The sequence below is a fragment of the Micromonospora sp. NPDC047793 genome, from assembly GCF_040642635.1.
Lineage (GTDB): Bacteria > Actinomycetota > Actinomycetes > Mycobacteriales > Micromonosporaceae > Micromonospora.
On record NZ_JBEYSG010000003.1, the window covers coordinates 115,343 to 334,392 of the forward strand.

The 219,050-nt window shown below is 72.0% G+C and carries 184 protein-coding genes and 3 pseudogenes (1 of these 187 cut by a window edge); 106 read left to right on the forward strand and 81 right to left on the reverse strand.

The genetic code is table 11. The features are described from left to right. Together ABZ738_RS08200 and ABZ738_RS08205 are read left to right on the forward strand one after the other, a co-directional pair. A protein-coding gene (locus ABZ738_RS08200) for an amino acid adenylation domain-containing protein (RefSeq protein ID WP_357211894.1) crosses the window boundary here: on the forward strand, positions 1 to 338 show its final stretch. The gene continues 2,791 nt to the left of window position 1, outside the view; 338 of the gene's 3,129 nt are visible here — the last part of the coding sequence; the start codon falls outside the window, past its left edge; it ends in the stop codon at positions 336 to 338. Next, entirely contained in the window at positions 338 to 589 is a 252-nt protein-coding gene (locus ABZ738_RS08205) for a phosphopantetheine-binding protein (RefSeq protein WP_357211896.1), read from the forward strand. The genes ABZ738_RS08200 and ABZ738_RS08205 overlap by 1 nt, the downstream gene beginning before the upstream one ends. 12 nt (positions 590 to 601) lie before the next feature. Here the strand turns inward: ABZ738_RS08205 and ABZ738_RS08210 are convergent, their stop codons facing one another. Then, positions 602 to 1,543 (reverse strand): NADP-dependent oxidoreductase, encoded by a 942-nt coding sequence (locus tag ABZ738_RS08210; protein WP_131051787.1) that lies wholly within the window; start codon positions 1,541 to 1,543, stop codon positions 602 to 604. A gap of 90 nt (positions 1,544 to 1,633) precedes the next feature. On the opposite strand from ABZ738_RS08210, the gene ABZ738_RS08215 reads away from it, so the two are divergent. Further along, a complete protein-coding gene (locus ABZ738_RS08215; RefSeq protein WP_131051788.1) occupies positions 1,634 to 2,260 on the forward strand; it encodes a TetR/AcrR family transcriptional regulator in 627 nt (208 codons plus the stop codon). 51 nt (positions 2,261 to 2,311) lie between these two features. Here the strand turns inward: ABZ738_RS08215 and ABZ738_RS08220 are convergent, their stop codons facing one another. From ABZ738_RS08220 to ABZ738_RS08235, 4 genes and pseudogenes are all read right to left on the reverse strand, one after another. Beyond that, positions 2,312 to 3,979, reverse strand: a complete 1,668-nt coding sequence (locus ABZ738_RS08220) for a CotH kinase family protein (RefSeq protein ID WP_343232754.1) — start codon at positions 3,977 to 3,979, stop codon at positions 2,312 to 2,314. 12 nt (positions 3,980 to 3,991) lie between these two features. Beyond that, positions 3,992 to 4,531 (reverse strand): annotated as a pseudogene (locus ABZ738_RS08225) (chitobiase/beta-hexosaminidase C-terminal domain-containing protein); the annotation flags it as partial. Then, on the reverse strand, positions 4,426 to 5,262 hold the full coding sequence (locus ABZ738_RS08230) for a polyphosphate polymerase domain-containing protein (RefSeq protein WP_236145593.1): 837 nt from the start codon (positions 5,260 to 5,262) through the stop codon (positions 4,426 to 4,428). The pseudogene ABZ738_RS08225 and the gene ABZ738_RS08230, both read right to left, overlap by 106 nt. Then, positions 5,259 to 5,867 carry a DUF4956 domain-containing protein gene (locus tag ABZ738_RS08235; protein ID WP_131051789.1) on the reverse strand — a complete coding sequence of 203 codons (609 nt, stop codon included), beginning with the start codon at positions 5,865 to 5,867 and terminating at the stop codon, positions 5,259 to 5,261. The genes ABZ738_RS08230 and ABZ738_RS08235 overlap by 4 nt, the downstream gene beginning before the upstream one ends. A 721-nt stretch (positions 5,868 to 6,588) precedes the next feature. On the opposite strand from ABZ738_RS08235, the gene ABZ738_RS08240 reads away from it, so the two are divergent. Next, positions 6,589 to 7,941, forward strand: coding sequence for an endo-1,4-beta-xylanase (locus tag ABZ738_RS08240; RefSeq protein ID WP_131051790.1), 1,353 nt, complete (start codon positions 6,589 to 6,591; stop codon positions 7,939 to 7,941). A gap of 82 nt (positions 7,942 to 8,023) precedes the next feature. On the opposite strand, the gene ABZ738_RS08245 is transcribed toward ABZ738_RS08240, so the two are convergent. After that, entirely contained in the window at positions 8,024 to 9,580 is a 1,557-nt protein-coding gene (locus ABZ738_RS08245; protein WP_131051791.1) for a glycoside hydrolase family 43 protein, read from the reverse strand. 75 nt (positions 9,581 to 9,655) lie between these two features. Continuing rightward, positions 9,656 to 10,504 carry an SDR family NAD(P)-dependent oxidoreductase gene (locus tag ABZ738_RS08250; RefSeq protein ID WP_357211900.1) on the reverse strand — a complete coding sequence of 283 codons (849 nt, stop codon included), beginning with the start codon at positions 10,502 to 10,504 and terminating at the stop codon, positions 9,656 to 9,658. Between the two features lie 299 nt (positions 10,505 to 10,803). Between ABZ738_RS08250 and ABZ738_RS08255 the strand changes: the two genes are divergently transcribed. Beyond that, positions 10,804 to 12,183, forward strand: coding sequence for a glycosyl hydrolase family 18 protein (locus ABZ738_RS08255; RefSeq protein WP_176093908.1), 1,380 nt, complete (start codon positions 10,804 to 10,806; stop codon positions 12,181 to 12,183). A gap of 130 nt (positions 12,184 to 12,313) precedes the next feature. Here ABZ738_RS08255 and ABZ738_RS08260 read toward each other — a convergent pair whose 3' ends face one another. Beyond that, on the reverse strand, positions 12,314 to 12,637 hold the full coding sequence (locus ABZ738_RS08260; RefSeq protein ID WP_357211902.1) for a hypothetical protein: 324 nt from the start codon (positions 12,635 to 12,637) through the stop codon (positions 12,314 to 12,316). Between the two features lie 137 nt (positions 12,638 to 12,774). Further along, the gene (locus ABZ738_RS08265; protein WP_357211904.1) at positions 12,775 to 13,551 is read right to left on the reverse strand and encodes an IclR family transcriptional regulator; all 777 of its coding nucleotides are present in this window, start codon (positions 13,549 to 13,551) and stop codon (positions 12,775 to 12,777) included. A gap of 46 nt (positions 13,552 to 13,597) precedes the next feature. On the opposite strand from ABZ738_RS08265, the gene eda reads away from it, so the two are divergent. Beyond that, on the forward strand, positions 13,598 to 14,257 hold the full coding sequence (gene eda / locus ABZ738_RS08270; RefSeq protein WP_357211906.1) for a bifunctional 4-hydroxy-2-oxoglutarate aldolase/2-dehydro-3-deoxy-phosphogluconate aldolase: 660 nt from the start codon (positions 13,598 to 13,600) through the stop codon (positions 14,255 to 14,257). A 76-nt stretch (positions 14,258 to 14,333) separates the two neighbouring features. After that, complete coding sequence (locus tag ABZ738_RS08275) at positions 14,334 to 15,446, forward strand: sugar kinase (RefSeq protein WP_357211907.1); 1,113 nt, start codon at positions 14,334 to 14,336, stop codon at positions 15,444 to 15,446. A gap of 22 nt (positions 15,447 to 15,468) precedes the next feature. Here the strand turns inward: ABZ738_RS08275 and ABZ738_RS08280 are convergent, their stop codons facing one another. Next, positions 15,469 to 16,257 carry a class I SAM-dependent methyltransferase gene (locus ABZ738_RS08280; RefSeq protein WP_357211909.1) on the reverse strand — a complete coding sequence of 263 codons (789 nt, stop codon included), beginning with the start codon at positions 16,255 to 16,257 and terminating at the stop codon, positions 15,469 to 15,471. A gap of 116 nt (positions 16,258 to 16,373) precedes the next feature. Here ABZ738_RS08280 and ABZ738_RS08285 point away from each other — a divergent pair, with 116 nt between their 5' ends. Next, on the forward strand, positions 16,374 to 16,880 hold the full coding sequence (locus tag ABZ738_RS08285; protein ID WP_131051797.1) for a DinB family protein: 507 nt from the start codon (positions 16,374 to 16,376) through the stop codon (positions 16,878 to 16,880). Positions 16,881 to 16,944: 64 nt separating this feature from the next. Continuing rightward, positions 16,945 to 17,796 carry a DUF4253 domain-containing protein gene (locus tag ABZ738_RS08290; RefSeq protein WP_357211911.1) on the forward strand — a complete coding sequence of 284 codons (852 nt, stop codon included), beginning with the start codon at positions 16,945 to 16,947 and terminating at the stop codon, positions 17,794 to 17,796. Between the two features lie 12 nt (positions 17,797 to 17,808). Here ABZ738_RS08290 and ABZ738_RS08295 read toward each other — a convergent pair whose 3' ends face one another. Both ABZ738_RS08295 and ABZ738_RS08300 read right to left on the reverse strand, forming a co-directional pair. Beyond that, entirely contained in the window at positions 17,809 to 18,660 is an 852-nt protein-coding gene (locus ABZ738_RS08295; RefSeq protein ID WP_236145595.1) for an endonuclease/exonuclease/phosphatase family protein, read from the reverse strand. Between the two features lie 149 nt (positions 18,661 to 18,809). After that, positions 18,810 to 20,195: a short-chain fatty acyl-CoA regulator family protein gene (locus ABZ738_RS08300; RefSeq protein WP_131051798.1), complete on the reverse strand. Its 1,386-nt coding sequence runs from the start codon at positions 20,193 to 20,195 to the stop codon at positions 18,810 to 18,812. A 213-nt stretch (positions 20,196 to 20,408) separates the two neighbouring features. Here ABZ738_RS08300 and aceA point away from each other — a divergent pair, with 213 nt between their 5' ends. Together aceA and aceB are read left to right on the forward strand one after the other, a co-directional pair. Beyond that, complete coding sequence (aceA, locus tag ABZ738_RS08305; protein WP_131051799.1) at positions 20,409 to 21,689, forward strand: isocitrate lyase; 1,281 nt, start codon at positions 20,409 to 20,411, stop codon at positions 21,687 to 21,689. Continuing rightward, positions 21,686 to 23,299 carry a malate synthase A gene (aceB, locus tag ABZ738_RS08310; protein ID WP_131051800.1) on the forward strand — a complete coding sequence of 538 codons (1,614 nt, stop codon included), beginning with the start codon at positions 21,686 to 21,688 and terminating at the stop codon, positions 23,297 to 23,299. The genes aceA and aceB overlap by 4 nt, the downstream gene beginning before the upstream one ends. Before the next feature lie 609 nt (positions 23,300 to 23,908). On the opposite strand, the gene sthA is transcribed toward aceB, so the two are convergent. Continuing rightward, positions 23,909 to 25,312, reverse strand: coding sequence for a Si-specific NAD(P)(+) transhydrogenase (gene sthA / locus ABZ738_RS08315; RefSeq protein ID WP_131051801.1), 1,404 nt, complete (start codon positions 25,310 to 25,312; stop codon positions 23,909 to 23,911). A 148-nt stretch (positions 25,313 to 25,460) separates the two neighbouring features. Between sthA and ABZ738_RS08320 the strand changes: the two genes are divergently transcribed. Both ABZ738_RS08320 and ABZ738_RS08325 read left to right on the forward strand, forming a co-directional pair. After that, positions 25,461 to 26,102 (forward strand): biliverdin-producing heme oxygenase, encoded by a 642-nt coding sequence (locus ABZ738_RS08320; RefSeq protein ID WP_131051802.1) that lies wholly within the window; start codon positions 25,461 to 25,463, stop codon positions 26,100 to 26,102. Then, on the forward strand, positions 26,099 to 26,413 hold the full coding sequence (locus ABZ738_RS08325; protein WP_162854330.1) for a DUF2470 domain-containing protein: 315 nt from the start codon (positions 26,099 to 26,101) through the stop codon (positions 26,411 to 26,413). Before ABZ738_RS08320 ends, ABZ738_RS08325 begins: the two co-directional genes overlap by 4 nt. 45 nt (positions 26,414 to 26,458) lie before the next feature. Here the strand turns inward: ABZ738_RS08325 and ABZ738_RS08330 are convergent, their stop codons facing one another. Genes ABZ738_RS08330 through ABZ738_RS08345 form a run of 4 tightly spaced genes read right to left on the reverse strand, consistent with a single transcriptional unit; the run spans position 26,459 to position 30,157 of the window. Further along, a complete protein-coding gene (locus tag ABZ738_RS08330) occupies positions 26,459 to 27,274 on the reverse strand; it encodes a heme ABC transporter ATP-binding protein (RefSeq protein ID WP_357211916.1) in 816 nt (271 codons plus the stop codon). Then, complete coding sequence (locus ABZ738_RS08335; RefSeq protein ID WP_131051804.1) at positions 27,271 to 28,299, reverse strand: iron ABC transporter permease; 1,029 nt, start codon at positions 28,297 to 28,299, stop codon at positions 27,271 to 27,273. The genes ABZ738_RS08330 and ABZ738_RS08335 overlap by 4 nt, the downstream gene beginning before the upstream one ends. Then, positions 28,296 to 29,312, reverse strand: a complete 1,017-nt coding sequence (locus ABZ738_RS08340; RefSeq protein ID WP_357211918.1) for an ABC transporter substrate-binding protein — start codon at positions 29,310 to 29,312, stop codon at positions 28,296 to 28,298. The genes ABZ738_RS08335 and ABZ738_RS08340 overlap by 4 nt, the downstream gene beginning before the upstream one ends. Further along, positions 29,309 to 30,157 carry a hypothetical protein gene (locus ABZ738_RS08345; protein ID WP_357211920.1) on the reverse strand — a complete coding sequence of 283 codons (849 nt, stop codon included), beginning with the start codon at positions 30,155 to 30,157 and terminating at the stop codon, positions 29,309 to 29,311. Before ABZ738_RS08345 ends, ABZ738_RS08340 begins: the two co-directional genes overlap by 4 nt. 135 nt (positions 30,158 to 30,292) lie before the next feature. On the opposite strand from ABZ738_RS08345, the gene ABZ738_RS08350 reads away from it, so the two are divergent. The 9 genes from ABZ738_RS08350 (at position 30,293) to ABZ738_RS08390 (ending at position 41,266) form a co-directional block, all read left to right on the forward strand. After that, positions 30,293 to 31,819 (forward strand): HtaA domain-containing protein, encoded by a 1,527-nt coding sequence (locus tag ABZ738_RS08350; protein WP_131056179.1) that lies wholly within the window; start codon positions 30,293 to 30,295, stop codon positions 31,817 to 31,819. A 33-nt stretch (positions 31,820 to 31,852) separates the two neighbouring features. Then, the gene (locus ABZ738_RS08355; protein ID WP_131056177.1) at positions 31,853 to 32,854 is read left to right on the forward strand and encodes a DUF916 domain-containing protein; all 1,002 of its coding nucleotides are present in this window, start codon (positions 31,853 to 31,855) and stop codon (positions 32,852 to 32,854) included. Beyond that, entirely contained in the window at positions 32,851 to 33,660 is an 810-nt protein-coding gene (locus tag ABZ738_RS08360) for a hypothetical protein (protein WP_357211923.1), read from the forward strand. The genes ABZ738_RS08355 and ABZ738_RS08360 overlap by 4 nt, the downstream gene beginning before the upstream one ends. Before the next feature lie 52 nt (positions 33,661 to 33,712). Then, on the forward strand, positions 33,713 to 34,702 hold the full coding sequence (locus ABZ738_RS08365; protein ID WP_131056173.1) for a DUF5954 family protein: 990 nt from the start codon (positions 33,713 to 33,715) through the stop codon (positions 34,700 to 34,702). Between the two features lie 725 nt (positions 34,703 to 35,427). Further along, complete coding sequence (locus ABZ738_RS08370) at positions 35,428 to 36,042, forward strand: class I SAM-dependent methyltransferase (RefSeq protein ID WP_357211926.1); 615 nt, start codon at positions 35,428 to 35,430, stop codon at positions 36,040 to 36,042. Between the two features lie 115 nt (positions 36,043 to 36,157). Further along, positions 36,158 to 38,419, forward strand: a complete 2,262-nt coding sequence (locus ABZ738_RS08375; RefSeq protein WP_357211928.1) for a catalase — start codon at positions 36,158 to 36,160, stop codon at positions 38,417 to 38,419. Positions 38,420 to 38,565: 146 nt separating this feature from the next. Further along, positions 38,566 to 39,543 carry a helix-turn-helix domain-containing protein gene (locus ABZ738_RS08380; RefSeq protein ID WP_357211929.1) on the forward strand — a complete coding sequence of 326 codons (978 nt, stop codon included), beginning with the start codon at positions 38,566 to 38,568 and terminating at the stop codon, positions 39,541 to 39,543. A gap of 98 nt (positions 39,544 to 39,641) precedes the next feature. After that, the gene (locus ABZ738_RS08385; RefSeq protein WP_357211931.1) at positions 39,642 to 40,475 is read left to right on the forward strand and encodes an alpha/beta hydrolase; all 834 of its coding nucleotides are present in this window, start codon (positions 39,642 to 39,644) and stop codon (positions 40,473 to 40,475) included. Continuing rightward, entirely contained in the window at positions 40,472 to 41,266 is a 795-nt protein-coding gene (locus ABZ738_RS08390; protein WP_357211933.1) for an alpha/beta fold hydrolase, read from the forward strand. The genes ABZ738_RS08385 and ABZ738_RS08390 overlap by 4 nt, the downstream gene beginning before the upstream one ends. 44 nt (positions 41,267 to 41,310) lie before the next feature. Here ABZ738_RS08390 and ABZ738_RS08395 read toward each other — a convergent pair whose 3' ends face one another. The 3 genes from ABZ738_RS08395 to ABZ738_RS08405 form a co-directional block, all read right to left on the reverse strand. Continuing rightward, complete coding sequence (locus ABZ738_RS08395) at positions 41,311 to 42,255, reverse strand: CPBP family intramembrane glutamic endopeptidase (RefSeq protein ID WP_357211935.1); 945 nt, start codon at positions 42,253 to 42,255, stop codon at positions 41,311 to 41,313. 411 nt (positions 42,256 to 42,666) lie between these two features. After that, a complete protein-coding gene (locus ABZ738_RS08400; protein ID WP_357211937.1) occupies positions 42,667 to 45,285 on the reverse strand; it encodes a DUF6493 family protein in 2,619 nt (872 codons plus the stop codon). A 32-nt stretch (positions 45,286 to 45,317) separates the two neighbouring features. Beyond that, positions 45,318 to 46,676: an SWIM zinc finger family protein gene (locus ABZ738_RS08405; RefSeq protein WP_131057189.1), complete on the reverse strand. Its 1,359-nt coding sequence runs from the start codon at positions 46,674 to 46,676 to the stop codon at positions 45,318 to 45,320. 81 nt (positions 46,677 to 46,757) lie between these two features. Between ABZ738_RS08405 and ABZ738_RS08410 the strand changes: the two genes are divergently transcribed. Beyond that, complete coding sequence (locus tag ABZ738_RS08410) at positions 46,758 to 47,228, forward strand: SRPBCC domain-containing protein (RefSeq protein WP_131057187.1); 471 nt, start codon at positions 46,758 to 46,760, stop codon at positions 47,226 to 47,228. A gap of 18 nt (positions 47,229 to 47,246) precedes the next feature. Here the strand turns inward: ABZ738_RS08410 and ABZ738_RS08415 are convergent, their stop codons facing one another. The 3 genes from ABZ738_RS08415 to ABZ738_RS08425 form a co-directional block, all read right to left on the reverse strand. After that, on the reverse strand, positions 47,247 to 48,518 hold the full coding sequence (locus tag ABZ738_RS08415) for a multidrug effflux MFS transporter (RefSeq protein ID WP_357211939.1): 1,272 nt from the start codon (positions 48,516 to 48,518) through the stop codon (positions 47,247 to 47,249). 195 nt (positions 48,519 to 48,713) lie between these two features. After that, positions 48,714 to 49,679: a hypothetical protein gene (locus ABZ738_RS08420; RefSeq protein WP_357211941.1), complete on the reverse strand. Its 966-nt coding sequence runs from the start codon at positions 49,677 to 49,679 to the stop codon at positions 48,714 to 48,716. Positions 49,680 to 49,719: 40 nt separating this feature from the next. Further along, the gene (locus ABZ738_RS08425; protein ID WP_357211942.1) at positions 49,720 to 51,312 is read right to left on the reverse strand and encodes a GMC family oxidoreductase N-terminal domain-containing protein; all 1,593 of its coding nucleotides are present in this window, start codon (positions 51,310 to 51,312) and stop codon (positions 49,720 to 49,722) included. Between the two features lie 215 nt (positions 51,313 to 51,527). Here ABZ738_RS08425 and ABZ738_RS08430 point away from each other — a divergent pair, with 215 nt between their 5' ends. The 8 genes from ABZ738_RS08430 to ABZ738_RS08465 all read left to right on the forward strand — a co-directional run bounded on the left by ABZ738_RS08430 (position 51,528) and on the right by ABZ738_RS08465 (position 58,800). Continuing rightward, positions 51,528 to 52,166 (forward strand): hypothetical protein, encoded by a 639-nt coding sequence (locus ABZ738_RS08430; RefSeq protein WP_236145785.1) that lies wholly within the window; start codon positions 51,528 to 51,530, stop codon positions 52,164 to 52,166. Between the two features lie 58 nt (positions 52,167 to 52,224). After that, a complete protein-coding gene (locus ABZ738_RS08435) occupies positions 52,225 to 52,740 on the forward strand; it encodes a sigma-70 family RNA polymerase sigma factor (protein ID WP_131053772.1) in 516 nt (171 codons plus the stop codon). Beyond that, complete coding sequence (locus ABZ738_RS08440) at positions 52,730 to 53,581, forward strand: hypothetical protein (RefSeq protein WP_357211945.1); 852 nt, start codon at positions 52,730 to 52,732, stop codon at positions 53,579 to 53,581. The genes ABZ738_RS08435 and ABZ738_RS08440 overlap by 11 nt, the downstream gene beginning before the upstream one ends. A gap of 219 nt (positions 53,582 to 53,800) precedes the next feature. Continuing rightward, on the forward strand, positions 53,801 to 54,562 hold the full coding sequence (locus ABZ738_RS08445; protein WP_131053770.1) for a DeoR/GlpR family DNA-binding transcription regulator: 762 nt from the start codon (positions 53,801 to 53,803) through the stop codon (positions 54,560 to 54,562). Positions 54,563 to 54,620: 58 nt separating this feature from the next. Next, positions 54,621 to 55,982 carry a sugar ABC transporter substrate-binding protein gene (locus ABZ738_RS08450; RefSeq protein WP_131053769.1) on the forward strand — a complete coding sequence of 454 codons (1,362 nt, stop codon included), beginning with the start codon at positions 54,621 to 54,623 and terminating at the stop codon, positions 55,980 to 55,982. Positions 55,983 to 56,039: 57 nt separating this feature from the next. Further along, positions 56,040 to 56,972, forward strand: a complete 933-nt coding sequence (locus tag ABZ738_RS08455; protein ID WP_357211947.1) for a sugar ABC transporter permease — start codon at positions 56,040 to 56,042, stop codon at positions 56,970 to 56,972. Continuing rightward, a complete protein-coding gene (locus ABZ738_RS08460) occupies positions 56,969 to 57,811 on the forward strand; it encodes a carbohydrate ABC transporter permease (RefSeq protein ID WP_131053767.1) in 843 nt (280 codons plus the stop codon). The genes ABZ738_RS08455 and ABZ738_RS08460 overlap by 4 nt, the downstream gene beginning before the upstream one ends. Continuing rightward, complete coding sequence (locus tag ABZ738_RS08465) at positions 57,808 to 58,800, forward strand: zinc-dependent alcohol dehydrogenase family protein (RefSeq protein ID WP_176093934.1); 993 nt, start codon at positions 57,808 to 57,810, stop codon at positions 58,798 to 58,800. The genes ABZ738_RS08460 and ABZ738_RS08465 overlap by 4 nt, the downstream gene beginning before the upstream one ends. Before the next feature lie 33 nt (positions 58,801 to 58,833). On the opposite strand, the gene ABZ738_RS08470 is transcribed toward ABZ738_RS08465, so the two are convergent. Both ABZ738_RS08470 and ABZ738_RS08475 read right to left on the reverse strand, forming a co-directional pair. Continuing rightward, complete coding sequence (locus ABZ738_RS08470; RefSeq protein ID WP_131053765.1) at positions 58,834 to 59,922, reverse strand: hypothetical protein; 1,089 nt, start codon at positions 59,920 to 59,922, stop codon at positions 58,834 to 58,836. Beyond that, on the reverse strand, positions 59,919 to 61,055 hold the full coding sequence (locus tag ABZ738_RS08475) for an SPFH domain-containing protein (RefSeq protein WP_357211950.1): 1,137 nt from the start codon (positions 61,053 to 61,055) through the stop codon (positions 59,919 to 59,921). Before ABZ738_RS08475 ends, ABZ738_RS08470 begins: the two co-directional genes overlap by 4 nt. A gap of 201 nt (positions 61,056 to 61,256) precedes the next feature. Between ABZ738_RS08475 and ABZ738_RS08480 the strand changes: the two genes are divergently transcribed. After that, positions 61,257 to 61,862, forward strand: a complete 606-nt coding sequence (locus ABZ738_RS08480) for an isochorismatase family protein (RefSeq protein WP_357211952.1) — start codon at positions 61,257 to 61,259, stop codon at positions 61,860 to 61,862. A gap of 8 nt (positions 61,863 to 61,870) precedes the next feature. Further along, positions 61,871 to 62,791, forward strand: a complete 921-nt coding sequence (locus tag ABZ738_RS08485) for a DJ-1/PfpI family protein (RefSeq protein ID WP_357211954.1) — start codon at positions 61,871 to 61,873, stop codon at positions 62,789 to 62,791. Here the strand turns inward: ABZ738_RS08485 and ABZ738_RS08490 are convergent. Beyond that, positions 62,788 to 63,876, reverse strand: coding sequence for a GNAT family N-acetyltransferase (locus tag ABZ738_RS08490; RefSeq protein ID WP_357211956.1), 1,089 nt, complete (start codon positions 63,874 to 63,876; stop codon positions 62,788 to 62,790). The genes ABZ738_RS08485 and ABZ738_RS08490 overlap by 4 nt on opposite strands. 56 nt (positions 63,877 to 63,932) lie before the next feature. On the opposite strand from ABZ738_RS08490, the gene ABZ738_RS08495 reads away from it, so the two are divergent. Further along, complete coding sequence (locus ABZ738_RS08495) at positions 63,933 to 64,382, forward strand: MarR family transcriptional regulator (RefSeq protein WP_357211958.1); 450 nt, start codon at positions 63,933 to 63,935, stop codon at positions 64,380 to 64,382. A gap of 127 nt (positions 64,383 to 64,509) precedes the next feature. Further along, a complete protein-coding gene (locus ABZ738_RS08500) occupies positions 64,510 to 65,508 on the forward strand; it encodes an NAD(P)-dependent alcohol dehydrogenase (RefSeq protein WP_176093940.1) in 999 nt (332 codons plus the stop codon). Positions 65,509 to 65,534: 26 nt separating this feature from the next. Here the strand turns inward: ABZ738_RS08500 and ABZ738_RS08505 are convergent, their stop codons facing one another. Beyond that, positions 65,535 to 66,608, reverse strand: a complete 1,074-nt coding sequence (locus ABZ738_RS08505; RefSeq protein ID WP_357211960.1) for an XdhC/CoxI family protein — start codon at positions 66,606 to 66,608, stop codon at positions 65,535 to 65,537. 121 nt (positions 66,609 to 66,729) lie between these two features. Here ABZ738_RS08505 and ABZ738_RS08510 point away from each other — a divergent pair, with 121 nt between their 5' ends. From ABZ738_RS08510 to ABZ738_RS08545, 8 genes are read left to right on the forward strand one after another with little or no spacing between them, the layout of a single operon-like run. Continuing rightward, positions 66,730 to 67,602, forward strand: coding sequence for a xanthine dehydrogenase family protein subunit M (locus ABZ738_RS08510; RefSeq protein ID WP_131053981.1), 873 nt, complete (start codon positions 66,730 to 66,732; stop codon positions 67,600 to 67,602). Between the two features lie 2 nt (positions 67,603 to 67,604). Then, positions 67,605 to 68,153: a (2Fe-2S)-binding protein gene (locus ABZ738_RS08515; protein ID WP_176093942.1), complete on the forward strand. Its 549-nt coding sequence runs from the start codon at positions 67,605 to 67,607 to the stop codon at positions 68,151 to 68,153. Next, complete coding sequence (locus tag ABZ738_RS08520) at positions 68,150 to 70,540, forward strand: aerobic carbon-monoxide dehydrogenase large subunit (protein ID WP_176093943.1); 2,391 nt, start codon at positions 68,150 to 68,152, stop codon at positions 70,538 to 70,540. The genes ABZ738_RS08515 and ABZ738_RS08520 overlap by 4 nt, the downstream gene beginning before the upstream one ends. 9 nt (positions 70,541 to 70,549) lie before the next feature. Beyond that, positions 70,550 to 71,419, forward strand: coding sequence for an XdhC family protein (locus ABZ738_RS08525; protein ID WP_357211963.1), 870 nt, complete (start codon positions 70,550 to 70,552; stop codon positions 71,417 to 71,419). 8 nt (positions 71,420 to 71,427) lie between these two features. Further along, entirely contained in the window at positions 71,428 to 72,000 is a 573-nt protein-coding gene (locus ABZ738_RS08530) for a nucleotidyltransferase family protein (protein ID WP_357211965.1), read from the forward strand. Continuing rightward, complete coding sequence (locus tag ABZ738_RS08535; protein ID WP_357211967.1) at positions 71,997 to 72,866, forward strand: MoxR family ATPase; 870 nt, start codon at positions 71,997 to 71,999, stop codon at positions 72,864 to 72,866. The genes ABZ738_RS08530 and ABZ738_RS08535 overlap by 4 nt, the downstream gene beginning before the upstream one ends. Beyond that, positions 72,863 to 73,822, forward strand: coding sequence for an SRPBCC family protein (locus ABZ738_RS08540; protein WP_357211969.1), 960 nt, complete (start codon positions 72,863 to 72,865; stop codon positions 73,820 to 73,822). Before ABZ738_RS08535 ends, ABZ738_RS08540 begins: the two co-directional genes overlap by 4 nt. After that, positions 73,819 to 75,021 (forward strand): VWA domain-containing protein, encoded by a 1,203-nt coding sequence (locus ABZ738_RS08545; RefSeq protein ID WP_357211971.1) that lies wholly within the window; start codon positions 73,819 to 73,821, stop codon positions 75,019 to 75,021. The genes ABZ738_RS08540 and ABZ738_RS08545 overlap by 4 nt, the downstream gene beginning before the upstream one ends. Here ABZ738_RS08545 and ABZ738_RS08550 read toward each other — a convergent pair. The 4 genes from ABZ738_RS08550 to ABZ738_RS08565 all read right to left on the reverse strand — a co-directional run bounded on the left by ABZ738_RS08550 (position 74,982) and on the right by ABZ738_RS08565 (position 78,172). After that, entirely contained in the window at positions 74,982 to 75,938 is a 957-nt protein-coding gene (locus ABZ738_RS08550; protein ID WP_176093948.1) for a LysR family transcriptional regulator, read from the reverse strand. The genes ABZ738_RS08545 and ABZ738_RS08550 overlap by 40 nt on opposite strands. 163 nt (positions 75,939 to 76,101) lie before the next feature. Next, a complete protein-coding gene (locus ABZ738_RS08555; RefSeq protein ID WP_357211973.1) occupies positions 76,102 to 76,857 on the reverse strand; it encodes an SDR family oxidoreductase in 756 nt (251 codons plus the stop codon). Positions 76,858 to 76,859: 2 nt separating this feature from the next. Further along, a complete protein-coding gene (locus ABZ738_RS08560; RefSeq protein WP_357211975.1) occupies positions 76,860 to 77,831 on the reverse strand; it encodes an alpha/beta hydrolase in 972 nt (323 codons plus the stop codon). 35 nt (positions 77,832 to 77,866) lie between these two features. Further along, positions 77,867 to 78,172: an antibiotic biosynthesis monooxygenase gene (locus tag ABZ738_RS08565; protein WP_131054840.1), complete on the reverse strand. Its 306-nt coding sequence runs from the start codon at positions 78,170 to 78,172 to the stop codon at positions 77,867 to 77,869. 151 nt (positions 78,173 to 78,323) lie between these two features. On the opposite strand from ABZ738_RS08565, the gene ABZ738_RS08570 reads away from it, so the two are divergent. From ABZ738_RS08570 to ABZ738_RS08595, 6 genes are all read left to right on the forward strand, one after another. Further along, positions 78,324 to 79,259 carry an AraC family transcriptional regulator gene (locus tag ABZ738_RS08570; RefSeq protein ID WP_357211977.1) on the forward strand — a complete coding sequence of 312 codons (936 nt, stop codon included), beginning with the start codon at positions 78,324 to 78,326 and terminating at the stop codon, positions 79,257 to 79,259. A 9-nt stretch (positions 79,260 to 79,268) separates the two neighbouring features. Continuing rightward, entirely contained in the window at positions 79,269 to 80,078 is an 810-nt protein-coding gene (locus tag ABZ738_RS08575; RefSeq protein ID WP_176093951.1) for a class I SAM-dependent methyltransferase, read from the forward strand. Between the two features lie 149 nt (positions 80,079 to 80,227). After that, positions 80,228 to 80,686 (forward strand): hypothetical protein, encoded by a 459-nt coding sequence (locus ABZ738_RS08580; protein ID WP_176095818.1) that lies wholly within the window; start codon positions 80,228 to 80,230, stop codon positions 80,684 to 80,686. 187 nt (positions 80,687 to 80,873) lie between these two features. Further along, positions 80,874 to 81,731 carry a fumarylacetoacetate hydrolase family protein gene (locus ABZ738_RS08585; RefSeq protein WP_176093952.1) on the forward strand — a complete coding sequence of 286 codons (858 nt, stop codon included), beginning with the start codon at positions 80,874 to 80,876 and terminating at the stop codon, positions 81,729 to 81,731. Next, positions 81,728 to 82,489, forward strand: a complete 762-nt coding sequence (locus ABZ738_RS08590; protein WP_176093953.1) for an SDR family oxidoreductase — start codon at positions 81,728 to 81,730, stop codon at positions 82,487 to 82,489. Before ABZ738_RS08585 ends, ABZ738_RS08590 begins: the two co-directional genes overlap by 4 nt. Positions 82,490 to 82,529: 40 nt before the next feature. Beyond that, complete coding sequence (locus ABZ738_RS08595; protein ID WP_176093954.1) at positions 82,530 to 83,522, forward strand: aldo/keto reductase; 993 nt, start codon at positions 82,530 to 82,532, stop codon at positions 83,520 to 83,522. On the opposite strand, the gene ABZ738_RS08600 is transcribed toward ABZ738_RS08595, so the two are convergent. The 3 genes from ABZ738_RS08600 to ABZ738_RS08610 form a co-directional block, all read right to left on the reverse strand. Then, a complete protein-coding gene (locus tag ABZ738_RS08600) occupies positions 83,470 to 85,719 on the reverse strand; it encodes a glycoside hydrolase family 95 protein (protein WP_176093955.1) in 2,250 nt (749 codons plus the stop codon). The genes ABZ738_RS08595 and ABZ738_RS08600 overlap by 53 nt on opposite strands. Positions 85,720 to 85,728: 9 nt before the next feature. Continuing rightward, on the reverse strand, positions 85,729 to 86,580 hold the full coding sequence (locus tag ABZ738_RS08605; RefSeq protein WP_217706014.1) for a phosphotransferase: 852 nt from the start codon (positions 86,578 to 86,580) through the stop codon (positions 85,729 to 85,731). Between the two features lie 83 nt (positions 86,581 to 86,663). Beyond that, entirely contained in the window at positions 86,664 to 92,126 is a 5,463-nt protein-coding gene (locus tag ABZ738_RS08610) for a carboxyl transferase domain-containing protein (RefSeq protein WP_176093956.1), read from the reverse strand. Between the two features lie 350 nt (positions 92,127 to 92,476). Here ABZ738_RS08610 and ABZ738_RS08615 point away from each other — a divergent pair, with 350 nt between their 5' ends. The 3 genes from ABZ738_RS08615 (at position 92,477) to ABZ738_RS08625 (ending at position 97,513) form a co-directional block, all read left to right on the forward strand. Continuing rightward, entirely contained in the window at positions 92,477 to 93,829 is a 1,353-nt protein-coding gene (locus ABZ738_RS08615) for a hemolysin family protein (RefSeq protein ID WP_131052990.1), read from the forward strand. Next, complete coding sequence (locus ABZ738_RS08620) at positions 93,826 to 94,860, forward strand: hemolysin family protein (protein WP_131052989.1); 1,035 nt, start codon at positions 93,826 to 93,828, stop codon at positions 94,858 to 94,860. The genes ABZ738_RS08615 and ABZ738_RS08620 overlap by 4 nt, the downstream gene beginning before the upstream one ends. 202 nt (positions 94,861 to 95,062) lie before the next feature. Further along, positions 95,063 to 97,513 carry a cation-translocating P-type ATPase gene (locus ABZ738_RS08625; RefSeq protein WP_236145709.1) on the forward strand — a complete coding sequence of 817 codons (2,451 nt, stop codon included), beginning with the start codon at positions 95,063 to 95,065 and terminating at the stop codon, positions 97,511 to 97,513. A 90-nt stretch (positions 97,514 to 97,603) separates the two neighbouring features. Here the strand turns inward: ABZ738_RS08625 and ABZ738_RS08630 are convergent, their stop codons facing one another. Further along, positions 97,604 to 99,220, reverse strand: a complete 1,617-nt coding sequence (locus tag ABZ738_RS08630) for a ricin-type beta-trefoil lectin domain protein (RefSeq protein ID WP_131052988.1) — start codon at positions 99,218 to 99,220, stop codon at positions 97,604 to 97,606. A 347-nt stretch (positions 99,221 to 99,567) separates the two neighbouring features. Between ABZ738_RS08630 and ABZ738_RS08635 the strand changes: the two genes are divergently transcribed. Next, positions 99,568 to 100,506: a hypothetical protein gene (locus tag ABZ738_RS08635; RefSeq protein WP_176093958.1), complete on the forward strand. Its 939-nt coding sequence runs from the start codon at positions 99,568 to 99,570 to the stop codon at positions 100,504 to 100,506. 122 nt (positions 100,507 to 100,628) lie between these two features. Here ABZ738_RS08635 and ABZ738_RS08640 read toward each other — a convergent pair whose 3' ends face one another. From ABZ738_RS08640 to ABZ738_RS08660, 5 genes are all read right to left on the reverse strand, one after another. Beyond that, complete coding sequence (locus ABZ738_RS08640) at positions 100,629 to 101,105, reverse strand: response regulator (protein ID WP_131057446.1); 477 nt, start codon at positions 101,103 to 101,105, stop codon at positions 100,629 to 100,631. A 121-nt stretch (positions 101,106 to 101,226) separates the two neighbouring features. Beyond that, entirely contained in the window at positions 101,227 to 101,901 is a 675-nt protein-coding gene (locus ABZ738_RS08645; RefSeq protein WP_131057448.1) for a response regulator transcription factor, read from the reverse strand. Beyond that, positions 101,898 to 103,106, reverse strand: coding sequence for an ATP-binding protein (locus tag ABZ738_RS08650; RefSeq protein WP_176093960.1), 1,209 nt, complete (start codon positions 103,104 to 103,106; stop codon positions 101,898 to 101,900). Before ABZ738_RS08650 ends, ABZ738_RS08645 begins: the two co-directional genes overlap by 4 nt. 9 nt (positions 103,107 to 103,115) lie before the next feature. Beyond that, entirely contained in the window at positions 103,116 to 103,838 is a 723-nt protein-coding gene (locus ABZ738_RS08655; protein ID WP_176093961.1) for a hypothetical protein, read from the reverse strand. A 194-nt stretch (positions 103,839 to 104,032) separates the two neighbouring features. Then, a complete protein-coding gene (locus ABZ738_RS08660) occupies positions 104,033 to 104,812 on the reverse strand; it encodes a hypothetical protein (protein ID WP_176093962.1) in 780 nt (259 codons plus the stop codon). Positions 104,813 to 105,022: 210 nt separating this feature from the next. Between ABZ738_RS08660 and ABZ738_RS08665 the strand changes: the two genes are divergently transcribed. The 9 genes from ABZ738_RS08665 to ABZ738_RS08705 all read left to right on the forward strand — a co-directional run bounded on the left by ABZ738_RS08665 (position 105,023) and on the right by ABZ738_RS08705 (position 118,608). Then, complete coding sequence (locus tag ABZ738_RS08665; RefSeq protein ID WP_131053329.1) at positions 105,023 to 106,963, forward strand: DUF1996 domain-containing protein; 1,941 nt, start codon at positions 105,023 to 105,025, stop codon at positions 106,961 to 106,963. A gap of 280 nt (positions 106,964 to 107,243) precedes the next feature. Next, entirely contained in the window at positions 107,244 to 107,945 is a 702-nt protein-coding gene (locus ABZ738_RS08670) for a tryptophan 2,3-dioxygenase family protein (protein ID WP_131053328.1), read from the forward strand. 45 nt (positions 107,946 to 107,990) lie between these two features. After that, complete coding sequence (locus ABZ738_RS08675; protein WP_131053327.1) at positions 107,991 to 109,250, forward strand: tryptophan 2,3-dioxygenase family protein; 1,260 nt, start codon at positions 107,991 to 107,993, stop codon at positions 109,248 to 109,250. Continuing rightward, positions 109,247 to 110,425, forward strand: coding sequence for an aminotransferase class V-fold PLP-dependent enzyme (locus tag ABZ738_RS08680; protein ID WP_357211984.1), 1,179 nt, complete (start codon positions 109,247 to 109,249; stop codon positions 110,423 to 110,425). Before ABZ738_RS08675 ends, ABZ738_RS08680 begins: the two co-directional genes overlap by 4 nt. Beyond that, on the forward strand, positions 110,422 to 111,453 hold the full coding sequence (locus tag ABZ738_RS08685) for a methyltransferase (protein ID WP_131053325.1): 1,032 nt from the start codon (positions 110,422 to 110,424) through the stop codon (positions 111,451 to 111,453). The genes ABZ738_RS08680 and ABZ738_RS08685 overlap by 4 nt, the downstream gene beginning before the upstream one ends. 282 nt (positions 111,454 to 111,735) lie before the next feature. Next, complete coding sequence (locus tag ABZ738_RS08690) at positions 111,736 to 112,401, forward strand: YceI family protein (protein WP_357211986.1); 666 nt, start codon at positions 111,736 to 111,738, stop codon at positions 112,399 to 112,401. 138 nt (positions 112,402 to 112,539) lie between these two features. Beyond that, positions 112,540 to 113,172, forward strand: coding sequence for an HNH endonuclease family protein (locus ABZ738_RS08695; RefSeq protein ID WP_131053323.1), 633 nt, complete (start codon positions 112,540 to 112,542; stop codon positions 113,170 to 113,172). A gap of 117 nt (positions 113,173 to 113,289) precedes the next feature. Continuing rightward, on the forward strand, positions 113,290 to 114,249 hold the full coding sequence (locus ABZ738_RS08700) for an AEC family transporter (RefSeq protein ID WP_357211989.1): 960 nt from the start codon (positions 113,290 to 113,292) through the stop codon (positions 114,247 to 114,249). A gap of 423 nt (positions 114,250 to 114,672) precedes the next feature. Continuing rightward, positions 114,673 to 118,608 (forward strand): ThuA domain-containing protein, encoded by a 3,936-nt coding sequence (locus tag ABZ738_RS08705; RefSeq protein WP_357211991.1) that lies wholly within the window; start codon positions 114,673 to 114,675, stop codon positions 118,606 to 118,608. A gap of 64 nt (positions 118,609 to 118,672) precedes the next feature. On the opposite strand, the gene ABZ738_RS08710 is transcribed toward ABZ738_RS08705, so the two are convergent. Together ABZ738_RS08710 and ABZ738_RS08715 are read right to left on the reverse strand one after the other, a co-directional pair. Then, a complete protein-coding gene (locus tag ABZ738_RS08710; RefSeq protein WP_357211993.1) occupies positions 118,673 to 120,394 on the reverse strand; it encodes a sugar ABC transporter permease in 1,722 nt (573 codons plus the stop codon). A gap of 171 nt (positions 120,395 to 120,565) precedes the next feature. Next, a complete protein-coding gene (locus ABZ738_RS08715; protein WP_357211994.1) occupies positions 120,566 to 122,017 on the reverse strand; it encodes a thrombospondin type 3 repeat-containing protein in 1,452 nt (483 codons plus the stop codon). Between the two features lie 131 nt (positions 122,018 to 122,148). On the opposite strand from ABZ738_RS08715, the gene ABZ738_RS08720 reads away from it, so the two are divergent. After that, complete coding sequence (locus ABZ738_RS08720) at positions 122,149 to 123,594, forward strand: helix-turn-helix transcriptional regulator (protein ID WP_357211996.1); 1,446 nt, start codon at positions 122,149 to 122,151, stop codon at positions 123,592 to 123,594. Positions 123,595 to 123,599: 5 nt separating this feature from the next. Here ABZ738_RS08720 and ABZ738_RS08725 read toward each other — a convergent pair whose 3' ends face one another. Then, positions 123,600 to 124,547 carry an FAD-dependent oxidoreductase gene (locus tag ABZ738_RS08725; protein ID WP_131052599.1) on the reverse strand — a complete coding sequence of 316 codons (948 nt, stop codon included), beginning with the start codon at positions 124,545 to 124,547 and terminating at the stop codon, positions 123,600 to 123,602. Positions 124,548 to 124,698: 151 nt separating this feature from the next. Here ABZ738_RS08725 and ABZ738_RS08730 point away from each other — a divergent pair, with 151 nt between their 5' ends. The 3 genes from ABZ738_RS08730 to ABZ738_RS08740 all read left to right on the forward strand — a co-directional run bounded on the left by ABZ738_RS08730 (position 124,699) and on the right by ABZ738_RS08740 (position 128,853). Next, on the forward strand, positions 124,699 to 127,176 hold the full coding sequence (locus tag ABZ738_RS08730; RefSeq protein ID WP_357211998.1) for a M14 family zinc carboxypeptidase: 2,478 nt from the start codon (positions 124,699 to 124,701) through the stop codon (positions 127,174 to 127,176). A gap of 234 nt (positions 127,177 to 127,410) precedes the next feature. Next, positions 127,411 to 127,944: a DUF1772 domain-containing protein gene (locus ABZ738_RS08735; protein WP_357212000.1), complete on the forward strand. Its 534-nt coding sequence runs from the start codon at positions 127,411 to 127,413 to the stop codon at positions 127,942 to 127,944. A 117-nt stretch (positions 127,945 to 128,061) separates the two neighbouring features. Next, positions 128,062 to 128,853, forward strand: a complete 792-nt coding sequence (locus ABZ738_RS08740) for a hypothetical protein (protein ID WP_357212002.1) — start codon at positions 128,062 to 128,064, stop codon at positions 128,851 to 128,853. 333 nt (positions 128,854 to 129,186) lie between these two features. Here the strand turns inward: ABZ738_RS08740 and ABZ738_RS08745 are convergent, their stop codons facing one another. Continuing rightward, positions 129,187 to 132,438 (reverse strand): NACHT domain-containing protein, encoded by a 3,252-nt coding sequence (locus ABZ738_RS08745; protein WP_357212004.1) that lies wholly within the window; start codon positions 132,436 to 132,438, stop codon positions 129,187 to 129,189. 203 nt (positions 132,439 to 132,641) lie between these two features. Here ABZ738_RS08745 and ABZ738_RS08750 point away from each other — a divergent pair, with 203 nt between their 5' ends. The 3 genes from ABZ738_RS08750 (at position 132,642) to ABZ738_RS08760 (ending at position 135,321) form a co-directional block, all read left to right on the forward strand. Further along, positions 132,642 to 133,841, forward strand: coding sequence for a helix-turn-helix transcriptional regulator (locus tag ABZ738_RS08750; RefSeq protein WP_357212006.1), 1,200 nt, complete (start codon positions 132,642 to 132,644; stop codon positions 133,839 to 133,841). Positions 133,842 to 134,428: 587 nt separating this feature from the next. Continuing rightward, positions 134,429 to 134,728 (forward strand): hypothetical protein, encoded by a 300-nt coding sequence (locus ABZ738_RS08755; protein WP_357212008.1) that lies wholly within the window; start codon positions 134,429 to 134,431, stop codon positions 134,726 to 134,728. Between the two features lie 236 nt (positions 134,729 to 134,964). Further along, complete coding sequence (locus ABZ738_RS08760) at positions 134,965 to 135,321, forward strand: DUF6193 family natural product biosynthesis protein (RefSeq protein WP_357212010.1); 357 nt, start codon at positions 134,965 to 134,967, stop codon at positions 135,319 to 135,321. Between the two features lie 216 nt (positions 135,322 to 135,537). Here the strand turns inward: ABZ738_RS08760 and ABZ738_RS08765 are convergent, their stop codons facing one another. Further along, on the reverse strand, positions 135,538 to 136,155 hold the full coding sequence (locus tag ABZ738_RS08765; protein WP_357212012.1) for a hypothetical protein: 618 nt from the start codon (positions 136,153 to 136,155) through the stop codon (positions 135,538 to 135,540). Positions 136,156 to 136,266: 111 nt separating this feature from the next. Between ABZ738_RS08765 and ABZ738_RS08770 the strand changes: the two are divergent. From ABZ738_RS08770 to ABZ738_RS08790, 5 genes and pseudogenes are all read left to right on the forward strand, one after another. Beyond that, positions 136,267 to 136,395: pseudogene (locus ABZ738_RS08770) on the forward strand (orotate phosphoribosyltransferase); the annotation flags it as partial. A gap of 147 nt (positions 136,396 to 136,542) precedes the next feature. Continuing rightward, the gene (locus ABZ738_RS08775) at positions 136,543 to 137,739 is read left to right on the forward strand and encodes a helix-turn-helix transcriptional regulator (protein ID WP_357212014.1); all 1,197 of its coding nucleotides are present in this window, start codon (positions 136,543 to 136,545) and stop codon (positions 137,737 to 137,739) included. Between the two features lie 566 nt (positions 137,740 to 138,305). Beyond that, complete coding sequence (locus ABZ738_RS08780) at positions 138,306 to 138,593, forward strand: hypothetical protein (RefSeq protein WP_357212015.1); 288 nt, start codon at positions 138,306 to 138,308, stop codon at positions 138,591 to 138,593. A 122-nt stretch (positions 138,594 to 138,715) separates the two neighbouring features. Continuing rightward, on the forward strand, positions 138,716 to 140,311 hold the full coding sequence (locus ABZ738_RS08785; protein WP_357212017.1) for a GGDEF domain-containing protein: 1,596 nt from the start codon (positions 138,716 to 138,718) through the stop codon (positions 140,309 to 140,311). 276 nt (positions 140,312 to 140,587) lie between these two features. Then, positions 140,588 to 141,118, forward strand: coding sequence for a hypothetical protein (locus tag ABZ738_RS08790; protein WP_357212019.1), 531 nt, complete (start codon positions 140,588 to 140,590; stop codon positions 141,116 to 141,118). Between the two features lie 3 nt (positions 141,119 to 141,121). On the opposite strand, the gene ABZ738_RS08795 is transcribed toward ABZ738_RS08790, so the two are convergent. Further along, positions 141,122 to 142,000: a LysR family transcriptional regulator gene (locus ABZ738_RS08795; RefSeq protein ID WP_357212021.1), complete on the reverse strand. Its 879-nt coding sequence runs from the start codon at positions 141,998 to 142,000 to the stop codon at positions 141,122 to 141,124. A gap of 68 nt (positions 142,001 to 142,068) precedes the next feature. On the opposite strand from ABZ738_RS08795, the gene ABZ738_RS08800 reads away from it, so the two are divergent. Beyond that, the gene (locus ABZ738_RS08800; protein ID WP_357212023.1) at positions 142,069 to 142,968 is read left to right on the forward strand and encodes an EamA family transporter; all 900 of its coding nucleotides are present in this window, start codon (positions 142,069 to 142,071) and stop codon (positions 142,966 to 142,968) included. A 99-nt stretch (positions 142,969 to 143,067) separates the two neighbouring features. After that, complete coding sequence (locus ABZ738_RS08805) at positions 143,068 to 145,212, forward strand: APC family permease (RefSeq protein WP_357212025.1); 2,145 nt, start codon at positions 143,068 to 143,070, stop codon at positions 145,210 to 145,212. An 11-nt stretch (positions 145,213 to 145,223) separates the two neighbouring features. On the opposite strand, the gene ABZ738_RS08810 is transcribed toward ABZ738_RS08805, so the two are convergent. The 3 genes from ABZ738_RS08810 to ABZ738_RS08820 all read right to left on the reverse strand — a co-directional run bounded on the left by ABZ738_RS08810 (position 145,224) and on the right by ABZ738_RS08820 (position 148,586). Beyond that, entirely contained in the window at positions 145,224 to 147,614 is a 2,391-nt protein-coding gene (locus ABZ738_RS08810) for an excinuclease ABC subunit UvrA (protein WP_357212027.1), read from the reverse strand. A gap of 106 nt (positions 147,615 to 147,720) precedes the next feature. After that, positions 147,721 to 148,131, reverse strand: coding sequence for a VOC family protein (locus ABZ738_RS08815; RefSeq protein WP_131052587.1), 411 nt, complete (start codon positions 148,129 to 148,131; stop codon positions 147,721 to 147,723). Between the two features lie 5 nt (positions 148,132 to 148,136). Further along, a complete protein-coding gene (locus tag ABZ738_RS08820; RefSeq protein WP_131052586.1) occupies positions 148,137 to 148,586 on the reverse strand; it encodes a helix-turn-helix transcriptional regulator in 450 nt (149 codons plus the stop codon). Positions 148,587 to 148,727: 141 nt separating this feature from the next. On the opposite strand from ABZ738_RS08820, the gene ABZ738_RS08825 reads away from it, so the two are divergent. After that, positions 148,728 to 149,225 (forward strand): VOC family protein, encoded by a 498-nt coding sequence (locus ABZ738_RS08825; RefSeq protein WP_236145672.1) that lies wholly within the window; start codon positions 148,728 to 148,730, stop codon positions 149,223 to 149,225. A 59-nt stretch (positions 149,226 to 149,284) separates the two neighbouring features. Here ABZ738_RS08825 and ABZ738_RS08830 read toward each other — a convergent pair whose 3' ends face one another. Then, complete coding sequence (locus ABZ738_RS08830) at positions 149,285 to 150,466, reverse strand: hypothetical protein (protein ID WP_131053756.1); 1,182 nt, start codon at positions 150,464 to 150,466, stop codon at positions 149,285 to 149,287. A gap of 403 nt (positions 150,467 to 150,869) precedes the next feature. Here ABZ738_RS08830 and argS point away from each other — a divergent pair, with 403 nt between their 5' ends. The 4 genes from argS (at position 150,870) to ABZ738_RS08850 (ending at position 156,221) form a co-directional block, all read left to right on the forward strand. Then, positions 150,870 to 152,588 (forward strand): arginine--tRNA ligase, encoded by a 1,719-nt coding sequence (gene argS / locus ABZ738_RS08835; RefSeq protein ID WP_131053757.1) that lies wholly within the window; start codon positions 150,870 to 150,872, stop codon positions 152,586 to 152,588. Positions 152,589 to 152,865: 277 nt separating this feature from the next. Beyond that, positions 152,866 to 154,317 (forward strand): glycoside hydrolase family 43 protein, encoded by a 1,452-nt coding sequence (locus ABZ738_RS08840; protein ID WP_131053758.1) that lies wholly within the window; start codon positions 152,866 to 152,868, stop codon positions 154,315 to 154,317. Between the two features lie 149 nt (positions 154,318 to 154,466). Then, entirely contained in the window at positions 154,467 to 154,694 is a 228-nt protein-coding gene (locus tag ABZ738_RS08845; protein ID WP_131053759.1) for a potassium transporter TrkA, read from the forward strand. 51 nt (positions 154,695 to 154,745) lie between these two features. Then, positions 154,746 to 156,221, forward strand: coding sequence for a cation:proton antiporter (locus tag ABZ738_RS08850; RefSeq protein ID WP_131053760.1), 1,476 nt, complete (start codon positions 154,746 to 154,748; stop codon positions 156,219 to 156,221). 9 nt (positions 156,222 to 156,230) lie between these two features. On the opposite strand, the gene ABZ738_RS08855 is transcribed toward ABZ738_RS08850, so the two are convergent. The 3 genes from ABZ738_RS08855 to ABZ738_RS08865 all read right to left on the reverse strand — a co-directional run bounded on the left by ABZ738_RS08855 (position 156,231) and on the right by ABZ738_RS08865 (position 161,059). Continuing rightward, positions 156,231 to 156,962, reverse strand: a complete 732-nt coding sequence (locus tag ABZ738_RS08855) for an aquaporin (RefSeq protein ID WP_357212032.1) — start codon at positions 156,960 to 156,962, stop codon at positions 156,231 to 156,233. A gap of 162 nt (positions 156,963 to 157,124) precedes the next feature. Continuing rightward, entirely contained in the window at positions 157,125 to 158,741 is a 1,617-nt protein-coding gene (locus tag ABZ738_RS08860) for an FGGY-family carbohydrate kinase (protein ID WP_357212034.1), read from the reverse strand. Positions 158,742 to 158,746: 5 nt separating this feature from the next. Beyond that, the gene (locus ABZ738_RS08865; protein ID WP_357212036.1) at positions 158,747 to 161,059 is read right to left on the reverse strand and encodes an aminotransferase class III-fold pyridoxal phosphate-dependent enzyme; all 2,313 of its coding nucleotides are present in this window, start codon (positions 161,057 to 161,059) and stop codon (positions 158,747 to 158,749) included. A 123-nt stretch (positions 161,060 to 161,182) separates the two neighbouring features. On the opposite strand from ABZ738_RS08865, the gene ABZ738_RS08870 reads away from it, so the two are divergent. Together ABZ738_RS08870 and abc-f are read left to right on the forward strand one after the other, a co-directional pair. Next, entirely contained in the window at positions 161,183 to 162,376 is a 1,194-nt protein-coding gene (locus tag ABZ738_RS08870; protein WP_357212038.1) for a helix-turn-helix domain-containing protein, read from the forward strand. A 292-nt stretch (positions 162,377 to 162,668) separates the two neighbouring features. After that, on the forward strand, positions 162,669 to 164,306 hold the full coding sequence (gene abc-f / locus ABZ738_RS08875) for a ribosomal protection-like ABC-F family protein (RefSeq protein WP_131056566.1): 1,638 nt from the start codon (positions 162,669 to 162,671) through the stop codon (positions 164,304 to 164,306). Between the two features lie 63 nt (positions 164,307 to 164,369). Here abc-f and ABZ738_RS08880 read toward each other — a convergent pair whose 3' ends face one another. Both ABZ738_RS08880 and ABZ738_RS08885 read right to left on the reverse strand, forming a co-directional pair. Beyond that, positions 164,370 to 164,774, reverse strand: coding sequence for a GNAT family N-acetyltransferase (locus ABZ738_RS08880; RefSeq protein ID WP_236145977.1), 405 nt, complete (start codon positions 164,772 to 164,774; stop codon positions 164,370 to 164,372). A gap of 185 nt (positions 164,775 to 164,959) precedes the next feature. Further along, positions 164,960 to 166,147, reverse strand: a complete 1,188-nt coding sequence (locus tag ABZ738_RS08885) for a beta-1,3-glucanase family protein (RefSeq protein ID WP_217706018.1) — start codon at positions 166,145 to 166,147, stop codon at positions 164,960 to 164,962. Positions 166,148 to 166,457: 310 nt separating this feature from the next. Between ABZ738_RS08885 and ABZ738_RS08890 the strand changes: the two genes are divergently transcribed. Then, on the forward strand, positions 166,458 to 167,486 hold the full coding sequence (locus tag ABZ738_RS08890; protein ID WP_357212041.1) for an EamA family transporter: 1,029 nt from the start codon (positions 166,458 to 166,460) through the stop codon (positions 167,484 to 167,486). On the opposite strand, the gene ABZ738_RS08895 is transcribed toward ABZ738_RS08890, so the two are convergent. From ABZ738_RS08895 to ABZ738_RS08905, 3 genes are all read right to left on the reverse strand, one after another. Next, the gene (locus ABZ738_RS08895) at positions 167,395 to 168,441 is read right to left on the reverse strand and encodes a zinc-dependent alcohol dehydrogenase family protein (protein ID WP_357212043.1); all 1,047 of its coding nucleotides are present in this window, start codon (positions 168,439 to 168,441) and stop codon (positions 167,395 to 167,397) included. The genes ABZ738_RS08890 and ABZ738_RS08895 overlap by 92 nt on opposite strands. A gap of 102 nt (positions 168,442 to 168,543) precedes the next feature. Further along, a complete protein-coding gene (locus ABZ738_RS08900; protein ID WP_357212045.1) occupies positions 168,544 to 170,178 on the reverse strand; it encodes a bifunctional 3-(3-hydroxy-phenyl)propionate/3-hydroxycinnamic acid hydroxylase in 1,635 nt (544 codons plus the stop codon). A 382-nt stretch (positions 170,179 to 170,560) separates the two neighbouring features. Beyond that, the gene (locus ABZ738_RS08905; RefSeq protein ID WP_357212047.1) at positions 170,561 to 173,716 is read right to left on the reverse strand and encodes a BTAD domain-containing putative transcriptional regulator; all 3,156 of its coding nucleotides are present in this window, start codon (positions 173,714 to 173,716) and stop codon (positions 170,561 to 170,563) included. Between the two features lie 142 nt (positions 173,717 to 173,858). Here ABZ738_RS08905 and ABZ738_RS08910 point away from each other — a divergent pair, with 142 nt between their 5' ends. Continuing rightward, positions 173,859 to 174,335: an SRPBCC family protein gene (locus ABZ738_RS08910; RefSeq protein ID WP_131052897.1), complete on the forward strand. Its 477-nt coding sequence runs from the start codon at positions 173,859 to 173,861 to the stop codon at positions 174,333 to 174,335. 34 nt (positions 174,336 to 174,369) lie between these two features. On the opposite strand, the gene ABZ738_RS08915 is transcribed toward ABZ738_RS08910, so the two are convergent. The 7 genes and pseudogenes from ABZ738_RS08915 to ABZ738_RS08945 form a co-directional block, all read right to left on the reverse strand. After that, positions 174,370 to 175,239, reverse strand: coding sequence for an STM4011 family radical SAM protein (locus tag ABZ738_RS08915; RefSeq protein WP_131052896.1), 870 nt, complete (start codon positions 175,237 to 175,239; stop codon positions 174,370 to 174,372). Next, entirely contained in the window at positions 175,236 to 176,561 is a 1,326-nt protein-coding gene (locus tag ABZ738_RS08920; RefSeq protein ID WP_357212050.1) for an STM4012 family radical SAM protein, read from the reverse strand. The genes ABZ738_RS08915 and ABZ738_RS08920 overlap by 4 nt, the downstream gene beginning before the upstream one ends. Continuing rightward, positions 176,558 to 177,361 carry an STM4013/SEN3800 family hydrolase gene (locus tag ABZ738_RS08925; protein ID WP_357212052.1) on the reverse strand — a complete coding sequence of 268 codons (804 nt, stop codon included), beginning with the start codon at positions 177,359 to 177,361 and terminating at the stop codon, positions 176,558 to 176,560. The genes ABZ738_RS08920 and ABZ738_RS08925 overlap by 4 nt, the downstream gene beginning before the upstream one ends. Beyond that, complete coding sequence (locus tag ABZ738_RS08930; protein WP_357212054.1) at positions 177,349 to 178,443, reverse strand: STM4014 family protein; 1,095 nt, start codon at positions 178,441 to 178,443, stop codon at positions 177,349 to 177,351. Before ABZ738_RS08930 ends, ABZ738_RS08925 begins: the two co-directional genes overlap by 13 nt. Position 178,444: 1 nt before the next feature. Beyond that, positions 178,445 to 179,392 carry an STM4015 family protein gene (locus ABZ738_RS08935; RefSeq protein ID WP_357212056.1) on the reverse strand — a complete coding sequence of 316 codons (948 nt, stop codon included), beginning with the start codon at positions 179,390 to 179,392 and terminating at the stop codon, positions 178,445 to 178,447. Between the two features lie 6 nt (positions 179,393 to 179,398). Continuing rightward, a complete protein-coding gene (locus tag ABZ738_RS08940) occupies positions 179,399 to 180,337 on the reverse strand; it encodes an STM4015 family protein (protein ID WP_131052891.1) in 939 nt (312 codons plus the stop codon). Between the two features lie 440 nt (positions 180,338 to 180,777). Then, a pseudogene (locus ABZ738_RS08945) lies at positions 180,778 to 182,169 on the reverse strand (hypothetical protein); the annotation flags it as partial. 234 nt (positions 182,170 to 182,403) lie between these two features. Here ABZ738_RS08945 and ABZ738_RS08950 point away from each other — a divergent pair. Further along, positions 182,404 to 183,123, forward strand: a complete 720-nt coding sequence (locus ABZ738_RS08950; protein WP_176093997.1) for a DUF305 domain-containing protein — start codon at positions 182,404 to 182,406, stop codon at positions 183,121 to 183,123. Positions 183,124 to 183,210: 87 nt separating this feature from the next. Next, the gene (locus tag ABZ738_RS08955) at positions 183,211 to 183,729 is read left to right on the forward strand and encodes a DinB family protein (protein WP_131052888.1); all 519 of its coding nucleotides are present in this window, start codon (positions 183,211 to 183,213) and stop codon (positions 183,727 to 183,729) included. Between the two features lie 149 nt (positions 183,730 to 183,878). On the opposite strand, the gene ABZ738_RS08960 is transcribed toward ABZ738_RS08955, so the two are convergent. The 3 genes from ABZ738_RS08960 to ABZ738_RS08970 all read right to left on the reverse strand — a co-directional run bounded on the left by ABZ738_RS08960 (position 183,879) and on the right by ABZ738_RS08970 (position 186,569). Next, positions 183,879 to 184,604 carry a DUF2306 domain-containing protein gene (locus ABZ738_RS08960; RefSeq protein ID WP_131052887.1) on the reverse strand — a complete coding sequence of 242 codons (726 nt, stop codon included), beginning with the start codon at positions 184,602 to 184,604 and terminating at the stop codon, positions 183,879 to 183,881. Positions 184,605 to 184,725: 121 nt separating this feature from the next. After that, positions 184,726 to 185,436 (reverse strand): response regulator transcription factor, encoded by a 711-nt coding sequence (locus tag ABZ738_RS08965; protein ID WP_255446607.1) that lies wholly within the window; start codon positions 185,434 to 185,436, stop codon positions 184,726 to 184,728. Beyond that, positions 185,433 to 186,569 (reverse strand): histidine kinase, encoded by a 1,137-nt coding sequence (locus ABZ738_RS08970; RefSeq protein WP_131052886.1) that lies wholly within the window; start codon positions 186,567 to 186,569, stop codon positions 185,433 to 185,435. Before ABZ738_RS08970 ends, ABZ738_RS08965 begins: the two co-directional genes overlap by 4 nt. Positions 186,570 to 186,660: 91 nt before the next feature. On the opposite strand from ABZ738_RS08970, the gene ABZ738_RS08975 reads away from it, so the two are divergent. From ABZ738_RS08975 to ABZ738_RS08990, 4 genes are all read left to right on the forward strand, one after another. Then, positions 186,661 to 187,131, forward strand: a complete 471-nt coding sequence (locus tag ABZ738_RS08975; protein WP_131052885.1) for a molybdenum cofactor biosysynthesis protein — start codon at positions 186,661 to 186,663, stop codon at positions 187,129 to 187,131. A gap of 158 nt (positions 187,132 to 187,289) precedes the next feature. Further along, complete coding sequence (locus ABZ738_RS08980; RefSeq protein ID WP_357212059.1) at positions 187,290 to 188,387, forward strand: ionic transporter y4hA; 1,098 nt, start codon at positions 187,290 to 187,292, stop codon at positions 188,385 to 188,387. 211 nt (positions 188,388 to 188,598) lie between these two features. Next, the gene (locus ABZ738_RS08985; protein WP_357212061.1) at positions 188,599 to 189,336 is read left to right on the forward strand and encodes a neutral zinc metallopeptidase; all 738 of its coding nucleotides are present in this window, start codon (positions 188,599 to 188,601) and stop codon (positions 189,334 to 189,336) included. Positions 189,337 to 189,446: 110 nt separating this feature from the next. Then, positions 189,447 to 190,109, forward strand: a complete 663-nt coding sequence (locus ABZ738_RS08990) for an HAD family phosphatase (protein ID WP_357212273.1) — start codon at positions 189,447 to 189,449, stop codon at positions 190,107 to 190,109. Between the two features lie 66 nt (positions 190,110 to 190,175). Here the strand turns inward: ABZ738_RS08990 and ABZ738_RS08995 are convergent, their stop codons facing one another. The 5 genes from ABZ738_RS08995 to ABZ738_RS09015 all read right to left on the reverse strand — a co-directional run bounded on the left by ABZ738_RS08995 (position 190,176) and on the right by ABZ738_RS09015 (position 196,680). Next, positions 190,176 to 192,731 (reverse strand): FtsX-like permease family protein, encoded by a 2,556-nt coding sequence (locus tag ABZ738_RS08995; RefSeq protein ID WP_357212063.1) that lies wholly within the window; start codon positions 192,729 to 192,731, stop codon positions 190,176 to 190,178. Next, the gene (locus tag ABZ738_RS09000; protein ID WP_131054533.1) at positions 192,731 to 193,498 is read right to left on the reverse strand and encodes an ABC transporter ATP-binding protein; all 768 of its coding nucleotides are present in this window, start codon (positions 193,496 to 193,498) and stop codon (positions 192,731 to 192,733) included. The genes ABZ738_RS08995 and ABZ738_RS09000 overlap by 1 nt, the downstream gene beginning before the upstream one ends. 282 nt (positions 193,499 to 193,780) lie before the next feature. Next, on the reverse strand, positions 193,781 to 194,467 hold the full coding sequence (locus ABZ738_RS09005) for a response regulator transcription factor (protein WP_131054532.1): 687 nt from the start codon (positions 194,465 to 194,467) through the stop codon (positions 193,781 to 193,783). 20 nt (positions 194,468 to 194,487) lie between these two features. Next, a complete protein-coding gene (locus tag ABZ738_RS09010; RefSeq protein ID WP_357212066.1) occupies positions 194,488 to 195,687 on the reverse strand; it encodes a sensor histidine kinase in 1,200 nt (399 codons plus the stop codon). Positions 195,688 to 195,765: 78 nt separating this feature from the next. Continuing rightward, positions 195,766 to 196,680 (reverse strand): PD-(D/E)XK nuclease family protein, encoded by a 915-nt coding sequence (locus ABZ738_RS09015; RefSeq protein ID WP_131054530.1) that lies wholly within the window; start codon positions 196,678 to 196,680, stop codon positions 195,766 to 195,768. A 124-nt stretch (positions 196,681 to 196,804) separates the two neighbouring features. Here ABZ738_RS09015 and ABZ738_RS09020 point away from each other — a divergent pair, with 124 nt between their 5' ends. The 3 genes from ABZ738_RS09020 (at position 196,805) to ABZ738_RS09030 (ending at position 199,592) form a co-directional block, all read left to right on the forward strand. After that, positions 196,805 to 197,914: a site-2 protease family protein gene (locus ABZ738_RS09020; protein WP_357212275.1), complete on the forward strand. Its 1,110-nt coding sequence runs from the start codon at positions 196,805 to 196,807 to the stop codon at positions 197,912 to 197,914. Between the two features lie 68 nt (positions 197,915 to 197,982). Then, entirely contained in the window at positions 197,983 to 198,921 is a 939-nt protein-coding gene (locus ABZ738_RS09025; RefSeq protein ID WP_176095829.1) for a tRNA (adenine-N1)-methyltransferase, read from the forward strand. 98 nt (positions 198,922 to 199,019) lie between these two features. Next, the gene (locus ABZ738_RS09030; protein WP_117227855.1) at positions 199,020 to 199,592 is read left to right on the forward strand and encodes a hypothetical protein; all 573 of its coding nucleotides are present in this window, start codon (positions 199,020 to 199,022) and stop codon (positions 199,590 to 199,592) included. Positions 199,593 to 199,714: 122 nt separating this feature from the next. Here ABZ738_RS09030 and ABZ738_RS09035 read toward each other — a convergent pair whose 3' ends face one another. Continuing rightward, on the reverse strand, positions 199,715 to 200,008 hold the full coding sequence (locus ABZ738_RS09035; RefSeq protein ID WP_131053287.1) for a ferredoxin: 294 nt from the start codon (positions 200,006 to 200,008) through the stop codon (positions 199,715 to 199,717). A 178-nt stretch (positions 200,009 to 200,186) separates the two neighbouring features. Here ABZ738_RS09035 and arc point away from each other — a divergent pair, with 178 nt between their 5' ends. The 7 genes from arc (at position 200,187) to prcA (ending at position 207,947) form a co-directional block, all read left to right on the forward strand. Further along, a complete protein-coding gene (arc, locus tag ABZ738_RS09040; RefSeq protein WP_131053282.1) occupies positions 200,187 to 201,968 on the forward strand; it encodes a proteasome ATPase in 1,782 nt (593 codons plus the stop codon). Between the two features lie 154 nt (positions 201,969 to 202,122). Continuing rightward, positions 202,123 to 204,090 carry a hypothetical protein gene (locus ABZ738_RS09045; protein WP_131053281.1) on the forward strand — a complete coding sequence of 656 codons (1,968 nt, stop codon included), beginning with the start codon at positions 202,123 to 202,125 and terminating at the stop codon, positions 204,088 to 204,090. Between the two features lie 110 nt (positions 204,091 to 204,200). After that, entirely contained in the window at positions 204,201 to 205,718 is a 1,518-nt protein-coding gene (gene dop, locus ABZ738_RS09050; protein WP_131053280.1) for a depupylase/deamidase Dop, read from the forward strand. A gap of 78 nt (positions 205,719 to 205,796) precedes the next feature. Then, positions 205,797 to 206,012, forward strand: a complete 216-nt coding sequence (locus ABZ738_RS09055; RefSeq protein ID WP_131053279.1) for a ubiquitin-like protein Pup — start codon at positions 205,797 to 205,799, stop codon at positions 206,010 to 206,012. Positions 206,013 to 206,108: 96 nt separating this feature from the next. Further along, on the forward strand, positions 206,109 to 206,291 hold the full coding sequence (locus tag ABZ738_RS09060) for an endonuclease domain-containing protein (protein WP_236145739.1): 183 nt from the start codon (positions 206,109 to 206,111) through the stop codon (positions 206,289 to 206,291). Further along, positions 206,210 to 207,049 (forward strand): proteasome subunit beta, encoded by an 840-nt coding sequence (prcB, locus tag ABZ738_RS09065; RefSeq protein ID WP_131053278.1) that lies wholly within the window; start codon positions 206,210 to 206,212, stop codon positions 207,047 to 207,049. Before ABZ738_RS09060 ends, prcB begins: the two co-directional genes overlap by 82 nt. Positions 207,050 to 207,113: 64 nt before the next feature. Further along, a complete protein-coding gene (gene prcA, locus ABZ738_RS09070) occupies positions 207,114 to 207,947 on the forward strand; it encodes a proteasome subunit alpha (RefSeq protein ID WP_131053277.1) in 834 nt (277 codons plus the stop codon). A gap of 103 nt (positions 207,948 to 208,050) precedes the next feature. Here prcA and ABZ738_RS09075 read toward each other — a convergent pair whose 3' ends face one another. The 6 genes from ABZ738_RS09075 to rfbB are packed head-to-tail and all read right to left on the reverse strand — an operon-like array spanning position 208,051 to position 213,312. Beyond that, positions 208,051 to 209,079, reverse strand: coding sequence for a glycosyltransferase family 2 protein (locus tag ABZ738_RS09075; protein WP_131053276.1), 1,029 nt, complete (start codon positions 209,077 to 209,079; stop codon positions 208,051 to 208,053). Continuing rightward, positions 209,076 to 210,377, reverse strand: a complete 1,302-nt coding sequence (locus ABZ738_RS09080) for a polysaccharide biosynthesis protein (protein ID WP_357212070.1) — start codon at positions 210,375 to 210,377, stop codon at positions 209,076 to 209,078. The genes ABZ738_RS09075 and ABZ738_RS09080 overlap by 4 nt, the downstream gene beginning before the upstream one ends. Further along, entirely contained in the window at positions 210,374 to 211,075 is a 702-nt protein-coding gene (locus ABZ738_RS09085; protein WP_131052318.1) for a glycosyltransferase family 2 protein, read from the reverse strand. Before ABZ738_RS09085 ends, ABZ738_RS09080 begins: the two co-directional genes overlap by 4 nt. Next, positions 211,068 to 211,439: a DUF2304 domain-containing protein gene (locus tag ABZ738_RS09090; protein ID WP_131052319.1), complete on the reverse strand. Its 372-nt coding sequence runs from the start codon at positions 211,437 to 211,439 to the stop codon at positions 211,068 to 211,070. The genes ABZ738_RS09085 and ABZ738_RS09090 overlap by 8 nt, the downstream gene beginning before the upstream one ends. After that, on the reverse strand, positions 211,436 to 212,314 hold the full coding sequence (rfbD, locus tag ABZ738_RS09095; RefSeq protein ID WP_357212073.1) for a dTDP-4-dehydrorhamnose reductase: 879 nt from the start codon (positions 212,312 to 212,314) through the stop codon (positions 211,436 to 211,438). Before rfbD ends, ABZ738_RS09090 begins: the two co-directional genes overlap by 4 nt. After that, complete coding sequence (gene rfbB / locus ABZ738_RS09100) at positions 212,311 to 213,312, reverse strand: dTDP-glucose 4,6-dehydratase (RefSeq protein WP_357212075.1); 1,002 nt, start codon at positions 213,310 to 213,312, stop codon at positions 212,311 to 212,313. Before rfbB ends, rfbD begins: the two co-directional genes overlap by 4 nt. Positions 213,313 to 213,396: 84 nt before the next feature. Here rfbB and rfbA point away from each other — a divergent pair, with 84 nt between their 5' ends. From rfbA to ABZ738_RS09120, 4 genes are all read left to right on the forward strand, one after another. Further along, the gene (rfbA, locus tag ABZ738_RS09105; RefSeq protein WP_131052321.1) at positions 213,397 to 214,308 is read left to right on the forward strand and encodes a glucose-1-phosphate thymidylyltransferase RfbA; all 912 of its coding nucleotides are present in this window, start codon (positions 213,397 to 213,399) and stop codon (positions 214,306 to 214,308) included. Continuing rightward, complete coding sequence (locus tag ABZ738_RS09110; protein WP_357212078.1) at positions 214,305 to 214,922, forward strand: dTDP-4-dehydrorhamnose 3,5-epimerase family protein; 618 nt, start codon at positions 214,305 to 214,307, stop codon at positions 214,920 to 214,922. Before rfbA ends, ABZ738_RS09110 begins: the two co-directional genes overlap by 4 nt. Positions 214,923 to 214,991: 69 nt before the next feature. Next, positions 214,992 to 216,350: a Pup--protein ligase gene (gene pafA, locus ABZ738_RS09115; protein WP_131052323.1), complete on the forward strand. Its 1,359-nt coding sequence runs from the start codon at positions 214,992 to 214,994 to the stop codon at positions 216,348 to 216,350. A 57-nt stretch (positions 216,351 to 216,407) separates the two neighbouring features. Then, a complete protein-coding gene (locus ABZ738_RS09120; protein ID WP_131052324.1) occupies positions 216,408 to 216,593 on the forward strand; it encodes a hypothetical protein in 186 nt (61 codons plus the stop codon). A gap of 100 nt (positions 216,594 to 216,693) precedes the next feature. On the opposite strand, the gene ABZ738_RS09125 is transcribed toward ABZ738_RS09120, so the two are convergent. Next, positions 216,694 to 217,806, reverse strand: a complete 1,113-nt coding sequence (locus ABZ738_RS09125; RefSeq protein ID WP_131052325.1) for a DUF3866 family protein — start codon at positions 217,804 to 217,806, stop codon at positions 216,694 to 216,696. Positions 217,807 to 217,965: 159 nt separating this feature from the next. On the opposite strand from ABZ738_RS09125, the gene ABZ738_RS09130 reads away from it, so the two are divergent. After that, a complete protein-coding gene (locus ABZ738_RS09130) occupies positions 217,966 to 218,955 on the forward strand; it encodes a WYL domain-containing protein (RefSeq protein ID WP_176094013.1) in 990 nt (329 codons plus the stop codon). Positions 218,956 to 219,050: the final 95 nt, after the last annotated feature.

Here is a 219,050-nt window from a genome sequence, read left to right on the forward strand (position 1 = left end):
CCCCGGCACCCCGCGACGCCGTGGGCGGCTCGCGCGGCCCAGGGCCCGAGGCACCCGACGGCGCGGTGGCCGGTGTGCCGGGCGGCGTGGACGCCGACGGTGGTGACGACCCGGTGGTGGCGCAGCTCCGGCTGATCTGGCAGGAGGTGCTACGAATCCCCGACATCGGCGTGCACGAGGACCTCTTCGACCTCGGCGGGCACTCGCTGACGGTGACCCGGATCAGCGGCCGGATCCAGCAGCGGCTCGGGGTCGAGGTGCCGCTCGACGCCTTCTTCGACACCCCGACCATCGCCGAGATCGCCGACATCGTGCGGCAGTCCGGGAAGGAGTTCTGATGACGGCCGACCCCGGACTGCGGGCACGGATCGCCCACATGGTCAGCGAGGCCACCGGAGGGGAGGTCGAGCCGGCCGACCTCCTCGCCGGCGGGTCGATGATCGCGTTGGGCGTCGACTCCCTGGGACTGCTGCGTCTGGTCGACGCGATCGAGTCGGAGTACGGCGTCGAGGTCGAGCTGACCGGCGCCGGTCGTCGACTCGACACCCTGGACGACCTCGTGGCGATGCTGGCCGCCGCCGAGCGGTGAGCCGGCCTCGGCTCAGACGGTCAGCACGAGTTTGCCGAGGGTGTGCCGGCCGGCGAAGTCGGTGAGCGCGCGTACGCCCTCGGCGAGCGGGTACCGGCGGCCGACGGTCGGAGTGAGGCCGGCGACCTCGCGCATCCCGCCGAACCGGCCCTCCACGTCGAGCACCAGTTCGAAACGCACGTCGCTGCGGTCGAGGAAACGCGGATCCGGCTGGGGAAAGGTGATCGTGTAGAGCCGTCCACCGGGCCGCAGTGCCCGTCCGACCCGCTGGAGGCGGTCGCTGGGCAACACCAGGTTGAATGCCAGGTCGACCTGGTCCGGATAGTCGTCGGCGTAGTCGATGACCTCGGTGGCCCCCTTCGCTCGCAGCAGTTCCGCGTCCGGCGGGCGTCCGGTGGCGATCACCGTGGCGCCGGTCAGCTTGGGCAGCAGGGTGGTGCCCACGCCGCCGCTGGCACCGACGACCAGGACGGTCTCCCCGGGTTGCGGTGCCGCGGTGGCGAGCAGGGCCTGGACGGTGAGGCCCACGGTCGGCAGCGCAGCGGCCTCGGCGACGTCCAGCGCTGCGGGCCGGTGGGCGATGAACGGCGTGTCCGCCTCGAAGACGGCGTACTCGGCGAGGGTGCCGGTGGTCAGGCTCGGCCGGCCGGCGCCGACCATCGCCCGCAACGCCCGGGGCACGGCGTGCCCGAACACCTCGTCGCCCACGTGGTACGCCTCGACGCCCGCGCCGACCTCGCTGACCGTGCCGGCGAAGTCGTTGCCGAGGACGTGTGGGAAGGTCAGCTCGGCGGCGCTTCGAAACTCACCGGCGGGTAGCCGTACGTCCATCGGGTTGATCGAGGCGGCGGCGATCCGTACCTGGATCTGTCCTGGCCCCGGCCGGGGGATCGGCATGTCGGCGACGGTGAGTCGTTCGGGTGGCCCGTACCCGGTGGCGACGACAGCTTTCATGATCCCCCCGTTCGCTAGGGCGGTCCGAAACGGACCGTGCGGTCAGGTTAGTGATGAACGGACCGCGCGGTCAACTTGTAGGCTGGGTCGGTGACCGCCTCGATCCGACCGTTGCGCGCGGACGCCGCGCGCAACCGGGCGTCGTTGCTGGCCGCAGCGGAGGCGGAGTTCGCCGAGCGTGGCCCGGACGCGTCGGTGGCCGACATCGCCCGGCGGGCCGGCGTCGGCAAGGGCACCGTGTTCCGCCACTTTCCGACCAAGGACGATCTCCTCGCGGCGGTGGTGCTCGACCGGATCGACGGGCTCGCCGAGTTGGCGCGGCGGCTCGGGGCCGCTTCCGACGCGGGTGCCGCACTCCTGGAGTTCCTGGACGCTGCGGCGAGTCGGCAGCAGCGGTTGGACCTGTCGTTTCTGCGTGAGTCCGGCGCGCTCAACGACCAACTCGCCGAAGCCCGAGGTCGCCTCTTCGTAGAGATCACCGCCCTTGTCGAACGCGCACAGGCGACGGGCGCGGTCCGGCACGACATCACCGGGACGGACGTGATCCTGCTGATGTGCGCGCCGAGCCACGTCGTCAGCTTCGTGCCGCAGGCATCACCGGAGCTGTGGCGACGTTATCTGGCGATCATCTTCGACGGGCTCGGGCCGGCCGGCGCCCGGCCGCTGCCCCAACCGCCGCCGGACCCGGTCTCGGGGGAACTCCACCACCCGCGCTAGACGGTACGTCCCTGGCACCGGGCCGTGACCCGGTGCCAGGGACGCCTGTGCTCAGCTCGCCGTGCAGGTCGGTGTCGGTGCGCTGGGCGTGCCGGTGGTGGAGCCGAGGAAGCCGAAGGTGGTGCTGGCCCCGGCGGCCAGTGTGCCGTTGTAGCTGACGTTGCGCGCGGTGACCGCCGAGCCCTGGCTGGTGACGGTCGCGTTCCACGCCTGGCTGATCGTCTGGCCACCGGCGAACGTCCAGGTCACCGTCCAGCCGCTGATCGCCCGGGTGCCGGCGGTGACCCGCACCTCGCCCTGGAATCCGCCGGTCCACTGGCTGGTCACCGCGTACGTGGCGGTGCAGCCACCACCACCGGGCGGAGGCGTGGTCGGTGGGGGAGTGGTGGGGGGCGGCGTGGTCGGCGGGGGAGTCGTCGGCGGGGGCGTGGTGATGGTGCCGCCCCACCCGGCGGTGGAGTCCAGCCAGGCCGCCCGGCGCAGCATCCAGTCCCGCATGACCTGCACCTGGCCCTGCCAGGTGGGCGCGGTCGGCGTGACGAAGAAGCTGACCATCCGGGTGGTCAGGTTGGGCCAGCGCTGGAAGTTGCGCTGGGCGCCGTTGGCCAGGGGCGCGCTCAACGCGTTGATCCGGGCCTGCATCGACGCGTCGGAGAGCAGCCCCCGGCGCAGGGTCTGCCACCGCTGCCGCACCTCGTTGACGAAGGCCGGATCGCGCAGCAACTGGGTGAACCAGTCGTTCGCCACCGGCTGGCGGACCTGCTGGTGCTGCCATCCGGCGGTCTGGTCGTTGGCGAAGAAGCCGCCCACGCTGAAGCTGAGGTCGTAGTCCCAGAGCGGACCGGCGAAGATCTTGGTGTCCCGGTCCTTGTAGAAGTAGGCACTGCGGACGTACGAGTCCATCTCGCGGCTCAGTTCGTTGATGATGAGCTGGTCGATGAAGGAGCCCACGTCGATGTACGCCCGGTAGCCGTTGACCGGGTCGGCGAAGTTCGGTGCCCGCAGCACGTTGTGGAACTCCTGGATGTGGTTGCGCAGCCAGTCCCGTTGCTCCGGCTGCAACGACGACGGGTCGGCCACCTCCAGGTAGTTCCAGCAGGTCGCGGCCGGGCCGGTGCACGGCAGGATCGGCTCCTCGGCGGCCATCCACTCGAACTTCCAGATGTATCCGCCGGTGATCCTCGGCAGCGTCCGGTCGTCGGCACGCAACTGCTTGAGGTCGAGCCGGTTCTTGGAGTTCTTGATCGTCTCGACGATCATGTAGACGCCCATGTAGTCGTCGGCCCCGACCGGCCCGGCGTCGGTGTTGAGATAGAACTCGGCGAAGGCGTAGCGCGGGGCGGGCAGGCCCATCTCCCGACCGAGGTCGTAGACGAACGCCTCCCGGATCAGCGCCTTGTCGGTGAACGGCCCGCGCAGCACCCAGTCCGAGTCGGCGGGCATGCCCAGCACCGGATAGTCCGCGTCGTCGTCATCGTTGTCCCAGAACTCCAGCCGGAACGGCGTCTTCTCGAACGTCGCCGAGGACTGACCGCGCAACCGGAACCCGGCCCGGGTGGCGACGGTGGGCGCGGCGGCCAGCGAGGTGGTGCCGCCGCTCGGCTCGAAGACCATCGTGGCGGCGTCGATGTACTCCCGGTCCGGCCGTCCGGCGCCGTACGAGTCGATCAGGACCACCGGCAGGTCGTGGGCGGTGCTGGTGTTCTGCGCGACGTACATGGCGGTGCCCGGCGCGCCGGAGGCGGTCTGCCCGACGAAGGCCTGGGCCCGCAGCTGGGTGGTCCGGGTGAAGCGCAGCGCGGTGCCGGAATAGAGCGGCGACTGTGCGGTGGGCAGGTTCCCGTCGGTGGTGTATCGGATCTGCGCGCCGCTGACGGTGGTGCTCAACCCCACCGTCACCGCGCCCTGGAAGGTGCCGCTGGGCACCGAGAAGCCGATGTCGCCGACCAGGTCGTCGGCGGCCTCGGAGGCGGCGGCGGTGGCCGCCGTGTCGGCGGTGGTCCGGGTGGCGGAGCCGGCGACCGCTTCGGTGCCGGCGAGTGTTTCGGTGCCGGCGGTCGGTTCGGCGCCGGCGGGCGACGGTGACGGGACGAGCAACCCGGCGACGAGTACGGCGACGGCTGCGATCGCGGCGGTGCGCAGTGGTGCCGCCGCGGTGCGGACGGTCAGACGCACGATGCCTCCTGAACGGATCGGTGGGGGACGGTGGTCGGTGCGGTGTCCACCGGTGCGGTGCCGCCCTGGAAGTGCCGCCGCAGCGTGCGTCGCCACGGTGAGTCCGGCAGTTCCGGACGGAGGGCGGCCAGACCGGTGGCGTACTTGGAGATGCGGACGGGGCGCAGCCCTCGACGCCAGAGCAGCCGATCCGCGTGCGTGGCGGCGGAGCCGGTCTTGGTCTCGACCACGGCCAGTTCGGGCAGGCAGAGGGCGAGGTCGCCGTCCTGCCAGGTCAGGCCGGTGTCGATGGTGACCCGGCTGGCGGAGGACGGCAGCAGCAGCGTTGCGCGGCGGTAGCTGGTGACCAGGACCGGTTCCAGACTGCTGCCGGCGGCGGTGGGTGCGACCGCCTCGCGGACCAGCGCCTCGTCCACGAAGGCGCGGCCGGGGCCGACGGTGTTCCGGTCCTGCGGGTCGTACGGCAGTCGGTGTTTGGTGATGCTGCCGCGTGCTCCGCTGATCTTCACTTCGAGCCAGCACTGGGCGGAGTCGAGGTAGGTGCGGGTCCGCACCTTGAACCGTCGCCGTCGTCGGTAGGCCGCGCAGTGGTAGCTGGCCAACCGTGGGGTGTCGAAGTAGACCGACTCGTAGCGGAAACTGCGTTCCCCGTCGATCTCCAGCACCCGCGCGTCCGTGGTGAGCTGATCCAGCAGGTCGGGCAGCGCGTGGACCGGGACGACGTACTTGCGGTCCACCCTGGTCTGTAGGGCGGCCAGCCCGAGGACGTCGGCCAGCCCGACCGGGGTCATCGCCGACAGCATCGGGCTGGCGGGCGACCCGGTCACCGCGGGGCTCCCGCCGGTGCGGCGGTGCCGGCAGGGGAGAGGGTGCTGGTGGCCCGGCCCTTCACCGAGTACCGGACGTCCACCACGGTGGTCTCGTTCACCAGGTCGAGCCGTTGCACGGTGACGACGTGCACCCGGCCGCCGAGGAGCTGTTCCAGTTGCGCGACGAGGGCGAGATGGTCGGTGACGGCCGAGTCGAGCACCAGGATCTGGTGCCGGTAGTGACGGAGCAGCCGGGGGTGGTCGCCGAGGAACATCACCACCAGGATCAGGCCCATCAGACCGCCGCTGAGCCAGAGCTGGGTGGTGCTCAACGCGCCGAGGATGCCCAGCGCGAGCGCCGAGAAGTAGTACGCGACCTCGTGCTGGTCGAGTTCGGTCGAGCGCAGCCGGATGATGGACAGCACGCCGAACAGGGCCAGGCCCAGCCCGAGTCCGGCGCCGACGTTGCTGGCGCTCAGTGCGCTCGCCACCGCGAGGACGCCGACGTTGACGCCCAGGTAGGCGACGACGAGGTCGCGGCGGCGGTGGCGGGGGAAGTAGAGCCCGAAGACGAGCAGGGCCACCGCGCCGATGTCGATCGCGAACAGGATCAGCTGCGACATCTCGTACTTCCTCCTGGATCGCCGCCGCGCCGACCGGCGACCGTCCACGGCACCTCCGACGTACCGTGCAGGACCAGCCGAACGCCTCTGAAACTTCCGGTGAACTTGCCGGAAGTAGTTCGGGAATATTAGACCGCCGTATCGAAGCAGGTCAATAACTCTCTGTGTCCTCCCGGGTGACGGGCGGCGAGCGGCGTCCGCCGCCGACGGGCCCGGCCGGTGGTGTCGGTGCTGATCAGGGGCGCTGTCGGGGTGGGGTGCCGGTGGTGGGTCGGTGCGGTGCGGGTGGTCGGCGGCTTCGGCCGTCGGTGGTCCGTTCGGGGTGCTGCGGGCTGTCGTCGCAGGTCGGGCCGTTGCCCACGGTGACGATAGATCGACAGGCGACGCACGGCGGGCGACCGGAATCATGGGCTCTGTCCGATGTGGGGCCTCGATCTCCGGAAGTTTCAGTCGACGTGGGTGTCGGTCGCCTTTCGCTGCTCTGGGCAGCGGAAGAGAGGGTGCATGGGCGGTGGCTGGCCGCTTCGGTCGTGGGGCGCCGCCAGCGGTAGTTGCGGAAAACTTCCGGAAGTCATTGACGGACGTGAAACCCCGCTGAAATACTTCCGTCCAGTAAGGCCGATGCGGTCCCTTTGTCAGGGATCGCGGGCATCATCCCTATCCCGCGAGTCCGGAGCCATACTGCCCGTCATCGGGCCACCGGACCCGGAAGGAGCATGAGATGAGCAACGACTCTTCCCAGGCACCCAGGCGGCCGAGACGGCTGCGGGCGGCGATCGTCCTGTCCGCAGTCGGTCTGCTGGCCGTGGCGGGCGCCGTGGTGCTGCCGGGCAACGCCAGCGCGGCGAGCACCCTCGGTGCCTCGGCCGCCGAGCGCGGCCGGTACTTCGGGACCGCCGTCGCGGTGAACCGGCTCAACGACTCGGCGTACACGACCATCCTGAACCGCGAGTTCAACCAGGTCACCGCCGAGAACGAGATGAAGATCGACGCGCTGCAGCCCAACCAGGGCCAGTTCAACTACGCCAACGGCGACCGGCTCGTCCAGCACGCGCTCAGCCGCGGCATGCAGGTCCGGGGGCACACCCTGGCCTGGCACTCGCAGCAGCCCGGCTGGATGCAGAACATGTCCGGCACCACGCTGCGCAACGCCATGCTCAACCACGTCACCCAGGTCGCCACCCACTACCGTGGACAGATCGCCTGGTGGGACGTGGTGAACGAGGCGTTCCAGGACGGGTCCAGCGGGGCCCGCCGCGACTCGAACCTCCAGCGCACCGGCAACGACTGGATCGAGGCCGCCTTCCGCGCCGCCCGGACGGCGGACCCGAACGCGCAGCTCTGCTACAACGACTACAACATCGACAACTGGAACGACGCCAAGACCCAGGCCGTCTACCGTATGGTCCAGGACTTCAAGAACCGGGGCGTACCGATCGACTGCGTCGGCCTCCAGTCGCACTTCACCGGCGGCTCGAACTACCCGAGCAACTACCGGACCACGCTCTCCAGCTTCGCCGCCCTCGGTGTCGACGTGCACATCACCGAGCTCGACATCCGCAACGCGCCGACCGACGCGTACCGCAACGTGGTCAACGACTGCCTCGCCGTGGCGCGCTGCAAGGGCATCACCGTCTGGGGCATCCGTGACTCCGACTCGTGGCGCTCCAACGAGAGCCCGCTGCTGTTCGACGGCAACGGCAACAAGAAGGCCGCCTACGACGCGGTGCTGACCGCGCTGAACAACGGCAGCCCCGGCGGCGGCGACCCGACGTCCCCGCCGACCACCCCGGCGCCGGGCGGCTGCACCGCGACGATCACCCCGGGTCAGGTCTGGGGCGACCGCTACAACACCTCGGTGACGGTCAGCGGGGCCAGCACCTGGTCGGTGGTCGTCGCGATCACCTCGCCGCAGCGCATCTCCGCCACGTGGAGCGGCAACCCCACCTGGGACGGCAGCGGCAACGTGATGACGATGCGCTCCAACGGCAGCGGCAACACGTTCGGCTTCACCACGATGATGAACGGCAACTCCTCGGCCCGCCCGCAGATCCGGTCCTGCTCCGTCGGCTGACGACGAGCCGTACGGCCGACCTCCACCACCACGCGAGCGCCCGTCCCCGAGACCCGGGGGCGGGCGCTCGCCCGTGCCCCGGTCAGGGGCGTTCGGTCGGGCGGTAGTCGAACCAGTCGAAGGCGGCGCTGCCCTCGGTCACATAGAGGCCGAACACCCGACCGGTGAAACCGGCGGCGACCTCGGTGGACAGGTAGCGCCCGTCGAGTTCGGCGAGCACGACCGGCCCCTGCCCGGTCAGCACCTCGAAGCTGACGGTGTCGCAGGCGGCGGCGCGTACGCCGAACGGCGCACCGGGGGCCGTGACCTGGTCGGCGGCGGTCACGGTCGGCGGGAGCAGGTCGTCGGTGCGGGTGGCGATGCTCAGAGTGACCGGGCCGGCGGGCACCGGCAGCTCGCCGAAGACCTGACGGAACGGTCCGACCCGGCCGACCACCCGGACCAGCCCGTCGCCGACCTCGATGTCGTAGTGGTGGGCCTCGTCGATGCGTAGCGTCAGCCCGGCCCGACCCGTGCCGGGGTCGACCCGCACGGCGGCGCGGCAGTCGTGGTGCTGCTGTCGGCGGGCCATCATGGTGACGCCGACCCGGTCCAGGGTCCTGCCGGCGGCCCGCAGGGTGAGCCAGCCGGGCCGTTCGGTCAGCGACCAGACGTCCGCGGGCCGGTCGCGCAGTGAGATCCACTCCGGCGCGAGAACTGCGGTGTCGAAGTCGTCCCGGTACGCCGCCGGGCCGGGCGGCGCGGCCAGGGCGGGCGGACTTCCGGCCGGCGCGGAGGTCACCTCCTGCACCGGGTCGACCACCGGCCAGTCGTCCTCCCAGCGCACCGGCACCAGGAACGTCTCCCGCCCGAGCACGTGGTAGGGCGGCCACTGGCCCTTGGCCCGGATGCCCAGCAGCACCATCCACCAACTGCCGTCGGTCGCCTGCACCAGGTCGGCGTGCCCGGTCGCCTGCACCGGATGCCCGGTGCTCCGGTGGGTCAGGAACGGGTTGCCCGGGGCGGGCTCGAACGGGCCCCGGACGCTGCGCGAGCGGGCGACGGAGACGGCGTGGCCGGTGTGCGTACCGCCCTCCGAGACCAGCAGGTACCACCACTCGCCGATGCGATAGAGGTGCGGCGCCTCCGGGTACTGCCCACCGCTGCCGGACCACATCGGCACCGGGCCTTCGAGGACCTTGCCCGCCTCGGGGTTGATCCGGTACGACGCCACTCCCGACAGGGTCAACCAGCAGTCGCCGTCGTCGTCCCAGGCCAACGAGGGGTCGATGTGCGGCAGGTCGAAATAGACCGGGTCGGACCAGGGCCCGGCCGGATCGGTGGCGGTGACGATCAGGTGCCGGCCGATGCTGACGTTGGTGGTGACCATCCAGAACCGGCCGTCGTGGTAGCGGATCGTCGGTGCGAAGACGCCACCCGAGGCGTGCGCGTCCGGTGGCAGGTCGAGCTGGCTCGGGCGGTCCAGCACGTTGCCGATCTGCCGCCAGGTGACCAGGTCCCGGCTGTGGAAGACGGGTACGCCGGGGAAGTACTCGAAGCTGGAGCAGACCAGGTAGTAGTCCTCGCCGGCCCGACAGACACTGGGATCGGGGTGGAATCCGGCGACGACGGGATTGCGGAACGTGGGGGCAGCGGACACCTCGGGGTCACCCTTCGTCGTCTGGGCGAAGTAGCCATCCCGGTCGATGCTATGCGCCGCCGGGCGGCGCGCCGGTCACTCCGGGAGATGGCCGCGCAACAACTCCACGGTGCGCTCGTACAGCCGGTCCTGGACCTCGGGGTCGGCGGCCTGCGGATGGGGTGTGCCGGGGACCCGCTCGTCGTAGTAGGTGCCGTTGTCCTCGCGCTTCGCCGTGATTTGCACGACGGTGTCGGCGGCCTGCTCCGGGGGCTGCCCGTCGACAGAGAACATCGCGTGCAGCAGGCCGGTCGAGATGACGCCCGGGTGCAGGCTGACCACGTCCAGCGACGGTGACGGTCGGTTCCGGGCCAGCCAACCGGTGTACGTGACCAGGGCGAGCTTGGCGTGCGCGTACGCGGCCGACGGGGCGTACGCCTGCCGGGTCAGGTCGAGGTCGTCCAGGTGCAGCGTGGCCGAGTGGTGGGTGGCGGACACGATGTTGACGATCCGTCCCCGGTCGTGGCCGGCGACCAGGTCGATCAGGTCGGTGGTGAGCAGGAAGGGCGCCAGGTAGTCGACCTGGAAGGTGATCTCGTTCCCGGCGTCGCTGACCGTCCGGGTGGCCGGCGCGGGACGGCCCGCGTTGTTGATCAGGACGTCGATCGGATCGGTCGTGACGCGGATCCGCTCGGCCAACCGGGTGACCTCGGCGAGATCGTGGTAGTCGGCCGTCACGTACGTCAACTCGGCATCCCGGCGTTGCCGGGAGCGCACCTGGTCGAGCAGGTCGGCGACCTCGCTTTCCGGCTCCGGCCCGTGCAGGACGAGACTGCCGGGCCGGTCGGCGATGGCCAGCGCGGTGGCGCGGCCGATGCCGCTCGTCGCGCCGGTCAGCACGACGGCGGCGTCCCGCAGCGCGTCGGCGTGCGGTGCTGTCGGCACGACTGCTCCCGTCGTCGTCGAGCCGGGCGGTGGACGTGTTCCGCCACGTCATCGGCGGTGTCGGTGATGAACCTAGCGGCTGTCGCCGGGGCGGTGGTGCGCTTGGCGAGTTTCGTCGCCGGTCGTCCGACTTTCATAGCTCGCCATCGAAAGTTGTCGTTGACCCCAACGGTTAACACTCTTTAAGATTCTGCTGCCTCGAGGAAACCACCCTGTCCACCCGTACGCTCGTCCGGCGCCGACGACCATCGGCGCCGGACGGCGGCACGGCGCCGTGATCCGCACCGGGAAGGCCCTCGATGTCCTCACCACGTCCACGCCCCCGTTCGGCCCTGGCAGCCGGCCTGCTCGCCCTGGTCACCGCCGGAGCGACACTCGCCGTCACCCCGACCGCCGCCCACGCCGTGGTCCTGCCGAACAACTTCAAGAGCGTCGGCTACATGCCGTCCTGGACCGGCAACGTCAACTCGGTCCAGTACGGCAAGCTCACCCACATCAACTACGCGTTCGTGCTGCCCAACAGCAACGGCACCCTGCGGCCGGTGGAGAACCCGAGCAAGCTCTCCTCGCTGGTGTCGCTGGCCCGGGCCAACAACGTCAAGGTCTCCATCGCCGTGGGCGGCTGGAACGACGGCGACGACAGCGCCTTCGAGGCTCTCGCCGCCAACGCCGGCACCCGCACCACGTTCGTCAACAGCCTGGTCTCGTTCGTCAACCAGTACGGCCTCGACGGCGTCGACATGGACTGGGAGTACCCCGACCCGGGCGCCTCGGCCGCCAACTACGCCCTGCTCATGCAGCAGCTCGGCAACGCGCTGCGCCCGCAGGGCAAGCTGCTGACCGCCGCCGTGGTCGCCGAGGGCTACTACCGCGACGGCGTGCCCACCTCGGTCTTCAACCACGTCGACTTCCTCAACATCATGGCGTACGACGGCGGCAGCCCGCACGCCAACTACGACTGGTCGATCAACGCGGTGAACGGATGGAAGGCGCGCGGACTGCCGGCCGCCAAGGCCGTCCTCGGGGTGCCCTTCTACAGCCGGCCCGGCTACTACACGTACACCCAACTGGTCGGTATGGACCCGGCCAACGCCAACCGGGACTGCACCACGGTTGGCGGCGTCCAGCAGTGCTACAACGGCATCCCGACCGTCAAGCGCAAGACCCAGTGGGCGATGGCGAACGCCGGCGGCATGATGAACTGGGAGCTGACCCAGGACACCAGCGGCTCGACCTCACTGGTCAGCGCGATCTACGACACCGTCATGGGTGGCGGCACCCCGCCGCCGACCGGCCGGACCGGCCCGATCACCGGCATCGCCGGCAAGTGCGTGGACGTGGCCGCCGCGAGCAACGCCAACGGCACGGCCGTGCAGCTCTACACCTGCAACGGCACCAGTGCGCAGAGCTGGACGGTGGCCTCCGGCGGCACCCTGCGGGCCCTCGGTAAGTGCCTGGACGTGGCCAGTGCGGGCACCGTCAACGGCACGCCCGTGCAACTCTGGGACTGCAACGGCACCACCGCGCAGGTCTGGCAGGCCCAGTCCAACGGCACGCTGCGCAACCCGGCGTCGAACAGATGCCTGGACGCCACCGGCAACAGCTCCGCCGACGGCACCCGGTTGCAGATCTGGGACTGCTTCGGCGGCGCCAACCAGGTCTGGCGCCTGCCGGCCTGACGCAGGTCGGGTGACACCGGGGGGTTCAGGAGGAGTGATTCCGTCCCGAACCCCCCGGCCCGATCAAGGAGGTGGTGAAACGGCGGACGTCATCCCCGGATGTCGGCGCTGCCGTGGGACAGGTCGAGGCTCAGCCGCGGAGTTCCCAGCTCCCGCTCGCCACCTCTTCGTTCGACTGGCAGAAAGCCGTCGAGTGCGTGCCGCCGGGACGCTTCCACGTGCCGTACCTGGTGGTGTAGTTCTCGCTGCCGATGCGGTAGCAGCGGGCCTTGGCGCGGTATTCGCCGCTGCCGGTGCCGCAGTAGACCGCGTAGGTGTTCTGGTACTCCAGGTTGTACCGGCCCGAGCAGCCGCTCGGCGCGGCCTGGGCCGCGCCGGGAACCAGGACGAGCGCGGGTGCCAGCAGCGCGGTCAGGGCGACCGTGCGCAGGCCAGCCTTCAGTGCGGTGTTCATGTGTACCCTCCGACGGATCGTCGATGGGCGCCCAACATCATGTTGAGGAGCCCCCGTGATGGCTCGATCACCTGTTGTCGATGATCGAGGCCGACACTACAGCGATCCGCGTGACTGCGCTGACCCGCTTGCGGGCGCTACGCGACCACCATGCTGCGGGCCTGGGTGAGGCCACCGACCATCTCCCGCAGCGCCGCGACGATCGACGCCTCGATCTCCGGCCGTAGCCGGGAGACCGGAACGGAGATGCTCACCGCGTCCACCGCCGGGGACGACAGCGGGACGGCCATCGCGAAGCAGACGATGCCCTCGGCGTTCTCCTCCCGGTCCACCGCGTGCCCGGTCGCTCGGACGTCGGCCAGCGCGGCGTGCAGGGCGTCCCGGTCGCAGACGGTGTGCGGGGTGAGGCGGGGTAGCGGCCAGGTCAGCAACGTGTCGACCGTCTGCTCCGGGTGCCCGGCCAGCAGGGCCTTGCCGAGGGCGGTGGCGTGCGCCGGCAACCGGCGGCCGATCGCGCTGTAGAGCCGCAGCCGGTGCACCGACTCCCGCTTGGCCAGGTAGACCACCTGGTCGCCGTCGAGCCGGCCGAGGTGGACGGCCTCGCCGAACCGGCGGGACAGCTCGTCGAGGACGCTGCCGAGCAGGCCGACCCGGTCGTCCCCGTCGAGATAGGCGGCGCCGACCCGCAGGGCCCGCAGGCCGAGCCGGAACCGGGTGCCGGTGTCGTCGGTCTGCACCCAGCCGCGACTGGTCAACGTGCGCAGCAGCCCGTGCAGGCTGCTCTTGGGGATGCCGAGCGCGCGTGCCAGGTCGCCCAGGGCCCAGGAGCGCGGCTGGTCGGCGAGCAGTTCGAGCAGGTCGAGAGTGCGGCCGGCCGACTTGACGGGCTGGAACTCCTCTTGCGCGGTGGGCACCGGCCCACTCTAGCGAAGCCGGTACGCCTCCAGTAAGGTCACGTACGTGACTAACGTTCAAGGATCTGAACGATCTGGCCAGGGATCTGGAAAAATCGACGTCGGACGGGTGCTGCCGGTGGTGGTCCTCGAGGACGCCCGGCACGCCGATCCACTCGCCTCGGCGCTGGTCAAGGGCGGTTTGTCGGCGATCGAGGTGACCCTGCGTACCGCCGCCGGACTGGACGCGATCAAGGCGGTGGCCGGGCGCGGCGATCTCACGGTCGGTGCCGGCACCGTGCTCACCGCCGAGCAGGCCGAGCGGGCCGTGGCCGCCGGTGCCCGGTTCGTGGTGACCCCCGGTTTCGCCCCCGCAGTGGTGCGCTTCTGCCAGGAGGCCGGCGTGCCGGTCTTCCCCGGCGCGGCCACCGCGACCGAGATCCAGATGGCCGTCGACGCCGGCCTGAACGTGGTCAAGTTCTTCCCCGCCCAACTGCTGGGCGGCGCGCCGATGATCAAGGCGCTGGCGGCGCCGTTCCGCGACATCCGGTTCATCCCCACCGGCGGCCTCACGCCCGCCGTGATCGACGAGTACCTTGCCCTGCCCGCCGTGCTGGCCGTCGGCGCGACCTGGATGGTGGCGGCGGACCTGATCGCCGGTGAGCAGTGGGACGAGATCACCAGCCGGACCGCCTCGGCGGTGGCGGCGGCGGGAGGCCGGGCATGAGCGAGCAGAGCGAGCGAATCATCGGGTGCAGTGCGGTGGTGCCTCATGGCGGCACGCAGCGGAGCGGAGTGCCGGCATGAGCGCGCAGAGCGAGCTGACCCCTCGGCCGAAGGACGAGTGCCGGTACGACCTGGTCTCGCTCGGCGAGGTCATGCTGCGACTCGACCCCGGTGAGGGGCGGGTCCGCACCGCGCGTCAGTTCCGGGCCTGGGAGGGCGGCGGCGAGTACAACGTGGCCCGGGGCCTGCGCCGCTGTTTCGGCCTGCGGACCGCGGTGGTCACCGCGTTCGCCCAGAACGAGGTCGGCCGGCTGCTGGAGGACCTGATCCTACAGGGCGGCGTGGACACCAGCTTCGTCACCTGGCTGCCCTACGACGGCATCGGCCGTAGCGTGCGCAACGGACTGAACTTCACCGAGCGCGGTTTCGGCGTACGCGGGGCGGTCGGCACCTCCGACCGGGGCCACTCCGCCGCCAGCCAGCTCAAGCCGGACGACGTCGACTGGGACCACCTCTTCGGCACGCTCGGGGTGCGGTGGCTGCACACCGGCGGCATCTACGCGGCGCTGTCGGAGACGGCCGCGCAGACCGCCGAGGCCGCGATGACCGCCGCCCGCCGGCACGGCACCATCGTCTCCTACGACCTGAACTACCGGCCCAGCCTCTGGAAGGCGGTGGGTGGTCAGGACCGCGCCCGGGAGGTCAACCGTCGGCTCGCCGCCCTGGTCGACGTGATGATCGGCAACGAGGAGGACTTCACCGCCTGCCTCGGGTTCGAGGTGCCGGACACCGACATCCACAGCGGCGCGCTCGACGCCGGCAACTTCAAGACGATGATCGAGGCCGTCGTCCAGGAGTACCCGAACTTCAAGGTCGTGGCGACCACGCTGCGCGGCGTGCACAGCGCGACGGTCAACGACTGGGGCGCCGTGGCATGGTCGGGTGGCGCGTTCGCCGAGGCCACCCACCGCCCCGGCCTGGAGATCATGGACCGGGTCGGTGGCGGCGACAGCTTCGCCTCCGGGCTCATCTACGGCCTGCTGGAGCGCGACGGCGACCTGACCCAGGCCGTGGAGTACGGCGCCGCCCACGGCGCCCTGGCGATGACCACCCCCGGCGACACGTCGATGGCCAACCTCGCCGAGGTGGAGGCACTGGTGCGCGGAGCCGGCGCCCGCGTGCAACGTTGACCTGCGACCGGCCGGGTCGGGACTACCCGATCCGGCCGGTCAGCACGCAGACGCGGACGTGCTCGCGGAACCGGGTGGCCGGGCCCAGCGCGTCGCGGATCATCGTGGACAGCTCCGTCCGTTGCGCCGGCGGGGGCAGGGCGTCGACCGGGAAGCTGGAGTAGACGCCGCCGAGAAGAGCGTCCAGGTCGATCTCGTCGGTGTATTCGACCACGGTCTCGGTGACGTGGTAACCGTGCCGGGTGAGTGCGTCGGCGTACCGGCGTCGGCTGTCGGTGTCGGTGCCGCAGCTCCGGCTCAGTTCGGTGCCGCGCCAGCGTTCCAGGCAGGCACGTAGTGCCCGCGACCATGACGTGTCCTGAAGCCACAGAGGGGTCCCGTTGGCCACCACCGCGATTCCGCCACCGGGACGCAGCAGCGGACGGAGCCCGGCGAACACGCTCTCATGCGCCATCCAGTGCAGAGCCTGCCCGACGGTCACCGCGCCCACACTCCCGTCGCAGAACAGCCGCCCCAACGCGGGCAGGTCGGAGTCGGCACCGAGGACCCAGCTCACGTTGGCGACCTGCTGGTCCTCGGCGGCCCGACGGGCGAGTACGAGCATGTCGGGCTCCGGATCGACCCCGACGACCGCCCGCACCCGAGCGGCGAGCGGCAGGGTGAGCTGGCCCGTGCCGCAGCCGAGGTCGACGACCACGTCCTGCGGCGTCAGACCGAACGTCGTCGCCAGCACGTCGAAGACGGCCGGCGGATAGCCGCGCCGGTAGCGTTGGTAGAGCCGTGCCACTTCACCACCGAAGCCCAGGTCCATGCGGCCAGGATGTCCGGACCGGCCGCGACCGGCCAAGGCATTCTGCTGACGGCAGCATGCGGCGAGGATCCGGCAACCTGTTTGCCCCGCCGTCGCGGGGTTGACATGCTTCGCTCATGTCATCGCCCTCCGTGCCCGACTTCGAGCGGGTCATCGACGCGCCGCTGCGGGACCAGTTCGAGGTCTTCATCGACCAGCACCGTGCCGAGCTGCAGCACTGTCTCGACGGGCTGACCGAGGAGCAGGCCCGCCGGTCGCTGGTGCCGTCCCGGACGACCCTGCTGGGTCTGGTCAAGCATGCGACCTTCGTGGAGAAGGTCTGGTTCGACGAGGCGGTGACGCGCCGGTCACGTGCCGAGATCGGCATCCCGGCCACGCCGGACGAGTCGTTCCTGCTCGACGACGGTGACACCGTCGCCAGCGTCCAGGAGGCACACCGGCAGGCGTGTGCGGCGTCCCGTCGTGCCACCGCCCCGCTGGGGTTGGACGACCTGCTGCACGGCAACCGGCGCGGACCGATCCCGCTGCGCTGGGTCTATCTGCACGTGCTGCGCGAGCTGGCCGAGCACTGCGGGCACGCCGACATCCTGCGCGAGCAGATCCTGGCCGACGCGCCGGGATGACACGGGTCGGAGCGAACGGCTCGTCGGCCGGAGTTGTCGGTGTAGGCGACTATCCTCACGCCTCGTGACCTCGCAGTTGAACGACCTTCCCACCGATCTGGCCGAGCTGTTCGCCGACGCGCAGCCGCACCGCCGCACCCTGCCCGTGTCGCTTCCGCCCGGCCGGACGGTCCGCAGCGAGGAGGCACCCGACGAGCGTCCCGCGCTGTGGCTCAGCGACGGCCCGGCCCCGTCCGGACTGTGGCCGGAGCTGCACGCGGCGCACGCGACGTCGGGGCTGTGGCCGCTGCTCCTCGACCACCTGCACGGCGACCCGGATCGCCCCTGGGCCGACGGCGAGCTGTGGCCGGCGAGCAGTTCCGACCCGGCGGAGCACGACCCCGAGCGGCTGCTGGCCGGATGGTGGTCCGACCACACCACCGACTACGAGGGCGGTGAGCCGACCAGCCGACAGCTCGCCGTCTCCGCGCCGTACGGCCAGGACTGGCCCGGCCTGGCGGCACCGGCGTCGCCCCGGGTGACGCCGCAGGAGCACGCCGACCACTGGGCCGAGCAGTTGTCGCTGGCCCAGCCCGACATGCGGCTCGGTCTGGTCGCCGCCGAGCGGGGCAGCGACGCGCTCGCCGTCCTCGGCTGGCAGGGGCCGGTGAACTACACCAACGACGCCGGCCGGCTCTCCGCGGTGCTGCGCAGCTGGGAGGACCGGTTCGGGGTACGCGTGATCGGCCTCGGCTTCGCCGAGCTGTACCTCTCGGTCGCCGCCCCGCCGACGACCGTCGACGAGGCGCTGCCGATCGCCGCCGAGCACTTCGCCTTCTGCCCGGACAACATCTGGCAGGGGCAGAGCCCGTGCACGCTCGCCGGCTACGCGGACCGCATCGTCAACGCTCCGACCTGGGCGTTCTGGTGGGACTGACGGTCCGGGTCGTCAGGCGGCGGGGTTCTCGGCCCGCTCGGTGGTGAGGGTGACCAGGAACGCCGCGTGGTCGGTGGTGCCGCGCATGTCGATCGATCTGCTGGCGGTGATCGTCAGGTCCGGGGTGGCCATGAACTGCTGCACCCCGCCGTCGTGCAGGTGCTGGTAGTCGGCGGGTACGCAGGACCGCACGTCGGGCGTGCCGCCGTGCCGCAGGTTGAGGTCGCCGCTGACCACCGTCGGCTGATAGCCGGCACCGGCGTGCAGCTCGGGTACGGCCACCCCGAGCAGGTGCCCGCACTGGGCCAGCGCCAGCGTCGAGCTGGTGTACGCCAGGTGCGTGGTGCACGCGTAGAAGACGGTGCTGGCGTCCACGCAGAGCCAGGCGCGCTGCTCGGGGTCGGCCGGGTCCTGCGCCGGGAAGACCCCCCGGTGCAGCTCGTGCCCCTGGTACGGGTCGGCGACGTGGGCCAGTACGCCGACGCCGTACTGCTGGCCGTTGACGCAGCGGTAGGGCTCGCCGGTGCGGCCGTTGCGGGCGGGCTGGAAGGCCGCGACCACGGTGCCGGAGTGCACGCCGGTCATGGCGCGCTCCAACGCGTCCACGTCACCGGAGCAGATCTCGTTGAGCGTGACGATGTCCGGGCGTTCGGCGCGGATCACCTCGGCGGCCTGGTCCACCGCCCGCCCGGTGTAGCAGCCCAGGGCCATGCCGCTGTTGCAGAGGTTCATCTGGAGCACCCGCAACGGGGCGGGCGTGGTGGGCGGGGCGGTCACCGAGCAGCCGGCCAGCAGCGCGGTGGCCGCGAGCAGGCCGAGGGCGGCGCGCAGCGGACGGGGGACGCGGAAGCGACGACGAGCCAATGCACCTGCCCTGGACGTGCGGAGGGGTGGCAAGTGTATCGGCAGCTCCGTCGCGGTCGTGACGCTGCGCGACCGGCGTCGTCGGGGTGGGTGGCCACGCCGGTGGCCCGGACCGGCCGGTCCGGGCCATGCGCGCCGGACGCCGGCTTTCAGTCCCGCAACGGGTACGGGATGAAGGTGCTGCGGTTCTCGTCCAGGTCCAGGTGCCGGCTGATCGGTGGGGCGGCCCGCTGCGGGCAGCTCATCCGCTCGCAGGTCTTGCAGCCCGGCCCGATCGGGATGGCCGCCTCGGCCGCGTGCAGGTCCACCCCGGTGGAGTAGACCAACCGCCCGGCGTGCCGCGTCTCGCAGCCCAGCCCGATCGCGTACACCTTGCCGGGTTGGCCGTAGCCGCCGTGGTGGCGGGTGATGGTGCGGGCGATCCAGAGGTACCGCTGCCCGTCGGGCATCGCGGCGACCTGGGTGACCACCCGGCCGGGCGCGCCGAACGCCTCGTAGACGTTCCACAGGGGGCAGGTGCCGCCGGTGCGGGAGAACGGGAAACCGGTGGCGGACTGCCGTTTGGACATGTTGCCGGCCCGGTCCACCCGGACGAAGGAGAACGGCACGCCGCGCGCCCGGGGGCGTTGCAGGGTGCTGAGCCGGTGGCAGACCGTCTCCCAGCCCAGCGCGTAGTGCTGGGTCAGCAGGTCGATGTCGTAGCGGCGCTGCTCGGCGGCGGCCAGGAAGTGCTCGTACGGCAGCAGCAGTGCCGCCGCGAAGTAGTTGGCCAACCCGACCCGGGTCAGGATCTGGGTCTGCACGTCGTCGAAGTTCTCCGACTCGACGATCTCGTCGATCACGTCGGCGCACTCCAGCAACGCGATCTGCGCGGCCATCCGCATCGCCTCCTGTCCGCCCCGCAGTGAGGTGGACAGGTGCAGGGTGCGGGTCTGCGGGCGATAGCGGTGCAACTCGCCGCCGAGCGAGCCGGGCTCCTCGCGGGTGACGCGTACCCCGTGTCGCTGCGCCAACCGGTCGCGCAGCAGGACGCGCACCTCGCCGCGACGCAGCGCCATCCGGGCGGCCAACCGCTCGGCCTCCTCGTCCAGGTCCGGCACGTAGTTCTGCCGACGGTAGAAGAACTCGGTCACCTGGTCGTGTGGGCTGCGCCCGATCCGCTCCCGGTCGCCGACCAGCTCGGCGAGCTGCTCGTCGGCCTGCTGGTAGCGGCGGTGCAGGTCGATGACGGCGGCGGCGACCTCGGGCAGGCGGGTGGCGAGCTCGGTGAGTTCGGTGATGCCGGCCCGGGCGGGCAGCGCCTCGCGCAGCCCGGCGACCAGGCGCGGGGTGTCGTGCGCGGCGAACACCGTCGGGTCGACGCCGAACAGCTCCGTGATGCGCAGCAGCACCGGCACGGTCAGCGGGCGGGTGTCGTGCTCGATCTGGTTCAGGTAGCTCGGGGAGATGCTGAGGTGACGGGCCAGCTCCGTCTGGCTCATCCCGCGTTCCTCGCGCAGCCGGCGCAGACGGGCGCCGGCAAAGGTCTTGGTCATCGCCTCGCCTCCCGGTCGGCGGATGAGGTCGGGCCACATTAGCACTGCTGCGAATAGAAGCTTTCGCAACTTTGCAAAATCGCCGTCCGGCTTTTCAATAATTGGCTTTTTCCGTATCTCGACCTGCCCGACAGGCCGTGTGACCGTGTGAGACACACCGGTGAGCGGCGTCGACGTCGACCCGCCGATGGGTCAATCGAAAACCCGAAGGGGATGAATACGATGCTTTCCGCGGTCGAGCAGTTGCAGCACGAATGGGAGACCAACCCCCGCTGGCGGGGAGTACGGCGCAGCTACCGCGCCGAGGACGTCATCCGGTTGCGCGGCGCCATCCAGGAGGAGCACACCCTGGCCCGGCACGGCGCCAACCGGCTGTGGCGGCTGCTCACCAGCGAGGACTACGTGCACGCGCTGGGGGCGCTCACCGGCAACCAGGCGGTGCAGATGGTCCGGGCCGGGCTCAAGGCGATCTACCTGTCCGGCTGGCAGGTGGCCGCCGACGCCAACCTGGCCGGGCACACCTACCCGGACCAGAGCCTCTACCCGGCCAACTCGGTGCCGGCCGTGGTGCGCCGGATCAACAACGCGCTGCTGCGGGCGGCCCAGATCACCACCGCCGAGGGCGACACGTCGGGCATCGACTGGCTGGCCCCGATCGTCGCCGACGCGGAGGCCGGTTTCGGCGGCGTGCTCAACGCGTACGAGCTGATGAGCGCGATGATCGCGGCCGGCGCGGCCGGGGTGCACTGGGAGGACCAGCTCGCCGCCGAGAAGAAGTGCGGCCACCTCGGCGGGAAGGTGCTCATCCCCACCGGTCAGCACATCCGCACACTGGAGGCGGCCCGGCTCGCCGCCGACGTCGCCGGGGTGCCGACCGTGGTGGTGGCCCGCACCGACGCGCAGGCGGCCACGCTGCTCACCACCGACGTGGACGAGCGGGACCGCCCCTTCGTCACCGGCGAGCGCACCCCGGAGGGCTTCTACCGCGTCCGCAACGGCATCGCGCCGTGCATCGCCCGGGGGCTCGCGTACGCCCCGCACTCCGACCTGCTCTGGATGGAGACCAGCAAGCCGGACCTGGAGGTCGCCCGCCGCTTCGCCGAGGCGATCAAGGACGAGTACCCGGACCAGCTACTCGCCTACAACTGCTCGCCGTCGTTCAACTGGCGCAAGCACCTCGACGACGCCACCATCGCCAAGTTCCAGCGCGAACTCGGCCACATGGGATACCGGTTCCAGTTCATCACGCTGGCCGGCTTCCACGCGCTGAACTACTCGATGTTCGACCTGGCCCGGGGTTACGCCGCCGAGGGGATGCCGGCGTACGTGTCGCTCCAGGAGCGGGAGTTCGCGGCCGAGGCGGCCGGTTACACCGCGGTCAAGCACCAGCGCGAGGTGGGCACCGGCTACTTCGACCTGATCAGCACGGTGCTCAACCCGACCGCCGAGACCACCGCGCTGCGGGGTTCGACCGAAGAGGAGCAGTTCGCATGAGGTACGAGATCATCGGCCCGGTGGCGGAGCGCTTCGCCGAGGTGCTCACCGCCGAGGCGCTGGAGTTCCTGGTCACGCTGGACAGCGAGTTCTCGGCTCGCCGGGTGGCGTTGCTGGACACCCGGCGGGCCCGCCGGGACCGGTTCGCCACCGGCCAGTTGCCCGACTTCCTGCCGGAGACCATCGGCGTCCGCGCCGACCCGAGCTGGCGGGTGGCGCCGCCCGCCCCCGGCCTGGAGGACCGGCGGGTCGAGATCACCGGCCCGCCGGACCGCAAGATGACGGTCAACGCGCTCAACTCCGGGGCCCGGGTGTGGCTCGCCGACTTCGAGGACGCCACCGCCCCCACCTGGGACAACGTCATCCGTGGGCAGCTCAACCTGATGGACGCGCTGGACCGGCGGATCGACTTCACCGACGCGCGCGGCAAGCGGTACTCCCTCGGCGACGACCTGGCGACCATCGTGGTCCGTCCGCGTGGTTGGCATCTGGTGGAGAAGGGGATCGTGGTGGACGGTCGGCCGATCTCGGCCAGCCTGGTCGACTTCGGGCTCTATCTCTTCCACTGCGCCCGACGGCAACTCGCGGCCGGCGCGGGACCGTACTTCTATCTGCCGAAGCTGGAGGACCACCGCGAGGCGCGGCTCTGGAACGACATTTTCGTCTTCGCCCAGCACTACCTGCGGCTGCCGCAGGGCACGATCCGGGCGACCACCCTGATCGAGACGATCACCGCCGCGTTCGAGATGGAGGAGATCCTCTACGAGCTGCGGGAGCACTCGGCGGGACTGAATGCCGGACGGTGGGACTACATCTTCAGCATCATCAAGAACTTCGGGCAGTGGCCGGACTTCGTCCTGCCGGACCGCGCCGAGGTCACGATGACCGTGCCGTTCATGCGCGCGTACACGGAGCTGCTGGTGCGGACCTGTCACCGGCGCGGGGCGCACGCGATCGGCGGCATGGCCGCGTTCGTGCCCAGCCGGGACCCGGAGGTCAACGAGACGGCGCTGAGTCGGGTGCGGGCCGACAAGCAGCGCGAGGCCGCAGCCGGTTTCGACGGCTCCTGGGTGGCCCACCCCGGCCTGGTGCCGACCTGCCGCGAGGAGTTCGACGCGGTGCTCGGCGCACGCCCGCACCAGCTCGACCGGCAGCGCGACGACGTCGAGGTCACCGCCGCCGACCTGCTCGCCGTGGACAAGACCCCCGGTCAGGTCACCGAGGCGGGCCTGCGATCCAACATCGCGGTGGCGCTGCGTTACGTCGACGCCTGGCTCGGCGGGGCCGGTGCGGTGGCGCTGTGGAACCTGATGGAGGACGCGGCGACCGCCGAGATCGCCCGCTGCCAGGTCTGGCAGTGGCTGCACCACGGAACGCCGCTGGCCGGTGGCGGCAGCGTCACGGAGGAGCGGGTCCGGGCGATCCTCGACGAGGAGTTGGTCGCCCTGGTCGAGGGGCGCGGGAACGCCGCCGAGCGCGAGCGTGCCGAGCACGCGGCGCGCATCGTCGAGGAGACCGCGCTCGGTGAGGACCTGCCCGCCTTCTTCACCACCGGCGCGTACGCCCGCCACCTCAGCCCGGTGCGTTGCCCTGCTCCGGTCACCGTCTGAGCGTCCACCGTCGGGCGCGGGCGCTGGTGGCGGGTTTGGACCGGGGCCGACGGTGGGTCCGGCCGACGCCCGGTGCCTGGGTCATGTCGGCCGGGCCCGGCCGTCCGTCGGGAGCGGTGGCGGATCGTCGTCGGGCCGGTGCGGGTCGTGCTGGTTGTGGCGCTGTCGAGCTGAGAGCGTCAACGGATCGGGACTTCCTCTGGCCGCCGGTGGGCGATGCTGACCCGTGCCCGGACTCGGAGCCGTGCCCGGACTCGGAGCCGTGCCTGGACTCGGACCTTTCCCAACCTCGACCCTTGGCCAGGCTCGGACCGTCGACAGATACGCACCTTGCCGAGGCTCGGACGTTGTCCAGGCTCGGACCTGTGTCGGGGGCGGGGGTGGGAACGGGCTCCGGACACGGCGTCCGGCGAGGTGGTCAGGGCGAATGATCGGCGGGCAGTCGGTGAGGCTGAACGGCTGCGGGGCCCAAGCGGTCGCGGTCGCGGAGTGGCGATGGCCCACCGGCCGAACGGTCTCGACGGGCGACGGCATAAACGGGTCAGCTCGACAGTGCTCCCAGCAGACACCACCAGGGCAGCATCGCAGCACCGCACGATCGCCGGGCGCTCAGGTGTCGATCCGGGTTATGTTGCGGATCTTGTTGGACGCGTCCAGCGCCGCGACCTTGTAGGCCTCGGCCAGCGTCGGGTAGTTGAACACCGTGTCGACCAGGTAGTCGACCGTTCCACCGCAGCCCATCACCGCCTGTCCGATGTGGACGATCTCGGTGGCGCCGGTGCCGAAGACGTGGACGCCCAGCAGTCGGCCGTCGTCCGGCGAGACGAGCAGCTTCAGCATGCCGTACGAGTCGCCGACGATCTGGCCGCGCGCCAGCTCGCGGTAGCGGGCGACGCCCACCTCGAACGGTGTGGCGCTCTCGGTCAGCTCGTCCTCGGTCTTCCCGACGAAGCTGATCTCCGGGATGGTGTAGATGCCGATCGGCTGCAACTCGTGCATCGGGCGTTCCGGCTCGCCGCAGGCGTGCTGGGCGGCCAGCCGGCCCTGCTCCATCGAGGTGGAGGCCAGGGCCGGGAAACCGATCACGTCACCGACGGCGTAGATGTTCTCCACGGTGGTCCGGTAGTTCGCGTCGACCTCGATCCGGCCGCGCCGGTCGGCGGTCAGTCCGGCCGCCTCCAGGTCCAGCCCGTCGGTCTGGCCCTGCCGTCCGGCCGAGTACATCACCGTGTCGGCGACGATCCGCTTGCCGCTCTTGAGTACGCACAGCGCCGCGTTCTGGTGCTTCTCCACCGCGGCGACCTCCTCGCCGAAGCGGAACGTCACCGACAGGTCGCGCAGGTGGTACTTGAGCGACTCGATGATCTCCTCGTCACAGAAGTCGAGCATCCGCTCGCGACGTTCCACCACGGTGACCTTCGTGCCCAGCGCGGCGAACATGGAGGCGTACTCCATGCCGATCACGCCCGCGCCGACCACGACCATGCTGCGCGGCACGGCCTGGAGGTTGATGACCCCGTCGGAGTCGACGATGGTCCGGTCGTCGAAGTCGACGCTGTCCGGTCGGGCCGGTCTGGTGCCGGCGGCGATGATGGCCTTGTCGAACGTGATCTTCGAATCCCGTCCGGAGCCGCCGTCGACCCAGACCGAGTGCGGGTCGGCGAAGCGGCCGGTGCCGGTGATCAGGGTGACCCGGTTGCGGGTCAACTGGTTGCGGATGACGTCGGTCTGTCGGTTGATCACGTGTTGGGTGCGGGCCGCCAGGTCGCTGACGGTGATCTCGTCCTTCACCCGGTAGCTGCTGCCGTACAGGTCTCGTTGGCTCAGGCCGGTCAGATAGAGCACGGCCTCGCGCAGGGTTTTCGAGGGGACGGTGCCGGTGTTGATGCAGACTCCGCCGAGCATGTCGCGTCGATCCACGACGGCCACCCGTCGGCCGAGTTTGGCGGCGGCGATGGCGGCCTTCTGACCGCTCGGCCCTGAGCCCAGTACCAACAGGTCGTAGTCATACACGATCACTAGCGTCGCAAGATGTGGTGGACCGCGCCAGGCCAGGCGACCAAGCGGAACAAGGGTTTACCTTCCTGGAATGTTGACCTGGTGCCCTCTCCCCACCGACCGATGATCATGATAGGTTAGCCTTACCTAACAGGAGGTGTTCATGGGGTTCGCCGCACAGGTGCGCGAGTTGACCAGGGCGGACCACCGGGCCGCGCAGAACGTGACGTATTTCGACGCCCTGTTGTCGGGGCAGCTCGACCGGGCCGGGTACGCCGCGTTGCTGGAGCAGCTCCACGTCGTCTACCAGACGTTGGAGGAGGCCGCCGAGGCGATGCGGGACGACCCGGTCGCCGGGCCGTTCGTCGTGGAGGAACTGCGCCGCCTGCCCCGCATCGTCGACGACCTGCGGTTCCTGCACGGCCCCGACTGGGCCACCCGGATCGCGCCGAGCCCCGCCACCCGGCAGTACCAGGAACGCCTGCGCGAGGTCGCGTTCACCTGGCCGGCGGGCTTCGTCGCCCACCACTACACGCGGTACATGGGCGACCTCTCCGGCGGGCAGGTGATGGTACGGGCGGTACGCCGCACGTTCGGCCTCGACACCGACGGCGTCCGGTTCTTCCTCTTCCCCGACCTGGACGCGGCCGCCTTCAAGCAGCACTACCGCGAGTTGCTCGACACGGCACCGTGGGACGAGGTCGAGCGGCAGCGCTTCCTGGACGAGGTGTCGTGGGCGTACCGGCTGAACACCGAGATGATCGCCGAGCTGGGCCGGGACGTGGCGCAGGGGAGTGCGGCGTGAACGCGGCGGACCCGTTCCCGCCCGACGTGGTGTCGGCCGTCATGCGGCACATGAACACCGACCACGCCGACGACTGCCGGCTGATCTGCCAGGGCCTGGGCGGTCGACCGACCGCCACCGCGGCGACCATGTCCGGGATGGACGCCGAGGCGATGTACTTCGCGGCCACCGTGGACGGTGCCCCGGTCCCGGTGCGGGTGCCCTTCAGTGCCCCGCTCACCGAGCGGCGGCAGATCCGGGCCGAGGCCGCCCGGATGTACCGGGAGGCGTGTGCGGCGCTGGGCCTGACCCCACGGCCCGACGCGAGCTGATTCCGTGCTGTGTACGACGGCCCGCCGGTCACCACCGGCGGGCCGTCAACCGTCCGTGCGGACCGGCAGCACCAGCGGTACGCCGGTGCGCGGGTGCGACAGCACCTCGATCTCGTGCTGGTAGACCTCGCTGAGTCGGTCGGCGGTGAGCACCTCGACCGGTGGCCCGTCGGCGACCAGCCGCCCACCGGCCAGCAACGCGATCCGGTCCGCGTACGCGGCGGCAAGCGCCAGGTCGTGCAGGACGACCACCACGGCACCGCCCTGACGGGCCCGCTCGCGTGCCAACCGGAGCACCAACTCCTGGTGGTGCAGGTCCAGCGCGGCGGTCGGTTCGTCCAGCAGGAGCATCGGGGTGCGTTGGGCGAGTACCCGGGCCAGCGCCACCCGCGCCTGCTCGCCACCGGAGAGCGCCGAGAAGACCCGGTCGGTGAAGGACTCCGTGCCGGTCAGCCGCATTGCCTCGCGGATCGCGTCGTCGTCCTCGTCGGCGTACCGCGTACCGGCCCAGGGTGCGCGGCCCATCGCGACCACCTCGCCGACGGTGAACGGGAACGTCATGGTGGCCCGTTGTGGCAGCATCGCGCGGAGTCGGGCCAGCTCGACCGGAGCCCAGCGGTGCAGCGGCCGGTCGGCGAACGCGATGTCGCCGCACGCCGGTGCCAGGTCGCCGCAGATCGCGCCGAGCAGGGTGCTCTTGCCGGCGCCGTTCGGCCCGACCAGCGCCAGCAGTTCCCCGCCCCGCACGTCGAGGGTGACGTCGGTCAGGATCGGTCGGCCGCCGCGCCGGACACCCAACCCGTCCACCCGCAGGCGGACCGGATCGCGACCGATCGCCGGCACCGCCGTACGCCGCCTCATCCCCATCCTCCCGCCCGGGTCCGGGTCCGGCGCAGCAACCAGAAGAAGCACGGGCCGCCCACCACGGCGGTCAGCACGCCGAGCGGTAGTTCCTGGTAGTCGACCAGGGTGCGGGCGGCCAGGTCCCCGGCGACGACCACGATGGCCCCGCCCAGCGCGCTGGCCGGCAGGAGCAGCCGGTGACCCGGCCCGGCGACCATCCGGACCAGGTGCGGCACGACCAGCCCGACGAAGGAGATCACGCCGGTGAAGGCCACCGCGGCGGCACCGAGCAGCGCGGTCACCCCGATCATGGCCAGCCGCAACCGTTCCACGTGGACGCCCAGGTGCCGGGCCGACCGGTCACCGAGGGCGAGCAGGTCCAGGCGGCGGGCGGTGGCGGCGGCGATCGCGATGCCGACCGCCGCACACGGCAGGGTCACTCCCACTGCCGCCCAGTTGGCCTGCGCCAGGCTGCCGAGCTGCCAGAACGCGATGGCGCGTACGGCGTCGGCGTCGCCGAAGAACATCAGCAGGCCGATCAGCGCGCCGGCCACCGCGTTGACCGCGATGCCGGTCAGGACCAGCGTGACCACCTCGGTGCGTCCGCCGGTGCGGGACATCGAGTAGACCAGCGCGGTGGCGGCGAGACCGCCCAGGAACGCGCCGGCCGCGACGGTCCAGCCGCCGAGCGTGGCGACGCCGGTGACGATGACCGTGGCGGCGCCGACCGCGGCGCCCGAGGAGACGCCGATGACGCCCGGCTCGGCCAGTGGGTTGCCGAAGACGCCCTGCATCAGCGCGCCGGCGCAGCCGAGTGCCGCGCCGACGATGACGGCGAGTACGACCCGGGGGAACCGCACCACCCAGAGGGCGCTCTCCCCGTGCGGGGCGCTCGGCAGGGGACCGACGTCGAGCCCGATGCGGTGCAGCAGTGATCCGAGCACCTCGGCGGGCGGCACCTGGACCTGCCCGGTGCCGGCCGCGACGAGGCAGAGCAGGACCAGGGCGACGCTCAGCCCGACCAGGAGCAGGGGCCGTCTCATGTGCACGGTCGGTGGACAGCCTCGGCGAGGGCCTGGATGGTGCGGCCGGTCCGCGCCCCGAAGCTCAGCAGCATCCCGTCGTCCATGTCCACGATCCGGCGGTGCCGACCGGCCGGGGTCTGGCCGACGCCGGGCAGGGCGAGCAGGCCGTCCACGCCCTTGACCGACTCCAGCCCCTCGGTCATCACCAGGATGACGTCCGGTGCCGCGTTGATCAGACCCTCGCTGGTCAGCGGCCGGAACCGGGACAACCCGATCTCGGTGCCGGCGTCGGTCGCGCCGATCGCCCGGATCATCTCGTCGGAGCCGGCGCCCTTGCCGCCGATCAGGTACACCCCGGCGGTACCCCGCACATAGAGGAACGCGATGCGCAGTGGCGGGCCGTCCGCCGGGGCGCTGCGGCGGGCCTCGGCGATCTCCGCCTCCACCCGGGACACGAGGAGGTCCCCGGCCGCCGGTACGCCGAGGGCGGCGGCGATGGCGCGGATGTTGCGGGGGATGGCGGCGAGGCTCTGCTCGTCGTCGATCAGGACCACCGGGATGCCGGCGCGACGGAGCTGGTTGAGCACCTCGGGTGGGCCGATGCTGGTGTCGGCGAGTACCACCGTGGGGTTCAGCCGCAGCACCGCCTCGGCGGCCAGGTCGTGTCCGGCCGGCGTGACCACCGGCAGGTGCGTGGCGGCGGCGAAGGTGGTGGAGGTGTCCCGCCCGATCACCCGGCCGCCGAGGCCGAGGCTGAAGACGATCTCGGCGATGGAGCCGTACAGGTTCACCGCGAGGATGCGGCTGGCGTCGGTGACGGTGACCGTCGTCCCATCGGCGGAGTCCACGGTGACCGGCAGGTTGCTGCCGGGGTCGCCGCCGACCGGGACGACGTCGGTGTCGGTCACCACGGCGGTGGCGGGCCCGCAGCCGGTCGCCGTGGTGGCGCCCGGCGTGCCGGCGGCGGCGTCGCAGGCGACGAGACCGAGCAGCGCGGTCAAGGCCAGCAGCGCGGGCAGTACGCGCCTCACCGCTGTCCCTGCCGGCGTCGACGGATCCGCAGGACCACCAGCAGGACCAGCAGCGCGGCGAGTGCGGCCACGGTGGCGGTGAACCAACGGCCGGCCGGTCCACTGTCGCTGACCTGGGTGGTGAGCAGGTGCTGGTCGGCGCTGACCGGATCACCACCGGTGCCGCCCGCGCCGGTGGCCGTACCCGCCTCGGGCGGAGTCGATCCCTCGACGGCGCCGGCCGGACCGGTGGTGCCGGCGGGTGCGTCGGAGGCCGCCGGTGCCGGGGCGGCGGAGGTCCGGGTGGTGCCGCCGGGCGCCGACGACGCCGGGGCGGTGGCCCGGGTGGTCGGGCTGGCCGCCGGCGCGGCGAAGGTGACCGGCACCTTGACGTCCTGCGCGCGGTCCGAGCTGCGGGTGTGGTCGTTGCGGCTGGCCACCACGCAGCGCCGGACGGTGCAGTCCACGTCGCCGATCGTCGCGGTCAGCCGGATCCGCACGCTGAACGAGCCGCCGGAGCCGTACGGGACGGCCAGCCCCTCGCCGTACGCGGGCGGGTTCGAGGAGATCCAGTGCGAGGCGCCGGTCGCGCCGCTGGTGTCGATGCCGCCCCCGCAGGGCGAGGGCGGTGCGCCGGCACCGTTGTCGACGCAGTACGCGACGTAGATGCCCTTGGCGGTGTCGTAGCCGGATCCGGAGACGGTGACGGTGGCACCGGCGAGGGGGATCGCGGTCGTCCGGCTGACGGAGAGGCGTTGGCCGTCGGGGCCCCTGCCGACCGTGTCCGCGTACGCGGGGCCGGCCGCGAGGGCGCCGATGACCAGCAGCACCACGCTGACCAGGGCGGCGGCGAGGCGGGCAGGCATGAGTGACCTCCGAAGATTTGGTTAGGCTAACCTAAGTAGATCTTGCCGCGTCCGCAAGAGGGTGTTCGGAGGATTTCCCAAAAGATTAGGTGAGCCTAACCTAATCGAGCCCTACCCCCTCCGAGAGGAAGACTCATGTCCGTACCCAGACCCGGCGGTATCCGCCGACGGTCGTACCGGTGGGCGTCGGCAGCGGTGCTCGGTGCCGCCGCGTCACTGGCCGTGGTGGCCCCGGCGACGGCCGCACCCGCCGACGTCACCGCGGGAAGCCTCGACTGGGGCTTCAAGAGCTCGTTCCGGGCGTACGTCTCGACCGGTAACGGCAATCCGCCGATCGGGGTCGCCGACGGTGCCACCCGCAAGGCGGACGGCACCTTCACGTTCCCGGTCACCGGCGGCACGTACGACAGCGCCACCGGCGCGACCACCGTCAACTACGGGGGCACGGTCGTGTTCTCGTACCCCTCACACTTCTTCAAGATCACGCTGGCCAACCCCACCGTGGTGGTGGACGGTGCCGGTGGTTCGCTGCTCGCCGATGTCGACCTCGAGGTCAGCGGCGGCGGATTCGAGCCGGTGCAGATCGAGCAGGCCGCCATCGCCACCCTCGGCACCGGCGGCGCCAGCCCGACCGTCTCGGGTGACTCGGTGAGCTGGAACAACCTGGCCACCACGCTCACCGAGACCGGGGCCACCGCCTTCGCCGGCTTCTTCACCGCCGGCACGGCCCTGGACCCGACGTCGTTCACCTTCACCACCGGGACGGGCGGCGGCGGCCCCGCCACCCCGTCGGTGACCGTGGACCCGTCCGCCGCCCTCGACCCCGAGGGGACGTCGGTCACCGTCACCGGCTCCGGGTTCGACCCGGACGCCAACGGCGGCGTCGGCGTCTATGTGGCGTTCGGCCCGAAGGTCGACAACCACTGGACGAACTCCCGTCCGTACAAGCCGGTGAAGTGGGTGCACAAGAACGCCTCGTCCTCCGCGGCGCAGGTGAAGCTCGCCGCCGACGGCACCTTCTCCACCACGTTGGACCTGGTGCCGAGCTACACCGACGGCAACGGCGACACGGTCGACTGCACGGTGACCCAGTGTTACGTGCTGACGTTCGCGGCACACGCCTCCAGCGACCGCAGCCAGGACACCTTCACCCCGGTCACCTTCCGGGGGGCCACCGGTGGGCCCAGCGGCGCCGAGCAGGAGATCACCGCCACGGTGCTCCAGTCCGGTCCGCTGACGCTGACCTCGTCCGGCAGTGCCGTGGCGCTGTCGGCCGTGCACCCCGGCGGGGTCGCCGACGGTGCGCTCAACGCGGTGACCGTCAGCGACCTGCGCGGCACCAACGCCGGCTGGAACGTGGTCGGTCAGGTGGAGGACTTCACCAGCGCGCTCGGTGGCACCATCGCCGCCGACAACCTCGGCTGGACGCCGAACGCGTCCGTGCTCGCCGACAAGCTGGTGGGCTCGTCCGGGGTGGTCACCCCGGGCGGACGGGCCAACCCGGGTGACGGTACGGGTCTGGGCAGCGCCCGTACCCTGTGCGGCTCGACTGCCGGCGCCAGCGCCGGCAGCTTCCGGTGCGGTGCCGACCTGGGCCTCGGGGTTCCGGCCGCCACCGGTCCGGGTGACTACACCGCCACCCTGACCCTGACCCTGTCCTGACGCGTGGAAGGGCATCTTGTTGTGCGCAGATCGATGACGAGGTGCCCTTCCCCGCACCTGGTCGCCGTGACCGTGGTCCTGCTCGTCACCGTGCTGGCGGGTGGACCCGCCGTCGCCCTCGCCGCGCCGGCTCCCGCCCCGTCACCGTCGCCGAGCGACGCGGGGTTCACCTGGGCGGTGCAGCCGTCCGGACCGTCCGGCCCCACCGGCCGCAGCTACTTCGTCCACGACGCCGAACCCGGTCAGGTGATCGAGGACCGGGTGGCGTTGACCAACCTGAGCACGACCGCGATGACCTTCGCGGTGTACGGCGCCGACGCCTTCACCACCGACGACGGCGGCTTCGCGTTGCAACCGGCGAGCCGTCCGGCGGTGGACGTGGGCGCCTGGACGCAGTTCGCCGAACGCACCTACCGGGTGCCTGCGGGCGAGCAGGTGATCCTGCCGTTCCGGATCGGCGTACCGGCCAACGCCAGCCCCGGTGACCACGCCGGCGGGGTGGTCGCCTCGATCGCCCAGGTGGCGGAGACGGGTGGGCAGGTCAGGCTCGACCGCCGCGTCGCCGCCCGGATCTATCTGCGGGTCGCCGGCCCGGTGCGCCCCGGCCTTCAGGTCGAGGCGATGCGGATCGGGTACGACAACCCGGTCAACCCGTTCGGCACCGGCCCGGTGGTGGTCAGCTACCGGCTGCGCAACACCGGCAACACCCGGCTGACCGGCACCACCCAGGTACGCCTGACCGCGCCCTTCGGCATCGGACTGGCCCGCACCGAGCCGGTCGAGGTGCCCGAGTTGCTGCCCGGCGCGGCGATCACCGTCACCGAACAGATCAACGGTGTGGTGCCGGCCGGACGGCTCGCCGCCGACGTGGCCGTCGACCCGGCCACCCCGGACCGGATGCTGCCCACCGTGCACCGCACCGCCGTGACCTGGGCCGTGCCGTGGGTGTGGACGGCGCTGCTGCTCACCGCCCTGGGCGCGTTGCTGGTCAGCCGGTTTCGGGCGATCCGGCGTCGTCGGACGTCGCCGGCATGAGGTGGCTCGCGTACGGGGTAGTCGCCCTGCTCGCCGGCCTCGCGCTGACCGGCGCCCCGGGGCCGGACCCTCGGGTGACGTTGGACCGGGCCGAGGCGAGACCGGGGGAGCAGGTGCTGGTCCGGCTCACCGGTTGGCCCGCCGGCACCGTCGTGATCGAGCTGTGTGACGCGGGTACGCCGCCCCGCTGTGCGGTGGACACCTCGGCCCAGATCCACCTGTCCGGCTCCGGTGCCGGTGGCGCGCCGCTGACCGTCGCCGCGCCGACCGACGGCTGTCCCTGCCAGGTGCGCGTACGCACGATGGAGGGTCGGCTCTCGGCGACCGCGCCGCTGCGTGTGACCGGCGCGACCCGGCAACCCGGCGGCACCGTCCGATCGGCGGCGACCCGCCCCCCGGTCGTCGTCGGGGCACACGTCGAACGCGACGGCGGCTGGCCCGCCCTGTTCGGTGCGTCCGCGCGGCGGACCGTGGTGCTGCGGCTGCGTAACGACGAGCCGGTGCCGGTCGCGGTGACGCTCTCCTTCAGCGTCGGTCGGGGACCGGAGCCGACCGGCTTCGTCGCGTCCCCGGACACGCCGGATCTCGCCGCCGGGGAGGAACGCGTCGTCCGGGTCCCGATGACGCTGCCCGCCCCGGCCGTCGGTGACTACCGGATCCACGGCGAGCTGGTCACCTCCGGAGCGGCACGCCGGGTGGAGGCGACCACCGACCACCAGCCGTGGGGGCTGGCCGGGCTGTTCGGCTTCGCGCTGCTCGTCCCGGCGGCGGCCGAGGTGCGTCGCCGCCGGTCCTCCGGGCGGTGAATCCACCGTCGCCTCTGGCGCACTGACGACTGTCGTTACACAATGTGGAGCTATGCATCACGGTGAGCAGCCGCCGGACGCGGTGATCCGGATCCGGCACCGGGACGACCCCGTGGGGCTGGTCACCGAGCACGACGCGGTCGAGCGGGCCGGCGCGTACCCGACGCTGCGGCTCGGCGCCCCGCTGTTCGGCTACGCGGTGGATCTCGGCGGCGGGCGCTGGCGGGTACACGAACTGGTCGAGGAGACCCCGCAGGCCGCCCGCGACGCGCTCGCGCACCGGCTCCGGGACCGGATCGCCGAGACCGCCGACGCGGACCTGCTGGCCGAGCTGACCGCGGCGCGGACGGTCCTGGACTGGCAGAAGGTCGACGAGGTGACCGTCGGAGGCTGCCGGCACCGGGTGATCCGGGCGGACACCTTCGCCCGCTTCGGCCCGGACGGGCCGGAGCCGCCCCGCCCCACCGACCCGGACCCGCGCGACGCCGACACCTCGGACAGTTTCCTCGGCGGCACCGACCTGGTCGCCGACCCGGCCGAACCGACCGGCCTCGGCGCGGCGGTGCTCAAGGTCGAGCTGCTGCCGGCCCGCTATCCGCGTGCCCAGGTGCCCGCCGACGTGTACGCCGACAGTGTCGCCGCGGTGCGTGCGTACCCCGACGGCGTCCTGCTGCCGACCCGCTTCGCGGTGGCCGAACAGGTCGGGGCCGGATGGCAGCCGACGAGCCGGGCGGTCGCCACGCCGCAGGAGGCCCGTGACCTGATCACGTTCGAGTTCCGGTGGCTCGTACCCCGGCTGGCCGATCCGACCGAGGCGGAGGCGGCGGAGTACCGGCGGGCCGCCGACCGGATCGAGTCCACCCGGGCCAGCGAGGTGACCGTGCTCGGCCGCCGTTTCCGGGTCACCCGCGTCGAGACGCTGCTGCGTTTCTCCGCCGACGGTCCCGAAGGACCCCGTCCCTCCGACCCCGACCCGGAACCGCCACCCGAGGTCCACTTCGCCCGACTCCGCGCCGAAGGCCGCCTACCCGACCACCCTTGACCACCCGCCCCGGATCCGGCCCCCGCATGACCACCGGACCATCGACTAGCCCGGGCAATCTCGCCGGGGCGACCCGTGAGGCGGCCCCACCGCCTCGCCCGGCCACCACCGCCTCGCCCTGCCACCGCCGCCCCGCCCGGCCCCGCTAGCGCCCGGCCCCGGCCCGGGCCGGTCCCCACCGGCACGCCCCGCGCCCCGCACCCCGACAGCGCGTGCCGCGACATCACTGCTGGTAGTCATGTCGCCCGCCCATCGTCCCCCGTGCGACCCCTTTGCTCTGCTTCAACCCACGCATCGGTAACCCTCCGCAGTGGATTCGGTGCCATGGTCGCTGCGCCGTCGTCGAATTGGTGCAGCTCACGCGCTATTGCGTGGGTTGAAGCAGAGCAAAGGCGGCGAGGTGGACATCCAGTACTGGCGGGAAGCCGTCACACTCAGCGACTGTCACAGGATGTCACCGTCGCCGATGTGCGTGCCCACCGCAGGCGTCGTTCGTCCGCTCCGGCGCGTTGATCAAGACGTTTTGGTCACGACACCTCGGCGCGCAGGGCCAAAACCTCTTGATCAACCGGCCGTCGGTCGGGGGCGGGGGGCGGTTGGGAGGGGGGGGCGGGCGGGAGGGTCGGGGGGCGGTCGGGGGGTGCGGGTGGGTGGCACCATCGGTTTGGGGCGATGCCTGGGCGGCGGCGGCCCGGCGGGGTCGAGCGGGAGAGCGGAGGCTGCACGTGCGACGACGCGACCGGCTCATCGACTACTGGGACGACCGGGCCAGCGGGTACGACCGGCGGACCGCCTCGGCGGAACGTCGGCTGCTCGGGACCAGCCGCCGATGGGTGTGCCGCCGGGCCACCGGGCAGACCCTGGAGGTGGCCGTCGGCACCGGCCTCAACCTGCCGCACTATCCGGCCGACGTGCGACTGAGCGGCGTCGACTGGAGTCCCCGGATGGTCCACGCGGCCGGGCGGCGTGCCGCCGACCTCGGTCGTACCGTCGCGCTGGCCGCCGCCGACGCCACCGCCCTGCCCTTCGCCGACGCGCGGTTCGACACGGTGGTCTGCACCTTCGCGCTCTGCTGCGTCCCCGACGAGCGGGCCGCGCTGACCGAGGCGCTGCGGGTGCTGCGCCCCGGCGGCAGCCTGCTGCTCGCCGACCACATCGTCGCCTCCCACCCGCTGCTGCGCGCCGCGCAGCACGTGGTCGACCTGGTGAGCGTGCCGTTGCAGGGCGAGCACTACACCCGTCGCCCACTGCACACCCTGCGGCGGCTCGACGTCGAGGTGCTCGCCACCGAACGCCTCAGCTACGGCGCCATCGAACGCGTGCACGCGCGCCGGGCCTAGCCGGGAACCGAGGAACGGGCCTCACCAGACTCATACCGTTCGCCCTGTTTTGCCGACTCCGGCCAGGGTATCGCGGTGGCATCCGGTACTTGTGTTCCAGGAGGTACTTGCCGATATGGATGCCCGTAACCCCGCGAAGGTGGTCAAGGACGCGGTGGAGTCCGCCGCGGAGAAGGTCACCGACGCCCTCACGCCGGAAGTGCCCGGCAAACCGGGCAGCGCGCCAGCGACCGTGTCGGAGCCGACCACACCGCAGGATCCGCTGCCCCCCAAACCGGAGCAGGGGAGCCCGCAGACCCGTACGCCGACCGGCGCGCGCACCGGCGCTCCGGCCAGCGCCAACGGTCAGCAGGGTGCCTACCTGACCACCGCGCAGGGGGCACGCCTGCGCGACACGGACCACTCGCTCAAGGCCGGTCCCCGGGGGCCGGTGCTGCTCCAGGACCACCACCTCCGCGAGAAGATCACGCATTTCGACCACGAGCGCATCCCCGAGCGGGTCGTGCACGCCCGGGGCGCCGGAGCGCACGGCGTGTTCACCGCGTACGGTGCGGCCGAGGCCGTCACCCGGGCGGGGTTCCTCCGCAAGGGACGCACGACCGACGTGTTCGTCAGGTTCTCCACCGTCCTCGGGTCACGCGGCTCGGCGGACACGGTGCGCGACACCCGGGGCTTCGCGACGAAGTTCTACACCGACGAGGGCACGTTCGACCTGGTCGCCAACAACATGCCGGTCTTCTTCATCCAGGACGCGATCAAGTTCCCGGACATCATCCACGCCGGCAAGCCGCACCCGGACCGCGAGATCCCGCAGGCGCAGAGCGCGCACGACACGTTCTGGGACTTCGTCTCGCTGCACACCGAGGCGCAGCACCACACCATCTGGAACATGTCCGACCGGGGCATCCCGCGCTCGTACCGGACCATGGAGGGCTTCGGCGTACACACCTTCCGCCTGGTCAACGAGGCGGGGGAGACGGTGCTGGCCAAGTTCCACTGGAAGCCGAAGCTGGGCGTGCACTCCCTGGTGTGGGAGGAGGCCCAGATGCTCGCCGGCATGGACCCGGACTTCCACCGGCGCGACCTGTACGACGCCATCGAGGCGGGTGCCTTCCCGGAGTGGGAACTCGGTCTCCAGGTCTTCCCGGACACCCCGGAGGAGACGTTCGCCGGTATCGACCTGCTCGACCCGACGAAGATCGTGCCGGAGGAACTCGCCCCGGTGCAGCTGGTCGGCAGCCTGACGCTGAACCGTACGCCGACGAACTTCTTCGCCGAGACCGAGCAGGTCGCCTTCCACGTCGGCCACCTGCCGCCCGGCATCGACGTCACCAACGATCCGCTGTTGCAGGGCCGCCTCTTCTCGTACGTCGACACCCAGCTCACCCGCCTGGGCGGGCCGAACTTCGCGCAGATCCCGATCAACCGGCCGCACGCGGCCGTCAACGACATGCTGCGCGACGGCTTCCACCAGCACGCCGTGCACGCCGGGGTGGCGCCGTACCGGCCGAACTCGCTCGACGGCGGTAACCCGTTCCCGGCCGGCGACGCCGAGAACGCCTTCCTGGACGTGCCGGTGCGGGTGGCCGAGGCGCCGAAGATCCGGGCCAACCCGGTCTCCTTCGACGACCACTACAGCCAGGTGCGACTCTTCTGGCTGAGCATGTCGCCGGTGGAGCGGGAGCACATCATCCGGGCCTACACCTTCGAGCTGGGCAAGTGTTACCACCAGGAGATCAAGGAACGGCAGCTCCAGTGCCTGGCCAACATCGACCCGGTGCTCTGCGCCCAGGTCGCCACCGGTCTCGGGCTACCCGCCCCGGAACCGACCGTGCCGCTCGCCGACGTCACGCCCAGCCCCGCCCTGTCCCAGGTGGGTCGGCAGTGGCCGGCCGACGGACGGATGGTGGGCATCGTCGTGGACCCGGAGGTCGACCTGGACACGGTCAGTGACGTCCGGCGGGCGGTCTTCGCCGCCGACATGGTGCCGCTGCTGATCGCCCCGCATGGTGGCCTGATCGGTGACCTGCCGGCGCAGCGCAGCTTCGCCACCGGCCGGTCGGTGGAACTCGACGCGCTGCTGATCGCCAGCGCACCCGCCCCGGCACCGGACGCGCCGCCGGCCCGCGACGCCAAGGCCGGTGCGGCCTCCGCAGGTCCGGTGGACCCCCGGGTGCTGCTGATGGTGGAGGAGTGCTGGCGGCACGCCAAGGCGATCGGCGCCTGGGGCTCCGGTGTCTCCGTGCTGGAGCAGGCGGGCGTCGCCGGTACGCCCGGCGTCGTGACCGGCGACTCCGGCGAGGACGTCTTCACCGGAGTGCACCGGCTGATGGCCGACCACCGGGTCTGGGAACGGTTTCCCGCCTCGGTCGGCTGACCCAGCGACCGGTCCTGCGGGGGCGGTTCGTCGCACGGCGACGGGCCGCCCCCGCATCCGTGCACTGTCGGTCGAGCCCGTGCACTCACAGCCCTCCCCGCCCCGTCGGGCCAGCGTTAGGTTTCGATCCGACGGAGGGAGGGAGCATGCTCGTGCTGGACACCGGGGACCTGCCGGCCGGCGAGCGCGCCGAGGCGTTCCAGGCCACGGTCAGCGCCAACTGCTCGTCGAGCATGGCGTCGTTCGAGGACCCGGCCGCGATCCACGCCCGGATGACCGTCTTCGACTTCGGGCCCGCGAAGGTCTTCAACATCGAGGCGTCCGGCACCACGCTGCGGCGTACCTCCCGGATGTGCCGCGCGGAGACCGAGACCTCGATCGTGCTGGCGGTACCGCTGCGCACCGACAACCACCTGAGCTGGGCGCGCGAGGACCGCCGGTTCGGGCCGCGTGACCTGATGCTCGTCGACCTGTCGCTGCCGTACGTCTACGGCTGGGAGGGCGGCGGCGCCTCGTACGCGCTGCACGTCGACGTGGACCGGCTCGGCGTACCCCGCGACCTGATCCACGAGGCGGCGCGGACGCTGCCGGGCAGCCCGATGTACGACCTGGTGCGGGATCACGTCACCCGGATGACCACGCAGGCCGACCCGCTCGCCGCCTCCGCTGCCGCCGCCGAACTCGGTGCCGCGTCGGTCGAGCTGATGCGGGCGCTGGTGGTCTCCGCCGCCGGCAGCGGTCGCCTGCTGCGCGACACCGTCGAGTCCTCGATGTCCGCGCGGATCCAGGCCTACGTCCGCGCGCACCTGCGCGAGCCCGACCTGACCCCGGCCCGCGTCGCCGCCGCAAACGCCATCTCGCTGCGTGCCCTCTACAAGCTGTACGAGGAGATGGGCCAGAGCCTGGAGCAGTCGATCATCGAGCAACGCCTCCAGGGTGCCCGCGCCGAGCTGACCGCCTCGCACCGGCGGTACACCTCCATCGCGGCGCTGGCCCGCGCGTGGGGCTTCTCCAGCCCGAGCTTCTTCTCGCACCGTTTCCGGGCGGCCTTCGGGCTGACCCCGCGACAACTGGCCGCGACGAGGCCGACCACCCGTACCCCGGAACCGGCCCGCTCGCGCTGAACAGTGTGCCGTCAGGCGCAAGAACCGTGCGTCGACACGAAACCCGGCCCGCGCGATCGGTGCGACATTTCTCCCCCAGGCAGCGAAAGGACGGCAGGATGCCCTTCGTCACGACCGCGGACGGCGCGGAGATCTTCTACAAGGACTGGGGTACGGGACGGCCGGTCGTGCTCAGCCACGGCTGGCCGCTGAACTCCGACAGTTGGGAGGCACAGGCGCTGTTCCTCGCCTCGCACGGCTACCGGATCGTGGCACACGACCGGCGCGGGCACGGGCGCTCCACCCAGACCTGGCACGGCAACGAGATGGACACGTACGCCGACGACCTGGCCACCCTGGTCGACGCGCTCGACCTGCGTGACGTGACGGTCGTCGGGTTCTCCACCGGCGGGGGAGAGGTGACCCGGTACATCGGCCGGCACGGCACCTCCCGGGTGGCGCAGGCGGTGCTGGTCTCCGCCGTACCCCCGCTCATGCTGCGCACCGACGACAACCCGGACGGCGTACCCGGGGAGGTCTTCGACGGTCTGCGGGCCGGGTCGCTGGCGGACCGGTCGCAGCTCTACCGGGATCTCGCCGACGGTCCGTTCTTCGGCAACAACCGGCCGGGAGCGGCGGTCTCCGTCGGCATCCGGGACGCGTTCTGGCGGCAGGGCATGCAGTCCGGACACCGCAACGCGTACGAGTGCATCGCGGCCTTCTCGGCCACCGACTTCCGTGGCGACCTCGCCCGGTTCGACGTGCCGACGCTCGTCGTCCACGGCGACGACGACCAGGTCGTGCCCTTCGGCGTCGGCGGCAAGGCGTCCGCCGCCCTGATCAAGGACGCCAGGCTGATCGTTTACCCGTCGGCGCCGCATGGCATCACCGACACTCACAAGGAGCAGCTCGGCCAGGATTTGCTGGCCTTCCTGAAGGAGTACGACGCATGAGCACGATCGTCCTGGTGCACGGTCTCTGGGTCACCTCGCGCAGCTGGGAACACTGGGTGCCGTACTTCGAGGCGCAGGGGCACACGGTGCTGACGCCGACGTACCCGGGCTTCGAGGTGGAGGTGGAGGCGCTGCGGGCCGACCCGACGCCGATCGCCACGGTGACCGTGCCGGAGACCGTCGCGCACCTGGAGAAGGTCATCGCCGCGCTGCCGGAGAAGCCGATCATCATGGGTCACTCCTTCGGCGGCACCCTGACCCAGCTCCTGCTCGACCGGGGACACGGCGCGGCCGGTGTCGTGATCAACTCCGCGCCGCCCGAGGGTATCCGGGTGAACCCGCCCTCGCAGATCAAGTCTCTCTTCCCGATCCTCAACAACCCGGCCAAGCGCCACCGTGCGGCCGGTTTCACCCCGGAACAGTTCCATTACGCGTTCACGAACACGTTGCCCGAGGAGGAGGCCCGCGCCGCCTACGACCGCTACGCGATCGCCGCGCCGGGAAGCTGGGTCTGGTCGTACGGGCTGCTCGCCAACTTCACCCCCGGCAAGCAGGAGACCTGGGTCGACTTCCGCAACGAGGGGCGGGCCCCGCTGCTGTTCATCGCCGGCGGCAAGGACCACATCATGCCGGCCTCGGTGAACCGCTCCAACGCCCACCACTACAAGGCGTCCGGCATCGTCACCGACTTCCACGAGTTCCCCGAGCGTTCCCACTGGACGTGCGCGGAGCCCGGCTGGGAGCAGGTCGCCGACTACGCCCTCGACTGGGCCCAGCGCCACGCCGTCTGAGCCGGTGGGCTCCCGTCGGTACGCCGCCGGGAGCCCACCTCGGGTTACCCGGCGACCAGCATCCCGACGTCGACGCCCAGCTCCGGCGCGCAGTGCAGCAGGAACGCGGGCCAGACGCTGCGGGTCCGCGCCCAGATCCACCCGAGCGCCAACCCCATCACGATCGCGAAGAGACCACCGGCGACGTTGAACCCCCAGACGCCGTCGAGGTCGACGAGGATGCCGTGCCCGGCGCCGAACACCACGCTGGTGAGCACGATGCCCCAGCCGACCGGCGCACCGAGCACGACCCAGGGCGTACCGAAGGCCCGATCGAGCACCGCGAGCATCGCGGCGCGCCAGATCAGCTCCTCGGTCAGGTTCGGGATCGTGGCGTTGAAGGCCAGTCGCTCGGCGTCCACGGTCGTGGCGGCCGACGGATCCAGCGCGACCGCCAGCGCGCTGAGCCCGACGAAGATCCCGAAGACGACGACGATCGTGAGCAGCGCCGGCCGGGCCGAGCCGGGCGTGATCCTCAGGCGCAGGCCCGCCTCGGCCCGCGCCCAGCGGTGCAACATGCCGAACAGGATGGCCAGCCAGAGCAGGTCGAGCACCTTGCCCTGCCAGTGCCGATCGAGCGCGTCGAACACCGGCAGCGGCGCCATCCGGCCGGAGACGGCGGTGAGCAGCACGAGGTAGGCGACCACGGCGACCGCGATCCAGGTGCCGGGTGTACGCGCGACCTGCCGCGCCGCCGTGGCGCCCCGCCGTGCCGCGGTGATCGCGAAGAGGACCAGCAGCGTCGCGAGCAGCGTGCCGATCAGGGCCAGACCCCAGACCGCCGCCACCCCGACGCTCCGGGTGGCCTCACCCAGTCCGTCGGGAACGATCCACGCGTACGCGACGAAGACCACCACGAGCGGCACCAGCACGGGTACCACCCAGCGGCCCGTCTCCGCAGGTCGCACCAGCCGCTCGACGTCCCCCGCGTCCCTCCCCAAGATCCCCATGCGAGTCGACGCTACCCCGCGCCCGCCACCACGAAGCGGTCCGCGGCTCATCGTGGCAGTGTGGCTGGCCGACACGCCGACGTGCGAACAGCCACACTGCCACGATCAGGGGAATCGTGTCGCGCTCCTGGCGCAGAGGGCGATGTCGTACCCCCGCCACGTGGTGGTGAAGAGCGGGCGACAGCGTGGCCATGAGGATCAGCGTCGGCGGGTGGTAGGGGATCAGCAGCACCAGGGCGACACCGACGACCGCCCCGAGGGTCAGGGCCGACAGGCCGGACACGGCCGCTTCGTGCAGGTCGACCGGCTCGGAGGGCATGTCCGGTCGGCGTTTCCAGAATTGTCGCCAGGTGTCGGCGGGAGACCGCCCGGGTGAGGCCCGGGCGGTCTCCGTCGTCGGTGGCGGTTCGTTCACCGGCTCTGTAGCGCCCGGTGCAGGCGGCGGGCCTCGGTCACCAGGCGGCTGGATCCACTTCGGGCGGCCACCTCGGCGAGGCCGGGCACGTCGAGGCGTACCCCGGTGGTGGTGGCGGTCTCGGTGGCCAGGGTGAGCATGTCGATGGTGCCGCGTGGCGGGGTGGGTGGGGTGAGCAGGGCGGGCAGCGTGGCGGCCAGCAGTCGCCATACGGTCGACGGTGCGCCGGCCTGGGCGGCGTCGCGCAGTGGCTCGACGACCCGCGACAGTTTGACCCGTGCGCCGGTGGCCAGGGCGCCGAGTGCCGAGCCGGTGCCCACCGCGTCGAACTGGTCGGCGGCGGCGAGTGTGAGCAGGGCGTCCAGGGTGGCGACGCGGTCGGGGGCGTGCCGGGCGCCGAGGCCGTACGCCATCGCCAGGTCGAGGGCGATCCCGCCGGGGCCGGTGGTCTCGGCGAGCAGCGGCAGCACCGCCGTGCCGTCGCGTTGGTCGAGGTCGGCGGTGTTCGCGACGAGGGGGAGGACGGCGGCGGCGACGACGCCCCGGTGGCCGGGCAGCAGCGAGGGCCACAGGTTCACCCAGCCGGTGTGCTCCACGCCGATCGAGGATGGGTGCAGGGTGAGCAGCCCGTCGGGGTCGGCGTGGCCGTCGGGTGGGCTCAGCTCGACCAGGAGCCGCTCCGGCGGCATGTACGGGTGGTCGAAGTTGTACTGGCCCGTGCGCTTGCGCCGCAGGGTGCTCTGCCGCATCACCGGCTGCGGCAGTCCGCCGTCGCGCAACCAGGCCGCGAGGCGGTCACCGGCCGGGCTGCCCAGCGCCGCCGCCTTGCCGGCGACCGCCTCGTCGGCGTTCGTCGGCAACCGCAGCAGCGCCTGGGTCAGATCCCAGTGCCCGGGCGTACGCGCACCCAGTGCGGCGAGCCGTTCCACCAGGACCATCGGGTCGAGGGTGCCGTTGGCGGAGGTGGGCAGCGCCAGCAGCCCGGTGTGGCCTCGGTCGGTGACGTGTGCGCCGATCTCGACGAGTCGGGCGCGCAGCAGCCGGTGGACCGGGGGCACCCGGGGGTTCGTGCCGACCAGCTCCGGCGTCGACGGTTCGCTGCGGCGGACCGCGGCGAGCAGCGCCTGCCATCGGGACCGGGGCTGGGCGGGCTGCTCTACGCCGGCGCTGGTGAAGACGTCGACCAGCACCTGGCAGAGGCAGAGCGGATCGTGCCGGTGTTCGTTCGCCCACGACCAGTGCCGACGGTTGATCACCGGGTCGAGGGCGGCGCGTACCCGGACGGCGTCGGTGGCGGTGAGCCGGACCAGCCCGTCCAGGATCCGGTCCAGCGACGCGCCGTCGTACTGGGTGCCGAGCAGCGCGGCGACCTCCTCGGCCAGCTCGTCGACGTCGGTGATCGGCTCGGGCGTCGGGGCGGGCGGCGTCGGGGCGGGCAGGTCGTCGCCGCGCGGGCCGGTGACCGCCGCGCCGAGGTCGGGTGACACCGGCGCGACGCCGTGGCGGGCGGCCAGGGTGGTGGCGCGGTCGCGCAGCTCGACGGCGGGATGGTCGGCACCGAGCGCGATCACCTCGGCGATCTCGGTGACCCGGTCGGGATGCTGGCGTGCCAGCTTGTCGAGCCAGGTGAGCTGGGTGCGGACCAGCGCCTTGTCGGGCCGGGTGAGCACCTGGCGGGAGGCGTCGAGGATCGACTCCAGTTCCAGGTCGGGCACCTGACGCAGCGCCTTCTGCGCCATGGTGGCCACCGGCGCGGGCGCGTCAGTGAGCAGGCGCAGGTGATCGGTGGCGTGTGCGGCGACCTCGGCGGTGCTCAGCGAGAGCAGACCGAGCAGGGTGGTGAAGGCGCGCAGCGCGGTCGGTCGGTCACCCCGCAGCAGGCGGCCGAGCGCACCGTCGACGAGTGCCGCCCGGTCGACCACTCCCTCGGCGGCGAGTTGGGCCAGCGCGGTCAGCAGGGCGTGTCGTTGCCGCTTCTCCCAGTCCTTCCAGACCACGTCGAACATCATCTGGGTGCCGATGCCGTCCACCTCGAACAGCCGGGGCAGCATGGCCGGCAGGAACGGATCGTCGCGCAGGCGGTCCGCCACCGGGGTCGGGGCACCTCGGCGGCCCCGGTCCGGGAACTGCACGGCGGTCAGCCACTGCTGCACCGAACGGTCGTCGGTGGGCGGTGGTGATCCCTGCGCCTGCAACAACGCGGCGACGAACTGCCACCGGTCGACCCAGGACCGTTCGCTGAACCGCGCGGCCACCCGGTAGGCCAGGTCACCGAGCCAGGTGACACCACGGTCCTCGGCGACGGCGAGGACCAACCTGGCGGCACGGGTGCCGTCCACCGGCACCGAGGCGCGCCCGAGGATCGCGGCGGCCTGGGCAGCGGTCGGCAGGCAACCGACGACGGCGACCGCGAGCGCGGTGCCCGGTCCCGAGGTCCACCAGGTCTCCCTGTCCCGCTTCTTGAACCAGGCGGTCAGCCCCACGCCGATCTCCCGGCGGCGGGGCTCGGGCAGCCCGGCCAGCGCCTCCGCGACCTGCTCGGCGGAACCGTTGCCGACCAGGTCGAACAGGTCGCTGGTGCCGCCTTCCGCCAACTCCCGCCGACGTCGCGGCATGCTCGTGATGATGTCGACCTGCGTAGGACGCCTCACACCCGCTCCTCGACCCGGTTGGTGACCATCATGCGGGCGGCCAGGGCGTGCCGGCACGGCCCCCGTTGCCCCCGATGCTTTGCCCACCAGGGGCAGGTGCAGGTGAGCGCGCCGTCGGCCAGCAGCCGGACCCGGTAGACATGGTCGCCGCTGCGGATGGTGGCCGACGCGCCGTCCGCCTGCACCGCCCCCGTGTCGAGCTGCACCGCCCCGGCGTCGAGCAACGCCCGCGCGCCGACCAGCCGGGGATTGTCACGTTCGGCCCGCTCCGCGTCGTACGGCATGACCCGGTGGAAGTACGCCGCCTCGGAGACGTCGTACCCGACGCGGCCGGCGGTGCCGAGCTGCGCCAGCGCGCCCCGGACCCGGTCGACGTCGATGCCCGCCTCGGCGGCCAGCCGGTCCACGTCGACCGTCGGGTCCCAGGAGAGCAGCGCGGAGACCAGCTCGGCGTCGTCGACCACGTCGTCACCGGCGAGCGCGGTGAGTGCCGCTCCCTCGCCGGAGAAGCCACGGTAGGGCTCGGGGGAGAGGGTCAGCGAGAGCCGCAGCGCCCCGGTGTCCAGCTCCCACACGCTGGGCAGTGGCGCGGAACCGGCCCGCACCGTCGGGCCGTACACCCGGAGGGTCTTCGCGAAGCGCAGCATCGGGTGCAGCGCGACCAACCGGCTCGGCCCGGCCAGGCAGACCGCCCCGGGGACCGGGCGTGAGGTCAGCCGCAGCGAGCGGCCGGCGGGCACCACCCACAGCACCGAGCGGCTGCCGCCCTTCGGCAGTCGTCGCAGGAACGTGGTGGCCTCGGCCGCCGACAGCTCCGCGCGGGGCTCGAAGCGGGCGGCGAGCACCTGCACCTCGGCGAAGCCGCGCAGCCAGCGCTTCGGCAGCGGGACCTTCTTCTCGACCACCTCGCCGTCCATCGTCGAGACGGTCAGGTCCTCGGGGCCGACCGACAGGTGCAGCGGATCCAGCCCGCCGACCCGGGACAGCGCCTCGCGCAGCGGCGTGTTGACGTCCACGTTGGTGGTGCCGTGCTCGACCACGTCACCGTCGAGGCCGTCGGGCAGCGCGTCGAGGCGCGCGTACACGCCGCAGCAGCCGGAGAAGGACTCGAAGCGCAACCGGTCGCGGCTGCCGGTGACCACCGGGTCGAGGCTGGCCACGTCGACCGGCCGGTGGTAGCGGGTGCGGGCGACCTCGGCGACCGCCAGCAGGCCTACCGCCGCCGCCTGCGGTGTGGTCAGGAAGCCACGGAAGAAGCGGGGATTCGGGGTCGGCCCGCCGCTGGTCTGGAGGGCGAGTGCGCCGCCGCCGAGCGCGGAGGGGGCGAGATACCGGTACGTCTGCACTGCGTTCACGCCGTCGCACGCTAGAGCACGCCTGCGACACGGACCGGGTGAGCGCCGGTTTCGTCACCCGTGACCGGTACCGTCCGCCGCATGTACACGACCCAGGTCACCGCGCACGTCGCGGCACCGCGTCCGGCGGTCTACCGGGCCCTGCTCGATCCCGACGCGGTCGCGGTGTGGCGGGCGCCGGAGGGCATGACCGGCCAGGTGCACCACTTCGAGGCACGCGAGGGCGGTGCGTTCCGGGTGTCGTTGACCTACGACGCGCCCGACGCCACCGGCAAGACGACGGCGCACACCGACACCTACCACGGCCACTTCCGCCGGTTGGTGCCGGACGAGGTGGTGGTGGAGGTCCTGGAGTTCGAGACCGACGATCCCGCCCTGCGCGGTGTCATGACGATGACCACCACGCTCACCGACGCCGACGGCGGCACCGACGTGCGCGTGGTGCACGAAGGCGTACCGGACGCCGTCCCCGCCGCCGACAACGAGACCGGCACCCGGATGTCGCTGGCGAACCTCGCCCGCCTCGTCGAGACGGGCGAGGCACACCGGTAACCGGCGCGGGTGCTGCGGTCAGTGGACCGCGACGGCCAGCGGTTTCGCGTCGGGCTCCGGGGCGTCGAGCTGCCTCGGCCGCACCACGAGGTGCAGCACGACCAGCGCCGAGGCCATGCCACCGGCCACCACCAGCGACATCGCCACCGCACCGTTGCCGAGCACCCCGACCATCGGCGCGGCCACCGCGCCGACGCCGAACTGCACCGAGCCGAGCAGCGCGGAGGCGGTGCCGGCGGCCTCGCCGTGCCGGGTCAGCGCCACGGCCGGGGCGTTCGGCAGCGCCAGGCCGGCGGCCGCGAGCACCGCCCAGAGCGCCGCGAGCAGCGCCGGCAGGCCACCGAGCCCGGTCGTGGCCAGACCGAGCAGCACCAGACCGGCGACCGTACCCGCCAGCAGGGCGCCGGCCAGGATCCGCTGCGGCGGATAGCGCCGCAGCAGACGTACGTTGGCCTGGGTGGCCGCGATCAGGCCGATCGAGCCCGCGCCGAAGGCGAACCCGAACTGCTGCTCGTCGAGGCCGTACTGCTCCTGGAGGACGAAGGAGGAGCCGCTGACGTAGGCGAAGATCGACGACATCGCCAGCCCGGCCACGAGCACCAGCCCGACGAAGGGCCGGTCGTGCAGCAGCGAGCGGTAGAGGCGGGCGGTGGACACCACCCCGCCGCGCTGGCGGCGGGCCGGCGGCAACGTCTCCCGCAGGCCGAAGACGGCGACCAGCATCAGCAGGACGCCGAAGACGGCCAGCGCGGCGAAGACACCCTGCCACCGCGTCCAGCGCAGCAGTTCGCTGCCGAGCGTGGGCGCGAGCACCGGAGCGGCTCCCATCACCAGCAGCAGGCGGGACAGCACCTGCGCGAAGGCCCTTCCGCTGAACAGGTCACGGACCACGGCCATGGCGATCACGGCGGCGGCTGCGGCGCCCAGGCCCTGGAGGACCCGTAGCGCGCCGAGCACGGCGACGTTCGGGGCGAGCGCGCACAGCACCGAGGCGACGATGTGCAGCGCGGTGCCGGCGATCAGCGGCGTGCGCCGACCGACGGCGTCGGAGAGCGGGCCGATCAGCAACTGGCCCAGGGCGAGCCCGACCAGTGTGCCGGTGAGGGTCAACTGGACCGCCGCCGAGCTGGTGCCGAGGTCCTCGGCGATGGCCGGCAGCGCCGGAAGATACATGTCGATGGTCAGCGGCCCCACCGCGATCAGGGAGCCGAGGACGAGGATGAGCCGTACGCGTTGCCGGGGGCTCATCAGGTCGCCCGGCATCAGCGCGCCCGGCGGCGGGGCGCTCATCGGAGGATCTCCGGCCGGTCCGGACGCTGAGCAGGCAGTGGTGCGACGGTCATATCTGGCTCCAACCCGCGACCGGCGTGCTGATTCCCGGTCGACGTATTGGTAACGCAGCTCACAGCCGGTCGGGCGTGGGTGACCATCCGGTCGTCGGGTGCGGGCGGGCCGTCGCGCCGACGGCCCGCCCGACCGTCGTCACTACCCGATCAGCGACCGGTGGACCTGCTGCTGCGAACCCTGCACGAAGAGGTGCACGTGACCGCCGTAGACGGTGGTGCCGGGCGCCGAGACCAGGTCGACCGGGCGGGTCGCCGCCGACCATCGCGACCAGGTGGAGGTGTTCAGCGTGTACGCGGCGGTGCGGACCGTGCCGGAGTCGACGTCGCTGACGTACAACCGCAGGTCGCCGCCGTACACCTCGGCGGCCGGGCCGGACGGCGTACCCGCCGAGCCGGGCACTGTGGACCAGGTCGTCCAGGCGTCGGTGGACAGGTCGTACCGGACGGTGCGGAGGGTGTCGACCGAGCTGCGGACGAACACCCAGAGCCAGCCCCCGTAGACCGCGGTGGTCGGCGCGGAGGTCGCGCCCTGGAGGCCCGCCAGCGTAGACCAGCCCGACCAGGTGCCGGTGCTCTGGTCGTACCGGACCGTGCGCAGGACGCCCGGCGTTGCCCGGACGAACAGGTGCAGGTGACCGCCGTACACCGCGACAGCCGGCTCCGACGTGGTCGCGCCCGACCCGGGCACCGTCGACCAGGCGGACCAACTCGCGGTCGTCAGCGAGTAGTGGGCGGTCCGGATGGTGCCCGCCGGCCCCCGGACGAAGACGTGCAGCCCGTCGCCGTAGAGGATCAGGGCCGGGGCGGAGGCCGCCTGGGCCAGGCCCGGCACGGTCTGCCAGCCCGACCAGGCCGCGGTCTGCATGGAGTACCGGTTGTGCACCACGCTGTCGCCGGGGCCTTCGGCGACCAGGTGCACGTCCCCTCCGTAGACGGCGGCTGCCGGCCGGGACAGCGCGGGGGTGGTGCCGGGCACGGTCGTCCACCCCGGGGGTGACGACATCTGTGTCGGGGCGGCGCTGGCCGGTGCGGCGGACAGCACCGTGCCGACGAGGGTGAGGGCGAGCAGGCGGCTGACCAGCCGTGCGCGACGCATCGAGAACATGTACGACTCCAAGATGGACGGTGGCGGAAGCATACCGTCGTCAGGCGGCTCGGATGAGGTCCGCGGCGCGCCACGCCAGTGCCATCACCGGTGCGTTGAGATAACCGCTGACCAGGGTCGGCAGCACCGAGGCGTCCACCACGCGCAGGCTCGCGACGCCCCGTACCCGCAGCTGCGGATCCACCACGAAGTCGTCGCCCGGCCCCATCGCGCAGGTGCCGACCGCGTGGTAGCCGCAGTATCCGAGCGCCAGCCCCGCCTGGATGATCTCGTCGTCCTCGCGGACCGCCGGGCCGGGCAGCGTCTCCATCGAGATCCGCTTGGCGATCGGGCCGGTGGCGAAGAGTTCCCGGGCCCGCCGGAAGGCGTCCACGGCCACCCGCCGGTCGTGCGCCGCGTCGAAGTAGCCGGCGACGATCCGGGGCGGAGCCTCCGGGTCGGCGGAGGTGATGGCGAGGCTGCCCTCGCTCTCCGGCCGGGTCACCGTGACCTGCGCCATCAGCCCCGACTCGGCCTCCAGCTCCAGCGCCCGTCCGGGCCGTCGGGGTGCCGCCGAGAAGGGCGCGACCAGCAACTGCGCGTCCGGATGCCCGGCGGAGGGCGTGGAGCGGAGGTACGCGCCGACGTCGTACACCGGCAGGGCCAGCGGACCCCGGCGGGTCAGCAGGTAGCGCAGCATCTCCCGACCCTGCCCGAGCGGCCCGCGCAGACGCGGGTTGTAGCCGACCCGACCGGTCAGCCGGAACTGGATCGGGGTGGTCCGGTGCTCCCGCATCCCGGCACCGACCCGGGGCCGGTCGAGCAGCACGTCGACCCCGGCCTGGCGCAGCGTGTCGGCCGGGCCGATCCCGGAGACCTGCAACAGGTGCGGGGTGGCGATCGCCCCGGCGGCGAGGACCACCTCCGCCCGGGCCCGGAAGTCGACCGGTTGCCCGCTCCGGTGCGCGTGCACGCCGACGGCGCGACCGTTCTCCACGATCACCCGGCGGACCACCGTGTTCACCGCGACGTGCAGGTTGGGCCGATGCCGGACCGGGTGCAGGAAGGCGTCGGCGGCACTGCTGCGGCGGCCGTCGCGGATGGTGGCCATCAGGTAGCCGATCCGCTCCCCGTCACCGGCGTTCAGGTCGTCCGTGCGGTGCCAGCCGAGTTCCTCCCCGGCCGCGATGGTCTCCTCGCTGACCTCGTCGGTGGCGGTGGCGGTGGAGAGCCGCAACGGGCCACCGGCTCCGCGTACGTCGGAGGCACCGAGCGGGTTGTCCTCCAGCCGCTTGAAGATCGGCAGCATGGTGTCCCAGCCCCAGCCGGGGTTGCCGAGGCGTTCCAACTGGTCGTAGTCGAGCCGGTCGCCCCGGGCGTACACCATGCCGTTGATCGAGCTGGAACCGCCGATCAGGCGTCCCCGCTGCCAGATCTCCTGCCGGCCGGAGCGCACCTCGGCGGGGTAGTGCCAGGCGGTGCGCCGGTCGTCCATCAGCCGGCTGAAGCCCTTGGGGATGCGCACCCACGGGCTACCGTCCCAACCGCCGGCCTCGATCACCAGCACCCGGACACCGGGGTCCTCGGTCAGGCGGTTGGCCAGTACGCAGCCGGCCGAACCCGCGCCGACCACCACATAGTCGTACTCCGTCATGGGGAACCCTCCGGTTCGCGGCCCGGCAGCCGACTTACCGTATTGCCTCGGTCACGCAAAGGGAAGAAGTCGTCGATGCGTACCCGAAATCCGTACGCAGAGTGATCGTGCGTCGTGGTGAAACCACCGCGGCGTGCCAGGCGTCATCAGGCTGTACGGACCGACACCCGGACCGGTCGGACGGGCTCGGGGCGGTAGCCGGAAGGTGGGAGGCCATGATGGTGACGAGTAGGTGGCTCGCCGGTACGGGCCTGGTGGCGCTGGTCGCCGCCGCAGTGGGTGTGTACGGGGTGGCGTCGGCGTCCGAGAGTGCGCCACCGGCGGTCGAGCCGCTGGCGATGGCGGCGCCGTTCGTCGCGGCGACGCCGAAGCCGAAGCCGACGCCGACGCCGACCGTGGAGCCGGTACTCTCCGGCACGCGTCGGGTCACGATCGTCCGGGTCGGCGCGTTCGAGTCCGGGCTGTCGTTGCTCGACGGGGGACGGCTGGCCGAGGTGGACGACGACCGGGGACGGCAGGTGTTCGTGCCGACCCCGCTGGGCGGGCAGGAGTACCTCATCAAGTCGTACTACGGCGGCGGCACCGGGCAGCCGGTCTGCTGGCAGACGCACAACCCGGGCAACGCCCGACCGCTGGTGGTGCGGGGCGCCACCTGCCGGGCCGGTGACCCGCTCCAGCGGTTCGTCATCACCAGGGCGCAGGGTGGCGGTGCCCGCGAGTTCGTGATCAGCAACAGTTGGGCCTACCTGCGGACCACGGCGCGCAACGGGCTGATCCTGGAGGAGTTGGGCGACGCGGCGCCGTTCGACAGCTTCCGGTTCAACGACACCGGGCCCGCGCCACGGCAGGGCTGACGTCCGGCGGGGATGCGGCATGACCAGGAGCGACCGGATCGGCTGGAGACCGTGATCGATGCGCGACGCTGACGAGTTCGACGCCTTCTACTCCGCGTCGGCCCAGCGGGTGCTGGGCCACCTCTACGCCATGATCGGCCGTCGGGCCGAGGCGGAGGACGCGGTGGCGGAGGCGTACGCCCGGGCCTGGGACCGGTGGGCGACCGTCCGCGAGTGCGACAGCCCGGAGGCGTGGGTGCGCAGCGTCGCGTACCGGGTGGCGGTCAGCGCCTGGCGCAAGACGGTCAACCGGCTCACGGCCCACCGACGGCACGCCGCCGAGGAGCGCGTCGAGGGCAGCTCGGTCGACCACGTCGCGATCGTGGCCGCGCTGCGCCGCATCCCCGCAGACCAGCGCCGGGTGGTGGTCCTGCACCATCTGGTGGGCCTCAGCGTGGCGGAGATCGCCACCGAGGCGGGCACCAACGTGAACACCGTCAAGACGCGGCTCGCCCGGGGGCGACGCGCCCTCGCCGCCCACCTGGGCGACGACGAGCACCAGGTGACCAGCGGGGGGAGGGGACATGACCGCTGACCGCGAGCTGGACGACGCCCTGCGCGGGTTGGCCCGGCACGGCGGGCAGGGCCGGGTCCACCCCGCCGCCGAGATCCGGCGCCGGGGGGATACCCGACGCCGTCGACGGCACGTCGCGACCGCCACGGTCGGTGTCCTCCTGGTCGCCGCGCTCGGTGCCGGCACCGCCGCCATCCGCCTCGCCGGGCCGCCGCACACCATCCCGGTCGGGCCGGCGGGACCGACCCCCGTCCCGACCACCGGCCCACCCGGGGCCACGCCGAGTCCCGACGTGGTCGGTCCCCCCACCGGCTCGTCGAGTCCGTCCACCACGTCGTCGCGCCCCGCGCCGAATGGCTCTCGGCCGTCCGTCACGGACCCGTCGAGTCCCGCCTCGGGCACCACCGGTGCGCCGCCGGTGGGCACCGGCGGGGTGCTGTCCGGGCAGCGCCGGGCCACCGTCGTGCGGGTCGACGGGATCGGCGGGGTGTCGCTGCGCGACGAGGGTGGTCTCGGCGAGGTCGACGGGGACGAGGGCGACCAGCTCTTCGTCTTCGTGCCGCAGGGCGGGGACACCTATCTGGTCCGGGTCGCCGGGGCGGGGGACACCTGCTGGGAGTCGCGCTCCTCGGGCAGTGCGCCGTTGCGCGTGGTGGGTGCCGCCTGTGATCCGGGCGAGCCGAGGCAGCGGTTCACGATCGTGCGGGACGGGCAGCGGGGCGGCGCGCCCGCGTACGCGATCAGCAACCTGTCCGCGTTCCTCCAGCACTCGCCGACCCGGGGGCTGATCCTCGAGGAGATCGGCGACGCGACGCTGACCACCTATTTCCGGCTGGTCGACAACGGGCCCGCGTCGAGCTGACGAGGCGACGCCCGACCGGGCGCACCGGGTGCTGATCGGGCAACCCGGGGCGCCAATCGGGCGGTCGTTCTGCGCGGTAAAGGGTCAATGACCGTTATGTGCTGCCCGTTCGGGCTGGCTTGCGGGCAACAAACCCACCAGAATCACCCGCATGTGACCGGAGTCACCTGACCGTCCACGGTGTTACAAAAAGACACACACGCCGACGGGAGGTACACAGTGGACGCGAACCAGCGCCGCCACCACATCCTCGCCGTGGCGCGCCGGCAGGGCGACGTCGACGTCCGCGACCTCGCCGTCGAGCTGAGCGTCGCGCCGGAGACCATCCGTCGTGACCTGAGCCTGCTGGCGCAGCAGGGCCTGGTCCGCCGGACGCACGGCGGTGCCTACCCGATGGAGACCGCCCGCTTCGAGACGACCCTGGAGACCCGGGCCACCCGGATGGTCGTGGAGAAGCGACGGATCGCCACCGCAGCCGTGGAACACCTCGGCGACGCCGAGTCGATCTTCATCGACGAGGGCTACACCCCGCAGCTCATCGCCGAGGCGCTGCCCACCCACCGGCAACTGACCGTGGTGACCGCCTCGCTGCACACCGCGGCGACGCTGGCCGCGTACCCGTCGGTCACGGTGCTGTTGCTCGGCGGCCGGGTGCGCGGACGCACGCTGGCCACCGTCGACCACTGGGCCACCCGGATGCTCGCCGGCTTCGTGATCGACCTCGCCTACGTCGGGGCCAACGGCATCTCCCGCAAGCACGGGCTGACCACACCGGACCCGGCCGTGGCCGCCGTCAAGGCCCAGGTGATGGCGGTGGCCCGGCGGGTCGTCTTCGCCGGGGTGCACACCAAGTTCGGCGGGCACAGCTTCTGCCGGTTCGCCGACGTGGCGGACCTCGACACCGTCGTCACGGACACCGCGCTGCCGGCCTCCGAGGCGCACCGCTACTCGCTGCTCGGTCCGGTGGTGCTGCGCGTCTGAGCGCCCCGGCCGACCGTCCCCTCACCCTCACCCTCACCACCACTTCCGGAGGTTCGCTGTGCCCAGAACACGATCTCCGCGCCGATGGCGCGGCACGCTCGCCGTCGGTCTCGCCGTCGCGCTGGTCTCGACCGCCTGCTCCGGAGCAGGCGGCGGGTCGTCCGGCGACGGCACGGCCATCACCGTGCTGATGGTCGGCAACCCGCAGATGGAGGACCTGGCCAAGGTCACCGCCGAGAACTTCACCAAGGACACCGGGATCACCGTCCGGTTCACGATCCTGCCCGAGAACGAGCTGCGCGACCGGGTCACCCAGGACGTCGCCACCCAGGGCGGCCAGTACGACGTGGCCACCATCGGCGCGTACGAGGCGCCCATCTGGGCGCAGAACGACTGGCTGCACGAACTCAGCTCGTACGCCGACGGGGACACCGGCTACGACAAGGGCGACCTGCTCGAACCGATGGTCGCCTCACTCTCCGGCCAGGACGGCAAGCTCTACGCCGCGCCGTTCTACGGCGAGTCGTCGTTCCTGATGTACAACAAGGAACTCTTCGCGGCCAAGAACATCACCATGCCGGAGCGCCCGACCTGGCAGCAGGTCGCCGGGTTCGCCGCCCAGCTCGACGACAAGGACAAGGGGATCTCCGGCATCTGCCTGCGCGGGCTGCCCGGCTGGGGTGAGCTGTTCGCGCCGCTGACCACCGTGGTGAACACCTTCGGCGGCACCTGGTTCGAGAAGGACTGGACGCCGAAGGTCAACGCGCCGGAGTTCACCGAGGCGACCACGTTCTACGTCGACCTGCTCCGCGCGCACGGTCAACCGGGCGCACCGCAGTCCGGGTTCACCGAGTGCCTGAACACGTTCGGCCAGGGCAAGGCGGCGATGTGGTACGACGCCACCTCCGCCGCCGGCACCCTGGAGGACCCCAACTCCAGCACCGTCGCCGGCAAGGTCGGCTACGTGTACGCGCCGGTCGAGAAGACCGACTCGTCGGGCTGGCTCTGGGCCTGGGCGCTGGCCATGCCGAAGACCACCAAGAACGCCGACGCCGCCTGGAAGTTCATCTCCTGGGCGACCGGCAAGGAGTACGAGCGGCTGATCGGCGGCTCGCTCGGCTGGTCCCGGGTACCGGCCGGCAAGCGCCAGTCCACCTACGAGATCGCCGAGTACCGCGAGTCCGCGAGCGCCTTCGCCGACATCACGCTCAAGTCCATCCAGGAGGCCGACCCGGTCGCCCCGGGTGTGCAGCCCCGGCCCGCGCTGGGGGTGCAGTTCGTCGGCATCCCCGAGTTCGCCGACCTCGGCACCAAGGTCTCCCAGGAGGTGTCGGCGGCGATCGCCGGCCAGAGCACCGTCGAACGGGCGCTCGCCGACGGCCAGCGGTTGGCCGAGGAAGCCGCCAGCAAACACCGGTAGCCGCGTGTCGGGGCCGGTCGACCGGCCGGCCCCGACCCTGCCCTGTGAGGCGGATCGATGACCACGACCACCACCACCGACCCGGACGCGAGCCCGCGTCCCGCCGTACGTCCCACCCGGCCGGACCGTAAACAGCGCTGGGCCCGCCGCGCCCCGCTGCTGCCCGCCCTGGTCTTCGCCATCGTGGTGACCCAGCTGCCGTTCCTGTTCACCCTCTACCTGTCCACCCAGAGCTGGAACGCGTTGCGTCCGGGCAGCCAGGAGTTCATCGGGCTGGCCAACTACGCGACCGTGCTCAGCGACGCCCGACTGCGGGCCGCCCTGGTCAACACCGTGGTGCTGACCGCCTCGTCGGTGATCGTCTCGGTGCTGCTCGGCCTCGGCCTGGCCCTCCTGCTGGACCGGAAGTTCCCCGGCCGGGGCATCGTGCGGACCCTGCTGATCACCCCGTTCCTGGTGATGCCGATGGCGGCGGCACTGCTCTGGAAGCACGCCATCTACAACCCGTCGTACGGCCTGATCAACGGCATCGTCGGCGGCAGCACCGACTGGGTGTCGCAGTACCCGATGGTGGCCGTGGTCGCCTCGCTGGTCTGGCAGTGGACCCCGTTCATGATGCTGATCATCCTGGCCGGGTTGCAGGGCCAGTCCCTGGAGACGCTGGAGGCCGCCCGGGTCGACGGCGCCGGACCGTGGCAGACCTTCACCCGGATCACGCTGCCCTACCTGCGGCCCTACCTGGAACTCGGCGCCCTGCTCGGCGCGATCTACCTGGTGCAGACGTTCGACGCGGTCTTCACCATCACCCAGGGCGGTCCCGGGCGGGCCACCACCAACCTGCCGTACGAGATCTACCTGACCACCTTCCGCAAGTTCGAGTACGGCGAGGCCGCCGCAGCCGGTGTGGTGGTGGTGATCGGCACGATCGTCGTCGCCACCTTCGCGCTGCGGTTGCTCTCCAGTCTGTTCCGGATGGAGGACGCGCGATGAGGCGTACCGCTGCCCCGGTCCGGCGCGGGGCGGGCGTCACCGGCGCGGTCTGGACCGTGCTGGCCTGGCTCGCCGGACTGTTGTTCTTCCTGCCGGTGGCATGGATGGTGCTGACCGGCTTCAAACGCGAGGTGGACGCCGCCAGCAACCCGCCGGCCTGGTTCTTCACCCCGGTGCTCGACGGCTACCGACAGGTCTTCGACCGGGACCTCATGCCGTACCTGCTCAACTCGCTGATGGCCAGCGTGATGTCCACGCTGCTGGTGCTGCTGCTGGCCACCCCGGCCGCGTACGCGCTCTCCATCCGGCCGGTCGCCAAGTGGCGTGACGTGCTGTTCTTCTTCATCAGCACCAAGATGCTGCCGGTGGTCGCCGCGCTGCTGCCGATCTACCTGCTGGTGCAGAACCTCGGCATGCTGGACAACGTCTGGACCCTGGTCGTGCTCTACACGGCGATGAACCTGCCGCTGGCGGTCTGGATGATGCGCTCGTTCATGCTGGAGGTGCCGACCGCCCTGATCGAGGCGGCGGCGATGGACGGCGCGAGCCTGCTGGTCACCATCCGGCGGATCCTGTTGCCGATCGTCGCACCCGGCCTGGCCGCCACCGCGCTGATCTGCTTCATCTTCAGCTGGAACGAGTTCTTCCTCGCGGTCAATCTCACCGCCACCAGGGCCGGCACCTCGCCGATCTTCCTGGTCGGCTTCATCACCTCCGAAGGGCTGTTCCTGGCCCGGCTCTGCGCGGCGGCGACGATCGTGTCGTTGCCGGTGGTGTTGGCCGGCTGGATCGCCCAGAAACAACTCGTCCGAGGACTCTCCATGGGGGCGGTCAAGTGAAGGCAGCAGTCATCGTCACGCCGGGTCAGATCAGCGTCGAGTCCGTACCGGACCCCACGCCCGGCCCCCGGGACGTGGTCGTCGAGGTGGCCGGCAGCGGGATCTGCGGCACCGACCTGCACATCATGGACGGCGAGTTCGCGCCCGCGTACCCGATCGTGCCGGGCCACGAGTTCGCCGGCACGGTGGTCGCGGTCGGCGGCGACGTCACCGAGGTCCGCGTCGGCGACCCGGTCGCCGTGGACCCGTCGCTGCACTGCGGCGAGTGCTACCAGTGCCGGCGGGCCCGGGGCAACCTCTGCGAACGGTGGAACGCCATCGGCGTGACCGTCGCCGGGGGAGCGGCCGAGTACGCCCTCGCTCCGGTCCGCAACTGCGTGGTGCTGCCCGAGGGCGTCGCCCCGGCCGACGCGGCCCTGATCGAACCGCTCTCCTGCGCGGTACGCGGCTTCGACGTGCTGCCCCGGCGGCTCGCCGACCACTACCTGATCTACGGGGCCGGCACGATGGGCCTGATGATGCTCGAACTGGCCAAACGGTGCGGCGCGGCCACGGTCAGCGTGGTCGACCCGAACGCCGACCGCCTCGCCACCGCCGTCGCGCTGGGCTGTTCGGCGAGCGCGGCGAGCGCCGACGACCTGGACCGGCCGCGTGGCTGGGACGTGGTGATCGACTGCACCGGCGTGCAGGCCGCCATCTCCGACGGCCTGGGCCGGGTCGCGCCGGCCGGCACGTTCCTCCAGTTCGGCGTCTCCGAGTACGCCACCCGGGTGCCGGTCGAGCCCTACCGCATCTACAACAAGGAGATCACCGTCACCGGCTCGATGGCCGTGCTGCACAGCTTCGAACGTGCCGCCGAACTCTTCGCCGTCGGGGTCCTGGACCCGGCCGTCTTCATCAGCCACCGGTTCCCGCTGGAGAAGTACGCCGACGCGATGGCGCAGTTCCGGGCCGGCGTCGGTCGCAAGATCCAGATCGCCGCCGCGTGAGGTACGCGGCGGCGTCCGAGACCCGCGCGGCTCCTACCGACCCAGCGCGAACGCCAGCACGATCGCGGCGACCAGCGCCAGCGCGGCCAGCACCGCGGCAGCGATCTTCACCTTGCTGTACGGGCGTTCGCCGATCACCTCGCCGGTGCGGGCGTTGACCAGGATCTGGTACGACCGCCCGGCGTGCAGGTAGGCGGCGATCCAGACCGGCAACAGCATCAGCTTGTACGTCACGTCCGAGTAGCTGGTGTCGACGGAGTCGACGCGCTGTTCGTCGCCACCGATGTCGCTGCGGCAGTCACCCTGGATGACCGGCGCCATCCGGGTCTTCGCCGTGGCCAGCCCCGCCTCGGGCTCGGTGTCGTAGCGCAGCGCGTGGTAACCGGCCAGGTAGTCCCCGTGGTACGCGACCGCCTCGGTCAGCGGCCACGGGGCCAACCGGTCCAGCTGCTGCTCCGGCAGGTACCGGGTGGCCGGGACCAGCACGTCGTCGAAGTCCCGCCGGACCGTGCCGCCGGCCGGATACCACCGGGTGTGGCGTACCTGCCGGGTCCGCGTCTCCGCCTTGCCGTCGACGATCACCGTGTACGTCTCGGTGACCCAGTAGTGCTGGCCGCGCTGCCCCCGGTACTGCGACACGGTCCGCGCGTCGAACGTCCAGTGCGGCAGGTACGTGCCCTTGAGCGTCTCCGCCTCGCTGACCTTCTTCAGGCTGTTCGGCGCGAACCAGCGGCTGCGGCACCAGGTGCTCAGAGCCGTCCGCACACCGGCGCGGTCGACCTGGAACGGCAGCACCCCCTCCGGGGCGATGAGGCTGCCCGTCGCGTGGTCGGCCACCAGTGGCGCGGCGCAGAACTGGCACCGCTTGGCCAGCGCGTTGCTCTCGGTGCGGGCACCGCAGCCCGGGCAGACGAAGGTGTACGCGCCGACCTGCGCCGCCGGCTTGCGCGCCAGCGTCGCCAACTGGGCGTACGCGTGCTCGCGTACCTCCCGGCCGGCTCCGGCGATCTCCTGCTGGCTGCCGCAGTACGGGCAGCGCAGCACTGCCGCGCCCGGTGCGTACTCCACCCGGGCGCCGCAGTTGCCGCATCCGAACGCCGGCGGGACGGTCGCGCCGCTCATCGCGGCGGCAGCGGCGGCGGAACGCTGGCCAGCACCGAGGCGAGCTCGGGAAGCTGCCCGGCGGGCTGCCACTGTGCCATGCCGGCCCGCCAGGCCAGCGTCTCCGGGCCCAGCGTGCCGGCGGCCACCTGGGCGGCCAGCCCACCGAGGTCGAACGGGCCCTGCCGCTGCCCGTCGACGCCGATGAACCACTGGGTCTGGGTCGGCAGCGGCGGCGGCTCGGCGCTCGGCGGTGTCGGGGCGTGCGCCGCCGGGGCGTGCTGGGCGGGCGCGGTCTCGCCGGCCATCGTGCGGGCCATCTGCTGCCCCATCGCCATGCCCATGCCCAGGCCGACGCCGGCACCCGCCTCGCCGCCCGGGTTGCGGGCCGCCTCCTCCAACGCGGTCGCGGCCTGGAACTGCGTGAACCGGTCCAGGTCGCCGACCGCGCCCATGCTGGTGCGCTTGTCCAGCGCCCGCTCCACCTCCGGCGGCACGGAGATGTTCTCGATGACGAAGGTGGGGATCGCGATGCCGACATCGGCCAGCTCCGCCGTCAGGACCCCGGCCAGCCGTCGGCCGATGGCGTCCTGGTGCGCGGCCAGGTCCAGCAGCGGTACGCCGGCCGTGGCCAGCGCCCCGCCGAGCCGTCCCACGATGAGCTGCCGCAGGTACTCCTGCACCTCCTCGGTGCGGAACTGCGGATCGGTGCCGACCAGCTCCCGCAGCAGACGCTGCGCGTCCACCACCCGGGCCGCGTACGCGCCGAACGCGCGCAGCCGGACCACGCCGAACTCGGCGTCCCGCAGGATCACCGGGTTCTGGGTGCCCCACTTCATCTCGGTGAACTGCCGCGTGTTGACGAAGTACACCTCGGCCTTGAACGGCGAGTTGAAGCCGTACTTCCAGCCCTTGAGGGTGGAGAGGATGGGCAGGTTGCGGGTCTCCAGGGTGTAGGTGCCGGGCGGGAAGGCGTCGGCGATCTGCCCCTCGTTGACGAACACCGCCGTCTGCGACTCGCGCACGATCAGCTTGGCGCCCATCTTGATCTCGTTCTGGAACCGGGGGAAGCGCCAGACGATCGTGTCGCGGCTGTCGTCCAGCCACTCCACGATGTCGACGAACTCGCCCCGGAGCCGGTCCATGAGTCCCATCGCGTACCCTCCCTGTCGGCCAGGTGATCATCGGCGTCGCGGGCGACCGTATCAACCGGTGACCAGCAGTTCCGCCGGGGTACGTGCGGCGGCCGGATGCCGGACCACCGACCACGGCCGCTCGCCGGTGACCGGATCGGTCCGCAGCCCAGCCCGATCGTGGCTGGTGGGGGCCGGATTCGGTGGGCAACCATGGATGCCATGAGCAGCGCACTTCTCGTCATCGACGTGCAGGAGTCGTTCCGGCGACAGGAGATCTGGGCGGCCACCTCGAACCCGGGCATCGTCGGTCAGGTGAGCCGTCTGGTCGACGCGGCACGCGGCGGGGGCGACCCGGTCGTCTGGGTGCTGCACGCCGAGCCGGGCACCGGTGACGTGTTCGACCCGGCCCGAGGTTTCGTCCGGCCAATGGACGGGTTGCGGCCCGCCGCGGACGAGCCGGTCCTGACCAAGTACGCGCACAACGCCTTCACCACCACCCGACTGCACCAGCTGCTCACCGTCGCCGGGGTACGCGAGCTGGTGATCTGCGGAATCCGGACCGAGCAGTGCTGCGAGACCACCGCCCGGGTCGCGGCGGATCTCGGCTACGCGGTCACGTTCGCCGTCGACGCGACCGCCACCACCCCGATCGCGCACCGGGACGCCCCGGCCGGTCGACCGCTCGCCGAGATCCTCGCCGACCCGCGCACGCTCGGCACCGACGAGATCATCGCGCGCACCGAGTACGCGTTGGCCGGGCGGTTCGCCACCATCCGTACCGTCGACGAGCTGACCGGTGCGGCGGTGACCGTCGCCACGGGCTGAGGCCGTCGATGACCACGGTGGTGTTCCTGCTCGTGCCGCAGGTGCACCTGCTCGACCTGGCCGGTCCGGCGCAGGTCTTCTCCACGGCGGCGAACCAGGGGTACCCGTACCACCTGCGGTACGTCGCCGAGCAGGACGAGGTGGTGACCGCACAGGGGCTGCCGGTGCGCGCCCGCGTCGACTGGCCCGCGTTGGGCCCGGCCGACCTGGTCGTCGTCCCCGGTTGGCGGTCACCGGCCTCGCCCGGCACCGGACGACTGGACACCACGACCCTGGGCCGGCTGGTCGCACACCACGCCGCCGGAGGAACCGTGGTGAGCGTCTGCGCGGGCGCCGACGCCCTCGGTCGCGCGGGGCTGCTGGACGGGCGGCGGTGCACCACCCACCACGAGGTGCAGGACGAGGTGGCCCGTCGGTATCCGGCGGCGACGGTGCTGCGGGACCGGCTGTACGTGGTCGACGACCGGGTGGCCACCTCCGCCGGTATCGCCAGTGGCATCGACCTGGCGCTGCACCTGGTGGCGACGCGCCACGGACCGGCCCCGGCCGCGCGGGTCGCCCGCGAGATGGTGGTGTACGCGCGGCGTAACGGACACGAACGGCAGGACAGCGTCATGCTGCGGCACCGCGCCCACCTCAGCGACGTGGTGCACCGGGCCCAGGACCTGCTCGACGTGCGGTTCACCGAGCCGCTGCCGCTGGGCGAGCTGGCCCAGTCGGCAGGGGTCAGCGAACGCACCCTGACCCGCCTGTTCGGTGCCGCGACCGGGCTCACCCCGCTGCGGTACCAGCAGTTGCTGCGCGTCGAGCGCGCCGAACACCTCATCGGGCACGGCGTCACCGTGGAGGCCGCCGCCCGAGCGGTCGGTTTCGCCGATGCCCGGATGCTGCGCCGACTGCGGGCCCGGACGGCACCCGCCGTCGGCTAGCTGCTCACCGGTGGGCGCCGCTTGACCAGGTGGACGACGCCCTGTGCGGCGTCGACCTCGGTCACCGTGTAGCCGGCCCGTTCGTACATCCCGATGTTGCGGGTGCTGCGGTGGCCGGTGCACAACGCGTGGTGCGTGGTGGTCTCCGGGGCCTGCGACTCGGCGTGCGCGAGCAGCCAGGAGCCGATCCCGCCGCCCGCCTGGTCGGGGGCGACCATCAGGCGGCCGACCAGCCACGCGTCCCCGTCCGCGCGGGCCCGCACCGACCCGACCAGGCGACCGTCGCGGCGCAGGCACCAGATCCGCCAGGTCGACGTGGAGGCGCGCAGATCCGCGAAGGACTCCTGTAACGGCGGCAGGTCGAGGGTGTCGTTGACGATCGCCTCCTGCACCCAGCAGCAGCGCTGGAGCACGAACATCTCGGCCAGGTCCTCGTCCCGGACCTCGGACAGGGTCAGCCCCTCGACCGGCCCGGCGGTGAGCTCCGGGAGCGCGGGTGCCCGCAGCGGACGCAGGGCCCGGGCGACCCGGTCGAGTTCGCGCAGCACGCTCCGCGCGCCGTCGGCCAGCGCGGGGGAGTCGAGCACCCGGCCGTCGCGGGTGTGTTCGGCGAGGCGCAGCGCGACGGTGGCGCCGATCGGCACCATCCGCAGCGTGGTGACGACCTGCTTGGCCATCTGCACCGCGCGGGTGCCGGCCGAGGTGTTGCCGTAGCTGACGAAGGCCACCGGCTTCCACGCCCACTCCTGATAGAGGAAGTCGAAGGCGTTCTTGAGCACCGCCGGCATGCCGAAGTTGTACTCCGGGGTGACCACCACGAACGCGTCGGCGTCGGCGACCCGGCGGCTCCACTCGCGGGTGTGGTCGTGCGCGTACTCGCCGCGTGACGGGTGCTCGGGCTCGTCGAACATCGGCAGCCCGACGCCGGCCAGGTCCGCGACCTCCACCCGGGTCCGGTGCCGGGCGGCGTCCGGCGCGGTGGCCCGGACGAACCAGTCGGTGATGGCCGGGCCGAGTCGGCCGGGTCGGGTGCTCGCGACGATGACGAGGACGCGCAGGGGTGCGGACGGAACGGTCGATGACATGTCAACGAACGTAGCCGGAGTTTCGATGACATGTCAACGACGGGTACGGTGGTGACATGGCGACACCGTGGCTCAGTGCCGACGAGGAGCGGGCCTGGCGGGCGTTCCGGCGTCTGCTCGTCGCGCTGCCCGCCCGCCTGGACCGGGACCTGGTCCGCGACTCGGGCCTCTCCCCGGCCGACTACGAGGTGCTCAGCACGCTGTCGGAGAAGACGGACCGCCGCTGGGCGCTCAAGGACCTCGCCGCCAAGATGGAGTGGTCGCGCAGCCGGCTCTCCCACCACGCCACCCGGATGCAGGCCCGGGGGCTCGTCGCCCGGGAACCCGACCCGCAGGACGCCCGGGGCTGCCTGCTGCGCCTGACCGACGACGGCTTCGACGTGCTGGAACGCGCCGCGCCGCCGCACGTGGAATCGGTGCGAACCCGCTTCCTCGACCACCTCGACGCCGACGAGCTGGCGTTGCTGCGCGACCTCTCCACCCGTATCGCCGACCTGCCGGACTGAACACCACCCGACCGGCGTCGGCGGGTACCGCGCCGTACTTTCGGCCGTACGGTCTCCTGCCGGGGACCGGTGCGGGGGCGGCCCGTGTGCCGATGAGTCGCCCCGCCGCGAGCGACACCATGGCGACATGAAGGCGATCGTTGCGCACCGATACGGCTCACCCGACGTGTTGCGGCTCCAGGAGGTCGACCGGCCGGTCCCGGCCGCCGACGAACTGCTGGTGCGGGTGCACGCGGCCGCGCTGAACGCGCGGGACTGGCACGTCCTGCGGGGCGACCCCTACCTCGCCCGGCTGGCCGCGCCGCAGATGATGGGGCTGCGCGGGCCCCGGCGCGTCATCCGGGGCACCGACTTCGCGGGCACCGTCGAGGCGGTCGGCGCCGACGTCGACCGTTTCCGCCCCGGCGACGAGGTGTACGGCGACACCGGCGACCTGCACGGCGCGTTCGCCGAGTACCTCTGCGTACCCGCCGCGCGGGTCGAGTCGACACCGGCGACGCTCACCGTCGCGCAGGCCGCCGCACTGCCGCTGGCCGGCAACACGGCCCTGCTCGGCGTCCGCGACGTGGGGCGGCTGCGCGACGGGCAGCACCTGCTGGTCAACGGCGCCTCCGGCGGTGTGGGGACGTTCGCCGTCCAGATCGGCAAGGCGCTCGGGGCCACCGTGACGGCGGTGTGTCGGACCCGCAACGTCGACCTGGTCCGGTCGCTCGGCGCGGACCACGTGGTCGACTACACCACCCACGACTTCGCCCGCCTCGGCCGCCGCTACGACGTCCTGCTGGACCTGGTCGGCAACCGATCCCTGGCCGACCTGCGACGCGCACTGGTTCCCGGCGGCACGCTGGTGCTCTCCGGCGGCGGGACCTTCCGGGGCCGACCCGCCCTCGTCGGGCCGATGGCGCTGCTCCTGCGGGCGCAGGTGGCGGCGCGCGTCACCGGTGAGCGGTGGGAACTGCTCGCGACGCCACCGAGCCGGGAACTGCTGGCCGGCGTGCGCGACCTGGTCGAGGCCGGTCTGGTCGCCCCGGTCGTCGACCGCACCTATCCGCTCGCCGAGGTGCCGGCGGCGATGCGGTACCTGGAGAGCGAGCACGCTCGCGCCAAGGTCGTCATCACCGTCTGAGCCGGGATCGGCGGTGCGGTGGGCGCTCAGGCGTGGTGGATCGGGCTGTCCAGCTCGGTCAGCGGACGACCCGAGCCGCCCCAGGACCCGGCGACGATCTCGGCGGCGATGGCCACCGCCGTCTCCTCCGGGGTACGCGCACCGAGGTCGAGCCCGATCGGGGAGCGCAGCCGGGTCAGGGTCTCCTCGTCCACCCCCGCCTCGCGCAACCGGCGCATCCGGTCGTCGTGCGTACGGCGGCTGCCCATCGCGCCGATGTAGCGCGCGGGCGTGCGCAGGGCGACCTGGAGCAGGGGGACGTCGAACTTCGGGTCGTGGGTCAGCACGCAGAGCACGGTGCGCTCGTCGACGACGGTCGCGGCGAGGTACTCGTGCGGCCAGCGCACCACGAGGTCGTCGACGTCCGGGAAACGCTTCCGGGTGGCGAACACCGCGCGGGCGTCGCAGAGCGTGACGTGGTAGCCGAGGAAGCGGCCGATCCGCGCGACGGCGGCGGCATAGTCGATCGCGCCGAAGACGATCATCCGGGGCGGCGGCACGTAGGACTGGACGAAGACCGACACCTCGTCACGGCGCTGCTCGCCGTGCGTACCGAGATGGACGGTGCCGGTGCTGCCCTGGGCCAGCATCCCGGCGGCCTGCTGCGCCACCGCGCGGTCCAGGTCGGAATCGCCGAGGCTGCCGGCGACCCGGTCGGGCCAGACCACGAGCTGGGCGTCCCCGGTCGACGCGGTGGCCACCGGCCGGCCGGTGGTGATCGCGTCGAGCACCGCGTCGGTCTCGGTCAGCGTGACCTCCGGCTGCACCAGGACCTCGATGGTGCCGCCGCAGGTCAGGCCCACGCCGAACGCGTCGTCGTCGCTGACGCCGTAGATCTCGGTCCGCGCCTTGCCGGTCTCGATGGCCTCCCGGCACAGGTCGAAGACGGCGCCCTCGACGCAGCCGCCGGAGATGCTGCCCAGCACCTCACCCTCGGCGTTGACCGCCATGGTGGCCCCCGGCTGCCGGGGCGCCGAGCGCCAGGTGCGGACGACGGTCGCCACGGCGAACGCGACGCCGGCCGCACGCCAGTCGGTCAGTCCGTCCGCGATGTCCCGCATGGTTGCACCATCCGTGGCCGCCGGTGTCGTCGTCAACCCGACCTAAGCAATTGCTTAGGTCGACGTTGACTTTGGAAACGGGCCCGACCAGATTCTGGCGGGACCGCGGAGGAGCGACATCATGCAGGTTCCGGCACCGTTCGAGTACGAGCGCGCCACCAGTGTGGACCAGGCCATAGGTTTGTTGGAACGGCTGGGCGGAACGGCCCGGCTGATCGCCGGTGGGCACAGCCTGCTGCCGATGATGAAGCTGCGCCTGGCCAATTTCGACTATCTGATCGACATCAACGATCTGCACCCGGAACTCGGTTACATCCGACCCGGCCGGCACGAGTTGCGGATCGGCGCACTGACCCGGCACCGTGAATTGCTGGAATCCGCCGAACTGGCCGCCGCATTCCCGATCTTCGCCGACGCGGAGCGGGTGATCGCCGACCCGATCGTGCGCAACCGGGGCACCCTGGGCGGGTCGCTCTGCCAGGCGGACCCGTCGGAGGACCTGTCAGCGGTCTGCACGACGCTGGACGCGAGCTGCGTGATCCGGGGGCCCGGCGGCGTCGAGCGGATCGTGTCGATGGAGGAGTTCCACGTCGGACCGTACGAGACGGCGGTCGGCGAGGCCGAGATGCTGATCGAGGTCCGGCTGCCGGTACGCCCCGGCGGCGGCAGCGCGTACGAGAAGGTCGAGCGCCGGGCCGGCGACTGGGCCGTGGTCTCGGCCGGCGCGGCGATCTGGCTGGACGGCGGCGTGATCTCCGACGCCCGGGTGGGGCTGGCCGCGGTCGGCCCGAACACCACCGGCATCCCGGAGGTCTCGGCCGCGCTGCGCGGGCAGGAGCCCACCGAGAGCGTGTTCGCGCGGGCCGGCGAGATCGCGGCGAGCCAGTGCGAACCGGTCACCGACCAACGCGGCAGTGCCGACTACAAGCGGCATCTGGCCGCCGAGCTGACCAAGCGGGCCCTGCGCCGGGCCGCCGAGCGGGCGAGGAGCTGAGCATGCAGGTCACCATGACCGTCAACGACGTCGAGGTCACCCGGGAGATCGAGGGTCGGCTGCTGCTCGTGCACTTCCTGCGGGACGTGCTGGGCCTGACCGGCACGCACTGGGGCTGCGACACCAGCAACTGCGGGACCTGCGTGGTCTGGCTGGACGGCGAGCCGGTGAAGTCGTGCACGGTGCTCGCCGCGATGGCCGGCGGCCACGAGGTGCGTACCGTCGAGGGCCTTGCCTCCGGCGCCGAGCTGGACCCGGTGCAGCAGGGCTTCATGCAGTGCCACGGCCTCCAGTGCGGTTTCTGCACGCCGGGCATGATGATGACCGCGCGGGCGCTGCTGAACCGCAACCCCGACCCGAGCGAGCCGGAGATCCGCGAGGCGATCTCGGGCCAGATCTGCCGCTGCACCGGGTATTCCACCATCGTCCGATCCGTGCGCTGGGCCGCCGTGCACGAGCAGGCCGCCGCCGCCAAGGTCGTCGAGTCCACCGAATCACCCGCCGCCGGCGAGATCTCCGACGCCGGCCAGCCTGCCGGGAGCCCCGCATGACGACCGTGCACGAACCCGTGGACACGTTCCACGACAACGACCAGAAGCCGGTCGGGTACGGCCGGATGCTCCGCAAGGAGGACCCGCGCTTCGTCCGGGGCCGGGGCCGCTACGTCGACGACGTGCAACTGCCCGGCATGCTGCACCTGGCCATCCTGCGGTCGCCGGTGGCGCACGCCCGGATCGTCTCCATCGACACCAGCGCCGCCGAGGCGTCGCCCGGGGTCAAGGCGGTGGTGACCGGGGCGATGCTGGCCGAGCAGAACCTCGCCTGGATGCCGACGCTCTCCAACGACGTGCAGGCCGTGCTCGCCACCGACAAGGTGCGCTTCCAGGGCCAGGAGGTGGCCTTCGTGGTCGCCGAGGACCGGTACGCCGCCCGCGACGCGCTGGAACTGATCGACGTCGAGTACGACATCCTCGACCCGGTCGTCGACGTGCGCCGCGCGCTGGAGCCGAACGCCCCGGTGATCCGCGACGACCTCGAGGGCAAGGCGAACAACCACTGCTTCGACTGGGAGACCGGCGACGAGGCGGCCACCGAGGCCGCGTTCGCCCGCGCCGACGTGGTGGTCAGCGAGGACATCGTCTACCCCCGCGTGCACCCGGCGCCGATGGAGACCTGCGGCGCGCTCGCCGACTTCGACCCGATCGAGGGCAAGCTGCGGCTCTGGTCCACCACCCAGGCGCCGCACGCGCACCGCACCCTGTACGCCATCGTGGCGGGCATCCCCGAGCACAAGATCCAGGTGATCGCGCCGGACATCGGCGGCGGGTTCGGCAACAAGGTGCCGATCTACCCCGGGTACGTCTGCGCCATCGTCGCCTCGATCGTCACCGGCAAGCCGGTGAAGTGGATGGAGGACCGCTCGGAGAACCTGATCAGCACCGGTTTCGCCCGCGACTACATCATGCGCGGTGAGATCGCGGCGACCCGGGACGGCAAGATCCTGGCCATCCGCACCAACGTGCTCGCCGACCACGGCGCCTTCAACGGCACCGCCGCGCCGGTCAAGTACCCGGCCGGGTTCTTCGGCGTCTTCACCGGCAGCTACGACATCGAGGCCGCCTACTGCAAGATGACCGCGGTCTTCACCAACAAGGCCCCCGGCGGTGTCGCGTACGCCTGCTCGTTCCGGATCACCGAGGCCGTGTACCTGGTGGAGCGGATCGTCGACTGTCTCGCCGACGAGTTGGGCATGGACCCGGCGGAGCTGCGGCTGAAGAACTTCATCCAGCCCGAGCAGTTCCCGTACACGACGAAGACCGGCTGGGTCTACGACTCGGGCGACTACGAGCCGACCATGCGGCTGGCCATGGAGATGGCCGGCTACGCCGAGCTGCGCCGCGAGCAGGAGGAGAAGCGTGCTCGGGGCGAGCTGATGGGCATCGGCATCGCGTTCTTCACCGAGGCCGTCGGCGCCGGTCCCCGCAAGAACATGGACATCCTCGGGCTGGGCATGGCCGACGGCTGCGAGCTGCGCGTACACCCGACCGGCAAGGCCGTGGTCCGGCTCAGCGTGCAGTCGCAGGGACAGGGCCACGAGACCACCTTCGCGCAGATCATCGCCGAGGAGATCGGCATCCCGCCGGACGACATCGACGTGGTGCACGGCGACACCGACAACACCCCGTTCGGTCTCGGCACGTACGGCAGCCGGTCCACCCCGGTCTCCGGGGCCGCCGCTGCGCTGGTCGCCCGCAAGGTCCGGGACAAGGCGAAGATCATCGCCTCGGCCATGCTGGAGGTGTCCGTCGCCGACCTGGAGTGGGAGAAGGGCACCTTCCACGTCAAGGGCGACCCGGGCAAGTCCGTCACGATCCAGGACATCGCCATGCGCGCGCACGGCGCCGGTGACCTGCCCGACGGGATCGAGGGCGGACTGGAGGCGCAGATCTGCTACAACCCGTCGAACCTGACGTACCCGCACGGGGCGTACATCTGCGTGGTGGACATCGACCCGGGCACGGCCCAGGTGACGGTGCGCCGGTTCATCGCGGTCGACGACTGCGGCACCCGGATCAACCCGATGATCATCGAGGGGCAGGTGCACGGCGGCCTGACCGACGGCGTCGGCATGGCGCTGATGGAGATGATCGCCTTCGACGAGGACGGCAACTGCCTCGGCGCGTCCATGATGGACTACCTCATCCCGACCGCGCTGGAGGTGCCCGACTGGGAGACCGGCTACACGGTCACCCCGTCGCCGCACCACCCGATCGGCGCCAAGGGCGTGGGGGAGTCGGCCACCGTCGGCTCACCACCGGCGATCGTCAACGCGGTCGTGGACGCCCTGAAGCCCTTCGGTGTCCGGCACGCCGACATGCCGCTGACGCCGTCGCGGGTCTGGGACGCCATGCGCGGCCAGGCCCGACCGCCGATCTGAGGAGGCGACATGTCGACGACGATCGCCGACCGGGCGAATGCGTTGCGCGCCGCCCGGGAACCGTTCGTGCACGCCACGGTGGTCCGCGCGCAGGAACCGACGTCGGCGCGGCCGGGTGACGACGCGGTGATCCTGCCGGACGGGTCGATCGAGGGCTTCGTCGGTGGGGCGTGTGCCGAGAACTCGGTCCGTGCCGCCGCGTTGGACACCCTGCGCGACGGCAGCACCCTGCTGCTGCGCGTGCTGCCGGACGGCACGGACACCTTCCCCGACACCCCGGGTGCGCGGGTGGTGGTGAACCCGTGCCACTCCGGCGGCGCGGTCGAGATCTTCCTCCGGCCGATGCTGCCGGCGGCGGTGCTGGGGGTGGCCGGCACCAGCCCGATCGGCGCCGCCGTGGCGACGCTGGCACGCTTCCTCGACTTCGAGGTGGTCGAGACCGGTGACTACGCCGGCGCCACGGCCGTGGTGGTGGCCGGTCTCGGCAAGGGCGAGCCGGAGGCGATCCGGGCCGCGCTGGACGCGGGCGTGGGCCACGTCGCGCTGGTCGCCAGCCGTAAGCGGGCCGCCGCGCTGCTGGACGAGCTGACGTTGACCGACGACGAACGGGCCCGCGTCCACGCGCCGGCCGGGCTGGACATCGGTGCGCGTACCCCGCCGGAGATCGCTTTGGCGATCATGGCCGACGTGGTGCGCGCGGTCCGGCGCGACGACCTGCGGCCCCCGGCGGGTGCGCCCGTGATCCGTCCTCAGCAGGCGGTGGACCCGGTGTGCGGGATGACGGTGACCGTCGGACCGGACACCCCGCACGCCCGGGTGGACGGCACGGACCACTGGTTCTGCTGCCCCGGATGCCTCGCGCGTTTCACGGGCGGGTAGCCGTGAACGTGACCGGTCTGGTACTCGCCGCAGGGGCGTCGGTGCGTCTCGGTGAGGCCAAGCAACTGCTGCCGTACCGGGGGCGGACCCTGCTCGACGCGACCCTGGACCTGGCCCGCTCGTGCGGCTTCGGGCAGCTGCTGGTGACCCTCGGCGGCGCGGCGGACCAGGTCCGGGACCGGGTCGACCTGACCGGGTGCGAGGTGGTGGAGAACGCGGCCTTCAGCACCGGGTGCGGCTCGTCGATCAGCACCGCCGTGCGGGCGGTCGACCCGCGCGCCGACGCGCTCGTGCTGCTCCTCGGCGACCAGCCCGGCGTCCGCGCCGACGACGTGCGGCGGCTCGCCGCCACGGACGCGCCGCTCGGGGTGTGCCGGTACGCCGACGGGCCGGGGCACCCGTTCCGGTTCGGCCGGGCGGTCTTCCCCGACCTGGCCGACCTGCACGGCGACAAGGCCGTGTGGAAGCTGCTGCACTCCGGCCGTCATCCGGTGACCGAGCTGCCGGTGGACGGGCCGGTGCCGATCGACGTGGACACCCGCGCCGACTACGATCGACTGCTGACGGAGCAGGCCCGGTGAAGGACGCGCCCGACGTCGCGCGTCGCCTCGACGCCGTCGACTACCTGACCGACGACGGCCTGGCGATGGCGCTGTTCCTGGCCCTGCGAATCGGCAAGCCGCTGCTGCTCGAAGGGGAGCCCGGCGTCGGCAAGACCGCCGTCGCCAAGGCGCTGGCCCGGGCACTGGACACCACGTTCATCCGGTTGCAGTGCTACGAGGGCCTGACCGCCGGTGAGGCGCTCTACGAGTGGAACTACCAGCGGCAACTGCTCGCCATCCGGCTCGCCGAGGCGCAGGGGTCCCGGCTGACCGACGGTGACCTGTTCAGCGCCGAGTTCCTCCAGGAACGGCCCATCCTGCGGGCGGTACGCCATCCGGGGCCGGTGCCGCCGGTGCTGCTGATCGACGAGATCGACCGTGCCGACGACGAGTTCGAGGCGCTGCTCTTCGAGTTCCTCGGCGAGGCCGGCATCACCATCCCGGAACTCGGCACGTTCACCGCGCACACCCCGCCGATCGTCGTGCTCACCTCCAACCGCAGCCGCGAACTGCACGACGCGCTGCGCCGTCGCTGCCTGTACCACTGGATCGAGTTCCCGGAGCCGCACCGGGCCGCCGAGATCGTCCGCCGGGCGGTGCCGACGGCCGCCGAGCCGCTGATCCGCACCGCGACCGAGTTCGTCGGTGCCGTACGCGGCCGGGACCTGGACAAGGCGCCCGGGATGGCCGAGGCCATCGACTGGGTGTCCGCGCTGTCCGTGCTCGGTGCCACCGACCTCGCCGGTGACGACGTCCTGCGGACCATCGGCACCATCGCCAAGACCCCCGACGACCGCGTCACCGTGGCCGCCGCGCTCGGCACACTCCAGGAGAGTCAATCGTGAAGCTCAACAATGATTTCGTGGTCAACATCCCGATCGATCGGGCCTGGGCGGTCCTCACCGACCTGGAGGGGATCGCCCCCTGCATGCCGGGTGCCCGTCTCACCGGCGTCGACGGCGACGTCCACAAGGGCAAGGTGAAGGTCAAGGTGGGCCCGGTCGTCTCCGAGTTCGCCGGCACCGCGCAGTTCGTCGAGAAGGACGACGCCGCGTACCGGGCGGTGATCGACGCCAAGGGCCGCGACGCCCGCTCGGCGGCGAACGCCGCCGCCGTGGTCACCGCCGCCCTGCGTCCCGACGGCGACCGGACCCTGGTGAGCGTCGACACCGACCTGCGGATCTCGGGCAAGCTGGCCCAGTTCGGCAGCGGCATGATCAAGGAGGTGTCGGGCAAGCTGCTCGCCCAGTTCGTCACCAACCTGGAGGCCAAGCTGGCGGCCGAGGAGGCCGGCACCGCCGCACCCGCCACCGAGGCGCCGCCCGCCGCCGCACCGGCCACGGTGGACGCCGCGCCCGCCTCGGCCACGTCGCGCCCCGCGCCCGCCCCGACCGACGCCGCAGCGGCGACCGACGCGTCCGCGGCGGCGGGGGAGACCGTCACCGCCGGGGCGCACCCGAACCCGGTGGACCTCGCCCCTGCCACCGAAGCCGTCGGCACCGAGGCGACCGCCGGCGGCGGGGACCCCCTGCGGACCGCGACCGCTGCCCCCGCCGCCGCGACGACGACCACCGGGGACGCCACGACCACGCGGCAGACCGTGGTCGCCGAACCGGCATCGGCCCCCGTCGCACCGGTGACCCGGGGCGCCGCCGCGCCGACTCCTGCCGACAGCGACGACGACGAGGCGCTGGACCTGCTCAGCATCGCCGGTGGGTCGATCACCAAGCGCGTGGTGCCGCTGGTCGTCGGTCTCGTCGTGGTCGGCGCGGTGATCGCCTGGTTGATCGCCCGCAGGTGACCGCAGGGGTGCTGCGCGGCGTCGACCGCGCCGCGTTCGCCGTGGCGCTGGCCGACCGGTTGCGTCGTGCCGGCGTACCGGCCGGGCTCACCCAGGTCGACGACTTCGTCCGCGCGATCGTCGCCGCGCCCCCGGCGGACCGGTCGACGCTGTACTGGAGTGCCCGGGTCAGCCTGGTGCGGCGGCACGCCGACCTGGCCACCTTCGACGCCGTCTTCCAGGCGGTCTTCGCCGACGCGCCGCCGCTGCCGGTGACCCGTGCGGCGGCGACCGGGCCGGGTCGTCGCGACGAGGTGCACGTGCCGCTGCCCGCCGACACCGACAGCGCGGGTTCGGGCGGCGGGCTGCCCTGGGCGACGCTGCCTCCGGCGGTGGCCGAGGCGGAGGAGTCCGACGCGGCGCTGCGCCTGCCCGAGCGGCGTCCGGCCGCCCTCGCCGGGCTCGCCGACCGGCCGTTCGAGGACCTCGACGACGGGCAGGTGGCGCTGCTCGGCGAGGTGTTGCGGGCTGCCGTGCGCCGCTGGCCGACCCGGCGTACCCGGCGGCACCGGGTCAGTCCGGCCGGACGGCGGATCGCGCTGCGACCGACCGTGGCGCGGGCCCGCCGCACCGGCTGGGAGCCGGTGGAGGTGGTACGCGAACGGCAGGTCCGCCGACCGCGCCGGGTGGTGCTGCTCTGCGACGTCAGTGAGTCGATGCGGGCCCAGGCGACCGCCTACCTGCACCTGATGCGGGCGTTCGCCACGGTCAGCGACGCCGAGGTGTTCGCGTTCGCGACGACGCTGACCCGGCTCACCACCGTGCTGCGGCACTCCTCGCCGGTCGAGGCGGTGGACCGGGCCGGCGTGGCGGTGACCGACCGCTTCGGCGGCACCCGGATCGCCACCAACGTGCGGACGCTGCTCGCCTCCCACCACGGCGATCTCGTTCGCGGTGCCGTGGTGGTGATCGGGTCGGACGGGTGGGACAGCGACCCGCCCGACGACCTCGCCGCCGCCATGGCCCGGCTGCGCCGTCGGGCGTACCGGATCGTCTGGTTGAACCCGCGTGCCGGCGCACCCGGTTTCGCCCCCCGGGTGGCCGGCATGGCCGCCGCGCTGCCCTACTGCGACCGGCTGCTGCCGGCCGGTACGTTCCAGGACCTGCTGGACGCCGCCGGTCAGCTCCAGAGCGTCACGTGGACCGCCGGCTTGAAGTGACCCACGCTGACGCCCGCGCCGCGCATCATCGCCTGGATGGCGCGGGAGGTGGAGGCGAACCGGGACAGCTCCGCGGCGGCCGAGGGCGCACCCGCACTGGACAGCAGCAGCGAGTGCCAGCCGTCCTCGACCGGGGTGTGCGGCCCGGCCAGCAGCAGCAGGTCACCGCTGCGGACCTCGGGTGCGACGGTGAACGCCAGCGCGGGCGCGATGCCCTTGCCCCGTTTCGCCTCGCCGAGCGCGGCGGCGTGGCTCTGGAAGATCTGCTGCCGGTCCTCGGGCACGGCGAGTCGGCGCAGCATCGCCGGCACCGCACCCAGTTGGGCGGTGCCCGAGGGGCCGAGCAGCCAGGTCTGCTCGCGCAGTTGGGCCGCCGACGCCCGCACTCCGGCCAGCGGATGCTCCGGTCCGACGACGGTCACGAGCCGGTAGTTCATCACCGGCCGGCAGGTGATCGCCGGGTCGACCACCGGCGGCTGCGGACCGATCGCGATGTCCACGGCGCGGGTCAGCAGCAGCGTCTCGAAGGAACCCGCGTCGCGCACGCTCAGCTCGACGTCGAGGTCGGCGGCGCGCCGGGTGAACAGCTTGATCAGGCCGGGTGCGGCGAGTTCGGCGAAGAGGCTGCACGCGGCGACCCGCAACATCCGTCGTCCCCGCGCCGCCGCGGTCACCTCGACCACCGTGCGGTCCTGCAGGCCCAGCAGTTCCGAGGCCCGGCTGGCCAGCCGCAGCCCGCCGGGGGTGAAGGCGAGCCCGACGGCGGTACGGGTGAACAACTTGTCGCCGAACTCCTTGCGCAACTGCGCGATGTGCAACGAGACGGCCGACTCGGAGACGTCGAGTTGCGCGGCGGCCTGTTTGACCGAACCCATCCGGACCACCGCGACGTACGCGCGTAGTTGTGCCGGCGTCATCGACGGCGTCCCTCCTGCCACCCCGATCTGACGATCCGGACGGTCCCTCGCAGCGAAACACGATCATGCCCGTTACGCCGCGTCGTCGCCAACCCTCCTGTCGGCCACCATGGTGCCCGGTCGACGGGGCGGGCGGACGAGCCACCCGCCCCGGCCGCCCCCGTCAGAGCCGATAACCGCCGGACACCTCGATGTCCTGGGCGGTGATCCATCGGCCCGCGTCGTCGAGCAGGGCGGCGATGGCCACCCCGATGTCGTCCGGTTCACCGACCCGGCCGAGAGCGGTCTGGGCCGCCAACTGCGGGATCACCTCCGGGTGCCGGGCGAAGGCGTCGCCGGCGATGCGGGTGCGGGTGGAGCCGGGGGAGACCGAGTTGACCCGTACACCCCGCCCGCTCAGTTCCTTGGCCAGGTAGCGGGTCAGCACCACCAGGCCGCCCTTCATGGTGCCGTAGGCGGAGTAGCCAAACTCCAGGCCGGCACCGACGGCGTTGCTGGCGACGTTGACGATCGCGCCGCCGTCGGCCAGCCGGGGCAGCAGCGTCCGGGTGAGGAAGTACGGCCCTCGCAACAGCACCCGCATGAGGTCGTCGAAGAGTTCCTCGGTGGTGTCCTCGAACGTCGCCGTCCGGCTCGCCCCGGCGTTGTTGACCAGGTAGTCGAAGGTGTCCCGCTGCCAGGTGTCGCGCAGCGCGGTGACCACCGCGTCGTGGAAGGCCGGGAAGCGTGTGGAGTCGCCGAGGTCGAGCGGCAACGCGACGGCGCGGCCACCGTCGCTCTCGATGCGCGCCACCGTGTCGTGCGCCCCGGTCGGGTTGTTCTGGTAGGTGAGGATCACCCCGGTGCCGCGTCGGGCGATCTGGAGCGCGGCACTCTGGCCGATGCCGGAACTGCCGCCGGTGACGATGGCGATACGCATGGTCAGTGGTTCCCTTCGTCGGAGCTCAGCACCCGGGCGAGCCAGTCGGTGCGGGTACGGCGGGCCGTGGTGGAGATGGCGGCCTGCGGCAGGATCGCGTCGAAACCGTGGCAGCCACCCGCCCACACGTGCAGTTCGGCCTGACCACCGGCGGCCCAGATCCGGCTGGCGTAGTCGACGCTCTCGTCCCGGAAGACCTCGGCCGAGCCGGCGTCGACGTAGGTGGTGGGCAGTCCGCCCAGGTCGTCGGCGAGCGTCGGCGACACGTACGCGGGCACCGGTCGATCGGTCTCCTCACCCAGGACGCAGCGCCAGCAGAACTCGTTCGACTCGCCGGTCCAGACACCGGGTCCACCGGAGTACTGCCGGCTGGAGGTGGTGTCGTTGCGGTGGTCCAGCATCGGGCCGATGAGCACCTGGGCGGCGATCGGCGGAGTGCCGAGGTCACGGGCCATCAGGGTCACCCCGGCGGCCAGGCCGCCGCCCGCGCTGGCCCCGGCGACGACCAGGCGGGCCGGATCGATGTGCAGGTCGGCGGCGTGCGTGGCGGTCCAGAGCAGACCCTGGTAGCAGTCCTCGACGAGGGTCGTGCCGGTCACCTCGGGCGCCAGCCGGTAGTCCACCGAGACGACCACGGCACCGAAGCGGTCCAGCCATTCGAGCGGGATGTCGAGTTGGGCGTAGCGGTCGCCCAGGACCATCCCGCCGCCGTGGATCCAGTAGACGCACGGTGCCGGTGCGCCGTCGCTGCTCCCGGCGGGGCGCAGCACGGCGAGCGGGATCGGGGTGCCGTCGGCGGCCGGGACGGTGATCTCCTGTCGGTCCACCGACACGCCGTCGAGCAGGGTTTCCACGGGGGTGGTGGCGTAGGGCCGGATCTGTTCGAGCACGTCGGCGTCGAGTCGGGCCACCAGCGGCAGGTCGGCGAGCAGTGCCCGCAGGTCGGGGTCGAGGTCGGGGCGGGGCAACGTCATGGCGGGTCCTCGGGTCGGCGGGGGTGGGTGTCGGCTCAGAGGGCGGCTCTACCGCCGACCGGCACCTCGTCGGTGTAGGTCGCCTCGGCGGCGAGCAGCGGTTCGAGTCGCGTGACGAGGTCGCGTGCCGGGGCTGTGGTGAAGAACTCGGCGTGGGCCGCCCGGCTGGTCCAGCCCTCGGTGAGGTGGACGACGTCGGGGTCGCCGGCCGAGCGTCCGACCAGGAAGACGACACAGTCCGGGTGCGTCAGCGCGGGGGCGTCGAGCAGCAGCGCGACCACCTCGTCGCCCATGCCGGGCTGTGCGGTCATGGTGGCGTGGAAGCCGTGGTCGATGGTCATGTCGGTTATTCCTCCAGTGGGGACGCTGTCGATGAGATATCGACTCACCCATACAAGCAGCCGGGGCAGCGAGGACGTTAGAACGATGGTCCTGTGCTCTTGCCTGATCCTCTCGTTGTGGCGAGGATCGTTCTTCTGCTCCAATGGTCCGGTGAGCCTCGACGAGTTACGTGACCTGCTCGACCGCCATGCCCGCCCGGACCAGCACACCGCCATCGACGACCTGTTGATCTCGCGGGTCGGCCGGTCGGGGCCGCCGTCGCCGTCGATGTCGGGCACGGTGCTGGCGCTCATCGCCCAGGGCGCGAAACGACTCGCGACCGGCGACCGGGTGTACGAGTACCGCGCCGGGCAGTACCTCGTCGCCTCGGTGGACCTGCCGGTCACCGGCCAGTTCCTCGGGATCGACCCCGACCACCCGGCGCTCGGCGTCGGCCTGGTCCTGCGTCCGACAGCGGTCGCCGAGGTGCTGTTGCGGGCGGCGCCCGGAGACCTGCCGCCGGTCGGCGGCGGCGCGCCGTCCGGCCTGGCCGTCAGCGACGCACCCCCGGAGCTGCTCGACGCGGCCGTCCGACTGGTACGCCTGCTCGACCGGCCACGCGACGCGACGGTGCTGGCGCCACTGGTCAAACAGGAGATCCTCTGGCTGCTGATGACCGGCGAGCACGGGGCCACCGTGCGGCAGCTCGGTCTCGCCGACAGCAGCCTCAGCCACGTCGCCCGCGCGGTCCGGTGGATCCGGGAGCACTACTCCCGGGCGTTCCGGGTGGAGGATCTCGCCCGGCTCTCCGGCATGAGCGTCTCCGCCTTCTACCGCAACTTCCAGGCGGTCACCGCGATGAGTCCGATCCAGTTCCAGAAGCAGATCCGGTTGCAGGAGGCCCGGCTCCTGCTCGCCACCCGTCCCGACGACGTCACCGGCGTCGCCCGGCAGGTCGGCTACGACAGCCCGTCCCAGTTCAGCCGCGAGTACCGCCGCCAGTTCGGCCTACCGCCCCGCCAGGACGCCGCCCGCCTGCACGGCGAGCTGGGCCAGCTCGCGCCGACGCCCCGCCGGGTCCCCACGGCCGCCGGACTTCTTCCGTAGGGTGGCGGCATGGCGGTGCCACGGGAGCAGCGGACCGTGTTCGGCGAGGTCGCCGACGCGTACGAGCGGAGCCGGGCGGACTATCCGGCCGCGCTGCTGGACCTGATCACCGGGTACACCACCCGCACACCGGCCGAGGTGGTGGAGGCGGGCGCGGGCACCGGCAAGGGCAGCGCGTTGCTGCGTCGTCTCGACGTACCGCTGACCTGTGTCGAGCCGGATCCGGCGATGGCCGCGCTGCTGGCGCGGCGCTTCACCGGCGACGACCTGGTGTCGGTGGTGGTCGGCCGGTTCGAGGACTGGCGTCCGCCGCCCGGCGGAGTGGATCTGGTGGCCAGCGCGCAGGCGTGGCACTGGGTGGACCACACCCGACGGACCGACATGGCCGCCGAGGCGCTGGCACCCGGCGGGGTGCTCGCGATCTTCGGGCACGACTACGGGTTCGCCGACGTGGGACTGCGCACCGCGATGGACGCGGTCTACCAGCGGTACGCCCCGGAGATCGCCGACCTGCCCGGACGGCCGGTGCACACCCGGCACCCGGGCGCGTTCGATCCGCAGGAGCTGCGTACGGCACCCGGGTTCACCGACGTCACGCACGAGCGGGTGGTGACCGTGGTGCCGTACGACACCGCGCGCTACCTCACCCTGCTTTCCACCTTCTCGCCGCACCGGATGCTGCCCGAGGCGCAGCGGACCCGTCTGCACGGCGCGCTGGCCGACCTCGTCGACACCCACGGCGGTGTCGTCGCACACGAGCTGACGACCTGGCTGTGGCTGGCCCGACGGTGTGGCCCGGCGGCGGCCGACCGGTCTTGACCCTCGACCCGGTCGAGGGCACATCCTGGTGCGGTGCGGGACATCCGACCCGCCCGGTGCGCCATCCGCCGTCGCGGCCCGCCACCGGTCACGAAGACCAGGAGGAGCAGCCCGTGCCGGAGTCCACGACGGACGTGACGGATGACGTGATGGCCGCCATCGGCGCTGCCGTCGAGACGGGGCACGCCGGGGACCGCGCGGGCGCGCGGGACGCGCTGGAACGCCTCTGGGAGACGATCGGGGCGGACGGTGACGCGCTGCACCGGTGCACCGTCGCGCACTTCCTCGCCGACCTCCAGGACTCGGTCACCGACGAGCTGGCCTGGGACCAGCGCGCTCTGGCCGCGATCACCGATCTCAGCGACGAGCGGGCCCGTCGGTACCACGACTCGCTGCGGGTACGGGCGTTCCTGCCGTCGCTGCGGCTCAACCTCGCCGACGCCCACCGGCGGACCGGCGACGCCGCCGAGGCGCGCCGCCACCTGGCGGCGGCGGTGGCGGACCTCGACGCGCTCCCCGACGACGGGTACGGCGCGATGATCCGGTCGGGTGTCGAGCGGGCCCGGCAGGCGCTCGACGCCGGCTCGACCGCACCGCTGGAGCCCTGACGAGTAGTTGCCCGCACGGCCGTGCGGGCCAGCGGAGGCGTGCGGGGCAGGGGAGCCGGGGCGATGTCGAGGCGTACGCCGCGGCGCGGGGTGACCGCCGTGCCCCGCTCCGGCGACCCCTTGCCGACACCGTCGTGACTCCTCTATAACGATGCAGCAAGGTCGATCTCTGTCCGAAAGGTGCGGCGTGAAGCTACTTCGAGTGGGCGCGGTCGGTCAGGAACGCCCCGCCGCACGGGACCGGGACGGCCGTCTGCGGGACCTCTCCGACCTGGTGACCGAGATCGACGGGACCTTCCTCGCCGGGGACGGCCCGGCCCGGGTCCGCGCCGCGCTCGCCGAGGGACGGCTGCCGCTGCTCGCGGACCCCGCGCCACGGATCGGGGCGCCGATCGCCCGCCCCGGCAAGATCGTTTGCGTCGGGTTGAACTACTCCGACCACGCGGCCGAGACCGGCGCGCGGCTGCCGACCGAACCGATCCTGTTCATGAAGGCGTCCAACACCGTGATCGGCCCGGACGACGAGGTGCTGATCCCGCGCGGCAGCGTCAAGACCGACTGGGAGGTCGAACTCGCCGTCGTCATCGGCCGCACCGCGCGATATCTGGACAGCGACGACGAGGCGCTGGCCTGTGTCGCCGGCTACACCGTCTCCAACGACGTCTCCGAGCGGGAGTTCCAGCTCGAACGCGGCGGCCAGTGGGACAAGGGCAAATCCTGCGAGACGTTCAACCCGCTCGGCCCGTGGCTGGTCACCGCCGACGAGGTGCCCGACCCGCAGCAGCTCGGTCTGCGGTTGAGCGTCAACGGCACGCGCCGTCAGGACGGCAGCACCAAGAACATGATCTTCGGGGTCGCCGAGGTGGTCCGGTACGTCAGCCAGTTCATGGTGCTCGAACCGGGCGACGTGATCAACACGGGCACCCCGGCCGGCGTGGCGCTCGGGATGTCGGAACCGAAGCCGTACCTGCGTCCCGGCGACGTGATCGAGCTTGAGGTGGACGGTCTCGGCACCCAACGTCAGACGGTCGGGCAGGCGTCGTGACCGGCGAGTTCACCGGGCTGGCAGCGGTGGTCACCGGTGGCGGCTCGGGCATCGGCCTCGCCACGGCCCGACTGCTGGCCGCGCGGGGAGCGTCGGTGGCCTGCCTCGACCTGGACCCCTCCGGCGTACCGGCACCGCTGCTCGGGGTGCGGTGCGACGTCACCGACCCCACCTCGGTGACCGCAGCGGTGACCGCCGCCGCGACCCGCCTCGGTGGTCTCGACGTGCTGGTCAACAACGCCGGGACCGGTGCCCGGGGCACCGTCGAGGCCAACCCGGACGAGGAGTGGCACCGGGTGTTCGACGTCAACGTCGTCGGGATGGTCCGGGTGACCCGGGCGGCCCTGCCGCACCTGCGGCGCTCCGCCCACGCCGCGATCGTCAACATCGGCTCGATCGCGGCGAGCACCGGCCTGCCCGACCGGGCCCTGTACGGCGCGACGAAGGGCGCCGTGCAGGCGCTCACCCTCGCCATGGCGGCGGACCACGTCGGCGAGGGCATCCGGGTCACCTGCGTGAACCCCGGCACCGTCGACACCCCGTGGGTACGCCGGCTGATCGACGCCGCCGACGACCCGACCGCCGAACTGGCCGCCCTGCGTGCCCGGCAGCCCACCGGACGGCTGGTCGCCGCCACCGAGGTCGCCGCCGCCGTCGCGTACCTCGCCGGCCCGTCGGCCGGCGCCACCACCGGGACCGTGCTCGCCGTGGACGGCGGGATGCACTCCCTGCGGCTGCGCGCCCCCGCCGAGAACTGACCACCTGTCGCCGACGGCGACGCCCCGTGAGGAGACGGCGATGCGACACACCCGACTGGGGCGCACGGCGGTCCCGGTGAGCGCCCTCGGATTCGGCGCGGCCGGGATCGGCAACCTGTACCACGCGGTCGACGACGAGACGGCACAGTGCGCCGTGGACACCGCGTGGCAGATGGGCGTCCGCTACTTCGACACCGCGCCGCACTACGGTCTCGGACTCTCCGAGCGTCGGCTGGGCGCGGCGCTGGCCGGGCGTCCCCGGGACGAGTTCACCGTCTCCACGAAGGTCGGTCGGCTGCTGGTGCCCTCGCCCACCAGCGCGCACCTGCGCGACGACGGCGGGTTCGACGTGCCCGCCGACCACGTGCGCCGCTGGGACTTCAGCGCCGACGGGGTGCTCCGGTCGCTGACGGCCAGCCTGGACCGGCTCGGACTGGACCGGGTGGACGTGGTGCTGCTGCACGATCCGGACGCGCACTGGCGCCAGGCCGTCGGGGAGGCGTATCCGGCCCTGCACGAGCTGCGCGACCAGGGGGTGGTGGGCGCGATCGGGGTCGGCATGAACCAGGCGCGGATGCTGGAGCGGTTCGTCGCCGAGACCGACGTGGACACCGTCATGCTCGCCGGCCGCTACACGTTGCTGGACCAGACGGCGGCCGAACGGCTGCTGCCCCGGTGCCGGGAACGCGGCGTGTCGGTGCTGGCCGCCGGCGTCTTCAACAGCGGCGTGCTGGCCACCGTCGAGCCGGGTGACACCTACGACTACGGCCCGGTGCCGCCGCCGTTGCGCGAGCGGGCCGTCCGCATCGCGCAGGTGTGCCGACGGCACGGCACGACTCTGCCGCAGGTGGCGATGGCGTACGTGGCCCGCCACCCGACCGTCGCGTCGGTGGTCGTCGGGATGAACACCGCCACGCAGGTCGCCGACAACGCGGCCCGCTTCGCCGCCCCGGTGCCCGACGCGCTCTGGGCGGAGCTGGTCAGCGAGGGGCTGATCCCGGCCGAGGACCGGCCCCGGGAGCCGTCGGCGTGACCCAGACGTCCGCGCCGTCGACCCGGACCCGGACCGGATCGCGGTGCGGTGCCCGGTCGGCCACCACCGCGAAGTCGACGACCCGACCCTCCCGCCACGTGCAGTCGACCCGGTAGCCGCCTCGGGCGCGCAGGCCCCGGAACTCCCCGTCGGCCCACTCGCGGGGCAGCGCCGGCAGCAGGTGGACGAGACCCTGGTGACTCTGCAGGAGCATCTCGACGACGGCGGCGGTGACGCCGACGTTGCCGTCCATCTGCATCGGCGGATGGTCGCAGAGCAGGTTCTCCAACGTGTTGTAGCGCAGCAGGCCACGGATCATGTGCCGGGCCCGCTGCGCCTCGCCGAGTCGGGCGAAGACGGCGGCCCGCCACGGCCACGTCCAGGAGCGGCGGCTGTCCCCCCGCACGGCGGACTCGTCGAACGGTATGCCGTCGCGCTCGCCGCAGCGGGCGGTGAGCGAGACCAGGGCCGCCGCCGCGAGATCCGGTGTCGCCGTGGGGGTGATCTGGCGGCCGGGGAAGACCGCGAACAGGTGCGAGGTGTGCCGGTGCACGTCGTCCGGGTCGTCCCGGTCGGTCCGCCACTCCTGGAGCTGGCCCCACCGCCCGATCCGGTGCGGCGCGAGCCGGGTCCGCAGGTCGGCGACGACGGCCCGGTACCCGGCGTCGACGTCGAGCGCCTCGGCGCAGTCCAGGTAGTTGCCGAAGAGGTCGGCGACGACCTGCTGGTCGTACGTCACGCCGTGCTCGCGCGGGCCGTGCTCCGGCGACCAGCCGTCGGGCGCGACGAGAACGCCGTCCCGCTCGATCAGCCGGTCCTGCCAGAACTCACAGATCTCCCTGATCATCGGGTGGGCGACGTCCCGCAGGTAGGCCCGGTCCCGGGAGAAGGCCCAGTGCTCGTAGAGGTGCTGCGCGTACCAGGCGCTGGCGACGGTGTTCCACTCCCAGGCGTTGCCGCCGAAGATGCTCTGGCTGGTGCGGGCCGTCCAGCCCCGCGTGTCGGCGCCGAAGGCGTGCCGGGTCGCGACGCGGCTCGGCACCGCCACCTGGCGGACGAACTCGACCAGCGCGCGATGGCTGTCGCCGAGGTCGGTCGTCTCGGCCGCCCAGTAGGCCATCTGCACGTTGATGTTCGTGTGGTAGTCGCAGGCCCACGGCGGCCGGTCGCTGTCGTTCCAGAGTCCCTGGAGGTTGGCGGGGAGCCCGCCAGGTCGGGAGGAGCTGTACAGCAGGTAGCGGCCGAGGGCGACCATGGTCTGTTCGAGCGCGGGGTCCTCGCCGCCGGTGCGGTAGCGGGCCAACCGGGCGTCCGTCGGGAGCGCGCGGAGGTCCTCGTCGGAGTCGCCCCAGGTGACCGAGACGCGTCGCGCCACCTCGGTGCTGTCGGCGAGGTGCGTCGCGCGCAGCGTCGGGTAGGGCCGGTCCGCCGCCGCGTCGAGAGCGGCCTCGACGGCCGGTTCCGGCGCGCTGCCGCGCCACCCGGCCGACGCGTCCATCCGGTAGTCGGTGCGCGCGTCCAGCAGCAGCGTCATCCAGGTCGCCGTCCGTACCCGCAGCCGCGCGCCCACGGCGGTGACCACCCCGTCGGTGTCGGCCAGCCGCAACCCGGCCGCGTACCGCAGGCCGTTGCCCAACCGGCCTCGGAAGGCGGCGGTACGCGCGGCGGCGTCCACGGTCACCGGCGCGCCCTGCGCACTGGTGAGGGCGATGTCGCAGTCCAGCGGTCCGGGGTGTGCGGCCTGGTAACGCAGCACCAGCACGTCGGCGGACCGACTGGCGAACGCCTCCCGCCGGACCCGCTGCCCGGCCACGGCGAAACCGGTGGAGTGGATGCCGGTCTCCAGGTCGAGGGTCCGGTGATAGTCGGTGACCCGGCCCGCACCGTCGGCGGCGACCGGGCCGCTCGCGAGGGCGAAGGTGAGCAGCAGGTCGCCGAAGGGCCGGTAGCACCCGAAGCCGGTGTCGCTCAGGTCGAAGTCGTCGTCGGGTCGACCGGCGAGGGCGTTGTCGTAGTCGTTGGCCCCGCCCCACAGGCTCTGCTCGTTGAACTGGATCCGGTCCCGCTCCGGCCCGCCGAAGAGCATCGCACCGAGCCGACCGTTGCCGATCGGCAACGCCTGGGACTGCCAGTCGGTGGCGGGACGCGCGTACCAGAGGCGGTGGCGGCCCGGTGGACCGTCGGGTGCGCGGGACATCGGCGGGGGCTACCCGGTCGCCGCGAGTGCGTCCCGGATCATCCGGTGCCCCTGCTCCTCGAAGCGTTCGTCGCCCACCCGGTACGCCCACCCCGCCGTGCCGATCGCGTCGCGGACCCGGGTCCGGTGCCAACTCCCCGGCTCGCGCGGATCGGCGCCGTATCCGTCCAGGAACGCCCGTTCCAGCGCCGGGTTCCGCCGGAAGTCCTGCACGGCCAGCCGCCCCAGGTCGGTGTACGCCGGTCGCAGCGCGGCCCGGCCGAAGTCGATGATGCTGACCCGCCCCCGGTGGACCAGCCAGTTGCGGGGCTGCCAGTCCCCGTGCGTCGGCACCAGCGTGGCCGGCGGCGTCGGCCAGTCGGCGATCTCGGCGCGCAGCCGCCGCACCGTCGCCGGGGCGATCCGGTGTGGACCGGCGAGCCAGGCCAGCGCCCGGGTGTTCTCCCGACTCTCGTAGTCGTCGTCGGTGACGGAGGTCTGGGCGTGCAGCAGGGCCAGCAACTCGCCCGCCTGCCGGTAGGCGGCCGGATCGTCGACGTGGGCGCTGTCGAGCACCAGCTCACCGGGGAGGTAGCGGGTGACCAGCAGTTTGGCCGACTCGTCGCCGTGCACCAGCACCGGCGCGCGGTCCCGGCTGGTCCACGGCGTCAGCCACTGGTGGTGGGCGCGCAGCTCACGGGCGATGTGCTGGTCCTCGGGGCCACCGGCCTTCACGATGTAGCGTGCCCCGTCCGAGGCGACCTCCAGCACGGTGGTCGGCAGCAGGTCCCACCCCAGGTCCCGGAGCACCGTCGCGTCGGGGAGCCACCGGTCCAGCAGGTCCCGCTGTGGCGCGGAGAGCTGGTCGCGTACGGAGGTCACCGCCGGATCCTACGTGCGGGTGGCCCGACGACGGGGACGCCGGCAGCCGAATCCGGCCACCGGCGTCCCCGTCGCGATCCGTCCTACTCGGTCGCCGTCGCCCCGATCGCCGCGATGACGCGGGGGCGGAGTTCGGCGGCGCGGATCACCGCGTCCACCGAGCCCACCTCGACCGCCCGCGCGATGTTGTGCACCCGGTCGAACTCCGTGGCCACCTCGCCGAGCTTCTCGGCGCGTACCGACGAGCGGAGTTCGTCGAGTTCGGCGGTGAGCGTGGCCCGGTCGGCGCCGGAGGCGGACGCCACGCGGGCCTCCAGGTCCCGGACCCGGGGATCGGCCGCCGTGCGGGCGTCGACGTCGCGGGAGAACACCACGGCGGCGGCCGGGGCGCCACCGAGCACCGAGGCGTACGAGCCCTCCAGCGCCAGCACCGTCATGCGGGGATTCAGCGCCTTGGAGAACACCACGAACGCCCCGCCGTGGTATCGCGAGATGACGCAGAAGACGATCGGGCCACGGAAGTTCACGATGGCCCGGCCGATCTCGGCGCCGTACTCCAGTTGCAGCTTGCGCATCGACTCGGGCGACCCGTCGAAGCCCGACAGGTTGGCCAGCACCACCAGCGGCCGGTTGCCGCTGGCCGCGTTGATCGCCCGCGCGGCCTTCTTGGAGGAGCGGGGGAACAGCGTGCCCGCCGTGTAGGTGTCCGGGCCGTCGGTGGGCGGGAAGCCTCGGCGCGGCACCGCACGCGACTCGATGCCGAGCAGGCAGACCGGTACGCCGCCGAGGTGGACGTCCTGCACCACCGCGGTCTCCGCGTCGGCCATGCCGGCCCACCGCTCCAGCACCGGGTGGTCCTGGTCGGACAGCGCCCGCATCACCGTACGGATGTCGAAGGGCTTCTTGCGGTCCGGGTTCGCCACCGGGGAGAAGATCTCACCGACGGTGGTGAAGTCGCTGCCGGCCACCACGTGCGGGAAGTCGGAGACGTCCCGGTCGACGGGGTCGGTGGTGGTGCCCGGTCGCGGCCCCTGCTCGCCCGGCGCGACGTACGTGTGCTCGTAGTGCGACATCAGCACGTCCCGCGCGGCCGGCAGGTCCGGCGCCCAGTACTGCGCCTGCCCGTTCGGGCCCATCACCCGGTCGTAGCCGCCGATGCCGAAGTTGTCCTCGGCGGACACCCCGCCGGAGAAGTCCAGCGACTGCTTGCCGGTCAGAACCATCGCCGAGTCCGGCGTCATCACCAGCACACCCTTGGTGTGCATGAGCATCGTCGCCTCGGCGTTCCAGTACGGCTGGGCACCCACGTTGATGCCCGCGACCACGATGTTGATCTCGCCGCCGTCCTGGGTGAACTCCACGATCCGCTTGAGTGCGGCGGCCACCCAGTCCATGTTCTCGGTGCCCGAGCTCATCGAGATCCGGGCACCGGCGGAGAGCGCGTACCACTCCAGCGGCACCTGCATCCGCTCGGCCAGGTCCAACGCGGCGATCACCCGGCGGCACTCCGGCTCGGAGAGCGCGCCCAGCGACTTGGTCGGGTCGCCGAGCAGCACCACCCGGGTCAGGCCCTGCGGGTGCCGGGAGGTCGGGGTGGTGACCACACCGGCCACGATCGCCGCACGGTTGCGTCCCTTCGGCCGGTCGACCGGCACCAGCACGTGCGCGTCGTCCAGGTCGTGCTCGACGAAGTCGCCGAGCAGGCGGGTCAGCTCGTACGGGTAGACCGTGTTGCGGCTGCTCGCGCCCAGCACCTTCAGCCGGTAGTCGTCGAGCGGCTCGACCGGCTCCACCGGCGGCTCGCCCACGGACAGCTCGGCTCCGCCGGTGGCGTCGAAGGAGATCCGTACCGCGATCTTGGTCAGCTCGCCGGTACGGCGGTTGCGCTGCCGACCGACGAAGAGGATCTCCTCCAGGCCGGCGCCGGCCGTGGTCGGGCGGATCCGGGCGGCGAGGTTCTCCATCTCCTCCAGCGTGAGGCTGCTCGGCGGCCAGACGTAGATGACGATCCGGTTGGTGTGGAAACGCTTCTTCGACGACCGCCGGGACTGCGCCCGCCGGATCGAGTCGAGGCAGGCGGCCACGGTGTCCTCGGTGGTGGGCAGGGCGACCAGCCGGCCGTCGTGCTCCCGAAGCTCGGTCAGGTCGCGGATCTGCGCGAACGCCACCAGCCGCTCGTCGGACGGGTTCTCCCGGGCCACGCACTGGAAGAGATAGACCTCCTCGTCCGCCGACGGCAGCCGGGTCAGGTCGAACTTGTGCAGCCGCTCCAACTGCATCCGCTGCGCGATGTGCGGGTGCAGGCCACGGATCAGCCGCTCCTCGGCCATCCCGTCGCTCGACGGGCGGAACGTGAAGTGGTGGTGCATCACCGCCCCGCCGCTGCCGGCGACCGTGGCGGTCAACCGGCGGACCTGCGGCGGCAGCGGGTGCGCGGTGACGACCGCCAGCAGGGCCGCCGCCATCTCGTCGAAGCTCTCCGGCTGGTTCTCCCAGGCGAGGTAGATGTCGGCGTCGACGGCGGGCCCGTCGGCGGCCAGCTCGGCGAGCCCACGCAGCGCGTCGCCCAGCGCGTCGAAGCCGACGGCGGCCGAGACCAGCTCGGAGTCCGCGCGCCCGGCGACCACGAAACGGCAGCCGGCCGCCTCGCGGCTGGTGACCCCGGTCAGCCCCTTGTTGCCGTAGTACCGCCGGGTCAGCACCTCCAGCATCACGGTGTTGTCCAGGTGGCCGCGTTGCAACCGCTGGCCGAGCAGCCGGACCAGCGGCTCGGTGCTGCGGACCATGGCAGCGACGCGCTCGGCGCGGTCCGGCGCGTCCGGCACCGTGTCCAGGTGCCGCAGGTGGCGGCGGACCTCGGCGTAGACCCGGGCCCGGTTGCGACGCAGCAGCGGCTGGGCGAACCAGGCGAAGGCCACCCCACGGGCGAGGTCGGCGATCACCGGGTAGCGGACCTGCGTCGCGGCCAGCAGCCGCTCCAGCGCGAGGCCGGTCGGTTCGCGCAGCGCCTCGTCCGGCGGCGGCTCCCGCAGCCAGGTACGCAGCAGCGTCGCGATGACCGTGGCGTCGGCGGCGGCCCGCTGCTGGGCCAGGAAGATGCGGAAGACGGCACCCTCCAGCGCGGGGGCGCGGTCCAGCTCGGCGACACCGTAGTGCCCGAGCGCCCGGGCCAGCTTGGCCTGGAAGGCGTCCGGCACGCCGGCCCGCTCGACGTCGAGGCTCTGCAGGTAGGTGTGGAAGTACTCCCGGGCGCTGTGCACGTGGGCGGCCTCGCCGTCCTCACCGGTGGGCCGGTTGCGGCTCAGCTCGGCCAGGTCGGCGAAGACGTCGACGAGGTCGAGTTCCTCGGCCAGCGGCCGGTACCCCTCCTCGGTGGCGGTCTGCCGCGCGACCAGGTACTCGTCGAGCACCCGCCCGCCGTCGTGCGGGTCGACGTCGAAGCCGAGCAGCAGGCCGCGCAGGTCCTCGTGACCGCGCCGGACACGCTGGCGGGCCGGGAGCCCGGCGGGCCGGGAGGGCAGGTCCAACTCGACGGAGGTCACCGGAGCCTCCACCGTCTCGGCCGCCCCGTCGGTGAGCGGTTCCAGCCGCAGCAGGGCCGCGCCGGCCTCCACCTGGCTGCCGACCGAGACGGTGCACTCCTTCAGCCGCGCCCGGAACGGGGCCCGCAGCACCGTCTCCATCTTCATGGCTTCCAACACCAGCACCGGCGCGCCCGCCTCGACCTCGGCGCCGACCGTCAGCGGCGTGGCGACGACGAGTGCCGGCATCGGCGAGCGCAGCACGCCGCCCTCGTCCCGGCTGACCCGGTGCGCCACCCCGTCGACCTCAACCAGGTGCACCGGGCCGTGGGTGCCGGTGAGCAGGCGGTGCCGGGCGCCGTTGACGACGATCTGCCCGGTGTGCCGGTCGAAGCGGTCCAGCTCGACGTCGGCGGTGTGCACGGTGCCGCCCGCCTCGATGCCGACCCGGAACCGGTGCGCGCCGGTGCGGGCCACCCGCATCCGGTACGTGACGCCCCGCAGCTTGAGGTCCGACGGGGTGCCGCTGGCGTGCCGCACCTGGGGACGCCCACCGGAGGCGGTGGCCAGCAGCCGCTGCTGCTCGACGCGCTCCTCCTCCTCGTACGCCCCGATGGCGGCGGCGGCCAGCGCGACGCCGGAGTGCCGGTGCGCGACCAGCCGACCGGCGCCCCGGACCCGGTCGATCCAGCCGGTGTCCGCGCTCGCGTCGATCACCTCGGGCTGGTCGAGCAGGTCGAGCACGAAGCTCTTGTTGGTCGCGCCGCCCTCGATGATCACGGTGGTGTCCGCCATCGCGCGGCGCAGCCGGCCCAGAGCCTCGTCCCGGTCCCGGCCGTAGGCGATGACCTTCGCGATCATCGAGTCGAAGTCGGCGGGGATGGTGTCGCCCTCGCTGACGCCGGTGTCCACCCGGATGCCCGGGCCGGCCGGCAGGTCCAGCCGCGCGATCCGCCCGGGGGCGGGCGCGAAGTCACGGTCCGGGTCCTCGGCGTTGAGCCGGGCCTCGACGGCGTGCCCGCGCTCGACCGGCGGCCGCCCGGTGAGCTGTCCGCCCGAGGCCACGTGCAGCTGGGCCTTGACCAGGTCGAAGCCGGTGGTGGCCTCGGTGATCGGGTGCTCCACCTGGAGCCGGGTGTTGACCTCCAGGAAGGCGAACAGCCGGTCGCCCGGGTGATAGAGGAACTCGACGGTCGCCGCGCCCCGGTAGCCGACCGCCACGGCCAGCCGCTCGGCCGACGTCTTCAACTCGGCCGTCTGCTCGGGGTCGAGCACCGGCGACGCCGACTCCTCGATGACCTTCTGGTTGCGGCGCTGCACCGAGCAGTCCCGGACGCCGAGCGCCCAGGCGGTGCCCTGACCGTCGGCGATCACCTGGACCTCGACGTGCCGGGCGCCGGTGACCAGGCGCTCCAGGAACACCACACCGCTGCCGAAGGCCCGCGCGGCCTCCTGGCTGGTGCGCTCGTACGCGTCGGCCAGCTCCGCCTCGTCGGTGATCACCCGGATGCCGCGTCCGCCGCCGCCCGCGGTCGCCTTCAGCATCAGCGGGTAGCCGATCTCGGCAGCCGCCGCGCGGGCGGCGTCCAGCGTCTCGACCGCGCCCCGGCTCCACGGCGCGACCGGCACACCGACCTGCTCGGCGAGCAGCTTCGCGCCGATCTTGTCGCCGAGCTGCCGCATCGCGTCCGGGCTGGGCCCGACGAAGGTGACGCCGATCTTCTCGCACAGCTCCGCGAAGGCCGGATCCTCGGCGACGAAGCCCCAACCGACCCACGCGGCGTCCGCGCCGGTCTCCACCAGCGCCCGCTCCAGCGTCGCGAGGTTCAGGTACGGACGCGCGGCGGCGGGCCCGAGGTCGTACGCGACGTCCGCCTCACGCACGAACGTGGCGGTGCGGTCGACGTCGGTGAACAGGGCCACGGTCTCGATGCGGGATCCGGTCTCCGCTGCCAGCTCCCGGACCGCGTGGATGAGCCGCATGGCGGCCTCACCACGGTTGACGATGGCGATACGGCTGAACACCCGACGGACCCCTCCGGTAGACCTACGGCGACACGCGTCAGGGCACGGTGGCCCCCGCACAGATCACTGTTCTGCCTATGGGCAGCCAGCGCCATGTCGTAACCGCCGAACCCTGGGCGACCCGAGTTGTGGGAACCCCACAAAACCTTTTGGCGGGCGCCCACGTGAGCGGCGGGAAAGCCCGTCATCCCGACGACCGGTTCGTCGCCGCGCCGGTGGCCCTTTTCAGCATGCTCTCAGCGCGACCGACTACTCTCTGCTGCTCATGGATGATCTTCCGCATCATAGTCCGAGGCCCCTCGTCGTCCCGGTCGCCCGTACGGCCGTCGACCCGCGACAGGGGCTGACTCGTGTCTGAATGGATCCTGCTCGGAATAGGCCTGTTGCTCACCGTGGGCACTGGCATGTTCGTGGCGTCCGAATTCGCGCTGGTCAATCTGAACCGGGGTGACCTCGAGGCGCGTCAGTCCCGGGGAGAGAAGCGGCTCGGTCCGACGATCGCCGCACTCAAGATCACGTCGACGCACCTGTCCAGCGCACAGCTCGGCATCTCGTTGACCACCCTGCTCACCGGTTACACCTTCGAGCCCGCCGTCAGCTCGCTGCTGGCCGACCCGCTGGGCGCGGTCGGCGTACCGGACGGGGCGGTGACCGCCGTCGGCGCGGTCGTCGGCATCCTGTTGGCGACGCTCTTCTCGATGGTGATCGGTGAGCTGGTTCCCAAGAACTTCGCGCTCGCCGTGCCGTTGCAGACGGCGAAGCTCGTGGTGCCGTTCCAGGCGCTCTTCACCACCGTGCTGAAGCCGGTGATCCTGCTCTTCAACAACACCGCCAACGCGGTGATCCGGGCCTTCGGCATCGAGCCGAAGGAGGAGCTGTCCGGAGCTCGCAGCGCCGAGGAGCTCAGCTCGCTGCTGCGCCACTCGGCCCGCGCCGGCGTCCTCGACCCGGACCATGCCACGCTGCTGGACCGCACGCTGCGCTTCTCCGGACACGACGCGTCCGACGTGATGACGCCGCGAGTCCGGATGACGGCGGTGGGCGCCTCCGCCACCGCCGACGAGATCATCGAGCGGGCCACCGCCACCGGGCTGTCCCGGTTTCCGGTGATCGGCCGGGACGTCGACGACATCGTCGGGGTGCTGCACGTCAAGCACGCCTTCGCGATCCCGCCGGCCGAACGCGCCGGGGTGCGGGCGCAGGACCTCGTGGTCGAGCCGGCCCGGATCCCCGAGACCATGCACCTCGACGTGCTGTTGCCGACCCTGCGCGGCGGTGGCCTGCAGTTCGCGGTCGTCTACGACGAGCACGGCGGCACCGCCGGGATCGTCACCCTGGAGGACCTGGTCGAGGAGATCATCGGGGACCTGGAGGACGAGCACGACCGCGCCCGCGTCGTCATGCGGCGCCGGGGCAGGTCGGTCTACTTCGACGCCTCGCTGCGGCCGGACGAGATCTTCGAGCGGGCCCGCATCGTGGTCCCCGAGGACGAGGAGTACGACACCGTCGCCGGGTTCGTCACCGCCCACCTCGGCCGCTTCCCCACGGTCGGCGACGAGGTGGCCATCGAGGGCGGGGTGCTCCGGGTCGAGCACCTCAACGGTGTGCAGGCCGACCGGCTGCGCTTCGTACCCACCGAGACCACCGGCGGCTCCGGCGCGGACCGCCGGGTCGACGACCGTCAGGAAGGGGCGATCCGATGAGTGCGTACCTGCCCGGCATCATCTGGCTGTTCGTCCTGCTGGTGGTCAACGCGTTCTTCGTCGGCGCGGAGTTCGCGGTGATCTCCGCCCGTCGCTCCCAGATCGAGCCGAAGGCGCAGGCCGGCAGCCGGGCGGCGCAGACCACGCTCTGGGCCATGGAGCACGCCACCCTGATGCTCGCCACCAGCCAGCTCGGTATCACCGTGTGTTCGCTGCTCATCCTGAACGTCTCCGAGCCGGCGATCCACCACCTGCTGGAGATCCCGCTGGCGAACACCCCGCTGTCGCCCGGCATGGTCTCGGTGCTCGCGTTCGTCGTGGCGCTGGTGCTGGTCACCTTCCTGCACGTGGTGTTCGGTGAGATGGTGCCGAAGAACATCTCGTTCTCGGTGCCGACCCGGGCCGCGCTGATCCTGGCCCCGCCGCTGGTGCTTGTCGCCCGGGTCTTCAACCCGATCATCTGGACCCTGAACGGGATCGCCAACGGCGTCCTGCGACTGTTCCGGGTGACCCCGAAGGACGAGGCCACCAGCACGTACACGCTCGACGAGGTGGCCACCATCGTGGCGCAGTCGACCCGCGAGGGAGTGCTCGTCGACGGCAACGGCGCCCTCACCGCCGCCGTCGAGTTCACCGGCAAGACCGTCGGTGACGTGGAGGTGCCGTTGGTGGACCTGGTGATGCTGCCGGCACCGGTGACGCCCGCCGAGATCCAGCAGGCGGTGGCCGCGCACGGCTACTCCCGCTACCTGCTCACCACCGGCGGGGAACCCAGCGGGTACCTGCACATCAAGGACGTCATGGACCTGACCGGCGACGCCTGGACCAGCCCGGTCCCGGCCAAGCGGGTCCGCCGGCTCGCGTCGGTGCGGCGCGACAGCGAGCTGGAGGACGCCCTCACCGCGATCCGCCGCAGCGGCGCCCACGTGGCCCGGGTCCTCGACTCCGACGGCGGCTCCACCGGCGTGATCTTCCTGGAGGACATCGTCGAGGAGCTGATCGGCGAGGTCCAGGACGTGACCGTCCGCTGACCGCCCCGGTCTCCCGGCGCGGGGGTTCCCGCCTCCGCGCCGGGAGACCGGCCGTCACCGCGTTCTCACCACCGGCAACCCCGGGAAAACTCAGGGTCGCCGGTGGTCGCTGATGCGTGGTGGCTGCTCACGGCCGCCGGGTAGCGTCAGCGGGGTGCTCGTCACGAGCACGTCCACGCGCGTCATCGGGGGGAGCAACCACGTGGAATCCGCCGGTGCCGCCGGTCGAGGGCAGGCCACGGACGAGATGGATCCGGTCGACACGCAGAGTCCCGATCCGGTCACCGCAGAGCGGATCCGGACCGGGCTGTCGGTCGGGGAGGTGGCCGAGCGGGTCGCCGCCGGAGGAGTCAACGACCTGCCGCCGAGCACCAGCCGCAGCCTCTGGCAGATCGTCCGGGCCAACCTGTTCACCCGGATCAACGCCATCATCGGCGTGCTGTTCGCCATCATCGTGGTGGTCGGCCCGATCCAGGACGCCCTCTTCGGCGGCGTGATCATCGCGAACACCCTGATCGGCATCATCCAGGAGGTCCGCGCCAAGCGCACCCTGGACCGGCTGGCGATCGTCGGCGAGGCCCGCCCCCGGGTACGCCGTGGTGGCCGGACCGTCGACCTGACCTCGTCCGAGCTGGTCCTCGACGACGTGATCGAGCTGGGCCCCGGCGACAAGATCGTGGTGGACGGGCGGCTGGCCGCCGTGGACGGCCTGGAGGTCGACGAGTCGCTGCTGACCGGCGAGGCCGACCCGGTGGTCAAGGCGGTCGGCGACAACGTGCTCTCCGGCAGCTTCGTGGTGGCCGGCACCGGCGTCTTCAGCGCCACCCGGGTCGGCCGGGACGCGTACGCGGCACAGATCGCCGAGGAGGCCAAACGCTTCACCCTGGTCGACTCCGAGCTGCGCAGCGGCATCGACCGGATCCTGCGCTTCGTCACCTGGGCGATCGTCCCCGCCGGCATCGCGCTGATCATCAGCCAGTTGCTGGTCAACCGGGACGACCTGCCCGAGGCGGTACGCCGGATGGTGGCCGGGCTGGTGCCGATGGTGCCCGAGGGCCTGGTGCTGCTGACCTCGGTCGCCTTCGCGGTCGGCGTGATCCGCCTCGGCAAACGGCAGTGCCTGGTGCAGGAACTGCCCGCCATCGAGGGTCTGGCCCGGGTCGACGTGGTGTGCCTGGACAAGACCGGCACGCTCACCGAGGCGACGATGGACGTGGCGGAGATCCGGTCGCTGACGCCGGACGTGCCGGTGGAGGTGGTGCTCGGCGCGCTCGGCATCGGCGACGAACGGCCCAACGCCAGCATGCGGGCGATCGTCGAGCGGTGTCCCGCCCCGCCCGGCTGGCGCGTACGCGAGACCGCGCCGTTCTCCTCGGCGCGCAAGTGGAGTGGCGCGACGCTCGCCGAGCCGTCCGGCCGCACCGGCACCTGGCTGATCGGTGCGCCGGAGATGCTGCTCACCGAGCATCCGGCCTTGACCGAGGCGGACACCTACGGTCGGCAGGGCCTGCGGGTGCTGCTGCTCGCCCGATACTCGCGCCCGCTCACCGAGGCGCTGGCGGACCCGGCGGCGGTGCCGCAGGCCACCGTCCCGGTCGCGCTCGTCGTGCTCCGGCAGCGGGTCCGCCCGGAGGCGTCGGACACCCTGCGCTACTTCGCCGACCAGGGCGTCGCCGCGAAGGTCATCTCCGGTGACAACGCGGTCTCGGTCGGCGCGGTGGCCCGCAGCGTGGACGTGCCGGGCGCCGCCGAGCCGGTGGACGCGCGGACCCTCTCCACCGACCCGAAGGTGCTGGCGAGCACCGTGGAGACCCACTCGGTCTTCGGCCGCGTCGGCCCGCAGCAGAAGCGGGCCATGGTGGCCGCCCTCCAGTCCCAGGGGCACACCGTGGCGATGACCGGCGACGGCGTCAACGACGTCCTCGCGCTCAAGGACGCCGACATCGGCATCTCGATGGGTTCGGGCAGCGCGGCGGCCCGGGGCGTCTCCCAGATCGTGCTGCTCGACAACAACTTCTCCGCGCTGCCCTCGGTGGTCGCCGAGGGCCGACGGGTGATCGGCAACATCGAGCGGGTCGCCAACCTCTTCCTGACCAAGACGGTCTACTCGGTGCTGCTCGCGATCATCGTGGTGCTCGCGTCCGTGCCGTACCCGTTCCTGCCCCGGCACCTGACCCTGATCGGGTCGCTCACCATCGGCATCCCGGCGTTCGTGCTGGCGTTGGCGCCGAACGTGGAACGCGCCCGGCCAGACTTCGTCAGCCGGGTGTTGCGGTTCGCGGTCCCCGGCGGCGTCCTCGCCGCCACCGCCACCATCGGCGCGTACGCGGCCGCCCGTGCCCACTACGGCGGCGACCTCGCCGCGGAGACGTCGGTCGCCACGCTGACGCTGTTCGTCGTGGCGCTCTGGGCGCTGTCCATCATCGCCCGGCCGTACACCTGGTGGCGGATCCTGTTGGTGCTGTGCATGGGTCTGGCCTTCACCACGGTGCTGGTGGTGCCCGGCCTCCAGGAGTTCTTCCAGCTCCGGCTGATCGGCGTCCAGGCCCCGGTGACCGGGGCCGCCGTCGCCGTCGGCGCGGGCCTGCTGATGGAGGCCGTCTGGGCGGTCACCCGTCGCCGGGCGACACCACCGCCCACCCCGACCGACTGACCACCCGAGCGGGTCGGCCTTCCGGAGAGCCCCGCGACGACGTGGAGCCCGGCATCCCCGAGGGGTGCCGGGCTCCACGGTGGGTGGCCGCTACTTCAGCGTGAACGTCTGCTTCGGGTTGAACACGCAGAGCCAGCTCATCATCGGGGCGCCCGCCGAGTGTCCCTCGACGTCCAGGCACCGGTCGGTGTCCCGGTTGAACAGGGAGCGGCGGCCGTTGGACTCGATCCACTCCCACTTCTGCGCCGGGTTGCCGCTACAGAGTGCGACCTGCACCGGGGTGCCGTCCTTCGCCTCGCCCCAGGCGACGTCGAGGCAGAGGCCGTTGGCCCGGACGCTGCCGTCGGACCGGAAGGTCCACCACTGCGACTGCGTCTCCCGGCACCGCTCCAGCGTGGCGCGTACGCCGTCGCTGGTGCCGGCGGTGACGCAGAGCCCGGTCTCCATGCCGACGAGCTGCTTCGCCCCGGACGGGCGCGCCGGCGGCTTCGCCACCGGCGTCTCGGCACGGGTTCGCGACGGCGAGGCGGAGGGGCGCGGCGACGGGTTGTCCGGGTCGGTGTCCGGCGACTGCGGGTCGGACGGCTCCGGGGACGGGCTGCCGGTCGGGGTGGGGGAGGCCGAGGGGGCCGGGCTCGTGGTGCGTACCTTCACCGCGAGCCGGCTGTCCAGCTCGTAGTACTCGGTGTGCTCGCGGACCGTACGCAGGAACGCCTGCGTGGAGCGGTCCAGCTCGCCCCCGGTCTGCCGCACCGCCGTCGGCCCGCCACGGTACGCGGCCAGCGCCAGCAGGTACGGGTCACCCTCGATGCCGGCGAGTTCGGTCCGCATCGCGCACATCGTGGCGCCCAGCGCCGGGATGGCCGTGCGCGGTTCCCAGACCGAGGCGGTGGTCGGGCCGTACTCCTGCCACACCTCCGGCAGGAACTGGGCGATACCGCGCCGGCCGTCCGCGCCGAGCAGGTTCGGATCGAACCCGGACAGGGCCATCACCTGGGCGGCGACCGCGGCGGGCGGGACCTCCGCGCAGATCGTGCCGGCGCGGACGACGTGCTGGACGTAGTCGGCCGGGACCGCCCTGGGCGGCTGCCGGTCGGGGCCCGGCCCGGGCTCGTCGGAGCGGCCGAACGAGGGAAGCCTGTCGTAGTACGCCGAGTAGCCGCTGACCCGGTCGACGTACTCGACCGCCGACGGCGGGATGCCGCCGTTGGTCCGGACGTCGTCGAGCCCGGTGTGGTACGCGGCCAGCGACAACCGCCACGCGTCCCCGTCGAGCCGGGACACCCGGATGTGTCCGCTCAGGTCGCACATGTGGTGGGCCAGCGCCATCACGTTCGCCGTGGTGTCCGAGCGCCGCGCGTTCGGCCATGGCGCCCAGGACCGCCACGCCTCGGAGTCCAGCCCCGCGATGCCCTCGCCGCCGGAGGCGGTGCCGGTGGCGGTGGCGCGCATGCCCGACTCGGCCATGAGCTGGCCGGCGAGCCGGGACGGGGTCAGGACGGGACAGGACCGGGCGGCGGCCTGGATGGTGGTCAGGTGCTCGTCGGAGACGGGACGGCCGGTCGGCGCGTCCGTGTCCGAGGCCACGCCCCAACCGACGGCGGCGGCCACCGCGCACAACGCGGCCAGGCCGGCGACACCGCCGGCCACCGCGCGACGCGAGAACGTGCCCAGCCGGGGGCGGGCGGAGGGTCGATCGGGCTCCACGTGTCTTCCCTTCCGGTGCTGACGTCACCGTCTCGACGCGCACACGGAACGCTCCGTTCAGCGTGGACGGCACGATCCCGGTGACCTGTGGGCCCGGTACGCCCGCCGTCGGAGGAGGGACGTCGCGGTGCCCCTCGAAAGGGACTCCGGGACGCCCCTGTCCGGAGGGCGGACGGGGGACCGGACCGGGTCGATGGCCCCGAGGTGATCGGGGACTACCGATGTCCCGTCGCGGCTGGGAAGCTCTGGGCACCGTGCGGCGGGGCGGGTCGGGGTCCCCGTCCCCGCGCCACGGCCGACCGGCGACCACTGCCGGTCGGGACGGCTCGGCCGGAGGGGAACCAGGGGTGCGACGACTGCGGCGGGTCGCCGTCTCGGGTCTCGGCACGTTCGTGCCGATCGTGCTCCTGCCGGCCGGTCCGGCCCAGGCCGCCGCCCCGACGCCCTTCCCGCCGGGCGCGCCGCTGACCCAGGCCGCCGGCGTGTTCGGCGCGGTCATCCTGTTCGCCCTCGCGGTGGCGGTGCTGCGCGGTCGCCCCCGCCCGCCCTCCGCACCCGACCCGTCGATGCCGGCCGGATCGCCACCCACGATCACCCTGCTGACCCCGGCCGTGTCCGCTGCGGTGCCGACGCTCGCCGACCACTTCTCGCCTCGGCGCACCGGGACGTCGCCGGCCCGCACCGCCGTGCTGTCCCGCCCGATCGGACCCACCGTCGCGTCCAGGCCCGACGCACGCCCCCGCCCGCCGGGGCGGTCCACGCTGGTCGACCCGTACGCCCTGACCACCGAGGTCCTGCTCGACGGACGGGCGGTCACGGTGTCGCTCGACGGTGCCCGCGCCGATCGGCCCGGCCCGCCGCACACCTGGCGTGCCGGGGTCCGGGAGCCCTGCTCGGCGACCCTTCCGCTCCTGCTCGGTGCGGCGTCCGGCCGAATCCTCCAGGTCGACCTGGCCCGCTGCCCGGACGCGCTGACCCTGGGCGGTCCGCCGCCGCAGCAGCGGTGGTACGCGTCGCGCCTGGTCCGGCAGGTCCTCGACGCCGGTGGTCAGGTCACCGTGGTGGGCGACCTGACCGACGACCGCCTGCCGGCCGAGTGCCGCCGGGTCGCGGACGTCTTCGACCCACGACTGTCGCAGACCTCCGGCGTCGTGCTCGCCGCCGGGCTGGACCGGCGGGCCGTCCAGGTGGCCCGGCAGTTGAGCGTCTGCGGCGGGCCGGTGCCGGTCCTGCTCGGCGACGCGGTGCCGACGCGCTGGTCGATCCGGATCAGCCCGACCGTCTAGCGGGGGAGAGCGGCCCCCACCGGCCCGGACCACCGCGCGCGCAACGCCGGCCCGGGACAGACGTCCCCGCCGGAACGCCGCCCGGACTCCGCCTCGGCGCGACCGCCCTGACGAAGCAGGACCTAGGTGTTCTGCGGTCGGGTGGACTCGCGCAGCGCCCAGGCGACCGCCGCCACCGCCACCGGTGACAGCCAGCCCAGTCCGGACGCGACGGCCCGCACGGCACCGAGCAGGTCCGCCGGCTCGTGGTGCCCGTACACCAGGCAGCCCTTGAACGGCGCGCGGAGCATGGTGCTGATCGTGCGGTGCTCGGTGGCGGCGGTCAACGCGATCACCGGTGATCGCCGGGCCAGCGCCCGCACCAGGTCGGTGCCCTCGGGGGCGGTTATCCGATCGTCGAGCAGGGTCACGGTGGGCCGCATCCGGTCGGCGAGTGCCACCGCCTCACCGGCGTCACCGGTGAGCGCCACCACCCGGATCCGTTCCCCGGTGTCGAGCACGGTACGGATCACCGACCGCTCGCCCGGGTGCGGATGCGCGATCAACACCCTGATCGTCGGCGCGGTCCGACCGACCGCGCGTACCTGCCGACTACCCATCACGCCGAAGTCGCGCCTGGGCTGATACGGCTGCCATCCGGTCCCCGCTCCCGTCGGTGTCGGGCGGTGCGACGTCACCACCGCCCACACAACGGCGCCGGGGCGCGCCGCGTTCAGCCGGTCACCGAATCGGCGTACCGTCCGGGCCCGACCAGCGCACCACCGCCTCCGTTCGGTTGGTCACCCGCAGCTTGGCGAAGATGTGGTTGAGGTGGTTCTTCACGGTCTTCTCGGTGAGCAGCAGGCGTCGGGCGATCGCCGCGTTCGAGTGGCCGGCGCCGAGCAGCTCGACCACCTCCTGTTCCCGCCTGGTCAGGCCGAACTCCTGCCGCATCCGGCGGATCTGCTCGGCACGGCCCACCGTGTCGCGTTCCCGGTTGGCCTGTTCGCGCAGCACCGCGATGGTCACCGAGGCGCCCCGGGGGGAGAGCCAGCCCTGACCGGCGGCCACCGCGTGGACGGCGCGTAGCAGTTCCGCCGGGTCGAACTCGCCGTGTACGAGGTAGCCGCTGGCGCCGCCGCGCAGCATCCCGGCGATCAGCTCGTCGTCGGAGTCGCTCGTCAACACCAGCACCGACGTCTGCTGGGCGAGCTGGTCCACGACGCTGAGTCCGTCGGCGATCGGCATGCGGTGGTCGAGCAGGGTCACGGTCGGCCGCAGCCGGGTCGCCACGGTCACCGCGGTCCGGCCGTCCGGGGCCTCACCGACCACCCGGACGTCCTCGGCGCTGGCGAGGTAGCCGCGGATGGCGGTGCGGACGATCGGATTGTCGTCGACGATCAGCACGTCGATCATCGGGAGGCCGCCTGGCGGGCGCGGCCGGACTCCGGCACCGGACCGGACAGCGGAACCCGGGCCATCACCCGGGTGCCGCGACCGATGTGGGACTCGACGCGCAGGGTGCCACCGACGGCGTGGGCCCGCTCGGCCATGCCGACGATGCCGAAGCTGCCCGCGCCGGAGAGGTCGGTCAGATCCCCGGGCATCGGGAAACCCCTGCCGTCGTCGGTGATGGTGAGTTCCACATGTGCCTCCGAGCGGTGGAGTACTACCTGGACCAGCGTCGCCTCTGCGTGCCGGGTCACGTTCTGCAACGCCTCGCTGAGGATCTGCGCGAGTTCGTAGCGGGCTGCCACGGGAGGCTCGACCGCGTGTGCGATCACCTGAACCGGGACGCCACTGCGCGTCGACCACTCCGCGCAGATGCTCCTCACGTTATCCGGGAAAGGTCGGTCCGGCAGGTCACGGCGCAGCCCGGCGAGCAGGTCACGGGCCTCGCGCACGGCCGCGTCGGCGCCCTCGGAGACGGTGCCGGCGAGTTGCTCGGCCAGGTCCGGTTGCCGACGGAGCAGACCGGGCAGCGCCACCGCGGCGAAGGAGACGCCCCGCAGCGTCTTGGCCACCGAGTCGTGCAGCTCCCGGGCGAGCCGGGCCCGTTCCGAGGCGGCGGCGGAGCGCTGGGCGGCGGTCACCGTCGCCACCGTCGCCTCGATGTAGCGGGCGAGCGCGGCGGTGGCCACCGCCGCGCCGAAGCCGCAGACGATGTTGATCATCGGGAAGGCGAGCATGAAGGGCGCGGCGACCGAGGTGCCGGCCACGCCGCCGTCCGCGCGGAGCAGTTGGGTCGCCACGGCGAAGCCGAGGACCGCGTTGACGGTCCAGAGTGGCAGGCCGTGCGCCCCCAGCAGCGCCCCGGTGAGGGCGGCGTGCCCGGCCGCGTAGCAGAAGAACCCGATCCCGCCGCCGCTGACCACCAGCACGGTGACCATCAGCGCGGCGTCCAGCGCGAGGAAGCTCAACCGCCACCGGATCGCGGTCGGCCACCTGCTCAGCACGGTGACCTGCACCGCCGTGGTCGCGGCGATGAGCCCGAGCGTGTGGACCGCCGCCCACGCGTCGTCCACCAGCCGCAGTCCCACTCCGACGGCGGCGATGGTCACGACGAGCCGGCCGAGCAGGACTGCCCGACAGAGAGCGGCGTATGCGACGAACCGGCTCATCCGTTGCCGTCAGCTGATGGTGACTTTGTCGATGTCGGGTGCCGACTTGTCGCTCCAGAGCCGCACCGCGACGCGTCCGGCCGGGACCGTGGCGTCGAACTGGACGCTGCGCGGCGAGTCCCAGGCGGTGCCGGTGACGGCGAAGGTGTGCTGGCTGGCGTCGTTGACGGCGACTCGGAGTTCCCGTGGCCCGTCCACTGTGTAGTGCACGGTGACGGTCCGGCGACCGGCCGTGGGGACGTCGAAGAAGACGGTGAGGTTGCCCAGGTAGCGCACCCGCGCGCCGCCGTCGCAGGCGGAACAGGTGGCGATCTGGGCGCCGCCGCCGAGGGTGTTGCCCGGTGCCTCGGCCTGCACGGTGAGCGGTCGGAACCGCTCGGTGCCGCCGGTCGCGCTGGCGCTCGCGGTCGGGCCGGGGTTCCGGCTCGTCGGGGCGGACGTGGGTGTGCGCGACGGCTCTTCCTCCGGCACCGGGAAGGCGTGGCCGCCACCGCCCGGACGCGGTGTGCCGCTCGGAGCGCCCGGGCTCGGCGTACGCTCGGGCCCGGTCGGGACGGCGGGGCCCTCGGGCTGCTGACCGGCCACGCTGGGCGGAGCGCTCGACGGGTCGACCTGGCTCTGCGTCGAATCCGACCGACCGTCGTCGTCGTTGGCGAGGATCAGCGGCGGGATCAGCACGGCGGCCAGCACCATGGCGCCCGCCAGGCTGCCGATCCCGGCCCAGAGGGGCACCCGCAGTGATGTCGAGTCTGTCGAGGCGCCGAGAAACCGCTGGTCAGAACCACTACTGTCCGGGGACGGTTCAGACGGCACCGTGGATCCCCCTGACTCGGGAGTCAGAAATCGGACGAGGGGCCCGCTTCTCCGTACACACGGCAGCGAATGTACACAACACCTATGTGTACTTGCCTCGGCAAGGGTCGCTGTTAGCTGACCGTGACTTTGTCAATATCGGGCGGTGGTCCGCTGTCGTTGTAGAACGTTACGGCGGTGCGTCCGGCAGGTATCGACGATGTGAACCGGAAGCTGCGCGGCGTCTCCCAGTCACTTCCGGTGACGCTGAAGGTCTGCGGCGCACCGCCGTTGACGACGACCTTCAGATCCCGAGGGCCGTCGGCGGTGTAACCCACCGTCACGGTGCGTGACCCGGCGGCCGCCACATCCAGGTAGACGGTGAGCCGGCCGAGGTAGCGCACCCGGGCGCCCCCGTCGCAGGAGTCGCAGTAGGCGACGTCCGCGCCGCCGCTGCGGAGGTTGCCGGGTGCCTCGGCCTGGACCGTGACCGGCCGGAACTGCGCGGCCGGACTCCGGCTCGGCGTACCGCTCGGCGTGGCCGCGGCGGACGTCGGCAGGACCTGCGCGGCCGGCGTCGTGGCCGACGGGGTGGGGCCGGCGCTGGTGCGGCCGGGCGTCGGTGCGGCCGGTCCGCTGGTGGCGACCGACGGCGTGCTCTCCGGGTCGCCGGTGGGGAGCACCGACCCGCCCTCCGCGCCCAGGGGTGACAGGGTCGGCGGGTCGGACGGCGACTCCACCGGTGCCTGCGACGGCATCTGGTCCAGCGCGCGGGTGCTCCCGTCCGGCGGCTCCGGCTGCCGGAAGGTGGACCAGAGCACGATCACACCGAGACAGGCCAGCGCGGCAGCGCCGATCAACCGCCACAGTCCGGGACCGGTCGGACCGGGTTGATCATCACTTGCCGCAGACATGGCCACGACGGTAGACGCCGGTTCGTGCCCGTTCCTGAGCCGAAAGACCCAGTCGGGCCCAGAGGCGGCCCGGCCCGGCACCGAAGCCGGCCCCGCTGGGCCCTGGGCGACCCTCACCTGGGTCCTAAGCCTCATCTCCCGGGCCGTCGGGCGTGGTTAGCGTACCGCGACATTCGTCGCCGACGAACGGATCGAGACCTCGGAGGTTCCATGCCAACCCGCGACCTGCCCGCGTCCGGGCCGCGCCGCCGGCCGCGCTGGCGGTACTGGATGGTGGCGGTGACGCTCGCCGTCACCGCCGCGCTGACCTCCTGGACCGCGATGGGACCGCTGCGTCTGGCCGCCGGTGAGGAGGCCCCGCTGTCCCAGGGCAAGCCCGCGACGGCCTCGTCCAGCGAGGGCGGACGGTGGTCCGCCGAGCGTGCGGTCGACGGCGACACCAAGTCCCGCTGGTCCAGCACCTTCGCCGACCCGCAGTGGCTGGGGGTCGACCTCGGGGCTCCGGCCCGGATCGACAGCGTGGTCCTGAACTGGGAGTCCGCCTACGCCACCGAGTTCGAGATCCAGGTGTCGCCGGACGGGCTGGCCTGGACCTCGATCTACCGCACCGGCAACGGCACCGGCGGCACCCAACGCCTCGACGTGTCCGGCGAGGGCCGGTACGTACGGATGTACGGCACGAAGCGGGCCACCGGGTACGGCTACTCACTGTGGGAGTTCCAGGTGTTCGGGGCGTTGACCGGTGCGAGCGCCACCCCCGCCGCCCCGCAGACGTCGGGGGCCGCCTCCGGCACGCCCAGCGCGTCGGGCACCCCCGGATCGAGCAGCCCGAGCCAGTCCCACCCCGCCGGCCACGGCAACGGGGCGACCGGTGCGCCGACCCCCGGCGACTACGTGCTCGCCGAGCGGCCGGTCACCGGTGTGACGCCCTCGACCGCGAACCCGCCGCGCCGCGACCACCGCGAGTTCCAGGCCAACTGCGCGGTCAGCCACCGGCTGGAGGACGACCCGATCGTCTTCTTCAACCGGCCCGGGGCGTCGCACGACCACACCTTCATGGGCAACACCACGACCAACGCGGCGAGCACCATGCAGTCGCTGCCGAGGGGCGCGACCACCTGCCGGGTGCCGGGCGACAAGTCGGGCTACTGGATGCCGACTCTGCTCAACGGCAACACGCCGATCGTGCCGCAGGGGCCGCAGGTCATCTACTACAAGAGCGGCGTACGCGACTACACCAGCGTCCGTCCGTTCCCGCCCGGCCTGCGGTTCCTCGTCGGCAGCCCGATGACCACCGCCGCGCAGTTCGAGTCCTCCCCGGCCTACCAGAAGGGCTGGGAGTGCGGGAACAGCTACGACAACGTGGACTTCCCGGCAAACTGCCCCTCCGGCACCCAGCTCAACGTCCGGATGCAGGCGCCGAGCTGCTGGGACGGGCGGCACCTGGACACCCCCGACCACGTCAGCCACATCGTGTACCCGGTCAACGGCGTCTGCCCGACCAGCCACCCGGTCGCGGTGCCGATGATCGAGTTCAAGATGGCCTGGCCGGTCAGCGGCGACATGTCGCAGGTCCGGCTCTCCAGCGGGCGGGGCTACTCGTTCCACTACGACTTCTACAACGTGTGGGACACGCCCACCCTGGCCGCGTTGGTGAAGCACTGCATCAACGCCGGTCGCCAGTGCGACAGCCGGGGCTACGACCAGTTCGAGCCCGGCGCGGGTGCGGCCCTCGACGAGCAGTACCAGGTGCCCGGCAGCCGTACCGTCCTGAGCCGGTCGGGCTGGACCGCCACCGCCTCCGGCGGCGCGGACACCGCGGCGCGGATGCTCGACGGTGACACCGGCACCCGGTGGACCTCCGGTGCGCCGATGACCAACGGGCAGTCGTTCACCGTCGACATGCGGTCGGTGCGGACCGTCAGCGGTGTCTCGCTGCTCTCCACCGGTGCCGACCACGCCCGGGGTTACCAGGTGTTCCTCTCCACCGACGGAAGGAACTGGACCGGTCCGGTGGCCAGCGGCAAGGGCTTCACGAACCAGACCCTGGTCGACTTCGAGGCCCGCGACGCCCGCCACGTGCGGGTGGTGCAGACGGGTTCGGCCAGCAACTGGTGGTCGGTGGCGGAGTTCACCGTCTTCTCCGGCTGACCTCTCTCCCGCACGACGAGGCGGCGTGGCCCGGACCGGGCCACGCCGCCTCGCGCTGTTCGGCGCGTGATCCGATCCGAATGGGTTGACTGGTTATCGTCAATATGATAATTGACGGCCACATTCAGGTGGCGAGTTCTCCTCCGCGCCGCCTCGCAGTTGACTCTCGGTGATTTTTCGGCGACGGCTAGCGCAAGCGAGATCCGCGTTGGATAATATCCGGGCGTCAGTCGCCCCGCATTGCCAATTCGGGCTGTGCCGCCGGTGGAGGGACAATTCCGTGAAGCGTGACCAGTCACCTGTGCTGCCCGGCGACGGTGCCACGGACTACGCACGTTATATGCGTACGGAGGCGTTGCTCGGGCTTCAGCGGGCCCCGGAGGAGATGATCCACCGCGACGAACTGCTGTTCCAGGTGGTGCACCAGTCCACCGAGCTGTGGCTGAAGCTGGCGGCGGCGGAACTGGTCGAGTCGGTGGCCCGGGTGGACGCCGGGGAGATGGTGGCGGCCGAGACGCTGCTCGGTCGGGCGAGCCTCGGGGTCCGGCTGGTCACCGACCAGTTGGAGATGCTGAGGCACCTCTCACCAGCGGATTTCCAGGCCATGCAGCCCGCACTGGGCAACGGCTCCGGTGCCGAGTCGCCGGGATGGCGGCAGGTCCAGACGCTCAGCCGCCGACTCGGCCGGGCCTTCCACGACCACCTCGACGCCCGGGGCATCGCCCCGGCTGCGCTGCCCGACCTGGACCCGACCGACCCGACGCACCGGCTGGCCGAGGCGATGGTGGAGTGGGACGAGCGGGTGGCGTCCTGGCGGGTGCGGCACTACCAGGTGGCGCTGCGGATCGGTGGTCACCCACCGGCCGGCACCCCGGGCAGCCCGGCGAACATGCTCGCCAAGCTCGTCGGCCACCGATTCTTCCCGGAATTATGGCAGGTGCGTCTGCACACCCCCGACGCGGAATCCGTCGCGCTGCACTGACCTTTCCTCGGCCTTCGGCCGACCCCGATTACGATCCTCTTCGGAATGTCGAGGTGCGGTTTCGTGCGCGAATTGACGAGCTGGTCGGCGGGCGCGGCCGATCCCGACGAATTCCCCTACGACCAGGTGGTCGACGCATTCCACCGGGTCGGCAAACATTTCGTCGACAAGGAACTGCTCGCCCGGTTGGACGAGGCGCGCGCGAGGGTGACCGGGTACGACGAACGGGCGCGGTTGCTGCGTGACTTCCTCGACGTCGCGCTGGACAAGTGGGACGGCCGCTACGACTACCGTAGCTACCTCGCCCTGCGTCTGCTCCGGTTGCCCGACGGGACCGACGACCCGCCGCCCGACGCCGGGGCCGACGCCCGGCAGGGCCGGGACCGGCTCGTCGTCCGGCTGGTCGCCGACGCGGTCTCCTTCGAACTGGCGGCTGCCGCCAAGGTCACCGGACTGTTGCCGGAGCAGCGTCCGGGGCGGGCGGTGGTGGCCAAACGCTTCCGGCTCGGCGTCCGCGCCGCCCTGCCCGCCCTGGCCCGTCTCGGTCTCACCGGGACGATCGACGACGCCACGCCCGTCACCGCCGCCACGACCCTGTCCGCCGTCGTCGCCGGCCTGGACACCACCGGCGACCCGTCGCTGCGGCTGAGCATGCTGCCGGTACACGTCACCCACGACGAATACCTGTTCATCCGGGTGCTCCAGGCATACGAGTGTGTCTTCGCCGGGGTCGCCGACGAACTCCGGGGCGTGGTCGACGCCCTGCGGACCGGGCCGCCCGACCGGGCCGTCGACCGGCTCGGCTACGCCCGCGACCTGCTCGGCACCGCCGGTTCGCTCTTCTCGCTGCTGGCCACCATGCAGCCCGCCGCGTTCCAGACGTTCCGGCAGTACACCGAGGGCGCCAGCGCCATCCAGTCCCGGTCGTACAAGCTCGTGGAGTCGCTCTGCCGTACCCCCGCGCCGGACCGGCTGGACTCGGTGGCCTACCGGTCCGTGCCGGAGGTCCGCGCCCGGGTGCGCGACGGCCAGCCGACCGTGGACGAGGCGTACCGTCGCGCGGTCCACGACGGCCGGCTGGACGAATCGTCGCGCCGCCTGATGGCGGCCGGCATGGGCAGGTTCGCCGAGGCCCTGGCGCAGTGGCGGCGGACCCACTACGGGGTGGCGGTGCGGATGCTGGGCCGCCGTCCCGGCACCGGCTACACCGAGGGCACGCCCTACCTGGCGGCGGTACGCGACCTGCCGGTCTTCGACGCCGTCGGCCCGTACCCGTCTCGTCCGACCGGAGGTCGTCCCGCGTGAACCCCGTCGACCTCCCGCCCGGCCCCGACACGCCGGCCTGCCTCGACCCGGCCGTGCACGCGGCGCTGCGCGCCGAGTTCCCGCTGCTGCGCACCTGCGTCTATCTGAACAACAACTCCACCGGGGCGGTGCCGGCCGGTGCCGAGCGGGTGCTGCACGACTACTGGGACACCCTGCGCACCTGGCGTGACGACGCCTGGCAGGACTGGCACGTCGGCCTCGACCGGTACGCCGACTCGGTGGCCGCCCTGCTCGGCGCGCCACAGGGCAGCGTGGTCACCGACGCCAACCTGAGTACGCTGCTGGCCCGGCTGGCCTCCTGCTTCGACTACCGGCCGCCCCGCGACCGGGTGGTCATCACCGACCTGGAGTTTCCGACGGTCCCGTTCGTCTTCCGGGCGTTCGGTCGCTACGGCGCGCGACTCGACGTGGTCGGCACCGGCGGACCGGACCTCGACCAGGACGCCCTGGAGGCCCGCCTGGACGAGCGGACGCTGCTGGTCTGCGTCACGCACGCCGCCTTCACCTCCGGCGCCACCCTGGACCTGCCCCGGCTGGTGGAGGCGGCCCACCGGGTCGGCGCGCTGGTGGTGGTGGACGCCTTCCAGACCGTCGGGGTGGTGCCGCTGGACGTGACCGCGCTCGGTGTCGACGCCGTCCTCGGCGGCGCGAGCAAGTGGCTCTGCGGCGTCGGCACCGCCTTCCTCTACGTCCGGCCCGACCTGGTGCCGCACCTGGAACCGGCGGCGACCGGCTGGCAGGCCGGCGACCGGGCACTCACCTTCCGCCCCTCCACCGGCTGGGCCCCCGGCGCGCGCCGGTTCGCCGGCGGCACGCCGTACCCGCTGACCTCGCTGGTCTCCCAGGTCGGGCTGGACCTGCTGGCCGGGGTCGGCGTACCGGCGATCCGTCGGCACTCGCTCGCTCTCACCCAGCGGGTCCTGGACCGCGCCGCGCAGGCCGGCATCGCCGTGGTCAGCCCGACCGCCGCGCACCGGCGCGGCGGCGTGGTGTTCCTGGACGTGCCCGACGGCGAGGCGGTCAAGCGGCGGCTGGCCGCGCAGCAGTTCGTCTGTAGCTGGCGCGGTTACCTACGGGTCGGCCCGCACGCCTACAACACCCTCGACGAGATCGACGCGTTCATGGACGCGTTGGGCAAGGAGTTGGGTCGATGACCGTCACGCTCTCCCCGCGCGCGTTGATGAGCCTGCTCGCCAACGGGCCCAAGGCCATGGACGTGCTGGAGACGGCGCTCGCGCTCGGGCTGCTCGACGAGCTGGAGCCCGGTCCGGTCCGGCTCGACACCCTGGCCGACGACCTGAAGGTACGCCCGCTGCGGCTGTACAAGTTCCTCGACTGCCTGGAGAGTCTCGGTTTCCTCGTCCGGGAGGGCTCGGGCGGCGACATCGGCGCCACCCGCTACCGGGCGGTGCCCGGACTGCGCGCGGCGGTCGAGGCGGTGGTCGGCCCGGACGCGCTCGAACGCGACCGGGACCGCTACCCGTGGCGGCTGCTGCACGGGCGGCTCGCCGACAGCCTGCGGGGCGAGGTGAGCATCGACGACGACGACTTCGCCTGGCCGCCGAAGACCGACGAACAGACCGCCGACTTCGAACGCAGCATGGCCGTCGGGCTGGGGCCGGTCGTCGAGGCGGTCCGGCAGCACGCCGGTCGGCTCTGGCCGGGGCGTCGTCGGCTGCTGGACGTGGGCGGTGGCGACGGCACACTGGCCGCGCACGTCCTGGACACCGCGCCGGAACTGCGCGCCGACGTGTACAACCTGCCCGCGGTGGCACCGCTGGTGGACCACACCCGCGTCGCCCGGGGCCATCCGGACCGGCTCGGCTTCGTCGGGGGAGACTTCCTCACCGAGGAACTGCCCCCGGGCTACGACGCGATGTCCTTCGTCCGGGTCCTGCACGACTGGCCCGACGAGGTGGCCCGGCACCTCGTGACCCAGGCGTACGCGGCGCTGGAACCGGGCGGCCTGCTGCTGATCTGCGAGGAGTTCCGCACCCCCGACCGGCTGGCCATGCAGTTCTTCTGGAGCTACTTCCTGATCGGTGTCGACACCTGTGTGAGTCGACTGCGTGAGGCCGGCTACTACACCACACTGCTCGTCGACACCGGCTTCACCGAGGTGACCGTGCTGCCCGGCACCTGGGAGTTGGTGACCGCCCGGAAACCGACCTCGCGGGGCTGATCGTCACCCGTCGACGTCGTCGGTGGGCGATGCATTCCCTCTCGTACGGTGATCGGCTCGGCACACCAATTGCCGACCGATTCACGGAATCGTCCCCCGCCGTCGGACGGGCCCGCCCAGGGCGGCCGTGATTGTGCTCACGACCGGCACCCCTGAAGCACGGGGAAGTGCCTGCGATCTCCCTATGCTGGCCCGGTGATCGCCCGTTACCGTCCGCCCCGCGCGGCCGGACCGGGCAGGTGGCGGGTGCCTTGCGCGAGGCGGGGGAGGAAGTAGCGAGCAATGACCAGCTCCACGCGGACCTGGGACGGGCTGTCCATTCCCGCCCCCGGCACCTATCGACTCGACCCGGCGCACAAGCGGATCGGGTTCCTCGCCCGACACATGATGGTCAGCCCGGTGCGGGGTGAGTTCCGGGACGCCACCGCGCAGATTCTCGTCGCCGAGGATCCGCTTCTGTCGACGATCGAGGCGACCATTCAAGCGGGCAGTATCGATACGACGAGTACGGATCGGGACACGCACCTGTGCAGTGCCGATTTCCTCGACGTGGAGACGTTTCCCACCCTTGAGTACCGCAGTACCGGAATTGCGCGACTGGAGAAGACCGATCCGATCTTCTACTGGGCGAAGCTCAGGAACCATCGCCTCGGCCGGCGGCCGGCCCCGGAGGAGTCGGCGCATCCGGCGAGCCCGGCGACCGCCCGGTTCGTGCTCGCCGGGGAGTTGACCGTCAAGGGGATCACCCGTCCCGTCGACCTCCAGGTGGAGTTCGGCGGCGCCCGGCGTGACCCGTACGGGCAGGACATCTTCGGGTTCAGCGCGACGGCGGAGATCAACCGTGAGGACTACGGCCTGGTCTGGAACGTGGTGCTGGAGAGCGGTGGGGTGCTGGTCGGCAAGAGCGTCCGCATCGAGATCGCCGGTGAGGCGATCCGCCAGGCGTAGCGTCACGCCGCGTTCACCGCAGGTTGGCGGCCGATTCGCATCCATTGATCGCGATGTCTGCGACAATCCGTCTGTGCCTGCCATCCCGTCAGGCGGGACCCCCGCCCGCCGTGGCAGGCGACAGTCAGGAGTCGCCCAGTGGCTCACGCCCGTACGGCCGCCCTCGCCTCGGTGGTCGCCGTCGCCCTGTCCCTCGTCGTGGCCCCGGCACCGGCCGGCGCCACCCCGCCCAACATCCCGTCGCACAGCACGGCGGTGAGCCGGCTCGGCGCGCTCACCGTGGCCGCCGAGTCGCACCAGTCCAGCTACAGCCGGGACCTCTTCCCGCACTGGATCACCGTCACCGGCACCTGCAACACCCGCGAGCAGGTCCTCAAGCGCGACGGCAGCAACGTGGTCGTCGACGCCAACTGCTATCCGACCTCCGGGTCCTGGTACAGCCCCTACGACGGGGTGACCCGGACGAACCCGGCCGACATCTCCATCGACCACGTCGTACCGCTGGCCGAGGCATGGCGGTCCGGGGCCTGGTCCTGGACCACCGCGCGGCGCCAGACCTACGCCAACGACCTGGGCGGTCCGGAGCTGTGGGCGGTCACCGGCAGCGTCAACTCGTCCAAGGGTGACCGGGACCCGGCGGCGTGGAAGCCGCCGCGAGCCGCCTTCCACTGCACCTACGCGCGCGCCTGGATCCAGGTGAAGTGGTACTACGGCCTCTCCGTCGACAGCGCCGAGAAGTCGGCGTTGTCAGGCATGCTGAACACCTGCTGACCCGCGTGTAAGGAAGGGCCCCCTACTAACGCCTCGTGTATAGGAGGGGTCCCTTCCTTACACCTGGTGGGTTGCTGGTGTGGGCCGGGGAAGGACCGGCACGGAGGGGGCGGACGGGTGGAGGGCGTACTCACGGGCTTCGCCGTCATCGCCACCGTCATCGCGATCGGCTACCTGGTCGGGCGCATCGGGCTGCTGGGGCCGGAGGGGCCCGCCGTGCTCTCCCGGGTCTCCTTCTTCGTCGCCACACCCGCCCTGCTCTTCGAGACCGTCTCCCGCGCCGACGTGGCCACCGTCTTCTCGTCCGCCCTGCTCGTCACGCTGATCAGCACCACCGTCGTCGCGGCGGTCTTCGTGGCCGTCGCGATGCTGTGGTGGCGGCGATCGGCACCCGAGGCGACGATCGGCGCGCTCTCCGCCTCGTACGTCAACGCGGGCAACATCGGCATCCCGATCGCGGTCTACGTGCTCGGTGACGCCGCACTCGTCGCGCCGGTGCTGATGTTCCAGGTGGTCGTGATGGCACCCCTGGCGTTCGCGGTGCTGGAGTCGTCGGCGGCGCGGTATTCGTCGGCGGCGCGGGAGCCGTCGGCGGCGCGGGAGCGTCGGTCGGTGGTCCGGGCGGCTGTCCGGCCGTTGTTGAACCCGATCACCGTCGCCTGCGGCCTGGGGGTGCTCGTGAGCGTCGTCGGCTGGTCGCCGCCGGAGCCGGTGATGCGACCGGTGGACCTGGTCGCCGCGATGGCGGTGCCCGCCGCCCTGCTCGCCTACGGCCTGTCCCTGCGCGGTGCCCCGCCGCCCGGTTCCGGGGACACCGCGTGGGACGTCCGGCTCGCCGTGGTGCTCAAGACGCTGGTCCACCCGACGGTCGCCTACCTGGTGGCCCGCTTCGGGCTCGGCCTGTCCGCACCGCTGGTGCTGGCCTGCACGGTCACCGCCGCCCTGCCCACGGCGCAGAACGTCTTCGTCTACGCCGTCCGCTACGGCCGGGGCGTCGTGCTGGCCCGCGACGCCATCCTGCTCTCCACCGTGACCGCCGTCCCGGTGCTGATCGCCGTGGCGCTGCTCGCCGGCTGACCGGCAGCGGGCCGCACCGGCGATCCGCCCTCGAAAGCACTCCCCGGGCGGCGGGGCGGAGAACGGCGGGGCGGAGAACGGCGGCTTGATGGACGGTCCGTGACCGGCGCGGCGGGCGCGTGGTGCACCTGCCCGCCGCGTCCGGCTCCGGCTGCACCGGTGGCGCCGACGAATGACCGCGCAGAAAGCGTTATTCGATCTCGGCTTCGCCAGTCGCCTGTGACCTGCGGAGATAACGCTCTCACGGATTGCGGCGGAGCCCTTGACGGGCCGCTGGCCCAGCCATCACGATGAATGCCCTGCCCCGCCTTTCGCGGCACCGGCGACCTGCCGGACGCGTCGCGACGGGGCAGGCTTCCACCTCCATCACCTCACCAGGCGTGATCGGCGCACGCCCTCCCCACACCGTGGAAAGGACGTATCGTGCGCAGATCCCTCAGAGCCTGGCTCGGTGCCGCGCTGAGCGCGGTGCTCGTGCTGGGCGGCCTGGTCGCGGCGGCACCGCCCGCCGTCGCCGCGCCGTTCAGCGTGCTGGTGTTCAGCAAGACCGCCGGGTTCCGGCACGGCTCCATCGGCCCGGGCATCACCGCCGTCCAGCAGCTCGGCGCCGCCAACGGGTTCACCGTCGAGACCACCGAGGACGCGGCCCAGTTCACCGACGCCAACCTGAGCCGGTTCGCCGCGGTGATCTGGCTCTCCACCACCGGCGACGTGCTCAACGCCGCCCAGCAGGCCGCCTTCGAGCGCTACATCACCGCCGGCGGCGGGTACGTGGGCGTGCACGCCGCCGCCGACACCGAGTACGAGTGGCCCTGGTACGGCGGTCTGGTCGGCGCGTACTTCGCCTCGCACCCGGCCGACCAGACCGCCTCCGTGAAGGTCGCCGACCGGGTGCACCCGTCCACGGCGAACCTGCCGCAGCGGTGGACCCGGCTGGACGAGTGGTACAACTACCGCACCAACCCCCGGGGCGACGTGCACGTGCTGGCGACGCTGGACGAGAGCACCTACACCGGCGGGAGCATGGGTGCCGACCATCCGATCTCCTGGTGCCACACCTACTCCGGCGGTCGTGCCTGGTACACCGGGATGGGGCACACCGACGCGTCGTACTCCGAGCCGGACTTCCGCCGGCACCTGCTCGGCGGCATCCTCGGCGCGGCCGGTGCGGCGGAGGCCGAGTGCGGTGCCACTGTCGACTCGAACTTCCAGCAGGTGGAGCTGGCCAAGGGCGCGGCCGAGACCGGCGAGCCGATGAGTCTGACCGTGCTGCCGAACCGGGGAGTGCTGCACACCTCCCGCAACGGCGTCATCCGCTACACCGACGCGGCCGGCAACACCAAGGTCGCCGCCACGCTGCCGGTCTACACCGGCGACGAGGAGGGCCTACAGGGCATTACGGTGGACCCGAACTTCACCACCAACCGCTGGGTGTACGTCTTCTACGCACCACCCCTCGACACTCCCGGCGGCGGTGCACCGGCCACCGGCACCGCCGCCGACTTCGCCCGCTGGGCGGGGGTCAACCGGCTGTCCCGGTTCACCGTGAACGCCGACCACACCGTCAACCTGGCCAGCGAGACGCTGGTCCTGGACGTACCCACCGACCGGGGCATGTGCTGCCACGTCGGTGGGGACATGGCCTTCGACGCGGCGGGCAACCTGTATCTGTCCACCGGTGACGACACCAACCCGTTCGACTCGGCCGGGTTCACCCCGATCGACGAGCGACCCGGCCGTAACCCGGCCTTCGACGCCCAGCGCACCTCGGCCAACAGCAACGACCTGCGCGGCAAGGTGCTCCGGATCAGGCCGAGCGCGACCGGCGGCTACACCGTCCCGGCCGGCAACATGTTCGCTCCGGGCACCGCGCGGACCCGCCCGGAGATCTACGCGATGGGCTTCCGCAACCCGTTCCGGATGAGCGTGGACAGGGCCACCGGCGTCGTCTACCTCGGCGACTACGGGCCGGACGCGGGCACCGCCGACCCGAACCGGGGGCCGGCGGGCAACGTCGAGTTCGCCCGGATCGACCGGCCCGGTTTCTACGGCTGGCCGTACTGCACCGCCCGCAACGACGCCTACAACGACTACACCTTCCCGTCCGGACCGTCGGGCCCGAAGTTCGACTGCGCGGGCGGGCCGGTGAACAACTCGCCGAACAACACCGGCATCACCCAGCTCCCACCGGCAGTTCCGGCCTGGCTGCCGTACGGCGGGTCCGGCTCGCCGCCGGAACTCACCGGCGGCGGACTCTCCCCGATGGGTGGCCCGGTCTACCGGTACGACCCGGCGAGCACCTCCGACGTGGCGTTCCCGGAGTACTACGACGGGACCTACTTCGCCGGTGAGTTCGGTCGACGCTGGATCAAGAACATCACGCTCGACTCCGCCGGCCAACCTTTCAAGATCAATCCGTTTCCGTGGACCGGCACCCAGGTCATGGACATGGAGTTCGGCCCGGACGGCGCGCTCTACGTGCTCGACTACGGCACCGGCTGGTTCAACGGCGACGCCAACTCGGCGCTGTACCGCATCGAGTACGCCCGCGACGGCCGCGCACCGAGAGCCGTCGTCTCGGCCACCCCGACCAGCGGGGTCGCCCCGCTGACCGTGCAGTTCTCCTCGGCCGGGTCACTCGATCCGGACGGCGACCCGTTCAGCTACGCGTGGGACTTCGACAACAACGGCACCACCGACTCCACCGCCCCGAACCCGAGCCACACCTACACCACCAACGGGGTACGCACCCCGACGCTGACCGTCCGGGACAGTACCGGCAAGACCGGCACCGCCAGCACGGTCGTCACGGTCGGCAACAGTGCCCCGGTGGTCACCGTCAACACCCCGACCAACGGGCAGACCTTCGCCTTCGGCGACGCGGTGCCGTTCTCGGTCACCGTCACCGACGCCCAGGACGGCCCGATCGACTGCGCCCGGGTCACCGTGAACTACGTCCTCGGCCACGACTCGCACGGCCACCAACTCGGCAGCGTGCGCGGCTGCACCGGGGTCATCCAGACCTCGGTCGACGGCGAGCACGACACCGCGGCGAACATCTTCGGCATCATCGACGCCGAGTACACCGACCGTGGCGGAGGCGGGCAGCCGGCGTTGACCACGCACACGCAGGCGGTGCTGCAACCCCGCACCCGTCAGGCCGAGCACTTCGGGGACTCCTCCGGCATCCAGATCACCCGGCCGGGCAGCGCGCACGGCGGTGCGGCGGTCGGCTACATCGACGACAACGACTGGATCTCGTTCCGCCCGTACGACCTGACCGGCATCCGGTCGTTCAGCGCCCGGGTCGGCGCGCCGGCCGGTGCGGGTGGCACCCTCCACCTGCGGGTCGACTCGCCGACCGGGCCGCTGGTCGGCTCGACCACCGTGACACCCACCGGCGGGTACGGCACCTTCGCCACGGTCACCGGCACGGTCACCGCCCCGACCGGCACCCGCACCCTGTTCCTGGTCTTCTCCGGTGGCGGCGGCATGTTCGACCTGGACGAATTCACGCTCTCCACCAGCACCGGAGGTGGTCCCGGCCCTGGCCCGGACCCCGACCCTGGCACCAACCTGGCGCGCGGCAAGCCGGCGCGGGCGTCCAGTGCCGAAGGGGCCTACGTCGCGGCCAACGCCGTCGACGGCGACGCCGGGACCCGGTGGAGCAGCGCGTTCAGCGATCCGCAGTGGATCGACGTGGACCTGGGCGCCACGTACGCGGTCGACCGGGTGAAGCTGACCTGGGAGGCGGCGTACGGCAGCGGCTACCAGATCCAGACCTCACCGGACGGCGTCACCTTCACCACCGTCCGCACCGTCACCGGCGGCGACGGCGGGGTGGACGACCTGACCGGCCTGACCGGCACCGGCCGGTACGTCCGGATCACCGGCACCGCGCGCGGCACCGGCTGGGGCTACTCACTGTTCGAGTTCGAGGTGTACGGCAGCAGCAGCGGCGGCCCGTCCGGCGGCAACCTGCTGCGGAACAAGCCGACGACGACCTCCAGCGACGAGGGGGCCGGCATGACCGGCGCCCAGGCGGTCGACGGTGACCTGACCACCCGATGGTCCTCGGCGTTCTCGGATCCGCAGTGGATCCGGGTCGACCTGGGCGCCCCGACCGCGATCGGCCGGGTGAAGCTGACCTGGGAGGCGGCCTACAGCAGCGCGTACACCATCCAGACCTCGACCGACGGCACCACCTGGACCACCGTGCGCACGGTGACCGGTGCCGACGGCGGAGTGGACGAGCACTCCGGACTCGGCGCCAACGGCCGGTACCTGCGGATCCACGCCACCGCCCGGGGCACCGGCTGGGGCCACTCGCTCTACGAGCTGGAGGCGTACACGAGCTGACCCGTCGACGTGGCCGGCACGGTCTGCCGTGCCGGCCACACCGGCCGTCGGGTGCCGGGGTCGGTCAGGGGTGCTCCGCGTGCTCCGGCGCACGACCGACCCGGATCGCCAGCCGGTCCAGGTAGCGCACCTGGAGCGCGACCAACGCGACCAGGAACAGCAGCAGCATCGGCAGCGGGAGCAGCGCGCCGAGGGCCAGTTCGTCGGCGGGAATCCGGCCGGTGGTGCCCTGCGCCAGCGCCTCGACCGGGGCGGTCCGGGTGCTCGGGGTCTGTGCCACGATCCACGGCCACAGCAGTTGCCCGGAGCTGACCAGCCAGGTCACCAGACCGGCCAGCAGCACCATCGGTACGGCCGGGGCGAGCATGGTGCGGCCGAACCCGCCACCCGCCCGCCACCGGGGCTCCAACCCCCGGAACAGCAGCGTGAACAGGAACAGCGCGGGGATGCTGACCCAGCCGGGCGGGATCACCCCCAGGAAGGTGTTGACCTGGTCGAAGTCACGGGTACGCAGGTAGGACTCGACGGCGAGCGGCCCGGTGCCGACGAAGAGCCACGGCGCGAACGGCAGCAGGAGCAGTTCGCTGAACCGGCCCAGCGGGCGCAGCCCGCCGATGGCGAAGCCGCCGGCCACCGCGACGGTGATCGTGACCAGCGTCGCGACCAGGGTCGGCAGCCAGGTCCAGATGAGCATGTCGGACAGACCGGCGCCCGGCACCGGTCCGAGGTCGTTGGTGAACCGGAAGCTGCGACTCAGCCAGGGCCACGCCACCCAGAGCATCAGGCCGACGGCGACCACGCCCGCCACGGCCAGCCCGATCCGGGCCGGGCCGCTGCCCCCGGTCGTCGGGGCGCTGCTTCCGCTCGTCGGAACGCCCGGCGGCGTGGTGACGGCGCTGGACGCGGGCCAGGTCGGGGTGGTGGTCGAGGCCGGCGCGGCCGTGGCGGGATCGCCGGTCGGGGCGTCGGCGAGTTCGATCCGGGCGCGGGTGACCAGCAGCAGCGCCGTCGCGGCCAGGCCCAACACGGCCAGGACGGCGAGCAGCAGCACCGCGTCGGCGGAACCACGGCCGACGTCCATCCGGGCCAGGGACTGCACCACGATGGTCGTCAGCGGGAACTGGGCGCGGTTGCTGGCGGCCAGCAGCGGTGCCACGAAGCTCTGCAACGTGGCCGCGACGATCCCGAGCACCAGCAGACCGGCCACGGTCGCCATCGCGGGCAGCGCGTCGGCCGGGCGGCGACGGCCGCGTAGCGTGGCGAGGAAGGCGGTGGTGGCGACGGCGACGACCAGCCCGGCGCTGCCGACGGCGGTCAGTTCCACGAGCGTCGCGTACGGGCTTTCCACGGCCGCTCGGGGCTCGACGCGGTCGAGACGCCAGCCGAGCAGCAGCGCCACCGGGGCGTACCCGGCGACCGGCACGGCCAGCAGGGCGCGGGCCGCGAGCCGGGGCCCGCGACCGGCCCGGTCGGCGAGCAGGGCCAGCAGCGGGGCGACCAGCAGAGCCAGCACGAGCGGCACGATCGTCAACAGCAGCGCCATCCGGTACTCGCCGACCACGCCCTGCTCGAAGCGCTGTCGATAGTGCTCGGTGCCGACGTCGGTCGCCGGACCGAGCAGGTTGTCCCGGGTCGTCGACCGCGCGATCGCCAACCCGGTGGGCAGCAGATAGGACCAGAGCAGGGCGAGGAAGGCGGGTAGCAGCAGCACGAGCCCGATGCCGACGCGGACACCGGTGCCCGGTCGGGTGGACGGTTTCGTCACGGAGAGTACCGGGCTGGTCATGGTGCTCCTCGCCTCGTCGGATCCCTGGCCGGGCCCGACGATAGGCGTAACGATCAAGCCGGGCCACCGGAGCGAAGATCTTTCGTCCGCACGGCCCACCAGCGATGCCGATGCGGAGGGGGAGCATGAGCAGGCCGGGCGCCGTCGGGTCGACGACGCCCGGCCAGTGGCTCAGCAGAGGCCGTTGCAACCGTCCGGGTTCGGCGGCGGGGCACCGATCCAGGGCTGGGAGAGGCCGGGTACGTGCTCCGGCTGCGCCCCGCTGATCCGGGGCTCCGAGAAGACCGTGTTGTACGCGTTGGCGGTGTCGTCGACGTAGATGATCCCGCTCAGCTTGTTCTCCGGGATGGTGCCGTTGGCGTACGGCGGCGTCCAGTTCCGGACCGGCGTGATGTTCGCGCCGAGGAAGCGGGTGATGCCGTCGGCACCGGCCAGCACGGAGACCACGTCGCCGGAGTAGTCGGGGTTGACGTACCCGTGGTCACCCTCCGTGTCGCCGTGGCCGCTGCCGTCGTCACCCCCGTCGTCGCCGTGCTCGCCGCCGGAGTTGTCGTCGTCGGAGTCGTAGTGGGTGTTGATGCCGTCGTCGCAGCTCCCGCTGTTGTCGCAGGTCGTGACGGTCTGGTTGCCGGAACTGTGGGTCGAGCTGTTGAAGGTGACGCTCTCCACCCGGATCGTGCCCATCTTGTTCGCGAGCTCGTCGTAGACGTGCACGGTCGTCTCCGAGTGGGTGTCCGACTGGCCGTTCTTCATGTGGCTCTTGGTGGTGGTCTCACTGATCAGGCGACCGTGCGGGTCGAAGACCATGACGGTCTGCTCGGTGTAGAGGTCGCCGGGCTCGCCGCGCTCCTCGTACTGGGTGAAGACGGTGTTGCCCTTGGACCCGTCGGCGTTGACGTGTTCCCGCACCGACCCGCCCGGCACCAGGTCGACCTCGTCGCGCGACCCGTCGGCGTAGTGCAGCCGGTAGTCGGAGTCGCCGAACCACGGCTTCTCGGTCTTCACGACCCCGCCGTACGCGGCCGGGCTGTGCGTCGTCTCGCCCGGCTCGTACTCGACGAACATCGATTCGAAGGGCGTGATCAGCGGGTTGCCCGGCTCGCCGACGGCCTGCGAGCGGGTGCCCCGGCCGATCGCGACGCCGTCGCGCTGCACCGAGAGCTTGAGCTCGTCGAACTGCTTGAGGTCGATGCCGAGCCGGCTGTAGGTGTCCTTGCGCACCGGAAGGGCGAAGACCCCCAGGGTCGGCAGGTTGGTGGTGGTCTCCCGGAGCGCGAGCAGGTCTTCGGGGAAGGCGATGAAGCTGCCCCGCCCGTAGACGAACGACGGCAGCTTGTTCACCGAGGCCAGTTCCACGGCCACCTCGAGGCTGGGTCGGCTGGCCGGGTCCCACGGGTCGGTGCCCGCCGCCACCTCGTCGGCGTCGCTGAAGCCGTCCTTGTCGCTGTCGACCACCCGCCAGGACAGGTAGCAGCCGGTCGGGTCGCAGACCCGGGCGTACGACAGCTTCTTGCGCGGCGGCTTGTCGGCGGAGGCGGCGGTGCTGCCGGCGGTCAACGCCAGCGGTATGGCGAGCAGCGGGGCGACGACCATCGCCACTCGCCTGCGGTTACGAAGGATCATGAGCGGTACCGTCGCACCCGTCCGGGCGCTCTCCGACCGCTGAGTCGGCAATCAGTCGCCGGGTCGCGGCACCCTGGGAGGATCCCCAGCTAGGGTGTGGCTGCTGCGCTGGTACGACGAAGGTGACGGACGTGGAGATCGACCAGTGTGGCCACCGGCCGGAGGACGCCGACCGACTGCTGGCCGCCGCCGACCGGGCCGCCGATCCGGTGGCCGCCGCCCGGCTGGTGGCGGAGGCGTTCGTCGCGGTGTCCCGGACCGCCGACCCGACCGTCCTGCCGCCGATCGTCCGGCGGTTGGCACGGCTACGGACCCTCCCGCCACGTCCCGAGGTCGAGTTCCTGCACCACGCGGTCGGCTGCGCGGTGGGTGCCCGGACCGGGCGGCGGGTCGCTCCCCGGGAGACCGACGACGCGTTGCGCCTCTTCGCCAGCGCCGGGCTGCACGACGATCCGCTGCACGTGGAGTGCGCGATGATCGCCACGTTGAGCGCGCTGCGACCCGACCAGGTGCGCCCCAGGTTCGCCGCCCTCGTCGAGCGGTGGGTGTCCGGCGAGGAGGAGACCGACCCGGCCCGGCGGGCCCGGTTCACCACCATGCTCGGGATGGGCGACGCGTGGTCCGGTGACCTGCTGCGCGGCCGGGCGACGCTGCGTCGCGCCCAGGCGTACGCGGTCGAGGCCGGGCGGCTCGACCTCCAGGCCGAGATCGTGTCGTGGCTGGCCAAGTGCGAGGCGCTCTGCGGCGACCTGACGCAGGCGCGGCGTTGTCTGGACGAGGCGCGGCTGCTGGCGGCCCGCTCGGGGTCGGCCTGGGTCGGGTTCCACATCGCCGAGTGCGCCGCCGCGCTGCACCTGGCGGCGGGCGACGTCGAGGCGTGGGTCGGGGTCGTGGGGCGGTTGGTCGACTCGGCGGTCGGCAGCAACTCCGGGCTGGTCTTCGAACACCGGTGGGAACTCGCCACCCACCACGCGCTCGGCGGGGACGCCGAGGCCGCGCACGCCGTCCTCGCCACCATCGCGGATCCGCCGCTGGACTGGCCGGGTGCGCCCGCCCTGCCGTCCTGGCGGGCCTGGATCGCCGACCCGGTCGACCCGGCCGCGATGGCCTGGCTGGAACAGGCGCTCGCCGGGCTCAACCGGCCGGTGGAGCGGCTCTCCCGGGCCCGGCTGGCCTGGCTGCTCGGCGCCCAGCACGCGCGCCTCGGCCGGCGGGTCGACGCGATCCGGCTGCTCGAACTGGCCAGCAGCGAGTACGCGGCGACCGGCGCGGCGGGTCTGCTCGCCCGGGTCACCGTGGACCTGGACGCCGTCACCGACGTCCCGGTCGGTACGCCGTGGTCCGTGGCGCAGGTGCCGTCGACCCGGCGCGGCCGACCGGCCGACGCCGGCACGCAGGTCCGGCTGACCGCCATGGAGACCAGGGTGGCCGGTGCCGTCGCCGACGGACTCAGCAACCTGGAGGCGGCCCGGCTGCTGGCGGTGTCGGCCAAGACGATCGAGTTCCACCTCGGCAACATCTATCGCAAGCTCGGCGTCCGTAACCGCACCGAACTCGCCCGGCACCTGTCGCGCTGAGCCGCTCAGTCGAGCGCCGCCACCAGCTCGGCGACCTCGGCGGCGCAACCGTAGGAGAGGGTCACCCCGGCGCCGCCGTGGCCGTAGCAGTGCACCACCGGGCCGGGCGCGGTCCGTTCGGTCTCCAGCCGGACGCTCGGTCGGGCGGGACGCAACCCCACCCGGTGCGCGAGGACGCGGGCCGCGCCGAGTGCGGGAACGAGCGCCGTGCAGCGGGCCACGATCGCCTCCGCCGTCTCCGGGCGGGCGTGCCGTTCCTCGTCGCCCTCCTCGGCGGTGCCGCCGAGCAGCACCGTGTCCGTCCGGGGCACGACGTACCGCAGGTGCCCGGGATCGGTCTGGTCGAGCAGCCACTCGTCCAGGCCGACCTGGCTGACCACGACGACCTGTCCGCGTACCGGGGTCAGGGAGGTGTCGCCGGTCAACTCGCGTGCGTCCAGGCCGGTGCAGTTCACCACCGCGTGCACGCCGTCGGTGAAGGCGTCGGCGAGGGCGGGAACCCGTCCGGGTCGGATCTCGACGCCCGCGCGCACCGACCGGTCCCGTAGCCAGGGCAGGTGTCGTGCCATGTCCACCACCGGCACGGTCAGCTCGTACCCGTCGACGTAGCCGGGCGGCAGCCGGTCGCCGCGTACCCGGTCCAGCGCGGGCACCGCGGCCCGCCACCACGGCTCGGCGGTGGGCCGGCGGAACAGTTCCCGGCCCCGGCGCAGCCGGACGCCGGTCGCCGGGTCGTCGGCCAGCCCGCACAGCACCCGGTAGGTGGTGGCCGACCAGCCGGTCACCCGGGCCCGGGGATGGGCCCGGTAGGGGTACCAGAGCGCGGCGGCGACCGACGAGGTGGTCTGCTCACCCGTCCCGGCGGCGACCACGTCGACCCGGTGTCCGTCCTGCGCCAGGCGCAGGGCGCAGGTCAGGCCCACCACGCCCGCACCGACGACCCTGACCCTCATGCCTGGAGATCACACCACACCCTCGTCGGTCCTGGGAATCCTCAAGGTTTCCTCAACCGGGCAGCTCAAGATCTATCGACCTCCGTCGCCGCGACTAGTTTGACGGCAACCGATGGACGTGCGTGACACGCCACAAGCAGGAGGAGGGGAGATGCGACGCACACGACTGCGCCTCGCGCTCTTCGCGCTGCCCGCCCTGGTGGGCGGAGTACTCATGGCGGCGGCATCACCCGTGCCGGTGGGCGCGGTGCCCGCCGGCACGGGTGGTCCGGCCGACACCCATCTCGACGAACCCGACCACGTCGGCCACGTCCGGGTCCAGATGACCGGCGCCGACATGCTGGACCGGGTGGCCGCCGCCGGGTTCGACATCGAGCACGGTCTGACCCGGGTGCCGGACGGCATCGAGGGCGAGGTGGCGGCGACCGCCGAGGAGCGCACCGCGCTGGAGGCGATGGGTGTCCGGATCCTCGCCGACGACGAGGGCTTCGAGTGGAGCGACGAGGCCGACGGGGGCCTGCCGGGCGTCGCGGCCCGCACCCTGACGGCGGCCGGGCCCGACGGCACGGTCCGGATCGCCCGCGCCGACTGGTTCACCACCAAGGGCCAGGGTTTCCTGTACGTCGAGGCGCGCACCACGGAGGGCAGCCAGACCACGCCGATCGTCGGGATGCAGGTGGAGAACGACTCGGGCGAGGGCACCGAGTTCGGCTTCGCCCGGACGATGAGCCGGTTCGTCGACTCCGGGCAGTACATGTTCCACCGGAACCTGTTCAAACTCGACACCCGCCCGGACCGGATCCGGGTCACCAGTTCGACCGGCGGTGTGGTCACCGGCCCGGTCTCGGACTGGTTGGAGAACGGTGCCCCGCCGCTGACGTCGAACCCCGGCTACCGGTCGGACTTCGTCGACGGCTACCGGCACCCGCAGCAGCTCTTCGCCCGAGCCGAGGAGATCGCCCGCGAGTTCCCGCAGATCGCCGAGATCGTCCATCTGCCGCACCGCACGAACGGCTACCAGCGTAAGGCGCAGGCGACGATCGGCGGGACCGGACAGTCGGCGGTCGTGGTCAGCTCGGCGGCGTGGGGGCACGAGGGCGGCAACGACGTCACCGTCGAGTTCGCGCTTGCGCCGGGGGAGAACCTGCCGCTCACCGTCGAGGTGACCGGCTCGGCGGTCCGCGTCCTGCTGGGCACGGACGCCACCGGTGCGGCGGCGAGCACGGCCGCCGAGGTGGCGCAGGCGTTGCGTACCCGGTCGCAGGGGCTGATCGACCGGGCGCACCCGTACCGCAGCAATGCCGGCACCGGCGTCGTGGCGCCGACCACCGGCCCGGTGGCGCTGACCGACTTCCTCGACCAGAAGCGGGTCGGCGCGCCGGAGGGTGAGGTGCCGCGCGGCCCCGCCACCATCCCGGTGCTGCGGATCGGCAAGCACCGCGACGGCCGCAACCCGGGCGTGTTGATCCAGGCGCAGGACCACGCCCGTGAGTGGGTGCCGCCGACGACCACGCTGGAGACGGCCGAACGGCTGGTGCACAACTACCGCACCGACAAGGAGACCAAGAAGATCGTCGACAACACCGACGTCTTCCTGATCCTCTCCAACAACCCGGACGGCGCGAACTACAGCTTCTACAACTTCGCCTCGCAGCGCCGCAACATGACCAACCACTGCGCGGACGACAACGCCGACCCGGCCCGCCGCAACGCCTGGGGCGTGGACCTGAACCGCAACTACCGGGTCGGCTCCGGCCACGACGGGTACGCGGGCGGCTCGACCAGTTGCGTCAGCGACACGTTCCAGGGGCCGGAGAAGCTGTCCGAGCCCGAGTCGAAGAACGTCGTCTGGCTCGTCGAGACGTACTCGAACATCAAGTTCATGATGTCCGTGCACTCCAACGGCGGCCAGTTGTTCTGGCAGCCCGGCGCGTACATCGCCGACGGGCGGATCACCACGCCCCGGCCGCCGCTCGGTGACGAGGCGTTCTACTGGCAGTCGGCGGCGCGGATCCTGTCCCAGGTCAAGGCGCACCGGCAGACCGTGGTGACGCCGCAGAACGTCGGCGGTTCCTCGGACGTCCTCTACTCCTCGGCGGGCAACGTCCGCGAGGACCTGTACCACACGTACGGCATCTACTCGTTCGGCTGGGAGGTCGGCGGCTCGATCTACAACCCGGCCACCGGCAACTGGCAGGGCGGCTCGTTCCAGCCGCCGTGGGTGGGCAACCCCGAGCTGGTCAGCGGGCACGCCGAGACGATGGAGTACGCCAACGGCATCATGGAGATGTTCCGGATCGCGGCGGAGTGGGGCAAGGACAAGAAGAAGCCGACGTCCACGCTCGTGCCCGGCGGCGGCCGGTACGCGGGCCCGGTGGACGTCCGGTTCGAGACCAGCGAACCGGCCACCATCTACTACACGACCGACGGCAGCCGTCCCACCCTGGAGTCGCCGCGCTACCAGGCGACCGAGTTCCGGGAGCCGGGTCAGGTGTTCCGCGTGACCGAGACGACCACGTTCCACTGGTTCTCGGTCGACACGGCGGGCAACGTCGAGAAGGGCTACGACCCGACGAAGAACGACAAGCGCAACAACTACCGCAAGGCGACGGTCACCATCACCCGGTAGGCCGCCTCCGGTGACGCCTCGTCGGTGCGGGTCGCCCCCGCGCCGACGGGGCGACGTCGTGCGCGCGTCGACGTGGACCGTCGCCGACGCGCGTCGGGAACACCGCACCGGGTACGCCGACGGGCGAACCGGACCGCGCCTGCGGGCGGCAGACGGTGCGGGCCGCCGGACCCAGCATGGGAGACGACGTCAGCGCGCCCGGCCCGGGTGCCGTTGCACCAGGAGGTGCCCGTCGTGACCCGTACCCGACTGACCTGGATCGTGCTCGTCGCGCTCGTGTGGGCGGCGATGATGTCCTTCGGCGGTGTCGCCGCCGAGACGGTCATGCTCTATCCGAACATCTTCGACGACGCTCCGGCGTCGCTGCTGCGCGCCCGCGAGTTCCTGGTGGCCAGCGGCCCGAGCGACTACTTCCCGCCGCTGGGCGCCTCGGTGATCCTCGGCAGTCTCGCCGCCACGGTGCTCACCTGGCGTGACCGGCGGCTGCGCTGGTGGGTGGCGTCCGCGACGGCGGTCTTCGTGGTCTGCGAGTTCCTCTTCTCGGCGGTCTTCTTCTGGCCGCGCAACGAGATCATGTTCGTGGACCCGGTGGGCACCCACTCGCCGGAGTACCTGCGTCAGGTCGCCGCCGAGTTCGTCGCCGGGCACCGGGTACGCCTCGTCGGCGGCGCGGTCACGGCGGCGCTGGCCCTCACCGCGCTACTGCGTTTCGCCCGCGACACCGGCCGCACCGACGGCGAGCACGGGGCGGTCCGGGCCCTCTCCTGACCGCCCAGGGGAGAGGTTCGGCAGGTCAGCACCATGATGGGTTCGACGGCACGTGCTAGGAAGGAGGCGTGAATCGTGATCGTCTTTCTGCCGTGCCGTCGGTCCGGGTGACCGCGCATGGCTGAGCGCAGACTCCGGACCGGCCTCGTGTTCATGCTCGGTCTGACCGTGTTGTCCGGTTGCGCCGTCAACAAGGGCAGCGCCCTGGCCGCCGACTTCGAGGCCGACTGGGCCGGCACGCCCGACGTGGCGAGCGTCCACGCCACCGAGGAGAACACCCTGCCCTTCTTCGGCTCGACGACCGGCACGCTGACCGTCGCGGAGGGCACCTCGGCCGACCGGGTCGGCGAGCTGGCGGGCGAGCTGCGGCAGTACGTCGCCGGCCGCGACGACGTCACGGGCAAGATCGCCGCCGCCGACATCACCTTCACCGTGGTCCCGGACAGCGCCCGCAACGACGAGGTGGTGTCGTTGTGGCGGTCGATGAGCACCGACTCGCAGGTGACGTCGGCCCACATCTCGAAGCCGTCCCGGGCCGACGTCGACCGGTGGCGCATCGTCGGCACCGCGCCCGACGTGGTCGGCGCGATGGAACTCTTCGACGACCTGACCACCGGCGGCGGCCGACACGGCACGCTGACCGGCGTCACGACGGTGCTGATCTCCACCGACCGCACCGTCGAGCCGGCCGTCTCCGTGGAGACCGGTGCGGACGGGGCGGTCCCGGTGGAGGCGATCGCCGCGTTCCGGGCGGTCGTCGGCAGGTATCCGATGGTCCGGGCAACCCTGCGGGTCGACCGGGTCAACATCGTCCTGACACGGCCCGAGGACCGGTCGGCCGCCGAGGAGGTGGCTCGGGCCCTGGCACCGAACCTCGACACCGTCGAGGTAACCAGCCAGAACCGCTGAACCGCGGCGATCGGGTCCGAGGCGGTGACGGTTCACACCGGAGAGGTCACTGCTTCGATCCCAGTATCGCCCACCATCGGTAGCAGTGCGCGAACCGCGTCAGCGGTTTGTATTTGATCAAGGGCGGGCCTTCGAGGTCCGGCCCTTGGCCGTCTCTGACCCGCGAAAGCCGGGGTGGCCTCGTGTCCAAGAAGAGTGGGCGTTGTTCGACCGCCGCGCCCCCTGGCGGCTGGACGAGTAGACCGGCCCGGAGGGGCAACTGACAACGAGCTGTATCTGAAGGCGGTGAATGCGAGCGGCTGACCGTTGAGCCCCTCAACGGCGCGGGGTGTTTCAGTAGCGGTTCTTTCGGACCCGCGGGCCTCCGTACTTTGGAGTGTGGACTCTGGCCGTACGGGGGACGGCTACCGTCAGGTGGGTCATGTCCGCCAACTGCGACAGGTCGATGCCGTTGGGAGGCTCTGGGCCGGACATGAGGGCGTATTGGAGAGAGCGGATCTCGCGGAGCGCGTTGAGCCCGGTCGTGTCGGCGCTGAACCACAGGATCTTCAGGTTGGTGAGTTGTGCTAGCGCCGAGAGGTTGTGGACCTTCGAGCTCTGTACGTCGAGGAACTCGAGGTGCGTCAGGCCGGCGAGTTGGGCGAGGTCGAGTTCGTCAAAGCCGCGCAGGTTGAGGTGGGTTAGGCTTTCCGCCCATCGTTCGAGTTGGTGGAGCTTCTCGGCTACAGGGCACGAGGTGATGCCAAGTGCCTTCGGGGCGCGGAGAAAGGCGAGCGGGCTGAGGTCATTCAGGTCCTGAACGTGCCCGACCCCCAGAAGTTCAAGATCTGTTAGGGGCGTCAGATCGTTCAGGGCGTCGAGCGTGCCGAGGTGTTCGAGTCGGAGTTTTCGGAGACGAGGGCACCTTGTGAGGGCTGCGGTATTGCTGACTTGCCCGCTCCATAGGGCGAGCTCTTCTAGCGCAATCGCGTCGGATAGCGGTGTTAGGTCGCGTGGCGGATCCTCGGGGGCGCGCCAGCCGTAGATGTCAAAAGTTTGCAGGTTGGTGCCGGCCAACGGGCTCAGGTCCGCGATGGTGCCGTCTTGAGTGTCGAGGTGAATCAGTCGAGGCAGAGCGGTCAGGAATGCGAGCCCGGCGAAGCTCCGCGAATAGGTGCAGTAGAGCGAGGTGAGGTTGGCCAGTCTGGGCAGGGCGGAGGTGAGGTTAGGGTCGTCGACTTCGAGGCGGCCGTTATCGAAAGGAAGGTCGGCTAGCACCTTTTGGGCGTATTCATCTGGGTCGAAGCGACGCCAGGCGCGGAGTAGCTCTCGCTGGACGGACCGGCGGCGGTCACGCCCGAAGCGCGCGAGGAGGGCGAGCCCGGCTGGGTCGGCGATCTCGGCAGCGGCTCGGATGGTCGCTGTGGCCTCGTTGGCAGTTCGCGGTTCGGATTGGGCAAGCAGATCCAAGGTGAAGGCGCCGGCACGGGCTAGGAGCCTGGCCGTGGTCATGGTGTTGGGTGGCAGCAGCTTGGCGGTGGCCTTGTGGACCTCCTGGCGAAGTGCTGGGGGGACCTCCGGTGAGGTCTCCAGGCAGGCTATGGCGAGCAGGCGCAGCGCGTCCCGTGTGGCTGGCGGTAGATCCTGGCCGCTCCGGATGAGTAGGCCATGGAGTAGTTCGGTGCGTTGTGAGACAGAAGCATGGCCCGCAGCCATCACAATGACCTCGCTCCAGAAGTCTGTGTAGGCGTTGACCACAAGGGCGCCGATGTCATCGGTGGCGACGGCTTCGGCAGCCGCCAGGTACTCCTGGAACGTGCGGTGCACGAAGTCGGTCTCACCTTCGACGGCTTCTCGGATCAACCCACTGCGCTCTAGCAGCAGCTGGTACACCTCGTTGGCTGAAGCACTGATCTGCGCCATTGACTGCAGTTTTGCTGCGATCCGGGCGCGCACCCGGTCTGCGGGTACAGCGGACCATCCATTGCGGACCAACCAGTAGGCGATGTCGCGCAGTAGTAGTGTTTTATCCGTGCGGCTCAGCGTTTCGAGGCCGCTTACGCGGCGTTCGCTGTCGCGTCGCTCCAGCAGCATCTGCAATGCGACCTCGTAGAGCTCCATTCGGCTGCTTGGCAGCTGCCCACGGCGGTCGCGGTGAAGCGCGCAGAGCAAAGCGCACAGCAGCGGATATGGTGCAAGCTGCCGAAGGTGGCGGTGCTCGGAGAGGGATCGGACCAAGCGTTGTTCATACTCCACGAGCTCGTCGAGATCGGCCTGCTGTGCGGACTGCTCGCGTATCGCGTCGTGCCATCGACTGATAAAGACTGGTACGTCAGTGCGGCTCATCGGTTCAAGCTCGGCGACATCGAAGTCCTCTCGTCCGAGCCACTCGACCGGCGCGGCTGCTGGTCGTGAGGTGATGATGAAGCGGACATTGGGAAAAGTGGCTACGAGCTCTCGCAACCAGTGTCGGGCGTCGTCACGACGATCCGCGGTCAGTTCATCGACCCCGTCGATCAGCAGGATGGCGCGACCAGATCGCATTTGCTCGTGCACCCAGCCGGCGGGCATCTCGGCCGAGATGTGTCTGCCGATCTCAGTGAGAAAGTTCTCCGGTGCTGGCAGGTTCCCATCCGTGTGCCGGCGCAGCGCCACGAAGAACGGCACGGTGTCGTTCCAGTCCCGTAAGTGCGCGCCGAACGTCCTGCGCGCACTGTTCACCGCGATCCATTGCAACAGGGTCGTCTTGCCTAGTCCCGCATGTCCGCGGACGAACAGTCGTCGGGTGACCGCAAGTATCTCGTCGATGCGAGCTGAACTGGCGCCTCTAGGCTGTTGGTCGGCGGGCTGAATGACTGGTTCGTCCGCACGTCGCAGGCTGAACTCGCCGGAAACAGTCAGGCTGAGGTACGCCACCGACAAGGGATAGCGTCGGCTGGACTCCGCTAGGGTGGCGCCGAAGAACTCGATGTTGTCCAGGCGATTGGCGACAAGCTGCCGGTAGTCCCGCTCAAAATCGACGATACCCCGACGTGTAGGCAGCCTCTCCAGCACGATGCGTAGTTCATCGAGGATCTGCCGTTCCCGACGTAGCAGCTCAGCCAACGCTGCGCCGCCCGCAGCCGCGGGCAGGGTCCGGACCGTTTCGATCGTGTACGCACTACATTCCCTTAACAGCAAGTCGTAGAGCGATGTTGCGGCCTCGGAGAGGCCCGAACGCTGGGCGCGGCCGAGGTCTTGGCTGCGCAGGTGCCGGTCCAAATACCCGGCATCGAGATCCTGAGCGAACAGGTCGGCGTCGGTCAACGCGGCGGTTGTGAATGTCAGCCGTACCGCGTCAACGGCGGCGAGGGCTTCGTTTTCCTGAACGTCTCTGAACTCGTGCCGAATAAGCGGCTCGACCCGGTCAGCAATCAGCTCGGCCGTCTGTTCCCAGATCCGCCGGAACCGCCGTTTCTCTCGGGCGCTCGCCAGCCGATGTCCTGCGAGATCGATGACGCCAGTGGCAGCTCCGGTAACGATCTTGTGGTCGCCGAGCCATACCTCGCATACGGTCTTAGCAACTGCGGTGCCCAGCGTGATCGCAGCGACTTCCAGGCCTGACACGACATCCACCTCCACTCGGCGGTATCGGGAGCGTGACCGAGCGTGTCATAGTCGCACCACCGTGTACGGCCTCGGAAGGGCGGTTGCGGTACCAACCGTCGTGGTGGGGCGCGTCGGGCCGGTGGGCGGGGGTACCGTCGACTGTGGTGGTCCGCCGGTGTAGTGGCTGGTGGTCCGCTGCCCAGACCGCTACCTGGGAGACGATGATGAGCGATTCCGCGACCTTCGGTGCGCGCCTTCGGATGTATCGCGAGCGTGCGGGGAAGACTCGGCCAGTGCTCGGCGGGTTGGTGGGGCGTAGCGCGGAGTGGGTCAAGGCGTTGGAGAACGGTCGCCTACTGCCGCCACGACTGCCCATGCTGCTGCGCCTGGCCGAGGTGCTCGACATCTCGGATCTTGCGGATCTGACCGGTGATCAGTCGTTGCCGGTCGCGTCGGTGACCAGGGCGGGGCATTCCGAGGTCGGCAAGGTGGCGGCGGTGATACAGCGGGCGTCGGTGCCGGTGGGCGCGGTGACATCGGTTGTCGTGATGCGTGATCTGGTGGATCAGGCGTGGGCCTTGTGGCATCGGTCGACGACTGAGCGTTCGGCGGTGGCGGCGGTGCTTCCGGGGTTGCTGACGGATGCGCAGCGGAGTGCCCGGATGCTCGGTGGCGAGGACCGTCGGCTGGCGTTCGTGGAGTTGGCGCGGATGTATCACCTGGTGCAGTTGTACCTGGCGCACCAGCCGTTGCCGGAGTTGGTGTGGCTGGCTGCCGACCGGGCGATGTCGGCTGCCCAGGACGCGGACGACCCGGCGGCGATGGCGGTGGCGGCCTGGTACTACGCGCACGTCTATCGGGGCGCTAACCAGGTGGATGCCGCCGAGCAGGTGCTGGTCGAGGCGGCGGGTCTGGTCGATCCGGCGGCGGGTGGTGAGCAGTTGGCGCGGTGGGGTCAGGTGCAACTCGGCATCGCGCTGGGCCACAGCAAGGCGGGCCGGGCCGGACGAGCGTGGCGGGCGTGGGATGCCGCCGACTCGGCCACGAGCCGGCTCGGCGGTGGGTACGTCCATCCGTGGCTGATGTTCGGATCGGCGGCGTGTGCGGCGTACGCGGTCACCATCGAGACGGACCTGTGCCGTACGGGTGAGGCGGTGCGGCGGGCCGACGCCACCGACTACCGGGCGTTGCCTTCGCAGACTCGCCGGGCTGCCGCGCTGATCGACGCCGCTCGGGCGCACATGCTGGACCGTGGGGAGGTCGCGGCGGTCCACCTGCTCGGCCGGGCGCTGCGGGAGAGCGTCGACACGGTGCGCCACAACCCGTACGCCCGCACTGTCGCCCTTGAACTGTCGAACCGGCCGGGCACGGTCGGTGAGGACGCCCGAGAGTTGGCCCTCGCCATCGGCATGATCGGGTAACCCTCCCTCAGGTACAAACTCTCCCTCCCACAGTCGGTGACCGCTCGTAGCGTTCCCGTCACTGGCGGCGGCGAGCCTGCGTTTGCGTGATACCCGATAGAGCCGGACGGAGTCTCGTCGCCGCCCTCTGTTGCGCGATCGAGGGGGCGAATCTGTGGCGACCTGGTCTGAACTGTGCGCGTTGATGCGGTGGCTGTTTCGGCGGCCTCAGCCGCCTCCACCGCCCGGGACCGGACAGTGCTATCAGGACGTCGAGCAGGCGGCGGCGCAGCAACGTCTCCTCGACCACGCGAGGCAACTGCGGCGCTGCCAGGGCCATCACGAATCAGCCAGCACACGCCGACCGAAGGGCCGCCGGTGACCCGACGCGTGGCCACATCGTCCGGCCAGCCAACCGTGAGCACCCGGCGCTTGTCGTATGACGAGTACGTCTCGGCCGCCGCGTTGACCCTCGCCCGGCGGCATCGGCCGGTGTGGTCCTGGCAGCGCTGGCGGCGCATCTGTCACTGCGGAGCCGACCTGCCCTGCCAGGCTCGGCACCGGATACCAATCAACCGAGGACACTGGCCGCAGGCAGAGGATCAGCGGTGACCGCCCATGGGCCGGTGATGCCGATCTGGAGTTGCGGCGGCTGTGATCTGCCGTGGCCGTGTCCGACGCGGCGGCGGGAACTGCGCGCGGAGTTCGCGGATGCGCCGGTGTCGCTGGCCCTCTACCTCGGGGCGTACCTCGTCCAGGCCGCCGAGGACATGCCCTGGGCACCCGCCGGCACGCTGCACCGCCGCTTCGTTGGCTGGACCCGGCAACCGCCGGACGTACAACAGCGAAGTACAGCAACCGTGCCACCCGCACCCGACCACCGGAACGAGCGCCACCAGCCCGGATGACCTCGTGCGACACCTGATCCGACCGGCCTGCAGAGTTCATACCGAAGAGGTGTCTGCTTCGATCCCAGGATCGCCCGCAGTCCCCAGGTGCCCCTGTCCGCAGAACGCGCGGACCGGGGGCCTTGTATTCCTGCTCCGGGGGCCGAGCCCCCGGATGCTCCACCTGCGGTGGTTGCGGTGGCGGTGGTTCGCGTACGGGCCCTCGTATTGGCATGCCAGGCGATAGCCTCGCCAGCGTGCCCGAAGCGTCAGACATTCCGACTGCCTGGCGGCAGTTGCGGGAGAGGAACCCGAACACTCGCCAGGGAGATCCGCTGATCATCGAAGCGGCCTACGCCCAACAACGCCTGCGTGAGCTCTATCCGTTCCCGACGCATGGAAGCCTGCACTTTCTCCGCGCCGCACCGCCTTGGGAGCCTGAGGACAAGGCTCTCGTCCTCATTGTCTGTGGCGAGCCGCCGTATCGGGTGTACACCGCCGGGTACGACCAGCTACTTGGCCTGGCGGCAACACCGGAAGAAGCAGTCGCGCTCGTTGTTGCCCATCTGCCAGAAGCCTCAGCAGCCGAACCGGACGGTGAGCGTGATCGTTGATCCGGGATGTTCTCGTGGAGGATCACGATGCCGAGGCACGACGGCTAGTACCTGAGCCGGAAGGACCAGGTTGGTCCAGCTTGGTGGTCGCCTGGGGGCCAAGGCATCCAGGCGCGTATGGCGAGTACATCTCGGCCACCGCGTTGACCTTCGCCCGGCGACATCGGCCGGTCTCGAATGTGTGCCCCTTGGTCGGCGTCAGCTCCGGCCCGGTCATCAGGCGGATTCCTCGGGGCCGCCGACCCGGGGAAGGGACTCGGGTGCCGTCGGCACCGTCTCGCCGAAGGACTGCTTGTCGGCCTCGGCGTAGAACTGGGCGGCGTTGTTGACCCGGACGACGTACTGCGCCACCGCCTGGATCGAGCCGCCGACCGCCTTGAGCAGCGAGAGCTGGGTGTCCACGAGCATCTGCGTCTGATCCGGATTGGGGTCCTCGACCCGAGGAAGGTCCTCGCCCTTCACCGTGCCGTGGGTCTGGTGGCTGCCGCCGTCGTAACTTCTGGTTTTGCGATCGTTCTGTACGCCGCCCTCGTTCTCGGCGTAGAAGATCCAGCCGCCCTTGCTGAGCACGTCCGCCTTGAACGACTCGAACTCGTCGACCTGGGTGTTGAGTTCATTCAGCATGTAGTTCTGCGCCCCGCGAAGGTCGGCGGGCGTGACCCCGTACGCGCGGACGGTCGGCTCGACGAGTTCCTTCGTTTCGTCGCCCGCGTCCTTGGGCGGGTTGAACAGGTTGTCGCCGGTGACCGATCGCGCCGTGCGCTCTTCCATGTGCAGTTCGGGTACGTGTTTAATCGACGCCTGTACGTAGGTGTCCAGCTCGGGGTCGGCCATCTTAGACATGTACCACGCGAGCCCCCGCAGACGGATGTCCCCCTTCGGGGGACGCCCACCATCACCAACATCGAGATGATCTAATTGATCTGGGACGATGCTACACATGCCGACGCTGCCGTCTGTGTGATCGACCGCCAGGAGGGCGGAAGCGAGGCACTTGCGGTCGAGCGCGTCACACTGCGAGCGCTACTCACCCGCGCGGACCTCGGGGCACACAGGGGTAACAAGACCCCTTGAAACGTTCTCAAGCAGTGCCTCGATAGCAAGCGACTTTGCCGGCAGGACAACGACGCGAGGGGTCCTCGTCGCGCGACGTGTCGCGGTACCGTCCGACGAGGTGGTGACCGTTGAGGTTGCCTGGCCTCTTGAGCTTGGAGCGGCGCTATGGCCTCGTCCGTCGACCCGCGCTTCGGTGTAGCCCTACGTGAGTTTCGGGAGCGGCGCGGTCTGTCGCTTCGCGCCCTCGGGCAACTCGCCCATCGGAGTAAGAGCCATCTGCACGAGTTGGAGGCGGGGCTCAAGGCTCCGACGGTCGGCACGGCTCGTCACCTGGACCGCGTTCTCGATGCGGGAGGTGTGCTTGCTCGGTTGGTGGAGGCACCGATCGACCACGCTGCTGAGGCTGGCGAGTTGCGGGCGAGAGTCGCCGCCAGTGATGTCAGCGGAGACGTACTCGATCGGATCGAGCAGGGCGTCGATGATCTTGCCAGTTTCTATCCGACGATGGCCCCGGCGGATCTTCTGCCGTTGGTGCGGCGGCATCTCGCCTACGTCGGGCGCTTGTTGGACGGGCGGGTCACGCTTGCTCAACGGCGGCGGCTGTTGGTTGCCGGTGGCTGGTTGGCGGTGCTGCGGGCGACCGTGCACATCGACCTGCGGCAGAGAACCGCTGCGGCTGCCCACTTGCGAGCCGCCCGTGATCTCGCCGAACATGCGGAGCATCGCGAGATCCAGGCGTGGTGTCTCGAAACCCGCGCCTGGGACGTGTTGACCCAAGGTGACTACCGGACGGCGCTAGATCTTTCCCGCCAAGCACAGCGGATCGCTCCGAAGGGGAGTTCTGCCCGCATCCAGGCGACTGCTCAGGAGGCTCGTGCGTGGGCTCGGATCGGGGATGTCGGTGCGACCCGACGAGCGTTGGACCGGGTGGAGCGGCTGACGGCGAATCTGCCTGTTCCTGAGCGAGCCGAGCACCACTATCGGTACGACCCGGCCAAGGCCGCCGCGTACACGGCCACGACTCTGGCGTGGGCGGGGGACCCCGGTGCCGAGCAGGTAGCGCGGGCGGTGCTGGCCGACCTGGATCCGTCCGGCGATGGGGGAGCGCGACCGCGCCGGTCCGCGTCGGCCCGACTCGACCTTGGTCTTGCCCTGGTCGCTGCCGGTCAGCCGGATGAGGCGGCGGCTCTGGGGGCACAGGCGGTGGCGTCCGGGCGGGTGGTGCCGTCGAACTGGTGGCGGGCTGCGGAGTTGCTGGCGAAGGTGGAGCAGTCGGGGGCACCAGAGGCGGCGACATTGCGTGAGGCGTGCATCGAGTACGCACCGGGGCGGCGATCACCAGCGGACAGCACACCCGGTTAGCGGACGCTCACCCTCTGGTTCGGTGGCGGGCCCGGCGTGAGGCTGGACCTCACTGAAGCCGGGCGCGGACGAGGCACATCAGCAGGTGCCCTCCATGCCCTGAGGACGGAGGGCCGGCCACATGACGGTCAATGTTCGACTCCTGCGGAGAGTTGTCAGCCGGTTCTTCCCGTCGTCGCCCTCGGCGGCTACCGGCATCGGAGAACGCATCCAGGCGATTGAGCAGGAGGCCGCCCGACGACGGTTGTTGGACCTCGTGCGAGGCGTACCACACCACCCGGCGTCGGGTGGGGATGCCTTGTCGTCCAAGCGGCGCATCTCGTACGACGAGTATCTGTCGGCCACGGCTCTGACCCTCGCCCGCCGGCATCGGCCGGTCTGGTGTTGGCGGCGATGGCGGCGGGTCTGTCGGTGCGGAGCCGACTTGCCCTGCCAGGCCCAGCACCGAATCCCGATCGAGCGCGGCCACTGGCCCGGAGTCGGTGAGCGGTGACCAGCGGCGCGGAGCGGGCGATCCCGGCGGATCACCGTCGAGGGCGCGACGGCTGGTTTCTGGGCGGTGTGCGGTGACCGTCCACGGTCCGGTCATGCCGATCTGGAGCTGCGGGGGCTGCGACCTGCCGTGGCCGTGTCCGACGCGGCGGCGGGAGCTGCGCGCGGAGTACGCGGACGCGCCGGTGTCGCTGGCCCTCTACCTCGGGGCCTACCTCGTCCAGGCCGCCGAGGACATGCCCTGGGCACCCGCCGGCACCCTGCATCGCCGCTTCGTCGGCTGGACCCGACAGCCGCCGGACACACAGCAACGAAGCACAGCAACCGTGCCAACCGAAACCGAACGCCACCAGACCGGATGACCTCGGACGACACCCGGTCCGACCGGCCTGCCGTGATCACACATCGAACGGCGGCGGATCGTGGTTGCGGATTCATGTCGTAACATCGTCCTGTTTCTTTCCTGGGCGGTGCGGAGGACCGCATGGACGATGTGACCCTCCGGGCGCTGCGACTCGTCGAGGAGGCCCAGACCGGCGCCGCCGCCCCGGCGTTGGCGACCGCCGAGACGACGCTGCGCGAGGCCACCGGGGAGATCGCCGACGGACCGGCGGCGCTGCACTTCGCCCGGGTCGTGGCGCTGACCCGGCTCGGTGAGCTGCGCGCTGCCGTGGCCGCCGCCGATCTGATGCTGGCCGCTGCGGACCGCGAGGGCAGCGCCGGATGGCGGTCGTGCGCGCTGTCGCTGCGCGCCACCCGGCGGCTGCGCGTCGGTGACAAGGACATCTCCGAGTACGACGTGGAGACGGTGCTGCGGGACCTCGTCAGTGCCGAGACCGCCCTGCTCGTCGACGAACCCGACCCGGTGATCATGGGCAACGCGCACACCGGGATCGCCATCGGCTACGCCCAACTGCGGCTCTACGAGTTGGCCGCACCGCAGTTCGAGGCGGCGTACGAGACGACCCGGCATCCGGACTACCCGGACAACGGCAACCGGGCCATGTGGCTGTGCAACCTCGCCGAACTCAACCTGCTGTGGGCGCTGGAGTTGTACCAGGTGGGTCAGGTCGCGGTGGCGGAGCGGCACACCACCACCGCCGAGGCGCACGCGACCCGCGCGGCGGCCGAGGCGTCCGGCCCCCAGGCGCGGGTGTGGCGGCTGCTGGCGCTGCTCTATGCCGCCTGCGCCCGCGCCGACCGCCAGGACCCGGCCGGCGCGGCGGCCGACATTCCCCGGTACGCGGCCCTGCTGGAGGAGTCCGGCCTACGCCAACAGCAGGAACTGTTGCTGTGTCGGCCGTTCCACGCCGTCGCGTTGCGCCGCTCGGGGCGACCGGGTGAGGCGCTCCGGGTCATCCAGCGGGCGGTGTCCGCCCTGCCGGTCGAGACCGACTGGCTGATCTCGGCGGCCCTGCACCGGACGCACGCGGTGCTGCTGACCATCAACGGTTCGTCGGACGCCGTGCCGGGGCTCACCTACGGTGACGCGCTCGCCGAACTGCTCTGGCGGCAACGGCACCGCTGGCTGCACACGGCGATGACCATGCAGTCGTACGACGTGTTGCGCTGGCAGCACGAGCAGGCCGAACGGGCGGCGCAGACCGACCCGCTCACCGGCGTCGCCAACCGTCGGGGACTCGACGTCTTCCTGCGGACCCTGGCCGCCTCGGGCGCCCCCGCCGACCGGCTGGTGGCGGTGCTGGCGGTGGACATCGACCGGTTCAAGCACATCAACGACTCGCTCGGCCATGCGGCCGGCGACGAGGTGCTGCGGGCCGTCGCGCACGTGCTCACCGCCAGCGTCCGCAAGGGCGACTTCGTGGCCCGGCTCGGTGGCGACGAGTTCGTCGCGATCCTGCCCGACGCCGACACCGCCGACGGCACGAAGGTCGCCCGACGGGCCGTGGACGCGGTGGCCGGGATGGCGGTGTGGCGCGCCCGGGTGAGCGTCGGCGTGGCCAGCGGGCCGGTGTACGCGGTCGGCGACGCCCTCGCCCAGGCCGACCGCGCCATGTACGCGGCGAAACGCGCGGGCGGCAACCAGGCGACCTACCGTCCGGCGGCCGTCGAGCAGTGATCCGCGTACCCGTGGTCGACGGCGGCGACTACGGTGTGTGCGACGGTCGTCGACAGAGGAGGACCACGTGAAGCCCTGGCACCTCACCGCTGTGGTGATCACCGTGGCGCTGCTCGGATTCGTCGTCTGGTGCGTCATCGCCTTCCTCCAGGGCCGACGCGGCGGTCCGTCGGATCGGTGACGCCGGGCCGGTCGCCGTCATGGCGTCGGGCCACCGGGCGTGCTGACGCCGGGCCGCCGGTGCGGCGGGTCGGGCGCGACCGCTACCCTGCGGCGGTGGCTGACGACGCGGAACGGGTGGCGGCGTCGTTGGCGGTCCGGCTCGACGCGGTCACCTTCACCGACCTGACCGTCGACCAGGTCACCGCCCGGCTGATCGACGAGGTCGTGCACTGGGCGGGGGAGCGGGGCTGGCGGGTCTATCGGCGCGCGCCCAGCGTGGTGCCGTTGCCGCCGCCGATGTCGGACCGGCAGTCGGTCCTGGACGTGGCGTGTGCCCGACCGGACGGGCCGCCGGTCGTCGTCGAGGTCGACCACGGCACCCGGCGGCGTACCTGGGACAAGCTGATCGCCGAGGCCGACGCGGGACGCGTACCGCTGTGGGTGCGGTGGGGTGCCGGCCGGTTCACCGCGCCGCCGCCGCCGATCCTGATGGTGACCTGCGAGGTGTCCGGGCGGACGGACCCGGCCGGCGCACGGCTGCACACTCGGCTGCCACGCGCCGACATGCAGCCACCGGCGCACTCCGCCGGGCGGGTCGGCGAGGCGTCCCCCGTCGAGCTGCCGCTCCCGCCGTCCGGTTCGTGAGGGCTACCCGGTCTCCGCTGCGGGCCGGATCGGGCGGTACGCCTCGCAGGCCAGGGTGACCAGCTCGGTGAGGTGGGCCGGCGGGTCGTCCTTCCACCAGGCCAACCAGACCGGGATCGGCGGGGTGTCGCGGACGGCCCGGTATGCCACCCCGGGGCGGGGATTCTGGTGGGCGGTGGCCTCCGAGGTGATGCCGATCGCCTGACCGGCCGCGATCAGCGTGAGCCACTCGTCGACGCTGTGCGTGGTGCGGATGGTGCCCGGTGCCGCGCCCGACGGGAACAAGGCGGGGGTGGTGGTGCCGGTGCGGCTGTCGATGGCGACCGGATACCGGATCAGGTCGGCGAGGCGTACCGACCGCCGTCGGGCCAGCGGGTTGTCGGTGGCCACGGCGGCGTAGCGGGACTCCACCCCGAGCAGGGCGCTGTCGAAGCGGGGGTCGGTGAGCTGGCGGCGGACCACGGCGACGTCGGCGTTGCCCTCGCTGAGCCCGGCGGTCGGCGTGTTGCAGTGCACGAACACCAGCGGCACCTGCGGGTGGGCGGCGGCCCAGACGCGTTGCAGGCGACGGGTGTGCTTGCCCAACGCCGCCCAGGCGTAGCCGAGGCGCAGCTCGGCGCGGGACTCCTCGACGATCCGGTGCAGGTGGGCGACGTCGTCGAGGACCCGACGCGCGGCGGCGAGGACGCGGGTGCCGGTGCCGGTGAGCGAGACGTGCCGGGTGGTCCGCTGGAGCAGCCGGGCACCGAGCGTGGCCTCCAGCGCGCCGATCGACCGGGATACCGCCGCCTGGGAGACGCCCAGGACCGCCGCCGCGTCGGTGAACGTGCCGGCGTCGACCACCGCGACCAGCGTACGGAGTTGGCGGAGCTGCACATCCATACGCTCAGCGTATAGGTGACACGGTCCATGCATTTCCGGTATCAGTCGGTGCGCTCGACACTGACCTCATGACGGTGCGGACAGTGGAGCACGACGACGTCACCCCGAGCGACGGTCGGGTGGCCGGTGTCGGCCGAGGGCCGCTGCTGCGCGGGATCGTCACGATGACCGGCAGCGCGGCGAGCAACCAGGTCGGGGCGGCCCTGGGAGCGCACGCCTTCGGTGCCATCGGGCCCGCCGGGGTGGTGGCCGTCCGGCAACTCGTCGCGGCGGCGGTGCTGCTGCCGACCGTACGCCCCGACCTGCGTCGCTTCACCTGGGCGCAGTGGTGGCCGACCCTGCTGCTCGGGCTGGTCTTCGCCACGATGAACCTCAGCCTCTACAGCGCGGTCGACCGGATCGGTCTCGGCCTGGCCGTCACCCTGGAGTTCCTCGGCCCGCTCGCGGTCGCGCTGGTGGCCTCCCGGACCCGCCGCGACCTGCTCTGTGCGGCCGGCGCCTGCCTCGGTGTCTACGTGCTGGTCCTGCCGGGCCCGGCCAGCGACCTCGTCGGGGTGGCACTGGGGCTGCTCGCGGCGGCGTGCTGGGCGTCGTACATCCTGCTCAACCGGCTCGTCGGGGCCCGGCTGCCGGGGTTGCAGGCCCCGGCAGCGGCGAGCCTGGTCTCCGCGCTGCTCGCCCTGCCGGTCGCGGTCACCCTGCTGGCCCAGGGACGCCTGGCCGGCACCGCGCTGCTGTTCGCCGTCGCCGCCGGTGTCCTCGCCTCGGTGGTGCCGTACGCCGCCGACCTCGTCGCGCTGCGCACCGTGCCGCCCCGCTTCTTCGGCGTCTTCATGAGCATCCACCCGGTGCTGGCCGCGCTCGCCGGTCTCGTGCTGCTCGGTCAGGTGCTCCGACCGCACGAGTGGCTCGGCATCGCCATGGTCGTGACGGCCAACGCGGTGGCCGTCCGGTCCGCCACCGCCTGATCCGCCACGAGCCGGTCTCGCTTCCGCCGATCGGCGTTGCCCGCACGGTGTTCCTGGAAGGGTCGACGGTGCGGGCAGCGGGCACGAGGCGGAGGCACGGTGGGCAGGTCGGGGCAGGACCCGGAGCAGGAGGCGGGGTCGGCGACCTTCAGCCCCTCGGCGGAACTGCCGCCGCCGTCCCCGGCCGACCTCGACGTGCTGCGGCGACTCGGCGCGCGGTGGCGGGTCGACGACACCGTCCGGGCGCTGCCGGTGGACCCGCAGGCGGACGAGGTGCGGACCGCGACGGGTACGGGCCGACACAGTGTGCTGTTCGTGCCGGACGAGGCGGGTCGGCTGACCGCCACCCCCACCGTCGAACGGCAGGACACCGTCGAGGGGCGGGCGCTCGGCGGGCTGCGTCGACTCCTGCTCGGGCCGCCGCTGACCAGCGGGGCGATCCTGCGCGAGCGGATGCCGAAGTTCCTCGCGCTGCCGGTGCTCGCCTCCGACCTGCTCTCCTCGGTCGCGTACGGGCCGGAGGCGATGTTGACCGTGCTGGTCCTCGCCGGCAGCGGCGCCCTGGGGCTGTCGTTGCCGATCGCGGCGGGACTGGTGGTGCTGATGCTCGCGGTCGGCACGTCGTACCGGCAGACCGTGTACGCGTACCCGCACGGCGCCGGGTCGTACCTGGTGGCCAGCGACACCCTGGGGCCCCGCGCGGGCCTGGGCGCGGCGGCCGGTCTCGTCCTCGACTACGTGCTCACGGTCGCGGTGTCGGTGTCGGCCGGGACCGCCGCGATCACCTCGGCGCTGCCCGCGCTCGCGCCGTACCGGGTACCGTTCGCGCTGGCCGTCATCGGGCTGCTGCTGACCGGCAACCTGCGCGGCATCCGGGTCGCCGGCAACGTGTTCGCCGCACCGACCTACTTCTTCCTGGTCGCCGTGCTCGGGCTGATCGTCGTCGGGCTGGTGCGGGCCGCCGCCGACGGGTTCACCGTCGCCGCCCCACCGCCGACGCCGGCCGTGGAGGGGCTCGGGCTGCTCCTGGTGCTGCGCGCCTTCGCCTCCGGCGCGACGTCGATGACCGGCATCGAGGCGGTCTCCAACGCGGTGCCGGTCTTCCGGCCCACCGAGTGGCGCAACGCCCGTACGGTGTTGACCTGGATGGTCGGCATCCTGATCGTGATCTTCGTCGGCCTGGTGGTGCTGTTCCACCTCAACGGCCTGGTGCCCACTGCCGACCAGACGCTGCTGTCCCAACTGGCCCGGCACACCTTCCCCACCGGGCCCTGGTACGCGCTCGTGCAGGCCGCCACCGCCCTCGTGCTGCTGCTGGCCGCGAACACCGCCTTCAACGACCTGCCGCGCCTGCTGTACTTCATGGCCCGCGACAGCTACGTGCCCCGCCGCTTCCTGCACCTGGGGGACCGGCTGGCGTTGAGCAACGGGCTGATCGTGCTCGCGGTCGCCGCCGCGGTGCTGCTGGTCGCGTTCGGCGGTCGGACCCACTCGCTGATACCGCTCTACGCGGTCGGTGTCTTCCTCGCCTTCACGCTCTCCCAGACCGGGATGGTCCGCCACTGGCGACGGCACCGCGAACGGGGCTGGCGGCGGCGCGCCACCATCAACGGCACCGGCGCGGCACTGTCGGCGCTGGTCCTGGTGACCGCCGCGGTCACGAAGTTCACCGAGGGCGCCTGGGTGGTGGTGCTCGCCGTACCGCTGCTGATCCACCTGTTCCGCCGGGTCCGCCGCCACTACGACCAGGTTCAGCAGGCCCTCGGCCTGCACGCGGTGGCGCGGACCGACGACGCGGGCCCGGCCGGGGACGAACCACCGCCGATCGTCCCGCAGCAGGTCCGGCACCTGTTCCTGGTCCCGGTGGCCCGGCTCAACCAGGCGGCCCTGCGCACCCTCGCCTACGTCGGCTCGCTCGGCCAACCGGCGCTCGCCCTGCACGTCAGCCCGGAGCGGACCGAGGCGGACCGGTTCCGCGCGCAGTGGGCCACCTGGGGCGACCACGTCCCGCTGGAGACGATCCTGTCACCGCACCGCGTGATCATCACGCCGCTGGCCGGGTACGTCAGCGCGCTGCGGCACAGCCGTCCCGACCTGACCCTCACCGTGGTGGTGCCCGACGTGATCGTCGAGCACCCCTGGCAGCGGCTGCTGCACTACCGCACCGAGCAGCGGCTGCGCCGGACCCTGCGACGGCACCCCGGCATCGTGGTGACCAGCATGCCCACCCACCTGAGCCGCTGAGCTACCGGCGATCAGCGGCCCACGTAGGCCGCCAGGTGCTCGCCGGTGAGGGTGGAACGGGCGGCGACCAGGTCGGCGGGGGTGCCCTCGAAGACGATCCGGCCGCCGTCGTGACCGGCACCCGGCCCGAGGTCGACGATCCAGTCGGCGTGCGCCATCACCGCCTGGTGGTGCTCCACCACGATGACCGACCGGCCGGCGTCCACCAGCCGGTCGAGCAGGCCGAGCAGGTGCGCGACGTCGGCCAGGTGCAGGCCGGTGGTCGGTTCGTCGAGGACCCAGACGCCGCCCTTGTCGCCCATGTGGGTGGCGAGCTTGAGGCGCTGCCGCTCGCCGCCGGAGAGCGTGGTGAGCGGCTGGCCGAGGCTGAGGTAGCCGAGGCCGACGTCCACCAGCCGGCCGAGGATGGTGGACGCGGCAGGAGTACGCGCCGCACCCGCGCCGAAGAACTCCCGCGCCTCGCTCACCGGCATCGCGAGCACCTCGCTGATGTCCCGACCGTCCAGCCGGTACTCCAGCACCGAGGCGTCGAACCGGCGGCCCTCGCACTCCTCGCAGGTGGTCGCCACGCCGGCCATGATCCCCAGATCGGTGTAGAGCACCCCGGCGCCGTTGCAGGCCGGGCAGGCACCCTCGGAGTTCGGGCTGAACAGCGCCGGCTTCACCCCGTTGGCCTTGGCGAACGCCTTGCGGATCGGGTCCAGCAGGCCGGTGTAGGTGGCCGGGTTGCTGCGACGCGAACCCCGGATCGGGGTCTGGTCCACCGACACCACGTCCATGCCGGGCGGGATCGAGCCGTGCACCAGCGAACTCTTGCCGGAGCCGGCCACCCCGGTCACCGCGACCAGCACGCCGAGCGGGATGTCGACGTCGACGCCGCGCAGGTTGTGCGTGCGTGCGCCCCGGATCTGAAGCGTGCCGGTGGGCTTGCGGACCGACTCCTTCAGGGCGACCCGGTCGTCCAGGTGCCGGCCGGTGACGGTGCCGCTGGCCCGCAACCCCTCGACGGTGCCCTCGAAACAGACCGTGCCGCCGTCCGCGCCCGCGCCGGGACCGAGATCGACCACGTGGTCGGCGATCGCGATGGTGTCCGGCTCGTGTTCCACCACGAGCACCGTGTTGCCCTTGTCCCGCAGCCGCAGCAGCAGGTCGTTCATCCGGGCGATGTCGTGCGGATGCAGCCCGGTGGTGGGCTCGTCGAAGACGTACGTGGCGTCGGTCAGCGAGGAACCCAGGTGACGGATCATCTTGGTGCGCTGCGCCTCGCCGCCGGAGAGCGTGCCCGCCGGCCGGTCGAGCGAGAGGTAGCCCAGCCCGATCTCCACGAACGAGTCCAGGGTGTGCCCCAGCGCCGCCAGCAGCGGGGCCGCCGAGGGCTCGGACAGGCCACGGACCCACTGCGCCAGGTCGCTGATCTGCATCGCGCAGGCGTCGGCGATGCTGACACCCTCGATCTTCGAGGACCGGGCCGCCTCGCTGAGCCGGGTGCCGCCGCACTCCGGGCAGGTGGTGAACGTGACCGCCCGGTCCACGAAGGCCCGGATGTGCGGCTGGAGGGACTCCCGGTCCTTGGCCAGGAACGAGCGCTGCACCTTGGGGATCAGCCCCTCGTAGGTGAGGTTGACCCCCTCGACCTTCACCTTGGTCGGCTCCCGGTAGAGGAAGTCCTGCATCTCCTTCTTGGTGAACTTCCGGATCGGCTTGTGCGGGTCGAGGAAACCGGACTCCGCGTACGTCCGCACCGTCCACCAGCTGTCCGACTTCCAGCCGGGGATCGTGAAGGCCCCCTCGGCGATCGACTTGGAGTCGTCGTAGAGCTGGCTCAGGTCGATGTCGGAGACCGAGCCGCGCCCCTCGCAGCGCGGGCACATCCCGCCGGTCCGCGTGAAGGTCTGCCGCGTCGTCTTGCCGGCCCCACGCTCGACGGTGATGGTGCCGCTGGCCTTCACCGAGGCGACGTTGAAGGAGAACGCGTTGGGTGAGCCGATGTGCGGTTTCCCGAGCCGGCTGAACAGGATGCGCAGCATGGCGTTGGCGTCGGTCGCGGTGCCGACCGTGGAGCGGGGGTCGGCGCCCATCCGCTGCTGGTCGATGATGATCGCGGTGGTCAGCCCGTCGAGGACGTCCACCTCGGGCCGGGCCTGCGTCGGCATGAAGCCCTGCACGAAGGTGCTGTAGGTCTCGTTGATCAGCCGCCGTGACTCGGCCGCGATGGTGTCGAACACCAGTGAGCTCTTGCCCGAGCCGGAGACCCCGGTGAACACCGTCAGGCGGCGCTTGGGAAGCTCGATGCTGACGTCCGCCAGGTTGTTCTCCCGTGCGCCGTGCACCCGGATCAGGTCGTGGCTGTCGGCGACGTGCGCCGTACCCGCCTGCGAGCGGCCCTTCGGGACCGTGCTCATCGTGTCTCCCTCGGTCTCACCGGCCGTCGGCCGTCGTGCATCCCTGTCCAGGCCGTCGTGCATCCCACCCCGGCCGTCGTGCGTCGCGCGCGGGGCGGACGGCGGCTCAGGCGATCTGCTGGATGCGGATCAGGTTGCCGGCGGGGTCGCGGACGGCGCAGTCGCGGATCCCGTACGGCTGGTCGGTCGGCTCCTGCACGACGTCGGTGTCGCCGGCCTGCAACTGCTCGAACGTGGCGTCGACGTCCCTGGTCGCCAGCACGATGCCGGCGTACGTGCCCTTCGCCATCATCTCGGCGATGGTGCGACGCTCGTCCTCGGTGACGCCCGGGTCGGCGGTCGGCGGGTGCAGGACGATGGAGGTGCCGGGCTGGTCGGGTGGACCGACCGTGATCCAGCGCATCCCGCCGTACCCGACGTCGTTGCGGACCTCGAAGCCGAGCGCGTCCCGATAGAAACGCAACGCGGCGTCCGGGTCGGTCTGCGGAAGGAAACTCGCGTGAATGGTGACGTCCATGCCGGTCACGTTAGTTGCGGCTGCCTGACCTGTGCTTCTCGATTCCTGATCGGTCTGGTCACCTGTTTCGACAGGCAGGCCGGGATGCCCGCCGTCGCCTGGGCGGCCTGCCGACGGTAGACACTCGGCGGCACACCGACCAACTCGGTGAAGCGGGTGCTGAAGGTGCCCAACGAGGCGCACCCGACCGCGAAACAGACATCGGTGACGCTGAGGTCGCCGCGCCGCAGCAACGCCATGGCGCGTTCGATGCGGCGGGTCATCAGATAGCCGTACGGTGATTCGCCGTAGGCGAGGCGGAACTGGCGGCTGAGGTGCCCGGCGGACATGTTCGCTCCCCGGGCGAGCGCCTCGACGTCGAGCGGCTGGGCGTACTCGCGGTCGATCCGGTCCCGGACGCGGCGCAGTCGCGCGAGATCACGCAGGTGGGCCGCTTCGGCGGGGCTGCTGGTCACCCGCCGAATGGTGCCACGTCCCACCGACGTTGCCCAGCACCGACGGCGTCGCGAGCGCCCGCACCCACGGTGTCGGGCCGCCGGTATGGTCGGGCGGGTGTCGCGGCCTGCCGTGTCGCGCCGGAGCGGAGGGGGACGATCGTGACGGGTCCGGGTGCGGTGCCACCGGTACGCCAGTTGCGGCTGGTGGTCGAGGCCGAGGACTACGAGGCGGCGGTCCGGTTCTACCGTGACGTGCTGGGCCTGCCCGAGCAGGCGGCCTACTCCGGCGGCGACGGCGCCGAGGTGGTGATCCTGGACGCCGGCCGTGCCACGCTGGAGATCGCCAACCCGGCGCAGAAGCGGATGATCGACGACGTCGAGGTGGGCCGCCAGGTCGCACCGCGCATCCGGGTCGCGTTCGAGGTCGACGACGCGCGGGCCACCACGGACCGGTTGGTCGACGGCGGCGCCGCCGAGGTGGCCCCGCCAACGCGTACGCCCTGGCAGTCGGTCAACGCCCGCCTCGACGCGCCCGCCGACCTGCACATCACCGTCTTCGAGGAGTTGCGCACCCTCGACGAGCGCGCCGCGCTCGACGGTTTCGGCACCGACGGCGGCCCGGCACCGGTCGCGGACGGCCCGCCACCGACCCACTGACCCGCCGCTGGTCCGCCGGCCGCGCCACCGGCTCGTGGTGCCGGTGGCGCGGCCGTCCGTCAGAGGCTGCGGTTCGTCCAACTCCAGTAGCTGCCGTTCCACCATCGGCTCCACAGGTTGCCGGCGGTGTCCCGCAGGAAGATCGCCGGCCGGGTGGAGTTCTGCGGCGCGAGCACCGCCGTGCCGGTCAGGGCGGGCCGGAACGGCGGACTCTGGTCACTCCAGTACCAGTTCGACCCGTCCCAGTAGTTGATCCACAGGCCGCCCCCGTCGGTGGCGAAGAAGGAGAACGGCGAGGTGCCGTTCACCGCGAGGGCACCGAGCGTGCCCGGGACCAGTTGCTCCGGCGGTGAACCCAGGTTGTGCCACTCCCACTGGGTACCGGTCCACCAGCGCAGCCAGGCGTTGTCGTCGCTGCCGGTGGCGAGCAGGTACGGCCGGGCGTCCGGCGCGACCTGCACCGCGCTGCGGGCACCGAACGGCGTACCCGCGTCGGTGAGCCAGACACCCGGCGGCTGGCCGAGGTCGACCCAGGGCGCGGCCGTGTCGTCGAAGCGGGTCGTCCAGAGCCGGCCGCCGTTGCCGACGGTGTAGACCTGCGGCGTGCCGTTCTCCAGCAGCACACCGACCGGGCCGGTGGCCGCGATGCCGTCGGGCGGCGAACTGATGTTCGTCCAGTTCCACACCGACCCGTTCCACCAGTTCACCCACACCGTCTCGTCGCCGTCGCTGCGGACGAAGAGGTACGGGCTGGTGTCGTTCACCGCGACGGCGGCGAAGCTCGGCCAGCTCACGAAGTTTGCCCCCGGCGGAGCGCCCTGGTTACGCCACTGCCAACTCGTCGCCGACCGCCACAGGCTCCAGACGTTCTGGTCGCTGCCGAGCACGAAGGCGTACGGGCGGCTGAAGCCGTCGACGATGGTCACGCCGATCGGCATCCGCAGAGCGACCCCCGGTGGCGTGCCCATGTTCGACCAGTTCCACTGCTCGGACTGGTCCTGCCAGTTGATCCAGAGGTTGCCGTCGGTCCCGATGACGAAGACGTACGGATACCGGTCGCCCACCGCGACCGCGCCGACGATCTGCCGGGTCGTCGGAGCTGTGTTCGCGGCGGCGGCGGTGAGCTGTTGCGTGCCGGTGGCGACCGGTGCCGCCGTCACCGGTGTGGCCAGCGACGCGACCCCCAGCGCGATCGCGGTCGCGACGGCCGGGAACCGGCGCGTGATGGTGCTGACTCGCATGCTGGCCTCTCGTGGCAGGAGCACTCCCCGCAGGAGTATGAACGCCGCTCGTCTATCCGCAGTAGCCGGGAAGTCGACCGGATCGCTTTCCCGACAACGGTTTGGCGGTCCCGTCCACCAGATCGGGTGACGGGTCGAGCCCGGGTCGGCGTGACCGGTACGCCGGTCGCGGAGGAGCCCGGCGCGGGGATGACCGTCGCCGCGTACACTGGCCGGCATCTGGCCGCGATTCGCGGCCCTCGCGTGAGGCGGTGATGGACATGGTGCTGGTCACCGTCCGCCGCTCGCGCCTGCGACGACGATAGTCGTCCGCTTCTCCGCGCGTTCCTCCCGTCGTGCCCGCCTTCGTGCGTGCGCGCGACGTGTCTCGTGACGATCCTGCCCATCCCCACCGGGAGTCCCCGTGACCGTGCCTTCGCTGGCCTCGTCGTTGTCCGCCGCCGTCACCACCGCCGCCGTCGCGCTGCCGGGGTTCGCCCCGCTGGTGCGCCGATCCGAGCGGGCCGACTTCCAGGTCGACGGCGCGTTGGCGGCGGCGCGGACGCTGCGGCGCAACCCTCGGGACGTGGCGGCGGAGATCGTCGCGGGCCTGCCGGTCGGTGGTCTGGTGGCCACCGCCGAGGTCGCCGGTCCGGGATTCGTCAACCTCGGCCTGACCGACGCGGCGTTGCTGTCCCAGGTCGCGGGCCGGCTCGCCGATCCCCGGCTCGGCGTGGGCACCCCCGAGGCGGGTGTCACCACCGTGGTCGACTACTCGCAGCCGAACATCGCCAAGGAGATGCACGTCGGTCACCTGCGGTCCACGATCATCGGCGACGCGCTGGTGCGGATCCTGGAGCACCTGGGCGGAACGGTGGTGCGGCGCAACCACGTCGGCGACTGGGGCACGCAGTTCGGGATGCTGATCCAGTACCGGTCCGAGCATCCCGCGCCGGTCACCGAGGACACCTCCCTGCGCGGGCTGGCCCTGCTCTACCGCCGGGCACGGGCGGCCTTCGACGCCGACCCGGCGTTCGCCGAGCGGTCCCGGCGGCGGGTGGTGGCCCTCCAGGGCGGCGACCCGGAGACGACGCGTGCCTGGCAGCAGATCGTGGCCGAGTCGACCCGCTACTTCACCGAGGTCTACGACCTGCTCGGCGTACGGCTGACCGCCGCCGACGCGGTGGGGGAGAGCGCGTACAACGCCGCACTGCCCGGGGTCGCGGCCGACCTCGCCGCCCAGCGGGTAGCGGTGACCAGCGACGGCGCGCTCTGCGTCTTCTTCGACGACGTGCGTGGGCCGGACGGCGAGCCGACGCCGCTGATCGTGCGCAAGCGCGACGGCGGGTTCGGGTACGCCGCCACCGACCTCGCCGCGCTGCGGCAGCGGGTCACCGAACTGCGCGCCGACCGGCTGCTGTACGTGGTCGACGCCCGGCAGGCGCTGCACTTCCGGATGGTCTTCGACACCGCGCGGCGGGCCGGCTGGCTGCCGTCGGACGTGCCCGCCGCCCACGTCGCGTTCGGCACCGTCCTCGGTCCCGACGGGCGGCCCTTCAAGACCCGGGCCGGCGACACCGTCCGCCTGGTCGACCTGCTCACCGAGGCGGTGGACCGGGCCCGCGAGGTGGTCGCCGCCAAGAACCCCGACCTGACCGACGCGGCACGCGACGAACGGGCCCGGCAGGTCGGCATCGGCGCGGTCAAGTACGCGGACCTGGCGACCAGCCGGACCCGCGACTACACCTACGACCCGGACCGGATGCTGGCGTTGACCGGCAACACCGGGGTCTACCTCCAGTACGCGCACGCCCGGGTGCGGTCCATCCTGGCCCGCGCCGACGGTGCCGACGAGACCGTGGACCCGGGCGTCGCGCTGGACCCGGCGGAACGCGCGTTGATCCTCGACCTGGACGCCTTCGCCGACGTCCTCGACGAGGTGGTGGCCGGGTACGAGCCGCACCGGCTCTGCGGACACCTGCACCGGCTGGCGCAGAGCTTCACCACCTTCTACGAGCGGTGTCCGGTGCTGCGGGCCGAGTCGCCGTACCGGGGCAACCGGTTGGCGCTGTGCCGCCTCACCGGCGACACCCTGCGTACCGGCCTGGGCCTGCTCGGCATCGACGCCCCCGAGCGGCTCTGACGCGGATGTAAGGAGGGGTCCCCTGCTATCGCCTGGTGTATAGCAGGGGACCCCTCCTTACATCCGGCGGCAGCGGCTCCTGCGGTCCGCGATGGTGCACGTTCACACCGCCCGGACGGCTCGGACGGATCGGCGGATCGACGCCCTTCTTGACAGTGGACGAAGGGACGTCGAGACTTCGAAACAAGCCCGAAACAGTGATTCTCGCCGATCGGTTTCGCCTGGCTTGTTAGCGCTAACAGTGGTTCCGATCCGGTGCGTCCGAGGAGAGTCGCCGATGCCGAGAGTCCTGGCCCGGGTGAGCGCCCTGCTCACCGCCTTCCTGCTGATGGTGTCCGCCGCGCCCGCGCCGCGCGCCGACGCCGCCGCACTCGACCCGTTCACCGGGTACCTGATGGCGCACTTCATCGGGGAGTCGGCGAACGGGGAACAGCTCTACCTCGCCCACAGCCGCGACGGGCTGACCTGGCGCGACCTGAACAACGGCGCGCCCGTCCTGCTCTCCACCATCGGCACGAGGGGCGTCCGGGACCCCGCCCTGGTCCGCTCGCCCGCCGGTGACCGCTACTGGATCGTCGCCACCGACCTGCGCATCGCCAGCGGCACCTCGTGGAGCGACGCGGCCAACCGGGGCAGCACCAACCTGGTCGTGTGGGAGTCGCGCGACCTGGTGAACTGGTCCGCGCCGTGGCTGATCAACGTCGCCGGGGCGATCCCCGGTGCCGGCAACGCCTGGGCACCCGAGGCGATCTACAACGCGGCCACCGGCGACTACGTCGTCTACTGGGCCACCAACTCCGCGCGCAACGGCGTCACCAAACACCGCATCTGGTACGTGCGGACCACCGACTTCCGCAGCTTCACCGCACCCCAGCTCTACATCGAACGTCCCGGAACCCAGGGGTTGATCGACACGCAGATCGTCGAGGTGCCGAACAGCGTCGGCGGCTACCGCTACTATCGGGCCTCCGCCGACGGGCACATCACCATCGAGGCCAGCAACTCGATCCTCGGCTCGTGGACCACCCTCGGCAACCTGTCGCACCTCGGCATCTCCAACGGCACCGGCGGCGGCAACGTGGTGGAGGGGCCGATGTGGGCCCAGTTCAACGGCCGCAACGAATGGGCGCTCTGGCTCGACCAGTACGCCACCGGGCGCGGGTACATGCCGGTCACCTCGACGAACCTGGGCGGCGTCAGCAACTTCCGGACCCGCACCGACTACGCCATGGGCGGCACCCGCAAGCGGCACGGCTCGATCCTCAACCTGACGGCGGCCGAGGAGAGCCGGGTGCTCGCCCGCTGGGGCACCAGCACGCCGGTCAACCGGATCCAGGCGTACACCCACCAGGACCGGTACGTGCGGCACGTCAACTACGACGTCCGCATCGACCCGAACGTCAACCCGGCCCAGGACGCCCAGTTCCGGGTGGTGCCCGGTCTGGCGAACGCCTCCGGGAACGTCTCCTTCGAGTCCGTCAACCACCCCGGGTACTACCTGCGGCACTACGGTTTCGACTTCGTGCTGGCGGCCAACGACGGCAGCTCGGTGTTCGCCGCCGACGCCACCTTCCGGCAGGTCGCCGGGCTGGGGAACTCCTCCTGGAGCTCGTTCCAGTCCTACAACTACCCCGACCGCCACATCCGGCACTACGACTACCAGTTGCGGCTCGACCAGATCGGCGACACCCAGGCGCGCAACGACGCCACCTTCCGCCTCACCTCCTGAGAGGTACGCCCGGGCGAGCCTGCCGGCTCCGGCGCCACGCGGCGCCGGAGCCGGCGCGTCGTCGACTACTCGGTGGTGGTGGTGTCACGGAAGGCGGGCGGGCTCGTACGATTGCCCCGGGATCGTGGACAGGACAGCGGGGAGGGGCCATGGGCAAGGGCATCTACGTGCAGGAACTACCGGGCATCGGCAAGCGGTACGACGTCGACCTGGGCAGCAACACCCAACGGATCTCGATCGTGGTACGCCGCGACGGCAACCGCGACCTGTACGTCTTCGCCGCCGGGGCGGACGACCCGGTGGCCGTGATCGAGATGTCCGAGGAGCAGGCCCGCAAGGTGGGCGCGCTGCTGTCCGGCACGTACTTCTCCGAGTAACCGGCGCGCCGCCCGCTCCGCTCCGTCTAGCCCGCTCCAGGAGTCCTCACCGTGCACGCTGACCTCGTGGGCTTCGGTGCCCTTGTGCTCATCGCCGGGTTGCTGGCCCGCTTCGGCCGCCGGATCAACCTGCCGACCGTGCCGTTCTTCATGCTCGCCGGCATCCTGTTCGGGCCGGGCACCCCGGGTCCCGTGCTGGTCGCCCACCCCGAGGACCTCAGCCTGCTGGCCTCCCTCGGTCTGGTGCTCCTGCTGTTCCACCTGGGTGTCGAGTTCCCGGTCGAGCAGGTGCTCGGCAGCGGCAAACGGCTGTTCGTCGCCGCCGCCGCGTACATCGCCCTGAACGTCGGCGCCGGACTCCTCTTCGGGCTCGCCCTCGGCTGGGGCGGCTACGAGGCGTTCGTGATCGCCGGGGCGCTCGGCATCTCCTCGTCGGCCATCGTCACCAAGCTGCTCATCGAGTTACGCCGGCTGGCCAACGCCGAGACACCCGTGATCCTCGGCATCATCGTGATCGAGGACCTCTTCCTCGCGCTCTATCTGGCGCTGCTGTCGCCGTTGCTCTCCGGAGCCGGGTCGGCCGGCGAACTCACGCTGCGCATCGGGCTGAGCTTCGCGTACCTGGTCCTCCTCTTCGCCGTGGCCCGGTTCGGCGCCCGCCTGGTCGGCAAGCTGATCGACAGCCACGAGGACGAGTTGCTGGCCGTCCTGATGGTAGGGCTGGTGGTGCTGGTCGCCGGCATCTCGGCCGAGATCGGCGTCTCCGACGCCATCGGCGCGCTGATGATCGGCCTGGTGGTGGCCCGTACCCCCATCCGGGAACGGGCCGAACGCCTGGTGCTGCCGCTGCGGGACGTCTTCGCGGCGGTCTTCTTCGTGGTCTTCGGCCTGAGTATCGACGTGGGCGACTTCGGCGCGGTGGCGGTGCCGGTGCTGGCGGCCGTCGCGCTGACCGTCGTGACCAACGTGCTGGCCGGCCTGATCGCCGGGCGGCTGTTCGGGCTCAACCAGCGGGGTGCCGCCAACGTCGGCCTGACGGTGCTGGGACGCGGCGAGTTCTCGCTGATCCTGGCCACCCTCGCCCTCGGTGCCGGCCTGGACGAGCGCCTCGGCCCCTTCATCGCCCTGTACGTGCTGGTGCTGGCGGTGGCGAGTCCGCTGCTCGCGGCGAACTCCCGCTACCTCGCCCGGGTCATCCCGGACCGGCTGCTGCACTCCAGTTGGCGGTACGTCCGTGAGGAGACGATGAGCACCGCCTGCACCCACCTGGACCGCATCCAGATCACCGAGAGCGACGCCGAGGCGTGCCCGCAGTGCCTGGAGACCGGTGACGACTGGGTGCAACTGCGGATGTGCCTCACCTGCGGCGCGGTCGGTTGTTGCAGCGACTCGGTCAACAACCACGCCGAGGAGCACTACCGGCAGACCGGCCACCCGTTGATCCGCTCCCTGGAGGAGGGGGAGGACTGGCGGTACTGCTACATCGACGGCGCGCTGGTCCGGGCACCGATGGGCGCCGACCGGTGAGGTGGGCGCTCAGCGTCCCGCCGGTCGGGGCGTACCGACCCGGGTGACGCCGGAGCCGTGCTCGACCAGCGGCGCGACCAGTGCGGCGAGGACTCCGCCGAGCAGCGGGAAGACGATGAACACCCAGAGTTGGCGGAGGGCGGTCCCGCCTTCGAAGATCGCCGGTCCGAAGGCCCGCGCGGGGTTCACCGCCGCCCCGGTCAGCGCCACGCCGACCAGGTTCGCCACGGCGAGGGCCATTCCGATGGCCAGGCCGGCGAAGCCGGACAGGTCGGTGCTGCGCTTGCCCACCACCAGCACCACCAGGACGAAGAGGAACGTCAGGACGGTCTCCAGCAGCATCGCGCCACCGGCGTTGATGTGGGTGCCGTAGCCGTTGGCACCCAGTACACCCGTCTGGTCGGTCACGCCGCCCCAGCGGACCAGCACCCAGAGCAGGAACGAGCCCAGCGCGGCACCGGCGAACTGGGCGATCCAGTACGCCACCGCCCCGATCGGCGAGATCTTGCCGGAGAGCAGGACGCCGAGGGTCACCGCCGGGTTCACGTGGCTGCCGGAGAGCTGACCGATGGTGTAGACCAGCGCCAGCATGACGAACCCGAAGGACAGCGCGACCACCACCACGCCACCTTCGACGCGGGCCGCGACGGCGCTGCCCACACCGAGGAACACCAGCAGGAATGTGCCGATGAACTCGGCCACGTACCGCCTGACGTCGACCATGGCGTCAGTCTCACGCACCCGGTCACCCGGCACACCCGTTTCCCCTGATCACCACTCCCGCCCGGCGTGCTCCTCGTCGATCATGGAGTGGTGGTGGCCGCGAATGCGCTGTACCGGTGCAAACCGCCGACCACAAGCCCATGATCGACGAGGCAGGCGCGGGGCGCGGGTAGGCGCGGGTCAGCCTCGGGGGAGGCGGGACCGGTCCGGGCGGTTCAGGCGTCGGTAGAGCGGTGCCAGTCGGCGGTGCAGTTCCCGGTAGTCGGCGAAGATCTCGTCGTAGGTGGCCCGGTGCGCCGGGTCGGGGGTGAAGGCCCGGTCGGTCCGCATCAGCGCGGGGATGTCGGCGAAGGTGAGCAGTCCGGTGCCGACCGCGCCGATCCAGCCCGCGCCCCGGGCGTTGACCGCCAGCGGCTGGGCGTCCCGCCGGATCTCCACGTCGAGCACGTCGGCGAAGATCTGGCACCACGAGTCCGACAGCGCGCCGCCGCCGGTGATCGCCATCGAGGTGACCCGCGCGCCGAGGAACCGGTCCACCGCCCCGACCAGCCAGCGGGTGTTGAGGGCGACCCCCTCGAAGACCGCCCGCAGCAGGTCGGAGCGGTTGGTGTCGAGCGAGATGTTGAGGAAGGCGGCGCGCAGGTTCGGGTCGTCGACAGGGGCGCGTTCGCCGTACAGCCAGGGGGTGTAGAGCACGCCGTTGGCGCCCGGCGGCACGGTCGGGATGATCGCGTCGAACGCGTCGAAGATGGTGCCCTCGTCCCGGCTGACGTGCCCGGCGGCGAGCAGCGGGTCGTCGTACTCGACGATCTTGTCCCGTAGCCAGGTCAGGTTGGCCCCGGCGGTGGCCTGGAGGGCGGTCATCAGGTAGCGGTCGCCGATGGCGCAGGGCACCGAGGCGATGCCCGCCGCCACGTCGGTCTTCTTGCCCGGCACGTGCGCCGCGATCCACGACGAGGTGCCCAGGTAGAGGTGGGGTTCGCGGTCGCCGGTGGTGCCCGCGCCGATCGCCGCCGCGGTGTTGTCGATCGCCCCGGCGACCACCTCGACCGACTCCGGCAACCCCAGGTGCGTGGCGGCGGCCGGGGTCAGCGTGCCGATCACGTCGGTGCAGGCCACGATCGGGGGCAGCTTGTCGCGGTCGATGCCGCAGTCGGCGACCAGGGCGGGGGAGTAGCGGATGTCGCCGGGCCGCCGGTTGTCGGTCACCCACGAGGTGAGGATCGAGTCGACGGTCGCCACCGTCCGCCCGGTCAACTTCAGGTTGATCCAGTCCAGCACGTTGAGGAAGGACGCGGTCCGCGCGTACACCTGCGGCATCTCGTCGCGGACCAGCAGCATGTGCGCGGCCGGGTCCTTGCCGGTGGGCGAGGGCATCCCGCCGGTGAGCCGCAGCCACCGCGCGATGCGGCGCACCGACATCCCCTGGTACGCGGGGAAGCCGCCGAACTGTCGACGCAGGTGGGGTGCGCCGCGCATGTCGAGCCAACTGATGCACGGCGTCAACGGCTCCCCGGCGGCGTCCACCGCGATGGTGCCCTCGCCCTGCGTGGAGGCGCACACCGCGCGGACCGCCCGCATCTGGTCCGGATGCGCCCGGCCCAGCTCGGCGGCGACCTCCCCGAGCGCCGTCCACCACGCCACCGGGTCCTGCTCGGCGCCGCCGCCGGGCAGCACGTGTAGCGGCACCGGCCGTTCGGCCCAGCCGGTCACGGTGCCGTCGGCGGCGACCAGGGCGGCCTTCATCCCGGACGTGCCGAGGTCGATCGCCAGGATCTGCGGTGCCGTGGCGACCACCCGCCTCAGACCCCCTCGACCTGCGCGAAGACCCGGCCGAACCGGGCCAGCGCGTCGTCGATCACCTCGTCGGTGTCGGCCAGCGAGGTGTACATCCGGGAGCCGGCCAGCGTGACGATGCCGTGCGCGGTGTACGCGGCGCCCATCTGCTCCATGAGTCGCTTGCGGGCCTTGTTCTCGCGCAGCAGCTTCACCGGGTTGCGCATGTCCAGCAGCATCACGCCGCTGCACTCCAGGTGCACGATCGACCCCTGGTTGTACGCGACGTACGGCAGGCCGTACGTGTCGATCAGCCGTTGCAGACCCCGGGTCAGCCGGTCACCGGCACGGCCGGCGACCACCGGCGCGTTGGTGCGCGCCATCTCCTCGATCGCGAAGTACCCGGCCGCGCAGGAGAGCGGGTTGGCCGACAACGTGCCGCCGACCTGGATGTGCGCGCCGCTCTTGCCGTCCAGCCCGGAGCCGAAGACCGCCATCACGTCGGAGCGTCCGCCGACCCCGCCGGCCATCGGGTACCCGCCGGAGACCGCCTTGCCGAGCACCGTCAGGTCCGGGGTGACGCCGAAGTAGCCGGCGGCCCCGCCCAGCCCGAGGCGGAAGCCGGTGACCACCTCGTCGAAGACCAGCAGCGCGCCGAACTCGTCGCACAGCTCGCGGACCCCGGCGTTGAAGTCGCGGGGCGCCGGCCGGGTGCCGGACTCCGGGCCGACCGGTTCCACCACCACCGCCGCCGTGCCGCCGCGCAGCCGGTTCTCCACCAGCTTGCGCTTGAGCTGCCCGAGGTCGTGCGGGAACGCCTCCCGGGTCCGGCTGGTCGCGCCGAACGGGATGCCCTTGGCGTTCATCCGGTACGTGCCGGGCACCCGCAGCCCGTACACCATCGTGTCGGACCAGCCGTGGTACGCGCCGCCGACCTTGATCACCATCTTCTTGCCGGTGAACGCGCGGGCACCCCGGACCGCCGCCATCACTGCCTCGGTGCCGGAGCCCAGGGCGCGGTACATCTCCACGTGCGGCATGTACCGGTGGATGATCTCGGCGAGCTTGAGTTCGTACTCGTGGAACAGGCCGGTCACCGGCCCGGAGGCGCGCACCACCTCGGCCACCCGCTCGTTGACCGGGCCGTAGTTGCTGCCCAGGATCGTCGGCCCGCCGGCCTGGAGGAAGTCGATGTAGGTGTTGCCGTCCCGGTCGACCAGGTACGCCCCGTCGGCCTTCTCGACCGCCAGCGGGAACGGGTAGTTGAAGGCCAGGTTGTGCTGCACCCCGCCGGGGATGCGCAGCTTGGCCCGGTCGGTGATCTCCTTGCTGGCCCGGCACTTGGTCTCGAAGTAGTTCAGCACGTCCAGCATCGCGTCGTGGCGCAGCCCACGCAGCGGCTGGGCGGTCAGCGCCTTGAGCCTGCGCATCACGTCGTCGACGTCGGGGTACTCGCTGATGGCGTACCCGAGCCGGGCGGACTCCGCACCCGGCGCCTCGGTCTCGTCGGCGACCCGGGCGTCAGTCGCCCCGGCATCGGCGTCGGCGGCGTTCTCGGCTCCGGCGTCGGTCCGGGTGGTCGCGGTCTGGGCGGCGGCGGTCGCGTCGGCGCTGGGCAGGTCCTCGTCGGCGGGTACCCGCAGCGGTTCGACCGCCTCGGTGATCTGCGCGGCGATCCGCTTCTCGTCGGCGCGCAGCTTGCCGAAGGCGATCTCGCGGATCGCGGTCGGGATGGTGTAGACCCGGCCCGTCTCGCTGGTCAACGCCAGCAGGTACGCGATGGAGACCTTCTCCAGCAACGCCATGTTGAACACCGCCCGGTCCGGGTCGGTGCCGACGGCCACCACGCCGTGGTTGGCGATGATGAAGGCGTTGTCGCCGCTGGCCACCTTCTTCTGCACGTTGCGGGCCAGGAAGCCGGTGCCGGACGGGGCGTAGTCGATGATCGCCACCTCCCGGCCGAGGAAGCGCACCTGCTCGTCGGTGAGCGCCGGGATCGGCTTGCGCAGGAAGGCCAGCGCCGACGCGTACGGCTGGTGGGTGTGCACGATCGCGTTGACGTCCGGGCGTTCCCGGTAGATGTTGGCGTGCATCCCGCACTCGATGGAGGGCTTGAGGTCGGCACCGGTGCCGTCGGGCACGTGCTTGCCGTCGAAGTCCACCAGGCAGATGTCCTCGACCCGCATCCGGTCGTAGTCGTAGTTGCTCGGGGTCACCGCGTACAGCCGGTGGCCGGGCACCCGCACCGAGACGTTGCCCTCGGTGGCCTTGAGATATCCCCGGGCGAGCATCGTCCGGCACATGTCGACCACGTGCTGACGGGAGAGTCGGTGCTGCACGGTGCGCTCCTCGGTCGGATCGGCGGCGGGCTCCATCCTCGCCCGGACGTACGGGTCGAAGCACCGTCCCGTAGGCAGCGAGAATCGGCGGCTCTTTTATCCCGACGTGACAAAATCGGCCGGGTGAGCGCCCCCGTCTCCGCCACTCCCTGGCGGCGTCTCCCCGCCGACCTGGCCGCCTCCATGCGTCCGCACCTGCCGTCGACGGTCGCCGCCGTGGCGGGCGCGGTCACCGAGGCCACACCCGCCTTCGCCGGCATCGCCGACGACAAGTTCGTCCGCGACGTGCACACCGCCGTCCAGGTCGCCCTCGACCGGTTCCTCGACCTGGTCGGCACCGACGAGCCCGCGTTGCCGCCCCGGATCCGGGAGGTCTTCGTCGCCCTCGGTGCCGCCGAGGCCCGCGAGGACCGGGGACCGGAGGCCCTGCTCGCGGCCCTGCGGATGGCCGCCCGGCTGCTGCTGCGGACCGCCTCGCAGTCGCTGGCCCGACTCCGCCCGGTCGACACCGAGGAACTCATCGACCTCTCCGACGCGGTCAGCGCGTACGTCGCCGAACTGGCCGCGGCGAGCACCGACGGGTACGCCCTCCAGGTGCGCGAGCAGGCCGGCGAGGGTGACCGCCGCCGGCAGCTCGCCGAACTGCTGCTACGCGGCGACGGCATGCCCAGCGCGGTGGCGGCGGCTGCCGCCCGGATCGGCTGGCCGGAGCTGGACACCGTGGTGCCCGTGCTCCTGCCGCCCGACCAGGCCCGTGACGCCCGGTTCCGGTACGGCGCCGAGGGCCTGGTGATCGAGCGCGGCCGGGACGCGGTGCTGCTGCTGCGGGCCGGTCCCCGGGCGGCCCGCGCCCCGCTGGCCGAGGCGCTTGCCGGTCGACGCGCCGTGGTCGGCCCCGCGCTGGACTGGCCCCAGGTGCCGGCCGCCGTACGCCTCGCCGAACTGGCCGCCGGCCTGGTCGGCCCCGACCCCGGCCCGGTCTTCGCCGACGACCACCTGATCCCGCTGACCCTGCGCGGCGAACCCGGCGCCCTGGCGGTGCTCAGCGCCCGACGGCTGGCGCCGCTGGCCCACCTGCGTCCGGCCCAGCGGGACAACCTGCTGGTCACCCTGCACTCCTGGCTGCGGCACTGGGGCTCGCGGGCCGAGGTCGCCGCCGAACTGTTCGTCCACCCGCAGACGGTCAGCTACCGGCTCAAGCGCCTGCGCGAGTTGTACGGCGCCGACCTCGACGACCCGGCGACCCGATTCGAGCTGCTGGTGGTGCTCGCCAGCCACCTCGACGCCCCGCCGTCCCCGCCCCACCGACCGGACTGATCGGCGTGCTCACGCATTCGCGAACCGGTGGGTAGCGACCGCCGCTGACGGCCCGACGTCTGCGGAATTGACGTGCGCGGCCGTACCGCGAAGTTGTTAGGCTGGCGGAGCGCGGGTCAGCCGCGCGATCTGCGACGAGGAGCGCGACATGCTGTCGGGGGACGACGACATCTCGGGGTGAGCGGCCCCGCCGCCGACCGGCCACTGCCGGGGCGGCCTGTCATGTCACCGCCCTGTCTGTTCGACCGGGGCGCCGGTTGCGTCCCGGCCTTCCTCCCGAGGTCTCACTGTGATGTCCGACGTCTGCGTCGTCTGCACCAACCTCTCCTTCTCCTGGCCCGACGACACCCCCGTGTTCCGGGACCTGTCGTTCACCGTGCCGCCCGGCCGCACCGGCCTGGTCGCGCCGAACGGCGCCGGCAAGTCGACCCTGCTGCGTCTGATCGCCGGCGAGCTGGCCCCCACCGGCGGTGGCGTGACGGTCGAGGGCGTGCTCGGCTATCTGCCGCAGAGTCTTCCGCTCGCCGGTGAGCTGACCGTCGCCGAGGTGCTCGGCGTCGCCCCGACCATCGCGGCGCTCCGGGCGATCGAGGCCGGCGACGCCGGCGAGGAGAACTTCACCGTCGTCGGCGACGACTGGGACGTCGAGGAGCGCAGCCGCGTCGAACTCGACCGGCTCGGTCTGGACGGGGTGGCGCTCGACCGGCCGCTGCACACGCTCAGCGGCGGGCAGGTCGTCTCCCTCGGCCTGGCCGCGCAGTTGCTGCGCCGCCCCGACGTGCTGCTGCTCGACGAACCCACCAACAACCTCGACGTCGACGCCCGGCACCGGCTGTACTCGGTGCTGGAGAACTGGTCCGGCTGCCTGTTGCTGGTCAGCCACGACCGGATGCTGCTGGACCGGATGGACCGCATCGCCGAACTCGACGGCGGGCAGCTCCGGTTGTTCGGCGGCAACTTCACCGCCTATCAGGAGGCCGCCCAGGCTGCCCGGGAGCTGGCCGAGCGCACCGTGCGCAGCGCCGAGTTGGAGGTCAAGCGGGAGAAGCGGGAGATGCAGCAGGCCCGGGAACGGGCCGAGCGTCGGGCCGGGAACGCCGCCCGCAACCTCGGCAACGCCGGTCTGGCCCGGATCGTCGCCGGTGGACTCAAACGCAGCGCGCAGGAGTCGGCCGGCCGGGCCCAGCAGGCGCACGCCAGCCGGGTCAGCGACGCGCAGGGACGGCTGGACGAGGCCAGCCGGGGGCTGCGCGACGACCAGGCACTCACGCTGGACCTGCCGGAGACCGACGTGCCCGCCGGCCGGACGCTCGTCGAGGGGCAGCGGATGCAGGTGCGGTACGACGGCCGACCGTTGTTCCCCGGCGACGGTCTGGAGCTGACCATCCGCGGCCCGGAACGGATCGCGCTCACCGGTCCGAACGGCGTCGGCAAGTCCACGCTGCTGCGCTTGGTGACCGGCCAGACCGCGTCCGAGGGCGGGCAGGTGCGTCGGGCCGACGGCCGGATGGCGTACCTGTCGCAGCGGCTGGACCTGCTCGACCTCGACCGGACGGTGGCGGAGAACCTCGCCGCGTACGCCCCGGAGCGGCCGCAGTCGCAGCGGTTGAACCTGCTGGCGCGCTTCCTGTTCCGGGGCGCCCGGGCCCAGTTGCCGGTGGGCGTGCTCTCCGGAGGTGAACGGCTGCGGGCCACCCTCGCCTGCGTCCTCTACGCCCAACCCGCCCCGCACCTGCTGCTGCTCGACGAACCCACAAACAACCTGGACCTGGTCAGCGTGGGCCAGTTGGAGAACGCGCTGAACGCCTACCGGGGCGCGTTCGTGGTGGTCAGCCACGACGAGCGCTTCCTGCACGCCATCGGCGTACGACGGTGGCTGCGCCTCGACGGAGACGGCCTGCGCGAGGTACCGGCTCCGGACGTCGACTGAGTGAAGGTGGGTGGATTTGTTGTCGCTCCAGCGACAACAAATCCACCCACCTTGCTGGCTGCCTCAGCCGAGGGTGTAGCGGCGCAGAGTCACCGGACCGCCGTCCGGGGCGGTCCAGTCGGCGGTGACGGTGGCGGTGTGTCGCCATCCGTCGCGCTCGTAGAGCGCCACGGCCGGGGACCGCTGTCGATCGACGACCTCCAGGGTCAGTCCGACCCGGTGGTCGACGGCCCACCGCCGAGCCTGTCGGAGCAGGGCGGTGCCCACGTGCCGACGGCGGAAGGTGGGTGCGACGAACAGGCGGCTGACCTCGTGACCGGTCTCGTCGTCGGACGAGTGCACCGCGAGGTGACCGACGAGCCCTGCCTCGTCGTCCTCGGCGACCCAGGCGTGCTGCTGCTCCGGTGGCCACAGCCAGCCGTGAGGATCGGTCGGCCAGTGGAGCGGATAGCCGTCCGCCCGATGCACCACGGCGAGGAGGTCGACGCATCGGGGAAGGTCAGAAGGCTTCCGATCGCGAATGGCTGGCGCGGTCACCCGCCCATTCTCCGACGTAGCCGACATGCGGCATGACGTGCCGGGCCACGGCGAGGTGGGTGGATTTGTTGTCGTCCCAGCGACAACAACTCCACCCACCTGAGGGTCGGTCGGGATCAGAACGGGCTGAGGACCAGGCCGGCGGCGCGCGGGTCGCCGTCGTGCACGAGCGACTCGAAGGCGCCGACGTCGTCGAAGGCGAAGGCGTACGCCTTACCGTCGCGCATGTTGGCGTGGATGATCCGGGCGTACTGGTTGGTCGGGTTGCTGCGGTAGAACTCGGCGGCGTTGGTGCTGGGCTGGGTGTGGATGGTGCCGAGGGTGCCCCGGTTCAGCGCGGCGCAGAGCGTCCGGGAGATCGGCCCGACCACCTGGTCGTTGGGGGCGGGCAGGTCGCCGTCACAGCCCCACACACTCGCCGACGAGGGGCGGTTGAACGAGGCGACGACCTGTCCGGCGCTGTTGGTGAAGGTCATCACCCGGCCCGAGGTACGCCCGAAGTAACGGACGTCGGGCCGGTCGCCGAAGGGCACCACGGTCAGCGTGCGGCTGGTGTACGCGTTCCACGCCGACGCGATGTAGGAGTCCAGGTAGGTGCTGCTGAACAGGCCCGCCCCGGCAGCCTTGCCCGGTGCCAGGACCCGCAGCACGGTGCCGTCGGAGCGGGTGTACACGGTGTTCGCCCAGCCGGACTGGGACCGTACGCCGTTGATGATCGCGGTGCGGCCGTTGGCGACGACGTCGCCGGTCCGTTTGGTGACGCCGTTGGCGCCGGTCACGGTGACCGCGTGCGGCACCGCGAACATGTCCACCTGGGAGCTGTTGAGCCAGAGCCCGGCGTCGTTGTAGGTGAACTCGCTCCAGTCGAACAGGATGTCGCGGTTGGCGTCGCCGGCCGCCCACGGGGCGGGCTGCACCAGGCCGGTCGGGGTGAGGAAGAACTTGAGCTTCTCGCCGAAGGAGAAGTAGACCCGGCCGGAGAAGCCGCGCGGGAAGCGGACGGTGGTGTTGGCGCCGTTGGTCGGACCGGGGATCGAGGCGTCGGGCGCGGGCGACGGTGGGATCTGTCCGCCGGACCAGGGGATGAACGTGCCGGCCTGGTTGACGTAGCCGAGTCGGCCGGAGGAGAGCTGCACGCCGATGACGTACACGTGGACGGCTCCGGACCGGCCGGTGTTGTTGGTGACGGTGACGGGCAGCAACGCCGGGCCGACGGCCTGGGCGGGTGCGGTGGCGACGAGCGCGGTCGGGACAGCGGTGATCAGGGCGGCGGCGACCGCCAGCAGTCTTCTTCGGACAACCACGGGTACTCCTCCGTTCGGTGGTGACACGGTGTGAGAGAGCGCTCTCTCAGACTCTGACTGTTAACTACGTTTGTCAATAGATGTGCGGCGATGCCGCGCTGTCGGGGGCAGATCCCTCACCGCCGGTAGCGGCCCGTGTGCGGACCGGGCGGTACGCTGCGCCGGTGACCTTCTCCGTCGTGTCGCCACCACCCACCCGGTAACGGCGTTCTCGCCGACCCGGCTCTGACGATTCGAGCCCGGGGGCGTCCGTGCTGCCCGGGCGGTGACGACAACGGAGAATCCTGTGCACACCACCATGCCCCCGTCCGTGGGACGGGGAGTCTCGTACATCCTCATCGCGGCGGTCGCCTGGGGGACCGGCGGAGCGGTCGCCGCGATCCTCTACGACATCAGCGGTATGGGACCCGTCGCGGTCTCCTTCTGGCGGTTCGCGGGCGGCGTCCTGCTGCTCTCCGCCGGGCACCTGGTGCTCCGCCGGCGGCGTCCGGGCCGACCGGTCGGCCCGCCCGCGCGGGCCGCCGGTCGCCGACCGGGCGATGGCTGGCGCACGCTGGTGACCACCGGCATCGGCCTGGCCGTCTACCAGACCGCCTACTTCGCCGCCGTCGGGTACGCCGGCCTTGCGGTCGCCACCGTGGTGACCCTCGGCTCCGGGCCGGTGCTGATCGCCGTTGGATCCCGGCTGACGATGGGGGAGCGGTTGGGGCGCACCGGTGCCCTCACCGTGGCCTCGGCGCTGATCGGACTGCTGCTCCTCGTCGGCGGCGGCAGCGCGGGTACGGCATCCGCCCCGCTGCGCGGTCTGGCCTGCGCGTTGCTCTCCGCCACCGGGTACGCCATGGTCACCCTGCTGCACCGCAAGCGTGGCCGGGACGGCATCGGGGCAGCCGCCGGCACGACCGCGTTGGGCGGCTTCACGGTGGGGATGCTCTGCCTGCTGCCCCTGGCGTTGATCGAGGGGATCCTGCCCACGGCGGGCGACGTCGGCCGGGTGCTGGGTCTGCTCGCCTACCTCGGTGCGGTGCCCACCGCGCTGGCGTACGCGCTGTTCTTCGCCGGCCTGGTCTCGATCCGGGCGACCACCGCGTCGGTGATCGCCCTGGTCGAGCCGGTCACCGCTGCGGTCATCGCGGTGCTGTTCCTCGACGAACGGCTCACCCCGGCGGCCACCGTCGGATCGGCGGTGCTGCTCGGCGCCGTCGTCGCGCTGACCCTGGGCGAACGGCGGGCGGCGGCGGCCGGTGTCAGGGCCGGATCAGGCACATCCCGCCGCCGGTCGGACCGTCCATGGTGGCCAGTGCGTGCGGTACGTCGGCGAGACCGATCGTGCGGGTGACCAACGCGGCCGGACGCAGCACCCCGGCGGTCACGAGCCGGAGCAACTCCGGATAGGCGTGCGCCGGCATGCCGTGACTGCCACGCAGCTCCAACTCGTACGCGATCACGAGGTCCATCGGCACGACCGGGTGTCCCTGGGCGGCGGGCAGCAGCCCCACCTGCACGTGCCGCCCCCGGCGACGCAGGCTCTGGACCGAGGCGGTGCAGGTGGCGTGGCTGCCGAGCGCGTCCAGGGACAGGTGCGCGCCGCCGCCGGTCGCCTCCCGGACCGCCTCGGCCACCGCGTCCGGCCCGTCCAGGGTGCGCCCGTCCAGACAGACCGCCGCACCGAGGCGCCGGGCGAGGTCGAGCGCACCGGGGGCGACGTCGACCGCCACCACCCGGGCCCCGCACGCCAGCGCGATCATCACCGCCGACAGCCCCACCCCGCCGCAGCCGTGCACGGCCACCCACTCGCCGGCCGCGACCCGTCCCTGCCCGACCACGGCCCGGAACGCGGTGGCGAAGCGGCAGCCGAGCGCGGCGGCGGCCGGGAAGTCCAGCTCGTCGGGGAGCCGGACCAGGTTGACGTCGGCGTCGCGCACGGTCACGTACTCGGCGAACGAGCCCCAGTGCGTGAAACCGGGCTGGCTCTGCCGCTCGCAGACCTGCTGGTCGCCCGCCTGGCACGACGGGCACCGCCCGCAGGCGCAGACGAAGGGCGCGGTGACCCGGTCACCCGGTCGCCAGCCCCTCACGCCGTCGCCGACGGCGGTGACGACACCGGCGAACTCGTGCCCGGGTACGTGCGGCACGACGACGTCCGGATCGTGTCCCTGCCAGCCGTGCCAGTCGCTGCGGCACAACCCGGTCGCCTCGACCCGCACGACCGCGCCACCGGCCGGTGGCGTCGGGTCCGGCACGTCGCGGACCTGCGGCGGGGCACCGAACTCGTCGAAGATCACGGCACGCATGGCCGCATCCTGGCACGTCACCGGCCCGTCCCGGAACACCCGACCCGCAGGACCGCGTGGGCGACGGATCCGCGCCGCCCGCGTCCGGTGCCGCAGTGCGGTCTAGCCGGTGCGCTGGCGGGAGGCGGTCGCCCCCAGGTCGACCGCGAGCGTGCGGGTCACCCCGTCCAGGCCGTCGCTCCCGGCGACGGCGAAGACGAACCGGTCCGGCCGCAGCACCACGACGTCCGCCCGGTGCCGCCGCAGCCAGGCGTCGACCGTTCCGTCCAGATCGACGACGTGGACCCGGGCGTCGTCGCCCGCCGGCAGGCGCGCCGGATCGGTGCCGGCCGGATGCGTCACGACGGACCGCGCCGGCCCCGGCAGGCGGGGCGGTTCCGCCGGCAGGGTACGCCCGACCAGCGCGAAGCCGTCGCCGAGCAGATCGTCGAGCAGGCGGGGCGTCGGATCGCCACCGACAGCCACCCGGGGCTGCGGGAACATCGTCCCGACGGCACCGTCGCGCCGGCCGCCGGCGAACAGCCCACGCGCGTACGCGGGCAGCGGCTTGAACTCGAAGTGCCGCACGAAACGGCGTACCCGGGGCACGGTCTGCACGGCCCGCAGCACGCTGTCGCGTACCCACGCGGCCCGCCGACTACGGGCCAGGAACACCCGACCCAGGCGGACGCTCGTCTCCGCCATCGCCGCCGTGTGCGGCCGACGTTCCGTCTCGTACGTGTCGAGCAGCGCCGGGTCGGCCTCGCCGGCCAGCACCAGCGCCAGTTTCCAGGTCAGGTTCGCCGCGTCCCGCAGTCCGCTGCACAGCCCCTGCCCGAGGAACGGCGGCATCTGGTGCGCGGCGTCGCCCAGCAGGAACACCCGTCCCTCCCGCCACCGGGTGGCGATGAGATGGTGGAACGTGTACACCACGGCGCGGGTGACGGTGAAGCGGTCCGGGTCCACGTACGGCGACACCAGCTCGGCGATCTTCGCCGGTTGCCGCATGTCGTCCTCGGTCTCGCCCGGCTGGAGCATGAACTCCGCCCGGTAACTGCCCCGCGACCCGGGTGAGACGAACGCCGGACGCCGCCAGTCGCAGACGAAGGTGGTGTGCGGCGCCCGGATCCCGTCCGACGCCACGTCCCCGGAGACCGCCAGCCACGGCTCGGCGTAACTCGCGCCGGCGAGCGGGATCCGCACCGCCGTGCGGGTGGTGCTCCGGGCACCGTCGCAGCCGAGCACGAACCGGGCCCGCACCGGGTACGACCGGTCGGCGACCACGTCCCGCAACACCAGGTCGGCCCCGCCCTCGTCCTGCCGCAGGTCGACCAGTTCCGTGCCGATACGCAGCGTCACGTGGTCGAACCGCTCCAGCCCGGTACGCAGAGCATGCTCCAGCAACGGCTGGTCGAAGAAGTTCAGCGGCGCGTGCCCGAACCCGAAGTCCACCTCGTCGAAGGCGATGGTGGCGAACCGCCGGCCGGCGGCGTTGACGTAGTCGGCGCGTACCGGTTGGTGCAGGTCGCCGACGATCCGGTCGAGCAGACCGGCCTGCTGATAGATGCGCAGCGCCTCGTCGTCGCAGGAGAACGCGCGCGGCTGGCCGTGCGGTGCGGTGCTCCGCTCGACGACGAGCGTGCGGACGCCCCGCATCCCGAGCAGGTTCGCGGCCAGCGCACCGACCGGACCACACCCGACGATGACGACGTCGACCTCCTGGACCTCGCCGGGCGACGACGACTGGGCCGGGTTCATCTCGTTCCTCCACACCTGGCCGCCCGGGGTGGCCGGGCGGGGACCGTTGTACGGGTCCAGCAGAGCGGGCGGGTGTGGAGGTTTCGTAGATTTCCGGTTGGGGTTCTGGTTTTCGCTGCCGGGGTGGGGTTTCCGGCAGGACCGACCCGTGTGGGGTGGGGTTTCCGGCAGGCCCGACCCGCTCCGGGCGGTCAGGCTTGATCCCTGCGCGGGTCGGGCCTGCCGGAAACCCGACCTGGTTGGCCTGACTGGGTCGGCTCGGCCTGCCGGGAATCTGACGTCGTTGGTCTGGTCTGGTCGGGATGGCCTGTGGGGGATCCGGTCTGGTGGGCGCTGGGGTGAGGGGGGCGGCGTGCGGTGGGTTTGGCCTGGTTTGTCTCGGTCAGGGGTAGGGGAAGAAGCGGGAGCGGAGGAGGGTGTTGCCTTGGGCGGTGGCCAGGTGGGCGCCGGTGGTGAGGGCGGTGGGGTCGCGGCGGGCGATGCCACGGATGCGGAGCAGCTCCGGCGCGAGGACCGACTCGCCCAGGCGGTCCGCCACCGACAGGCCCTCGTCGGCCAGCTCCGCCGCCGTCGACGCGTCACCCGCCGCCAGGTACGCCTCGGCCATCGCGCTGTACGTGACGGTGCGGGTGGCCCGCAGTCCGGGCCGGTAGATGCCCTCCGCAGCGGCCCTCATCGCCGGCAGCCGGTCGTGCGCGCCGCCCCGCGCCGCCGCCCACTCCAGGAAGAAACCGCCTGTGGTCACGAAGTGCGGCATTCCGTTGGCGGCACCGATCTCGCGGCACCGGTGCGCCGCCGCGCGGACCGCCGCCACGTCCCGTTCCTGCATGCCCATCCAGGCCGCGAAGAGTGCCGCGTTCGCCCGCCCGTACGGGTCGGCGAGCCGCTCGGCCAACCGCTCCGCCTCGGCGATGTCCCGCCGGGCGTCCTCGGTCGCCCCGCGCAACGAGCGGACCAGAGCCCGGAAGTTGTACGCGGCCAACACCGGCAGCCGGCCGACCTGGCGGCCCAGCAGATCCGGGTCGACCGAGCACAGCCGATCGACGGCGGCGGTGAGTCGCCGGTCGGCCTCGACCAGCGCGCCGGTGAAGTAGCCGACCACCCCGCGCAGGTACTCGCCGGCAGCGGCGATCAGCCCGGTGCCGTCGTCGGCCCGGACCAGCCGCTCGGCCAGCTCGACGCAGCCGGGGTAGTCGGCCTGGTTGGCGGCCAGCTCGCCCAGCGCCCACAACGCCGGGCGCACGTCGGTCTCCGGATCGACCAGAGCCAGCAACTCCCGGGCGCGGGCACAGACCTCGTCGACGGCGTCGGCACCGACGCCGACCGTCATCTGCAACAGGGCGGCCCGGTGCAACTGGACGGCGAGTTCGGTGGCCGCCGCCGACGGCGAGGTGCCCGCGAGCGGCGACAGTCGCCGGGCCGCCCGGTCCAGGTGCCCCAGCGCGTCCTCGTACGCGAACCGCCGCGTCGCGTCGTCAGCCGCCGCCAGCGACCAGCGCAGATGGTCCTCGCCGTGCCCGAGTCCGATCGCCTGCCCGAAGTGGTGGGCCAGCTCGGCCGGGGCCACACCGCCGACCCGCTGGTACGCCAGGGCCAGCCGGGCGTGCAGGGCGGCACGTCGTGGCGGCGGCACCTGCGCGTACGCCACCTCGGCGAAGAGCGGATGCCGGAACCGCACCGCGCCCGGCCCCGCCTCGGCGACCAGCGCCGCCGCGTACGCCGCCGTCAACCCCTCGGCGATCCGCGTCGCCGACACCTCCAGGACCGTCGCCATCGTCTGCGTGTCCAGGTCGTGCCCGGCCACGCCGAGCAGCTCCAGGCAGTCGCGGGCCGCGTCGGGCAGGTCACCGAGACGTAGCCGGACGGTGTCCCGGACACTCGGCGGCAGGTCCGCGTCGGTCGGGTCGGTGCCGGCGCGCAGCAGCTCGGTGATGAAGAACGGGTTGCCTCCGGTCCGGGTGGCCAGGCGCGCCGCCACCTGCCGGTGCGGGGGCGTGCCGGTGCGTCGGCGGACCAGGGTGGCCACGTCGGTGTCGGTCAGCCCGGCCAGCCGCAGGTGACGGAAGTCCGCGCCACGAGCCAGGTCGGCCACCGTCGCCACCAGCGCCGGGTGGTGCTCGTAGGGGCGCATCGTCGCCAGCACGAGGACCCGGGCGTCGGCCACGGTCGTGGCGAGGAACCGCAACAACAGCAGCGAGTCCGGGTCGGCGGCGTGCAGGTCGTCCAGCACCACCAGCAGTCCGGCCGCTGCGGCGACCGTCCGGACCAGGTCCGCCACCGCCTCGTACGCGCGAAACCGCGCCGTCGGGTCGGGTGCCGCGTCGCCGGTCGACCCCTGCGCCGGTCCGGCCGCGAAGCCGTCCAGTCGGCGCGCCGACCCGGTCGTGCCCGCCTGCGGCATCGCGGCGAGTGTCCGCACCACCTGGTTCCACAGCCAGAACGGCGGTGTCTGCCCGACGTCGGGGCAGCGACCCCACACCACCGGTACGCCCCGCGCCCCGGCGTGCGCGTCGAGCGCGGCGGCGAGCGTGGTCTTGCCGATTCCCGGCTCACCCACCACGACGGAGACCCGGCCACCACCGCCGGTCGCGTCCGTCAGCGCTGCCAGCAGCCCGGTCAGCTCGACGTCCCGGCCGACCAGGGAGTCCGTCAGCGTCGCCGGAGCCGGGCCGCCCCCGCCGGTCACCGGGTGAGCCGGTCCGGGCCGGTCGGCCGGAGCGGACATGGTCGGGTCGGTCCCCACGGTCACTGGGCGGTCCTGCGCGACATTGGTGACCGGCGTGGCCGTCGGCGGCGGCACGGACTGGGTCAGGATCCGGCCGTGCAGCTCGCGTAGCTCCGCGCCGGGGTCGATCCCGTACTCGCCGGCCAGCACCCGGCGGCCCTCGTCGAAGGCGGCCAGCGCCTCGGTCTGCCGTCCGGACCGGTAGAGCGCGAGCATCAACTGGGCGCGGGCGGTCTCGCGGACCGGGTTCGCGGCCACGAAGTGTCGCAACTCGGCGAGTACGGCGCCGTGGCGTCCCGCCGCCACCGCGGCGGTGAACCGTCCCTCCTCGGCACCGAGGCGTGCCTCGGTCAGGCGGGCGGCCTCGGGACGCACCGCCGTCAGCTCGGCCGCACCGGTCAAGGGCTCACCCCGCCAGAGTGCCAGTGCCTCGGTGTAGCCCCGTTCGGCCGAGACGGCGTCGCCCGCCGCGAGTGCCTGCCCCGCGTACGCCGCCAGACGGTGGAACCGGACGGCGTCGATCTCCTCCGGCTCGACGCGCAGCTCGTACCCTCTGGGGTGGCTGCGCAGGATGCGGGCCGGCTCGCGGTGGCTGCGCTGGGGCTCGACCGCACGGCGTAGTCCGGCCACATAGGTCCGGAGCGTCATCTCGCCGCTGGCCGGCGGTCGGCCGTCCCAGAGCGCGTCGACCAGCCAGTCGGCGGCGACGAACCGGTTCGGGCGCAGCAGGAAGAGCGCGAGCAGCGCCCGCTGCTTCGGCCCTCCGAGCGGCACGGTGTGCCCGTCCCGGACGGCCTCCAGCGGTCCCAACATGCGGAACTGCACCTGACCACCACACTGTCCGGTCCCCACCCTGGCCGGGTCGAGTATGCCAGTCGTCCGCACCTCGACCGGTCCGTGCTTCCCGACCGGATCCTGCGCCACGGCAGCCGGTGAGGAGGTGGCAGGATGAGGCGTGCCCGGTGATCGGACAGCGTCGATTGCGTTCGAGACGGTCGGCGTCGTCGCGGCGTCGCCGGACGAGGTCTACCGCCACCTGACCGACCCGCACAGCTATGTCGGCCTGTCGCCGCTGATCGTGGCGGTCACCGACGTGCGCACCGGCCAGGACGCCGACGGCCGCCCGGTCACCGACTACGTCGCCGTCGAACGGTTCCGGATGGTCGGTCCGCTGCGCTGGGACAACCCCATCCGGGTGCGGATGGTGGCAACCCGTCCCGGACGCCAGATCATCAGCGACGTGCGGAGCCCGGGGTGGGTCCGCCTGCGCGCGGTGGTCGACCTGACGCCCGAGGCCGGCGGTACGCGGATCCGGGAGTCGGTCACCGCCGACGCCCCACTGCCGCTGCGGCGTTTCGTGGCGGGGCAGGCACGTCGGGTCGCGGCGTACCGGGCGGCCGAACTGGCCCGCCGCATGGCGTCCCGGCCCTGACCGCAGGTCCACCGCAGACCCGGGCCGCTCCTGGTCAGAGCGCCCCGACCCGCCGTCCCGGCCATCCTGCCGGAATGCGTTCCAGCACCCCGCCCGCGAAGACGTCCCGCAACCCCAACGGCTTGAGGTGGACGTAGCCGATGTGGCAGTCGCAGATCGCGTTGCTGCACGGCCGGGGCGTTAGCGCGGCCCGCCACGACCCGTCGTACAGGTTGCCGATCGGCGTGTCGATGAAGTGGCAGCGGCGTACCGTGCCGTCGCCGAGCACGGAGACGGCGGTCTCCCCGGCGTGGCAGGGCCGGTCCAGGGACACGTGCGGGCGCACGCTGTAGCCGAAGTGCGGGTCCACCTCCGTCCACGTCGCCTCCTCGGCGGCGTCGTAGCGCCGCCCCTCGGCGGCGTTGACCCAGAGGTAGACCTCGTCGGGCAGCAGGGCCCGCAGCGCCCGCGCCTCGGCCAGGTGCTCGGGTAGGCCGACCACCCCGACCGAGTACCGGACACCCAGCTCGGCCAGGCGGGCACACCGCCGCAGGAACCGCTCCCGGGTGACCTGCCCGGGGTGGTACGTGGTCCAGAGCGCGGCGGCGCGCGGATCGGCGTCGGCGAGCCAGTCCACCCGGGCCGCCAGGTTGGTCTGGATGACCACCCGCTCCACGTGCGGCAGATGGGACAGCGACACCATCGCGTCCCGGTACCAGCGTCGGGTCAGCCCCTCCCCCCAGGGCGTGAACAGCACCGACAGCCGTACGTCGGTGGTCGCGGTCACCCAGTCGGTGAACCGCGCCAACGCCTCCCGGTCGGCGCGGAGCAGCTCCGGCGGGTCCCGACGCTTGGCGAAGGGGCAGTACGGACAGTCGTAGTTGCAGCTCGCCAGCGGGCCACGGTAGAGGATCGCCAGGTTCATCGCGGCACGTACCCGGCCATCGCGTGCTGCACCTCGGCGGAGGTCAACCAGGGGCCGACGGCGTCCGACCGGGCCAGGCCCGAGGGGGTGAGCCGGAGCCCGCCGTCGGTGGCCCAGCCCCGCTCGACCAGCCGGTCGAGCTGCGGGAAGTCCTCGCCCGGCGGGCGACCGAACCGGGCCAGGTAGGCGTCCGGGTCGACCCCGTCTACCCGTAGCAGCGACTTCAGCAGCCACCGACGGCGCTGCTCGGTGCCGTCGAGGTGGTACCCGAACTCGGCGTACCGGAAGTCGTCGGCCGGTCGGGCCAGGTAGTCGTCGAGCACCGCACGCACCTGCGAGACGCTGACCGCGTAGTCGAAGGAGTAGTGCAACGCGGTGGTGTACGAGCGGGCACCGCAGCCCAGGCCGACCATCCCGTCGTCCTGGCAGCAGTAGTCGGGGCCGTCCGGAGCCGGCACGTCGGCCCGACGGAACTGGCGCATCGACTCCTGCCGGTAGCCGGCCGCGCCGAGCGTCTCCACGGCCTGCCGGTAGAGCGCGAGGCGCTGCGCGTCCCAGTCCGCGCGGGCGTGCGTGCGTCGGCCCAGCCCGGTGAGCGGCCGGACGTAGAGCGGGTAGAGGTACAACTCCTCGGGACGCCAGGCCAGCGCCGCGTCGAGGCTCTCCCGCCAGGTGTCGGCCGTCTGCCCGTCGATGCCGTAGATCAGGTCGATGTTGAGCACCGGGACGCGGGCGTCGCGGATCGCCGCCAGCGCCGCCTCCACCTCCTCGCGCCGCTGCGGTCGACCGGCGGCACGGGCCTCGACGTCGAGGAAGCTCTGCACCCCGATGCTGACCCGGGTGGTGCCGAACGCGGCCAGCACCGCGAGCCGGTCCGGCGTCGCGGTGGCCGGCGAGGTCTCCACCGACAGCGGTACGCCGGGCAGCCGCGCCCCGAGGATCGTGGTGGCGATGCCGAACAGCTCGGTCAGCTCGTCGGCGGTCAGATAGGTGGGGGTCCCGCCGCCGAAGGCCGCACGGGCGTACCCGGTCGAGCCGCCGAGCGCCTCGGCGATCTGCTCGGCCTGCCGACGAAGCTGCCGCAGGTAGGCGGTGACCTGCTCGGCGGGCGCGTTGGCCCGGGTGAACAGGTTGCAGAACCCGCAGCGCATCTCGCAGAACGGCACGTGCAGATAGAGGAAGAGGGCGTCGCGTGCCTGTTCCCGCCACACGTCGGTCAACGACGGACGGGGGCGCAACGCACGGTACGAGGTCTTGTGCGGGTAGGCGTAGAGGTACTGCTGGTACGGCGAACCGTCCAGGCCCACGTCGGTGCTGGTCACCATTCTCCAGGGTGCAGGGTGAAGTGCGCGTACGGGACGGTCCACACCACGTCGTGGCCGAACCGGTGGCCGGTGTGCCCGTCCTCTCCGTACGCGGTGCCGTGGTCGGAGCAGATGATCGTGAAAACCGGCCGCCCTCGGCCGCTGACCAGGCAGAACAGCCGCTCCATCCGGCCGTCCACGTACTCCAGGGCGGCGGCGTGGCTGGACAGGTCGTCGTCCTGCGCGCCGGGCAGGTGGTGCCGGTTCGGCTGGTGCAGGGCGGCCACGTTGAGGAAGGTGAACAGCGGCCGGGTCGGCGGCATGTCGGCCACCACCGCCGCCAGCCGGTCGAGTTGGGCGTCCACGCAGGTGGGCGACGTGACGCCGAACTCCGGCTCCCAGTGCGCCTCGCGGAACAACCCCGGCAGGACCGCCCCGAGCGGGCTCCGCAGGTTGAAGAAGCCGACGCCGCCCAGGCAGAGTGTGTGGTAGCCGACGTCGGCGAGCGCGGTCGGCAGGTCCGGGGCGTCGAACACCCACGTGTCGGCACCGGAGGTCTCGCTGCCCGGGAAGGCCGCCGCGTACAGCCGTTCGTGTCGACCCGGGGGCACCGGCGTGGGCAGGAACCCGGCGAAGAAGGCGTGGTGCGCGGCGTAGGTGAAGCTCGCCGGGGAGTGCCGGCGTTCCCACCTGCCGCCCGGCAGCGCCCGCGTCAGGTGCGGTGTCCGGCCCGCCGCCGCCAGCTCGGACGCCACGTCGTAGCGCAGCGTGTCGAGGGTGACCAGCAGCAGGTCGTGGCTCCCGATCAGGCTCCGCACCCGACCACCTCCGGCGGGACCGTGCGTGCCTGCCCGGGACGCCATCCGCCCTCGGTCAGGGCGTGCACCTGGGCGGCGTAGCTGTCCCGTCCGTCGACCAGCACCCCGGGCAGCAGGTCACCGAAGGCGTTGACCTCGGCCACCGCGTGCCGCCGCCATCCCAGCAGGAACATCAGGTCCACGCCGACGTGCAGCGAGTCGGGGAAGCAGGCGGCGACCCGCTCGCACGTCTCCATCGCCGCCGACCACTGCCGGGCCCCGGCCGCCCGCCGCACCTCGTCGAGATCACCGCGTGCGTTGCCGAGATGCAGGTTGGTCAGCGGCCCCCGCGCCGACCGCACCACCACCTGGTGTGGTCGACCGGCGATCACCAGCACCCGCAGGTCGACCACCCGGTCACCGATCCCGGTCTTGGGCAGCCACCGCTCCACGTGCAGACCCTCCGGCGCGAGCCGGTCGACGATGGCGGCGACCTCCGCCTCGTCGGTGTAGCGGCGCAGCCGCAACGAGTTGAACAGCGCCTCGGGTGTGTGCTCGATCGTGGTCACCGCCTGCACCCGACCGGTGCCGACCGCCAACGCGATGACCCCGGCGGCCGAGGAGCCGTGCGCCGGCTTGACGAACACCCGACCCCAACCGGCCTGCGCCATCGCCGACCGCAGCTCGGCGTAGCCGCCGACCTGTGGCAGCGCGTCCGGCACCGGCACACCGGCCGCCGCCAGGCGCGCGTGGCAGCGCCGCTTGTCACAGAGCACCGCGACGTCCGCCGGCGGGTTGAGCAGGGTCGCGCCACCGGCGGCCACCCGGGCCATGCCGTCCACCAGACCGGCGTACGCGTCGGCGAGGCCGACCAGTTCGCCGTGCCGGGCGACGGTGGCCGACCGGCGCAGCAACCGGTCGACCCGGGCGTCCTCCCCGGGCGAGTCCACCCGCACGAGCGTGCCGGCCGGTGGCGGTGCCGTCCCGGTCAGCACGTCGCACCAGGGCAGCACCTCGGGGCGGGGCAGGCCGGCGGCCAGCACCGCGTCGCTGAACATCGACACCCGACGGTTGCCGGGATTACCGACCACGGTCAACCGCATGTCACTCCGACACCGCGACGTAGCGGTAGCTCTCGCCGTCGTCCTCCTCCGCCTCCTGCGGGTCGGAGACGTTTACCCGGACGTCCGGCAGAGCGGCGACCACGGAACCGGCGACCTCCTCGGAGAGGTAGTGGTGGTGCAGGTCCAGCACCGTCAGGTGGGTCAGGGGCTGACCGGCGAGCAGCGCCTCCGCCCCCTCGTCGCTCAGCGTGCCGTGGGACAGGTCCAGCACCTCCAGGCGGCGCACCACGGGCGCGGTCGCCAGGGCCTTCGCGACGTCGTCGGTGATCATCGCGTTGCACAGACCCAGCCGGCGCAGCGCCGGAAAGAGCTCGCCGGCCAGAAGCGGGGCGAGGTCCCCCATCTCGGTGGTGCCGCCGTAGTCGTCGGTGCCGAGCCACAGTTCGAGGTCGGCCAGCTCGGGCAGGTCGGAGTCGAGCACCGCGCCGACGAACTCGCGGGACAGCCCGCCGCTCTGCACCACCAACTCGCGCAGGTTGGCGTGCTGGACGGGGGAGAAGTCGAACTCCTCGCCCCCGCGTACCCAGAGCACCTCCAACTCCGGGTACGCGGTCAGCAGCGGACTGACGTCACCGACCTTCATCCAGGAGACCTCGCACTCCTCGAAGGTCATGTCCCCGAGGAACAGGGCCCGCAGGGCGGGCAGTCGATCGGCTGCCGCGCAGATCTGTGCGATCGGCGCGGGGTTGAAGGCCGCGTACCCCCAGGCGCCGATGACCAGCGACTCCACCGTCTCGCCGAGCTGCGCGACGAACCGCTCGAAGGTGGCGGCGAACTCCTCGGAGAGCGCGTCTTCCTGGTCGTCGTCGAACTCCGGACGGGTGACGCGCCACGAGACCGGGCCGGTCACGGTCGGCAGCGGCCCCTCCAGCGGAAACTCGACCACCGGACGGTCGGCGAACTCAGCGAGGTGCGAAGAGAACGTCATGCCCGATCACTCCCCGACCGCGGTGAAGCGGTAGGTCCGGCCGCTGTACACGTCCGGGGTCCGCCCCTCGGACACGTCCACGCGCACGCCGGGCAGGGCCGCCACGGCACGTTGCTGTGCCTGCTCGGACAGATAGTGGTGGTGCAGGTCGAGCTCGGCCAGGTGGGTCAGCGACTGCCCGGCGAGGAGCGCCGCGAGCCCGTCGTCGGTGAGGTTGCCCATCGACAGGTCGAGCACCGAGAGCCGGGGCACCACCGGTGCGGTGGCGACCGCCCCGGCGACCACGTCGGCGATGTCGGCGTTGCGCAGGCCGAGCCGTCGCAGTGCCGGCAGTCCGGCGCCGGCGAGCAGCGGGGTGAGGTCGTCGACGGTCGCGTCCCCGCCGTAGTCCGATCGACCCAGCCACATCTCCAGCAGCTCCAGATTCGGCAGGTCGCACTCACCGACCGCCCGCACCACCGTGCCGGGCAGGCCACCGGACTCGAACCGCAGCTCCCGCAGGCCGACGTGCCGGATGGCGTCGAGCCGCAGGCCCTCGCCGCCGCGCACCCACAGCGTCTCCAGCTGAGGGTAGGCCGTGAGCAGTGCGGTGATGTCGTCGTGGGTCAGCCAGGAGAGCTCGCACTGCTCGGAGACCAGGTCGGCGAGGAAGATCGCCCGGAGCCCGGTCCACTGCGACGCCGCGTTCACCAGGAGGTCGACCGGAAGCGGCCGTTCGTACGCCATGCCCCACTCGCCGATCACGACGGCGCGGACCGAATCGGCCGGAACCTCCTTGAGCATCGTCTCGACCAGCGCGACGAACTCCTCGGGCTCCGGCTCGTCGTCGAGATCCCCCACCTCGAGCCGCCAGGCCACCGCCGACGGATCGGCCGGCACCTCCATCCCCGGCGTGAACGGGAGCACCGGAAGACCGGCGAACGACGACGCGTGCGTTCTGAACACTCTGAGACCTCCGACCTGACCGCGATAGCGGCGAGACCGTAACAGGCCGCTCCGACAGCCAGGTCCCGGCAGGTCACCCGACGTCTCCGGGGTGGGACGGGCTCCGGCCCGGCGGGGACCGCCGGGCCGGAGGTGGTGCTGTCTACGGGGTGTGCGGATCAGCTCGTCCGCACCGACCCGTTGACCTTGGTGTCACGGATGGTCGCGCCGACGGCGTTCACCGAACCGTTGACCCGGCTCTCCACGATCGAGACCACCGAGGCGTTGTGCGCGTGGATCGCGCCGTTCAGGTTCGAGTTGAACACGATCAGACCGGCACCCGGGTTGACCTTGATGGCGCCGTTCTGGGTGACCCCGTCCATGCAGGTGATGCCGGAGGAGATGGTCATGCTGCCGTTGTGCCGACCGCGCAGGACGGTGGTGCACTCCGGGTAGCTGGGCTGGGTCTGCACGTTCAGCTCGTCGAAGGCCACGACCGCGCGGGCGTTGTTCGTCAGCGGGTCGTCCAGCTTGAGGACGTCGAGTCCCTTCTGGATGTCGTTGGAGTAGATGTAACCGTTGTGGTAATACGTCGACCAGGATCCGCCGAGGATCCGGCGGGTGTCGGACAGCGGGCCCCGCTCCCAGAAGGCGATCTCGACCGGGTTGGCCGAGTCGGTGAAGTCGATGACCGAGATGCCGCCCTGGTACCACGCCTGGACCATGATGTCGCGGCCCATCGCCGGGATCAGCGAGCCGTTGTGCGCCACGCAGTTCTCGAGGGCGCTGTTCTCCCTCGGGATCTTGAAGTAGCTCTTGAAGACCAGTCGACGGTCGGCGCCGGAGCCGACGATGTCGTACAGCGCGTTCGCACCCTGGTTGGTCCGGTAGGCCGGGGTGCAGATGGCGCCGCTGCCGCCGCCGAGTTCGTCGGTGAAGACGACCTTGGTGCCGGCGTTGTTGAACGTGGCCGAGTGCCAGAACGCGAAGTTGGTGTCGCGCACCTGGCTCAGGACCACCGGGTTCACCGGGTCGGAGATGTCCATGAGGACGCCGTCACCCATGCAGGCGCCGGCGGCCAGGTCCAGGTCCGGGTAGGCGGTGATGTCGTGGCAGCCGCTGGTGTTGGTGTTGCCGCCGTCCGGGAAGAGGACCGGGGTGGCGACCACGGAGGCGCTGGTGGGGTTCGCCAGCGGTACGTCGATGATGGAGATCTTGTCGTGCGGCGGCTTGCAGTAGAACGCGTTGTTCGACGGGCTGTACGACTGGACGTACACGTAGACGCTCGTGTCGTCCTTGCTCGGCACCAGCGTCAGGGTGTGCGAACCGCAGTCGGTGCGGACCGACTTGATGTAGCGCGGGTTCGCCTTGTCGCTGATGTCGAAGATCCGGACGCCTTCCCAGGAGCTCTCCTGGGCCACCGAACCGGCGCTGCTGCTGCACGAGTCGTCGCTGCGGGGCGAGTCGACCGCGAGGAACAGCAGGTTCCCGTAGACCGACGGGTCACCCTGCGCTCCGACGCAGACGACCTGGCTGACCACCTGCGGTGAAGCCGGGTTGCTGACGTCGAAGATGCTGAACCCGTTGTAGTTGCCGGCGATGACGTGGTTGTCCTGGAACGCCAGGTCCGAGTTGTACGCGGCCTCGCTGGCGAACCCGCCGAACTTCGGGACGTTGGCGATCTGGGTGAGGTTGGGGCTGCTGACGATCTCGTCGACGGCCGGGATGGTGTTCGCGGCGGTCTCGGCGGCGCTGCTCGACGGCGCCACCGCGACACCCGCGACGAGAAGGGCACCTGTGGCGGCCAGGCTGATCGCCAGCCTCCGGTTCCCTCGTGGGGTCGGTTTGAACATGTAGGAACACCCTTCGTCAAGGATGAGCAGGGTTAGCGGAGGTTAACCCTGTGGTGGTGCTCGATCGTCGGCCATGTGGTCACGGTTTAGCAACACGACCGCCGATGTCTCGACGCAAACTGGCGCAGGTGGGGCTAAACGATCGTTCTGTCGATCGTGGGCCTCCCGTCGCAGCTCAGGCCCGCGCTACCATCCCGGCCAACGGTGAATGGCGGGAGTCGAGTTGTGCTAGGTGTGCGGATTCGTGGGCTGCTGCGACAGTCCCGGAAGCTTGTGCTGATCGAGTTGGCCGTACTCGCGGTGCTGGCCGTCGGGATCGCGGTGGCGGTGTCGTGGCCGGACAGTGGGCCCGCGCCGACGGCGCAGACGAACGAGCCCGCGCCGCTCGACCTGCCCGGCATCCCGGACGCCACCGCTCCGGTGCTGATGCCGGGCGGACCCGGTGAACCGGCGAAGACCCTGGCGGCGAACGAGATGTCACCGATGGCCCGGCCGCCGCACAACAACGCCGACACCCGCTTCGTCACGATGATGATCCCGCACCACGAGCAGGCCCTGGTGATGGCCAAACTGGTCGGTGACCGGGCCGAGAACCCGAACTTGAAGATCATCGCGGACCGGATCCTGGCCGCTCAGGACCCGGAGATCAAGACCCTGGAGAGCTGGTTGACCGACCGTGGCCTGGACCGCAACTCGGGCGACGGGCACCGGCACGAGATGGCCGGCATGCAGACGGCGGATGCGCTGAACCGCCTGACCGCGGCCCGGGGCGCCGACTTCGACCGGATGTTCGTGGCGATGATGACCGACCATCACCAGGGCGCCATCGCGATGGCGAACGAGGTCCTCACACTCGGCACCGACATCATCATCAACGAGTTCGCCAGCGGCGTCGTCGTCGAACAGGGCGTCGAGATCAACCGGATGCGCGAGGTGTTGACCGGCAGCCGGTAGCCGGGTCGTGGTCCCGCCCGTGCGACGTCCCGGGAGTTGTCGGTGGTCACCGATAGCGTCGGGTGGACGCCGACGAAGGGACCAGCCATGACCGAGAGCAGCCTGTCACCCGAGCGCGCGGATCTGCTGCAGGCGCTGCGTCAGCAACGCTTCTTCCTGCGCAGCGCCGCGCGGGAGTTGACCGACGAACAGGCGACGACGTGCAGCACGGTCAGCGCGCTCTGCGTCGGCGGTCTGATCAAGCACGTCGCGGAGGTCGAACGAGGTTGGGCCGACTTCATCGTCGACGGTCCGGCCGAGACACCGGACCACGACGACCCCGCCGCCCAGGAGCGCCACGCGCAGTCGTTCCGGCTGCTGCCGGGCGAGACCCTGGCCGGGGTGCTCAGCACGTACGACGAGGTCGCGGCCCGCACCGACGAGCTGATCCGGAGCCTGCCCGACCTGGATGCGAGCCAGCCGCTGCCCGAGGCGCCCTGGTTCGAGCCGGGTGCCCGCTGGTCGGCCCGACGGGTGCTGCTGCACGTCATCGCCGAGACGTCGCAGCACGCCGGGCACGCCGACATCATCCGGGAGGCGATCGACGGCGTGAAGTCCATGGCCTGACCCGGCGGCTCGACCTCAGCAGCGGTCTCCGCCCGCCACCGTTCGCGCCCGGCCCGTCCAGGTCCGGCCCGTCGGCGTTTGGCCTGTCCGCGTTTGGCCTGTCCGTGTCTCGCCCGTCCGCGTCTCGCCCGTCCGGCGGGCCGGTCCGCTCACGTTCGGCCCGTCTCCGCTCGGCCCCGGCGCGTCTCGCCCGTTCGCGTCCGGCCCTGGCGCGAGACGGTCGGCGCGGGTAACAGCGGTCCCGCCGCTCCGGCGCGGATGATCCGTTCGGCCACCGCCAGGTTGATCAACCAGCCGGCGGCGTGCAGCAACGCCCGGGTCAGCTCGCCCGGTGGTTCGGCGGCCACGAGCCACGGCAGGTGGGTCAGGAACTGGGTGCCGGCCCCCTGACCGATGGCGTACCCACGGATCATCCACGCCCGGTGCCGGCTGACGTCGCGCCGCAGGATCGCGCGGAGACCGAGGACGACGCACCCGGCCATCGCCCCGCCGAACAGGAGCCGCAGGCCGATGAGGAACGCACCGTCGATGGGCAGGAGGGGATAGAACGCGGCCATCCACATGCCGGAGAGCGCGGCGAGGAGACCGGCCGGCACCAGCAGCCGACCCGCGACGCGGTGCCATCCCGGTCTCCGACGTCGGAAGCCGGGCATGAACTGGAAGGCGCCCAGCAGGCAGTACAGGCTCGCCGTGACGATGTGCACCAGCACCGGCGCGGGGTCGGCGACGAAGCGGGCGTTGGCCGGCGTCACGGTCGGATGGCTCGACAGCTCGACGGTCCGGACGACCCCGGCGACCACCGGGACGAGGGCGAGCAGGATCAGGCCGGTGGGTATCGCCCACTCGTGTCTGCGGAGGAAGCGGTTCGTGGACATGACCCGATGCTCGGCGCGCGACGGTGTGCACTCATCGGTGCATGGGCTCGGGCCCCGTCGGTCCTCGGAGGGAGCCCCGGCTCGTCCTTACGGCGGTCGTGTGTCGGCGGGAGGAGCAGCGCTACCGGCCGCGTACCCGGTGCGTCTCGTACGCCCAGATGGCGATCTCGACCCGGTTCCGGGCGCCGAGCTTGGCCATCAGGCTCGCCACGTGCGTCTTCACCGTGCTGAGACTGACGTGGAACTCGCCCGCGATCTCGCTGTTGGTCCGTCCCCGGGCCACCGCCGTGAGGATCTGCTCCTCCCGTTCGGTGAGCCGGTCCACCGGTTGTCGGGGTGGCGCGGCCGGTCCGGCGTCGGCGAAGGCGCGCAACAGGCGGGTGGTGACGCTGGGCGCGATGAGCGCGTCACCGTCGGCCGCGGCGCGCACCGCCTGGGCCAGCAGCGCCGTGCCGGCGTCCTTGAGCAGGAAGCCCCGGGCTCCGGCGCGCAGCGCGGCGTAGACGTACTCGTCGAGGTCGAAGGTGGTGATGACGACGACGGCGAGTGGATCTGCGACTCGGGGCCCGGCGAGCCGGCGGGTCGCCTCGATGCCGTCCACACCGGGCATCCGGATGTCGAACAGGCACACGTCGGGACGCATCCGCCGGGCCATCTCGACGGCGTGGTGACCGTCGGCGGCCGTGCCGACGACCTCGATGCCCGGCTGGGCGTCGAGGATCATCGTGAGTCCACTCCGGATGATCTCCTGATCGTCGGCGACGACCACCCTGATCCGCCGGTGGCCGTCGGCGGCGGACGGGTCCGGTCCTCCGGCCGCCGGCCGGGTCACGCGGGTACCCCGGCCCGAGGCAGGACCGCGTCGACGATCCACCCCTGCTCGGGACCGGGTCCGGCGGCACAACTGCCACCGAGCAGCGCCGCGCGTTCGACCATCCCGGCGAGCCCGTACCCGGATCCGGACAGTGGTCCGGTGGGGCTCTCGCCGTCGTCGCTGACACGCAGTCGTACCGAGGCGTCGTCCACCTCGACGCGTACCCGGATGCGGGTCGCGTGCCGTGCGTGCCGGCGGGCGTTGGTGACCGACTCCTGGACGAGCCGGTAGACCGTGCGGTCCACGGACGGGGTGATGCCGTCGGCGTCTCCGACTATCTGCACCTCCACAGCCGGGCCGTCCGGTGCCTCCGCTGCGAACCGGGCCAGGTCGGCGATGCGTGGCGCGGGCGACAGCGCGGCCGGTTCGTCGGTCCGCAGCACCCGGACGAGGCCGCGCATCTCGGCCAGTGCCCGCGACGCCTCGGCCTCGATGAGGTGCAACGCCTCGATCGCCGCCTGCGGACGGGTGGCCGCCACGGCGAGCCCGGCCTGGGCCCGGATCGCCATCGCCGACACGTGGTGCGCGACGGTGTCGTGCAGGTCGCGGGCGAGTCGTTCCCGTTCGAGCAGCGTGACCTGGTCCAGCTCGCGCTGCCGGGCCCGCGCCCGGTACCGCACGCTGCTGCCCAGCGTGGCGGCCGCGAACAGCACGACGAAGGCGGCGACCGTGTCCGCGGGACCGGCCTGACCGGCGGCAACCCACAGACCCAGCTTGCCGAGAACGATCACGCCGCCGATCACGGCCGCCCGCCCGGAACCCCATCGGAACAGCGCGTACACCAGCAGCAGGACGAAGACCAGGACGTCCTGCTGAAGGGCCTGCCGGTCGGTCAGCAGGGGAATCACCGCGCAGGTGCCGAAGGCGAGCGCGACCATCGGTAGCGGTCGGGTCCGGCGCCACAGCACCGTGGCCGTCAGCGCCACCGCCACGGCCACCGACAGCGGTCGCCAGGCCAGCTCGGGCCGGACGAGCCCCTCGACGAGCGCCACCGGCACGAGGACCGCGAGCAGCAGCCAGTCCCGCCACACGCGCCTCGGCGCGTCGGGCGGGGCGGGCTCCTCCCACACCGAACGCAACAGACCCGACACGACTCCATCGTAGGAACGGGGCGGACCCGTCGGATCGGCCCAAAGTACGAGCGGCCGGAGCGGTCACGTCGCTCGCCCGTACAGTCGTGCCATGCCGGAGATCGTCGAGCTGCTGGCCTCGCCCACGCACCGCTACGTGGGGCGGCCCTCGGACGGGCCGGCGCCCGCGCCCGACGGCGAGTTGGTCGACGAGATCCGGATCCGCGCGGAACTGGGCATCGTGGGCGACCGGTACTTCGGCAAGCCGGCGCACCGTGGGGCGAGCGTGACGGTCATCGCGGTCGAGTCGTTGCCGCCCGGCGCGGGGCTGGCGCAGGTCCGGCGCAACGTGCTGATCCGTGATGTCGACGTGGACGGCCTGGTCGGCTCGGTGCTGGTGCTGGACTCGGGGCAGGGGCCGGTGCGGCTGCGGGTCAACCGGCCGGCGCACCCGTGCGCCTGGATGGACGTGACGATCGGGCCCGGCGCGTGGCGCGGACTGCGCGGCAAGGGCGGTGTGCGCTGCACGCCGCTGACCGACGGGGTGCTGCGGGTCGGACCCGTCGACGCGCGGGTCGAGTGAGGGCTGCGTGCAGGCGCGGCGGCCTGTGTGAAAGGAAGGGCCCCCTGCTAACGCCTCCGGTATAGGAAGGGTCCCCTCCTTACATCGCAGCGGGCGCGGTCGGGGGAGTCTTCGCCGCTTCGCCGCTCATGATCATTATTGCTGGCAGGATCCAGATCATGCTCGCGTTGCGTCGCGCCATGACCACCTGGACCGTCTCGGTGCCCGTCGCCGCGCTGCTGGTGCTGGGGCTGACCTGGGACCGCAAGCTCACCGGCGTGATGGTCATCGTGGTGGCGCTCTTCCTGGCCGGCGCGGTGCTGGCGGCCGTGCACCACGCCGAGGTGGTCGCGCACAAGGTCGGTGAGCCGTACGGGTCGCTGGTGCTGGCGGTGGCGGTCACCGTCATCGAGGTGGCGCTGATCGTGACGCTGATGATCAGTGGCGGGGAGAAGACCGAGTCGCTGGCCCGGGACACCGTCTTCGCCGCCGTGATGATCACCTGCAACGGCATCCTCGGTCTGTCGCTGCTCATCGGCGCGTTGCGTCGTCGGCTGGCCGTGTTCAACCCGGAGGGGACCGGTGGTGCGCTGGCCACCGTGGCCACCCTCGCCACGCTGTGCCTGGTGGTGCCGACGTTCACCATCGGTCGTCCCGGGCCGCAGTTCAGCCCCGCCCAGCTCACCTTCGCGGCGGTCGTGTCGCTCGCGCTCTACGCGCTGTTCGTGATGGTGCAGACCGGTCGGCACCGGGACTACTTCCTGCCCGTCGGCAGCGAGGGGGAGGTGCTGCCGGAGGAGGCGCACGCCGACCCGCCGTCGAGCCGGCAGGCCATGGCGAGTCTCGGACTGCTGCTGGTCGCCCTGGTGGCCGTGGTCGGTGACGCCAAGTCGGTCTCCCCGGCGATCGAGGCCGGCGTGGCCGCGGTGAACCTGCCCCCGGCGTTCGTCGGCGTCATCATCGCGTTGCTGGTGCTGCTGCCGGAGACGCTCGCCGCCGCCCGCGCGGCCCGCCGGGACCGCGTACAGATCAGCCTGAACCTCGCGCTCGGCTCGGCGATGGCCAGCATCGGGCTGACCATCCCGGCGATCGCGATCGCCTCGATCTGGCTGGAGGGGCCGCTGCTGCTCGGCCTGGGCGGGACCCAGGTGACGCTGCTCGCGCTGACCGTGGTCACCGGCGTGCTGACCGTGGTGCCGGGACGGGCCACCCTGCTCCAGGGCGGGGTACACCTGGTGCTCCTGGCCGCCTTCGTCTTCCTCGCCGCGAGCCCCTGAGGCCACGCCGCCGGCCCTGAGGCCACGCCGGCCGGCCCCTGCCGCCACGCGGCCACGCCGGCCGGTCCCGAGGGTCTCGCCGCGCCCGGCACCGAAGCATCTGCACGGTGTGCCGGTGAACCGGACCGGCCGGTACGGCGTACCAGACGGTGACGGGCGTGACGGTCCTACCGTCGGGGTACTGGTCCGGCGTCGAGGCGGGAGGCACAGGGTGCGGGTAGGTGCGGGGCAGCGTAGCCGGGGGAGGCTCGCCGGTCTGGCGGTGGCGCTGGTGGCGGCCACCGCGTGCATGGTGGAGCCGGTGGGCGCGCCGACCGGGCCCGCCGAGCCACCGGCGCCGGCGACGCCGAGCACCGAGGTGACGCGCGCCGACGGCACCGACACCGTCGAGGAGTTCGAGCGGGACATGGCCGACGCCACGCGCCTGGCGGAACGGTACTGGGCCGAGTACTTCCGCGCCTCCGGCCGCTCGTTCCAGCCGATCCGGCGCATCATCCCGTACGAGCGGGACGGCGAGATCTCCTGCGGCGGGCAGGAGGTGCCCCGCAACAACGCGGTCTACTGCACCGTCAGCGACTACATCGCCTACGACGTCAACTGGTCGTTCCGGGCGTTCCGGCAGATCGGCGACGCGTTCGTGTTCTACCTGCTCGGGCACGAGTACGCGCACGGCGTCCAGACCCGCCTCGGTATCCGCTACACCTTCACCATCCAGCAGGAGTTGCAGGCCGACTGCATGGCCGGGGCGTACCTCGGCGACTCGGTACGCGCCGGCACGCTGACTCTCGACGAGGGTGACCTCGACGAGTTCACCGAGGGCCTGCTGGCCGTCGGCGACGATCCCGGCCAGCCGTGGTTCGCCGAGGGGTCGCACGGCACCCCGGAGCAGCGCTCCGAGATGTTCTTCCGGGGGTACGAACGCTCTCTGGCCGCCTGCGACATCGGTTGACGAAGGTCACCGTGCCGGATGGCGCGCGGCAGACAGCTCCGGCGGGCTGGAAGGATCGACCGGGTACCCGACCCGAGGAGGATCCGGTGAGTAGCGCCCGACCGGCCGCAGTGCTCTTCGACATGGACGGCACGCTGGTCGACAGCGAGCGGTTGTGGGACGTCGCCCTGCAGGAGCTCGCGGAGAGCTACGGAGGCACCCTCTCCGCCGACGCCCGTCGCGCGATCGTCGGCACCGGGATGGCCGACTCGATGCGTATCCTGCACGACGACCTGCGCCAGCCGCACCGGGATCCGCAGGTGAGCGCCGAGTGGATCAACGCCCGCATCCTGGAGCTGTTCCGCACCGGCCTGCAGTGGCGCCCCGGCGCGCTGGCGCTGCTCGGGGCCGTCCGGGAGGCCCGGATCCCGACCGCGCTGGTCACCTCCAGTGGCCGGGCCCTGGTCGAGATCGCCCTGGACACCCTCGGCCGGGACAGCTTCGACGTGGTGGTCTGCGGTGACGAGGTCGACTCCACCAAGCCGCATCCGGAGCCGTACCTGACGGCGGCGCGGCTGCTCGGCGTACCGATCGACGAGTGTGTGGCGATCGAGGACTCGGCGACCGGAGTGGCCAGCGCGGTCGCCGCCGGGGCGGCGGTCCTGGCCGTGCCGGCGGAGGTGCCCCTGAGCCCTCGCGACGGCGTACACCAACTGGAGAGCCTGGTCGCTGCGGACCTGGACCTGCTCGCCGCGCTGCTGAGGCGGGTGCCGCAAGGGCCGTCGCGGGCCTGACGCCCCGGACCACGGACGAACGACCGGGCCCCGGCACCATGTGGTGCCGGGGCCCGGTCGTCGTGCTCAGTCGTGGGCGATCGCACCCAGGACGTTGATCCGGGCGGCCCGGATCGCCGGCAGCACGGCGGCGATCACGCCGATGATCGCGGCCAGACCGAGGAAGAGTCCCATCTGGCCCCAGGGCAGCACCAGCTTGTTGATCCCCTCGCTGCGCAGCGCCTCGACCACCGCGGCACCGAGACCGGCGCCGACCACCACCCCGAGCAGCGCGCCGAAGACCGAGATCACCACCGCCTCGACGGTGATCATGCCCATGGTCTGCGAACGCCGCAGGCCGATGGCGCGCAGCAGGCCCAGCTCGCGGGTCCGCTCCAGCACCGACAGGGCCAGGGTGTTGATGATGCCGAGTACGGCGATCACGATGGCCAGCGCCAGCAGGATCTGGATCATCGTGAGCAACGTGTCGAGCTGACCGGCCTGCTGCTCCACGAAGGCGTTCAGGTCGACCACCGACACCTCGGGGCTGTCCGCCAGCAGCGTCTCGATGCGCGGCTGGACGTCGGCGACCGACGTGCCCGGTTCGAGCTGGATGAAGCCCTGGCTCGGCTGCGGCACGGTGAAGTTGCGGGCGACCTCCGTCGGCAGCACCATCTGCACGCCGGTGAACAGGGGAGTGTCCTCGAAGATGCCCGTCACGGTGTACGTGGCCGGCTCGCCCCGGGCCAGCTGCACCGTCGTCGTCGACCCGACCGACAGGTTGCGCGCCTTCGCGGTCTCCTCGCTGACCAGCATCTGCCCCGCGTCGATCCGGTCGATGTCACCGGAGGCGGCGGTGAGGCTGTAGACCTGGCGCAGCGCGGCCGGCTCGGTCACCGCGCCGACGAAGGTGCGCTCGTCACCGACCAGGGCCAGGTCGCCGTAGAGACCGTCGGCGACGCGTACGCCGGGGATCGTCTTGGCCTCTTCCAGCACCGCCGGGTCGAAGGTGGGCGGACGGGGACCGCTCTGCGCCCCGGCGATCACCAGCTCGGCCTTGATGCTGTCCCGGGCCAGACCGCTGATGCTGCTCTTGGCCGAGTCCAGGATCACCGTGATGCCGGTGACCAGGGCGATGCCGACCATCAGCGCGGCGGCCGTGATCGCGGTGCGGCGCGGGTTGCGACCCGAGTTGAGCCGGCCCAGCTTGCCCGGCACCCAGCCGGCGAAGACCGCGCCGAGTGCCGATACCACCGGCTTGCTGATCAGCGGCGTCAGCAGGGCCACTCCGATGAACGTGAACAGCACGCCGCCGAGGATGGTGGCCAGGGTGTTGCCGCCCGCGTGACCACCCAGCCCGAGGAAGAGCAGGACGGCACCGATCGCGGTCACCAGCGCCCCGGCAACGGTGATCTTGGTGAGCGGACGGTCCGGGGTGGCCACGTCCTGCATCGCCGCGATCGGCGGGATCCGGGCGGCCCGCAGCGCCGGCAACAACGCCGCCAGCACCGTGATCACCAGACCGACCGAGAAGGCGCCGATCACCGCCGACGCGGGCATGCTCAACCCGGTCAGCTCCAGGCCGCCGGAGATGGAGCTGAACGCGTACGCCAGCAACGCGCCGACACCGAAGCCGGCCGCCAGGCCGAGCACCGAGGCGATCAGGCCGACGGCGATCGCCTCCAGCACCACCGAGCCGATGATCTGCTTGCCGCTGGCGCCCACCGCCCGCAGCAACGCCAACTCGCGGGTGCGCTGCGCCACGATGATCGAGAACGTGTTCAGGATGAGGAACGTACCGACCAGCAGCGCCACGGCGGCGAAGCCGAGCAGGATCCGGTTGAAGAAGGTCAGTCCCTCCTTCAGCCCGGCGGCGGCGTCGGCGGAGAGCTGCTCCCCGGTCTTGACCACGTAGTCGTCGCCGAGCGCCGCGGCCACGCTGTCGCGCAGCGCGTCGTCGGAGACGCCCGACGAGGCGGTGACCGTGATGTTGTTGAACACGTCCGGCTCGCCGAGCATCAGTCGCTGGGCCGTCGGGGTGGTGAACATGACCTCGTTGACGCCGCCGAGGGAGTCCCGGTCACCGCTGTAACCGAAGATGCCGACGATGGTGAAGTCCTGCCGGGGGCTGAGCGTGAGCACGCCCACCCGGTCGCCGACGGCGACCTTGCCCGCGTTCGCCAACGACTTGTTGATCACGATCTCGTCGTCGGCCCGGGGCTCGCGTCCCTCGCGCAACTGCACCAGATCGCTCTCGCCGACCCAGTTGCCACCGAGCTGCGGTGGCCCGAACGAGGCGACGACCTTGCCGTCGCCGCCGATCATCCGCGCGCCGTCGGAGACCACCACACCGGTGGCGTCGGCCACGCCCGGCACCGCCCGCACGGTCTCCACCGTGTCGGCCGGGAAGGGCGCCTGGACCTGTTCGCCCTCCATCTCGTTGACCGCGAGCTTCGGCTTCGCCGACACGCTGACGTCGACCTCCTCGTACGCCTCGGCGAAGAGTTGGTCGAAGGTGCGGCCGAGCGTGTCGGTGAGCACGAAGGCACCGGAGACGAACATGACGCCGAGCACCACGGCCAGGCCGGACAGGACCAGCCGGACCTTCCGCGCAAGGAGGCTCTTCAGAGTCGCCCGGAACATCAGCCGGCCACCTCGGCGGGCGTGTCCAGCTTCTTCATCGTGTCCAGCACCGTGTCGGCCGTGGGCTCGATCAGCTCGGAGACGATCTGGCCGTCGGCGAGGAACACCACCCGGTCGGCGTACGCGGCGGCGGTCGGGTCGTGGGTCACCATGACGATGGTCTGGCCGTGCTCACGCACCGAGTTCCGGAGGAAGTTGAGCACCTCCGCCCCGGCCCGCGAGTCGAGGTTGCCGGTCGGCTCGTCCGCGAAGATCACCTCGGGGCGGGCCACCAGCGCCCGGGCGCACGCCACCCGCTGCTGCTGACCGCCGGAGAGCTGTGCCGGCCGGTGGTCCAGCCGGTCCCGCAGACCGACCGTGTCGATCACGACGTCGTACCACGCCGTGTCCGGCTTGCGGCCGGCGATCGACAACGGCAGCAGGATGTTCTCCTTGGCGGTCAACGTGGGCAGCAGGTTGAACTGCTGGAAGATGAAGCCGATCTTGTCTCGGCGCAGCTTCGTCAGGCCCGCGTCACCGAGACCGGTGACCGTCGTGTCGCCGACGTGCACCGTGCCCCTGGTCACCGTGTCCAGCCCCGCGAGGCAGTGCATCAGCGTCGACTTGCCGGACCCGGACGGGCCCATGATGGCCGTGAACCGGCCACGCTCGAAATCGGCGCTGACCCCCCGTAGCGCGACGACCTGGGCCTCGCCGCTGCCGTACACCTTCCACACATCGCTCGCCCGCGCTGCGGCCGGTGCCGACTGGCCTGTCGTAGCGGTCACGTCTCGTACCTCTCCGTCGGTGTCGAATCGCGCCGCCCCCGCTGGTCCGGCACGAGTCCATCTTCTGTGCTGCCCGACGCGGTTCCGTCCGACTCCGGGCGGAGACGAGGCGGATTTCCGGGTGCGGGTACCCCCTAAGTGCCGTCAGGGTTGCCCCCGATCCCGCGCCGATCGGCCTCCCCCTCACGACCGGACGGGATCATCGTGCACCGTGCCGTCACGTGAGGGTCAACCGGTTTCCGTCACCGGCGGTCACTGTAGGTGACCAATGCAACGCGGACGTTACGCCCCGGGCCGGACCAGGCCCGACTCGTACGCCAGCACCACCGCCTGCACCCGGTCGCGCAGCCCGAGCTTGGTCAACACGTGCCCGACGTGGGTCTTGACGGTGGTCTCGCTCACCGACAGCGCGCGGGCGATCTCGGCGTTGGACAGCCCCCGGGCGACCTGCACCAGCACCTCCCGCTCCCGTTCGGTCAGCGTGCTGAGGCCCTTCGGGGGCGACGCCGCCGGATCGGGCAGGGACTCGGCGAAGCGGTCCAGCAGCCGACGCAGGATGCGCGGGGCCACCACCGCGTCGCCCGCGGCGACCGTGCGGATCGCGGTGACCAGGTCCTCGGCCGGTACGTCCTTGGCCAGGAATCCGCTCGCCCCCGCCCGCAGCGAGCCCACCACGTACTCGTCGAGGTCGAAGGTGGTCAGGATCAGCACCCGGACCGGCAGCCGCGCGTCGACGATGGCCCGGGTCGCGGTCACCCCGTCCATCCGGGGCATCCGGATGTCCATCAGCACCACGTCGGGCAGCAGCCGGCGGGACAGATCCACCGCCTCGGCGCCGTCACCGGCCTCGGCCACGATGTCCAGGTCGGTCTCCGCGCCGAGCACCATCCGGAAGCCGGTACGCAGCAGCGGCTGGTCGTCGGCGAGCAGGATCCGGATCGGTCGGCGCGACGGCGTCGCTTCGGTCATGTCGTCCTCCACGTCAGCCGTCACCCGGACGTCCCGGCGTCCAGCAGGGTCTCCACCGGGATCCTCGCGTGCACCCGGTAGCCGCCGCCGGGCCGCGCGCCGGTGCGCAGGACACCACCGTAGAGGGCGACCCGCTCCCGCATCCCGACCAGTCCGTGCCCGACCCGGTCGGTGTCCGGCATCGGTCCCCGACCGGTGTCGGTGACCTCGACCTCCACCGCGTCGTCGGCGAAGCTGACCCGGACCTGCGCGGTGGCCGTGCCGGCGTGCTTGAGCGCGTTCGTCAGCGCCTCCTGCACGATCCGGTACACGGTCAGCGCCTCGCCCTCGGCCAGCGCGGCGGGTGCGCCCCGCACCGTCAGCGTCACCGGCAGCCCGGCCTCGCGCACCTGCTCGGCCAGCGCCTCGATGCCGGCGATCCCCGGCTGCGGGGCCAGGTCGGCCGCCGGCTCCGCCTCGGTACGCAGCACGTCGAGGAGCCGGCGCAGCTCCCGCAGGGTGGCCCGGCTGGTCTCCTCGATGGTGCCGATCGCCTCCTCGGCGGCGTTCGGGTCCCGCCGCAGCACCCGCCGGACCCCGGTCGCCAGCACCCCCATCACGCTGACATGGTGGGCCACCACGTCGTGCAGTTCCCGGGCGATGCGTCGTCGCTCGTCGGCGACCGCCTGCTCGGCCAGGGCGCGCTGGGTGGCCTCGGCGATCCGGGCCCGCTCCCGCAACGCCTGGGTGCTGGCCCGCCGGGCGTGCACCGCCCGGCCCACCGAGAACGACACGACGCCGATCAGGAGGTTGTTCGCCACCAGGTAGGCGGGATTGACCTGCGGCATGGTCTCGAAGGGCGTGACCGTGGTGACCAGCGCGACCGGCACCCAGAGCACCACCGCCGCCACCACCGCCGGACGCAGCGTCCGGTACGCGGCCATCGTGTAGGTGAGCACCACGAAGGCGAAGCCCTGCGTCGCGGGGGAGATCTCCAGCGTCAGCGGTAGGGCCAGGATCGCCAGCGAGGCCACCACCGCCGGCCACGGTGCCGTCCGGCGCACCACCACCGGTGCGGCGCACACCAGGCTCCACCCCAGCGCGGCGAAGAGCGGCCGGGGCCAGAAGTCCCGTGGCGTCAGCAGGGTGAGCACGACCTCCGCGACCACCAGCCCGACAGCCAGCAGCCCGTCACCGGCCAGCGGGTGCCGCCGCAGCCACTCCCTCGGATCCGTACCCACGCTCCGACGCTATCCGCCCGTTCGGGCGAAAGATCGTCTCCTGCGGTGACCTGCTCTCCTCCCTGGGGAGGAGAGGTCCTAGTCGTCGGCGCCCGGAGGGGCCGGACGGGACCGGGCGTCGCGCAGCGGATCCGCCGTCGCCACCTGCTCGGGGAAGGGCGGCGGGGTGCCGCCGAAGGTGGGACACCGGGCCTGGTGGCTGCACCAGTCGCAGAGCCGGCTCGGCCGGGGCCGGAAGTCCTGGTTGACGGTGGCCTGCTCGATCGCCCGCCACAACGCGACCACGGTGCGCTCGAAGCGCACCAGCTCCTCGGCGTCGGGGGCGTAGTCGCACACCTCGGCGTCCTTGAGGTAGAGCAGCCGCAGCACCTTGGGCACCACACCCCGGGTCCGCCAGAGCACCAGGGCGTAGAACTTGAGCTGGAACAGGGCGCGCGCCTCGAACGCCTCGCGCGGAGCGCCGCCGGTCTTGTAGTCGACCACCCGCAGCGCGCCGTCCGGTGCCACGTCGAGCCGGTCCAGATAGCCCCGGATCAACAGCTCGTCGTCGACCACCGCCGAGATCAGACTCTCCCGCTCGGCCGGCTCCAGGCGGCGCGGGTCCTCCACGGTGAAGTAGCCCTCCAGCAGCGCCGCCGCCGAGGTCAGGAACTGCGTCACGGCGGCCGGGTCGTCGCCCTCGAAGATCCCGGACAGCTCCGGCTGCTCGGTGACCAGCCGGTCCCACTGTGGTGCCACGAGGTCACCGGCCGCCTCCGGGGTGCGCCCGGCCGACGGCAGGTCGAAGAGGCGCTCCAGCACCGCGTGCACCAGTGTGCCCCGGGCCTGCTCCAGAGTGGTCCGCTCGGGCAGACGGTCGATGCTGCGGAACCGGTAGAGCAGTGGGCAGGTCTTGAAGTCGGCCGCCCGCGACGGTGAGAGTGAGGCGCGCACCGTCGCCGGCAACTGCGTCGGAGTCGGGGCCTGTTGGGTGATCACCGGATCCGCCGTCATGTCCCGAAGGTTAGGGCACGAGTGTGACAGGACCACCGGCACCGCACCGGGAGGTGATCTCCCGCCGCGTAGCATCGGGCCGGTGGAACAGAGGAGTCGACCGCGCGCCGGCCGGCGTCCGGGCATGCGGGTGGGCCGGGTCTTCGGGGTGCCGCTCTACCTGAACGCCTCGATCCTGCTGCTCGCCGTGCTGATCATCGTGCTCTACGGCGAACTGGCCGGCCAGCGCCTGCAACTCTCCCCGATCGGCGGTTACCTGGTCGGCGCCGGGTTCGTCGTGTCGCTGCTCGGCTCGGTGCTCCTGCACGAACTCGGGCACGCCCTGACCGCCCGGCGGTTCGGCATCGGCGTGCGCGGGATCACCCTGGAACTGCTCGGCGGGTACACCGAGATGGACCGGGAGGCCCCGTCCCCCCGGGTGGACCTCTACGTCTCGCTGGCCGGCCCGGCGGTCTCCGCGGTGCTCGGCGTGATCGCCGTCGCCGCCATGCTGGTCCTGCCCGACCGCACCGTGGCCGACCAGTTGGCGTTCCAACTGGCGGCGAGCAACATCATCGTCGCGGTCTTCAACATCCTGCCCGGCCTGCCGCTGGACGGCGGGCGGGCGCTGCGGGCGGTGATCTGGGCGGTCACCCGCAACAAGCACGCCGCCACCGAGGTGGCCGGCTGGGCCGGCCGGATCCTCGCCGTGGGCACCGCGCTGCTGGTGGCGGTGCTCTACGCGATGGACGTGCTGAGTCTGCTCGCCCTGCCGTTGACGGCGCTGGTCGCGCTCACCCTCTGGCACGGCGCCGGGCAGTCGATCCGGATGTCCCGGATCGGCCGCCGGCTGCCCCTGGTCGACCTGGCCCGGCTGGCCCGGCCGACCTTCGGCGTACCCACCGGCACCCCGCTCGCCGAGGCGCAGCGGCGCGCCGCCGAAGCGGTGCGGGAGGCGACCGTGGCGCTGCTGGTCACCGACTCGGCGGGCCGGTCGGTGGCGGTGGTGGACCCGGCCGCCGCGGCGGCCGTGCCGGAGGCCCGCCGCCCCTGGATCGCCGTCGACGCGGTGGCGCGTTCCCTCGGTGACCTGCCCACCCTGCCGGCCGACACCGACGGGGAACAGGTGCTGGAGCGGGTGCAGGCCCACCCGGCCGCGCAGTACCTCGTGACGGCAGGCGAAGATGTCGTCGGCATTCTGCACATCGCGGATCTGGCGCGACTGCTCGAACCTCACCGGAAGATGAACACGTGACCGTGACCCACTCCGCCGGCCCGGCCACCCCGGGCACCGAACCGCCCGCCGATTCCGCGGAGCCGCCCGTGCACCGTGGGCCGTTCCGTCCCGGTGACCGGGTGCAGCTGACCGACCCGAAGGGCCGGATGCACACCGTCACCCTGGAGCCGGGCAAGGAGTTCCACACCCACCGGGGCATCCTCGCGCACGACGCGCTGATCGGTCTGCCCGACGGCAGCGTGGTCAGCACCTCCGGCGGGGGCACGGCCTTCCTGGCGCTGCGTCCGCTGCTCTCGGACTACGTGCTGTCGATGCCGCGCGGCGCCCAGGTGATCTACCCCAAGGACTCGGCGCAGATCGTCGCCATGGGCGACATCTTCCCGGGCGCGAAGGTCCTGGAGGCCGGCGCCGGCTCCGGCGCGCTGAGCTGCTCGCTGCTGCGGGCCGTGGGCACCTCCGGTGAGCTGCACTCGTACGAGGTGCGGGACGACTTCGCCCAGATCGCGCGGCGCAACGTCGAGGCGTTCTTCAACGGGCCGCACCCCGCGTGGCACCTGCACGTCGGCGACGTGGCGGGATGCCCGGAGACCGGCTTCGACCGGATCATCCTGGACATGCTGACCCCGTGGGAGAACCTCGACATGATCGAGCGGGCGCTGCTGCCCGGCGGTGTGTTCATCGGGTACGTGGCCACCACCCCGCAGCTGTCCGAACTGGTCGAGGCGCTGCGCGAGCGGGGTGGCTGGACCGAGCCGCGCGCCTGGGAGTCACTGGTGCGGGACTGGCACGCCGAGGGGCTGGCGGTCCGGCCGGACCACCGGATGATCGCCCACACGGCGTTCCTCGTCTCCGCGCGTAAGCTCGCCCCCGGAGTCACGGCCCCGCCTCGGCGGCGCAAGCCCAGCAAGGGCAGTGAGGCGTACGCGCAACGGCGCCAGGCACTGCGTGCGGCGGAGGAGGCGGCCCGGCTGGCGCCGACCGACGGTGCCGAACCCGACACGACGCAGGAGACGGACAGGCCGTGACGGCGGATTGGGGCGGCGCGGAGTGAACGGGCTGATCCTCGACGCGGGCCGACGGGGGCCGATGCTGCCGGCCCGGGCCGGCGGGGTGGGGTGACGGCATGAGCCGTCCCGGTTTCGGCGGTGGCGACCTGCCGGCGGTCTTCCCGGACTGGTCCCCCTACACCGACCTCGAGTCGGCGGCCCGCGCCTACCTGCGGGACCCCGACGTCGCCCTGGAGGCGCTCGGCGGCGTGCTGCGCGGCGCCTCGGTGCTCGGCTTCACGCTGGAACGCTTCGTCAACGAGGTCAACGGGGTGTGGCAGGAGGTCGTCGTCTGCGACGGCAGCCGGCTGGTGCTCTGGCACGGCGAGGACGTGCCGCCGGGGGAGGGCCCGCCCGGCTCGATGACCTCGTCGCTGCGGGTCGTCCCGGTCTCCTCGGTCACCGAGGTGGGATGCCGGCGCCGGCTGTTCCGTCACGACAACGGCGAGATCCGGGTCGACAGCATCGACGTCTATCTGCTGCTGACCTCGCTGGACGAGTCACCGCCCAGCGAGGAGGCCGCCGGTGGGCCCCGACACGACGCGCTGCGGTTCGGCAAGACGCTCGACGACGGCGGTGCCGGGCAGATCGCCCGACTGGAGGAGTTCGCCCGGCTGGTCGCTTCGGTGGTCGGCCGCCCGTTGCTGTAGCGGCGGACCGATCGGCGGTTTCCGTGACAGTCGGATGACCGACCGTAATCGCCGTGCTCGGGCGGCCACCGTCGACCCGCGTACCCCCGGGCGGTCGATCGGGCCCGGCGTACGCGGGCCGGTCAGTCCTCGGCCTCCGGGCCGGCCACCTCGACGCCGTCGCTGCCGCGTACGACGTGGATGCACTCGCCCGGGCACTCCTTCGCCGAGTCGATCACCTCGAGGCGCAGGTGCTCCGGCACGTCCACCCGGGCGCCCGGGGCCTGCTGGAGCTCGCCGTCGGGGCCCTTGACGTAGGCCAGACCGTCGACGTCGAACTCGAAGACGTCCGGCGCGTACTGCACGCACAGCCCGTCACCCGTACACAGGTCCTGGTCCACCCAGACCTGCAGTTGGTCGGTCGCGACCTCGACCATCGGTGCACCCCCCATGTTCTCCCGTCCCACGCCACGACGGTACCCGAATGCCCGTACCCGCCCAGCTACCCACCCTTGGCGATCAAGCTTCGGTGACGAGCGCGTTGCGGAGGACCGAATCGGGCTCATAGCGGCTAGTGTTAGGGCAGAACGTTCGAGCCCCCCGGGGAGGTGGGACGTGGCACGCAGCGACGACGCGGACTCGCGCGCCGCACGGTGGGAGAAGGAGGCCCACGATCTCTCCACGCAGGTCGCGTTCCTGCAAGAGGAACTCGCTCTCGTGCGGCGCAAGTTGACCGAAAGCCCCCGACACGTCCGGCAGCTCGAAGAGCGGCTGGCGGCCACCCAGGCGCAGTTGGCGCGGCTGACCGAGAACAACGAACGGCTCGTGGGCACCTTGAAAGAGGCTCGCGCGCAGATCGTGACGCTCAAAGAGGAGATCGACCGTCTCGCCCAGCCCCCCAGTGGCTACGGCGTCTTCCTGGCCCGACACGAGGACGGCACGGTCGACGTCTTCACCGGCGGGCGCAAGCTCCGCGTGGCCGTCTCACCCTCGCTCGACGTGGGTGAGCTGCGGCGCGGCCAGGAGGTCCTGCTCAACGACGCACTCAACATCGTCGACGCGTTCGGGTTCGAGCGGGTCGGCGAGGTGGTCATGCTCAAGGAGGTGCTGGCGGGCCCCGACGGCGTACCGGGTGACCGGGCGTTGGTGGTCTCGCACTCCGACGAGGAGCGGATCGTGCACCTGGCCGAGACCCTGATCGGCAGCGCGATCCGGGCCGGCGACTCGCTCATGATCGAGCCCCGCTCGGCGTACGCGTACGAGCGGATCCCCAAGAGCGAGGTCGAGGAACTGGTCCTGGAGGAGGTGCCGGACGTCGACTACACCGACATCGGCGGCCTGCACTCCCAGATCGAGCAGATCAGGGACGCGGTGGAACTCCCGTTCCTGCACGCCGACCTGTTCCGCGAGCACCAGCTCCGGCCGCCGAAGGGCATCCTGCTCTACGGTCCGCCCGGCTGTGGCAAGACGCTCATCGCGAAGGCGGTCGCCAACTCGTTGGCGAAGAAGATCGCCGAGCGGCGGGGTGAGGAGAAGCACACCAGCTTCTTCCTCAACATCAAGGGTCCTGAGCTGCTCAACAAGTACGTCGGCGAGACCGAGCGGCACATCCGGCTGATCTTCCAGCGGGCGCGGGAGAAGGCCGGCGAGGGCACTCCGGTGATCGTCTTCTTCGACGAGATGGACTCGATCTTCCGGACCCGAGGCTCGGGTGTCTCCTCCGACGTGGAGAACACCATCGTCCCGCAGCTCCTCAGCGAGATCGACGGTGTCGAGGGCCTGGAGAACGTCATCGTCATCGGTGCCTCCAACCGGGAGGACATGATCGACCCGGCGATCCTGCGGCCGGGTCGGCTCGACGTGAAGATCAAGATCGAGCGTCCGGACGCCGAGGCGGCCAAGGACATCTTCTCCAAGTACATCCTCTCCGGCCTGCCGCTCTCCGCGGACGACCTGGCCGAGCACGGTCAGGACGCCAAGGCCACCGTCGCGGCGATGATCGACGCGGTGGTCCTGCGGATGTACTCGGAGACCGAGGAGAACCGCTTCCTCGAGGTCACCTACGCCAACGGCGACAAGGAAGTCCTGTACTTCAAGGACTTCAACTCCGGTGCCATGATCCAGAACATCGTGGATCGCGGCAAGAAGATGGCCATCAAGGAGTTCCTCACCTCCGGTCGCAAGGGACTCCGCCTGCAGCACCTGCTCGACGCCTGCGTCGACGAGTTCCGCGAGAACGAGGACCTGCCCAACACCACCAACCCCGACGACTGGGCCCGCATCTCCGGCAAGAAGGGCGAACGGATCGTCTACATCCGTACGCTCGTCTCCGGCGGCAAGGGCGCCGAAGCCGGCCGTTCCATCGAGACCGCGAGCAACACCGGCCAGTACCTCTGACCGGTCGCGCCACCGGGGCCCGTGACGCGACGCGTCACGGGCCCCGCCGCGTATCCGGGGATGGCGGTGGACACACCGGCCCGAGGTGTGCCGGCCGGGATGTGTCGCTAGACTGTTGATCTTTCCCTTCCATCCCTATTGGTGAAGGATGCGCGTGTCCATCGACCAGAGCGCGCTCGCCCCACCGGTCGCCCCGACCGCGAGCTCCGCGTCGCCGTACCGGCGGCGGTTCCTCCTCGCCCTCGTCGCCCTCGCCACGGCCTGGCTCCTGCCGCTCGCCGTGGCCGCTGTCGACGCCTCCTGGCTCCTGCCCCCGGTGGTGCTGCTCACCACCGCGAGCCTGCTGCGCGGCGGGCGTACCCTGCTCGACCGGCTGCTGCTCGCCACCGTCCTGCTGGTCTGCCTCACCACCGTCGCGGGCCTGTTCTTCACCACCTGGCCCTGGGGGATGGCGCCGGTGCCGTTGGCCGGCACCGCCCTGACCGTCCTCGTGCTGGCCGCGCTGGCCAGCGGCCGACGCCCCACCCTGCCGCGTCCCGCCTGGGCCGACCTGTTCCCGGTCGTCGGCACCGCCGCGATCGTCTGGTACCTCGCCCAGCCACTGCTGCGCGCCGGCGACCTCGTCGGCCGGCTCACCGTCTTCACCCGGGGCGAGGACTACCTGCGTCACCTCACCCTGGTCGACGTCATCGGCCGGCACGGCGGGTACGCCTTCACCGACGCGGACGCGATCCGCGACCACCTGGTCAGCCTGCTGGTCTACTACCCGCAGGGGTGGCACCTGATCGTCGCCCTGCTCAACGGCCATCTCGTGCCGCCCGGCAGCACCGCCGACGCCGCCGCGCTGGCGGAGCCCTTCCTGTGGTGGAACGTCGCCGGATTCGGCCTGCTGGTGCTCACCATGCTCTGGGCCGCCCAGCGGCTGCCCGGTCCACTGCACCCGCTGACCCGGGGACTGCTCACCGTCGTCGTCGGCGCCCTCGTCCTCGGCAGCCAGCTACCCCGGATGCTGTGGTCCGGCTACCCCACCGAGACGCTCGGGCTGACCCTCGCCGTCGTGCTGGCCGTCCTCGTCGCCCGGCCTCTCACCGCCTCCCGCGAGCACCTGCTGCTGCTCGGCGCCCTGGTCGTCGGCATCGGATACGTCTACTACCTGTTCCTGCCCCCGGCCGTGCTGCTCGTGGTCGGTTCGCTGCTCGTCCGTCGCCGCGAGGTGCTCCGGGTCCGCCACACCGCCCGGGTGGTGGGTCTGGCCACCTTCGTGCTGGCCCCGATACCGATCCTGCTCGGCGTGCTCCGGGCCAACCAGACCGAGTCGCTCACCGCCACCGTCGGGCCGGACCTCACCGAGACCTGGCTGGCCTTCGGCATTCTCGGTGCCATCGTCGTGCCGGCCCTGCTCGGTCTCGCCCTGCGCGTCGAACGCACCGACCCCACCTGGCGGCGCTGGCTGTTCGTGCTGCTGGCCAGCACCCTCTTCACGGCGGGGATCGGCCTGGTCAGCCTCGTCCTCGGCGGCGAGATCGGCTACTACTTCAACAAGGCCGCCCACCTCACGACCGCCTTCCTCATCGTCGGCATAGCCGCCGCGATCCGTCTGCTGCCCGTGCCGCGTCGGGGGCGTCCGGCACGTACCGCCGTCGCCGGGGTCACCGCCGTCGCGGTCGCCGCCACCGTCGTGTTGTTCGGCGGTGTCACCGGCTGGCAGCGGAGCCTGCTCGTGGTCGAGCCGCAGACGTGGGCGCAGCGCTGGGTGCACATGGAGGTCACTGCGCCGGCACGGGCGGCGGTGGTCTGCGACGAGGTGGTCCGCCGCTATCCGGCCGTCGACGGAGTGACCACGCTCGTGCTCGACCGTGGCACGTACGACTCCTATCTGGAGAACATCTGCGTCTCGACGTTGCAGGGCACCACCGCGCAGACCGAGGCCGCCACCTACAGCCTGCTCTTCATCGAGCCGGGTCGGACCTGGCAGATGCTGCACGCGACGCCCGGCGAGATCCGCCTGGTCGCCACCGACACCGGTGCCGAGTCCCGGGCCAGGAGACTGCTGCGTTCGCTGCCCGAGATACGCGAGCGGGTCACCATCGAGTCCATGATCGTCGAGCGGCCCGGGGACTGACCGGTGCGACCCGCGACGTTCCGAGCACCCCGGCAGGCCCCCGCCTGCCCGAGCGGCGACTACGCTCGACGTGACGGGGGACCGGTCGGGCAAGCGAAGCGGGTAGGTCGATGAGCGTAAGACGGATCATGGGCACCGAGGTCGAGTACGGCATCTCCGTGCCCGGTCAGGCCGGAGCCAACCCGATGGTCACCTCCTCCCAGGTGGTGAACGCGTACGGCGCCCGCCCGGAACTCAACCGGGGCGGTCGGGCCCGGTGGGACTACGAGGAGGAGTCGCCGCTGCGGGACGCCCGCGGCTTCACCTACTCCGGAGCCGCGTACGACCCGGCCGAGGCGCTCGCCGACGACGACCTCGGGCTGGCGAACGTCATACTCACCAACGGGGCCCGGCTCTACGTCGACCACGCCCACCCGGAGTACTCCACCCCCGAGGTGACCAACCCCCGGGACCTGGTGCGCTGGGACAAGGCGGGGGAGCGGGTGATGGCGGAGGCGGCCCGCCGCGCGGCCACCATCCCGGGCAGCGCGCCGATCCACCTCTACAAGAACAACACCGACAACAAGGGTGCCAGCTACGGCGCGCACGAGAACTACCTCATGCGCCGGCAGACCGCCTTCGCCGACATCGTGGCGTACCTGACCCCGTTCTTCGTGACCCGGCAGATCGTCTGCGGCGCCGGTCGCGTCGGCATCGGCCAGGACGGCGGGCAGAGCGGCTTCCAGATCTCGCAGCGGGCCGACTTCTTCGAGGTCGAGGTGGGGCTGGAGACCACGCTCAAGCGTCCGATCATCAACACCCGGGACGAGCCGCACGCCGACGCCGACAAGTACCGCCGCCTGCACGTCATCATCGGCGACGCCAACCTGTCGGAGATCTCCACCTACCTCAAGGTGGGTACCGCCGCGCTGATCCTCACCATGATCGAGGAGAAGGCGCTCGGCCCGGACCTCGGCATCGCCGACCCGGTCGGTGAACTCCGCGCGGTCAGTCACGACCCGTCGCTGACCCACCGGATGCGCATGCGCGACGGCCGACGGCTGACCGCGTTGGACGTCCAGTGGGCGTACCTGGAGCGGGTACGCGCCTTCGTGGAGGACCGGTACGGCAGCGACGTCGACGAGCAGACCACCGACGTGCTGGACCGGTGGGAGAACGTGCTGGACCGGCTCGGCCGCGACGTCATGCTCTGCGCCGACGAGCTGGACTGGGTGGCGAAGCTGCGGTTGCTGGAGGGCTACCGGGACCGGGAGAAGCTCGGGTGGGGCTCGCACAAGCTCCAACTGGTCGACCTGCAGTACTCCGACGTCCGCCCGGAGAAGGGGCTCTACCACCGCCTGGTCTCCCGGGGGGCGATGAAGACGCTGCTGCCCGATGCCGAGACGCAGGCCGCGATGACCGAGCCGCCGGAGGACACCCGCGCCTACTTCCGGGGCCGCTGCCTGGCGCAGTACGCCTCCGAGGTGGTCGCCGCCAGTTGGGACTCGGTGATATTCGACGTCGGGCGGGAGTCGCTGGTCCGGGTGCCGATGATGGAGCCGGAGCGCGGCACCAGGCGGCACGTCGGCGCACTCTTCGACCGCTGCGCCAGCGCGAAGGATCTGCTGGAGACCCTGACCGGAGGCTGAGTACCTACCGGCGCGCGACGGGCGTTTCGTCGCTCCCGCGAGGTAAGTTCATCGCAGGCGATCGTGGAGGAGGCAACAGTGGCCACTCGTGACAGCGGCGGTCAGTCGCAGACGGGCAAGTCCCGTCAGGGTGAAGAGGTCGAGGACGTCACCACCGAGGCGAACCCGGAGGTCGCCGAGCGACACGCCGAGATCACCGAGGACGTCGACGACCTGCTCGACGAGATCGACTCCGTCCTGGAGGAGAACGCCGAGGAATTCGTCCGAGGTTACGTGCAGAAGGGCGGAGAATAGGGCTTATGCCCTTTTCTCCGGCGGTGCCGCGACGGCGGCGCGGTCCGTGGTGAACCCGATCCGGAACTTGTGGACCACGATCATCGCACCGGGTGGGTGCGCGGGATAATCTGCTTCAACTGCAACGGTGGTCCTGGCCAGTTCCGTGACAGTCCTACGAGGCTGGCCAGGGCCATCACGTACCTGAGAGGAACCACGTGGCAGCGGGCTTTGATCCATCCGGGCGTCTACCAGATGTGTTCACCAACGCGGGGACGTCCTCCTTCACCACGTTCCTGAGCAAGGTGGCCCCCGAGTTGCTGCCCGGCCGCCGGCCGCTGCCGCCGGGCATGGCCGCCGACCTGGCCCCGCACGCCACCACGATCGTCGCCATCGTCGCCGACGGCGGTGTGGTGATGGCCGGCGACCGGCGGGCCACCATGGGCAACCTGATCGCGCAGCGCGACATCGAGAAGGTGCACCCCGCCGACGCGTACTCGCTGGTGGGGATCGCCGGGACCGCAGGCATCGGCATCGAGCTGATGCGGCTGTTCCAGGTCGAGCTGGAGCACTACGAGAAGATCGAGGGCGCGATGCTCTCGCTCGACGGCAAGGCCAACCGGCTCGCCGCGATGATCCGGGGCAACCTCGGTGCGGCGATGCAGGGGCTGGCCGTGATCCCGCTGTTCGCCGGCTTCGACCTCGCGGCGAAGGACCCGGCGCGGGCCGGGCGGATCTTCAGCTTCGACGTGACCGGTGGCCCCTACGAGGAGACCGGCTACGACGCGATCGGCTCGGGTTCGCTGTTCGCCCGGTCGGCGTTGAAGAAGCGGTTCCGGCCCGGGATCTCCGTCGACGACGCGGTCCGGTTGGCGGTGGAGGCGCTCTACGACGCCGCCGACGACGACACCGCGACCGGTGGCCCCGACCTGACCCGGCGGATCTTCCCGGTGGTGATGACCGCGACGGCGGAGGGGACGTACCGGCTGACCGACGCGGAGACGGCGGCGCTCGGCGAGAGTGTGGTCGCCGGTCGGATGGAGAATCCGGGCGGCTGAGCCGGTCCCCGCCCCCACCTGAACGCAGTTCCCCCAGCACAGCGCCCGAAGGAGAGCCGCCGCCGTGGCCATGCAGTTCTACGCCTCGCCCGAACAGATCATGCGCGACCGTTCCGAGCTGGCCCGCAAGGGCATCGCCCGGGGACGCAGCGCGGTGGTCCTGAGCTACGCCGGTGGGGTGCTCTTCGTCGCGGAGAACCTCTCCAGCACCCTGCACAAGGTCGGCGAGATCTACGACCGGATCGGCTTCGCGGCTGTCGGTCGCTACAACGAGTTCGAGAACCTGCGCCGGGCCGGGGTGCGGATGGCCGACCTCAACGGGTTGAGCTACGACCGGCGTGACGTCACCGGCCTGGCACTGGCCAACACGTTCGCGCAGATCCTGGGCACGATCTTCACCGAGCAGTCCAAGCCGTTCGAGGTGGAGATCTGCGTCGCCGAGGTGGGTGCCACCCCGGAGGACGACTCGCTCTACCGCCTCACCTACGACGGTTCGGTGACCGACGAGCCGGGCCGGATGGCGATGGGCGGGCAGTCCGACGCCATCTCCGGGGTGCTCAAGTCGAACCACCGGCCGGACATGTCGCTCGGCGAGGCGGTCAAGGTGGCGGTGCAGGCGCTGGGCAGCGTCGGAGGCGAGGGCGGTGCCGCCCGGACGATCGCCGCCGATCAACTGGAGGTGGCGGTCCTGGACCGCAACCGGGTGGGGCGTACCTTCCGGCGGATCACCGGTGCGGCGCTGACCGGGCTGCTCGACGGCGGCGCGGAGGGCGAGGCGGCGGCGGAGGGCGACCGGGCGGAGACCCCGACCACGCCGACCGAGGAGGCGCACAAGCCGACCACCTCGGCCGGCTCGGCGGACCTGGAGGACAAGCCGGGCGACAAGCCCGACGCCTGACGCCCCGTACCCGAACCAGGAGTTCTCCGGCGCCCGACAGTTCCGACTGTCGGGCGCCGTGCCGTTTCCGGAGTCCCCGACCGCGACCGTCGTCGGGCGGGGCTCAGCGACGCGCGAGCAACGGCCGCACCAGCGCCCACCAGGCGGCGGCGAGGGCGTTGAAGACACCCATCCCGGGGGGAGCGGCCACGTTCGAGGGGGCCACCCGGGCGGTCATCAGGTCGGCGATCGCCCCGTCCCCGACGGTGCGTTCCGACTGCAACCGGCGTCGGCGGGCGCGTACCCAGTCGCGGTGGCGCCACAGCCAGCCCCAGCCGCGCGTCTTCTGCCGGGACCAGCCACCGGCGAGCGCGGCGGCCAGCATGGCGACCTCGGTGAGCAGCAGCATCGGCGCCAGCAACGCCAGGGTGCGGCCCTGGTAGGCGGTGAGCAGGGTCAACAGCCGGTTGCGTTCGACCAGGTAGAGCTTGAGGTCGTTGCGGGAGAACTCGTAGTGGTGCCGCACCACGGCGTCCGGCACGTACTCCAACCGCAGGCCGCGCTGCCACAGCCGCAGGCTGAGTTCGGTGTCCTCGTGGTAGGCGAAGTACTCGGTGGGGAAGCCGCCCAGCTCGCTCCAGCGGGACCGGCCGATCACGAAACAGCAGCCGCTCAGCGACGGCACGACCGTGCGCCGGGCGTGCGCGCTCGCGGGTTCGCCGTTGCCGCCTGCCCAGGACAGGCCGGTGAAGTGCAGCGGGTTGCCGGAGGTGTTGATCAGATCGGGGTCGTGGGCGAGCCGGATGGAGGCCATCGCCGCGCCGACACCCGGTTCGGCGGCCACCGCGACGACCTTCCCCAGCGCGTCGGGGGCGACGACGGCGTCGGAGTTGACGAAGGCGAGCCAGTCGCCGGTGGCCTCGGCCGCGCCGACGTTGCACCCGCCGGAGTAGCCGGTGTTCTCGTCCGGCCGGATCACCCGGACTCCGGCCAGGCCCTTGACCACGTCGATGCCGTCGCCGGTGCAGCCGTTGTCCACCACGACCAGGTCGATGTCGACGCCGGTGCTGGCCAGCACGGCCTCGGCGGCCTCGACCAGCCAGGGCTCAGGGCCGTAGGCGAGCATCACCGCGGTCACGCGGGGTGGGCTCATCGGACGCCTCCGGGGGTGCTCGCGGACACCGGGACCGCGACGGGCGGGGTGGGGGTGGCGGTGCCCCGACGCAGCCGGGTGAGCATCACCGCGACGACGACCAGGGAACCCACCGCGTAACCGAGCTCGACGCGCAACGCGACGCTCAGCGGGGCGAGGGTGGCGACGGCCAGCGCGGCGACCCCGGCGACCCACGCGACGGCCTGCGCCTGGTGCTGGTCGCGGGCGAGCAGCGCCTGGCCGAGGACCATCGCCCACAGGTAGGCCAGGGTGGCCAGGCCGAGCCAGGCGAAGTCGCCGTGCCCGAGGACGTCCGGGGCGTCGAAGAGCACCTGGACCAGCCACGGGCCGAGCAGCGCGGTCAGGACGCCGCCGAGCACGCCCAGCGCGGTGACGACGCCCAGGGCCCGCCGCAGCAGCGTGCCGAAGGCCGCCTGGTCGCCGGTGGCGGCGGCGGTGGAGAGGCCGGGCAGCAGCGCGGCCTGCATCGAGCCGAACACGAACAACGGGATGCGGACCAGCACCAGCGCGGAGAGCAGCGCGCCGGCCGTCGCCACGTCGGCCGGGGCGAGCAGCCGTACGTTGATCACGCCGACGTTCACCACGACCTGTGCGAGCAGGCTGGAGACGGTGAGCAGTGCCAGCCCGCGCAGCAGGGCCGGCCAGGGCAGGGCCGCGCCGCCGCCGGCCGCCCGGAGCGCCGGTGCCACGGTCGACGCCACGCCCACCAGCGGCGCCACGACCAGCACCAGCGCGTACGCCATCGGCGAGTCGACCCCGGCCAGGCCGAGGAGGGCCACCAGCCCGATGCGCAGTCCGCCGTCGATCCCGAGCTGGGTGCCGTACCAGCCGAACTGCCGCAGCCCGGAGAGCACGCCCCGGGTGGTGTGCGCCACGGCCAGCGCGGCGAGCGCGCCGCAGAGCGCCCACACCAGCCCGGTGTCACCGGCGAAGAGGCGGTCGCCGAGCACGTCGGCGGCGGCGACGCAGGCCAGCACCAACAGACCCAGCGTGACGGCGGCGACGGCGGCACCGCGCGCCAGGACCGGGCCGGGCGGCAACCCCCGGGTACGGCGGGCCGCGACCAGCCGGGCCACCTCCTGCTCGACCGGCAGGAACACGCCGAGGCCGACGGTGAACACGAAGGACCAGAGCACCGAGAGCGACGAGTAGTCCCCGGCGGTGAGGTTGTGCCCGGCCACCGCGAGGTGCACGTACGAGGCCAGGCCGACGATGGCCAGACCCGCGCCGACCGGGACGGTGCCGGGCGGTACGAGACGGAGCAGGCGACCGATCACCGGCGGATGAGGGCCAGCGTGAGCACGGCCAGGGCCCGCCCGAGATAGATCATCGCCTTCGCGGGGGAGTGGCTCGGGGTGCCGGCCATCCGCCGCCGCATCGCCACCGGCACCTGCTGGATGCGGTAGCCCCGACGGGCGGTGTGCACCAGCGTCTCGACGGTGTCGCCGAGGTACTCGGCGGGGTACCACTGGGCGAACATCTCGATCATCCGTCGGTTGGCGGCACGGAAGCCCGAGGTGGTGTCGGTCAGGGTGGTGCCGGACAGGCCGGAGAGCACCATCGACAGCATCCCCATCGCCCAGCGCCGGGGTCCCCGCACGGTGTACTCGCCCTCACCGGCGAACCGGGCACCGATCACCAGGTCGTGGTCGTCGAGCAGGTCGACCAGCTTCGGTACGTACCGGGGGTCGTGCTGGCCGTCGGCGTCGATCTGGACCGCCACGTCGTAGTCGTGGTCGTAGGCGTACCGGTAGCCGAGGCGCATGGCGCCGCCGACACCGAGGTTGTACGGCAGCCGGGCGACCCGGGCACCGGCGGCGGCGGCGACCGCCGAGGTGCGGTCGGTGGAGCCGTCGTCCACCACGAGGACGTCGACGCCGGGCAGCTCGCCCCGGACCTCGCGGACCACGTCGGCGATGGACCCGGCCTCGTTGAGCGCCGGGATGATGACCAGGAGCCGCTTGCCGTTAACCATCGCGGGACACCAGCTCTTCTCGTGCGGCCCGGTCGGCCTCGAACTCGGCGCGGATCAGCGCGATCTCCTCGGCCAGCGTGCGGGTCTCCTCCTCCAGCGCGCTGACCTCCCAGCTCAGGTGGATGCAGACGAGCAGCAGGAAGACGATGCCGAGGAAGAGCACGAGGCTGACGCCGGAGGCGACACCGAGCAGGTCGGCGACGCCGTCGAGCAGCCGGGGGAACAGCGACAGGGGGATGACCACGAACAGCAGCCCGAGCCAGAGCATGCCGTACTTCTCACGTAGCTGTCGGCGGCGCAGCAACTCGACGATCGTGGCCAGCAGGACCAGACCGGTCAAGCCGGTGACCAGGGTGAGCTTCATGCGACCTTCCACGGGGAGGGTGGAGCGGCGGGAGCGAGAGCGTCGCTCAGTGTGGCGTGCCAGTCCGGTAGGGGTGACAGCCCGGCGGCGGCCCATCGGTCGTGCCCTAGCACACTGTACGCCGGTCGGGCGGCGGGACGCGGAAAGCGGTCGCTGGTGATCGGCCGGATCCGGTCCGGATCGAGCCCGTGCAGGGCGAACGCCGCGCGGGCCAGGCCGTACCAGGTGGTCTCCCCGGCGCAGGTGCCGTGGTAGACGCCGGGGGCCGCCCGACCGGCCAGCGCCGCCCCGGCCAGGGCCACCAGCTGCCGCGCCAGCGCGTACGACCAGGTGGGCTGGCCCCGCTGGTCGTCCACGACGTCGAGGAACTCGCGCTGGTCCGCGAGGCCGAGCATGGTGCTGACGAAGTTGCGGCCGTGGGTGCCGTACAACCAGGCGGTGCGGACCACGTAGCCGGTGTCGGGCAGGTGCCGGGTCACGGCCAGTTCCCCGGCGACCTTGCTCCGGCCGTACGCGTTGATCGGCGCGGTGGGGGTGTCCTCCGGGTACGGGGTGTCGGCGTCGCCGGGGAAGACGTAGTCGGTGGAGAGCTGGATTAGGCGGGCGTCGTGCGCGGCGCAGGCCGTGGCGAGGTGGGCCACCGCCTCACCGTTGACGCGGGTGGCCGCCGCCTCGTCCGACTCGGCGCCGTCGACGTCGGTCCACGCGGCGGTGTTGATCACCACGTCGTGTCCGGCCACCGCGGCGTGCACCGCGGCGGCGTCGGTGATGTCGAGCTCGGCCCGGGTGGCGGGGGTCACCGTGTCCGTGGTGGCGAGCACCTCCACCAGGTCCCGCCCGAGCATCCCGCCGGCGCCCGTCACCAGTGCCCTCACGCGGACTGCGCCCGGGTCAGCGGTTCCCACCAGGAGCGGTTGTCCCGGTACCACCGGACGGTGTCGGCGAGGCCGGCCTCCAGCGGGATGCTGGGGGCGTACCCCAGCTCCTTGTTGATCTTGGAGATGTCCAGCGAGTAGCGGCGGTCGTGGCCCTTGCGGTCGGGCACCGCCACCACCCGGTCCCAGTCGGCGCCGCACGCGTCGAGCAGCAGCGCGGTCAGCTCCTTGTTGGTCAGCTCGGTGCCGCCGCCGATGTGGTAGACCTCGCCGGCGCGGCCCTTCTGCTGCACCAGCGCGATGCCCCGGCAGTGGTCGTGCACGTGCAGCCAGTCCCGCACGTTGCCGCCGTCGCCGTAGAGCGGCACGGTCCGCCCGTCGAGCAGGTTGGTCACGAACAGCGGGATGACCTTCTCCGGGAACTGGTACGGCCCGTAGTTGTTGGAGCAGCGGGTGACCACCACGTCCAGGCCGTGCGTGCGGTGGTACGCCAGCGCCAGCAGGTCGGAGCCGGCCTTCGACGCCGAGTACGGCGAGTTGGGCGCCAGCGGCCAGTCCTCGGTCCACGAGCCGTCCGCGATCGAGCCGTACACCTCGTCGGTGGAGACGTGCACGAACCGGCCGGTGCCGTGCCGCAGCGCGGCGTCGAGCAGCGTCTGGGTGCCCAGCACGTTGGTGGTGACGAACGGCGCGGCCCCGGCGATCGAGCGGTCGACGTGCGACTCGGCGGCGAAGTGCACGATCACGTCGTGCCCCGGGACGACCTCGTCCACCACCTCGGCGTGGCGGATGTCACCCTGCACGAAGCGCAGTCGCGGGTCGTCGCGGACCGGGTCCAGGTTGGCCCGGTTGCCGGAGTACGTCAGGGCGTCCAGCACGGTGATGCCCGTGGGCTCCACCGGAGACTCCCCCTGCGCGCTGCCGCCGGGTGCCCCCAGCAGCATTCGGACGTATTCCGAACCGATGAAGCCGGCGCCGCCGGTGACCAGGATCCTCACGGATCCGGAAGTCTACGCGAATCCCCCGCAAAGCAGCGGTTGCGCCGCGTGGCCTGCGCCGGTTGCTCCCGGTACGCTCCCCGGGTGCGTGGAATCCTGCTCGCCGGCGGCACCGGTAGCCGACTGTGGCCGATCACTCGGGCGGTGTCGAAGCAGCTGATGCCGGTCTTCGACAAACCGATGATCTACTATCCGCTCTCCACCCTGGTGATGGCCGGGGTGCGGGAGATCCTGGTGATCACCACCCCCGAGGAACAGGGTCAGTTCCAGCGCCTGCTCGGCGACGGCAGCCAGTTCGGGCTGCGCCTGGAGTACGTCGCGCAACCCCGCCCGGACGGCATCGCCCAGGCGTTCGTGCTCGGCGCGGACTTCATCGGTGACGAGGCGGTCGCGCTGATCCTGGGCGACAACATCTTCCACGGCGTCGGCCTGGGCGGCCAGCTCGCCGCCGCGGGCGACCCCGTCGGCGGGCGGATCTTCGCCTACCCGGTGGCCAACCCGCAGGCGTACGGCGTCGTGCACTTCGACGACGACGGCCGGGTGCTGTCGATCGAGGAGAAGCCGGCCCGGCCCAAGTCCCGGTACGCCGTACCCGGGCTGTACTTCTACGACAACCGGGTGGTGGAGATCGCCCGTGGCCTGACCCCGAGCGCCCGGGGCGAGCTGGAGATCACCGCCGTGAACGAGGCGTACCGGCTTGCTGGGGAGCTGTCGGTGACCGTGCTGGACCGGGGCACCGCCTGGCTGGACACCGGCACCTTCACCTCGCTGATGCAGGCCGCCGAGTTCGTCCGGGTCATCGAGGAACGGCAGGGCATGAAGATCGGCTGTGTCGAGGAGGTGGCCTGGCGGGCCGGCCTGATCGACGACGCGCGGCTGCGGACGCTGGCCGAGCCGCTGACCAAGAGCGGATACGGCGACTACCTGCTCGACCTGCTCGCCCGGGAGCGCGGCGACCTGGTCGACCGGACCGTACCGGTGCAGGTGACCCCGTGAAGATCCGGCCGCTGAGCATCGAGGGCGCCTGGGAGGTCGTCCCGCAGCAGCACGGCGACGCGCGCGGGCTGTTCCTGGAGTGGTACCGCTTCGACCGGCTCGCCGAGGCGGTCGGGCACCCGCTGCGGCTGGCGCAGGGCAACCTCTCCGTCTCGGCCCGCGACGTGGTGCGGGGCATCCACTTCGCCGACGTGCCCCCCGGGCAGGCCAAGTACGTCACCTGCGTGCGCGGCGCGGTGCTCGACGTGGTGGTGGACCTGCGGGTCGGTTCGCCGACCTTCGGCCGCTGGGAGGGCGTACGCCTGGACGACGTGGACCGGCGCGCGGTCTACCTGGCCGAAGGGCTCGGCCACGGCTTCTGCGCGTTGACCGACGACGCGACGCTCAGCTACGTCTGCTCGACCACCTACAACCCCTCCGGTGAGCACGGGGTGCACCCGCTCGACGAGGAGCTGGGCATCGAGTGGCCGACCGGTTCTCCGCAGCTCTCCGACCGCGACGCCGTCGCGCCGAGCCTCTCCGAGGCGCGCCGTCGGGGGCTGCTGCCGGACTACGACACGTGCCGTGCGTACACGGCGGGACTGGCCGGGGCGGCGCTTCCCGGGGCGTCCTGACCGGGCCTCATCGACGCGTACGGGCCGCGACAGTGACGAAGTCGGCCTCGGTACGGCTAATGTCTCATCATGGAGCGGCGAATCTTCGGTCTGGAGACCGAGTACGGCGTCACCTGCACCTACCGTGGGCAGCGGCGGCTGTCCCCTGACGAGGTAGCCAGATACCTGTTCCGCCGAGTGGTGTCCTGGGGCCGGTCGAGCAACGTCTTCCTCCGCAACGGCGCACGTCTCTATCTCGACGTCGGCTCACACCCGGAGTACGCCACCCCGGAGTGCGACTCGGTGGTCGACCTGGTCGCCCACGACCGGGCCGGTGAGCGGATCCTGGAGGGTCTGCTCATCGACGCGGAGAAGCGGCTGCACGACGAGGGCATCGCCGGTGAGATCTACCTGTTCAAGAACAACACCGACTCGGCCGGCAACTCCTACGGGTGCCACGAGAACTACCTGGTGTCCCGGCACGGGGAGTTCGGCCGGCTCGCCGACGTCCTGATCCCGTTCCTGGTCACCCGGCAGTTGATCTGTGGCGCCGGCAAGGTGCTGCAGACCCCTCGCGGTGCCGTCTACTGCCTGTCCCAGCGGGCCGAACACATCTGGGAGGGCGTCTCCTCGGCGACCACCCGCAGCCGCCCGATCATCAACACCCGGGACGAGCCGCACGCCGACGCCGAGCGGTACCGCCGCCTGCACGTCATCGTCGGCGACTCCAACATGAACGAGGTCACCACGCTGCTCAAGGTCGGCACCGCCGACATCGTGCTGCGGATGATCGAGGCCGGGGTGGTGATGCGCGACCTCACCCTGGAGAACCCGATCCGGGCCATCCGCGAGGTGTCGCACGACATCACCGGTCGCCGCAAGGTGCGGCTGGCCTCCGGCAAGGAGATCAGCGCGCTGGAGATCCAGCAGGAGTACCTCTCCAAGGCGATCGAGTTCGTCGAGCGGCGCGGCGGCGACCAGACCGCCAAGCGGGTCGTCGAGCTGTGGGGGCGGGTACTCAGCGCGGTGGAGAGCGGTGACCTGGAGCCGGTCTCCCGCGAGATCGACTGGGTCACCAAGCTCCGGCTGATCGAGCGCTATCAGCGCAAGCACGACCTGCCGCTGTCGCACCCCCGGGTGGCGCAGATGGACCTCGCCTACCACGACCTGCGCCGGGGACGTGGGCTCTACGCCCTGCTGGAGCGGCGTGGCGACGTGGACCGGGTGGCCACCGACCCGGAGATCTTCGAGGCGAAGGAGACGCCGCCGCAGACCACCCGGGCCCGACTGCGCGGCGAGTTCATCCGGCACGCCCAGGAGAAGCGGCGGGACTTCACCGTCGACTGGGTGCACCTCAAGCTCAACGACCAGGCGCAGCGCACCGTGCTGTGCAAGGACCCGTTCCGGGCGTACGACGAGCGGGTGGAGCGGTTGATCGCCAGCATGTGACCTGGTCTACCCGGGTCCGTCCGCACGCCGGACGGGCCCGGGTAGGCTGGTCGGGCCATGCTTCCTCCCGAACCCCCCACCCCAGGCACCGAGCGGCAGAGCTGGATCGAACGCCGCCGCGAGAAGGTGCGCGCCGAGGTCGAGCGCAACCGCCGAGGCGAGTACACCGTGCCGACCTGGGTGCTGGCGCTGGCCCTGGCCGCAATGGTCGGCGGCTGGATAGCCCTGATCATCTTCGCCTGAGGTGTAAGGAAGGGCACCTTGTTAACGCCTGCGGTAGAGCAGGGGACCCCTACTAACACGATTCCTCAGGGCGCGCCGGACGGTGGTGGCGTCGCGTGACTCAGAACGCAGCGGGCGGCGGGGACGTCGTCGACGTGAGGCGGGCCGCGTACCGGCCGGCTGCCGCGGCGGCCAGGAAGTAGGCGTGGTCGGCGTCCAGGCCGCGTCCCATCGTCGACAGCGGCACCGGGCTGCGCCGCAGCGCCGCGTCCAGGCCCGCGTCGTCCACCCGTACCACCGTGTGCCGGTCGGCCAGCGGTGCCAGCGCCGCGTCGACCTCGGCCGCCAGGGTCGGGTCCAGGCCGTCGGGTACCACCAGGTCCGCGCGCGCCAGCGCCACCCGCCCGTACGAGGTCAGGCTGTGGTGCGACACGCCCCGGTGCCGGGGGCGGGGGTCGGCGTCGGAGATGCGGAGCGAGCCGACCGGCCGCCCGCCCAGCGCGGCGACCGCGTTGACCGCCTCGCCCACGGCCACCCCGGAGAAACCCCAGCGGGTGCCGGTGCCCAGGTTGCCCGGACCCTGCGCCACCACGGCGACGTCGGCGTCCAGGACGTACCGGGCGGCGAGCAGCCCGCTGTGCAGGGTGGACGCCTCCAGGTCGCCGCCGAACGCCTGCCCGACGCTGATCGTGCCGACCAACTCGTCGCGGAGCCCGGCCAGGGTCCGGGAGAACCAGGCGGGCAGCGCCCCACCGTCGGTGAGCAGGTACGCCACCCTCGCCTGCGGCGCCTCGGCCCGGATGCCGGCCAGGATCGCCGGCAGCGCCGAGTGCAGGTCGGCCGTCACCACCGGCAGTCCACCCAGGTCTTCGGCGGCGGCCAGCACCTCGCGGTGCGGTGATGCCTCCTCGTCCACCCCGAGCAGGATCGGCTGCAACGGGGTGTAGCGCGCCTTGACCAGGTGGCCCGCGTCGCGGGAGTCGAGGGCCTGCGGCGGGTCCGGCGGCAGCCGGTCGGGCACCGCCACCACCATGGCGTACCCGCCGGTGCCCAGGCCCATCAGCAGCGCGCCGGCGTTGAGCAGCACCCGGTCGCCGGGCTCGGGCTCACCCACCAGTTCCGGGTACGCGAGCGCCCGCATCGACGTGCCGTCGGTCAGCTCGACGTCGAGCTCGACTGCTCCGGTCCACCGCCGCCGCAGCGCCGCCACCACGCCTGCCCGCCATCGCACCATGCCCGCACGCTAGCTCCACCCCGCCGTCCACTCACGCCCGGGTACGGATGTAAGGAAGGGACCCTTCCTATACACGAGGCGTTAGTAGGGGGCCCTTCCTTACATCCGGGGGCGGCGCGGGTGCGTGCCAGGAGCGGTACGGCTGCTAGCGTCTACGCCGTGTCGCGAAGTCGCACCGAACGCCTGGTCAACCTGGTGATCTGCCTACTGTCCACGCGGCGGTTCCTGACCGCTGCGCAGATCGCCGCGACCGTGCCCGGCTACGAGCACCATCCCGACGACGCCCGGGAGCACGAGGCGTTCCAGCGCAAGTTCGAGCGGGACAAGGCCGAACTGAGGGAGTTGGGCGTACCGCTGGAGACCGGGACGGCGAGCGCCTTCGATACCGAGCCGGGTTACCGGATCGCCCAGCGCGAGTACGCCCTGCCCGACATTCCCCTGAAACCGGACGAGGCCGCTGCGGTCGGCATCGCCGCGCGGCTGTGGCAGCACGCCGGCCTGGCCGCCGCCGCCTCCTCCGGGTTGGCGAAGCTGCGCGCCGCCGGGGTGGACGTGGACCCGCAGGCCACGCTCGGCCTGGAACCCATGGTGACGGTCGATCCGGCGTTCGCCCCGCTGACCGCCGCCGCGCGGGACCGGCGCGAGGTCCGCTTCGACTACCGGGTACCCGACCAGGACGCACCCACCCGCCGCCGCCTGCAACCGTGGGGAGTGGTCTGCTGGCGTGGCCGGTGGTACGTGGTCGGCCACGACCTGGACCGCGACGCCACCCGCTGCTTCCGGCTGTCCCGGGTCGCCGGTCCGGTCCGGGCGACCGGCGCGTCGGGCGCCTACCAGCCACCGGCCGACGTCGATCTGATCAGCCACGTGGCCCGCTGGTTCGGGCCGACCGAACGGCCCGGTCGGGCCACCGTGCTGGTGGCCTCGGGGCGGGCCGCCGGGCTGCGCCGCTGGGCCGTGGAGGCAACCGTCGGGCCGGAGGGCGACCGGCTGGTCCTGCCCTACGCCGACGCCGACTCCCTGGCCGGGCATCTGGTCGGCTACGGGCCCGACGTGCGCGTGCTGGACCCACCGGAGGTACGCGAGGCGGTCATCCAGCGTCTCAAGGAGATCGCCGTCCGGCACGACGAGATGGCGGTGTCGCGGTGAGTGAGCTTGCGAGCCCCGCAGTCGCGAACGAAAGGCCGGCTCGGTGAGCGCGAGGAGTGAGCTTGCGAGCCCCGCAGTCGCGAACGAAAGGCCGG

What these genes read in the sequence shown, in the direction of transcription:
- ABZ738_RS08205 (WP_357211896.1), top strand. Translation starts at nt 338, where the DNA reads ATGACGGCCGACCCCGGACTGCGGGCACGGATCGCCCACATGGTCAGC.
- ABZ738_RS08210 (WP_131051787.1), bottom strand. Translation starts at nt 1,543, where the DNA reads ATGAAAGCTGTCGTCGCCACCGGGTACGGGCCACCCGAACGACTCACC.
- ABZ738_RS08220 (WP_343232754.1), bottom strand. Translation starts at nt 3,979, where the DNA reads ATGTACGTCGCGCAGAACACCAGCACCGCCCACGACCTGCCGGTGGTC.
- ABZ738_RS08235 (WP_131051789.1), bottom strand. Translation starts at nt 5,867, where the DNA reads ATGTCGCAGCTGATCCTGTTCGCGATCGACATCGGCGCGGTGGCCCTG.
- ABZ738_RS08240 (WP_131051790.1), top strand. Translation starts at nt 6,589, where the DNA reads ATGAGCAACGACTCTTCCCAGGCACCCAGGCGGCCGAGACGGCTGCGG.
- ABZ738_RS08255 (WP_176093908.1), top strand. Translation starts at nt 10,804, where the DNA reads ATGTCCTCACCACGTCCACGCCCCCGTTCGGCCCTGGCAGCCGGCCTG.
- ABZ738_RS08260 (WP_357211902.1), bottom strand. Translation starts at nt 12,637, where the DNA reads ATGAACACCGCACTGAAGGCTGGCCTGCGCACGGTCGCCCTGACCGCG.
- ABZ738_RS08275 (WP_357211907.1), top strand. Translation starts at nt 14,334, where the DNA reads ATGAGCGCGCAGAGCGAGCTGACCCCTCGGCCGAAGGACGAGTGCCGG.
- ABZ738_RS08280 (WP_357211909.1), bottom strand. Translation starts at nt 16,257, where the DNA reads ATGGACCTGGGCTTCGGTGGTGAAGTGGCACGGCTCTACCAACGCTAC.
- ABZ738_RS08285 (WP_131051797.1), top strand. Translation starts at nt 16,374, where the DNA reads ATGTCATCGCCCTCCGTGCCCGACTTCGAGCGGGTCATCGACGCGCCG.
- ABZ738_RS08300 (WP_131051798.1), bottom strand. Translation starts at nt 20,195, where the DNA reads ATGACCAAGACCTTTGCCGGCGCCCGTCTGCGCCGGCTGCGCGAGGAA.
- aceA (WP_131051799.1), top strand. Translation starts at nt 20,409, where the DNA reads ATGAATACGATGCTTTCCGCGGTCGAGCAGTTGCAGCACGAATGGGAG.
- aceB (WP_131051800.1), top strand. Translation starts at nt 21,686, where the DNA reads ATGAGGTACGAGATCATCGGCCCGGTGGCGGAGCGCTTCGCCGAGGTG.
- ABZ738_RS08320 (WP_131051802.1), top strand. Translation starts at nt 25,461, where the DNA reads ATGGGGTTCGCCGCACAGGTGCGCGAGTTGACCAGGGCGGACCACCGG.
- ABZ738_RS08330 (WP_357211916.1), bottom strand. Translation starts at nt 27,274, where the DNA reads ATGAGGCGGCGTACGGCGGTGCCGGCGATCGGTCGCGATCCGGTCCGC.
- ABZ738_RS08335 (WP_131051804.1), bottom strand. Translation starts at nt 28,299, where the DNA reads ATGAGACGGCCCCTGCTCCTGGTCGGGCTGAGCGTCGCCCTGGTCCTG.
- ABZ738_RS08345 (WP_357211920.1), bottom strand. Translation starts at nt 30,157, where the DNA reads ATGCCTGCCCGCCTCGCCGCCGCCCTGGTCAGCGTGGTGCTGCTGGTC.
- ABZ738_RS08350 (WP_131056179.1), top strand. Translation starts at nt 30,293, where the DNA reads ATGTCCGTACCCAGACCCGGCGGTATCCGCCGACGGTCGTACCGGTGG.
- ABZ738_RS08355 (WP_131056177.1), top strand. Translation starts at nt 31,853, where the DNA reads ATGACGAGGTGCCCTTCCCCGCACCTGGTCGCCGTGACCGTGGTCCTG.
- ABZ738_RS08360 (WP_357211923.1), top strand. Translation starts at nt 32,851, where the DNA reads ATGAGGTGGCTCGCGTACGGGGTAGTCGCCCTGCTCGCCGGCCTCGCG.
- ABZ738_RS08365 (WP_131056173.1), top strand. Translation starts at nt 33,713, where the DNA reads ATGCATCACGGTGAGCAGCCGCCGGACGCGGTGATCCGGATCCGGCAC.
- ABZ738_RS08375 (WP_357211928.1), top strand. Translation starts at nt 36,158, where the DNA reads ATGGATGCCCGTAACCCCGCGAAGGTGGTCAAGGACGCGGTGGAGTCC.
- ABZ738_RS08380 (WP_357211929.1), top strand. Translation starts at nt 38,566, where the DNA reads ATGCTCGTGCTGGACACCGGGGACCTGCCGGCCGGCGAGCGCGCCGAG.
- ABZ738_RS08385 (WP_357211931.1), top strand. Translation starts at nt 39,642, where the DNA reads ATGCCCTTCGTCACGACCGCGGACGGCGCGGAGATCTTCTACAAGGAC.
- ABZ738_RS08390 (WP_357211933.1), top strand. Translation starts at nt 40,472, where the DNA reads ATGAGCACGATCGTCCTGGTGCACGGTCTCTGGGTCACCTCGCGCAGC.
- ABZ738_RS08395 (WP_357211935.1), bottom strand. Translation starts at nt 42,255, where the DNA reads ATGGGGATCTTGGGGAGGGACGCGGGGGACGTCGAGCGGCTGGTGCGA.
- ABZ738_RS08400 (WP_357211937.1), bottom strand. Translation starts at nt 45,285, where the DNA reads ATGCCGCGACGTCGGCGGGAGTTGGCGGAAGGCGGCACCAGCGACCTG.
- ABZ738_RS08410 (WP_131057187.1), top strand. Translation starts at nt 46,758, where the DNA reads ATGTACACGACCCAGGTCACCGCGCACGTCGCGGCACCGCGTCCGGCG.
- ABZ738_RS08415 (WP_357211939.1), bottom strand. Translation starts at nt 48,518, where the DNA reads ATGAGCGCCCCGCCGCCGGGCGCGCTGATGCCGGGCGACCTGATGAGC.
- ABZ738_RS08420 (WP_357211941.1), bottom strand. Translation starts at nt 49,679, where the DNA reads ATGTTCTCGATGCGTCGCGCACGGCTGGTCAGCCGCCTGCTCGCCCTC.
- ABZ738_RS08425 (WP_357211942.1), bottom strand. Translation starts at nt 51,312, where the DNA reads ATGACGGAGTACGACTATGTGGTGGTCGGCGCGGGTTCGGCCGGCTGC.
- ABZ738_RS08430 (WP_236145785.1), top strand. Translation starts at nt 51,528, where the DNA reads ATGATGGTGACGAGTAGGTGGCTCGCCGGTACGGGCCTGGTGGCGCTG.
- ABZ738_RS08435 (WP_131053772.1), top strand. Translation starts at nt 52,225, where the DNA reads ATGCGCGACGCTGACGAGTTCGACGCCTTCTACTCCGCGTCGGCCCAG.
- ABZ738_RS08440 (WP_357211945.1), top strand. Translation starts at nt 52,730, where the DNA reads ATGACCGCTGACCGCGAGCTGGACGACGCCCTGCGCGGGTTGGCCCGG.
- ABZ738_RS08455 (WP_357211947.1), top strand. Translation starts at nt 56,040, where the DNA reads ATGACCACGACCACCACCACCGACCCGGACGCGAGCCCGCGTCCCGCC.
- ABZ738_RS08460 (WP_131053767.1), top strand. Translation starts at nt 56,969, where the DNA reads ATGAGGCGTACCGCTGCCCCGGTCCGGCGCGGGGCGGGCGTCACCGGC.
- ABZ738_RS08470 (WP_131053765.1), bottom strand. Translation starts at nt 59,922, where the DNA reads ATGAGCGGCGCGACCGTCCCGCCGGCGTTCGGATGCGGCAACTGCGGC.
- ABZ738_RS08475 (WP_357211950.1), bottom strand. Translation starts at nt 61,055, where the DNA reads ATGGGACTCATGGACCGGCTCCGGGGCGAGTTCGTCGACATCGTGGAG.
- ABZ738_RS08480 (WP_357211952.1), top strand. Translation starts at nt 61,257, where the DNA reads ATGAGCAGCGCACTTCTCGTCATCGACGTGCAGGAGTCGTTCCGGCGA.
- ABZ738_RS08485 (WP_357211954.1), top strand. Translation starts at nt 61,871, where the DNA reads ATGACCACGGTGGTGTTCCTGCTCGTGCCGCAGGTGCACCTGCTCGAC.
- ABZ738_RS08490 (WP_357211956.1), bottom strand. Translation starts at nt 63,876, where the DNA reads ATGTCATCGACCGTTCCGTCCGCACCCCTGCGCGTCCTCGTCATCGTC.
- ABZ738_RS08495 (WP_357211958.1), top strand. Translation starts at nt 63,933, where the DNA reads ATGGCGACACCGTGGCTCAGTGCCGACGAGGAGCGGGCCTGGCGGGCG.
- ABZ738_RS08500 (WP_176093940.1), top strand. Translation starts at nt 64,510, where the DNA reads ATGAAGGCGATCGTTGCGCACCGATACGGCTCACCCGACGTGTTGCGG.
- ABZ738_RS08505 (WP_357211960.1), bottom strand. Translation starts at nt 66,608, where the DNA reads ATGCGGGACATCGCGGACGGACTGACCGACTGGCGTGCGGCCGGCGTC.
- ABZ738_RS08510 (WP_131053981.1), top strand. Translation starts at nt 66,730, where the DNA reads ATGCAGGTTCCGGCACCGTTCGAGTACGAGCGCGCCACCAGTGTGGAC.
- ABZ738_RS08515 (WP_176093942.1), top strand. Translation starts at nt 67,605, where the DNA reads ATGCAGGTCACCATGACCGTCAACGACGTCGAGGTCACCCGGGAGATC.
- ABZ738_RS08520 (WP_176093943.1), top strand. Translation starts at nt 68,150, where the DNA reads ATGACGACCGTGCACGAACCCGTGGACACGTTCCACGACAACGACCAG.
- ABZ738_RS08525 (WP_357211963.1), top strand. Translation starts at nt 70,550, where the DNA reads ATGTCGACGACGATCGCCGACCGGGCGAATGCGTTGCGCGCCGCCCGG.
- ABZ738_RS08550 (WP_176093948.1), bottom strand. Translation starts at nt 75,938, where the DNA reads ATGACGCCGGCACAACTACGCGCGTACGTCGCGGTGGTCCGGATGGGT.
- ABZ738_RS08555 (WP_357211973.1), bottom strand. Translation starts at nt 76,857, where the DNA reads ATGCGTATCGCCATCGTCACCGGCGGCAGTTCCGGCATCGGCCAGAGT.
- ABZ738_RS08560 (WP_357211975.1), bottom strand. Translation starts at nt 77,831, where the DNA reads ATGACGTTGCCCCGCCCCGACCTCGACCCCGACCTGCGGGCACTGCTC.
- ABZ738_RS08565 (WP_131054840.1), bottom strand. Translation starts at nt 78,172, where the DNA reads ATGACCATCGACCACGGCTTCCACGCCACCATGACCGCACAGCCCGGC.
- ABZ738_RS08575 (WP_176093951.1), top strand. Translation starts at nt 79,269, where the DNA reads ATGGCGGTGCCACGGGAGCAGCGGACCGTGTTCGGCGAGGTCGCCGAC.
- ABZ738_RS08580 (WP_176095818.1), top strand. Translation starts at nt 80,228, where the DNA reads ATGGCCGCCATCGGCGCTGCCGTCGAGACGGGGCACGCCGGGGACCGC.
- ABZ738_RS08595 (WP_176093954.1), top strand. Translation starts at nt 82,530, where the DNA reads ATGCGACACACCCGACTGGGGCGCACGGCGGTCCCGGTGAGCGCCCTC.
- ABZ738_RS08600 (WP_176093955.1), bottom strand. Translation starts at nt 85,719, where the DNA reads ATGTCCCGCGCACCCGACGGTCCACCGGGCCGCCACCGCCTCTGGTAC.
- ABZ738_RS08620 (WP_131052989.1), top strand. Translation starts at nt 93,826, where the DNA reads ATGAGTGCGTACCTGCCCGGCATCATCTGGCTGTTCGTCCTGCTGGTG.
- ABZ738_RS08640 (WP_131057446.1), bottom strand. Translation starts at nt 101,105, where the DNA reads ATGGGTAGTCGGCAGGTACGCGCGGTCGGTCGGACCGCGCCGACGATC.
- ABZ738_RS08645 (WP_131057448.1), bottom strand. Translation starts at nt 101,901, where the DNA reads ATGATCGACGTGCTGATCGTCGACGACAATCCGATCGTCCGCACCGCC.
- ABZ738_RS08650 (WP_176093960.1), bottom strand. Translation starts at nt 103,106, where the DNA reads ATGAGCCGGTTCGTCGCATACGCCGCTCTCTGTCGGGCAGTCCTGCTC.
- ABZ738_RS08660 (WP_176093962.1), bottom strand. Translation starts at nt 104,812, where the DNA reads ATGTCTGCGGCAAGTGATGATCAACCCGGTCCGACCGGTCCCGGACTG.
- ABZ738_RS08665 (WP_131053329.1), top strand. Translation starts at nt 105,023, where the DNA reads ATGCCAACCCGCGACCTGCCCGCGTCCGGGCCGCGCCGCCGGCCGCGC.
- ABZ738_RS08675 (WP_131053327.1), top strand. Translation starts at nt 107,991, where the DNA reads ATGTCGAGGTGCGGTTTCGTGCGCGAATTGACGAGCTGGTCGGCGGGC.
- ABZ738_RS08685 (WP_131053325.1), top strand. Translation starts at nt 110,422, where the DNA reads ATGACCGTCACGCTCTCCCCGCGCGCGTTGATGAGCCTGCTCGCCAAC.
- ABZ738_RS08690 (WP_357211986.1), top strand. Translation starts at nt 111,736, where the DNA reads ATGACCAGCTCCACGCGGACCTGGGACGGGCTGTCCATTCCCGCCCCC.
- ABZ738_RS08710 (WP_357211993.1), bottom strand. Translation starts at nt 120,394, where the DNA reads ATGACCAGCCCGGTACTCTCCGTGACGAAACCGTCCACCCGACCGGGC.
- ABZ738_RS08715 (WP_357211994.1), bottom strand. Translation starts at nt 122,017, where the DNA reads ATGATCCTTCGTAACCGCAGGCGAGTGGCGATGGTCGTCGCCCCGCTG.
- ABZ738_RS08725 (WP_131052599.1), bottom strand. Translation starts at nt 124,547, where the DNA reads ATGAGGGTCAGGGTCGTCGGTGCGGGCGTGGTGGGCCTGACCTGCGCC.
- ABZ738_RS08730 (WP_357211998.1), top strand. Translation starts at nt 124,699, where the DNA reads ATGCGACGCACACGACTGCGCCTCGCGCTCTTCGCGCTGCCCGCCCTG.
- ABZ738_RS08740 (WP_357212002.1), top strand. Translation starts at nt 128,062, where the DNA reads ATGGCTGAGCGCAGACTCCGGACCGGCCTCGTGTTCATGCTCGGTCTG.
- ABZ738_RS08750 (WP_357212006.1), top strand. Translation starts at nt 132,642, where the DNA reads ATGATGAGCGATTCCGCGACCTTCGGTGCGCGCCTTCGGATGTATCGC.
- ABZ738_RS08765 (WP_357212012.1), bottom strand. Translation starts at nt 136,155, where the DNA reads ATGGCCGACCCCGAGCTGGACACCTACGTACAGGCGTCGATTAAACAC.
- ABZ738_RS08775 (WP_357212014.1), top strand. Translation starts at nt 136,543, where the DNA reads ATGGCCTCGTCCGTCGACCCGCGCTTCGGTGTAGCCCTACGTGAGTTT.
- ABZ738_RS08785 (WP_357212017.1), top strand. Translation starts at nt 138,716, where the DNA reads ATGGACGATGTGACCCTCCGGGCGCTGCGACTCGTCGAGGAGGCCCAG.
- ABZ738_RS08795 (WP_357212021.1), bottom strand. Translation starts at nt 142,000, where the DNA reads ATGGATGTGCAGCTCCGCCAACTCCGTACGCTGGTCGCGGTGGTCGAC.
- ABZ738_RS08800 (WP_357212023.1), top strand. Translation starts at nt 142,069, where the DNA reads ATGACGGTGCGGACAGTGGAGCACGACGACGTCACCCCGAGCGACGGT.
- ABZ738_RS08810 (WP_357212027.1), bottom strand. Translation starts at nt 147,614, where the DNA reads ATGAGCACGGTCCCGAAGGGCCGCTCGCAGGCGGGTACGGCGCACGTC.
- ABZ738_RS08815 (WP_131052587.1), bottom strand. Translation starts at nt 148,131, where the DNA reads ATGGACGTCACCATTCACGCGAGTTTCCTTCCGCAGACCGACCCGGAC.
- ABZ738_RS08830 (WP_131053756.1), bottom strand. Translation starts at nt 150,466, where the DNA reads ATGCGAGTCAGCACCATCACGCGCCGGTTCCCGGCCGTCGCGACCGCG.
- ABZ738_RS08840 (WP_131053758.1), top strand. Translation starts at nt 152,866, where the DNA reads ATGCCGAGAGTCCTGGCCCGGGTGAGCGCCCTGCTCACCGCCTTCCTG.
- ABZ738_RS08845 (WP_131053759.1), top strand. Translation starts at nt 154,467, where the DNA reads ATGGGCAAGGGCATCTACGTGCAGGAACTACCGGGCATCGGCAAGCGG.
- abc-f (WP_131056566.1), top strand. Translation starts at nt 162,669, where the DNA reads ATGTCCGACGTCTGCGTCGTCTGCACCAACCTCTCCTTCTCCTGGCCC.
- ABZ738_RS08895 (WP_357212043.1), bottom strand. Translation starts at nt 168,441, where the DNA reads ATGCGTGCCGTGATCTTCGACGAGTTCGGTGCCCCGCCGCAGGTCCGC.
- ABZ738_RS08900 (WP_357212045.1), bottom strand. Translation starts at nt 170,178, where the DNA reads ATGAACCCGGCCCAGTCGTCGTCGCCCGGCGAGGTCCAGGAGGTCGAC.
- ABZ738_RS08905 (WP_357212047.1), bottom strand. Translation starts at nt 173,716, where the DNA reads ATGTTGGGACCGCTGGAGGCCGTCCGGGACGGGCACACCGTGCCGCTC.
- ABZ738_RS08915 (WP_131052896.1), bottom strand. Translation starts at nt 175,239, where the DNA reads ATGAACCTGGCGATCCTCTACCGTGGCCCGCTGGCGAGCTGCAACTAC.
- ABZ738_RS08930 (WP_357212054.1), bottom strand. Translation starts at nt 178,443, where the DNA reads ATGCGGTTGACCGTGGTCGGTAATCCCGGCAACCGTCGGGTGTCGATG.
- ABZ738_RS08935 (WP_357212056.1), bottom strand. Translation starts at nt 179,392, where the DNA reads ATGACGTTCTCTTCGCACCTCGCTGAGTTCGCCGACCGTCCGGTGGTC.
- ABZ738_RS08955 (WP_131052888.1), top strand. Translation starts at nt 183,211, where the DNA reads ATGACCGAGAGCAGCCTGTCACCCGAGCGCGCGGATCTGCTGCAGGCG.
- ABZ738_RS08960 (WP_131052887.1), bottom strand. Translation starts at nt 184,604, where the DNA reads ATGTCCACGAACCGCTTCCTCCGCAGACACGAGTGGGCGATACCCACC.
- ABZ738_RS08975 (WP_131052885.1), top strand. Translation starts at nt 186,661, where the DNA reads ATGCCGGAGATCGTCGAGCTGCTGGCCTCGCCCACGCACCGCTACGTG.
- ABZ738_RS08980 (WP_357212059.1), top strand. Translation starts at nt 187,290, where the DNA reads ATGCTCGCGTTGCGTCGCGCCATGACCACCTGGACCGTCTCGGTGCCC.
- ABZ738_RS08995 (WP_357212063.1), bottom strand. Translation starts at nt 192,731, where the DNA reads ATGTTCCGGGCGACTCTGAAGAGCCTCCTTGCGCGGAAGGTCCGGCTG.
- ABZ738_RS09005 (WP_131054532.1), bottom strand. Translation starts at nt 194,467, where the DNA reads ATGACCGAAGCGACGCCGTCGCGCCGACCGATCCGGATCCTGCTCGCC.
- ABZ738_RS09015 (WP_131054530.1), bottom strand. Translation starts at nt 196,680, where the DNA reads ATGACGGCGGATCCGGTGATCACCCAACAGGCCCCGACTCCGACGCAG.
- ABZ738_RS09020 (WP_357212275.1), top strand. Translation starts at nt 196,805, where the DNA reads ATGCGGGTGGGCCGGGTCTTCGGGGTGCCGCTCTACCTGAACGCCTCG.
- ABZ738_RS09030 (WP_117227855.1), top strand. Translation starts at nt 199,020, where the DNA reads ATGAGCCGTCCCGGTTTCGGCGGTGGCGACCTGCCGGCGGTCTTCCCG.
- ABZ738_RS09035 (WP_131053287.1), bottom strand. Translation starts at nt 200,008, where the DNA reads ATGGTCGAGGTCGCGACCGACCAACTGCAGGTCTGGGTGGACCAGGAC.
- dop (WP_131053280.1), top strand. Translation starts at nt 204,201, where the DNA reads ATGAGCGTAAGACGGATCATGGGCACCGAGGTCGAGTACGGCATCTCC.
- ABZ738_RS09075 (WP_131053276.1), bottom strand. Translation starts at nt 209,079, where the DNA reads ATGAGCCCACCCCGCGTGACCGCGGTGATGCTCGCCTACGGCCCTGAG.
- ABZ738_RS09085 (WP_131052318.1), bottom strand. Translation starts at nt 211,075, where the DNA reads ATGGTTAACGGCAAGCGGCTCCTGGTCATCATCCCGGCGCTCAACGAG.
- ABZ738_RS09090 (WP_131052319.1), bottom strand. Translation starts at nt 211,439, where the DNA reads ATGAAGCTCACCCTGGTCACCGGCTTGACCGGTCTGGTCCTGCTGGCC.
- pafA (WP_131052323.1), top strand. Translation starts at nt 214,992, where the DNA reads ATGGAGCGGCGAATCTTCGGTCTGGAGACCGAGTACGGCGTCACCTGC.
- ABZ738_RS09120 (WP_131052324.1), top strand. Translation starts at nt 216,408, where the DNA reads ATGCTTCCTCCCGAACCCCCCACCCCAGGCACCGAGCGGCAGAGCTGG.
- ABZ738_RS09125 (WP_131052325.1), bottom strand. Translation starts at nt 217,806, where the DNA reads ATGGTGCGATGGCGGGCAGGCGTGGTGGCGGCGCTGCGGCGGCGGTGG.